Raw genomic sequence first — 230686 nt, 5'->3', positions numbered from 1 at the left:
CGCCATCCTCGTTTAAAGCGATCTCTGACACATATAATTAGCTGAGAAAACTAATCAATGACTTTTATTTTAGTATGCAAATAAAAGATTTGCTGCTTGATTGTTTTTAGCAATCATTAAGTTTGAATATTCAAACTCTTCTTTTTCTTGGTTTCCGTTTAGGTTGCCTAGCGCCTTATAGTCTGCAGACTACTGCCTTGTAAACCGCATAATACATGTCGAAGCCATTACACCCCCGATTGCATTTTGCTAATAAATTATACTACAAACATTATTCCGCTTAATATTAATAAAAAACCACGCGTAGTGCTGGTTTTTTTAATCAATCTATAATTCTTCTCCTGATTTGTATTCACCTTTTGTCAGAGTTAAAACAATAAGTCCGACTACTGAATTAACAAAAAATAGAATCAAAATACCCGCTGTATTGATTGTGCTATCTTCTAATTTTTGTTCTTTGTCATCTTTATACATTTTTTTAGTTTTTTCAATGTAACAATACCAAGAATTAAAGCAATAATTGTTTAAAATAAAAGTACGGTTTGAATAATTATTCAAATTCTACAAATACTATAATTACTGTCACTAAATTTTACTAATTGTTTTTTTTGACATAATTTTCCTTCTTTTTTGAATATTATATTTAATTAAAAAAAAACCGGCTTAATATTACCGGATTTTTATATCTTTTTTCCAAGTGTTGTGTTATCGATTCAATATAAAAATTTATTTAATTCTCAGCTTGGTCACTTTTTTGATATTCTCTACTTAACATTACAAATAATAAAATTGCTACAATAAAACTACCAAAAAATAAACTTAATAACGCTCACAATAAAATACTTGAATTATGTAGCTTTTGAGATTGATCTGCTAATCACATACTTTTCAATCCAAAAATAATCGCAACTATCATTGCAACTGAAAATATCGTTGCAATAATTAATATAACAACCGAAACCATCATAATTGGCGAATCTTTAAATTTTTTAAGTTCTTCTTGATCTAAATCTTTAAAAAATCATTCGAGGCGAAACAGTAACAAAACAACAAAACTCATTAATAAAATATCTGTGACAATCGTAATAATATTAATGATTTGGCATCAATTATAATAATTACGGCTTGAAAATTTACGTTCAACTTTTTCCATTTTAACCTCCTTCATTTGCCTTACAATAATTATATTCTTTTCCAACACTTTAACAAACATAATGTATTTTTGAAGAAAAAAAATCAGAAGCGAAATTAAAGATAATTCTTTATTTTTTGTTGAATTTTCTTGTCTGTTTCTTCTTTTCTGATTTTCTCTCTTTTATCATATTTTTTAAGTCCGCGGGCTAAACAAATTTGAAATTTAATTTTATTATTTTTTCAATATACGCCCTTAACAACAATTGTTAATTTAAACTTTTCTTGTTGAAGCTTAATCTTTTTAATTTCTGATTTATGCATCAAGAGCTTGCGACGACGAGTCGGGTCACTTTTTTCAAGCATATATTCCTTAATGTAACATTCATCGAGAAAAAGTTCATCCTTATAAATCGTACAATATGAATTGGTCAAATCAATATTACCAGCACGAATTGATTTTACTTCCGAGCCAGTCAAAACTATCCCACACTCAAATGAGTCTAGGAGTTCATAATTCCTGATTTGTCTTTTATTTGTTGCAATCACTTGTACCTTTCTTGTACTAATATTGTATAATAAATATGTAAAGGCTGACTTCACCAATCTAAATACGGGAGGCTGTCGGCGGAGACCCTTGTGGCCTCCGCATTTTATTTTTTATAATTCATTCAACTCATAATCAAACTAGCAACCTTAGTATCAAAGTAATCATTGTCAATATATTTTCTAAGTGTCTGAACAAAAATATTTTCAAGCGATGTCTTATCATTCCCGTCTTTATTGTTAAAAATATCAAGTATTTTCACAAGATCAAAAAGTTTAATATTTCGGAAGAATTTTCAGTTTTCAGTTTTTCTTATTTTCTTAGATTTGGTTTTAAAATTAAAAATCACATTATTATGGCAAATACGATTACGTACCATTTTTATAATTTTTAATAATGTTAAAAAAATGCTCATTGTTTTTTTACTTCAGCTTTTTAAACCAAAAATTTCTAATGTTTTTTGTTGAATTTCATCGTTAAGCAGTTCAAAGAAACGAATAGTTGTACCAAAAGGCAATAATATCATTATCGCCCAAATTGGCATTTCATTAATATCTTTCTTGTATTTTGAAGTCAGATTTGAACCAATTGTTGTCATAATTTTTTCACGTAACTTGTTTTTAAAATCGCAACTTGTATCTTTTTCAAAAATAACAAGTCAGTCATTTTTTTCTAATTTGAGAAAAACACCATGCCCATATTCATTTTTTAATTTTTTAAACTTAATTCACTCATCAATTGCTAGCAAAATACTTGTCCCAAACCTTCGTTCAACATTTTGAATATTTGATAAAAGATAATTAGAAATTGAACGATCAAAATTAAAAAGAGCAATCATATCTTCAGGTTTTGCTTCATTTTTATAAATTAATTTTTTACGGTCTTCATTTACGAAAAAGAAATCGTTATAACCATTCACAAAATTCTGGTAACCATACATTTTCAAATAAGTTTTAAAACGTTCTTTTTCTTCCTTTGTATGAAATTTTAAGTTCCTGCTTTCAAACAACATAATCTGTTCATCGATGCTTAAAAATACTTTGTTATTCATTAACAAATTATATATAATAGAAGTATTGAAAATTCGAGGCGGAAAAAATTATGATTAATGTAATAAATTTATCAAAAGTGTTTGCAGATAAAAAACTATTTGAGAACGTAAACCTTAATTTTGTCGAAGGCGAAACCTACGGAATTATTGGTGCTAATGGCGCAGGTAAATCAACTTTTTTAAAAATGATTGCTGGCGAAATCGAACCTTCTAGTGGACAAATCATTATCGAAAAAAACAAAAGAATTTCTGTTTTAAGTCAAGACCACAATGCTTTTGATACACAAGAAGTCACACAAGTAGTAATTGGCGGGAATAAAAAACTAAAAGAAATAGAAGCGGAAAAAAATGCTATTTACATGAATCCCGATGCGACCGAATCTGATTACACTAAAGCCGCTAATCTCGAAGCATTATTTGGTGAAATGGGTGGTTATGAGGCGGAAAACGACGCACAATCATTGCTCTCAAATCTTGGTATTGAACAAGAAAAATGAAACCTAAATATGTCTGAACTAAAGGCAAATGAGAAAGTTAAAGTTTTACTAGCGCGTGCACTTTTTGGTAATCCTGACATTTTAATTATGGACGAACCTACAAACCACCTTGATCTTAAATCGATTAAATGATTAGAAAACTTTTTATCTGAATATAAAAATATCGTGATCGTAGTTAGCCACGATAGCGACTTCCTCGATTCGATTTGCACTTCGGTTGTCGATATCGATTTTAATGAAGCGCGTCTATACCATGGTAATTACTCATTTTGAAAAGAATCTTCTCAATTGGCGCTCGAAATGCAAAAACAATCTAATGTAAAAAAAGAAGCGCAGATCGAAAAACTTAAACAATTTATCGCACGGTTTTCAGCAAATGCGTCAAAATCAGCACAAGCAACAAGCCGAAAAAAATTACTTGATAAAATTACCATTGATGAAATTAAGCCTTCAAACCGAAAATATCCATACATCCGTTGAGACTTGTTTCGCGAACCAGGGAAACAAATTTTAGAAGTCGAAAACTTAACATATATCAACGAAAAAGGTGAAACCTTGTTTGAAAATGTTTCATTCCTGCTTGGCCCTAAAGAAAAAATGGTACTTTTAGGTAATGATGATATTGCTAAAACCAGATTTTTACAAATCTTAGCAGGCGAGCTCAAACCAACAAGCGGCAGTGTTAAATGGGGTCAAACAATTAAAAAAACTTATTTCCCAAATGATAACGCTAAATACTTTAACGAAACTGATGAAACAATTTTAGAGTGAATCTCAAAATGACCACTTGAAAATGAAATCAAGGAAAATAAAGACAATTCAGACCACAGAATGCGTCAATTCCTTGGAAGAATGCTTTTTAGTAATGACAGTGTATTTAAAAAAGTTAAAATCACCTCCGGTGGCGAAAAAGCGAGACTAATGTTTTCACGAATGATGTTAATGGAGGCAAACTTTTTAATATTAGATCAACCACTTGATCACCTTGATACAGAAAGTATCGACTCGGTTATCGAAGGCTTAGAGAATTATCGTAGCGGTTGCATTTTTACAACTTACAACCGCGCGTTCGTTAAAAAAGTAGCAAATGTTATTCTCGAAATCAAACCAAATGAATCGTTTTTATTCAGAGGTAAACTGGATGAATACGAAAAACGAATGGGGTACTAATGAACATACTAGAAGAATTAAAATTAAGAGGCATCCTGAAAGATATTTCGGATATTGAAAAATTCAATAACTTACCTAAGGGTACAGGAATTTATATTGGTTTTGATCCAACAGCAACTAGTTTACATCTTGGAAATTACATCCAAATTTCTTTACTTAAAAGATTTGAAAAATACGGATTTAAACCATTTGCTTTATTAGGCGGAGCAACGGGAATGATAGGCGATCCTAGCTTCAAAAATGCCGAACGTGTTTTACTTGATGCTAAAACAATCAACAATAACAAAACAAAAATTAGAAAACAACTTGAATCATATGGTTTAGAAGTAATTGATAACTATGACTGATACAAAGATATGTCAATTATTGACTTCTTGCGTGATATTGGAAAAATGGTTAACATTAGCTATTTACTTGCCAAAGATTCAATTAAATCACGAATTGATAAGGGATTAAGTTTTACCGAGTTTTCATACTCATTACTTCAGGGCTATGATTTTATTAATTTATACAAAAATAAAAACGTATATTTACAACTTGGCGGAAGCGACCAATGAGGAAACATTACAACTGGTCTAGAAATGTTAAACAAGATTTTTAACAACAATCATAAAGCATGTGTTGTCACTACAAATCTACTAACTGATGAAAATGGTAATAAAATTGGCAAATCTGTTGGTGGTGGTGGATTATGAATAGATAAAAATTTAGCATCACCATTTTTCATCTACCAATACCTTCTTAATATAATGGATAATCAGGTGGAATCATACCTTAAGTGACTTACATTTTTATCGTTAGATGAAATTAAAAACGTGATGGAAAAATCTAAGAAAGAGCCCGCCTTGCGACATGCACAAAAGGTGTTAGCATACGAAGTTGTTAAAGATGTACATAATAAAAAAGAAGCACAAAAAGCAATTGAAATTACTGACGCGTTATTCACGAATAGCGAAAAGTTAGTTAATTTAAGTGCAAACGATATTGAACAATTAAGAAACAGCATTCCATTTATAAAGGTTGCTTCTTCTCTAACAATTCAAGATGCATTACTCGAAGCTAAAATTGTTTCATCTAAACGTGAATTAAACGAATTTTTCAAAGACAAAACTATCACAATTAACAACAAAAATGTTGAAAATCTGTTGGAAAAATTAGATTTTAGTGTTTTTGAAAATAAATTTATTATTATCAAACGTGGTAAGAAAAAATACTATGTTTTAGAGAATAAAACCAGCAAATAATGCTGGTTTTTATATTATTTTTTTAATAAACTGACCACCTAAATTAATCCCTATAATCGCAATAGTTCCTAATCAAATATACGCCACTGCAATCTCCGGGTGATAGCTTTTAGCATTATCTAACGTACTTCAAATTTGATTACCAAATTCTAGTTCTTTACCGACAAAAACACTAAAGGTCAATGTATTACGAAAGACAATTTCAAAATAGAAAATTAGCATTGCAGTTAATTCTTTTTTAATCATCGGGATAACAAAACAACAATATATCTGATTATTAGAATAACCTTGCAAACGTAAGTTATTAATTTTATTTTGACTTAAATTCTCAACTGCTTCAGTCATTTGTTTAACCAAGTTGCCTGTTTCAAAACTACTTATTAAAATAATTAGCAAGAAAAATGGTGATACAAATATTGGTTTAAAAACATAAAATAAAACAATTACGGGTACTGTTCGCATTAAAACACACATTATCCGAATTGAAAATGCGGAATATTTGTTACTAATTTTAAAACTTGAAAAACGAATAAAAAGAAGTGTGAGACAAATAATAATCACAAGTGATAAAATACTAAACTCAAAACATTTAATCAACATTAGTAACGGATTAACAGCAAAATCGCCCGAAGCAAAATTCAAAACCTTTCAATTTGGCTGAAATAATTTTCCAGCAAATGCGCGAATTGCATCCAAATTATGTAGTAAAAATTTTGTTCTTACAAGTACATAAATTACATATGCACTAATTAGTAAAAGAAATACTATTAGAATTATTTTGCGGATATTTTTTTGCTTCGAAAGTTTTGTATACAGTTTATTTTTTGGTAAATTAGTCTCAATTTTTAGTGCTTTTGTTCTTCCTTCGAATAAATATTTTTTTACAAGAACATTAATAATTTCTAAAATAATAATAAAACAAACCAACACAAAAAGCGGAATGCCCAATTGCTTAAATTCTCCAGTTGAAGAATATCCTTTTTTAATCAATGCACCGATTCCCGGAAGTGAAAGCGCCCCCAATATTGATGATCATTTAATATTTGACTCAAAAGAATATAAGAAAAGGGCTGTAATTTTGCTTTGAACGCGAGGTAAAATTTCTCTTTTAAAAGCAACATATTTTGAGTTACCTTGCATCACCGAAATTTGATATGACTTAAGATTTGTTTTTTCCAAAAGTTCAATATAGTATTTGTGTAGTCAAAGTCAACTGAATCAAATAAAAACAAAAATTAAACTTACTTCATCACGAAATGTCATTAAAAAAACACGGATAAATACTAGCTCAGGAATAGCCCTTAGAACCAAAATGAATCCTTTTAAAATATAAGCAAAATACTTATTATTTATTTCTTTATATGATAAAGTTACGGTTACTAAAGCAAGAATAAAACCAATAAATGTGCCAACCAGCGCATATTTAATTGTGTAATATAAATATTTAAAACTTAAGGATCACAAATTTACATATTCGCCACTAAGAGGCCCAGACAAAAAATCACTTCGTGTATCAAAAACGAAAATATTTTTTATCCGTTCCCAAAGTAAAGAAAAATTATCTACTCGCAAATTATAATTTTGAAAAACGAAAATAATAACAATTAATACAACTAACAAAAAAATCAAAATACGACGATAAATTGGCAAAATTTTGCTTGAGGTTTTTGTTTTTTGACTTTCAACAAAATAGGCAAAAGCATTAGAATTAAAAGTTATATTGTTTTCTTTATCATGTTTTCTATATCGCATAATTCTATTCCTTTTGTACTTCGATCCAAAATAACATTTTTATCATTTAAAATAATAATTCGATCGAAAAAATCTTTCACTAAACTTAAGTCATGAATGTTTACAATCGTAAGAAGATTCTTTTCTTTGGTTAGTTGTCTTAAAACTGCAAGTACATCTTTTGCTGTTAAATAATCAAGATTTGATGTTGGTTCATCAGCCAAGATAATTTTCGCGTTTTTTATTAATAATTTGGTAATTTCAACACGTTGCTTCTGACCACCGCTTAAGTCAATAATCTTATAAAAAGCCTTATCAAGCATCTCAAGATCATCTAACGTTTGAAAAATCTTAGTTCTTTGCGCTAAAGTTAAAAAATTAACTAATTTAAAAAATCAGTTTTTATACTCGAATATAGATCGTTTTATATTCGTATATACATCTTCTGTTTCAATTAAATTTGGTTCTTGAGTCAAAAACCCAATTTGTTGCATTTGATTTTTTCAATGTTTTTTGCTAAAGGTCGAGATGTCTTGGTCGTTAATTTTAATTACCCCGCTTGTAGGTTTTTTATTTCTAACAATTAACTTAAATAACGTACTCTTACCAATTCCACTTGGACCAATAATCGCTACCATTTCACTAGGTTTGAAACTCAAATTAATATTTTCTAAAATAGAACTCTCATCTTTTTTATATTGAAACGATATATTGTTAATTTCTAATATGTTTTTCATTATTTTCCGATCTCAGGAATATCATTAACTAAATTTTTTACTGTTTCCGCTTGAATTTGCAGTAAAACAAATTTCTTAAATAAACCAAAATCAATTTTTTGAAATTTATTATAACCCGTATAAATTCCGTAAATATTTTCTTCTAAAGACAGCGATGTTAGTGTCTGAGTTAAGATTTTGAGTTGTTCATCATTGAAGTTTTTTCGTGCTAAAACCACATCATAAGGAGCAGGATTTGTCATACATAAAACCCGAATTACCGCGTTGCTTGGATCATCATAATCCTTGTTTCTTAAAAAACCGTCTGGACAAAAAAGCTTTTGATCACCTTCATCACGAGTTCAATTTAACTCGCCTTCATGTGCAAAACCGATTCTTGCAATTTGTCCGTTCGCAGTTTTTCCAAGCGTTTTCGAAGCTGGCAGTCCACGAATTACATAATTATTATTTTTATCAGGATTATTTAAAATTTCATTAATTTCTTTAATTGATTTACCAAAATGACGAGCCAAAATTGCGGCTTGATATTTATACGTTCCGGCCTGATGATTATTTTCAAAAACTAAATTATGACTAATAAAACGATCAAAATCTTTATTGTTTCAATCAGTAATTATTTCATCTCTTTGTTTTTTATTTCCGGCTATATAAATTGCCCCGCTATAAACATATGTTAATTCTTTATCATTAGAATAAAACGAAGTGTATTTCGAACCATCGAAAGGCACAATATTAGAATGTTCTTGTCATTCAGGATACTCAAGACCAGTTTCCTTAAACCATTTAATATTATTATCTTCTGCTAATTTTCGTAATGGGTCGTTGTCTAAACCAGATTCATAATAAACATTATCGGTTCCGTTTCAAGAAAATTTTAATGTACTTGTTTGCGCTACAAGCTTAAATTTTAGATTTTTTTGTCACATCGAATTAGTGTTTATATCTTGAAAATCCGTAGCAAAATTACCATAGTTAAGAATTGCTACATCTTGTTTTTTATTATCAGCTTCAAGCTCTAAAAACATTGAGGTAGAATCAGCATTTGTTTCAAAAACAAAACTAACATTTGGTTTATTTCTAGTCTTAGGGTTAGCATTTTTAATCTCGTTAAATCGATCACCTAAAAATACTAAAAAATCCGATTCGAGTTTTGTACCTTGAAAACCATAGTTAATTCACTCATTTTTAATAGTAATTTCCGAGTCTCATTCACCGTTTTCATCATTGGCATTATCAAAACAACTTACTGTTGCTATCAAAGGCAATAATGAAATTGGTAAAGTAAATAATTTACCTGTAAATTTCATAAAAAAACTCCTTTGGTAGCAAAGGAATTTTAAAAAACTAGCCGAAGTTACGCATGCATTACCATGATCAACTTATAGGTATAATCTCAGCCATAATTGGCACCCTTTGCTTGGTAAAATTATAATACATCAGCAAGATAAAAATATTAACTAATCTTTATAAAATAAACACTTTAGGTGTTTTTTATTTCTATACAATTAAGTTGATTGTTAAAAATAACAAGCAAGGGGATATTATGATAAAAATAAATTTACACTACTTTCTTTAAGCGCTATTAGTGCACTTAGTGGTATTACACTTACTATTAGCTGTGATACAAAAGACAGTGTTTCAATGGAAAATATTTCAAGATTGAAAATGGGGTTTTAGATAGAAAATGAAAAAATGGTAAAGAATCTGAAATAAATATTGATTGTGTTTTAAGCGTTCCTGAAGAGATAACCGAACTCAAGCTTTTTTCATTTTATAATGCAAAAATTAAAAAAATAGTGCTGCCAAAAAGTTTAATCAAAGCTGGTGCAGACACATTTTACATGGCAATGATCCAAACACTAAAATTCAAAGAAGGAATGACTGAATTGGGTGACAGTGTATTTAATAAAGCAACGATTGAAAATATAATTCTTCCTAAGAGTTTGAAGATAATTAAAAAATTTGCATTTAAACGTTCAACAATAAATTCACTTGTCATTCCAGAAGGAGTAGTTGAATTGGGAGAGGACGCATTTTGAAGAGCCAACATTAATAATTTGGTACTTCCTGAAAGTTTGGAGACAATGGGAATGTCTCCGTTTCATGAAGTGAATATCAAAAATATCAAGGCACCACGATCACTTTACAAGAAATACGCTAAAGCTTTTGATAAATTAGAACAAAACCAAGATGTATACATTGAATACTATTAGAAATGCAATGAAGATAAAAAAATAATTTTTACTTTATAACAAAACCCTGCCTAATAAGCAGGGTTTTAATTTTAATTAATTCACTAATTACAAATCGTGAATTTTTTTAAGAGCCGAAACATCCTGTTTAAGGATAAAAACATCCTGCTCCAAAACATCTAGTCTTTGTTCAACTTTGTCTAGTCTTTGTTCAACTTTGTCTAGTCTTTGTTCAACTTTGTCTAGTCTTTGTTCAACTTTGTCTAGTCTAGCATTAACTTTCACAAATTCACTATTGATATATTCTGTCAATGAATCCATTCTTTTATTAAATCTAGACTCTACGCCTATTAGAAATTGTTCTAGTTGTTTGAACCGATCATTAAACGAATTCTCAAATTGTTCAAATTTGTTTTCCAAGAATTTAATGGAGTTTTCTAGTTTTTGAATCTTATTATCTTTAGTAACTTGAATCATATTTTCTTTAGCAATTTTTTTAACTATTCAAAAGCAATCAGTAACATCATCAAAAGTAACATAATGTATCTTGATATTTGAATATTTCTTTAAAATTGCTACTTCCTCCTTCTTGGTTATTTGTGGCGAACCTTCTATTACATTATAGAATGGTTCTTTATTTTTATTGTTATTATTCATGTTGCTTTCATGATTTTTTTTCATTTATTTTCCTCCTACTTATATATGTATTCTGAAAGGAAAAAATACGCCAAAAAATAAAAATTTAGGAAAGACTGCCATTTTTTCATAGTGACTTTAAGGTTTTAGTTACAATTTACAAAAATATATTATCAGATGATAACGCTAAAAAATTTTCTAATAAACTCGTGGTTTTGATGGGTGGAAAACCTACACCTGTTCCTACAACTAATAAGTATTACGCTCATATTAAATACTACTTTGATATATCAAAAAGCGCTAACACAACACATCAAAACAAAAAAAAAATCAATAATTTTCAACAAAAATTCAACACTTTCGCTTTAATTTACATTTTTTATATTTTTTCCCCGAAATTTTGGGGTTTTTTGCTTTTTTTTTTTTTTTTTGTAAGAGAAAAATAGTACAATGTAAGTTGGCATAATAATAAATTATTATGTAATAAAAACAAGGAGGTTAGGTTTTATAACCTAATAATCTACAATGAATAATAAACATAACCAAGATAACCAAAAGATTGATGTAACAAGTAATGTGCCACAAATACAACCTACTACATATTTACAACCATACCAAACCCAAGCAGCTCCTTACCAACAACTAATTCAAAAACAACCTAGCATGACAAAAAGAATCATCAGCTCAGTAATTGCTGTTGGTGTGCCAGTCGCAATTACTGCTGGAGTTGTTATTGCTTTTTTAAGCCTTAACAAACAAAGTAATGATGATCAATTACAAAAAATGAAGCTTATTGTTAAGAATTTATCACTAAATGTTGATAAAAAAGCGGAAAAAGAAGCCTTTACAGTTCAAAATAAGGACTTACAGTTAATTGGTGTTGTCCCTAATGAATATAGTGTTAGCTCGCATATTCAAATTTGTTTTCCAAGAATTTAATGGAGTTTTCTAGTTTTTGAATCTTATTATCTTTAGTAACTTGAATCATATTTTCTTTAGCAATTTTTTTAACTATTCAAAAGCAATCAGTAACATCATCAAAAGTAACATAATGTATCTTGATATTTGAATATTTCTTTAAAATTGCTACTTCCTCCTTCTTGGTTATTTGTGGCGAACCTTCTATTACATTATAGAATGGTTCTTTATTTTTATTGTTATTATTCATGTTGCTTTCATGATTTTTTTCATTTATTTTCCTCCTACTTATATATGTATTCTGAAAGGAAAAAATACGCCAAAAAATAAAAATTTAGGAAAGACTGCCATTTTTTCATAGTGACTTTAAGGTTTTAGTTACAATTTACAAAAATATATTATCAGATGATAACGCTAAAAAATTTTCTAATAAACTCGTGGTTTTGATGGGTGGAAAACCTACACCTGTTCCTACAACTAATAAGTATTACGCTCATATTAAATACTACTTTGATATATCAAAAAGCGCTAACACAACACATCAAAACAAAAAATAATCAATAATTTTCAACAAAAATTCAACACTTTCGCCTTAATTTACATTTTTTATATTTTTTCCCCGCAATTTTGGGGTTTTTTGCTTTTTTTTTTTTTTTGTAAGAGAAAAATAGTACAATGTAAGTTGGCATAATAATAAATTATTATGTAATAAAAACAAGGAGGTTAGGTTTTATAACCTAATAATCTACAATGAATAATAAACATAACCAAGATAACCAAAAGATTGATGTAACAAGTAATGTGCCACAAATACAACCTACTACATATTTACAACCATACCAAACCCAAGCAGCTCCTTACCAACAACTAATTCAAAAACAACCTAGCATGACAAAAAGAATCATCAGCTCAGTAATTGCTGTTGGTGTGCCAGTCGCAATTACTGCTGGAGTTGTTATTGCTTTTTAAGCCTTAACAAACAAAGTAATGATGATCAATTACAAAAAATGAAGCTTATTGTTAAGAATTTATCACTAAATGTTGATAAAAAAGCGGAAAAAGAAGCCTTTACAGTTCAAAATAAGGACTTACAGTTAATTGGTGTTGTCCCTAATGAATATAGTGTTAGCTCGCATATTCATAATCTTGATGCTAAAAATGGAAGCTTACAAGCCACCATTACTTTAATTGCTAAAAATGGAACCTCAGTCGACTCTAGCCCAATTACAATTGATGGTTTTAAAAAGCTTGATGCTAACGATCTTGATGCCTTAAGTGTTGCTAGCGCTGTGGCAACACTTCGTGGTAATTTGCAAGCGATTAAAGCGCTTAATAATGATAAATTAATAATCACTAAAAACAAAGGACATTTAGTGCCTAGTGAATATATGTATACTAGTGATTATGATTTATAAGCAGATACTGGCTTACCAATTAAAGAAATTGCTAACGGAATTAACTTTAGCATTACCCAAACTCCATACTTTAATTTTGCAACTAATGATACCGATCAACTTAAAATTACTGCAACTATTTCACGGGGTAATCACGCATCACATGTTGAGTTTTTAATTAGCGGTTTTATGTCGCAAACCAAAAAGATTTAGCAGAACTAAATAAGATCTTTGAAAACTTTGGTAATTCATACTCTACCCTTAACTACAGCACCAAAACTGCTGAAGCCGTAATGCAAAACGAATACTTAGAAGTTAATGAAATCTTTCGCGATATTGCTTATGACATTAAAAGTATTAAAGAAAACTACCCAAGCTTAGTCTTAAGTGAACCACGTCATGAAATAAGCGGCGATACCGGTTTAAGCATCGAAATCGATGCCAAACTTAATAAAGCAGTTAAAACCCTTAAATTTAAGGTTAATGGTTTTAGTTCGTTAAGTAACTATAACCAAAGCGAACTTGCTGAATTTATGAAAAACTTTAATTCACCTGTTGCAACTCGCGAACACACAAATAAACTTTCTAGCGAATACAACTATCGTGATTACTTAGATTTATTTAGTGATCTTGACTGACATTTTGACCAAGAAGCAAAAGCTAAAGGCATTACGATCACCCTTGGTAACTCAACCAACCAAGACGGCGTTAAACTAGTTACTATCATCTTAACTAAAAACTCAGCGCAGCTAACTAAACAAATTAAAATCACCAACTTTAAGACTAATGCTGAATATGCTGATTACATCTTTAAACAATTCTTTGACCAAGTTCCTGATATTCTTTACACCAATAATCATAGTGATAAAGTGCCAAGCACTGTAAACTATGACATTGTAAGCCTTGATGAAGATACCAAATCTAATTTACGCTCGCTTGCGACTCGTTTTAACATCACGCTTGGTGTTAAAGCACAAAATAATGAAGGTGTCTTTGCCCAAAACGGTAGCAAACAAGTAACCCTTGAAGCTAAAATTGCTGGACAAGTAAAAACCAAAGATGTAATCGTTGAAGGTTTTTTAACTGCCAACGAATCACACAAGCAAACCTTACCAAAAATTGTTGCCGAAATTGGTAACAAAAACCAAACAACTAAAAATCACACCGATAAGGGAACTAACGATCCTTTATCTGCTTACGACAATTTTGAAGCTTTTGCTAACGATGTGCAAATTAATTTTGCCAATATTAAAAATAAATATCCAGGTGTAAGCTTTGAAAGTTTTTATACAGTTTCGAATGATGATGGTTCTAGAACTGTTTCATTTAATGTTAAATTAGGTAATGAAAGCGCCAACATCATTATTACAGTTGAAGGCTTTAAAACCAACCAAGTTGTTACTAATGAAACAGTTAAAAAGATCAAACTTGCTATTAATGAAGAGTATACAACAACTAAATATGCCAATAAATTACCAAGCGAAGCAAGTGATTTATACACCGATATTGCCGAAATTGATGCCGATTTATCAACAAACCTTGAACAATTAGCAACAGCTAACGGTGCACTAATTACAATTAAAAACAAAAAAGCAAATGACGAAGCTGGAACAATGATTATCAGCCTTGATATTGTTCTTGATACACAACACTATGATGAATTCTTTGTTGCAAAAGGATTTACAACTCCTAGTGCTCGCGCTAACGCTCAACTTGATGCTGTTATTAATCAGTTACAAACAACTTATCCAACCCAAACACACCAAAACGAAATTCCAAGCACTGTAGATTATGCAACTGTTAATGAATTAGCAACTGATTTGGGAATTAACTTAAGCGCCCTAACACCAAAAGTTAATATTAATTTTGATAAAACTAGAAAAGCTCAAAATGATGATGCCAAAGCAACCAAAAAAGTGTTTTTAACTTTAAGTATTAATGGTTATGAACGTAGTCACGCCATTACTATTACTGGCTTTACTACTAGTCGTGAAACCGAAGTTAAAAGAATCAATGATTTTGTTAATAGCTTTAAGAAAGACTATACAACCTTACTTAATAACACAAAACACGCAAGCGAGGTTGCTTACCTTAGCAAAGAAGAACTTAAAACCGACACTAACTGTGACTTAAGTGCACAAGAAACAGCTAATAATGTTTTAATTAATCTAATTTCTCAAACAACTAACGGTGATGTTAAAGAAGTTAATTTAGAAGTTAAATCAAAACAAGATAGCACAATCAAAGCAACGCTAAAAGTTAATGTTCGCGGCTTTATTACAAGTGTACAGTTTGAAGAAAGAGTATTGTTTGAGTATGTTAATAACTTTACAAATAATCAGTTTACAACAATTAACAATAGCAAAGCATTCCCAATAGATGTATCCTACAGCGATGTTAATAAAATTATTAATGATGGTGCCAAAAAACTAGAAGTTAAAGCACAAGAAATTACAACTAAATACCAAATCAACGATAATAATCGCGCCTTAAGACTTGAACTTAATAATGCTGTTTATGTTATTGACGATGATGATAACGGTACCAAAACAATTAGTCTAAAAGCAATTTATGGTAATACTACAAAAGTCTTTAATGTCATTATGACTGGATTTTACAGCAAGAAAAGTAAACAATATCTTGAAGATAAAATCAACGAATTTATTAATAAGAAACTCGATGTTAAATTAATAAATAACGGCGAAATGATTGAAGGAGCCTACCGGGCAAAATTGCCTTCACAGGTACCTAATGGTGATATATTGTTTACTAATAAAGATGGCAGTGCAATTGATAATAAATTCCAGGTATCATTAATCCGAAAAAATGCAAATGACACTAATCATTTATTAGATGTTTACTATAATGTAACCTATACCGAAAACGGCAATTCACTTACTTCACAAGAAAGGCTTAAACAGATTCCAACTAGTGATATTAAGCCAATTGTTGATAAATTATTTGATACATCTGATTTTGGTTACTTTAAAACCACAAGAGCATGAAAAGGATTTTTTAATAGTGAAATCCACACATTTCAAGCTTTAAATGATAATTTTAATACCGCCACAAATTCCGCCGATCCTAGAGAAAGTGATGATTTTCAAGTTAACTACATAACTAAACCCTCTTTTCCTAAAGGGGCAGAAAATATAAAAGTTGAATATGAGATTGCTAAGTATGAAATAAATGAATTTGATTATAGAGAAAATCTAGATAAATACCCTTCAATACTTCTAGTTAGAGATATTAATAATAATAAAATAACATACGATACTTATGCACAAAAAAGGTTGCGTTCTATTGATTTAAAAAATGCCTTTCATCGTCTTGATGGCACTGCGTTGTTGTTTATTCGAAGTGCTGAGATTTTATACAATAAGAATAGAGGTTGAAAGTACGATAAAATTAAAGCATGAATTAATATTAAATATACATATATGAATCAAACAATTTACAAAAGTATATTATCAGATTATAATGCTATAAAAGTTGCTAATAATCCCATAGTTAAATACAATAGTGATTGATACAAAGTATATATGGAATACTACTTTGATTTATCAAAAAGCGCTACCACAACACGTAAAAACGGAAAAGCATAATAAATATATTTTCAACACAAATTCAACACTTTCAATTGAATTTGTGTTTTTTTATGCTTTTCAACTTCTTCTTTACTTTTTCAAACAGTTTAAATTTGTTTTATTTAATCAATTTAACGCTATTTATACAATTGATAAGATTATAAGCACTATTAACTGTCTAAAATCAATAACTATAAAGTACTAATAGCTGCTTAATGTGATCAACACAAATTCAAACTTATTAAACAAAAAACCGCACATTTGGCGGTTTTTTAATTTTAACTAGTTTACTAGCTATAAATTGTGAAGTTTTTTAAGACCCGAAACATCTTGTTTAAGGATTAAAACATCCTGTTCTAAAACATCTAGTCTTTGTTCTACCTTGTCTAGTCTTTGTTCAACTTTGTCTAGTCTTTGTTCTACCTTGTCTAGTCTTTGTTCTACCTTGTCTAGTCTTTATTCAACTTTGTCTAATCTTTGACTTAACTCATTAAAACCTTCGTTCATTTTTGTTGTGATAGTATTAATAGCGCCAAGAACAACGTTTTTAAAATCTTCGAATGTATTTTCTAATTTCTCGAATCTTTTATTAAAAGTATCTTCAAAAACTTCAAATTTGTTTTCCAAGAATTTAATGGAGTTTTCTAGTTGTTGAATCTTATTACCTTTATCTTTAGTAACTTGAATCATATTTTCTTTAGCAATTTCGTTGACTATTCAAAAACGATCAACAACATCATCAAAAGTAACATAATGTATCTTTATGTTTGAATATTTCTTTAAAATTGTCGTTTCCTCCTTCTTGGTTATTTATGGTGAACCTTCTATTACATTATTATAGAATGGTTCTTTATTTCCATTACTATTATTAATGTTCTTTTCATGAATTTTCTTCATTTATTTTCCTTCTACTTATATATGTATTCTGAAGGACAAAAATACGCAAAAAAACAAAAATATATGAAAAAGAGGCATTTTTTATAATTGTTTCTATACTTTTATCACTTTTTAACTTTAAAAGCCTATATTCTTATCTATGTTTGTCACTACTGAAAACATCTTGATTTTATACAATACAGCACATCCATACACAAAACTATTGAATTAAATAAGTTTGAAAATAAATTAACAAAAGTGTTGATTTTACACTAAAAATCCTTATTTTAAAATTAAAAAAATAGGCAAAGGCCTATTTTCTAATACCTAACTCAGCAATCAATTTTGCATATGAATCATAATTTGTTCTTTTTAAATATGCAAGCAATGATTTACGTTTATTAATTTTAGCCATAAAACCACGTTTAGAATGATTATCTTTTGGGTTGGCTTGAAAGTGTGGTTTTAATGTCTCGATATCTTGAGTTAATAGTGCAATTTGTACTTCAATTGCACCTGTGTTTTTTTTATCCTTACCAAACTTTTGTACAAGTTTAGCTTTGGTATCTTTTGTTAACATAATTTCTCCTTGTGTTACATTCTATCCCTAGCAATAATATGATATTAAAACAAAGGAAAGAAAACTTTGTAAATAAATTACTAATTTATTTTACTACATTTTACAAAAAATGACTAAATAAATAAGTTCCAAAGATACGTATATAATATGTGTATTATGAAAAATAAATCAACAAATCAAGTCCGGACCTTAGCTTTAACGGTCGCTATTTTATCGATAATTGTGGTTGTTTCACCAATCGCAATTATCTCAAGTCAACTAAAATTTTCATTAATCACAACAATTATTAACTTTACTTTAATGATTGCTCTTACTGCAATCACTATCGTCTTACTGGTAAAATCTAAAAAATATAGCGAATTCTTTAATAAGTACTGCACAATGGTACTAATTGGAATTATCATCGCCACAATTTCAAGTGTAATTAAATTTACCGTATATATGTTTTTTCAAGAAACTGCGTTTGATTTACTTTACTATGACTCAGAAAAACCTGGGGTGTGAGAAACAATTCTAATCTATATGGCATCACTTGCTGAAATTGCAATTCTTCCCTCATTAATTGTTACTAGTATTGGTGCTTTTCAAATTGCTGGAAAAACAAACAATATTGTTGAAATTCCCCTTGAAAACAATAATGACCACAACGATAAAGGAACTTCTACAAATTAATGCTTGAATTACAAGTTAAATATAAAGAGCGAATCGATAAATATATTTGCGATAATTCGGATATTACTAGAAACGACATTAAAGAATTAATTGAACAAGGCGCGGTTGAGTGTGATGGCGATATTGTTAGAAAACCAAACTATATTCCCAAACTCGATAGCATAATCACTGTTACAAAATTACTAGATAAAGAAATCACACTCCAACCAGAAAAAATTGATTTTGAAATTGTTTTTCAAAATGATAATTATATTGTCATCAACAAACCAAATAATCTTGTTGTTCACCCCTCACCAGGTCATCTTAACAACACGCTTGTAAATGGTTTACTTTACTATTTTAAAAACAATTTATCAAATAATAATGGACTTTTGCGACCAGGAATTGTTCATCGAATTGACAAAGATACAACCGGACTTTTACTGGTAGCAAAAAACAATAATGCCCATAACTTGATTGCTGATATGATCAAGGAACACAAGGTAAAACGCGAATATCTTGCCATCGTTGAAAATTGACCAAACCAAGATATTTATCATATTGATTTGCCGATTGGTCGCGATAAAAAATCTCGGCAAAAAATGATTGTTACTAACATTGAAGCAAAAGAAGCGATTACCCATATTAAGGTGTTAAAAAAATTTGAACATAATAATAAAAAACTAGCCTTAATTAAATGCTCCTTAGAAACTGGACGCACACACCAAATTCGTGTTCATTTAAGCTATATTAAACACCCTGTTTTTAACGATCCTACATATGGCAATGAGGGCAGTGAGTTCAATCAGTATCTACACGCATTTAAGTTAGAATTTAACGACCCATTCGATTCTAAAAATAAGGTATTTTATGCACAACCGCCACAAGAATTCAACATCAGTAATTTCGATTTTTCAAAATTAAATATGATCTAATTTTCTGAACTAAAAAACCTTAAAAAATCAATAAATTTTCAATATTTTATAAAGAAAAATCAAGCTTTTCGCTTGCGAATTTGCTTGATTTTTTATGTATTATTTTCTAAAGTCGATAACTGCACGGCCTAAGAATTCGCCTTTTTGCAATTTATCAAAAATTGATGCTACTTCATCAAGTTTAACAACTTTAGTAACTTCTGATTTAACCTTACCTTCTGCAGCATATTGAAGTGATTCAGCAAGGTCTTGTCTTGTACCAACGATTGAACCTGCTAATTCTCTTTCTAGTAATACTGTTCAAAAAATTGATACTTTAATATCGTCTTTACCAAGTTTGTCTTTTGCTGGTAAACCAACAAGCACTTGACGACCACCACGACGAAGAATGTTCATAGCTTGTTCAGCGGCAACTGGTGCTACCGATGTGTTAATAACAGCGTGTACACCACCGTTTGTAACTTCAAGAACTTTTTCAATATATTTACTATCTTTTGCTGAATTGAACGCAAATTCTGCTCCAGATTTTTTCGCTAATTCAACTTTATCGTCACTAATATCAATTCCGATTGGGCGTAATCCCATTGCTTTAGCATATTGAATACCTAATTGGCCTAAACCACCAACACCAATTACAGCAACATAGTTACCTGGAACTGCTTTAGTTTGTTTAAGTGCTTTGTAAGTTGTAACCCCAGCACAAACAACTGGCGCACCGGTAATTAAGTCTAATTTTTCTGGCACAATACCAACATAGTCTTCATGACCAATTGCATATTCAGCGTATGATCCATCTTTAGTATATGCTGACATATTTTGCTTTGGACAAAGTGTTTCACGTCCTGTTAAACAGAATTCACAGCTACCACAAGCATCGTGTAATCATGCTAAACAAACACGATCACCAACTTTTAAGCGGCTGCATCCTTCTCCAAGTGCAACAACTTTACCAATTCCTTCGTGACCAGGAATAAGTGGATATTTTGGTTCAACTAATCAGTCATAATTAGCAGCATGTAAATCAGTATGACAAATACCTGATGTTTCCATTTGGATTAAAACTTCTTTCATCTTAGGTTTTGGAACTGAAACTTCTTTTACGCTTCAGTTTTTTGGCGATTCAACAACGAATGCCTTCATTTTCTTTGGAATACTCATTTTTTAATTTTACCTTTCGTTTAGACCTATTCTTAGGTCTATATATATTTTAATTGTTTTATTATAATAAATATCAAAAGCGCTGTTTTTGCGATAACTATTTCCAACTTAAAACCACATTTATTTTTAAATTACTAGAGGCTTAATGGTAAAATGTATCAGTATATATCAAAACATAAACTTGTTTTTTACTTTGTAAATAATCATTATTAGCATATACTTTAATTAGACAAAAGAGGCAATATGAGTAAAGAAAAAATCATTATTAAAGGTGCTAAGGAAAATAATTTAAAAAATGTTTCACTTGAATTACCAAAAAATAAATTAATTGTTTTTACAGGACTTAGTGGCAGCGGAAAATCTTCGCTTGCTTTTAACACTATTTACGAGGAAGGTCGCCGCCGTTATATCGATTCACTTAGCACATACGCACGAAATTTTTTGGGTGGTACCAGCAAACCAAATGTTGATAGCATTGAAGGACTTTCTCCTTCAATCGCAATAGAACAAAAGACAACGCACAATAATCCACGTTCAACCGTGGCGACAACAACAGAGATTTATGATTTTTTACGTCTTTTATATGCTCGCATTGGTAAACCATATTGTCCAAACCATAAAATACCAATTGCCGGAAAAACAAATAAAGATATTTTCGATGCAATTTTTAGTTACCCCGAAAACAGTAAAATGATTGTTCTTGCTCCTGTAATTAGTGGCGAAAAAGGAACACATAGTGTACTTTTAGAGAAACTAAGAAAACAAGGGTTTGTCCGGGTAGATATTGATAAACAAACTTATCTTTTAGAAGAGGAAATTAAACTTGATAAAAATAAAAAACATGATATTGACATCGTTATCGACCGGGTAGTAATTAATGAAGAAAATCGTTCACGTATTTTTGAAAGTATTAAAGTTGCTCTCGAATACGGGAAAGATATTTTAAAAATTCGTGTCATCGGCGACAACGAAGACAAAATCTTTTCAAAGCTCCACTCGTGTATTCACAATGATTTTGAAATGATGGCAATTGAACCAAAACTTTTTTCTTTTAACGCACCTTATGGAATGTGTCAAAAATGTAAGGGCTTGGGGGTTGAGCTACGTGCCAACTGAAAAGCGATTGTTCCCAATGATTTTATGACAATTCGTGAAGGGGGAATCGATTACTATAAGGCTAGAAATGATACTAATATTGAATGACAAGAATTCCAAATTCTTTTACAAGCATACAACATCAACTTAGACTTGCCGATTAATCGCCTTACTAATGCCGAACTTGATATTATCAAATATGGTTCTGAAGAAGAACTTAGCTACACCATTAAATCGGCAACACATAACGTTTATAAACGACAAAAGAAAATTGAAGGTTTAATTCCAAAAATTGAACGCCTTTTTATGGATACAACTAGTTCAGGAATTCGTAAATGATTAAACAAATATATGATGGAAGTTAATTGTCGCGAATGTAATGGCAAACGGCTAAATAAACACGCCCTTGCCGTTTATATTGAAGACAAAAATATTAATGATTTAGTTAAGTTAAGTATTGATGATTTATATACTTTTGTTACTAACATCAATCTAAGTGAAACGGAAATTGAAATATCAAATTTAGTTTTAACTGAAATTACCAACCGTTTATTATTTTTAAAAAATGTAGGTTTAGGCTATTTAACTCTTAATCGTAAAGCCGAGTCGCTTAGTGGTGGCGAGTCACAGCGTATCCGCCTCGCTACACAAATTGGAACTAACTTAACCGGTGTGTTATACGTGTTAGATGAACCTTCAATTGGTTTGCACCAAAAGGATAATCAAAAACTGCTTAACTCACTAAAACAAATGGTCGAAATAGGCAATACATTAATTGTTGTCGAACATGATGAAGACACTATTACTCAAGCAGATCATATTGTTGATATCGGCCCTTTTGCCGGCGAGAACGGCGGTAAAATTATTGCCCAAGGAACTCTTGAAGATATTAAAAATACACCCGAATCAATTACTGGTCAATTTTTAAGCAAAAAGGAAGAAATCAAAATTCCTAGTTTTCGCCGCTCGGGAAATGGCAAAGTTTTAACCATTAAAGGCGCTAAGGAAAACAATTTAAAAAACATCGATGTTAAAATTCCGCTGGGAAAATTGATTGGCGTATGCGGAGTTAGTGGTAGTGGTAAATCAACTCTCATCAACAAAATCTTAGTCAATAGTATTAAAGAAAAATTACACCTTAATCACGAAATGCCTGGTGAACATAATTCAATAGAAAATGTTGAATTTATTGATAAATTGATAGATATTGACCAATCACCAATTGGCCGTACGCCACGTTCAAACCCTGCTACTTATACCAAAGTCTTCGATGACATTCGTGAAGTTTTTGCCAATACAAGCGACGCTAAAACAAAAGGGTTTACCAAGTCACATTTTAGTTTTAATGTTGAAGGTGGACGATGCGAAAAATGTACTGGTGATGGGGTAATTAAAATTGAAATGCACTTCCTACCCGATGTCTATGTTGAGTGCGATGATTGTCAAGGTAAACGTTATGATCTCGAGACACTTGAAGTACTTTATAAAGGTAATAGTATTTTTGATGTTTTAGATATGACGGTTGATAAAGCCTATTTACTTTTTGCTAATCAACCAGCAATTAAGTCAAAACTACAAACACTAAAAGATGTGGGATTAGGGTATATAAAACTAGGGCAATCATCAACCACTCTTTCTGGTGGTGAAGCACAAAGAATTAAATTAGCAACATATCTTTTAAAACCAGCAACAGGTCGTACTCTCTATGTTTTAGATGAACCAACCACTGGATTGCACAGTTACGATGTTCGTAATTTGGTAGCGGTTTTAAACCGCATCGTTGACAATGGTGATAGCGTCATTGTCATCGAACATAACCTTGATGTCTTGAAAGGTTGTGATTATTTAATTGAGCTAGGTCCAGAAGGTGGCGTAAGTGGCGGAAAAATTATTGCTTCAGGCACCCCTGAACAAATTTCTTGCATAAAAGAAAGTCCTACTGGTCTTTACTTGAAAACGATGCTTAATTAGTTGGCTATATGTCTTAATAATATATAATAGTAACTATGAAGAAATCAATTAACGTACAAAGCATTATTCATCGGTTCAAATTTAATATGTTGAATCTCGACAAAATTCGAGAATTACGAGAAGTTGAAGAACCAGCAATCAAACGAATTGGTCTAGAACTTTCAGGCGCCCTTGTTAATGATAAGCTTGCTAGAAACTTGATTGGTTGAGGAACTAGTGAATCAATTTATTTTACAAGATTAGGTAAAAAGAAAACTATCGCTGCTCTTGAACAAGTTCTTAAATACCGCCCGCCAATTATTGTTTTAAGTAAAGGGTTCGAGAAAACACCAGTTGATTGGGTTGTAGAAGTTGCTAATAAATTCGATATCCCCGTTGCTTGACAAAACCAAAGTCTTTCAACTATTACCTCAACGGTAGGTGCTTATCTATCAGAATTTTTTGCCAAAGAAGTGCAACTTCACGGCTGTTTAGTTTCAATTAGCAACATCGGGGTATTAATCACCGGTCCTAGTGGAGTTGGGAAATCTGAAGCTGTACTTGAATTAATTCAAAATGGTCACATCTTTGTCAGTGATGATGCGGTTATTATTAAACAATTAGGAATGAATTTCATTGGCCGTAGTCCAGAAATTACTAAATCATTACTAGAAGTAAGAGGGATTGGGCTAATTGATGTTAAATTTACATATGGCGCTAAAGTTATGAGCGATAGCGCGCAAATCAAACTTGTTGTTGAACTTGTCAACCAAGATCTTAACCTCGATCGACTTGGTGTTGACTACTTAAAAGAACACGTGCTTGAAGGTTATATTGATAAAATTCAAATTCCTATCAAAAAAGGTGGAAGTATCGCTTCCTTAATTGAAACCGCCGTTAATACATACATCGCGCGTCAAAATGGTGTTAAAGTAATTGATATTTTAAATAGAAGGGCTAGAAATGCATAACGATTTTAATCCAACTAATTTCGAACCAAAACACGTGGGTAGTGCGCACGTACTTTTTCAAATTGGCAATTACAACTTTCACACCTACTCATTAACAATGATGATGGGGATGATTGCGGCCATTTTAACCGTTGCTTACTTCTGAAAACGTGAGAAATACAGCTTTGAAATACTTTTAACTATGATTATCTTGACAATTCCGTTCTCGTTTATTGGGGCACGTCTATGATTTATCACTGAAAAGTTAATTTATTATCGCGATTCATTCGACTTTAGTCGTTGGTACGCTATCTGAGATGGAGGGCTTGCCATCCAAGGTGGAGTTATGATGGCCTTTGTTGTCAACGCGATTTACTTATCAACTAAAACATATGAGGTTGACTTAATCAAAGTCTTTACAATTATTTTCCCAAGTGTTTTCATCGGGCAAGTAATTGGTCGATTTGGAAACTATGCTAACCACGAAATTTACGGTAACATTGACTGAACTGGTAATAGTGCACTTTGAATGGGCGAAGGTGCTGCTTCAAATATGTTTCTAGCCGATGAATTATCAAACAACTTAAATGTAAGTGGCGCCTTTCGTCATCCACTATTTATTTACGAAGCAGGCCTTACACTCCTAGGTTATATCGTTTTAGCTTGATTATGTAATGGAATGAATTTACTTAAACCTGGTTCAACTGGTGCACTTTACTTTGTTTGATATGGCGCTGTCAGAATGATAATGGAACCATACCGGATTCATGGCTACGGTATTTACCAAATCACTTCGGCACTGTTCCTTGTATTTGGAATGATTGCTTTCGTAACCTTTGAATTTATCCTTGATCTTTACGATCGTATCTGAATCAAAGAAAAAAATCGATTTGAAATGGTTAGAAAAAATAAAAAGGTAAAACCAGAAAATTACCACAATTGAATGCAAAGACTGTTTCGAATTTATCCAAAACAAACCGCCGAAACTAACCAAAACAATTAAAGGGGAATAATGTATGATATTGTAATTATTGGCGCAGGACCTGCTGCACTTAATGCCGCGTTATACGCAGCACGAAGCAATTTAAATGTTGTTATTGTTGAGAAAGAAGCACCGGGCGGCAAAATGCTTGCTACCAACAAAATTGAAAACTGAATTGGTGACAAGTACGTAACTGGATTTGAATTAGCGACTAGATTTTTAGAACACACAAAGAAAGCGGGTGCTAAATACCAAGCAGGTGAAGTAGTTAATATTCGTTCAAATAATGAATTTAACAAGGAAGTTTTACTAGCTAATGGTCAAGTGCTACAAGCAAAATCGGTAATTATAGCTACAGGAATGATGAATCGTGAGCCATCATTTATTAAAAATCTTAACGAGTTTAAGCACAAAGGCTTTTCATATTGTGGTATCTGCGATGGCCCAATGTTTAAGGGGATGCCAATGGTTGTTCTAGGTGGTGGTAATTCCGCTGTAGAGGAAGGTACATTCTTGGCTTCTGTAGCTTCAAAACTTTATGTGATTACTAACATCGACCATTTGACTGCAGAAAAATCTTTAATTAATGATTTATTAAGTAAAAAAAATGTTGAAATTCTTTACAACACAAATGTAAAAGAACTAAAAGGCAAATCATTACTTGAAAGCGTTATTATCGAACAAAAAGGAAAAAATAAAGAATTAAAAGCAAACGCATTCTTTTCATACATTGGAATGATTCCTGCCACAGACTTTTTAAAAGATTTGATGATTACTAATGATAGAGGTTTTATTAAAACTAACGAAATAATGGAAACGCAAATTCCAAACATATTTGCCGTAGGAGATGTTCGCGACAAGGAGATTAGACAAATCATCACCGCTGCATCAGATGGTGCGATAGCAGCTAAAACAATCGTTAATCGTCTTGGATAATCAAAACAAAAAACAGTATTTTTCAATAATAAATACTGTTTTTTTATTGATTTTTTCAAAAATAAGTTTTATGAATTGTGTGGATTGAAAATTAAATTATAAAACAAACTGACAACAGTTAAAGGACCTATTCCTCCAGGTACTGGCGCAAGATAACTTGCTTTTTGTTCTAATTTTTCCGGGTTTACATCACCCATTAATTTATACTCGCTATGTTTATCGATGTTGGTACCAACATCGATTACAACACACCCTTCTTTGACCATGGTGTAATCAACTAAATGAGCAACTCCAGCAGCAACTATTAAAACATCGTTTTCAACAATATTATCAATACCTGTTGATATGTCATAAGTGTTAACGATAGCACCCTTTTTACGAAGTAAATAAGAAACAGGTTTACCAACTAAATCAGATTGTCCTATCACACCACATTTTTTACTATAAACATCAATTCCGTAATAATCTAAAATATTAAGAATTGCGTTAGCTGTAGCAGGTGTAAAAGCAACTTGATTTGAATAAAATTTACTATTGTTCTTAGAAGTTAAGCCATCAATATCTTTTTTGTACGGAATCAAGTCGCATACTTTTTGCTTATCTAAGTGACCTGGTAATGGTAACTGAACCATAATCCCACTAAACTTGTTAAGATGTTTTTTAAAAAATCTTTTCAACTCGTCAAACGAGACGTCTTCAGCAAAATTAAATAGCTCCGCTTTTATTCCAAGTTCAATCGCTTTTTTTAACTTGTAATTAACGTACTTAGTTGATGACTCAATTTCCCCAACTTGAACAATTGCTAATGTTGGTTTAATTCTTAAATTTTTAAGTTGCTCTTTAATTACGTTAGTAATACTTTGTGCAAGTTTTTTTCCATCCATTAATTGCATGCTAGCTCCTTCTTGTACTGAGCTAATTTTTGCTTATAGTCTTCGAACTTTGCTTTTTCTTCAGCGATTTTTTCAGCAGGCGCTTTAGACATAAAATTTTTATTGTTTAGAATATTTGTTGATCTTACAATTTCGGCTTCGTAAAATTTAATTTGAGCCTCAAGATCTTTTTTGATTTGCGCCTTGATGCTATCATCCATTTTAATGTATAGATTACCCATACTCAATGCAACTAAATAATCTTTATTTAACATTACTTCACAATTAGCCATTTTTTTAATACTTACAAGTGTTTTATTATCGATTTCACCTTCAAAGTTAAAGTAGATCATGTCTTTATTACTAATATTATTATTTTGACGATATTTACGAATTGAAGTAACAATTTCAATAGTAATATCAATGTGATTCGTAATTGCAAATTTCTTAATAACAGGTCAGCTAAAATCAAGTAAAGATTCATTAAAAACTTCGCTAAAAATTGCATCTGTAACAAACGGTAAAAAGGGATGTAAAACTAATAGTGATTTTTTAAGAATTTCTAGAGAGTGTTGCTTGTTATTTAGTGTTTTTGATAATTCTATATATCAAGATGAAAAATCATTAAATATGTACTTTTCAACCTCTTTTCCTATTAACGAAAATTCATATTTTTTCAATAATTTTTCAATGTTTTTCTTGAGATTTAATAATTTGTTGTTAATTCATTTGTCAACTTCATGAAGTTTATCATCAACACCATTTTCTTTCTTGTTTTTGATATAACGCGCAACGTTTCAAAGTTTATTAATTAGTGCTTGATGAATTGCAAAATCTTTGTTAGAAATTCTAAGATCATTGCCGGCTTTTGTATTTGAAACAATACTCCATCTCAATGTATCACTTCCATACTTGGCAATAACATCATTAGGATCAATTCCATTATTTAAACTTTTTGACATTTTAACATTATTCTCGTCACGAACCAAGCCATGAATCATGATATCCTTAAACGGTGCTTTACCAATAAATTCAAGACTGAAAAAGTACATTCTAGCAATTCAAAAGAAAATCAAATCACGCCCAGTAACAAGTAAATTAACTGGATAATAATGTTTAAGATGTTTATTAGTTTGCGGTCACCCTAAGAATGTAAATGAACTAATTCCGCTACTAAATCAAGTATCAAGTACATCTTCATCTTGGACCCATCCTGGTCCAGGCGAGTCTATTTGTACTTTTACTTCTTCATTTTTATATCAAGCAGGAATTCGGTGGCCTCATCAAAGTTGACGAGAAATTGTCCAATCATGAACCTTCAACATTCAACGTTTTAATTCGTTTGCAAAACGTGAAGGATAAAATTTTGAACCAAATTTTGTTTTTAAGTTCGCAAGCACATCTTGGCCAAACTTGTCCATCTTTACAAATCATTGTTTACGAACTAAAATTTCTACAGGGGTTTTTGTTCGTTCGCTATAACCTACATTTGATATAGTTTCCTCAACTTTTTCAACAAAATTATGTTCAAGAAGATATTTATTAATTGCTTTTCTAGCGGCTAAACGATCAAGACCAGAAAACTCGTTAGCGTTGTATAAAACACCATCGTCATTAATGGTTTCATTAACTGCAAGTTGATGTTTCTTAATAATTGCGATATCCTCTGTCGCATGCGCCGATAATTTCATTAGTCCCGTTCCAAAAGCGGGATCAATATATTCGTCGGCAATAATTGGAATTTCTGTTTTTAATAAAGGATGAAGAATTTTCTTACCAGCAAGATGTTTATATCTTTTATCCTTTGGATGATATACAACCGCCACATCCGAAAATAAAGTTTCAGTACGCACAGTAGCTATTGTTACATGTTCTTTGCTACCAACGACTGGATATTTAATATAAACCATATCTTGTTTAGTTTCTTCATTAATAACCTCAATATTACTTAACGCCGTCTTGAGCTGACAATCCCAATTAATTGGTGAGTAACCTTGGTAAATATATCCTTTATGATACAAATCAACAAAGACCTTAAGTACTGCCTCATTAGCATCGTCATCGAGTGTGAAGCGTTCATTTTCTAAATCAAGTGAAAGCCCTAAGCCCTCTCACTGTTTACGCATAATTTGTGAGTATTTTGCTTTTCAATTTCAACACTCTTTCAAAAATGCTTCGCGGCCTAATTTATGTTTATCTTTCCCTTCTTTAACTAAAAGTTGTTCAACTTTTGATTGCGTCGCAATTCCTGCATGATCCATCCCAGCAATAAACCATACATCATACCCATTCAATTTGTAAAAACGGTTAACGGTATCGGGAATGTATGTATCAAGTGCGTGACCCAGGTGTAAAACTCCCGTAACATTTGGGGGTGGTAAGAGAATAGTAAAAGGTTTTTTACTTGTATCGTGTTTGGAAAAATAACGTTTTTCTTGTCATTTTTTAAAAACTATTGGTTCGTATTTATTATGATCGAAAATCTTATCCATTGGTCTCCGTTTCTAACATTTAATATTATATTATTATTTCATTTATAATAACTACTATGAGTTTAAAAAAATATAGACATTTAATTTGAGGTAGTACGGGTCTTGTTTTATGCGCAAGTCTGTTTGCTACATCGTGTAACAAAGAAGCAGAAAGTAAAATATTAAGAATGAATGAATTCCGTGGCAAAAGGGTGATTAATAATTTAAAAATTGGAATTATTGGTAGCAAAATAAACTTTTATACAAACTATGAAGTAATTCCTGTATCAACCGAAAACAAGTCGCAAATTTTGCTTTCTGACATCGTACCAAAAAAAGTGCTTGAAAACAATTATTTATTAGAAATCGTCAACCCACAAAATTCGTTATTTTTATCAATTTTAAGTAGGAAAACACCTGCCAACGTTGATTATCTTGAATACATCAAATATGATGCTCAATATGAAGTTATTAATGTTGATAAAAAATATGATTTGAACAATAAATTAATTAGTATTAAATTCAAAATTAAGCTAACTACATTTGTCTTTACAAATGACCATAAAAAATACTTCATTGAAACCACTAAAGATCAACAATTCATCTCAAACAACCCGAACGAATTTGAAAAAACTAAAATTTATTATGATAAAAACGCTATGAACTTTGAGGATCTTGAATTAAATACATTATTAAAACCTGGACAAAACGTTGCAAACTTTGATGAAAATACACGTAAACAGTTATGTATTGTTTACTTCTTAGAAAAAAAAGCAAAACAAAACTTCTACATCCTTATTAATAAAAAAGCAATCGATATTAATGAAATTGATGTAAAAAACAATTTACCAATTTTAGAAGCAGAATATATATAAAAACAGTCGTTATTAGCGACTGTTTTTTATTTATGAACATATCTTGTCATTTCAAATTCGTTTGTATTTTTACCAATAACGTTTTGTTTTGTTCCTTTGTTAATATCAAACATTGCCTTTAAATTAAAATGGTTGTCGATTCTTTTATCAGATTCTTTGATTATATTAATGTAATCATAGGGGGCGATTTTCCATTTTTTGTCAATGAAATTCAAGATTTCTGGTTGAATTTCAGCATTTATTGCATTTAAAATATAGCTATTTTTAATAAAGTAAATTCAATTAATTTTTCAATCCTTAATTTTATTTTTAAAATCAGGATCTTGTTTCGACACGGTTAATAGACTACTAATTTTTGACTGTGACAAAATAGGATAAATATTAGTGTAAAATCAGTTACCAAATGGAGTGTTATATTCAATTTTAGTTAAATCAAATTGAACAATACGATCATTATTAATCATCTTCGAAAGCAACATTATCTTCTTAATATTAAATTCAGATGTTGAACGATATTTATTAACAAGAATTTCTGGCGCAATTTTAAAAACATCAATTAATTTTAGCAACTCATAAATATTCATTAATCTGGTAAATTTGCTAAGACGACAAATTGAATTTGATGAAAATAATTTAATAACGTTTGTTTCTACATCATCGATAATCAAATTGTTTTTTCACTTGCTTTCAATGCGTTCCAATTTACGATACAAATCATTTCAAGCCTGTCCTTTTCCTTTTATGAATAACGTTATTCTTCGAATAAATAATTGATTATATCTTGAAATTCTTTTTTGCGCTAACCGATGACGATTTACTAAAAATGAGTTAAGTTTAATTTTTTGATTGTTTGTATTTTTTTCATGCTTATCTAGTCATTTTTTCTCTGCTAAATCTTCTTGATACGAATAATATTTATTGATAAATAAATTATGAATATCAAGATTATTTCGATTTCATGAAACAAACTTACTAAGTGAGACAATTTCTTTTTTAATACGAGCAATATCACTATTGAAATTAACAAAATTTCTTTTGCTTTGAATTATAAATTCATCTAATACTTCGCTGATAAACTCTGTCAAAGTTTTTCTAAATTTCTTTTGACTGTTCTCAAATAAAGCAAAATTCGTTTTTGAAATAGTGAAAAAATAAAGTTCATCAAAAAATTTTCTTTCCAGTCTTTGGATTTGCTCTTTTGAAAGTAAGAGAATATTTTTTCTTTGTTTTGCCGCTTCTTGAGCTGAATGTTTATAAATAAATGCTCTATATTTTAATAAATTGTTTTTCGAGTTTTTATTAACACGATAACGATTTTTTACCCGTAAAATAATTTCATCAAAATCAAGTCCCGCGTACGCACGACGCTTATTAATTGAAATTTTTATACTATTTATTTCGTTTTTTAAATTTGTTATTTTCAATAGATTATCGTATGAAACATTAGGTCTATCGACAATATTTTTGATAACTTTAATTTGTGAATAATTATTTTTTAATTTGTTTTCTAAAATCGTTGCGGGGTCATCTTTTTGACTAAAAAGTGTTGACTTGAAAATATTAAAAATATCAAAAATTCATTTCATTTTAAAAACATTAATCTGATCAACAATCTCATCAAACTCGTCCAAAAAATCGCTTACTTGCTCAAAGTTAGGTTTTGTATTTTCTTTAAACAAACCCTTGTTATAAAAGAAAATAAACTCATTCATTTTTTGAGCTTTAATTCTTTCCTGAGTATTTTTAAGTTCAATTAAGTTAGCATAAAGAGTTCAAAATTTTTGTTTAAACAACTTATACATTTTTTTTATTTGTTGCTTACTAATAATTCGATTATTAAGATTTTGATTTAACAAATCACGAAATACATACTCGTTTGGAATATTACCTTTAATAATATCTCCATCAAAGTAAGGCACATTAATTTTAATGTTATCTTCAATAAATTTGCCATCGCTTTCATAAATGGTATCAAAACTGTCAAAATCTTCCATTTTTTTTATAACACATTCATTTTCACATAAAAACAAATGATGCGAAGCCTCGTTAATTAAAAGCGAAGATGTATATTTTTTTTGATTATCTAACAAACTAAAATTGTTGATACAAAATAAAATTTGTTTCCTCATCTCCCCTCCTAATAAACAACATTTTCGTTTCGATTAATCAAATTCGAAACAATTGAGTAAGAATAGTAGATAACTGTAAGATTAACTCAAATTTTAATAGGTGATGTAGCAATATGGGTAACAATAAATAATGGTCATCGGTCCATTTGACCTGATAAGGAGGCGGCATCAGCCATCGAAAGTAATGGCACATTAATAAACTCGAGTAATGCACTAAAAATAATAATTGGCACAAACACAGTATAACGTTCTGGTTTGATTTTAAAACGACCAACAATAACAAAAATAGCCATTGTACTAAATCCAAAAACTAATAAACCAAGTAGGACATAACGATTTTTAATTACTGAGTCTTTTAACATTTCATCACTAACAATTTGTGGCATTGATAATGAAACAGAAATGGTGCAGATAATTCCAGCCAAAATTGTTAATGCAACAATCATATTAATATTCATAAGGGTTGTTGAATATTTTTTTATATGTCATCTCTTAATTTTTGCTTCACGATACAAAATTTTAATCTCTAACTTTGAAATAATTTCTTTATTACGTTCGCTTAATGCCGCATTAGCATCGAGTGCTTGTTTTTTAAGTAAGGCAATTTTTCGTTTTGCTTTTGCAATCCGTTTTTTATGGAAAGTAATCCGAATATCGTAACCAAAATAGTATCCTAAAAACTTAATGAAAAATCATCCGATAATACCCGAAACAATCCCGTTCATAACAGTTGCCAAAGTATAAAGAGGATGGAAAAACACTGGCAAAATCATAAATGAAATTAAATCAGCCATTAATCCCGTCAAAATTCCCACTATTGGTCCAAAAATAAATCCCGTAATTTTAACCGGTAACCCAATAAAAGAAATTTTAAAAGTTGGAATTGAAGCGACAAGAATAATTTGAGTTCCAATAATTGCAAAAACAACAGCAATCGATATTAGAATTGCTGTAAAAGAAATTTTACGAATGCCTCAAAAGCGTCTTGGGCCTTGGTTGTTATTTTTATTACTCATATTAATACTATAAGTATATTTATTTTTTTAAGATTTAAGTTAATTATTTATGATAATTTGAATTTTCATTGATTTTAATTCCACGGTAAATTTGTTCCATTAACATAATACGAAATAATTCGTGAGGAAAAGTCATGTCTGAAAATGAGATTTTAGCAAATGATTTAATCAGCTCTTGATCAAAACCATTTGATCCTCCAATCACAAAAGTAATATTTGCAACCTGTAGTTTGTTTGCAAAATCAACCGAATCCATTTTATCTCCTCGTAAATCTAAAAAATATACCATCGAATTCTTTGGTATTTTTTCAAGCACCATTTTAGTTTCGGCATTAACTTTTAACTCAATGTTTTTATTATTTGATTCTTTTAATTCAATCAAGTTAAATTTACAATTATGCAATTTTTTATGGTACATATCAAAAAGAACTTGATCAGCAACGCGCAGTTTTCCAAAACAAATTAAATTAATTGTCACTGTTACCTTCCCTAAGTTTTAATCAATAAATCAACATTTGAATATCGCTTGGGTTGATGCCGCTAATTCTTGAGGCTTGACCAATAGTCATAGGCATAACTTCTTTTAATTTCATACGTGCCTCAATTGCAATATTATTAACATCATCATAATTGATGTCTTCTGGTATTTTAATACTTTCAAGCTTTTGCATTTTGTGTGCCTCTTTAATTTGCTTGTCAATATAACCTTTTAGACGAACATTAACCATTACTTCATACGGAAACTCAAAATCACTTAAAATATCAAGATAATCCACTTCAGGGCGAGCTAAAAGTTGCAAGTAACTTACAGCATTTTTAACATCATATTTCTTTGCAATTTCAGATTTAGTAGAAACAAAATTTTCTTGCAATTCCTTTATTTTCTCTTGAATTTTTAAATATTTTGCTTTTATATAATTTAATTTCTGCGCACTTTTTATTTTAATTTCTTTCGCGTATTTGTATAAACGCTCATCGGCATTATCGTTTCGCAATAACAAACGATATTCGGCACGCGATGTTAGCATGCGATAAGGTTCCTTTGTACCTTTTGTCGTTAGATCATCAATTAGCACACCAATATATCCATCATTTCTAGCGATGATAATTGGTTCTTTACAATCAAGCTTTCTTGCTGCATTAATACCAGCAATCAGTCCTTGTGCAGCCGCTTCCTCATAGCCACTGGTGCCATTAATTTGTCCAGCCATAAATAAATTACTTATCTTTTTAGTTTCAAGACTTTTCTTTAAGTTGAGTGGATTAATAGCATCATATTCAATGGCGTATGCTCATTTTTGTACACGGGCATTAGCAAGGCCAGGAATAGTCTTAATTATTTCTTTTTGTACCTCAACTGGCATAGAAGTTGATAACCCATTAATGTACATAACATCTTGTTTATCTGTCTCTGGCTCGAAGAAAATTTGATGCCTATCTTTATCAGCAAACTTAACAATTTTATCTTCAATTGAGGGGCAATAGCGCGGACCAATACCTCTGATTAAACCTGAATACATTGCAGATTTATCAAGATTCTGCATAATAATTTCATGAGTTTTTTTTGTTGTATACGTTAAATAGCATGATATTTGATTATCAAGTTTCATGTCAGGGTTATCGCTAAATGTAAACTCATAATTTCCTAGATTTTCTTTTTCAACTTGACTAAAATCTATACTATCGCTATAAATTCTTGGTGGCGTTCCTGTTTTTAATCTTTGAATATCTAGGCCAATTTTGCGAAGTGATGCACTTAATAAATTAGTTGTTTTTTGATTGTCTGGCCCACTAATTGTCACAACGTTACCTCGAAGAATACGAGCGTCCATGTATGTTCCAGTTGTCACCACAATTGCTTTCGTTTTAAGAATTTTGCCGCTTTGTAAAACTAGGGCGTCAACTGCGTTATTCTTTACTAAAATATCAACAACCATATCTTCAATAACAGTTAGATTCTTTTGTTTTTTCGCACTGTTTGCTACCGCTAAACTATACTTTTCTTTATCGATTTGAGCTCGTAAAGCGCGAACAGCAGGTCCTTTTGATTCGTTAAGAAGCTTAATTTGAATCTTTGTTTTATCAGCCCAATAAGCCTGCATTCCGCCTAGAGCATCAATTTCCCGGGTAATTATTCCTTTGGCGGGTCCACCTATACTTGGATTACATGGCATCATACCCATTCGTGTAATATCTAACGTTACAAGCGCAGTCTTTTTACCTAATTTTGCCAAAGCAAAAGCGGCCTCTAGACCCGCATGACCAGCACCAATTACAACAGCATCATAACTATATTGTGACTTTTCCATGCTAATATTGTAATCAAAATTGCTATTTATGTTTAAATTTAATTAAGTATAATAAAGTTAATAATAATATGAAAGTAAATAGCAAATCAACTACACGTCTTTTAGATACAAATCTACAACTTCATCCAATGACAATGGAATATGCAAAAAAATATATTGATTATCTTGTAAATTGAATGCAAGAAAAGGTTCAATCATCGAACTCAAAAGGTGTAGTAATTGGAATTTCGGGAGGAATTGATTCAGCACTAACTTTAGCCCTTGCAAAGTTAGCTTTTAAAAACAATATTAAAGCAATTTCAATGCCAATAAATAGTCTTAATAAAACGCACGGAAACGACATAAATCTTCTAAGCAAAAAGTTTAATATTTCAATAGAAAATATTGACTTATCATTGGAATACAATAATTTATTGTTAAATTTAAAATTAACAAATAATGCTGCAAAAATTAATATTATGCCTCGCCTTAGAATGATGATTTTATACGCAATAGCTCAAGAAAATAATTATCTTGTCTGCGGCACAGATAACTATGATGAATGATATACAGGTTACTTTACAAAACATGGTGATGGCGCCGCTGATATGTTTCCACTTGGCAACCTATTAAAATCGGAAGTAAGATTATTAGCAAAATACCTTGAAGTTCCTGATTCGATCATTAATAAAAAACCAAGCGCAGATTTATGAAATTCGCAAACCGATGAAGAAGAAATGCAAATTTCGTATAAGAAACTTGATTTATACTTAATGGATGAAAAAACTAATTTGTCAGAAAATGAAATTAATAGAATAAAATATTTACACAATATTAGTGAACATAAACGCCAAATGGCGCATAGACCTAAAACAATTTTTGAAGTAATAAATAAGAAAGGATAATATGGCAGGACACTCAAAATGAGCAAACATTCAACACCGCAAAGGCGCACAAGATGCTAAAAGAGGTGTTGCTTTCCAAAAACTATCTAAAGAAATTTACGTTGCCGCTGCACATGGCGGAACTGATCCAAATATGAATCCGGCATTAAGATTGGCGATCTCAAAAGCAAAATCACAATCTATGCCAAAAGCAAACATTGAAAAAGCAATTCAAAAAGCAGCAGGCGGAAATAATGATGGTGCCAACTTTGTTGAATATCTTTATTCGGGCGTAGTTTCAGGTGGAGTAACCATTTTAATCTCATGCTTATCAGATAACTTTAATCGTCTTAGCTCGAATATGAAGGCATATTTCAATAAGCAAAACGGAACAATCGGTAAGGTTGGTACAATGCCCTACGTTTTTGACCAAAAGGGATTAATTCAAATTAGCGATAAATTAGTAAACGAAGATGCCTTGACTGAATTCGCAATTGAAAACGGTGCTGAAGAAATTGAAAATGAAGAAGGAATTATTTCAATTACGTGTGCACCCAGCGATTTTCAAAAATTATCAGAAAGTATTGAAAAAGAATTTAAAATCGAAAAATTCGAACACTCAGCGGTCACTTATGTTCCAAATTCATATGTTGAATTAGATGAAGAACGAACTCAAAAAATTCTCGCTTCAATTGAAAAACTTGAAGATGACGAAGACGTTCAAGAAGTTTTCCATAATATCGACCTTTAAGGAAAAAACAAAATGAATATTCTTATTGATAACGAAACATTAGAACAAGAACAAAAACAAGAATTCGAAACAACACAAGAGACTGACGTACTTGTCTATAACCACGATGATTCGGACGCCACACAGGATGTACAAAAAATCATCAAAAAACCAAATACATACCACATTACATTTAATAAGGACGATCGTTGACAAGTTAAAAAAGTGGGCGCACTTAAAATTCTTAAAACTTTCAAAACACAAAAAGAAGCAATTTCATTTGCTGATAAACTAGCAAAAAACCAAAAGGCGGGCGTTGTAATACATCGAACATCAGGACAAATTAGAAGTGGGTTTTCACATAAAGAAAACAAAACACCAAACATTTACCATGTTACCTTAAAAGATGATAAATGACAAGTTAAAAAAGCAAAAGGCCAACGTGCAATTAAACTTTTTGACACACAAAATGAAGCTATCGAATATGCTAAAATCTTATCTAAAAATCAAGAAGCGGGAATGTTAATCCACAAAAAAACAGGCGGAATTCGTGATGGTGTATCTAATAAAAAGAACAAATTAATTAAAAGATATCACGTTCTTCCAAGTGACCGTGGTTGAATTGTGAAAAAAGCCAAAGCTAAAAAAGCACTTATTATTTTTAAAACACAAAAAGAAGCATATGATTATGCAAATAACTTAGCAAAAACACAAGGAATTGGCGTTGTCTTGCACAAAACAAATGGCGCTATTCGTGCTGGCGTAAGTCATAAACAGGAAAAATAAAACGAGCCTTTACGCTCGTTTTATTATATCTCTAAACTAGTTCGTCAAAAACATCATCACCTGTTTCAAGAACAATATCAACACCAAAGTTTCTAGCAATAATATTGCCTGCTGTTCCTAAACCAGTTACCTGATTTTTCTTATCATTTGTTCCAAAAACACGTGGTTTTTTAAATGATTTTGAATAAATTGTTAATGGTAAAAGTTCTCTTGTGTGGTTAAAACCAGGATATGAAGGATCGTTTCCGTGGTCTGAAGTAATAATTAATAAATCATCATCTTTCATAACACTAATTAATTTCTTAAGTTTTAAATCGAAAATCGAAATATTTTTAGCGTATCCATCAACATTACGACGATGTCCATAATGACTATCAAATTGCACTAAGTTGGTAAAAATAAGTTCGTTCTTGGTATCTTTCATTACCAAATCAATAGTTTGATCCATATTTTCAGGGTCTGATTTGGTAGGATATTTCTCATCAATTCCGTTTCCAACATAAATATCGTTGATTTTACCAACCGAAATCACTTTAACACCTTTGTCTTGTAATTTGTTTAGAATTGTGTGCTCAGGTTTATTGGCATAATCGTGACGATTAAAAGTTCTTGTATAGTTACCTGGTGTACCAACATATGGGCGGGCAATAATCCGACCTACATTTCACTCTGGCCGTGAACTACAAATTGCACGGGCAGCCTTTGCATAACGATAAAGATTATCTAAACCGATAATTTCTTCGTGAGCACAAATTTGAAGCACCGAATCAAATGATGTATAAACAATAATCCCGTTATTGTCACGTTCTTCGTGTGCTAGTTCATCAATAATTTCTGTTCCTGAAGCTGATTTATTTCCAACAATTTTACGTCCGTCAAAAGCTTTTTCCAATTCTTTAATTAATTCGTCAGGAAAACCATTTTCGGTAAAGGTTGGGAATGGGATTTCAGTTTTAATTCCCATCATTTCTCAGTGTCCTGCAAGTGTATCTTTCGCATTAGAAACTTCTTGCACTTTTGTAACATAAGCGATTGGTTTTTTAACTGGCATTACATTGTGTAATTGTGCAATGTTAGCAATCCCCATATCTCTTCAAGTTTTAATTTCAAATTCTTCACTTTTACTTGCCGCATAAATTGTATTTGCGCCAGTATCGTTTCATTTCTTTTGATCTTTATCAGGACCAATTCCTAAGGAATCGGTAACAATCATAATTACACGATTGAATTTTGACATTTTTCTCCTTTGTTATGTTTGCTAAATGTAAAAAGCGTCCTTAATCTTCTTTCAAGGATTTTTCTTGTTAATTCGATCAACAAAAAGTTTTCCATCAAGATGATCCATTTCGTGACCACACACAACAGCAGGATAACCAACCAAGTCATGTGTCACTTCTTTTTTACTTAAGTATGAATAACCAGTTACGACTACACGCGCAGGACGATAAATATACCCCTCTTGATTAGGGTATTTTTCATTAACTGATAAACAACCTTCACCTACCGAGATAGCAATCATTTGGTCGCTTTTAGCAATATACTTAGGATTAATTAGTAAATCTTCAACGATAATCTTATTATTTTCGTCGGGTACACGAAAATAGAACATTCGCTTTTCAATCCCATATTGTACTGCTGCGACCCCGACTGCTGGTCGAAATTTAGTGTTTGGTTGTTGCGAATCAGTTACATGGTAAATCATTTTTTGCGCTAACAAATCATCTTCTTCTGATAAAGGTAAGCTAACTTCTTTCGAAATTCTTCTTAACACCTTAGCTGGTAATTCTACTAATTTAACTTCAAACATAGTAAATATTATATATTATATTAATATAATGATTAGAATAATTTCTGGCAAGTATCGCCATCGTTTAATTAAGCAGCCAAAATTGGACTCTGCTCGTCCCACACAAGATCGAGTAAAAGAAGTAGTTTTTAACAGCTTAAGATTTAAAGAAAATAAAAAACTTTTTTTAGACCTTTTTGCCGGTTGTGGTTCAATTGGAATCGAAGCAATTAGCAATGGATTTGAAAAAACACATTTTATCGAAATTGATAAAAATAATGCAACAATTATCAAACAAAATTTAACAAATTTACAAATACAAAACTATGAACTTTTTCAAGAAAACGCAACGTTTTTTCTTGAAAAATGTAAATTTAAGTATGACGTTATCTACTTAGATCCGCCATATCTAGAAACCAAATTACTCAATGATGTTATACATCAAATTTATACAAAAAAACTATTAAAAAATGATGGCATCTTAATTGTCGAAACGCGTTTTGAAGAACAAATAAATACAGATGGTTTTAATAAGTTAAAAACTAAAAAGTTTGGACAAAATAAAGTCTTATTTCTAGCCTACTTAAACTAAATAATTTAATATAATTAGAATATGAACCAAAAAAAGACAACAATGCGTGTCGCCTTCCGCGATCGGCTATATTTATTTAAAAGTATGTATAAATTAACCAAACTTTGAAAAAAGTCTTTGGTAACAATTTTACTTAGTTTTTTTACCGCAATTGTAGCAGTATTTTTAATCCAAAACACCGGAATGTATATTCCTGGCCTTGAAGCAATTTCGCAAGGTTTTGGTCGTTTAGCATATTTTTTAATGCGTAAAAATGGTTACTCGAAAGATACATCATATTTAGTTTTCACCTTGCTTTTTTGAGGAATCAATTGTTTTTTCAACATTCCATTAATTATTTTTAGTTGAAAAAAAATCTCTAAAGAATTTAGTTTTCTTTCACTACTTTACATTGTTTTCAACTCAGTGTTCGCTGCGGCATTTTCGCTAATCCCTCACATCAAAGATGTTTACATTTTTAGCCATTTAGATGAAAATCTACCAGCAGCAATGCAACAATATGATTTTAATTTTGTGTCTTGAACATATCCAAACGACGCTTACAAACAACTTTCTGTATTTTTATACATGTTAATTTGAGGTGCGTATTTTGCAATTAACTGCACAATTCTTTTAATTGTTAACAGCTCAACCGGGGGTCCAGATTTTATTGGTGTTTATATCGCTAAAACAAAATATAAAGATTTTGGTACGGTTTTAACTATCTGTAATTTAATTTTTTTCATCGTTGGCTATATAATGGGTAGTTATATTCCGGTTTCAGAAAATATTAAATTACACAATATCACCGAATACAATGTTAGCGCATATGATATTAGTTTATTGTTTTCACCAAGTATGCTTGCCGCTATCTCGATGAGCCTGTTATTTAGCGCACTACTTAATAACCTATTTCCTAAATATAGTTTAGTACGCGCTGAAATCTACACAACAAAAGCAAACGAAATACGAAACCATATTATCGAACATCACAAACCTTATACACTAACTATTTACGAAGCAACGGGTGGCTACAACAACCAATCACAAACCGTCATCGTAACAACGTGTATGTATTTAGACACGGATGATTTGTTAGAAATAATTCGTTCGTACGACCCTAATTCCTTCTTTACTATTAGCAAAATTAAAAAAGTTGATGGTTATGTGTATGTCTACAAAGACAACTAGAATAGTATAATTTTAATAATGAAAACCGAAAGCCCATTTGATATTAATTTGCTAACAAATGTCCCTGCTGCTCCAGGGATTTATTTATGAAAAAATAAATTTGATGAAGTTATTTATGTTGGAAAAGCAATCAATTTAAAAAAACGTATGATGCAATACTTCAAAGGCAGTATTAATTCTTACAAAACTACATCAATGCTAAAACATATTTATGGTTTCGAGTTTATTATTTCCAAAAATGAAAAAGATGCCTTATTACTAGAACAAAGCTATATAAAAAAATTACGACCAAAATATAACATCTTACTAATGGATGATCGTTCTTATCCATACTTGAAAATTAAACAAAAAGATAATGGACTATCATTTACAAAAATTTATACACCAACCAAAGATGATGAAACAACCATTATTGTCGGACCTTTTGTTCCAAGTTTTGGTGCTAGCAAATTAGGTAAAATTCTAGAATCAATTGTTTGTACTGAAAACGGGTTGTTTATAAAACGCAAAGATAATGAATTTTGAAAAACAAAATTTGAACAGGCAAAAAATATCTTAAAAAATATTAAAACCTTTAAAAATGAACTCGTAGCCAAAGAAGAAACATATGCTACAAAATATATGTTTGAAGAATCAAACCGTATTAAAAAAGTATTAAATGCGATTAGTGATTTTGAAAGTAAGCAATTTTTTATACTTAACAAAGTAGATAATTTTGATGCTTTTTGCTTTAAACAAAATAACGATAAATTTTACGTGCAGGGAATTTTCTACCGTAATGGATTACAGGTGGGACAAATCTTCGAAAATGGCAATTCTAGCGCTGATCTTAAAACGGCGACAGAAAGTTTTTTAAAACATTTCTATACCCGTTATTTATTGCCTAAATACGTTGTGCTCAACGAGGATTTTCAGAATCCTAATTTAGACATAATGGATACAAAATTTTTGTTTCCTCAAAAAGGCGAATTAAAAGCTGTGATGAATTACTTAGAAGATTCAATAAAAATTAATATTGAAACATATCTGCAAAGCGAAAACGAAATCCGCAATTCATTAACAGATATTGCTAATGATTTAAATATTGAAAAACTTGCTAATTTTGTTATTTTGGATATTTCTCACACGGGCCAGGAAAATAAAATTGGTGCTGTAAATTTTTATTTGAACGGCAAAGAATATAAACCTCTTCATCGCTACTATAAATTAAGCAGCAATTCAACAGACGATTTTACTCTAATGCGAAAAACAATAAACAATATAATTGAGTATAAAATGTTGAAAAACATAGAAATAGATGTAATTTTTGTTGATGGAGGAAAACCGCAAATTACTGCTATAAAAGATATATTAAAGACTAACAACATTGATATAAATGTTGTTGGTTTAGTTAAAAATGATGCTCATATGACTAGTCATATTATTTTTAATAATAAAGAAATTTACTTAACTAATCAAAGCTCACTTGATTATTTAAGAAGAATTCAAGAGCAAGTTGATGCTCGCGCTAAAATTAAATTAAACAAAGCAAACCACAAACTAATTATGACTGATTCACTCAAAGAAATACCAAATATTAACGAACAAAAAATAAAACAATTATTAAATTATTTTAAAAGCTATGAAAATATTAAAAATGCATCACTAAAAGAGTTGGAGGAAACGCTTTCAAAAAAAGATGCTAAAAACGTTTATGAACACTTTTTGTTTAAGAAATAAACCACCTATGTTTTATTATGTTAAAATAAAATAACTGGGGGTTTAGTATAGTGGCAGTACTACAGATTCCAAACCTGTTTGTGTGGGTTCGATTCCTACAACCCCCGCCAGATAAAAGCAAGACGGTTCTCATCGTCTTTTTTATTTTTCATAAATCCAACATACCTATACAAAAGTTTTGAAATATTTTTTACACATTGATATACAACTTATATGTTTAAACATAACACTAAAATACATTCGATCAATAAAATCTCAAGACTTCATAAAACATATCTTTACATATAATAATTCTTATGCACTTAAAGCATTTCTGATTTATATATTGTATTACTCTTTTTATGGCGATTCTAAAAAACAACATTCTTTTTGAATGCTGTTTTTGTGTTGTTTTCAAAATATTAAATATTGTGAAATGATTTAAGAACTGAAACATCTGTTTTGAGTTGTGCGACATCTGTTTTGAGTTCGGCAACATCTTTTTCAAGTTTATCTAATCTGTTTGATAATCTAGTTTCAACTCCAGCAATTGCACCAAGGAGGGTTTTAGTAAGTGTCTCAAACTTTTCTTCAAATCTCGTTTCAAAGCTATCAAATCTCTTATCAATTTGATCAAATTTCTGATCTATTTGTTTGAATTTGTCATTTTCTGTTTTTTGTTTCATATTATTTTGATCTATTCTTGCAATTAATCAAAGGATATTAGGTTCATTTTCAAACATCATTTGAAACATATCAACATCCGAGTAACGTTTTAAAATAGACATTACCTCCTTCTTGGTTAGTTTAGTTGCATCTTTAATTAAATTATAAAGTGCATTTTTATTTTGGGACATAATTCACCTCCTTTCTTTTTTTATAACCACTTATATATGTATTCTGGAGGGGTGAAAATGCTGCAAAAAATAAGAAAATAAGAAAAACTGCTATTTTTTCATACCGGCTTAGTGATTAATTAGCAATAAAAATGCATTCATTTTACAAATTTAGTGCATTTTTTATCTATTTTCTCGCTTACTAAATATTATTTTTTGCATTAATGTCCACGTCTGTTTTAAAACATTTTTTGGTTGAATATAAAATTTAATTTTTATAAATGCTATGAGTTTTTTTAAATCAATTTGTTAAAAATATCCACTCAAATAGCGCACAAACTTATTGAAAATTTTTGTTGTTTGAAACTACTATTAAAAAATAATTTATTTCATTTTAGGGCGATATTTGGCCATTTTTTGTTTTTTGTTTTTTTGCAAACAGTTAAAATAAATTTGTTTATTGAAAACAAATGAAAGGAAATTATGAAAAAAGTAGACTAATCCTATTAGCTTTAAACGCTGTGTTGGCACTCACTATATCTACAATTAGCATTAGTTTTAAGCCAGCAAATAGTTCTAATCAATACAACATTAATAACCCTTATGTAATAAAATTCACAAATTCCAATAACAACAAACAGCCATTTTCAAAAACCGTAAAATTTGAAGAAAATGTTTTTAATACTTTTCAATCTAAACCTCATAAGAAAAAAGTATCGCACCAAAATATAACTTTAGTACTAATTGAAATGATTTTAATGTGGATACTATTGATGATTATATGAAACGAAACGAATTTATCAAAGATGAACCAAGAAGTTTTTCTAGCAAATTTAACAAACTTATGTTTTGAAAAGATAACCCCGATCTTTTTTCAATAGTTATGAAGCGTAACGATGAAAGTGCCACATTATTACAAAATGTTAGAGTTAACTTTCGTAATAGCAACAAGCAATTGTGTTTATTTATAAGTAATATTCTTTATACAAATATAAAACAGCATATATAATAAAAAATGATTGAATGTATTTTTCTTTTCACAGCAATTGAAAAAAGCGTATAACCTGCTTAATCTGGTATATATTATGTTATAATTTTGAAAGTATTGAATAAATACCACTTGTTTTAACAAATACCCAGGAGTAATAAATGGACATAGAACATAGAGAGAGAGAGAGAGAGAGAGATTTCTAAAAGAACAAATAATTACTTATTTAGGAAATAAGCGTTCTTTTCTCGTATCAATAGAAGAAATTTTAAAAACAATTTTAAAAGAATTAAATAAAGAAAAACTCGATGTGTTTGATGCTTTTTCGGGTTCGGGAATTGTTTCAAGATTTTTAAAACGATACTCTACTAATCTTTACACAAATGATTTAGAAAATTATTGCGAAACATTAAATAAATGTTATTTAAAAAACGAAAATGAAATTGATTTAAATCAACTTGATATGTACTACGATGAAATCAGTCAAAAGCTCGAAAATGAGCCGCTTTTTGATAATGGTTTTATTTATAAACTTTATGCTCCTCATGATGATAAAAATATAAAAGAAAATGATAGAGTCTTTTACACTTCTCGTAATGCAAAATATTTGGATACTGCTAGACAATACATCGAAAAAGTTCCCGAGCCTTATAAATCATTACTTTTAGGACCATTATTATATGAAGCATCAACAAAAAATAACACTGCCGGAATTTTTAAAGGTTTTTATAAAAATTCAGATACAAAAACTGGTCAATTTGGTGGTAATGGCAAATATGCGTTAAATAGAATTACGAGTGATATCAAAATTAAAAAGCCTGTTTTAAGTAAGTTTAATACTAATGTTCACGTTTTTAAAGGTGATGCTAATGAAATTTGTAAACAAATACCCAAAATCGATTTAGCTTACATCGACCCCCCATATAATCAGCATCCGTATGGTTCAAACTATTTTATGTTGAATTTAATAAATGATTATATCGAACCATCACCATCGAAAATTTCAAAAGTTTCTGGTATACCACAAAATTGGAACAAATCAAAGTATAATACGAAAAGTTCTGCACTAAAGCAAATGGAGAAATTGTGCAAGGATACTAAAGCATCATATCTTTTAATTTCATACAATTCAGAAGGATTTATACAAATAGACGAATTAGAAAAAATATTGAAAAAAATTGGCGATGTTAAAATAAAAAGTTTTAATTACATTACTTACAGAGGATCTAGAAATTTAAAAAATAGAAAGCCTTATGTTGAAGAATATTTAATTTTAGTGCATAAAAAGGAGATATTGTAATGATTGGAGACGTATTAAAAAGAGAGCTTTCTTTATTGCTAAACACATCAAAAAATAAGAATGCAAAAAATGCGTTTTGAAGATTAATTAGAGATATTGCAGTACAAGATATTAAAGAATTTGCTAAACCCATTGACAGCCAAACATTAATTGACTGCTATTATAAAATTCTGAATTCTAACTTGTCTTATATACCTTCATATTTTCAAGAAACTCTTAAATCAAATAAACAAAAAAGATATAGAGTAATATTAAGAAATATATTCACAAGTAATGCAAATCATAAAGATGGACTTATACATCAAAAAGGAATTGAATATAAAACTGAACATAATCTCGTCAGAGCTGGAAAAAAAATTATTTATAAATGAAATGAGAAATTTAATAATACAGGAAAAGGAGAATAAATAATGATTATTAAAAATGAAAGCCTTTCTAATGAATATATAAAAATTTATAGTTTAAAAGATGAAAAAATATCATTTCCAATTTTTCAACGTCCTTATTCTTGAAAAATCGAACAAATCGAAGCAATAAAAGAAGATTTACTCAAGGGTATAGAAAATAAAGATTGTGATTTTTACTTACTTGATTTTATTTGTTACAAAAACAACGATAAACTAATGATTGCTGATGGACAACAAAGACTTGTGACAATAAATAATTTAATTAAAGCAATCAAGGACCACATAAATGAAAAAGAACTAAAAAATATTAGCATAGAGATGTTTAATTTAAGTTACGATATATATGAGCAAAATAAAAAATACAAAGACCATTTTATTAATAATGTAATTAAAAATCCTTTTAAAAAAATTTATTTGAATTTTAAAAGTTTTTTATTAAATCACGAAGACAAAATAAGAGAAATCATTGACATTATTAAAAACAGAATGTACATATATAAAAAAATATGTAAGAACGCGGACGATGCGTTTAGTATATTTCAACAAATAAATAGTGGTGGAAAACCACTACAAAAAGATGATATCTTGGCAACTGCGCTAAATCATGGTGCTAAAAAATTTGATGTTAAAATAGAGAATAAAATACCAAAACTAACGCAAAAAACGTTAGCTTATTACAAACACAAAACACAAAATATCACGAAAACTATAGGTCCTATCGAAATGTTTGCTTTTTTAAATCAACACGTCATAAATAACGAAGATGATTTTAAAAATTTTAATACGATTATTTCTAATTTAAAAGAAATTGATAACGACCCCATTACAACGGTTATCAAAGATATGAATAGACCCGCAATCTTAGATGTATTATATGCGTTACACATAAAGAATAAATTACCATTAAAATATGACCATCCTTTTTTTCAAAAAATAATATTTCCATTAATGATGGTAAGTATTGTTTTTTCTTTCAAAAAAGTTAACCCATCCAAATTTTTACAAATAATTCAAGAAATAATAAAAGAAATAAATACAGGAACGGCGGCAGAAAAAATATCTAAATTATTAATAAACAAAATCAATAACGATGAAGTAACGTTAAAAATTGATTTTGATGAATTTAAAAATAAATTAGGAGATCCAAAAATAAAACCTCAATATAAAAAAGCATTACTTCTTCTTGGCATAATCATGAAAAACAACGCTTTAAAAGTGGACACTAAAAATATAAATCTTGAGCATATATTCCCGCAAAATCCAAATTCTGATTGAATAATGATAGGAGGTTGACCAACTGATTCGGAAGAAAAAAATAAACTAATTGAAAATATCGGAAATATGTTTCTTCTTCCTGAAGCATGCAACAAAAGAATTAAAAATGAATATGTTGATCAAAAAAAATCGGCATATGAAAAAGCCTGAAAAAATGATGAAGTTTTAAAAAACACTGAAATTAATAAAATCAATATAGATGAATTTGAAACTGAAAAAGAAAAATATATCTATAAAAGACAAGAAAAAATAGCACACATAATATATGATAATTTTCCCTTTGCACAAATAATGATTAAAAAAGATCAATAGTCGATAAATTAATTCAAACAAATAAAAGATTAAAATTATTTATTAAAAATAAGAAATGAAAAATATATTGGTTTTTCATATAAATCATGAATTACAAACAATTTAATAATTGGTAATAAAAAAACAAAATCATTGTTTTTTTATTTTTCCATTAATTTAGTAACAATAACCGCCATTGCTTTAGTACTTATCAATGCCGATTCATCAGTAATAACAAAATTACTGTTGTGATGCTATGAAAGATGATTCTTTATGCCGCCACCAACATAAAAGAAACAGCTTGGAACTTTATTTGCTACATAAGCAAAATCCTCGCTTGCTGACAAAATATCTCCCAATTCATTTACTGCTTTTATTTCTGGTAAATTTGCTTCTTTTAATGACTTGAGTGCTAAATCTGTAAGTTCATTATTATTAACTAAAACCGGATAATCAATTTGACGCTTAACTTTAATTTTAAGACTTAACGCTAAGGCAAACCCTTTTGCTATTTTATTAATTTCTTCAGCAATTAATTCACCTATTTCATCCTTTGCATATCTAACATCACACTCTAAATTTACTTTTTCTTGAATAATATTAAATGTACCCTCGCCCGCAAATGAACCCACACTCAAAACGGCACGATCATTTGATGAAATCCGGCGACTAATGATTGTTTGTAAAGCAGTTACTAAGTAAGATGCTGCAACAATAGCATCATTGGCTTTTTCAGGTTGCGAACCATGCCCACCTTTACCAATAATGCAAATCTCATATTTATCACGCGCTTGTTGTGCTTCATTGAAGCGGAAATATACCTCTCCAGTTTCATAATTGCCTAAAACATGAATTCCTAAGGCATAATCAATATTTTCTAATAAACCCGCTTCAATCATTTCTTTAGCACCACCTGGTGGTGTTTCTTCAGCGTGTTGATGCATAATAACAATCTTACCTTTTAACTCGTTTTTAAACTCGATTAAAACATCAGCCAAAATCATTAAATACGCCGTGTGCACATCATGGCCACAAGCATGCATAGCACCATTTTTTGATTTATAAGACAAAGTTGTAGTTTCCTTGATTGGTAAACCGTCAAAATCTGCCCTAATTAAAATAGTTTTTCCTGGTTTTTTAGAATCTATTGTTATAGTAAAACCCAAATTATTACTAGATAAAGGTCGTGAAAATATTACATCTTTATTTGCGTAAAAATCTTTTATAAATTTTGCGGTTTTAAATTCTTTAAAACTAACTTCCGGGTTAGCGTGTAAATGGTGGCGAATCTTAATTAATTCTTCCTTTTTCTCTTCAATTTTAGTTAATAATTTAGCTAATAAACTCATATTGATTCCTTTTTCTAATTTAATTTTAAATTAGAATAAAAAATATTCAAGCAAAAAGTTATTTGCAACAAATAGTTTTATATTAATTAACCGTTTTCCCTTCTATCAGAAAACAATAATAGCTAGTATTTTACCTCACTCTTTTCGTAGAGTGTCAATATGTATAACGTTTTATTCGGTCTGTTTGTTATTAAATATTAGATTTTAGCGTATTTTAATATATAACATTAATTATTTGTGTTGCATTAATCATTTTAACTAAAAAGATACTTCAATTTTCTTAAAATAATTATTGTGTTATCTCTCTTCATTTAATATCAGAAAAGTTTTTGGTTCTAATTTGTGGATATCCTTTATAAAATTCGATATGACCTAACACTGCTAAATCATAAACTTTATTTTCATCAACTTGATCTTCATTACGATACCTAAAAATACTTGCAACCCATTTTCACTCGTTGCCTTTTTTGACTTTGAGATTTAACTTATAACAAATACCATCTTTGGTATCGATGGATACAACATATAACTTTACGTGTCCATAAAATATAAATACTTTACCCTCTTCTATTTGATTTGACAACCTATTTAAAGATTTTTTGGGTATTGTTTTTGTAATCTGTTTCCCGTTTTTACCTTTAGATTGTATTACTAAAGGATTTTCTTTAGTGTGTGTTGTTGCACTAAAACTTGTTCCTTCCTCTTTAGGAAGTAGTAAATTCAATGCCGATTCTAACATATCATCTATTTTTTCACCAGATAATTTTTTAATATATTGTTTTACTTCTCTATTAGTTGCATAATTATGTATTAATGAACAACCATCAATATGTTTCGAAGATGGTTTCTTTGACAAAAAGGCACGCTTATTTGATGTCTTATGAGTAAAGCTTAATTCGGCTTTTTTACATTCTGGACAGAACATTTTACCTCGGTATTTCAAAATGTTACCATTGTTTTTTTCATACTCTTTTTGCACAACAAATAAGTCATAAATTTCTTTGTCAACACTATAATAAAATTCCATAAAACATTTATTCGCCATAAATTTACATCCTTATTTTGATTAAACTTTTTTTATATTATATATAAATATTTGTTTTCAAATAAGATATAAATAATGCAAAATAATCATTAAAACTAATATTTTTATCAAATATCATTAAACTCCTGTAAAAATATTTCGGTTCTTAATAAAACTTGTTTTAATTATTTTTTATTTACCTTTCTTGCAAAAATACAAAATGTATTTAAATAACATTTGTTAATTATCGAAATACTAAAAGTATAAACATAAAATAGAATCAATTACTTATCTATTTATATTGTTTCGATATAAAAAACAGCATTTTTGCTGTTTTTTTCTTAAACAAGTTCGATTACTGCCATTCTTGTGTTGTCACCAAGACGACGTGGTAATTTAATAATTCTTGTGTAACCACCATTACGTTTTGCATATTTAGGCCCTATTTTGCTAAATAAGTGTTGTAGAATGGTTTCTTTTTCACTAACATTCACATTTCTTAAGAATGCTGCTGCTTGTCTTCTTGAAGCCAAAGTGTTAGTTTTAGCTTTTGTAATCATTTTATCAACATGTTTACGAAGTTCTTTTGCTCTAGTAATGGTTGTGGTGATTTTACCGTATCTTAACACATCAGTAGTTAATGAACGCATCACTCCGTGTCTTCATGTTGTGTTACGGCGATAAAGTTGTTTTGGATTAGCCATTATTGTTCTCCTTTTTGTAGTTCAAGTCCATGTTCTTTAAGTTTGTCAACAATTTCTTTTGTTGATAATGCACCAAGGTTCTTAACTTGTTTTAGTTCTTCGAATGTCATTTGGGTAAGTTGGTTAATTGTAGTAATACCATGTCTACGGAGTGAGTTACTGCTTCGTGGCGAAAGATTAAGTTCGCTGAGTTCAAGCGAATTTGATGTTGATTCAGTAACTTTGGTACTTTCTGTAGCAAAAACATCGATTTCTTCAAGGTTTTCAACATTACCAATTACTTGGAAGTGAGCAATAAGAATTTGTGCTGCTTGTGATAACACATCTTTAGCTGTTACAGTATTGTTGGTAGTGATATCAACAGTTAGCTTTTCTTCAATTTTTACTGAAGCAGAGTTAAGTTCTTCGACACTGATGCTAACATTTTTAATTGGTGAAAAATCACTATCAACAGCAATAATTTTTGCAGTTTGAAATGCTGAATTGCTGGTTGCTAATTTAGCTGATTTTTCTTCAACAAGTTCTTTGTTCTCTTCAAATGATTTAAAACCACGACCAGAAGTTAAGAATAACTCGAATTCAAGTTTGCCTTTATCGGCGGTAGCAATTTCGGTTTCACGGTTTACAACTTGAACACCGCCTTCACCAGTAATAGTTAAATCATCACCAGTATATGTTTGACGACCGGCTTTGTCGGCTTTAAAAGTAACTTTAACAATGTCGCCATCTTTAAATAATTCTGGGTTGTACGAGAAATTAAGTTTACGTACGTTAAGAATTAATCTAGTAATATCTTCAACAACACCTGGTAAGGTTTCAAATTCGTGACGCACATTTGCGATACGAATTGCAAATGGTGCAATACCTGAAATTGAAGATAAAAGGGTACGACGAAGGGCGACACCAATTGTGTTCCCTAGTCCTCTTTCAAGGGGTTGGATGGTAAATTGTGATTGGTACTCAGAAATTGATTTTTCTTTAGTCTCACGGTATTTAAGTTTTGTGTATTTATCCATACTTCCCTCTCTATCTTGCTTTTAATCTTTTAAGTACTTTTTTAGGTGGTCTGGTTCCGTTGTGAGGAACTGGAGTAACATCTTTAATTTCTTTAACAGTAATGCCTGAAACTTCAATTTGTTTACGCGCAGCATCTTTACCCGAACCTAGACCTTTAAGTTCAACTTTTACTTCTTTAATGCCGTGTTCTTTAGCTGATTCACTGGCTGCAGCAGCAGCTAGACCAGCAGCATAAGGAGTTTTTTTCTTGGTTCCTTTATAACCAATTGCTCCTGAACTGCTTCAAGCAATAACATTACCTTTTAAATCAGTAAAGGTCACAATGGTGTTTTGGTGGGTTGAGTGGATGTGGGCAATACCAGAAGTAATGTTTTTGCTTTTAACTTTTTTAACAACTTTTGCTTTTGATTTAGGTGCTGCCATGATTATTTACCTTTCTTTCCAGCCACGGTTTTTCTTGGGCCTTTTCTTGTTCGCGCATTCTTTTGAGTTACTTGTCCACGAACTGGTAATCCTTTTCTGTGACGAATGCCCCGGTATGATTTAATTTCCATTAAACGTTTAATGTTTAATGAAGTTTCACGACGTAAATCACCTTCGGTTTGGTATTTTTTAGCTTCTTCACGAATTGCTGTTAGTTGATCTTCACTAAGATCTTTGACACGGATATTTTCATCAACTTTAACATTTTTAAGAATTTGTTGTGCTAAAGTTTTACCAATTCCGTAAATGTAAGTTAAAGAGATTACAACTCTTTTGTCATTAGGTATTTCAACGTTTAAAATTCTCGCCATATTTATCCTTGTCTTTGTTTGTGTTTAGGATTAGATTTACAAATAATTCTAATCACACTATTACGTTTGATAATTTTACAGTCCTTGCAAATTGTTTTTACACTTGCTCTTACTTTCATAATGTCTCCTTATTTGTGTCTGTAAGTAATTCGTCCTTTTTGTAAGTCGTAAGGACTAATTTCAATATCGACTGTATCGCCTGGAAGAATCCGGATATGAAATTGCCGGATTTTACCAGAAATATGGCAATTGATTACCATGCCATTTTCTAAAGTAACTTCATAGCTCTCATTTGAGTGCATTTTGGTTACTTTACCCTGCATTTTAATTGCATCTTTTGCCATCTAAATTCCTTTCGATAAGATTATGCCATGACCATCTTTAATTAAAACGGTATGTTCATAGTGGGCTGTATTTTTTTTGTCTTGGCTCGATACAGTTCAGCCATCTTGTGCGATTTTAATTTTAGGTGAATTTTGCAAAATCATTGGTTCAATGCAAATTACCATCCCATCTTGTAAAAGCATTCCGGTTCCTGGTTTGCCGTCATTGGGTACATAAGGATCTTCATGTAATTTTTTACCAATCCCATGTCCTGTGAATTCTTTCGGAGTAAAGTAACCTTGTTTTTTAATGTATGTACCAATAGCGTGCGAAATATCGCCAACGCGAGCGCCTTTTTTGATGGCGTTAAAGCCTGCATAAAAAGCGTTTTTTGCAACTTCAACTAATTTTTTATCAGCGTAAGTACCTTCACCAGCGATTTTGGTAAAAGCCGAATCGGAGTTGTATCCTTCATAAATACATCCGGCATCAATTTTTACAACATCATTTTCTTGAATGATGTAATTACTAGGAATACCGTGAATTAACTCGTCATTAACGCTAATACAAATTGTTTTGGGAAAACCATATAAACCTAAAAAAGCAGGTTTGGCTCCACGTTTAGTAATTTCTTTAAAAGCAATCGCATCTAGTGCTTCTAAAGAAATTCCTGGACTTACGAGGTCGTAAAGTATTTGTTTAACTTCGGCCAGGATTTGACAAGATTTGGTGATTTTCGCGATCTCGTCTTTAGTTTTGATCAAGGCCATTAATAAAGATCCTTCATAATGGCTGATGCGATTTTCTCTGATTTATTGTCGCCGCTGTATGTCACTAAAAGATTGTGTTCTTTATAGTAATTAATAAGCGGAAGGGTTTGTTTTTCGTAAACTACAAGACGTTTTTTAATTGCTTCAGGAGTGTCATCTTTACGTTGGAGAAGTAAAGTTTCATCAACTTCACATTTATTAACTAGTTTACTTGGAAAAAACTTGAGATGATAATTTTTTTGACACTTTGGACAAAAACGACGTCCACTAAGTCGCTCAATTAGCACATCGTGTGGTGCTTCGAGCAAAATAGCTTTAGTAATTTTAACGCCTTCGAGTTCAAGCGAAGTTAAAAATTCGGCTTGGTTGATGGTACGTGGGTAACCATCAAGAATAAAGGCTTTTGATTCTTTTTTCAGTTTAAGTGTAACTTTTTTAACTAGCGCGTTTGTTAGTTCGTCATCAACGTAATTTCCAGCTTCAACGATCGCTTTTAGTTTTAAACCTAGTTCTGATCCACTGGCAATTTCGTTTCGGAAAAGAACACCCGTTGAGATGTGTTCGATGTTTTTTTCTTTAGCGATGATTGAGGCGACGGTACCTTTACCAACGCCGGGCGCACCTAAAAATAAAATATTTATCATAATAGTCCTTTATGGTCTTTGAATGACTTCGCTTTTTTATTGCTCATTGACATTTTTTGCGATTTGAACCGCGCTTTAACTTGTGAAACGGTTTCTAATGAAACCGACACAAGAATCATCATCGATGTTCCACCAAAGGCAATACCTTGTGGCATACCAAGCATTACCATTATAAATTGAATAGCTGCTAAGGTGGTTAAGTAGAACGCAGAGAAGATTGACAAACGGAAAACAACACCAATTAAGTAGTTTTCTGTATCTTCACCTGGACGAATTCCAGGAATAAAGGTACTTGATTTAACAAAATCCTCAGCAATTTTATCAATCCGGGGTTGTTGTAAACCAATAATAATTGAAAATATAAACGTTACAATTACAAGCAAACTAAACCCGATTGGTTGGTGGAATTGTAAATTGTTTTGAATTCAAAATTTACCATAGTTAGTATCACTTAAAAGGCCAGCGATCATGTTCGGAAATGAAAGCGCCATAAAAGCGAAAATAATTGGCATAATTCCGGCTGGGTTAGCCTTAATTGGTAATTTACCCATTTCTTTTACTTGACTACTACGTCCTGCTCCAATTTGTTGGATAGGAATATGACGTTCTGCAAGATAAAAGAAAATAATCACCACAATTAAAATTAAATATCCAGCTAAATAAGTAATAAATTTAATAATTCCGTTAAGTAAACCTGGTGAATTAAGGTCGCCAACATAATGACGAAATGCCATTTGGAAAGTTGCTGGTAATCCCATTGCAATTCCAACAAAAATAATTAAACTGGTTCCGTTTCCAATTCCTTTAGCAGTGATTTCTTCCCCTAGAAATAGGGCAATTAATGAACCACCGACAAGAATAAAAGGAATAAAACCATAAATTACAAAATTGTTATCAGTGCTAAATTGAATAATTTGCCCTGCTTGCAATGATTTAGCTAACAAAATTGCTTGGGGAAAGGAAATAATTAAGGTTAAAACTCTGGTGATGACATTAATTTTTTTCCGTCCTTGTGGACCAGATTGACTTAACTTTAAAATTGGTGGGAATAATCTAGTTTGCAACAAGGACATAATTAAACTTGCTGAAATGAAAGGACTAATCCCAAGCGCCATTAATGAAAACTGTTTCAATCCTCCGCCTGAAACCATATTTAAGGTGCTAAAGAATGTACTATTTTCAACGCCGGCGCCAATTTTAACATAAGGAATCCGAATTTGCGTTCCGATGATGAATAAAAGCAGTAATAAAAAGGTAAAAATACTCTTTTTTAGAATTGGGTGGTTGCCTCAAAAATGATCCCATTTCTTTTTAAAGAAATAGAATGCTTTAGAAATGGCAAAGCCAAGGTTGCTAAAAAAGTTATTTTTATTCATTAAATTACCTCGATTTTTCCTCCGAGTTTCTCAACAGCAGCTTGTGCTGAGTTAGAAACCGCGTGCACTTGCACGGTTAGTTTTTTGGTTAATTTACCATTACCTAATAATTTTATATCTTGATAATTTTTTGTTGCCAATCTTAAAGATCTAAGCTTTTCGATTGTTACAACTTCGTTTGCTTTGAAGTGTTTTTCAAGATCACTAAGGTTGATAACTTGGTATTCAATGTGATTAACGTTGTTAAATCCACGTTTACCAATTCTTCTAAATCAAGGAGTTTGACCCCCTTCAAAACCTAGTCTGTGACCTTTACGTTTGTTTTGACCTGATTGACCTTTACCAGCTTGTTTCCCTTTACCTGCAGCGTGACCACGCCCTTTACGGTGTTTTTCTGGACGAGCATTATCTGTTGCTTTTAAATGATGTAATTCCATGATGCTCCTTAAATAATTTCCTCAAGTTTTTTGTCACGAAGTGCAGCGATTTGTTCAGGTGTTCTTAACATTTTAAGCGCTTTTAATGTTGCTTTAACAACATTTGCTTTTGAACGTGAGCCATAAGTTTTAGTAACAATGTCACTGTAACCTGCTAGCTCAACAACGGCACGAACTGATCCTGAAGCAATAATCCCTTTCCCTTTTGGTGCTGGTTTTAAAATCACTTTTGAAGATAAAAACTTACTGGTGATTTCGTGAGGGATAGTAGTTTTGTTTTTAATCAAAGGCACTTCAACAAGGTGGTTACGAGCGTCTTTAACTGCTTTTTTAATTGCATCTGGAACTTCTTTTGATTTTCCATGACCGTAACCAACGCTACCTTTTTTGTTTCCAACAACTACAAAGGCTGAGAATGAGAAGTTACGACCACCCTTAACAACTTTAGTTACCCGAGCAATGTCAATAACTTTTTCTGAAAATTCATTATCATTTTTTTTACGAAGTTGTGGTTTAGTATCACGTTGTTTATCACGTGGTGCCCGTGGGGTACGAGTGCTGGTTGCTGATTTTTCGTTTTTTTGGTCATGATTTTCAACAATCGCATCTTTTTTGTTTTTGTCAGCTTCTTTTTTACTTGCGCTAATTACTTTGGTAGCAGCAGCTGGTTGTTTAAATTCTTTCTTTTCTTCCATTAGAATTTCACTCCTTCTTTTCTTACTGCATCGGCAAAGGCTTTAACACGACCATGGTAAATGTAACCTGAACGATCAAAAACTACTTTTTTAATCTTTTTGGTAATTAGTAATTTACCAAATTCTGAACCAAGTGCTGAAGCTGCGGCAATATTTCCGCCGTATGTTTTATTTTTTGCAGTGTTTGATGATGCTAATGTTACCCCATGTTCATCATCAATGGCTTGAGCGTAGAAATTAGTAAGTGATTTGAAAACACTGATCCGAGGTACGGCTTTTGTACCAGAAAGATTTCTTCTGATTCTGGCATGCTTGATTTGACGTGCTTGATTTCTTGATAATTGCATATATCTTCCTTATCTTGCTTACTTCGAAGCAGTTTTCCCTTCTTTAGTTTTAATCACTTCATCTTTGTAGGCCATCCCTTTACCTGAGTATGGGTTAGGGGTTCTAACTTTTCTAATTTTTGCTGCAAATTCACCAACTGCTTGTTTATCGATTCCTGAAACAATTGCTTCAAGAGGTTTAGGTACTTCAAGTTTAATTCCTTCTGGAATATCTAAAAGTACTGGGTGTGAATAACCGGCTAATACTTCAAGTTGGTTGCCTTTAAGAGCCATTTTGTAACCAACCCCTTTAAGAACTAGTTCCTTTTTAAAACCAGTTGTAACTCCAGTTAGCATCGCTGCTAATAGTGAGTTGGTTGTACCATGAAGTTGTTTAGTGTGTTTTTCTTCGTTAAGACGTTTGGTTGTTAATTCAGTTCCATTTACATTAATGGTAATTAAATTACTAAATTGTCTTGACAATTCGCCTTTTGGGCCTTTAACAGTTACAAAATTGTTGTTGTTGATAATTTCTACTCCCGCTGGAATAGTTAAAATTCGATTTCCTACCCGCGACATATTATCATACGAAGGCGATGACTTCACCACCTACGTTTTCCTTTCTTGCTTGTTTATCTGTTAAAAGACCTTTTGAGGTTGAGATGATTGCAACACCGTATCCTGAAAGCACGCTTGGTACATTTGCGGCTTCGACATAAACACGTAAACCTGGTTTTGATATACGTTTGATGTCAGTAATAACTGGGGTGTTACCTTTATATTTAAGACTTACGGTTAATTCTTTTTTCTTATCTTTTGTTGTTACAACTTCAAAATCATTAATAAATCCTTGTTCTTTAACAATTTTTAGAATTGCTTCTTTTTTGGTTGAGTGAGGCATAGAAACTTGTTTGTGTTTACGTTGTGACGCATTTTTAATGCGAACAATCATATCTGAAATTGGATCTGTGATAAAAGCCATAATTATCAGCTCGCTTTCTTAACGCCAGGAATTTTGCCTTCGTGGGCAAGATTTCTGAAACAAATTCTACAAATTTTAAATTTACGCATAACAGCATGGTTACGACCACATAATTGACAACGAGTGTAAGCGCGTGTTGAAAATTTTGGGTGTTTTTCTGCTTTTGCCTTTAATGATGTTTTTGCCATTCTATTTCTCACTTCCTGCAAATGGCATTCCTAATTTTTCTAGTAATGCTTTTGCTTCTTTATCACTATTTGCTGTTGTAACAATAATTACATCTAGTCCCTTAATTTTACGAATTTTATCAAATTCGATTTCTGGGAAGATGATTTGTTCTTTAATTCCAAGCGCAAAGTTACCACGACCATCAAAGGCTTTAGGGTTAACACCACGAAAATCTCTGATCCGAGGCATTGCTACGTGAATTAATTTTTCTAAGAAGTCTCACATTTTTTGACGTCTTAGGGTTACTTTACCACCCATTGGCATTCCTTCACGAAGTTTTCATGAAGCAAGTGATTTTTTCGCAACGGTTTGGTAAGGTTTTTGACTAGTAATTTGTTTAAGTTCATTAAGAACCTCTTCAATCGCTTTTGAGTTTGTAACTTCCTTGCCCGCGGTCATATTAAGCATAATTTTTTCAATCCGAGGCACTTGCATTACAGAAGTATAGTTAAATTCTTTAAACAATTCATTACGAACTTTAGATTCATATAATTTTTGTAATCTCATTATCTACACCTCTTTTCCTGTCTTACGAGCGATTCTTATTTTTTTACCTTCTTTATCAACTTTAAAACCTAATTTTGAGTGCATAGCAGGTTTACCTTTAGCAGCTTTTTTAACAACAAGTGCTAGGTTTGAAAGATGAATTGGTCCTTCAAAGGTAACAATGCCACCTTCAGTGTTTTGTTGTGAAGGTTTTTTGTGTTTGGTTAACATATTTAATTCTTGCACGGTTGCGGTATTGTTTTTAGCTTGAATAGCTAAAATCCGACCACTTTTGCCTTTTTCTTTACCGGCTAGAACAACGACTTCATCATTCTTTTTAAGCTTTGTTTTCATCGTTACTCCTATCATACTTCGGGTGCTAATGAAACAATTTTAGCAAACCCTAAATCACGCAATTCACGTGCTACTGACCCAAACACACGAGTACCACGAGGCGTTTTATCTTCTTTAATAAGTACTACAGCATTATCATCGAAACGAATGTATGAACCATTGCTACGACGAATTCCGTATTTACTACGTACAACAACCGCTTTAACAACTTGTCCTTCTTTAACAAGACCGTCAGGTTGTGCTTTAATTACTGAACATGTAACAATATCACCAATGTATGAAGATTTTTTAACGCTACCACCAACATTACGAATCACTCTTACAAGTTTTGCGCCTGAGTTATCGGCAACATTTGCAACTGATAATTCTTGAATCATTATTCAGCTCCTTGAAGTGCTTTTTCTTTAATTGTTACAAGACGGAAATGTTTTGTTTTTGAAACAGGACGAGTTTCCATAATTGAAACAATATCATTTAAACTAGCTTCTTGTTTTTCGTCATGTACAGCAAAACGTTTTGTTGATTTGAAACGTTTTTGGTAAGTTGGGTGGTTTTTGTAAGTATCAACAGCAACAATAATAGTTTTAGCGTTTTTGGTTGAAACTACTTTCCCAACAAGCGTTTTTCTTGAGGTTTCGCGCATTATTTATCTCCTTTTTCAAGAGCATTAAGAGCAGTTAGGGCTCTTGCAATATCTCTTCTAATTGCTTGAATGTGGTGTGTTTGATCTGCTTGTCCAGTTTTATTTTTAAATCTTAAGGTAAATAATTTTGCTTTAAGATCTTCAACAAGAGTTTCAAGTTCTTGTTTACTTTTTTCGCTGAAAACTTTGTATTTCATTATTTACCTCCATCAATTTGTGTTTCTTTTTTCACAATTTTAAATTTAACAGGGAGTTTGTGTCCACCTAAACGTAACGCTTCACGAGCAACAGTTTCGTTAACACCTTTAACTTCAAACATCATGGTATCAACTTTAACAACTGCTGCTCATTTTTCTGGTGAACCCTTACCTGAACCCATCCGAACACCAATTGGTTTTGATGTTAATGAAAGGTGAGGGAAAATCCGAATGAACACTTGACCTTCTCTCCCCATGTGACGGGTAATCGCGATCCGAGCTGCTTCAATTTGACGTGCTGAGATTCAAGCGCTGGTTTGTGCTTGTAAACCATACTCACCAAATGAAACACGATTTCCTTTAAATGCTTTAGTTTTGTCGTGAGGAATTCTAAATACACGTCTGTGTTTAGTCTTTTTGGGTTGTAACATCTTTGTTACCTCCTTCAAGAATTTCGCCAAGTGAAATTCATACTTTAACCCCAATTGCTCCATAAGTTGTACGAGCAGTAGCGGTTGCATAATCCACTTTTTGTCTTAGGGTGTGAAGTTTCATTTCACCTTCACTATATCCTTCGGTACGAGCCATATCAACTCCGTTAAGACGGCCTGAAACTGAAGTTTTAATTCCTTTTGCGCCGGCTTTCATTGCATTTCTAATTACAAATTTTTGCGCAATTCTAAAGCTTTCACGATTTTCTAATTTAACGGCAATTTGTTCCGCTGCTAAACGAGCGTTTAATTCTGGTTTAGCAATGTTTTGCACATCAATTGTGATTTCTAATTTACGGTTTCTAATGGTTTTTTGTAGTTTAGCTGTTACTAATTTAATATTTTCACCATTTTGACCTAATAAAGCACCTGATTTAGCACTGTGTACTCTAACAAGTACTTTGTTTTCTTTATTACGTTTAATTTCCACTTTACCAATTTGGTATTGACGAACCAAGTTATTAAAGAATTTGTAGATTTTTTGATCTTCTAAAAGTAAGTTACTAAAGTTTGCTTTTTCGGCAAATCATTTTGAGTTGTGTTCTTTTGTGATTCCGAAACGGAAGCCATTTGGATTAACTTTTTGTCCCATTATTTAGTTCCTTTTGCTTTAGCTGTTTTTGTTGTTTTTTCTTTAACTTTTACTTCTTTTTTTGTCGTTGATTTTGCTGCTGTTGTTTTAGCTTTAGCAGGTTTTTTATCAGCAACTTTTTGTTTAGGTTCTTTTACTTCTTTGGTAACTGGTTTAGTGGTTTTTTCTTCTTGTTTTGGTGTGCTAACGCCAATCGTTAAGTGCGAAGTTCTTTTTAAAATTGGTTTAGCGGTTCCCCGTGAGTGAGGTTGGAATCTTTTAAGGGTTGGTCCTTCATTAACAAGGACTTCAGAAACAACTAATTTTGATGCATCTAATCCGTGGTTGTTAACGGCATTAGCGATCGCTGAGTTAAGTAATGTGATGAATAATAATGATGCTTTTTTACGAGTATTTCTAAGAATATCAACTGATTGTGCAACAGTTTTGCCACGGAATAAATCCGCTACTAAACGTGCTTTACGAGCTGAAATTCTTTGCATTTTTGTATGTGCGTAAACTGTATTGTTTTTCATTATTTCTTCTTACCTTTGTCAGCACCATGACCTGTAAAGGTTCTTGTTGGACTAAATTCACCAAGTTTGTGTCCAACCATATCATCTGTTACATACACTTCAATAAATTTATTTCCATTGTGAACTAGGAAAGTTAAACCAATAAAGTCAGGGAAGATTGTTGAACGACGTGATCATGTTTTGATTGGTTTTTTAGGCGCTTTTTTGTTAACGATCGCATCGACTTTTTTAAGTAAATGTTCGTCTGCAAATGGGCCTTTAGCTAAACTTCTTGCCATTATTTAGTTTCCTTTCTTCTTCTTAAAATCAATTTAGTTGAAGCTTTTTTGTTGTTTCTTGTTTTAACACCAAGAGCTTTTTTACCTCAAGGTGTAAGTGGCGACTTACGTCCAATTGGTTGTTTACCTTCACCACCACCGTGTGGGTGGTCGTTAGGGTTCATTACCGAACCACGAACAGTTGGACGAATCCCTTTGTGGCGATTAATTCCGGCTTTACCAACATTAACTAGTAAGTGTTCTTCGTTTCCAACTTCACCGATGGTTGCACGACATCTTGCTAAAATCCGACGCATTTCGCCTGATTTCAATCTCAAGACAACGTATTTACCATCATCATCTTTACCAAGGATTTGCGCACTATTACCCGCTGAACGAGCAATAACACCTCCTCCTCCTGGTTGCATTTCAACGTTATGTACAACTGTACCTTCAGGAATATTTGCAAGTGGTAAAGCGTTACCAACAAGAATATCAACGTTATCTCCTGAAACAACTTTAGTCCCTAATTTCATTCCCTTAGGTGCTAAAATATATCTTTTTTCACCATCAACATATGCCAATAAGCAAATATTTGCTGAACGGTTTGGATCGTATTCAATTGTCTTGACAATTGCTGGAATATTATCTTTATTACGTTTAAAGTCAATTACACGGTAAAAGCGTTTTACTCTTCCACCTTTGTGACGAACTGTAATTTTTCCTTGATTATTACGACCTGATTTCTTTTTTAGAATGGTAAGTAATGACTTTTCTGGCTCATGACCTGAAAGTGTTACTGAATAATCAAGTTGAGACATATTACGACGACCATTGGTTGTAGGCTTAAAATGTTTCAAAGCCATATTTGTCTCCTTTGCTTAAAAATAATTGCGGATTTCTCTTTTAAGCAGTTATGTTCCGCGTTATATTAATTATTCTTCTTTTGTTTTTTTAGTTCTTCTTGTTTTTTTGATAGGAATTTCACCTGTCTCGTTGATTGATTTTGTAATCGCTTCTTTAACAATTTTGTTTTCAACGGTTTTAATTTTCTTTCTTGCTGATTCAAGAATTTCAGCCAATTCAAGCATGTCTTCGCCTGCGCCAGCACTTTCTAATTGTGCTTGAAGCTTGGTTGGTTTTTTAGCTCTTTTTGGTTTTGGTTTTTCTTCAACGATTGCTTCGACATCTTTTTTAGTTGCTCTTTTAGCAGTTTTCTTAGGTTTGTCTTCAATAATTAAAGTAGCTTCAGCAGGTTTGGCTTTTTTGGTAGTTACTTTTTTAGCTTTTGGTTTTTCTTCAACGATTGCTTCGACATCTTTTTTAGTTGCTCTTTTAGCAGTTTTCTTAGGTTTGTCTTCAATAATTAAAGTAGCTTCAGCAGGTTTGGCTTTTTTGGTAGTTGCTCTTTTTGGTTTTTCTTCAGCAGTTTTTTCTGCTTTAGGAGCTGCTACTTTTTTTGCTTTTGCTGCTTTCTTTTGTTTTTCATCTGCTTCGGCAATAATTTCTTCAGCAATTTTCTTAGTTACTTTTCTTGCTCTTTTTGGTTTTTCAGCAGGTTGATCCTTAATAATTAAGGTTGCTTCTGGTGCTTTTGGAGCTTCGTCTTCAACTTTAATTTTTGGATTTTTAGTTTTTTGAGCTTTTTCTTTTTTAGCAGCGATTTTTGCTTCAACTGCTTTTAATTTTTCGCTTGTTTCTTGTTGTGTTTTTTTGTCAACTTTACTTTTAGCTTTTTCATCTTTTGCTTTTGTTGCCTTGGTTTTGTCATCTTCTGGCATGAAGTTGATGGTGTCACCTTCAATTAACTTAACAATTGCTTTTTTGTAACGATCAGTTCATCCTTTTGATCTTCCAAGTGAAGTAGGCTGTTTTTCAAGACGAATAATGTTAACTCTTGCAACTTTTACTTTATAAATAAATTCAATTGCTTTTTTAACTTCAATTTTGTTTGTGTTGATGTCAACTTTGAAAACATATTCATTGTTGTTAGCAGCAAGTAAGTTGGTTTTTTCAGTCATGATTGGTGACTTGATAACTTCTGTATAATGCATTATTTCACCAACCCTTCTAAGTATGCAATATCTTGTTTGCTAATAATTAATTTGTCAGCTCATAATAAATCTTCAACTGAAATCGAAGTTACTTTTGTTGTAATGGTTCTAGGCAAATTACGCGCACTTAGAAAAACATTAGTTTCGTTAGTAACGATTAAAGTTTTTAAATTATTTGCTTTGTGTTTTGTCAATTGTGCTACTAATTCTTTAGTTGAAATTTTGTCCATTTTAATTTCTGAAACAAGTACTTTATCACCTTGTGCAAGTAATGTTAATGCAGAAATAAGGGCATTTTTTCTAACTTTTTTGTTTACTTTTAATTTGTAATTACGATCTGGGGTAGGACCAAATGCTCTACCACCACCTACGAATACTGGAGTTTTTAACGAACCGGTTCTTGCTCTACCAGTACCTTTTTGTTGTCATGGTTTTTTACCTGTTCCTGATACTTCACCACGATTTTTTACTTTGTGTGTACCTTGTCTTTTTGAAGCGCGGTCACTAATAACAACATCAAAAATTGCTTGTTTGTAAATTTTTTCGCTGCCAAATAATGATGCTGGCAAGTCTTTGCTTAATGCTTTTACTGCTGGCTTGGTTTCTTTTTTAACTTTTGTAGTTTTAGGAGCTGCTGGTTTTTTAACAGCAGTGGTTTTTGTTACTTTTGTTTCAGCCATTATTTATCTCCTTCTTTTTCTGCAGCAGCTTCGGCAGCTTTTTCTTGTTCAGCATTTGCTTTAGCGGTTTCAATTGCTTGTTGAATATCTTCATTTGACATTTCAACAGTAACTTCAACTTTTAAGTGTTTTGCTTCCTCAAGTAAGTCGTTTCTTAATTGAGTTGTTTTAACATCAACGAGTTGAATTACATCTTTTGATTTGTTTGTTGGTTTGATTGCTTCTTTTAGTACTACAAGTGATTTTTTAGGTCCAGGAATTGATCCTCTCACAACGATTACATTATTTTTTAAATCAACTTTAACAATTTCTAAATTTTGTACTGTTGTTTTTTCATGACCAAGGTGTCCAGGCATTGTCATCCCTTTAACAACTTTGTTTCCTGAGATATCCCCAAGAGAACCAGTTTGTCTTACGGGTTGAGAACCACCACCACCACCGTGTGATTTAGGTCCGATGGCTTGGTTTCAACGTTTAATGGTTCCGGCAAAACCTTTACCTTTTGATGTTCCGGTGACATCAATCAAATCACCTTCTTTGAATATTGAGGCATTAATTTCTTGCCCTAATTCATAACCTTGCATGTTACGAATTTCTTTAATGTAGCGCTTAGGTGTTGTGTTAACTTTTTTAAGTTTTCCAAGCACGGGCTTACTTACTCTTGCTTCTTTTTGTTCAAAAGCTGCAAGTTGAGTAGCAACGTAACCGTTTTTTTCTTGACTTAAAACAGCTGTTACAACATTAGGTTGAACTTCGATAACTGTTACTGGTAGTGATTTACCATCAGCAGCAAAGATCTGAGTCATTCCTACTTTGCGTCCTAAGATTCCTTTCATAGTTTCTCCTTTTTATTAATGGATTTGTTATTTGATTGTAACTTCAACACCAAATGGAAGTTCTGTGTGTCTTAAACTTTCAACCAATTTTGCACTTGGTTCGATAAGTATAAGTAATCTTTGGTGTGTTTTTTGTTCAAATTGTTCACGAGATTTTTTGTTAATGTGAACTGAACGTAAGATTGTGAAGATTTCACGTTTAGTTGGCAATGGAACTGGTCCTGAAAACTTGCATTTTGCATCTTGTGCGATTGTTACAAGTTTTTTTGCTGTCATATCAACAAGTTCGTGTTCAAATCCCTTAATTTTGATTGTAATTTTTTTCATTTTGTTGTCTCCTTCGTTCTTTGCTGAACTAACTCCACATAAAAACCTGAATTACACTCTCAACAACTAATTCTAGTGTATCAGCAACCTTATGCTTCAAAGTTTAGTAGCCTATGAATTATATATTAAAAAGAAAAAAAATCCTATATATATTAATATGAGTTATAAAAAATAAAAAAAATAGCCCAAATTTTGACCTATTTTTAACTTTTTGTCAAATAAAAAGTAAAGAATAAATAATAATTTTTTGTTCAAAAACTTACAGAATTTTTATTTTTTTAATCTTGTTATTTGATTTATTTGTGCTTAAATTTAAGACCACACCATTAACTTGCGGCTTGTTTTTTGAGACTTGAAATTTAACATGACTGCCGTATCTCATATGTTGATATACTTCATCAAAATTTGCACCAATTGCTGCATTTTGAGGACCACACATTCCGGCATCAGAGATAAATAAAGTACCGTTTGGAAGTCGTCTTTCATCGTTAGTTTGCACATGAGTGTGCGTACCTAAAACAGCACTTACTTTTCCATCAACATAAAGCGCAAAAACATTTTTTTCACTGGTGGTCTCACCATGAAAATCAATAATATGAAAATCAGTTTTATCATTTTCAATTAATGCATCAGCCGCATCAAAAAACGAGTTCGCATACTCTTCTTCTCATGGTGTTGAAAGCTTATTAAAAGTAATTCCCATCAATGATGAAATGCGAATTTTTTTGTCATCAATCACAAAAACTCGCGAGCCTAAACCAGGATATTTAATATCAACATTTGCGGGGCGCACGATGTCCGCATTTTCAATAATTGCTAAAATCTCTTTTTTAGCTCAAACATGATTACCTAACGTAAAAACATTAATTCCGGCTTTTTTTAGGCGTAAATAATCAGATTTTACAAATCCTTTTCTACCCGAAACATTTTCGGCTTGTGCTATAACAAAATCAATTTTGTGCGTTTTGATTAATTCAGGCAATGCCCGTTCTACAGCTTCTATACCTGGTAGACCAAAAATATCACCCAAAAACAAAACATTTAATTTTTTGTTCATAGGTTTATTATATAAGTTATTTGATCAAACTTAGTATTTCATCATACATTTTTGTATTTTCTTTAAGAACAACAATTAAATTAGCCATTCCTTGGGCTATATTCTCTTCTTTATAAGCGTATCATGCACCTTTGCGCTGTAAAATATTTTGTTCTAAGGCAAGCTGAACAACCTCACCAATCTTATTAATTCCTAACGAATAAATAATTTCCGAATCAACAGTTTTGAATGGTGCGGCAAGTTTGTTTTTTACAACTTTCATCCGAATACCATTCCCAGTAGCTTCAGCATTACTAATGATTTGTCCTGCTTTTCTTACCTCTAAACGAATTGTAGCGTAAAATTTTAGCGCTCTTCCGCCCGGAGTTGTTTCAGGGTTACCAAACATAATGCCAATTTTTTCTCGAATTTGATTAATAAAAATAATTGTTGTTTTATTCTTTGATAAATTACCGGTAATTTTGCGAAGTGCTTTTGACATTAAACGCGCCTGACCACCGATTGTTTGATCCTTCATTTCGCCTTCAAGCTCAGCCTCAGTAGCAAGGGCAGCAACCGAATCAACAATAATTAAATCGACAGCACCTGAGCGCGCTAAAATATCAACAATTTCCATTGCTTGTTCACCGCTATCAGGTTGGGATAAAAGCAATTTGTCAATATCCACTCCTAAGTTTCGAGCATAATTGGGATCGATCGAGTGCTCAACATCGATAAACGCTGCCACCCCGCCCTGTTTTTGAATTTCTGCAATCGCATGTAAACTAAGGGTTGTCTTTCCTGATGATTCGGGCCCATAAATTTCAACAATTCTTCCTTTCGGTCATCCGCCACAACCTAAGGCACGATCTAAAAGCATTGAACCCGTCGAAAACGTTTCAACACTTAATTCTTGTTTTTCACCAAGTAACATTAAAGATTCCTTACCAAATTTCTTGGTAATTTCTTTAATTGCTAACTCAATTTCTTTACTAATTTTATTTTCCATTTTTTGTCACCTCAATTATATATGTATTCTGAACGACAAAAAACACTAAAAAAATAAAAATATATGAAAAATTAGCATTTTTTCATAGTAGCTTTATAGATTAATTTAAAAACCAGCCTTAATAATGACGAAATAAAACTAGCGTTTCTTATCAAAATATGACGCAAGCGCTGCTGTAAGTAACACAACAAGAATAACAAATGGTCCCCAGTATACAAAATAAGGTAACTCAAAATTGCCGCCCGGACCAAGGAAACGATACAAGACACTAAAAGCAGCAATTCCAGTAAAAATTAAAACAGTAAATTGCAAGATTCCTGAATTGATTGCCTTTTTCTTTTCACGTTTTCCATCTTCTAAAGCAAATTTAGTTTCAAGTGCCGAAATGCAATAATCAATTTTAAATTCGATTTCAGAATTTGTATAAATTTCGTCTTTTAATTCAAACTGTGTTTTATCGTTAGTGAAAAGATGAAATTCCTTAATTCGATTTTTGTAATATTTTAAAATTGGAATAATATTTTTCAAACCATAAAAATCATACTCAACATATGACAAGTTATAAACAATCGAATCCGACAAAGTACGAAACGATTGGATAGCGTTATAAAAGATAATAAAACTTCTTGTAAGAAGCACTTCTTTGTCTTTTTTATCATTAAAAATGTCATAAAGATTTTCTTTGTCGATAAGAAGATAACCTTCATTGTCTACACACTTGGTAGTTACACTAATAATCTCGCCCGAGCCTTTATATTCTTTTTCAAACTTGGCAAGATCATTTCATTTTTCGGGGTCATACACTTCCTTATAAATAGATAAATTAGATCAATAACTACTATCAAATGTTTTACTTATATCATTGTTAACAATTATTGTATTAACTGTAGTTAAACTATCAAACCCTGTTTTTGAATAATTATCCGAAAGTGAAAATGGGCGATCAATTCGACGAGGTGATTTAAAAATTATTTCATCAGTCGCGTTTTTCATTTTATTTAGGTAACCTTGTGAGTAAAGCGAACTTCTTATTCGGTTAAGTTTTTTTAAAAACTCATTTCTTTTTTTAATAAATATCAATGATTCGTATTCACTTAATTGCTCTTTTGTTGACAATGATTTGTAATTTAAGAATAATAAATTAATATGTTCTTTGACAAAATTAAGTTTTGCAAATAAGGATAATTTAGTAAAGTCTTTTGTTAATGAATCTGATAAGAAAACCTTATTGAAAGTCAAGGCGAAAAGACTACGTAAAAAAACATTTTTTTCGTCTTTGTCCGCTAACAAATCCTCAATTGAATACATATAATTTAAATTAATAATTCCTGTCTCAAACACTGAATAAAATGTGTTTGACTTACCGTTTTCAAGAGTTCAAATATTAAACATTAATTCCTTAGAATCAAAGTTTGCCTCCTGTAAATTTGCTGTATATTGTTTAGGTAAATAATCCACAAAGCTGTGTTTTGGATTGTATTCTATTTGAATGTTATTTTTGTTTTTTAATAACTCAATTTCTTTCTTTAAAAAATAGGAAATTCTGGCAAAATTTTTACCTGTTTTTGTACTCTTTAATTCAAATGGTAAATCTAAGAATTTTCCCAATTCAGCGGGAACAATATTCAACAATTTAATGTTTTTTATCTTACTCATTTGTTCACGAAATCATGCACAAAATAAATTGTAATTTTCTCAGTTTATTTCTTTATTTTCATCACGCAACAAGCGCTTATTTTCTTTTTTTTGGTTTCTTAATTTCTTTATTTTCGATCAGTAAAATGGGTCTCACATAATGCTAATATTATATATTCTTATAAATTAATGAGTATTAATTTTTAGTCAAAATATGTAAAAAAATAGAAACCATATCTATAAAATATTCAGTAAAAAACATTGATTTATGATTGAAAATATTATTTTTTTGTTTTTTTGTTCTTTGCGTTACGCTTTACTAAAAAGTAACACATTAAAAATATATATTTATTTATATATAAAAAATGTTAAAATATTTAGGATTAATTAATAATCAAACACTAATATGAATTGCTTTGGTGTGCTTCGAGAAGAAGTCCAACGTTTCGAAATATTAGGAAGAATAAAACAAAAAGGAACATAAATTATGGAAAACAAAACAAAGGAAACCAAGCAAGTTAAGGTAAAGACCGCTGAAAGCGCTCCTAAACTTGTTAAGGTTAAAAAAGAAGAAAATGCTGTTAAAACAGCAGCAGACAGACCTGCAAAACCAGCCTTTAAAAAGACTGAAGAAAAAACAACAAAACCTGCTAGAGAACCTAGAGAAAACCGTGAAGCCAAAATGGCAAGAGTGCTTAAAGAAACACATGAAAATTCACACTCAAAAGAAGAAGGTGAAACAACTAAAAAAATTGTTTCAAAAGAAAAACTTCTTGAATCTGGAGCATACTTTGGACACAAAACATCATTTAGAAATCCAAGCATGCAACAATTCATTCACATGGCTAAATTTGGTACTCATATCATCGATTTAACTAAAACAACCATTGCTCTAGAATTCGCATACAAAATCATCAACAAAGCCGCACAAAAAAATGCTTCATTCATCTTCGTTGGTACTAAAAAACAAGCCAAAAAAGTAACCGAAGAACAAGCAATCAGAACAAACTCATTCTACGTTACTGAAAGATGACTTGGTGGAACATTTACTAACCACAACGAAATTTTCAAAAGAGTTGGTTACCTTGAAAACCTAGAAGAACTTGAAAAGAATGGATTTGCTGGTTATACCAAAAAAGAAGCACTTGATAAAACTAAAGAGCTTGAAAAATTAAGAACTAACCTAACCGGGATTAGAAAAATGAAATACCTTCCACACTTCATGATTATTGCTGACCCACTTGAAAATAGAAACGCAATTCGTGAAGCAAGACAAAAAGGTATCAAGATTATCGGTATTGCCGACACCAACTTTAACCCTAACCTCTTAGATGTTGCTATCCCTGCTAACGACGACTCAGCAAAATCAATTCAATTAATTATTACTGTTCTAGCAGATGCTATCGCAACAGCACAAGGTCAAAAAGCAAAATTTGCTTACGAACCAGATGAAAAAATTGTATTTGATGCGGAAGAAGAAAAAGAAACAAAAGACAAGAAAACTTTTACAAAAAAACCTTTCAATTCAAACCAAAAACAATCAAGTAATTGAAAAGGTGCTCGTCAAGCAAAAACAGAAGAAAATGGGGGAAAATAATGGCTGACAACAAATTAGAATTAATTAAAAAAATTAGAGAAATCACTGATGCTCCAATGTTAGATTGCAAAAAATCACTTGAAGAATCAAACTGAGATCTTGACAAAGCAATTCAATGATTAAACGAAAACAAACTTAAAAAAGCTGCTAAAAAATCAAACAGAATTGCTGCTGAAGGAATTGTTAAATTCGTTAAAAACAGTAAATTTGCAGTTCTTTACGAACTAAATAGCGAAACTGACTTCGTTGTACAAAATCAAAAATTTATTGAATTAAGCAAGAAAATTGAAGAAGTTCTACTTGCTAACAAATTCAGCAATGAAGCAGAATTATTAAAATTAAAAACTAAAGACAAAAAAGATTTAAAACTTCTTTGTGATGAAGCAACCGGTGTTATTGGTGAAAAAATCGCTCTTCGTAGAGCGATCCAATTACCTGCTAACAAAGGCCTTGTAACAGGTTACACACACAATAATAACAAAATCGCCGTTATCGTTATTGGTGAAGGAAAAGACGAAACCGTTCTAAGAAACGTGGGAATGCAAATTGCTGCAATGAACCCACAATACGCTTTAGTAAGCGATGTTCCTAAAAAAGAAATTAAAAAACTTGAAGATGAATTCAAAAAAGATCCAACCTTAGCTAACAAACCAGCACAAATTCAACAAAAAATTGTTGATGGTAAGATTAACAAAGAACTTTCAGAATTCGTTCTTGAAAAACAAGACTTTGTAATGGAAAGCGGAATGAAAGTTGAACAATACCTTGCACAACACAACACAAAATTAATTAGTTTTGTTCGTTATGAATTAGCTGAAGGTGTTGAAAAACAAGTAACCAATTTTGCTGACGAAGTCGCAGCACAAATGAAGAAATAAAAAAAAATCAGCAGTCGCTGATTTTTTTATAACGCTTGTTCTTGCTTTTCAAGTTTTTTCTTCTCTTGGCGTTCACGATATCATTTCGAAACCAAGATTTTGTGAACAACATAAGTTTGAATAAGTGTTCAGGTACCACCAACCATTCAGTAAACTTGAACACCAGCGGTAAGCATTACAGTGAAGACAACAAACACAATCAAGATAATGTTTTGTGTTTTGTTTTGTTTTTTCATTGTTGCTTTTTCAATAGCGTTTGTTCGTTCTTTAAGCCGCTTGTTGGAAAGAATTCGCGGTAATAATTGCGAAGCAATTTGAATACCGATCGTTACAATTAAAATTGGTAAGTAAGCAAACTGGCCACCAAATAAACTTTGTCATGAAGTGTTAGCATAACTTATACCAAGTCAACTTGTCGACTTCATTGATGGCATCGCTTGGATGATTTTTCACATCCCGATGAAAATAGGTGTTGAAATAATAATGTTAATAAATGGATCAAGTAGGCTAATCCCATTTTTCCGGTAAAGTTGTTGGATTTCGACACGTTTACGATTTTCCATCATCTTGTTACCTTTATAGTTAATATATTTAGCTTCAATCTTTGCTTTTTGGGCATTTAGATTTTGTTGTTTTTGGGTTGTAAATAATGATTTATAAGTAAAGATTAATGATAAAGAACGAGTAATTACAATCGCGATAATAATAACAATTAAACTTTCTCAACCATGAATTTCTGGCATTGCATCACTAATTCCGATCATCATTGCGGCGAGTGGTCAAACAACTAAACCATAAAATGGTCCTAGTTTTCATGCTTCGCCCCAATTGGTAAGCGGTGCTTGATCGTTGCTTGAAGCATAAATTAAGTTTTCATAACTAGTACCTTTGGCGCTGATTGGGCTCTTAAGATTACTTTCACTACCAAACACAATTTCATTTGTGTAACGATTAATACCAAACTTACTCATTAATAAGTAATTTTTAATAGTGAAATCGTATGCTTCAAGTAATTCTTTTTCTTCGTTTGTTAAATCACGATTAATTGGTTTGTAACTTCCATCGCCTTGTTTTTGTGCTATTCTTAGTAAAAAACTATTAATATCTGCATCACCAGTTTTGGCCAATAACTCCTTAAAGTAGTCTTTCTCGCGACCTTCAGATGCTAATTGGTCTGCGCTTGCATTAAAAGTTTTTTCATAAAGTGCTTGTAAAACATCGCGAGCGTATTTTGCATTGTAGTTGACTGTGTCATCAACAACGTTGCTAATTTTTAAATAATGAATCTTAAGTAACTTATTATTAAATTTAATTACTTCCTTCCCGTCTTCAACCACTTTTTCGTGAGCGAATTCATATCCTAAAAATTGATTATCTTCGCCATTCGAGTAGTTTTTACGGTAATTTTCATCAAGATTAGTATCGAAAATAAGACTTCCATTTTCAGCGACAAGCGGCACACCACCAACTGTTTTTTTACTAAAAAGTGGTGCTGGCACTAAAATTTCTGACAAATCATTAACTAATGTATAAGTTTTTTGAGCCTCATTTTTATATAAATATTTACCATTTTTGTTGTAAATATCGTCTACACTTTTTTGCATTCCACTTTCAAAAAAAGTAAGAGAAGCACTGTTTTTATGACCATAAATTTCTTGGTCTGCCTCAGGCGTAAAACCTAGATTATTATTTGTTTGTTCACGCAACTTTTTAATAACTTCAGAATTTTTTAAATATTTATTATCACCAGTTGGTGCGTACATATTTTTACTTTCGTCGTATTTCATGACAGTAACAGTTGGAGTAACCTTATTTTTTGAAAGATAAAACTCTTGCCCACTACCAGAAACCGCATCTGTTTTGAAAATAAACGTTTGCACGCAACCAGTCATGGTTACACCAAAAAGAATAAAATAAATGATTGCTTTAAGAATTTTTCAAACTAAAGCCCATTTCTTTTTGGGGTTTTTGTTTTTTTCTGGTGTCGCACTACTATTATTTGAAAAATAATCTAAGTGACTAGAGCGATGTTGATTTCCCATACTTTTCCACCTTTCCAAACAATTTTTTGACAGATTCTAATTTGGTATTAAAATCTAATTCTAAAAATTGTTTTCTGACAATAATTACAAAATGGTAAGCGAACTCGAAAACATTAAGCTTTAATAAAATACTGCGAACTTGTCGTCTTAAATAATTTCTTTGAACAGCATTCGCAAATTTTTTAGGAATAGAAATCCCAATCTTAAATGAATCAGCTTTTTTGAAATACAAAATTAGTTCTCTATTAAGAACTTGGTTTTTCGCTTCGATAATCGCTTGGAATTCCCAATTCTTTCGTATTCGATATTCTTTTTTCATTATTTATCAGAAACTGTAAGTTGTGCTCTACCTTTAGCACGACGTGCTGCTAAAACTTTTCTTCCGCCGGCTGTTGCCATTCTTTCACGAAAACCGTGAGTTTTGATGTGTTTTAGTTTATTTGGTTGATATGTTCTTTTCATTTTTTCCTTTCTAAATTTCCTCAGCGTCAGTAATTACCGCTTGGAATTGTCATCTTGCTTTTAAAACTCATTTATTAACATTATCAATAATTGGTTGGCTTAGCATATCTCATTTGGTTGTTGTTGTAAAATCTAAAATTTTGTCAAAATCATCAACAAGCACTGAAGCAACAAATAACGAATCGTATCTTTTAGCCTCGATTTGTGCAATAATCGACAATGATTTTAACGTTTGCAAATCACAAGTTGCAACTTCACCTAACTGCACTATTAACTCGGCAACTTCATCGATGGAATTGTGACACTTATGAATCAAATCATCTAATTTATCATGCGCTTCAAAATGATCATAACCAACAACATGTCAGTGAAAATTCTTAAGTTTGTGCGCTAAAACTTCTAAACTAGCGTGCAATTTAATCAAATGATCCATGTTTTCCTCCCTGCATTATTTATGTTAAATTAAAATTATAATCATTATTATAATATAAAATTATATAAATATTGAATATTATTTGCAAGGAGATGTATGTTAGATATCAAATTTGTAATCGAACAGCAAAAATACGTAAAAGAAAAATTAAACCAAAGAGGTTTTGATGCTACGATCATTGATGAACTAGTAACAAAAGCAAAAGATCTTGGTCAAATTATGTTTAAAAATCAAGAAATGCAAGCACAAATCAAAAAATTGTCCGCTGAAATTGGTAAAAACAAAAACGATAAAAAAGCAATAGAAAAGCTAAAAAATGAAATTACAAAAATTAAAGATACTCTACAAAAATTAAAGAAAAATGAAGAAAAATTAAACGATTTTGTCAAGTTTAATTTAGACCGTATTCCTAACATTCCATTAGCAGAAGTTCCTATTGGCGCTGACGAAAATGCTAATGTTGTAATTGCTGAACACTCAAAACTTGGGAAGGGTCTTGTAAATCAACCTGTTTCACATGATACCCTTGGTGCTGAATTTGAACTTTTTGATTTGCCACGCGCTGTTAAACTATCAGGTTCAAGATTCGTGTTGTTTAAAAAAGATGGAGCAAAACTAATTCGCGCACTGCAAAACTTTATGCTTGATGAACATATTGCTCGTGGTTATGTTGAATACAACACACCAGTGCTTGTAAAAGAAAATATTATGTACGGTACTGGACAACTTCCTAAATTTGAAGAAGATCTTTTTAAATTAACAAACAACTTATATTTAATTTCTACTGCTGAAGTAAGTTTAACTAACATCTACAATAACGAAATCATTGACTTAACAAAGCCAATTAAACTTACTGCCTTCACCGAATGTTTCCGTTCTGAAGCTGGTAGTGGTGGCAAAGATACAAAAGGTATCATTCGTAACCATCAATTTAAAAAAGTAGAGCTTGTTAAAATCGCGAAAGAAGAAGATGCTCCTAATGAATTCAATTTATTATTAGCAGATGCAAAAAACATTTTAGAAAAACTTGAATTACCTTTTCGCGAAGTAATGCTTTGCACCGGAGATCTAGGTTTTAGTTCACAAAAAACAATTGACCTAGAGGTTTGAATGCCAAGCGAATTCAAATATCGTGAAATTTCTAGTGTTTCAACCTTCGGAGATTTCCAAGGGCGCCGAGCAATGATTCGTTACAAAGATTTAGATGGTAAGAATAAATATGCATTTACTATCAATGGTTCAGGATTAGCAATTGATCGTCTAATTGCCGCTATTATCGAAAACAATTATGACGCAAAAACAAATTCAATTACTATCCCAAAAGCACTTTGAACATATTTTGGTAAAAAATCTATTACAAAATAATTTACAATATTATACAAAGGAGATAAAATGACAAAGAAAGAAATGGCCAGATTAATTGACCACACATATTTAAAACCTGAAGCAACAAAAAAAGATATTGACAAATTAGTTGCTGAAGCACTTCAATATGAATTTAAAACTGTTTGTGTTAACTCGTCGTGAGTTAAATATGTCAAAACTAAAACTGATGGGACAAGTACCGGAATTACTTCAGTAATAGGTTTCCCACTTGGTGCTGGCATTACTCAATCAAAAGCACAAGAAGCAAAACTTGCTATTGCTCACGGTGCAGATGAAATCGATATGGTTATTAACATCGGTAAGCTTAAAGAAAAAGAATATGAATATGTTCTTAACGACATTAAAGCTGTTAAAAAAGAATGTGGAAAACATATCTTAAAAGTTATTGTTGAAACAGCCCTTTTAACAAATGAAGAAATTCTTAAAGTAACTGAAATTGTTCTTAACTCAGGCGCCGAGTTTATCAAAACATCAACCGGTTTCTCATACCGTGGTGCATCACTTGAAGATGTTAAATTGATGCATTCAGTAACCAAAGGTAAAATTGCTATCAAGGCAGCTGGCGGAATTGCAAATGCTGACGATTTAGAAGCGATGTATAAAGCTGGAGCAACCAGATTTGGTACATCAAGATCAGTAGCAATATTAGAAGGAACAGAAAGCAAGGACAGCTACTAATGCTCAAAATTATTAATCACCCACTCATTGATATCAAGTTAACTGTAATGCGTGACAAAAACAGTGATCATACTTTATTCCGTAAAAACCTGAACGAAATTGCCTCGCTAATGGTTTATGAAATTTTACGTGATTACAAACCAAAACCAAAACAAATTTCTACCCCAGTTGCCGATAAATTTATTGGCTCAGAATTTGATAAAGAAATTGTAATTGTACCAATTCTTCGTGCTGGTTTAGGAATGACACAAGGGATTTTAGACCTTGTACCTCAAGCAAAAACAGGACACATTGGTTTGTATCGTGATGAAAAAACCTTCAAACCACATACATACTTTTACAAAATGCCTAACGTACCAAAAGATAGTCTAATCATTATTGTTGATCCAATGTTAGCAACAGGAAATAGTAGCATTGATGCAATTGAAAAATTAAGAAAAGATGGTTACACAAATCTTGAACTTGTATGTCTTGTAGGTTCACCAGAAGGTGTTAAAAAAGTACGTGATAAATATGGTAATAAACTAAATATTTACCTTGCAGCACTTGATGAAAAATTAAATGAAAATAACTACATTCTACCTGGTTTGGGTGATGCTGGAGATCGTATCTTCGGAACAAAATAATAATTTAATAAAGCCCTTTTGGGGCTTTTTTATTAAAACTAAATACTAAAAAAATCAACAGAATTTGTTGATTTTTTCTTGATTTTTAACTAAAGCATGTTTATTTATTTAAGCCCTCAAACAATAAAATAAATGTTTGTAAAGATAACTCTTGCGCTCGGCAAGTTAAAGGTAAATCTAACTCTTTTAACAATTGAATTACTTGCTCTTTGCCGTAAGTGTTTTCTAAATTTTTAGTTAAAAATTTTCTTCTAAATTGAAAACACAATGCAATAAATTTAACAATTGCAAATGCGTTTTTATGCACTTCATTTTTAAATCTAAATTCCATTACAGAAGACGTAACCATTGGCGCAGGAGAAAATGAGCTAGGACTTACATCAAAAAGTTTTTTTACATCAGTAAATAACATTGTTGTTGCTGATAATTTTGAATAATTTGAACTCCCGAATTTTGCAAGTATACGATCTGCTACATCTTTTTGCATCATGATAATCGCTGTATCAATATTTTTATGATTTTTAAACAATTTAAAAAGAATATCACTCGTAATATTATAGGGAATATTAGCAACTACTTTGTATTTATAATTAGGTAGATTTTGTTTAAGAAAATCTCCTTCAACTAGTTCAAAATTTTCAGCCTTAATTTGAGTTTTCAATAACTCAACAAGTTGTGTATCAACTTCATATGAAATAACTTTTTTAGCCTTTGGCAACATCATTTTTGTAATAGCACCTGTTCCAGGTCCTATCTCAACCACCACATCGTCTGTTGATATATTAGCGCTTGCGACAATTTTGTTTTTTATATTTTCATCAATTAAGAAATTTTGTCCAAATTTCTTTTTCGCTACTATTTTAGTCATTTAAATTAAAGAACCTTTTTGTGTTTTTATAAATTTTTTCAGCTAACTTATCAGGCGCAAGCTCTTTTAAACCAGCTATAAAAAACAAAACATACTTAACATAATTTGGATAGTTTATCTCGCCGCGATGTGGAGGTGGCGCTAAATAAGGCGAGTCAGTTTCCGTAAAAATACGCTCAATAGGTAATCACTTCACAACTTCTTGTGCTTTTTTATTGTTAAAAAGCAGAGTGCCGCTGAATGAAAAATTGCCACCTAATTCATATATTTCTTTTGCAAAGTCTAAATCTTGACTATATGTATGAATTACAAAACGAAGATTCCTATTTTTATATTCTTTTAAAACAGCAAGTAATTCTTTTGCAGCATCCCGTAAATGAATTACAATTGGTAAATTATTTTGCAAAGCAATTTCAATTTGCGCTTTAAACATTTGAATTTGTTGTTCTTTGTTTGGATTTGTTTCATAACTAAAATCCAATCCAATTTCACCAATCGCTTTTACATTTTTATTCTTTGCTTGTTTTGCAAGAATATCTAAATCTTGTTCATTTCACACTTGCGAAGGATGAATGCCTACAACGGCAAAAGTATAACTTGGAAATTCATTTACCAATGAAATTACTTCATCGTTTTCTTTTATATCACAACCGCAAATACCAAAAATAGCAACATTATTACTAATTGCTTGCTTTACAACTTTTTTAGGATTGTCATAATATTCTTTTAACGGGTGACAATGTATATCAATTAATTTCATCATATTAATTCTATATTAAAAACATCAACCAAAGTCAAGAACACTAACCTTTTTATCAAGTATATTTTTTAAATATCTGTTATAGATTTTATTATTCTTGCATTGTAAAAACTTTTATTTTGGATAAACGTATTACTTCCCCAAACAAAAATTTCTAAAAATAGCATCAATTAACTCTTCGCGATTCACTTGTCCTGTTACTTCTTTTAATGCTTCTCAAGCCGCCACAACATCGATAATAATCACATCTGCTGTTTGCATATTTTGCATCGCTACAATCGCTTCATTAATATGATTTAAACTCTTTTTTATTAACGAAAGTTGACGGACATTATTTGTAGTATCATCATCATTGAAATTAATATCTTTAAGATCTTTAATTAAAGCATTTTCTAATTCTTCAACATCATTGTTGATCGCGCTAATTTTAATAACACTTTTCTTCGATTTAATAATGTCATTTTTGTTTAAAACTTCAATACATTTTTTATTGTTTTTCAACGCTAATTCAACAATTTTATTGTCAAATTCGTCTTTTTTGCGCTCGTCAATTAAGTGAATAATAACATCTGATTTGGGGATTAAATCCAATCCTTTATTAATTCCTATTTCTTCAATTTTATTTCTTGCCTTACGTATCCCAGCAGTATCTATAATCTTAAATAAAATGTTATTGATTTGGATTTCAGTTTCGATGATATCGCGAGTTGTTCCCGCGATATCGGTAACTATTGCTTTGTCTTCTTTTTTCAAAGCATTTAATAAGCTTGACTTGCCAACATTTGGTTTGCCTAAAATTAAAATTTTTATACCTTCAAACAACTTAATATTACGTTCAGATTTCGTTACTAAAACTTCTAATTTTTTGGCAATGTCTTTTAAAATTTCTAAAAACTTAATGTTGTTAATATCTTCAATATCTTCATATTCCGGATAATCAATGTTCGCTTCCAAATTACCAATATATAACTCTAGTTCACTAATAATCTTACTTAAAAAATGATATGTACCTTGGGTAAATTTATTAGCCGAAAGTAAAACTTGCGACTTAGTTTTAGCCATAATCAGATCATGAATTGCATCCGCCTTAGTCAAGTCGATTTTTTTATTGAAAAAAGCTCGCTCAGAAAACTCACCGTTTTTAGCAAGTCGAGCCCCATTTTCAATTAATAATTCTAAAATTCAATTCGTAACAACATGACCGCCATGACAATTAATTTCAACCATTGTTTCGCCAGTGTAAGTTTTATTGCCATAATAAAACATCACTAGCACTTCATCTACTAGCTGATTTTTATCATAAATATAGCCATAACTAATCCCTTTTTCTTGTTTTGGATCAACAATCTTACCCTTAAAAACTTTGGACAAAATCTTAATAGCATCAGCGCCAGACATTCTGACGATCCCTATTGGTTGATTTACATTGCGGCCAGAACTAATTGCAGTAATTGTATCTAATGTCATTTTCTCCAATCTAAAAAATGCCTTACGGCATTATTTATAAACAATTAATTTGTTTTCTTTGATTTTTTTACTTCCAGCGGCATCAAGTTCATTAAGAAATACATCAAAAAACTTATCAGTTGTAATAATTTCTTTAACATACGAAATTGGTTGTGCTTTTTTAATTTCATCAATTTTGTCTTCTAAATTGTATTTCTTAGCTAAATCCTTGTAGTATTTTTCGATTTCAGCGTCTGTAACTTTAATTTTAAGTTGTTCGATTAGTCAAGAATTAACAAGACGTTTTTGAACATTTTTACTTGCTTCTTCTTCAAGATCCTTGTTTAATTTATCGGCAGCATAACCACTTGATTCGATATATTCTTGACGAGTAAAACCTGATTTTTTTAGTTTTTCATCAAAGATATGATTTACAGAAGCAAGTTCTTGTTTAAGTAATGGTTCTGGAACAGGGATTGTATTTTTTTCAGCTAACTTCGCAATTGCGTCATTAACCACTTTATCTTTTGCGTGTACTAATTCTGCTTGTAAAGTTTGTTCTTTAAAACTTTCAAAAAGTTCGTCATATGTTTTGTATTGTGGGCTTTTTAGTGACTTAACAAAATTGTCATCGAATTTAGGAAATTCAAGATCTTGAATATCGTTAACTTTAACATCGAATTCTGCTTCTTTACCATTTAAATTTAAACGGTAATAATTTTCAGGCATCTTAACTTTAATTTTTTTCTTCTCGTCTTTTTTAAGACCAATTAATTTAGTTTCAAATTCAGGAAGGAAATTGTTTTGACCAAGTTCGATTTCTAACTCTTCAGCATCACCACCCTCAAACTTCTTACCATCAATAATTCCATTGAATGAAATATTTACCTTGCTAGTTTCACTAATTTTAGTTGCTGGTTTTCAAAGCCCCATTGATCTAAATGAAAGTTTGATTGCTTTTTCAACATCACTTTTTGAAACAACTTTATCTTTAAGCTTAAAGTTTAGTTTTGAATAATCTAAATCAAAACGCTTTGGTAAAACTGGGTAAATGAATTCAACAAGCAATTCTTCTGGTTCGGCTTTAAGGATGTTAAGTTTTGGTTGACCAATAAGGGTATGTTTTTTACGTCCTTCAGCAAGCGCTTCTTTTTCAACATCTGGAAAAATTTTGTTTAGAGCACGATTTACTACTTCGCCGCGGTTAACTGGTTTTAGTAAATGAGCGGGCGCTTTTCCTTTCCGGAAACCTGGAATATTTTGTTGTGATTGTAGATAAACAACTGCTTTTTCTTGTTTTTCAATTCAATCTTTTTTATTTGCTTCTACGGTAACAACAAGCGTAGAATTCTTTTCATTATATGTAGCTTTTGGCATAAATCTCCATTCTATTTACTTAAATAAATATTATTATATATATAAATCTTTTTATTTTTCAACATTAAGCATTGTTTTTGCACTCGCAATAATGTCTTCAAGACTAGCGTAGTCATCTATTTGATAATTCGGAAAATGTTCATCATAGGTATTTAGTGCTAACATCGCTGCAATTCTGCCTACCGAAATATCTTTAAGAGTCGCTGACTCTAATTTTTTTAGAAAACTTTCTAACTCCTTGGTTCTGTATCAATAACCTATTTTCTGAGGGTTGATATTAAATTTTTTTATTGTAAAATCACGATTAATTTTATTGAAAACTAATGAATTGTAAAGTGATATTTTTTTATCAAGTGGTGTGCTTTCATCTTTAAGTTTTTTGTAAATACTAGTGATATAAATTTCAACCATATCTTGGTCATTTTCTCAAGAAAAATCAACAATTTCTACAGAAAAATCATTCTTTATGTTTTTCATTATTAAGACATTTTTATCTACATTTTGCTTTGATTTTGTAACTTTCTTAATGATTGCTTCTTTATACTGCGCCAGTTCATTCACAATATCATTAAAAAGAAAATACTTTTCATTTAACTCATTTATTTCTTTAAAAAGCTCTTCTCATTTTTCTAGCTTTTCAAGATCATGTAAACGTTCTCAAAATGGATCTTTAGTCATGAATCTCATTTTCTAAAAACTTGGCAATTGCATCAGTATCATGGTCGCCAATAATAACATCAGCAACTGCTTTTAATTCATCAGTTGCATTACCCATCGCAACACCAACATGTGCATTTTCCACCATTTCCATATCATTATTACTATCTCCAAAAGTAGTTAAATGATTAACGGTTTCGCCAATCTTCTTAAGAATAAATTCAATTCCATTGTACTTCGAAGTGCCTGTTGGATTTACATCAATAAAGAAACGATTAGTAATGTATGCCTTTGCATCTTTAACGTGTTCACTAACTGCATTAAATCATTTTTGGTTTTCTGCTTCCTTGATTCTTAATGCATACTTAACAATCATATTTTTATTATTACCTTGACTCATATAATCTCAAACCTCTTGCTCTTTAGCAAAGGCGCGATTATCAAACCCTGTAGTTAAGGCTTCGGTAGCAAATCAATCAGGCAACTTGTCGCCATCATCTTTGACGAGTGTAAAGTTACGTGGAGGTGTATCAATTGTTAAAACCAAATCGTGATTATTTTTTAGATCCATAAAATATTGAATATGATCAGGATTAAGTGCATCATGAATAATGAATTTATCTTTTTTTACATCATATGCAACAACCCCATTTGAACATACTATATAATCGAAAAATGGTACTTGTTCTAAAACTTGTTTTGCAGTTGGCAGTCCTCTTCCTGTGGCAACAATTAAAATTCCACCTTGTTCTGAAATCTTTTTTAAAACTTGTTTTGTTTTAGGGTGAACTGTACTGTCTTTTCTTAACAGCGTTCCGTCAGCATCAAACGCATAAACTTTTCGCATTTCTACTCCTTATTTCTATTACGTTTCAAGGTTGGGAAAAGCAATACTTCACGAATACTATCTTGTTTTGTTAACAACATAATAAGTCGGTCAATCCCAATTCCGCAACCACCAGCAGGAGGCATCCCGTACTCAAGCGCTGTAACAAAGTCGTAATCAACTTCATTCGCTTCTTCGTTCCCCGCCTTTGCTTCTTTTACTTGTTCTTCAAAACGAGCAAGTTGGTCAATTGGATCATTAAGCTCGGTATACATATTTGCATACTCTTTTTTATTAATAAATAACTCTGCTCTCTCAGTAAAACGACCATCTTTCGCTTTAGCCGAAAGTGGAGAAATTTCGATTGGATGTCCCATTACAAATGTTGGTTCAATTAATGTGTGTTCAATTAATTCTTCAAATAAAGCATTAATAATGTGTCCTGTTGTAAAGTATTTTTCAACCTTAATTTTGTATTTTTTTGCCGCTTCTTTAGCTTTGTCAAAACTTGCCTTGCGAAAATCAACACCGGTTGATTTCGAAACTGCATCAACCATATCTATACGATTAAATGGTTTGGTTAGTGGGAATTCAACATCACCAAATTTAAATAATTTAATTCCTAAATATTTACAAATATGTTTAATCACTTTTTCAGTATGTTCCATCATCCCATACATATTTGAGTATGCTTCATAATACTCAATCGAAGTAAATTCAGGATTATGTGTCGTGTCAATCCCTTCATTACGAAAAACTTTACCCATTTCATATACACGATCAAAACCACCAACAAGTAGCTTTTTAAGTGGTAATTCGGTCGCTACCCGTAAATAGTAATCTTGATTCAAAGCGTTATGATGTGTTTTAAATGGTTTGGCGCTGGCGCCACCTAAATAATCATGAAGTAATGGTGTCTCAACCTCAAGATAATCATTTTTATCAAAATATTCACGAATTAGGCTAATTACCTTACTACGAATAATAAAACGGTTTCTTGTTTCCTCATTCATAATCGTATCAAGATATCTTTTTCGAAGTTTTTCTTCTGGGTCAACAAGTCCATGAAACTTTTCTGGAAGTGGTTTAAGTGATTTTGTCACTAGTTTAAGTGCATTTACACGCACTGTTACTTCACCCGTGTGTGTTTTCATAACAATACCTGAAACATAAATAATATCGCCGATATCAAGTTTATCAAAAATATGATTGTACGCTTCTAGTTCTTTCTTAGGATAGTAAGCCTGAATTTGTCCTTTGGTATCTTGTAAAACTAAAAATGACCCACGTTTTGTCATAATTCGACCTGAAATATTCACATTTACTGGTTTTTTAGCTTCGATTTCTTCTTTGGTTAAATTAGCAAATTTTGCCTTTAGCTCGGTTGAGTAAATTCGATTTTCAAAGCCATAACTTTTAGGAAAAGCCTCAACATTTTTTTCTTTATAATAGTTTAATTTTTCGCGTCTTGCGAGTTCTTGATCATTAAGTTTAATCATTCCTGATTCTCCTTTAACATTATTAATTATTTTATTATATTAAATATTGTATATTAATTATATATGGGCTTAGAAAGAAAAAAAGGAATTGTGGTCGATAAAATCGATTATGCTGAACACGATATGATCGTAACCTTATTAACAAATAAGCGTCGTCTAGCATTTTTAGCTAACGGAATTAGAAAACCCCAAAGCAAAAATGCAACAAATTTAAATTTGTATGCAGTAGTTGAATGCGAAGTTTTTTTAGCAACGCTAACCAATAAATTATCAAAGTTAAAAAAGGCCGTTGCAAGTACCAATTTTGATTACACTAATAAATATAATTTGATGATTAATGAAGACATTGCTTTTATTATGCGTAATAGCGAATATATAAGTAATGATTTTTTGGAGAAATACGAACTATTTCTCAGTAAGATTGGTGATAAACACACTAATTTCTGACTTGCTTGATTATATGCAAATTCAATTATGATGAAGCCAATTAAACCAGCGTTTAATCATTGTTATATTTGCAATTCAAATCAAAATTTACAATATTTCTCCTGACACGAAGGTGGAATGGTTTGTGAAAATCACACAACTAAACATACTAGCGAAAAAGATCTTTGGCTATATTATTACCTTTTTACAGATATCTATAAATATCTAGAAATGTGTTCAATTTCAGATAACAACCGAATTTTGAAAGAGATTAAAAATTTCTTGTTTGAAAATGGATATCGATAAATGTGCAACAAGTTCCACATTTATATTTTTTTATATATAATATTTACATGCTAAATTTAACTTACAAAGATATTGCGAAAAAAGCGGGCGTAAGCGTAAGCACCATCTCACGATACTATAACAATGGATATGTTAGTCGCGCTAATAAGGCTAAGATAAAGGCAGTAGTTGATCAATATGATTTTGTTCCCAATAGTGGAGCGCGTCTAATTCGGGGGCAAACAAACATTATTTATGTGATTCTTCCCGATTTTGCCGAAGATATCTTCAGTGATATCGTCGGCGGAATCGAGGCTGAAGCTTCGCTAAAAGGGAAGCATGTATTTGTTACCCACGCCAAAGCCAACACCGAGAGCTTTATCCAAAAAACAAAATATATCAACTCGTGAAAACCAGGATCAATCGTTTTATTCTTACCATATTACGACGAAAAAATTGACGCTTTCCTTAAAGAACACCAAGATATGAACATTGTCGTTTACGGCTTTGAAACAAACCACGCTAAATTCGCAAAATATGATGACAAAGACATGTTTTACAAACTTGTTAAAACCTATTACCACAGCCGTCCTGTGAAAAAATTACTGTTTTTAAAAAGTGAAAAACTTACCGAGAAGCAAAATGTTGACTGAAGCAAATCGTTTAAAAAAGCAATAATTGAATATGACATTGATGGATTAGAATACACATTAAACAATCATAGAGACGCTGATGTTAACGAATTTTTAGCATATGTAAAAAGTAATAATATCTATGACATTGTTTGTTCTACTCACGAGACATTTGTAAACTTATTAGCAAAAGCAGACACCACATTTAATCTAAACTTAACAGACATCGGCTACGAGTCAATCTATGACTACAACAAAAAATATCGCAACAAAATTTTTATCGATTATCACCTTCTAGGCGTAATGATTACTAAGCTAACGGAAGCATCAAAAGATATTCAACCAGTTGTAATTCCAGCATCAGTAATATAAAAAGTTAAGGTAAGTCCTTAACTTTTTTTCGCTAAAAATTTTAGTTTTTTAATCTCAAATGGCTTAAGTAGCCGAAACTTACCAAGTTGTAAATGATCAACATTTAGAAAACTATATGATAAACGATGTAAATTAATTACTTCTTTCCCTAAAGACTCAAAAACTTTTTTAACATGATGATTACTGCCTTGATGTAATTTTATCTGATAAAAATTTAGATTTAAATGTTTAACTTCATGAAAACTTGGTTTGTCATTAATAACCATTTCTTTGTTAATTAATATCATTTCTTTACTTGTTAGTGGTGTATTAATTTCTACATTATAAACACGTTCAATTTCGAATGAAGGGTGTGAAAGTTTGTGACACAATTCACCATCATTAGTAATAATAATCGCACCGGTTGTATCATAATCTAATCTGCCCACTGTGTAAAGTCGTTTCGTAGATGGTATAAGATCAATAACTTTTTTCCGATTTTGTTTGTCATCATTTGAACAAATTGTATGCTTTGGTTTGTTTAACAAAAAATACTCTTTTTCTTCAAGAAATATTCGTTTTTTATTGACTAATACAATATCTTGATAACTAGCTAAATCGCCTAATTTTGCAATTTTGCCATTAATTGTCACTGAACCTTGAGTAATTAATTCTTCTGCTTTTCGACGTGAGCAAAGACCTGATTCGGCGATAATTTTTTGAACCCTAACCTTTAATTCATTTTTCGTAATGTTCTTCATTTTCTATCTTTTTCCCAGCCGAAACAATGTGGTTATACGATGCTTCAACTGTCTTTCTAAAACCTTTTTCAAAATCACTAAACGCTAATTCGCGCACCTTTTCAATGCCCGCTCAACGGCGTCCCTTACACAATTTATCAGCCATATAAACAACTTTATCAAGTCAATTAAGTTCGAGTGCTAATTTTGTGTGAACAGAAACAGCATGAACGATTTCATCATTTTGAACCAAATATTTATGTTTTAATCAAAGCGAACCCGAAAGTTGATGATACTCAATTGGATTAAGGTTATCAATATTTAAATATCTCTTAATTATTTTTTTATGTTCCTCTGGCGTAAGTTCTTTAGTAATATCATGAAATGCAGCGGCGGCATAAGCAACTTCTTCATCGAACCCGTGTTTACGCGCTAAATTTCTGGCAAAATCACCAGCTGCTAACATATGCTGTGCTCGAGCGTGTGAAACAGAGTTAGTAACTAATTCAGGAATATAAAGCAAATTTTTCCCAATATATTCCTGCACAACCTTATCAACCATTGATAAATTTCCTTCACGATAACTCGTGCTTGATTGTTCAGTAAGATCATTATTTAAAACCAAACAATTAAAACGTTTAACGTTTGTTTTATTAAAAGTTTTTGTTCGTTTATAAATAACAATCTTTGTTTTGGTTGCGATATCTTCAATAAATTCTCATTTGTGAAGTTTTCCTAAATTATCACTTCCTAAAATAAAAAATAATTCGTCCTTAGGAAAATTGTTAGCAAAATAATTTACAGTTTCAAATGAATAGCTTTTACCTTTACGATTGATTTCAAACATTGAAATTTCTGATTTTTCCGGCATTACAAGTTTAATCATATTTACACGATGTTGGGGATCTGTAGGTTTTTTTGTTTTAAATGGGTTTTGGTAAGCGGGTACAAAAAACAACTTGTCGAGATTTAACTCGTCAATAACTGTTTTTGCAATTTTAACGTGACCTTTATGAATAGGGTCAAAACTACCACCAAAAATACCAATTTTCATAAGTTTAATTATATCAATTTATATATTTTTATAAACATAGAAACCAATAATTTTACTCTGTATACTTGTTCTTTTTGAAAACGATTTTATCTTCTTTCAAAAATTTTGTTTGCGTATTTTTTATGTTTTTAACTTTTTCATAATCTGAAGCCAACATTACTTTTCCTGTCTTTAATTGACTATTAATTAAATCCACAATTTTGTATTTTTCAACATTTTTTGTTGAATTTTCCTCAATTTTTGGTTGAAAGTAGATTTCTCCTTTTTTACCTAGATCTGTGATCTTTACGCCAACACCTTTAATTGGTTCCCTTGTTCAAAATTTATCAAACATATCCCTTGCTTGTTCGAAAATTTCTTGTTCATCATAAGTAAAATTTGTTAATGGTTGTTGGCGTGATAAAAACTTGGTATTTTTATATCGAATTTCAATTACCAAAAGACGACCTAATAGCCCCCTGCTTTTCATTCGGTATACCGTTCGTTCGACAAGTAATTTAAGTTCAATTAAAATTTCCTCATAATTTTTTGGCCCTATATATTCAAAAGTTTTCATATGTCCAATTGATTTATATTCGTTTTGTTCTAAGTTGAGTAAATCCGTACTGTTGCCTAATAAACATTCTATTATATTAAAATAACTTCGTTTAAACACGCTTTCAAGCAAGGGAATATTATGACGATTTAAATATAAATCATTAATTGTATTAATATTATTTTTTATTAACTTTGCAGTTGAAGATTTACCAATTCCGAAAAAATTTCCGATTGGTAAATGATAGAAATGTTTAGCAATGTCCTCTCTTCGTGTTAGTGTAATCCCATATGGTTTTCCAAGTGATGTCGACATTTTTGCTAAGAATTTATTGTATGAAATTCCAATTGAAATCGGAATCTTAAATATTGACTTAATTGATGACTGAATATATCTTGCAAGATCTAAAGCGCTTTTTTCTCAATTTTGCAGATCTATTTTTTTTGTCACATCAACATAACATTCATCAATTGAACCGACTTCCATTATTTTTGAAATATTGTTAATTATTCAATCAAAAATGTTAGTTGAAATTTCGATAAAAAGCGGAAAGTCTGCACTTTCAACAATTATATTTGGACAAACTTTACGTATCAAAAACATTGGGTCGCCTGTTTTTGCTCCTTTATTTTTTGCTTCATAACTAAGCGCTGACGCAATGCTGTTAGAATTTTTATTACCAATTGCTACTTCTTTACCAATTAACCATGGTTTTTTTGTACGAATTGCACTAACAAAATAACTATCGAAATCAATATGAAAAATAACTCTCATTACTGCTCCAAAAGTTGAATTAGTCCTTTAGCAATTAAATTTGCACAATTAAAACGATTAAGATGAACTTTGACATCACAAAAAATATTAAGCTCTTTTAAATCATCATCTTCTTTAATTTCTTGATTAATTAATTTTTGATACTTGTTAACTAACTCTAATATCGTTTTTTTATCATGATTATTAATAAGTCCTATTAACATATCAGTCGAAGCAACACAAACCGCACAACCTACAGTTTTATGACAGATAGAAATTTTATTATCTTGGCTTTGTAAACCAAAAGTAATCTTATCAACGCAGTGTTCGCTATAGATTGTAAAATCTTTCTCTTCATCAAGAGAATTGTTAAGAAACTTAGGATTTGAATAATGTTCCATTATTAATTGCTGTTTGTTGCACTTCATATAACCTACCATTTATTTTCATATATGCTATTATAAGTTTTTTCCTTAAGAATCAAAAGAACGCTTGAAATTGGAATCATCACTAAAGTAAAAAATGGAATTTCAATCATTGATTTTAAAATAATTCGTGTTTGATAAAAAGCGTAAAGACTATAATCTTTTTCTAGCCGTAATTTACCACTGCTGGTAGACGTGTTCGCCATAAATCGATTCCAGTACACAATAAATACATATGGTCCATACAATCATCTAAAAATAACAATAATTACCGAAACAATTGCAAACAAAAATAAATATTTAATAATTTTCTCGTTTATTTTTTTAGTCACGAAATACCCAACTACCATAAAACAGGTAAAAAAGGCAATTAACAAACTAAAGCCAACAGTTAATCAAAGAATTAGCGCGCGAGGAAAACTATCAGAATTATCTGATTTATAAATACGATTCTGATTAGTAACAAGAATTGCAATATTAATAGCTAACACAAGATACAAAATACTAGAAATAACAAGCGTTGTTGGCACCTTATGCTTGGTATAAAAATAAAACAAAACACTTGAAATAATAACGATTGCTGGCGGAACAATTGCATACTCAATCATCCAAAACGCCAAACCTGAAGGCGAAAGTAACATCATCGATAAAGTATCCGCAATCACCGCTAAGAAAGAACCCTTAATAGCCCCTAATAAAATTCCAAAAATAATTCAAAACGGAATTTCAATAGATAAGTTAATAATTCTACCAAGTGATAATTTAGCAATCGCAGTTGCAAGCAAAAACATTGTAAGAAGCATACCGCTAATTGCAATTTCAAAAACATTAAATTTAAAGGCTGACTTAGTTCTAACTCAAACAATATTCATATAGTTATTATATAAGTAGTACAAGTAGTTGGTTCACGAAATTATTTATTTTATATAATATATACTATTATGAATAAAAAATTAGAATTCGGGACAGCCGGAATTAGAGGTATTGTAGGACCTGCAGAACACGAATTAAATACTGCTCATGTCGCTCGTATCGCTGACGGATTGGTCTCATATTTAAAACATAATTTTAAAGAAAAGGATCGCATTGTTGTTATCGGAAGAGATAACAGAATTATGTCAAAGGAGTTTGCGATTTTAACAAGAAATATCTTATCAAGAAATGAAATTAAAGTTATTTTTAGCGAGGATATTTCTCCAACACCATTTGTAAGTTTTCTTATTAAAGAATATAAGGCTGCTGCAGGTGTTAATATTACCGCTAGTCACAATCCAAAAGAATACAATGGTGTTAAAGTTTATAACCAGTTTGGTTATCAAAGTTTACCTGATGAAATTGATGAGTTATTAAAGTATTTTAAAGATTATTCAGAGTATTTAAACTTTGACTTAGAAACAAAAAACGACAAATTTATTAAAAACGTAAATCAAGAGAATATCAATAAATATCTTGAAAAAGTTTTGAAATTAGCAAAAAAACGTGATTGCAATAACATTAGTGTTGCATACTCACCATTGCACGGAACTGGCGCAAAATATGTAAGATATTTATTACCAAAACTATCAAAAAACTCTTACTTTTTAGAAGCACAGATGATTAACGATTCAAACTTCAGTAATGTTAAAAGCCCTAACCCAGAAAACACTGAAACTTATGAAGAATTAATCAAACTAGGTTTAGAAAAAAATGCTGATATTTTATTAGTAACTGACCCTGACAGTGACAGGGTAGGACTATGTGTTAAAAATAATAACAAATATGAGCTTTTAACTGGTAATGAAACAGCAACTTTGATTATGAACTATCTTGTTGAAACAACAAAAAATTTAAAAAATAAATACTTAATCTATTCATACGTTTCTTCAAACGTTCCTCGCATCATTGCTGAAAAAAACAACATCAAAGTTTATGAAACACCTACAGGATACAAATGAATTGGAGCATTAATTCAAGACAATAAAAAAACTCACCCAGAGTTAGAACACCTATTCTCATTTGAAGAAAGTTATGGTTCGCTTATTGATGAAACGCTTGCATTTGACAAAGATGCAATTCAATCAATCGTTATCCTTACAACAATTGCATCATACTACAAGGAAAAAGGTCTAAACCTTTTAGATGTGTTAGAAAATATTTATAAAAAATATGGCTATGTTGCTTCGAAAGTTTTAAATATTGGCACCGAAAAATATGACCTTATTAACTTACAAAAAGGTTTTAAAAATATCAAGGAAAAAGACAGTGTGTTTACTGATTACAACCTCGATCCACAAATACCAACCAATATGCTAAAAATTCAATTTTCTGACCACTCTTGAATCGCGCTAAGACCTTCAGGAACAGAACCTAAAATTAAATTCTACATTTTTGGATTTGGAGATAACAAAGAAAAAGCAGATGCCCGCGCTACCTTCTTACTAGATCAAATTAAAAAAATGTTATAAAAAAACAAGGCCAAAAGACCTTGTTTTTTAATACGAAAGAAAACGTTCAACAACTTTTACACCATTGTCGTTGTCGGTGGTGTCAAATTTAACGCTTGTTGTTTTATCTTTAACTTCACCTTTTCTAGACTTAATTAGCTTCGTTAACGCAATAGCGCCACTAATTGCCTTGATAGCGAATGGAATTAATGTGACTAAAGTCGCAACAATTCCAGCACCATAAGTTTGTAATTGTTTTTCTTTCGAAATTGGTTTTAATTTATTCATTTTATTTGCCTCCAATATATAGATGTATTCTGGAAGCAAAAAAATGCTCAAAAAAAACTATTTTATGAAAAATAGCGTAAAAATCAAACTAATCAATCTTGTTTGTGTTAAAAAGTCCTTCAGTATTTCGTACTGGCGAAACACTAAATCAAAGTTTTGGCGAAACTGTTTTAAGGTCTCTTACCAGATGTTTTGCTTCTAATAATAAGACAACAGTAGTAACAATATATTTTGTTTTTTTAGTATATCCACCAATTCCTTCGGTAATTGTATATGCGTGTCAATAATTAATATAATCAAAATATCTAACAATATCTTGTGGATTGTCGGTATAAATTTGCAACTGAACTTTTTTGTATTTTGGATAAATCAAATCAACAACCGTTGTTAAAATAAATACATAAATAATAGTTGTAATAGCCGATGAAGAAAGGTAAGTTACGCCCCCTTCATATCATTGCACAACACCGTTAGCGTCGTAATATGGCACACCTTTTTTTGGTAAGAAATAATAATTTTGAATAAAGTAACTCGAATTCAAGAAGATAAATAACAATGTAAAACTTACGATTCGCATAATGATGCTGATATCTTTTTTAGCTTTGGTTGAAAAGTAGTACACAATAAAGTCGGTTCCGCCAGTTGAGCCGCCATATTTTCAACTAATTCCAATCCCAATCGCTACAAGAATTGAACCCAAAATCCCATAAATATAAATTGGTCATTCTGAATGATTAGCAACATTTCTTCAATCTCTTTCAATCACAATAACACTGTGGAGAAAATCATTAACAGGTTTTCATGCTAAAAATGGGTTGACAATTGACTGGAAAACCATAAACAACATGGTAAAGACAATAAAAGATTTTTTAATCTTTTTTCAGAAAATGATAAAAAACGGAACATTAATTACTCAATAAAGCAATCCCATATAAGGTAAAAGTATATGCGGCTTAACTTTTGAAAGTAACATATCAGCAATAATTGGGAATCCCATCATCCCGTTAGGAATGGTGTGTGATTCACTAAGCAAAATTACAACTCCAAAATTAAAGATAAATGCTGCTAAGAAAATCATTAAAATATTAAACTTGTGTTTAATGATAATTTGTCAAAAAGATTGTTTAGCGTCGGCCTTAGGGCTATAAAATAATTTAAGCGAACCTAAATCAACATCGGGTGTTTTTACATCCTGTTCTGATGCGTTATTTTCGGTTGTTTGCTCGGTGTTATTTTTCGTTTCTTTCATAGTAAATGATATTATAATGTAATAAACAAAAAACATATAAATATATAGGAGCAATTATGCAAAAACTTAAAGGAATGAAGGATTGATTTGGTTACGACGCCAAACTTTTACAAATAGTAAGAAATAAACTTACTAATCTTTTAACTAATTTTAATTACTCTTATGTTGAATTTCCTATTATGGAAGAGATCGAGCTTTTCAAACGTTCTTCAGGCGAAGAAAGTGACATTGTTAACAAAGAAATGTACGAATTTAATTCCAAATCAGGAAAAAAAATAGCACTTCGCCCCGAAGGAACCGCACCTTTTATTCGAATGTTTGAAGAAAATAAATTAATTAACATCGATCGCTTTAACAAATATTGATATTTTGGTAGTATGTTTCGTTATGAACAACCACAAAAAGGACGCTATCGCCAGTTCATTCAAGCGGGAATTGAAAATATATCAAACATTGATGCTTATACGGATGCAGAAACAATCACGCTTGCAAACAATTTTTTGAAAAGTTTAAAAATTAACGAATACGACCTTTTAATTAATAATATTGGAACGATTAAAGAACGCGAAACATACGCCAAAGAACTTAAAAAGTATCTTGAAAAATATAAAGATAAATTAGAGAAAGAATCTCTTTCACGACTTGAAAAGAATGTTTTAAGAATTCTTGATGATAAAAATGAACAGGTTAAGGATTTTATTAAAAACTGTCCCAAAATTGATAAATATTTATCAAAAGAATCAAGAGAATATTTTGAAAAAATAAAAACAATTTTAACAAAAAATAACATTAGTTTTCGTGTTGATTTTAATCTTGTACGGGGATTAGATTATTATGAAAATCTTGTCTTTGAATTTGTCTCAACTTCGAAATCACTTGGAGCCCAATCAACAATTTTGGCTGGTGGTAGATATAAAAATTTCCTCAATACAAAAACCTTTGAAAGCGCTATTGGTTGAGCCGCAGGAATTGAACGTTTAATTGAAATTCTTAAGTTTAATAACTACCCTATCGATGACCAACTTGATAACCTTGTATTTATTCTAAACGAAGATGAAATTGATGAAGCGTATATTATTGCAAACCAATTAAGAAAAACAGAAAAATGTGAGGTAATTAACAAAGTAATTAAAATTAACAAAATGTTTAAAATGGCCTCAGCAATTAAACCAAAAAATATTATTTTTAAAGAATTGCAAAATGGCATAAAAACCTGAATTCAGAAAGATCAAGAAAACGGAAAAATCAATAAAATTTGTTGAAAAAATAAAGAAAAATAGAATAAAAGTGTTTATAAATAAAATAAGCGAAATATCGCTTATTTTATTTTAAATTTTCACGAACAAGTGGCATTGACATACATCTAGCACTACCCATTCCTAATGATAACTGATTGCCTTCAAATGAGTAAACTTTTACACCCGCTTTTATTAGCGCCGCTTCGGTTTTGCGATTGCGAGAATAGCCGACTACAACGCCTGGTCTAATAGTTAAATAATTTGTTGCATCAAAATGAGTTTCCACATCAATGTCAATCTGATTTGCATCTGTTCCAGCAACAGGTATTAATACTGGTCTTTTACCAATAATTCCCGTTAAAACCTGTTCTAAATTTTGGCTTTTAATTGGCTTAATTTTAATCTTGTCTGTCAAATCAATATCTCAAAATTCAAGGGCTTTTGTAACATTTGGTGAATAAATAAATTTGTCATAATCAACCATCACAAGTCATGTATCCAAATGCATTAAGTTTTCCATAATAGGAACTTTTACAATAACAATTCGTTTAAAATTAGTATTACTATTTTTTATATTTTTTGCAATTTGTAAAATTGCTTTTTTCTTTGTTCGTTCACTAATTCCAACAACAAGTGTTTCACTAGTGTAAACAAATAAATCACCACCCTCAATATTGCCCGAATCCATCCTATCAAATCAACGTGGTGTATTTTTATAATCTGGATGATGACTAAAAATAAACTCAGAGAAAAGTGTTTCGCGTTTGCGAGTTTGATATTTCATATTATTAATAGTTATTCCATTTCCAACAGAAGTAAATGGGTCGCGAGTAAAGTATAAATTAGGCATAGGATCTACAACTAATTCGTGTTTATACTCTATTCCTAACTCGTATTTTAAAATTCCAGTCATCATTGTTTTAATCAATTCAAGTGGTGTTTTAGAATTTAAAAACTCTTTGATTTTAATCTTCAAATTACCATCTTTTATTCGCGGTTTTGCTTCATTAATTCACTTGTTAACAAACTCTTCTCTGGCAGCATTAGAAGCAAAATTTCAAGTTTCTAAAACCAAGTCTGTAAGCTGGGTGACTTTAATTCCTTGCTCTTTTAGTATTTGCAAAAACCCTTTGTGTTCTTTAATCGCAACATCAGATTCAAGTACTGCCGAAAATAATAATTCATTAAATCTAGTCGGTGAAATTCGTCTAATTTCATCACCAGGCGTATGAACTAACACTTCTTTTAAGATGCCTATCTCGCTAAAAACATTTATCTTACTCATCACTTTCCTTTCCGTTTGTTACTAAAAATTATATAAAAAAATGCTGGAATTATATTTGTAGATTATTTACAAAAAACGTGTCAATTTCTTAAAAATATGTACAAAATATCGTTTTTTTGTTTCATAAAAGTTTCATACTCTTTTTTTTTTTTTTTTTGCAGAGCCTTCTTACTTAAATATTATTTTAATGTGAAAGGAGAATATATTATGAATATAAAAGAATTTTTTAGAAAAGATTTAGTCATTGTTAACAAATCGTTCAAAAACAAAGATGCATGCTTAAAATATTTAGCTAAACATCTTGTTTCTAAAAACTATGCCAAGAACGAAGAAACTGTACTTGATCTTGCTTTAAAAAGAGAAAAAGAATTCAGCACAGGTATTGGTAACGCCATTGCTATTCCTCACATTCGTGATGATGTAATGAACGAAAGCGTTGTTACATTTGTTAAAACTGATGCCTTAGACTGAAAATCAAATGATAATGAAAAAGTAAAATTTGTCTTTTTTATTACTATGTCGAAAAAAGATGGGGAATCTTCACACCTTGAAGCTATTCAACAACTTTCAACATTATTTATGAACGAAAACTTCGTAAAGGAACTTGAACTTGTTGATAGTTATGATTCACTTATTAAACTTTTAGAAAAAAATCAAAAAAACACATTAGTCCACTCTACAGAAAAAACGAACACAAATGGTTATGACATCGTTGCAGTTACTGCTTGTCCTACCGGAATTGCCCACACTTATATGGCAGCTGAACGTTTAACTAAAGCCGCTAAGGAAATGGGATTATCAATTAAAGTGGAAACGCAAGGAACGGAAGGTTCAAAAAATGTTTTAACACAATATGAAATTAGCAATGCCAAGGGTGTAATTTTAGCCGTTGATAAAGTTGTTGATCTTTCAAGATTTGCCGGACTTGAAAATGTTCTTGAATTAGGAACAGGTACTGCTATTAAAAAACCTGAAGAACAAATTAAGAAAATCTTAAATAAAGAAGGTAAAAAGTTACCAGGTCAAAAAGCATCTGGCTCAAATGAAACAACGGAAGATTTAATTTCGTTTGATGGATTTGGTAAAAGAATTTACAAAGGAATTATGAATGGTGTTTCATTTATGTTGCCATTCGTTGTCTTTGGCGGAATTATGATCGCCCTTGCCTTCCTTATCGATATTAAGAACGCTGGAACAGCCAACTATGGTAGCGTTAACGAAGTTGCTAGATGATTTAAAAACCTAGGTGGACTTGCCTTTGGAATTATGGTTCCAATTCTTAGTGCTTACATTGCCTATGGTCTAGTTGGACGCTTTGGGTTGTTACCTGGATTTATCTGTGGATTTATTTCAATTGGTTCATTCCTAATGAAATTAGATCCTTCTACAGGTCAAATTTCCTGATTCGATCCTGCTGGAGGACTTGGTTCAGGGTTCTTTGGTGGAATCATTGGTGCTATTTTAAGTGCCGTTCTTATTATTGTTTTTGTTAAATATGTTTTTGGCTGAGTACCAGCCTCACTTAAAGGATTAAAAAACATTCTATTTATTCCTTTGTTTGCAACATTTGCAATCGCACTAGTCTTCTGAGTAATTAACATTCCTTTAATTTACTTAAATTATGGATTTAATAAATTGCTAGGAGCAATTGAATCGAAAAATTACTTAGTACCTTTACTTGGTCTTGTTTTAGGACTAATGATGACTAGTGACCTTGGTGGTCCAATTAACAAAGCTGCTTACCTATTCTCAATTGCAACTATTTCAAGCGGAAATGGTACAGTTGCTATGGCAGCAACGATGGCAGCAGGAATGGTACCACCACTTGGTATTGCGTTGGCAACATCAATCTTTAGAAAACACTTCTCTCAAGAAGAAATTCAATCTGGATATGTTAACTACGTAATGGGGCTTTCATTTATTAGTGAAGGAGCAATTCCATTTACAGTTGCAAAACCTAGAGTAATGGTTCCCGCTAACTTGGTTGGTGGCGCAATTACCGGATTACTTGTTGGTTTATTCCAAATCACATTAGCTGCTCCACACGGCGGGGTCTTTGTTTTCGCACTTGTAAAAACCTCATTATTTAGTTCTAGTGGTGGTCAAATCGGTGGTGGAATTGCGCTTTACATCGCTGCAATTATCGCCGGCGCAATCGCTCAAATGTTTACCATTTGAGGATTACTACTACTTTACAAAAAACTTGATGCCGCAAAAGCAAAAAAGACAACTAATTTAGTTTAGAATAATATTAATATGATTTATACAATAACATTTGCTCCATGCTTAGACTATGTCATTAATTCACCAAAGGAATTTAACCAAAACGGATTAAACCGCATTAGTGATTTTGATTTTTTTCCTGGTGGTAAGGGGATCAATGCTTCAGTCATTTTAAAACGACTAGGACTAAACAACACCGCAATTATTTTTGCTGGTGGCGAAATCGGAAACAAAATAATTAGTCAGTTAAAAGCAGAAAAAATCAAAACAATCAATATTAAAACAGACGCTGAAACACGTGTTAATGTTAAATTTTTAGGCAAAAATGCTGAGTTTGAAATTAATGGTCCACGTCCAGTTATTAATGAGCAAAATTTAAACGAATATTTTACAACAATCAAACAAATGAAGAAAGATGATTTTGTCTTCATTATGGGAATTAGTGATGAAAACGTTTTAACCGAAACACTTAATCTTTTAAAAGAAAAGGGTATTAGGTTTGCACTTGATATCGATGCCAAAAACATTGACAAATATTTAGAGTTTGCTCCTTACATATATAAACCAAACATTCATGAAACAAAAAATTTTCTAATCAAAATCCCAGAAACAAATGAAGAAATTAAAAATGCTTTACTTTATTTAAAAGCAAAAAAAGTTCATTTCCCAATCATTTCAGCTGGTGCTAAAGGCAGTTACTATCTTGATGAAAATAATAACTTGCTGCAGGCAACAATTGTTAAAAACGCACCACTTGTTAGCGCTGTAGGTGCTGGTGATACATTAATTGCTAGTGTCTTTTACTTTTTAAGTAAAAACTACAATATTAAAGATGTAATTAGTCATGCGAGCGCTATGTCAATAGGCACCGTCACTAGAAAATGGTTAGCTCAGAAAAATGATATTAATACTTATTTAGATCATATTAAAGTTGTAAAAATTAAAAAATAAAACACACTCCAACCAGTGTGTTTTATTACATATTATTTATAAACGTGGAAGCTAAATTTGTCTTCATCAACAACAACGAATTTATCACCTTTTTTAGGACCATATGGTAAGAGTGCTTCTTGCGCAATGTTGTGTTGACCTTTAATTTTATCCATTAATTTTACCGAATCTAATGAAACAAATACTGAAGAAGTAATCCCGAATGAGTGAATCAATTTTTCGTTTCTTACAATTCCAATAATTGTTGAGTTTGGTCTAAATCTTGCAACTTCTTTTAAGGTTTGACCTGAGTGTGATAGTACAACAACAAATTTGTATTCACCATCTTTGGTTGCTTCAGCGATTTTGTAAGCAATTTCTGAACGTCTGTCGTGAATAGTTTTCTTAATTTCACGAAGATTTTCTTGATAGAAAAGTTTGTTGTAGAATTCTTTTTCTGCACGTCTGTTAATTGCGGCCATTGTCGCAACAGCAACAACGGGGAAGTTACCTTGTGCACTTTCTCCTGAAAGCATTGTTGCGTCTGCCCCTTGTTCGGTAGCAACATAAACGTCAGTAACTTCAGCACGTGTTGCGTGAGTTGAGTTTTCCATCGAGTCTAACATTTGGGTAGCAACGATAACTGGTACACCTTTGTTACGACATTTACGTACGATTATTTTTTGGTAGTAAGGCACATCGTAGTAAGGAATTTCTAAACCTAAATCACCACGCGCAACCATTACGGCGTCACTTGCTTCAATAATTTCATCAATATTAGTAATACCTAATTGTGATTCAATTTTTGAAATAATTTGAACGTGTTCACCACCATTTTCATTAAGTAATTTTCTTAATTCATTAACGTTTGCTGCTGAGTTAACAAATGAAGCAGCAACGTGGGTGATACCGTGTTGTAAACCAAACTTAACATCATTAATATCTTTTTCTGCTAAGAATGGTAATGAGAAGTCTACCCCAGGAAGGTTAATTCTTTTCTTTGTTTTTAGTTTGTGGCTGTTTAAGGCCTCGACTACCACGTGATCTTTTTTAACATCTGTAACTACTGTGTCAAGTTTTCCATCATCTAGTAACACGTGATCACCTTTTTTAAGGTCTTGTGCCATATTGTAACTTACAGCGAATTCTTTACTTGTTCCTTTAAGTTTTGTGTATTTATCTTCAGAAGTTCAAATTTTAATTTTTGATTTTGCACTAATTGGTTGTGCGCCATCAAGCATTTCTCCAACTCTAATTTCTGGACCTTTAGTATCTAAAATAATTGAAATTGGAATGTGTAAATCTTTACTTATTTTTTGTGCAAGTTTAAACTTATTAACTTGTTCAGAGTGGTCACCGTGGCTAAAGTTAGCACGGATTGCTGTTGCTCCATTTTCAATCAATTCTCTAAGAACTTCATAATTATCACTACTTGGACCAATAGTAACAATTAATTTACTTCTTTTATCTATTAAATGCATTTTTCTCCTTATTTATTCTCTTCAATTTTACATTATTTTGCCCGATAAAAGTGCGCTATGTTGTAAAAAAAATAATAAAAAAATGTGTAAAGATTTCCACAATAATAAAAAACAGGACACATTTTGTCCTGTAAATTATTTGAATTACATCACTTCAATTGCTGGCGAAACATAAGTTCGCTTACTATTTGTTTTAAGCGTGCTTGAAATTTGCACTTTTAATTTTAAAGTTACTTTGTCAAAGACTGGAATATCACTTTTAGCATCAAAATTAATTAATTTTATATCACCATTTTTATTGCTATAAACAATATATTCGCCTGGTTTTTCTTTGTTTTCAATAACCATTTCTAACATTAATGAAATATCTCACATCATATCTTCAAGCGTTGCTTTTTCATCTTGTGATGTCTTAAAGATTTTCTTTCCATCACTTGCTTTGTTAGCAATAATTTGTTCTCATGTGTATTTAGCAAGAGTTGCTTTAAAATCTTCTTTAACACGAACTTTAACCTTGTTGATTAAATCTGTTTTAATTTCTTCTTCTAATTTAGATTTAAATCTAGTTTTATCTTCAAAACGGTATTCTCAAGTAAAATTACGTGTTTTGTCAATTAAAAGTACAGAGAATTTAAGAGTACCATTGTCATTATTTGCTTCATAAGTTTTTGATAAAAATGAAATATTAAATTTGTCGACATTTCCTGTTAAATAAATTTTTGATGTATTTGAAGTAATTGGATTTGGTTTACCATCTTTGTATTCAAGATCTTCTTTTTTGATTTCAGAAGGTAAAAGCAACTTATCAACATCTTCCGTGTCTTTGAAAACCGCTTTGATTGTTTGAAAATCGTTGTTCGAATCAAAAAATTCTTTATCGATAGGAATTCTCTGGTCTCTAAATTCTTTTTTATCAATTTTTTCATCAAGAATTTGTTTGCCATTAAGTGTTTTTAAGTCGTATGATTTAACAACTTTATCATAATCAACAACGGCATAAAGATTGTCGTTTTCAATAACTAGATTTTTGAAAAGAAAAATATTATTAGATTCTCAATTTTCGAATAAATCATCTACTTCATCTTTCTTTTCCTTTTCAGAAAAAGCATTGACTTTTGCTAAAAAATCTTCTTTGTTTTTTACTCACTCACCACTATCGTTTGGTCTTAAAAATCTATGATATCTGTTTGGTATTAAAAATCTAAATTCTATAGGCTCGGTTGTGCTTTGCTTTTTCTTAAACCCGTCAATTACATAAAATTTTTCGATTGTAACTTTTTGAGTTATTTTTTGACCGTTAACAAACACATCTTTTGTATCTTTTGTATTGGCCTTTAATCTTAAAATCAACAACCCTTTTGCATCATTCGCAAAAGAAGTAAACTCAATTGAATTTTTTTCTAATAATTCATACGCATAGTGAACAAAGGGTTTATTATTTTTATCAACTAAAATAAAATCTTGGCTCATCAAATCTTGAAGAGAAAACGATTCTCCTTTTTCACCTACCGGTTCAAAAACTTCGGTTCAATATTTGCTACTATAGTTTTTACCAGTAAAATCAGATGCAAAATGCGAATCTTTAAATTCTTTAATTTTTTGTTCATTTGGACCCGAACCATCAAGACTTTCATTCATATCACCAACACTAAAAACAAGCTTGTCAAACTCGTGTTCGGCAATAGCTTTCTCTCTACTTTTGTGTGTAAAATAAACCGAAACAGCAGTAATTGTTGTAAGAACAAGTGCTGCTGCAATTCCAAAATTAATTCATTTCTTTTTTGGTAAATTCTTAAAATAGTTACCAAAAGCAGCTATTCACTTTGGTTTTGTTTTTTGTTTTTGATTAGCATTGCTTTCCATGATGCTCCTTCGAGTGATTAAACATAAATATATAATATTATATATGTAAGTAATCATTTACTACATTTTGTAATTTTGCTATATTTTGCTTTTTGAGTGCGGAAACAAGTAAATACATATTAAGTTTATTGTCAGTGACACTTGTAGTTAATTGATGTTTTTGTGATTGATTTAACTTGTCGATTTTTGTAAAAACAATAAAAATTGGCAAATTAATTTGGTTTAAATAATCAATGACTTCCAAGTCATTTTTTTGAAAACCAATGCGAGCATCAATAAGCAAAAATACACACTTAATATTGTTACTTCAATTAAGATATTCATCAATCATTTTGTTGATTTTTTCTTGAGTTTGTTTATTAACCTTAGCATATCCATACCCAGGCAAATCGACAATGTAGTTTCCATCTTGATTAACAAAATAATTAATTAATTGTGTCCGACCTGGCGTTGATGATGTCTTAGCAATTTTATTGTTGGCAATTGCGTTAATTAATGATGATTTACCAACATTACTACGTCCTCAAAAAACAACCTCACTACCCTCATGTTTAATAAATGAATTTATATCTACAGCTGATTTAGAAAAGGATATCATTATTTAACCCCTAACTTTTTCTTGTGTCTTTCAAGAGTTGAAGAATATTCGATGTATTCAAAATCAGGCATAATCAAAATCGTTTCTAGTTTTTCATTAACATGATTATTACCTGCCGCTAACTCCAATTCATAATCAAAATCTGTTTTATTACGTGCAGAACGAATTATAAATTCAACACCTAAATCACGAGCAATATGTCCAATCAACTTGTTTTTATTAGGAATAACTTCAACATTCTTAAAACCTTTAAGTTGATCACAAACTTGTTTAAGACGTTCATCAACTGGGGTTTGGTTTTCTTTATCTGGGTTAACCGAAACAATAACAATTAACTTGTCAAATATTTTTAATACCTTTTTTATAATCTCTAAATGTCCTTTATGAAGGGGGTCAAACGAGCCCGGATAAATTGCTATTTTCATGCATTTAATTATACTAATTAATTTTATCTTGGATATATAAGTTCTATGTTCGCAGATCAAATATTAAGATTGTCGAGCATTGCTTGTTGTTGAAGTTTATAAAGTTCTTCAATAAATTCCTGATCTGAATAATAAAAATAATCTTTTTTATTACTCGAAATATAAGCAACTTTTGCTAGCCCTAATGAAACCATTTTTTGCGATATTTCAGTAGAATTTATTGAAATTTGTACAACTTTGCGTCCATACTTGTCTTTTTTTATAACCTTAATTTTAACCTTTTTGTATAGAATGAGGTCACTTAAAATTAACTTGGCTTGATTTGCAAAATAATATCTAACACCAGTTGTCTTTTCATATTTGCCATTTTTAAAAACACCAATTTCAGGCGCGTCGATTCCTAGTATCCGATATTTTTGTCCTTTTGTATCTATAAACGTATCACCATCAGTAACTTTCTTGACTACGACATATTCAAAACTATTGGTAACTTCACTGGCCCTAGTTACAGAGCAAGCACTAAGAAAAAATGGACTGAAAAATACCGTTCAAAACAATATCAATTTTCTTATCACACTTATATATGTATTTTGAAATGAATTTTTAGCCTAAAACGGAAAAAATTATGAAAAATTAAACATTTATATAACTTTTTGCTTTTGATAGCACATCAACAAGATGGTCAATATCAGCTTTTGTGTTATAAATTCCTAGCGAAACACGAACAAAGCCAGGTTCTGTTTTAACGTGTTGTAAATATTGCGCGCAGAAAAAACCGCTACGAACATACACATTGTGTTTACCTAAATAAAGAGCAACATCTTCACAAAAAACTTTTTTAATATTAAACATAATTATGCAATCTTTGGGTTGTGAGTAAATTTCAATATTCTTAACTTTACTTAGTTTTTCATAGGCATAAAGTGCAAGTTCTTCTAAAATTTCATTAGTTTGTTTATAACCAATTTTGTTAAAAAACTTTAATGAAGCATTAAACATAAAAATCCCTGCTACGTTTGGAGTCCCCGCTTCTCAACGAGCAACATCTGTTTTAAAAACAGGACCACCGTCTTTTTGAATACGACTAAAAATTCCTCCTCCCATTTTTACAGGCTCTAATTTAACAAGTAAATCTTCTTTAACAATCAAGCAACCTAATCCTGTTGGCCCATAAAGTTTATTCGCACTAAAAGCAATCATATCGCAATTTGTTAGTGAAACTTTTTCATTAACAATTGCTTGCGCTGCATCATTAACTAAAATAATGCCTTGTTTCTTACATTGCTTATACAACTTATTCATATCATAGTGTTTGATAAAAGTATTTGGTTTTTGCGCCATTGCAATAATCTTTGTTTTTGCTGTAATGCTTTGCGTCACATCATGACTAAAAACAATTTTGCAGTTTTTACGTTTTGCCAATTCAACTCAACTTACCATATTTGAAGAATGATTAAGAACATCAAGTAAAATCTCATCACCAGCCTTAACAAGAGGCTCAATCATATAAACAAACATATTAAGCGATTCAGTTGTTCCAGATGTAAAGATAACTTCATTAAATTTAGCATCTACTAAATCCGCTACCAACTGACGGGTCTCCGCAATCACATCAATCACATGCACCCCTAATTTTGTATCACGAGTTCTTGTGCTAACTGAAATATTTGTAAAATAATGATTCATAGCATCAATTGCTTCTTGAGGCTTAAGAGCAAGGGCTGATGAATCTAAATATGTCATATGTTTACGTGCTGGAAAACATTTAACAATTTCTTGATGATTCATTTTTTTCCTTCCGAATAAAGTGAGCTAAGTATTCTGTATTTTTTGATTTTTTACCAAGAATAGGACTTGTTTCAAGAGCAATAAAAGCAAAATTATCTTTGTCATAATTCTTGACTTTTTCAATAATTTCATTGTGAAATTTAACAGGTACCACACCTTTGTCTTCCACAAATTCTTTTAGCGCCTCAAACTGTGGCTTGATAAGCAAAATTAATTCTAGATGTTTCGATTTAAAAAGTTTTGCAACCTTGAAAACTTCTCTCAAACTAATAAAGGAAACATCACAAACAATAAAATCAATTGCATCTGGAATTAAATTTTGATCGAGAATTTTAAGGTTTGTGTTTTCTAACACAATTGTTCTTGCATCCTGTCTTAAATTATAGTCCAATTGATTCGTCCCGGAATCAACGCAATAAACAGTTTTAGCTCCTTGTTCAAGTGAAACTTGAGTAAATCCGCCAGTCGAAGAACCAATATCAATTACAACTTTATCTTTAAAATCTAATTTTCATGTTTCAATCGCATGTAAAAGCTTATAAGCACCGCGAGAAACATAATGTTCTTTTTGCAAAATTTCTACTTTATCTTTTTCTCTAACTAAAACGTTTAGTGATGTAGCCTTTTCATTATTAATAAAAACGCGGCCACTAAGAATTAATCCTTGTGACTTTTTAAAATCCTGAATTATTTGATCCACATAATTAATTAACTTGATTTTCATTTTTCGTTTTTAAATATTCAATATTTTTACTGATTTTATCTAGAATTGCATTGATAAATTTCACTTGCTTGTCATCAAAATCGTAATCTTTAGCGATTTCAATCATCTCATTAATGACAATCTTTGGATTTGCATAAATCAATTCAGCAACACCAACAATTAAAATTGCTCTTAGTAAACAACTAAGTTTTTCTCATTTTCATGTTTCTAAAAGATAGTGTTTAATAATACTTGTGATAAAAAGGTATTTGTCTTCGATTACTTCGATCTGTTTAATTTGAAAAGTAGTTAACATATCAAACTCCTCAAAAATCGCTTTTGAATTCATTTTTTTACCAAGTAATTCGTTTTGATAAACGATAGTAATCAAATCATAACGGTGTTCACGTGCAGTTTTTTTAGTTGTCATGCAAAGATTATACAATTATTACATGACAAATAATTTATAATTATGATTACGCACAATTAAAACAGAAAGGCTAAATGATGGCAAAAGTGAAAAAATTAATTATTCCTGCCGCTGGATGAGGAACTAGATTTCTCCCATTTACTAAGATTGTTCATAAAGAATTACTCCCTATTTTAAATAAGCCAGCAATTTCTTATTTAATCGAAGAAGCAAATGCAGCAGGCATCGAAGAAATTTTCTTAATTCTAGCAGAAAGAAAACACGAAATTTACGAATACTTTAAAAGAAATGTTGAACTTGAAAACGAACTAAAAGACAAACAAAAACTAGAACTACTTAAAGAAGTCAAAAAGACAAATCTTTACAAAAACATTCACGTAATTATTCAGGATGCGCAGCTTGGATTAGGTCATGCGATCGCTACAGCAATTAAATATGAAACAGCAACCGAACCTTATGCAGTTATTTTAGGAGATGATTTAATTTACTCTCCAGAAAAACCTGCTATTGGACAATTAATTGATCTTTACGAAAAAACCAACTCTACAATTATTGGTGTCCAAGATGTTCCACTAAAAGAAACATCAAAATATGGCGTTGTTAAACCAGTGAATGCTAATGAAAAAGATAATGAGTTCTTTAAAATAGTTGATGGTGTTGAAAAACCAAAACCTGAACACGCGCCTTCCACAAAAGCAATTATGGGTCGTTATGTATTCACCCCTGAATTTATGAACGAACTCAAAAAACAAGAATACAAAGGTGAAGAAATTCAAGTTGTAGATGCTTTTAAAGAAATTCTTAAAAAACAAGATATTTATGCTTTAACAATTAAAGGAACAAGATACGATTTAGGAAACCCAACAGGTTTCGTCAAAGCTAACATTGACTACGCACTTCGTAGTGATGATGAAGATTTAAATACTAAAATTTCAGAATTTATCAAAACAAAAAAATAGCAACTTAATGCTATTTTTTTATTACAAGTTTGTCGTTCTCGTATGTAATTTTATATTGTTTATTTGGTTTGAGTGTTTCGTCAATAATTTTGTATGCTATAAAACTTTCTAAATTATTTTGAATAAAGCGTTTAATTGGTCGTGCACCAAACTGTGAATCGTATGCATTTTTTGAGACAAAATCTAACACTTTTCAATCAAATTCAACAGAAATTGCTGAATTTTGTTGAATTCTGGCTGTTAGTTTTTCTAGTTCTAGTGCCGTAATATTGCGGATAGTTGTATTGTCTAAAGCATTGAAAGTAATAATCTCATCAATTCGGTTAATGAACTCGGGTTTAAACGATTTTAATAAAATATCTTTATGTTTTTTAAGGTCAAATTCATTATTTAAAATCAAATCACTACCAAGGTTTGATGTCATAATTACGATAAGGTTTCTGCAGTTAATTGTTCTTCCTTTTGCATCGGTAATTTGACCATTATCTAGCAATTGTAAAAGAATATTAAGAACATCTGGGTGAGCTTTCTCAATTTCATCAAATAATAAAACTGTGTATGGATTTTTTCGAATTTTTTCAGTTAGTTGACCCCCTTGATCAAAGCCAACATACCCTGGAGGCGCCCCCAGAATTTTTGAAACGCTATGTTTTTCCATATACTCTGACATATCAAGTCTAATCATCTGTTTTTCTGAGTCAAATAGCGCGTACGCTAAAGTTCTTGCTAATTCAGTTTTTCCAACACCTGTTGGCCCCATAAACAAGAAGCTTGCAAATGGACGATTTGGATCGTTAACATTTGCTTTTGCTCGCACAATTGCTTTAGCAACTGCCTCAACTGCTTCGTTTTGTCCTTTAACTCTTTTAGCTAAAATACTTTCTAAATTTAACACTTTGTCTTTTTCGGCTTCTAATAATTTAGTAATTGGAATTTTAGTTCATTTAGAAATAATCTGAGCAATTTCCTCTTCAGTTACAGTTTCTTTAACAAGCTCTTTTTTACTTTTACTTTTTAATTTCTCAATTTCTTTTTCCGTGTCTGGAATATCTTTATACATAATTTTTGAGGCATCAGCAAAATTCCCCTCAGTTCTATAAAGATTCATCATATGTTTTAAATCATCAAGTTTTTTATTTAATTTTGATAACTTTTCAAGTTGTAATTTTTCCTTTTGTCATTCATCTTTAAGATGGGCAACAACACCATCAACTTGTTTAATACGAGCAACAACTTCATCGTATCTTTTCTTCTTATCAGCATCTTTTTTAATCGCTTCTTTTTCCATTTCTAGATGCGCTTTTTCAAGTTCGGCTTTTTCAAGCTCTTCGGGCTGATAGTTCATTTCGGTTTTAATTGTTGATGCTGCTTCATCAATTAAGTCGATTGCTTTATCTGGTAAAAAACGATCGCTAATATATCTACAGCTTAATTTTGCTGCAGCAACAAGAGCGTCGTCAGTAATCTTAACGCTATGATATGTTTCGAATCTTTCTTTAATCCCTCTTAAAATTGTGATGGTGTCCTCAACACTTGGTTCTTCAACTTGAATTGGTTGCATACGACGCTCAAGTGCTGGGTCAGTTTCAATATACTTACGATATTCATCATAAGTTGTGGCACCAATTAAGTGCATTTTCCCGCGCGCCATTAATGGTTTAATAATGTTGGCGGCATCCATTCCACCTTGCGCGTTTTTCCCTGTACCAACAAGCATATGAATCTCGTCGATAAAGACAATAATATCGCCATTCGAGTCTTCAATTTCTTTTAAAATATCTTTAAGACGTTTTTCAAATTGACCTTGAAAACTTGCCCCCGCAATAATTTGCGGAAGATCAATTTCATAAATTTCACGACCTTTCAAATTTTCTGGAACATTATTTTCAGCAATTTTCTTCGCTAATCCTTCAACAATCGCGGTCTTACCAACACCAGGTTCACCTACAAGCACGGGGTTATTTTTTGTTTTACGTGAAAGAATCCGAATCATTCTCCGAATTTCATCATCACGATTAATAACTGGTTCAAGCTTGTTTTGTAAAGCCAAATCAGTTAAATTGCGTCCATACTTTGCAAGTACACTTGATTTTTTTTTGTTTCCGGAGTCGTTATTTTTAACAAATTTTTCTAAAATATCCTCAAAATCAAAGTCCATATTCTACCTCCATTTGCACTTATTATAGCACAAAATTAGCACTCTAATCATTTAACTGCTAATTTTATTACTTAACTAATTGGGTAAATTTTTTCTTATTTTTAACAAAAAATAAGCAAAATCCGAGCAAAATGTGGAAATTTCCATATGCCGACTACTTTTTTCTTGGTTCGGCACGTAAGTATAAATATAATTTTAATAGTATATGTGACTTAATATATACTAAAAAATGGAGGTAAAATGTCAAGTTCAAAAAACTTTTGAAGCATTGACAAATTAGTTCAAATTATTGTTTGAGCTACAACCGGGATTTGAATGCTTGGTTTAATTGTTGTCTTTGCTTTTAAAACAAAAATTTTAGCTGACGATGGCATGGGACAAGAAGCTGGCAACAACTTAGTAGCTGCTCTATCACTAATTTTTCTTTTCCTATTAATCGCTAGCGTTACCGTGACTGTTGTTTTCTCCTTCCTTAACAAACGCAAAGCTAAGGAGGTTAAATAATGGCTAAATCAGTCGGTAAAAAAATTCTTAACTATGTTGGTGACCTTGGTAAAGCACTTATGTTTCCAATTGCGGTATTACCTATCGCTGCAATCTTGCTCCGTGTCGGAGCAGAAATTCCAACCGCTACTACATTTTCTAAATTCGTTCAACAATTTGTAATAACGGGTGGTTCAATTGTCTTTGACAACTTACCAATTCTCTTCGCAGTCGGAATTGCCTTTGGTTTATCAAAAGATAACCGGGGCGAAGCCGCATTTGCTGGACTTATTGGTATGCTATTGTTAATGGCGCTTCTTAAACAAGGTGGCGCAAACTTGGTAGATGTTTTCTACGGAAACATTCAATTCAAAGGCGCAGCTGCTAAAGGATTCGGTGGTTTACTAGGCAACAAATATGATGCTATTATGTCAGCAAACGTCCTTAACGGGATTCTCGCCGGAATTTTAGTTTCAGTAATTTACAACAATTCAAGATCTGTTGAATTACCAAAAGTACTTGGTTTCTTCTCAGGTCGTAGATTAGTACCAGTGCTTGCAATCTTCTCGATCTTAATCTTGAGCTTTGTTTGAGCGCTTGTATTCCCATGAATCGCTTACGTGATTTATATAGTTTCAAAAGCGCTTGGAGACGCAACAGGTAACCGTTATGCAAACGCTGGAATTATGGGTGTATATGGTATTCTTAACCGTCTACTTATCCCATTTGGTCTACACCATATTCCTAACAACATCTTCTGATTCCAATTAGGACATCACCTTACAGCTGATGGTAAAGATGTATTTGGTGATATCTTTATTTTCTTAAATGGTGTTCCAGAAGGTAACACTGCCGGAACATTCCAATCAGGTTTCTTCCCAGTAATGATGTTTGGTCTTCCAGCAATGGTTGCAGCATTCTATGTAACAGCTGATGATAAAGAACAAAAACGTCGTGTTATAGAATTATTTGGTAGTGCTGCTGTTGTTTCATTCTTAACCGGTATTACTGAACCAATCGAATTCGCATTCTTATTCGTATCACCATTACTATATGGTATTCACGCATTATTAACCGGATTATTTGGATTTATTGTGGGACTATTCGGTATTCAAATTGGTTTTGGTTTCTCAGCAGGTCTATTCGACTACTTACTAAGTTTCCCTAAATCACTTGCAATTATCGATGCAAACTACACAGGATTTGAAGCTGTAATTAGACACCCATTATGATTATTACCAATTGGTGCTGTTACTGCTACTGTATACTACTTCTTAACATGATTTATGATCAAAAAACTAAACCTTGCTACCCCAGGGCGTGGTGCAGGTAGAATTGAAAGTGAAGAAGATACACAAGTAGAACAAGCAACTGCTGGTGGTTTCTCACAAAAAGCAAAATTCATCGTTAAAGGTTTTGGTGGTTGAGACAACATTGTTGATTACCAAAACTGTTCAACAAGATTAAGATACACCCTTAAAGATGGAAGCAAGATTGATGAAACCCTTCTTAAAAAAGGTGGTGTAATCGGTGTTAAAAGAGTTTCAGATACATACGTGCACGCTGTAGTTGGTGTTCATGTTGAAAACGTTAACAACGAAATCAAATCACACATCGGTGAACCTTTAGATTAATCTAAAAAAAATAAAAAATGAGAACTTTAATAGCCCTCATTTTTTATTTTTATTATTTAGTTTTTCTTACTTTAGAAATAAGTACAATAACTAAACCGATAATTGTGATAGTAAAGACTGTATATAAAAGGATTTGAAGAACATTGACTGCATTGGTGTTTTTTGTTACGCTTGGAGCTGGTGTGCTTGGTTGCTCTTTGTCAAGGATAGGCGCAACAGTTTTTGCAACTTGTTCTTTAATACTTAAATTAACTAGAGCTTCTTGAATTTCTCATTCGCTTTCAAAGTTCTTAAGAACATCTTCACTATCTTTGATTTGTAATTCAAGTTCTTTTCTGATATCTTTGTATTTTTCGTCTGTTAATTTATCTACATATGTTTTATTTTCTGAAATTTTTGCTTCTAATTTTTTATAAATTGGCTCTACTTCTAATCAGAATTCATTTTGTTTGTAGTATTTTTGGCATTCAGCAGTAAATTCATTAATTGAATCACGGCCATTTTTAATTGATTCTCAGTTAGCAATTTTATCGGTAACTTTATTCTTTAGCTCGGTAATTTTTGCTTGGTTGTTTACAACTTTGTTATTTGTTTCTAAAGCAGATACATCACTTAGAACACTATTTAGAGCTTCAATTTGTTTTGTTTTAATTTGATCTTTTACTGAAGTTAATAGGTTTTCTCCGTGTGTTTTAACCGAAGATAATCTTGATTTAATTGGGTTGACAATATAGGTTTCAAGATCAGCTAATTCTTTTTCGATTTGGGCATCAAGTGTACTCGATAAACCGCATTCAACAACTTCAGTATCTTTTAATAATGCTAATTCTTCTTGAATTGTTTTTAGTTCTGAAGTGTCAACATTTTTATCAACTACAAGATTCTTAAAGGCTGCTTCAAGTTGTTCACGTTGTTTTTTAAATGTTAATGGTGAAGTAACTTCGCCAGTATTAGGAATATCTAATGTTGTTTTAAGTGTTTCAAGAGCAGTCTTAAATTCTTGGTAACCACTTATGAAATCAGATTCAAGAATTGTATTTAAATTGTTAAGGTGAGTATCATATGCTTCTAATGCGAGTTGGTATTCTTTTAATTCATAAATTAATCCTGCTTCAGCAGTAGTAATTCTAGTTGTTAGAACTTCAACTTCGTGTGCTGTTAAGTTTTCTTTATCTTTTAGTGCGTCTTGAACAAGATTGAATGCCCTTAGATATACATCATACGATTTAGGTGTATATAGACTTGCATCTTTAAGAACTAATGCTTCAAGAGCTGATACATCAACTTTTAGATCTGGGTAGGTTAATAAATATTTAAGTTGTGCTGTTATCGAATCAACTGTTGCTTGTGTACCAAGATTTTTTGCCTTCATTTCTTTTGCACGATCAACGACACGTTTAACAACATCTTTTTGATTTTTTGTTCATTTTTCTTTATTTATTGTTGATTCTTTGGTTAATTCTGCATCTAGGTTTGTATAGTTTGGATCTGTAGAATCTTTAGTTTTTACAACACGTTTAATATGTAATTTTGATGTATAGTCTAGTTTATATGAGAGAAGATTATATGTCGTGTCATCAACTCTGAAAATATTAATTTCATCAGCAAGTGTACCAGCATTAATTTCTTCAATTTCTTGAGTGGCTTTATTAAATACTTTTAATGTCACATTAGCATTTGAGATGTAACCAGCTTCTTGTTGAATTCAAAGGGTGTTGTATGTTGTTTCTTCTAAGTTGTCGGCTTTAACTTCGAGACTACCGGTTTCTTTTTCTGAAACAAAGACACCATTAACATCAAATAATTTGCCATAATGTTTTGATTCAGCTTCTCAGTCTGCTGAAACATATTTATGATTTACAATTGGCAATTGAAGTTCATCATTAAATTCTAGTTCATTGAGTTGTGCTCAACGGTATGAATAACTAGCAGTGAATCTAATTTTTACATATCTAATACCTTTTAAATCAAGATCAGCAGCTTCTAAATAATTATATTCGCCACGTTTCTTGGTATAAATTTCTGCTAAGTCGCCATCACCTTGTGCGTTTGGTTGACCATCACCAATAGTAATAACTTTTGTGTAATCATTATTATCAGCTGATAAGAAAATTTCTGCATCACGTAAGTAGTCGATATTATTTTTGTGTTGTCAGATTTTGAAATTCTTTACATCAACTGGATTTATTAAATCAACGATAATTTCATTGCCAGCTGTTTGGTTTCTATTTAATTTAGCAGGGGTCGATATATCTCCATCTAATAGATGTGATAGAAGCATACCATCAGCCTCAGTACCTCATTCATTCTTAATTAAATTTCAACCAGTGAAATCACTTATAACATTATCTTTAATTACTAGTTTAAAGTTATTTAAATCAAATGTAATTGGATTTGCTGTTTTGTTGATAATTCTAATGTAACGGTATTTCTTCGATGCAGAAGCCGAAACGCTTGCAGCATCAAATTCTTCTCATACAAGCTCGTTTTCCGAACCTTCAAGTTTAAGATCTTGAGTACCTGTTCCTGCTATTTCATTAACAACACTTGTTATTTCTGAAATTTTCGAAAGCGCAATTCCATAGTATTCATTTTGATTCAACACAATTTGCTTTGCTGTATTTGGTTTAACAAATGTTGCTGATAAAGGCAAGTAATTGAATGCACCATAACTATTTGGATCTGCTAAATTTGAATATGGTTTAGTATTAACTTGTGATGGATAATTACTTGGGTCAGGAGCTGTAACATCAACAAATGTTACTTTTCATTCACGAAGTTGGATTCAATTGCTGTTGACTTCTAATGGCGTCATTCGCAATGCTTTTACATCTTTAAGAGGGGATGTTTCTGTTTTTTCAAATTCATGAGATGTAAATTGAGCTCATTCGTGTCAATTACCATCAGTAGTTTGGTACTCGAGTTTGGTTTTGGTAAATCAGTCGCCACCACTAATTGCGCTTTCACCACCAAAAATTTGGGTTGATTTTACATTTCCTGCTTTACTAAATGTTAAAAGGAAATACGAAGTGTTTGCTGTAGCGACCGAACCTGACCAGAACTTGGTAGACGTATTATTATCAGCTGCTTTATCTATTGTGTTACTTTCGTAGTGTCTTAAGTTTGTAGATGGTGTGAGGGTGATTTTATTAGTACTACTTGGACCTGTATAAATACCGCTACCTGGCATACTACTTGAAGCGGGAGTAACAATCGTTGTTCAGTCATTTAATAATTTTTGAACAAATGGGAATAAATAATCACGTCCTGGTTTAACCTTAACACTTTCTGTAGGGTAACCTTTACCTTTAGCTCAACCTTGTAAAATATCTGATCTTCAAATATTTTGTGATTGTTCAAAGTATTTTTTAGCAAGTGTTTTGTGGTAAACCGCTGCGTTTTCAACATCACCGGCTTTGTGATTTACGGTATCAAGTTCTCTTAATCTTACTTCTTTAAAAGCAAGTAAACCATGTTCCATTGCTTTAGCTAGAAGATCAAGTGAAATACCAAAATCTTTCACTTCACGTTTTAGTTTTTCGTTTTTGGTCTTTGCATTAAACTCAGCAACAGCTGCTTGAATTTCTCTTGCTTCATTTAATACTTTATTAAATGTTTCTTCAACAAATGTACTAGCAGAACGATCGGTTTCAATTTTATTTAAGTCATCACGAATGTGTTTTGACTCGTCATTGATACTTACACCTCAACGACCACTATTTTTAATTCCGTTGTTTGGGTTATTAGTTGAAGTAATGTGAGATGCAATTTTTCTTAAGGCTTCGGGTGCATCGGGTTCGATTTTTTCAAAGCTCTTTTCTCACGATTCCCAAGCACGGAAATCTGTAATATTTCATGCGTATGATGAAATTGCTGCAACCGAAATTTTCGATAACTCTGCTTCTTGCATTGGGTTTGTTACAACACCTGATAAGTGTTCTGGTTGTACTCCATTTTGTAGCATTGTACCAGGCCCTAAGTTGAGCGCTGTATAATCGGGGTCGTTTACAGGCCAGTTAAGTCAGAATAATGGACCTCTTTTCTTACCACTTGGAGTTTGATCATATCATCATTTTGTTGAGTAAGGAGCAACAGGCGCTAAAACGCTGCTTCCGGTATAGAAAATATGAAAATCTTCATAAGGTAATTTTGATTGTCATTCTTTAAGTCTTGCAACTGTACCAGACCAAGTACTTCCTGTTCCTTCATATTTATCAGGACAGAAAGTCCATCCGACAACTTGACGACCTTCAGACTTACCTCAATCATAAAGGTCGGTCATCATTTTTGCAACGATTGTAGGACTTACCCCACCAACGTCATCAGCTTGAATTCCAAACTGTCTAACTCCAGCATCATATAGTTGTTGGAATTTTGCTTTTAATCTTACTAATTCAGCATCATATTTATTGTTCAAGTCAATTCTTTGAGATGACATTCAAGGGTGTGCTGTTCAAGTAAAATATACTCCATTTTCATGACCAGTACGAACAGTTTTACGAATTTCTTCTAATTGTTCGTTTGGATATAATTCATATCATTTTTTTGAATGGTATGGATCGTCTTTTGGTGCGTAAATATATGAATTAGTTTTATATTTACCACCAAATTTCATTAATGATCTACGATCTTCTCAGCTTCATGGTATACCATAGTAACCTTCGATAAAACCACGAATTTGGGTGTGAGCATAATCGTTAACAACAAAGTTTCTGATCGCTAAACCGTTTGCTTCTTCAAAGACTCACTTTAAAGTTGTAAACGCTGGGAAAAGTGCGTGTTTGTCTTTTGCTAAAATAGCAACAACATTGTCTCTAACAATAAGTGTGTAGGCATCGTGTTTAGTAAAGTCATTTTGCGAAATTTCGCTAGCATATTTTGTTTCGATTTCTTTTGAAATAGCATCTGTACCGCCTTTAATACCAACTAAAAACTTAGTAATGCCTTCATCTTCTTTGGTTGTAAGTTGCAATTGTTTGATTGCAAGTGTGTTTTGAATATGAGGGTTAATAAATTCGTCGGTATTATTAGCATCAATACGAAGATTGATTTCTTGGCTAATAATAAACGCTTTATTTTCATAAGTAATTGATTGTGGAGCAGGATCTACCTTATATTCTAAGGTGGCTACCTTGGCTAGATAATCATCAAGAACACTAGAAGTTCCTCCTCGCGTTTGTCCTGCTGACACTGAAAATGCCACAGCACCAACCGCAACTACTGGAATCATTAAACTATGTAGCAATATTTTGCGTTTTGTCATTTTTTACCTCCTTTGCATAGTAAGGAATACAAAATAACCGTCTTATTACGGTTTTTTATTTTCTTTTTTGTGTGTATACACACAACTTAATTATAGTTGCCGTTAATTAAAAAATAATAAAAAAAGGTAATGTTTCCATATTATTCCATTTTTTAAAATTTCCAAAAAACAAAAAACCATCATTTTTTTGGTTAAAAATGCGTTTTTTACTTCTTTCTTGAAATTTGCAGTTTTTTCACAAAAAGAAAATGATGTTTTTTCATCATTTAATGAATATAAAAAAACACCCGCAAATGGATGTTTTTTTAATCAATTAACCCTAGCTCTTCGTCTGTTGGAATATTTAATGCCGAACCAACATATGAGAAAATTTCAGGGCTTTGTTTAATGTACTTACCTTCTAAAATTCTAACAACGCTTTCCACAGTATCTTCTAAAGTCACATACTGACCAGGGCTTTTGGTAAAGTGTTCTGTCATAAAGAAATACTGAGTGAAGAAGTTTTCAAGTTGAAGCGCTTTTTTAACAGTAATTTTGCTTTCAGCATCAAGTTCATCAAATCCTAAAATCAAAATTACATCTTCTAAATCTTTGTAAGCTTTTAACACTTTTCTTGTTTCGATAATAGCATTAAAATGTTTTTTACCTATTATCTTTTCATCAACTGAGTTTGATGAACTAGTAAGCGGATCAAATGCTGGGAAAATGTTTTTGGCACTTTGTTCCCTTGATAGAACTAAGTTTCCATCAAGATGATTAAACACCGCCACAGCACTTGGATCACTTAAATCGTCCATTGGTAAGAAAACGGTTTGGAACGATGTGATTGATCCATTTTCATTTTTAAATAATCGATTTTGTATATTAGCAACATCGCTTTCAAGCGTAGATTGATAACCACCAACAGATGGTTTTTTACCTAGTGAGGCACTAACTTCATTTTCAGCTTGAATGAATCGGTAAATATTATCGATAAAGAGTAACACATCTTCTTTTTCATAATCACGCAAATATTCAGCAGCAGTAACACCAATTGGAACGATTGACATTCTTGCTCCCGCCGATTCATTCATTTTCGAAATATACATTGTTGAGTTTTTCATTAAATCAGATTCTTTAAGTTCGTCGTATAACTCGATTGCTTCCCGAGAACGTTCGCCTGAACCAACAAAAATATTTGATGTTTTTTTGTATTTGTTATTAATGTTGAAAATCATTTCCTTCATTAAAACTGTTTTACCAACACCGGCACCACCAAAAATACCTAGCTTAAATCCTTTAATAATAGGGATAAAAAAGTCAATTGCTTTAATTCCGGTTTCAATGATTTCAAAATTACTGTTGATTTCCCTTTTATTATTAATAATTGAATTCATCTCAATTAATTTGGGTTGAGTTTTCGTTACCCCGTTAAGTGATGCTCCATCAAAACCAAAAATATTATTTTTTGATAATTGTCCAACCGGAACTAAGAAACTTTTGTTTGTATTAACGATTACATCCGAAAGTGCGATTTTCTTATCTAAATAAATTACAACTGCCCTAGCAACTTGTTCATCAACAATATTTTTAACTAAAAAATAGCTACGACCATTGTGTGTGGTTAGTAACTGATTAACTAACGGTAATTTACCTTTAGCAAATTCAACTTCAATCACATCTGATGAGATACTTATTATTTTTCCATTCATGGTTTATCTCCTAACTTAAATGCTGTATCTTCTAAAAACTTTTGTGGCAGTGGTAAAAATTCATAGTCGCATTCTATTTTTCAATTCAAATTCACAAAATCTGAATATTGTTTAAGCGCAAAAGCAAAATAATTTTTTACAAGGTCGTCATCATATTCTTTATTTTCTTTAATTAAAGAAAATTGTTTTGCGCCTTCTTCACAGTTATTGATAAATTCATTAATAAACATTAAACTTTTTTGTTCATCTTTAATATTTTTAATTAGTGATCAACTAATAATTTTGGTCATTAATAAAACAAAATTGTATGAATATAATGAGAAACCACGTTGTGCAAATAATTTATCAATCATTTTACCTTTGTACATTAAGTTGGCAATTTCTTTATTGAGTTCATAGTCAAGAACTGATAATTTTAAATGTCTTTTATATTGTTTATATGTTTTCCCGATTTCGGCAGCAATCTTTGTCATCGAACGATCTTGAACACTTGATCCAGTTCTAGAAACTGAGAAATCAATATCGATTGCTGGCAAAATTCCTTGTGCAAACAACTTAGAACTTGTCACAATTTGTCCATCGGTAATTGAAATCACATTTGATGCAATTAAACTTGTAATATCATTATCAATGGTTTGAATAATTGGTAAAGCGGTAATAGTTTTTTTATCAACAAATGAACCAGCTCTTTCTAATAATTGTGAATGCGCAAAAAACATATCGCCAGGCATCGCTTCCTTACCAACAGGTCGATTACTTAATAATGCTATTTCACGGAAAATGTTGGCGTGTTTGGTTAAATCATCGAACACAATTAAAACATCATTGTTTTTAGCTATATTTTCAGCATGTGCCATTCCCACATATGGAGCTAAATATTGTTCATAAGCACTAGTTGCTGGCGCATCGACAATTATTGTGTGCGGCAAGGCCCCATACTCATCTAATGTATTATAAATTTTTGAGATATTTTCACGTTTTTGCCCAATTGCAACATAAACACAGTTGACACCTTTTTTGGTTTGGTTAATAATCGTATTAAGTGCAATGTGCGTTTTACCAGTTTGACGATCACCAATAATTAATTCTCTTTGTCCTTTTCCTATTGGAATCAATAAGTCTATGCAAGTAATTCCTGTGTACAACTGCTCATTTAATTTCTTAACGTTCATTAAATTATGTGCTAACTTAAACATTTCCGTTGTCTCGACGCCCTTGGGTTGGACTATTGCTTGTTTAGTTGGTAAAACGACATTGCCATAAATATCAATTACTTTACCAAAATGTTCCTTAGCAGTGAAAACTTCATTATTATCATTAGAAATGCAAATCTCTTCGCCAATCGATAACTTTCTAGCTTCTTCATTACCTAATAAATAAGCGACACCTTCAGTAGCGCTAACTAAAAACAACTTAACTTTTGGATTTGTTTTCGAACTAAACACTTGCTGTTGTTTATAGTCAAAATTACCACTAACTTCAATGATGTAATCATGAATAGCGCTTACTTTTGGCATATCTTTTTTAGTAACGCTTTTTCGCGTACTAGTTTTTGTATTTTTTTGCGTCATTTTATCCTTTCAATCCTAGTATTAGTAAGATAACACCAATTAGACTTACAATTGTTGAGACAATTGTCAAAATTATGAAAATTAATTTTGTGTTTTTGCGACGTTTAAGTAAATAAACACTTAAACTTGCCAGCAATGAAATCAAACCAAATGTGATAAAAATTGCTGCTAAAGTAATTTTTAAATTGTTTTCACTAGTCTTATATTTACTAATTTTTTCATTTGCCATTTTATAACTATTAAGCAAATCAGTATGCTCTTGCGAATTTGCTTGTACCTTATTTGGAATTAATAGAACTTTAAGAATATCAAAATGTTCTTTAACATCTTTAATCTTTTGTGTGTATTCATTAAATCAATCTTCTAAATTAAAGTTTTTTGTTCAATCTCGAGAAACGGCTTTTAGTCTTAAAATACTTAGATCCAAAATATTAAATAATTTATCAATAACTGTTGTACTCAAATTATGTTGATTAAATTTCTCATTAACAGCCTGCTTGTTTGCTTCAAATGCGGCGATTGCTTTTAAGTCGTTTTTAATAATCTCAAATGCGTTTATTAATGAATTTCAAAATGGTTCTTCATTTATTTTAGAATGTGATAAACCATTAATTAGTGTGTCAAAAACTTCGTTGCTTGAATTAATTAGTGAACTATCGTTGTCTTCATATGATAAGTTGTCTTTTGCATACTTTGCAACAATTGCATTTCACTTTTCAGTAAACTTTTGGTCATTAACCATAGCTGTTGCTAAATTTACCATATCGAACAACGCGCTTTGTAAACTATCATTAGCAAGTAATGGATAGTTAATGTTTTCATCAAGACCAAGCGACTTATACAATAAACCAAATTTCTTAGCTAGATTATCATTTTGTTTTTTCAGTAAGAAATGAACAGCTTTATTGTTAACATATGAAAAATTAGTTTTCTCAATCAAGTACTTTCGTGATAATTCAGGTTTGCTTTTATCAGTAATTTTAATCGATAAAATTAGTTTTTCGCCCTTAACATTAATACTTTCAACAACATAATCAAATCTTGTATTGATTGGATTGATAAAAAAGAAAAAATCTGTCTTTTTATCTACTGATAAACTATCAAACAACGATTTTAAATCTTTGGGTGCAATGTTTGAGTATTTATAAGACACATATGGTTCCAGTGACAAAATCGATTCTGGTATTTGTTTAGGGTCGTTTGTTTTGGGGTCAACTGGTGGCTTATTAGGTACAATTGGTGGTACATTTGGTGGAGTCGATGGTTGTGGCTGCGGCTCTTCTTCTTGCTCGTATGAGTCTTGATTTTGCCTTAAATCAAAATGAACATAACGATTTGTAATTTTTTTAATAAAGTATTCATTTCAGCTCGCGTAGCCTTGTGGTGTTGTTATTGAAAAACTATTTATTTTAACACCTGGTGTGCTTGGGTTATTAAATTCTTTTTCAACAAAGAAAATATCTTTACCTATTTTCAGAATATCGTTTTGCGAAAAGATAATTTCTATAATTTCTTTTTCTAAATCGGCAGCATATTTTTGAATTAATTTGACAAACTTTTCATTTGATAGAAAATTGTCTTCCTGTTTTTCTCTGAGTAATAAATCTTTATCTTTATCAAGTACTTCTGAATAGTCTAGACTAGTCGAGTTTCCTATTTTGATATCTGTATAAGTTTCACCATCATATTTAATTTTTCCGTTTGAGTATTTTTTTTCTTTTGAAATAATGTAAGGGAAAATCACCTTAAAACCGTATTTTTGATAATTTGATATGATGTCTGATTTATTATCGGTGAAAAAACTTTTTAGGGTTGTTAAATGAATCTTTCTTTCTAGCTTTTTAATATATTCTTCATCTGCTTGTGCATTAAGATCTTTTAATTTAGCAAGCTCTGCATCTAAGAAAATTAGAATTTTATCAACTGAATTTTTAATTGCTTTTTCAATTTCGGTTTTTGCTTTCGCTTCAAAGGTATCAAATTGAGGACTAATTTGATTGGTGCGTGCGCTATTTTGAGCTACTGCGGCATTAGGACTAAAAGACAATGTAAAACTTGAAGTTCCAACCAATAAGGGGACGATAATTTTTAAATATTTTTTCATTTTCATCTTAACGCTCCTCTCTTAATTTGAACAAATTCTTCATTTTTAAAATGTACTGTTCCTGCTTTAGTTTTTTAAGTTCTAAATACGTATCTAAATCAATACCTAAATGTTGCAACGCTTCAAGCTGACTGATCTTTTTATTAATTTCTTTCATCTCATTTGAATATAAATTCTTTATTTTTACTGCTTTAAAACTTATATGGTCCGAAAAAGTATTAATTTTAATTTCATTATTTTCAACAATCACATTAACATTTTTACCAAAGAAAAATTTCTGTGTTTTTTCATTTAAATCGTAAATTTTTAACAATACAATTTCATAACTTAAAATAGAATCGTTCGTAAGACGAATTCAGTCATCTTCGTCGCCGATATTTACATAAACTTCTGAATTTGGAAATTCAACTTTTTTACTTAAAAGAAAGTTAATTACTGTTTTAAAAGAGTTGGTGTTTTGCATTATTTATAACCACCTTTCTTTAAAAAACGTTCATTGTTTTTAGTTAATAAAACAATTTCTTCAATTTCTAATTCACGCTTTGTTCTAATAACTTTTTTATTTATCTTGGCAATCTCCTCACTTAACTCGTTAATAATTTTGTTAGTCGAAATTAAACCAACCTTACTTTTATAAAATGAAGATTCAACCAACAATGAAGAAATTGAATTTTCGATAAAGGCAGAAATATGATTGTCTAAAAATTCTTCGATGTTTGGATAAATTTTAAATTTTTCGATCGAAAAGTCTTGCGATACTTTTTGATTTTCTGCTAACTGATTAATATTAAATTCATTAATTGGCAAAATCACAAAATATCCATTAGTATTTTTGTTTGAATTAATTACAAACCGAACAGTATCATAGTTTTTTTCAGTAAATAAAATCTTAATAATTTGCATTATTTTTCAGGCAAGTTCAGGGGTTTTTTCTTTATTGCTAGTACTTTTGATAATGTTAAAATGATGAGCCTGACAAAATTTAACTGCTCGCTCACCAATTGCAATAAAATCAGCATTTTTTCTTGATGCATTTTTAAGAATATTATCTTCATATCGAGAATATGAATCGGTTGCGTATTTTTGATCTTCTGTTAAATAAATTCACAATTCTCGCTTTTTAAAAAGTAAATTGTTTATTTTTTTAAAAAAATGGATTTTATTTCAAAAACTATCCTTAACAATTAACGGACTCTTGATTTGATATTTGCTTTGCAAAGATAAAATCATATTACGACTAATAAGGGCATTATTAACAAAATTAGTTAGCAACTTATTTTGTTTCATAATATCAATCAGCAAAATGTTTTTATCGTTATTAACCTTTGTCTCAATTTTTCTAAGATTTTCTAGCCGTGATTCAAGTTTTCTAAAGTCCATTATTGCCCCCTATATAAAACTGAACTTTTATCAAATAGAATCTTGATTGCTCTTGTATTTTCCGAAACATAAATTACAATCTTAGGTAAAATTTCAACATAATTGCCGGCACGAATTAAGTCATATAATAAAGAGTTATAATTTTGTAAAAATAAGTTTATTTTTTGATCCGCGTTACTTCTTAAATTAATTGCTTCGACACTTGCCGATTCATTGCTAACGATGGTTGGCACAAGTGCATCGCTGCTAAATCTTAAATTAACATCAAAATGAAGAACAAAATGTTCAAATAATAAATCAAATTTTTTGTTTATCGCTTCATTGAATGTTTTTTCAAACGTTAAGTATTCGTTACTACTAAAACCTAGCTTGCTTTCTAGTAAAACAGAGGCGATAAATTTTTCATAACTAATAAATTTTTGAGAGTCTATTGCTTCCTCATATAAATTAAAAAAGTTAAATTCTTGTTTTGTAATTTTATTTGCTTTCTTCATTTTGTACCTTTCTTTTGTTAACAAACGATGCCTTGATGTATATTGTAAAAATACGAGATAAGGCATAGACAATAAACAGTGTTTGATAAATAACAATGATTGATACCAGAATACTCATCAAACTTAATTTCGAATCAAACACATAAAATGATTTATTTCCTTCCGATAGTAAAATCTGATTAAACCCAAAGAAAACAGCCATAACCAAGATTAATAAAATATTAAAAGTGATAAAAATCAAAGATGTGAATTCAAATCTTTTAATGCTTTTCAAGTGAAAATAAAAGATTAAAAGTGATGCAACAATCGTAAGTAATAAGTTAACAACTGTAATTGTTGTATTTTGTGTTAAAAGTACACCAACCAAAAACAACGTTCAGATTAACCATTCAAAAAATGCTAAATACAAATTCTTAATTAAGCTACTATCAATTCTTAATTTATTGAGTTTAGTAACAACAAAATACAATGCTAAAACAATAATATTTAATAATCCAAATAATAAATACAAATAATTTGAGGGCGAATTAGGATTAAAAATATTGTCATTTGGGATCTTTAGTGCAAACAGAGAAATTAATCAAATAAAACAGCTAACTAAACCAACCAAATATAAAAGCATTCGATCTTTGAAATTTTCGCTGTCTCATTGACGGTAGGCAATACTTCAAATGTCATAAATTTTAAGTCCTACCAACAATAGACCAAAAACAATAAATCCAAAAATAATAATCATAAAGTTGACGAAAGTTTTTGTTCCAAACAATTTTAGTAGCCAGCTATAAAACTCGTTGTAACTAAGAACAATATGATACTCACCACCTGAATAAATTCACTTAAAAAAGAAAGCAAAAACTATGGCTGTCAAAGTAACTCTGGCACAAATATCAATAATTAAAGGCCACTTACTTCCGTAAATAATTGGTTGCAATTTTCTTCTTGTAAAAAACATAAATAATGTTAGTGAAATATCAATAAGAACTAAAGGTACAAGCAAGAATAAAAGTTTAATAATTTCATTTGCTTGGTCGCTTTGATATGTTAAAAAAATCACAAAAGTAGCTAGTGATAAACTTAGATATAACCCCAGTCAAATGGCATATAGTTTAATGTGTTCTTTGTTTTTATTAATGTATAAATAAACTTTGAAAATACTGTAAAAATATACAAAGCCTAAACACGATGCACGAAAGAGCAAAATTCAGTTAATTTGTTCAGTTGCTAGTTTCGTAAAATCCAAGAAAAAATAAAGAGATTTGTTCAAATTTTTGCCAAAAATGCTATTTTTACTTGTGAATAATAAAACCGAAAATGATATTAAAAAGAACGCGATAATTACAGCCTTATAAATAAAAACAATCAGATTATTTCTTTTGGCGGCAAGCAATTTTTGATTGTCATCAAAGATCGTTTGATTCGATAATTTAGTAGCACTTAAATTCATCTTTTTTCCTTATAAAACAAAAAGGCAAAAATAACTTTTGCCTATTAATGTTATTAAAATTCAAACCCTTCTGGAATTTCATCAAACCCGTTAGGGAAAAGTGCTGTTTTGATTCCGCCATAGCGCTTTTTCATCTCTTGTCTGTAAGAATTTTTTTGTTCTTTTCCACCACCATAAATTAAATCATATTGTGGTAGATTGTAATCACCAAACAACCCGTTGTAATCATATCCTTCTGATCTTAAGGCGGCAACTAAACCGGTTTTAGCTGAATTGTTTGAAACATGAACAACACCTACAACTTCATTATTTTGAGTTCGAACGCTCGAACCTGAAGCACCACCATATGGGGCGTAAAATCTAGGTAAGTATTCAAGTGCAAAATTTAAGTAGAACTTGCCATCTTGTTCATATAAATCATTGCCAAAACGATGCGCTGCTAAAAAGCCGTCGGTCACACCTGGTTTATTAATAAATGAACGATAACCTATTTCATAAGATAAAAAGTTTCCTCTTGCTAATTCTTCCTTGCTAAACGATGCAGGCGCTCCCTCTTGGGTTGTTAGTTTTTTATAGTAACGATAATCCGAATTAATTCATAATGAAAAGTTTTGTTTTGCCGCTTTAATTTGGTCATCATCAATATATTTTTCAAGAAAATAATCGCCCTCACTTGAAGGGTAACCAAGAATAAATAAGTTATCAACTTGTTGTATTTTTTGTTTGTCAGCATCTGTTGCAATAGCTAGTGGACGATCGATTTGATCATAATTTTTTAAATATGATTCTTTTTTAAATTTAATATGTTTATCTGTTTTTGTTTCGTAATTATTGGTAATAAATTTAACCAAATCAACCATTGAACTTGCTTGGTATTGTGATTTAAGACTTTTGCCAGCTGAATGAATATCTACTTGACTAGTTGTGGTTTTTGAAAAATCAATTTCAATAACAGCAAAATCAACAAATTCTTCGACATCTTTGAATTTAGTTTTTTGATCACCTGCCAAATATTGACTAGGAGTTGTGTTCATAAAATCAGTACCATCAAATACTTTAGTAATTAAACCTTTGTTATTATTAAAAGTAAATCTTGTAAAGTTTTCATCAAGCTCTGAAAGTTTAAGAGTAGTTCCAATCCCCACATTTTCATTTATTCTTAGTAGCGAAAAACTTGTTGTCTGATCAGTAAGGAATTTGGCAACGTGAGCGTTGGTACCAAAATATCATTTAACCGCACCATTGGAATCTATTTGATAATCCATAATTCACATTGTCCCCGAAGTCGAAAGGAAATTATTATTTTCTTTAATCTTTTCTTGGTAATGCTTAATGTTGTCATTTTCGATTTGAATAAAATCATCTTTGGTCATTTTTAAAATGCTTGCTTTTTTCGCTTCAAATACTTTTTCTTCATCAGTTTTTTGTTTAATTAGCGCATCTTTTACTTGTGAGTTTGCTTGTTCAATAGCAAGATTTAAATCTTCGATTTTGAAATTATGTTGTGTGGTTAAATCTTTAACTAACGACTCTTTGTACTCTTGTAATTGCGCTTCGTTTCAACTAGTAATAATTGCAATGTTTTCATTCGCGATCCCAATTTCTTTTTTGAAATCGTTTTTATTTGTAATTCGAATTTGGAAAGTTTGTTCAGCTAAATCACGGTACTTTTCATTTGGCAGTGTTCTTGCTAAACCATTTGTTTTATAAGGATCTCTTTTATAAGAATCAATTCATGAAGGGCCTTTACCTATTTCTGGGGCATCTTGTAATCTTAGTCCTTGAACCTTACCATTTTCATAAACTGGTAATGTAAAACCTTTTAATGCGGCTTCATAATAATTATCAAAACCAACCGCTTTTGCAACATTATTGAACATATTTTGTTCAGATTCTGTTGCTTTTAAGTCAGGTCTAATTTTACTTAATGATGTCTCGCCAGCAAATTGCTTTTTGAGAATTTCCATATATTTTTTATTATCCAACTCAAAACGTTTTGCTTGATCTGCTAGTAAATACTCTTTAATATTAACTTCTAATCCAGAAGTTGGTGTTGTTGGAATTTTACCATCGTGGCGTTGGCCATTATTTTTAGCAAAACCATCTACTTTATATGCCTTAATAATATTTTTATTTGTGGCCTTGTTTTTAAATAAGACACTAAGAGTAAGCTGACCCGAGATATTCGAAGGTTCAACTCCGCCTTGTGGTGTTTCCAAAATAACACTAACAATTTGTGCTTCAATCTTACCTTCATACTCTTGATTTAATTTAACAATTAACTCATCTTTTTTCTCTTGAATTTCAGTTGGCAAAATTTGATTTTTACCTTTTTGTGCTAACGAACCTGAAAAGTTAAGATTTAATAAAACATCAAAACTAGCGCTTGTATTAACTAGACTTTCAAAATCACTATCTGTCATTACCTCTGGTTTTACATCAGGCTTTTGATTTTCATTATCTTTACAACTTACTACTATTGCACAAGTAGAAATTGGTAAAATCGAAATTAAAAAGCTCTTAAATAATTTTTTCTTCATATTAATCCTCTTATATAAATTCAATATCATTTGCAATTTCAACATTGTAACCAATGCTTCTTAATTGATTTGCTAATTCATTAGCATTTTCATCCACTTCAATTGTTTTAGATGATTTTAACATTTCATTAAATTCAAAGAAACGACCTAAGTTCACAATTGCCGCCGAATCAAGGGTGTTCGTTCCTTTAATTCTGATTCTAGTTGTTTGAGCTCCGTTACTAAAGAAAATCTTTGGTTTCTCCATTTCACCTAGAGCTAGATTTTCAAATCCTGCTTTACTTAATTCATTAGCAGTAATTTCGTAGTAATCTTGATTATTAAATAATGTTAATCTTTTAATTTTTCTAGGTTTATTGTTTGGTTTTTCAATATCATGGAACACAAGTCCTCTTAATGATTTAATATTAGGCACCCGACTAAAATCAAGCCCGGTAGGATAACTGTTATTTCCTTCATCCGAATCTGGTTTTAGACCTCCACCCATTCCACCTTGGAAGAATGGCTCATTATTTCTTGTGTAATATACCATTCTTAGACCATTATTAATTCTTTCAAAGTCGTTTTCATTTGGATGATCGCTTGCATCAAATGCAAGTGTATTAAAGGTAATTCTTGTAGCAATTGGAACATTTTTAGGATATTCAAAACTCACATTGTAATCAATCGTATTAATTCATTCAACATTTTTTAACGCTCATGGGTTATAAGATCATGTATCTAATAGCGAATTTCCCAAAGTGTATAGCGCCAACTCTTTAATATGTTTGTTTTCTAGCGCTATCAGGCTTGATGTATTCGTTGCCGAAGCAGAGAAAAATAACTCAAGTTGTGGCAATTCGTTTGGTAAGGCACTTAAAATATCTTTAAATTTTTGACCACTATCTTTTGCACCCATATTTTTAATGCGGTAAGAAGTAACGGCTACACCATCTTTTTTAGGAGCCTCAATAAATGATTTCATTTTTGCATAACCCGATGAATTTGCAGCATCGATCTCAATAACAATTCCTTTATTGAGCTCGTTATCTTTTGGCTCATTTCTTGTTAACTCACTGATGGTTATGCCGTCATTTTTACCAACATTATATTTTTGATATTCAGGATTATTAGTTACATCTTTTTTTGTTCAACCTGGGTATGTCCCTTTTAAAACTACATCAGATGATCTTATTTCATGTGATTTGTATCCAAAAACTCTTCGTTCAGAATTATCTCTTTCCAAACGACTGGTTACTTTATTGTATTCATTAGGTGGAGTAAATGCTCAAGCATCAATTTCACCATTTTCATTAATATAAGCATTATTTGGATCGATTGTTAATCCTTTTTCTAAATATGCTGCGGCACCCTCTGACATTTGGGTAAATTTGCTTTGGTCTAAATTATGTATTAATCAAATATATCTTTGTGTTTCTGATTTAAATTTTTTGTTAGGATATTCGCTTTGTGCTTTAGGTTTTAAGAACTTCACAACATTAGGTGAATCTAAAAGTTTTTTAAAACGGTCTAAAATCTTTTGTCAATTTAATTTTGAGTTATCAGTATAATTTGTCATTTCTTCAGCAGCATCTAAATTATTATCGTCAACAATTTGATCAGTAATTGTCGCTAATCTAAAATCATTAAATAACCCTTTTTTATTTCCGTCATTTAAAGCGTTATCAATTGTTTTCTTTTTGAGCTCTTCAGTAACTTTAATTTTATGAAGTTCACCAACAGTCTGATTCATATATGGATTTACATTAGCAATACCTCGCGCCTTGTCAGCCTCTGAAACAATTCGATCAGGTTGTGGCGTTACCTCCGCTTCAACCTCTACACCATTAATCATTACTTTGGTTCAAATACGGCCAGGAGTGGGTGTAGGAGCAGGCGTAGGTTGAGGAACTGGTTTAGGGGAATCGGGAGTTGGTTTAGGAGTAGGCTGAGCTGGTGTTACAACTGGAGGAGCAGGTTTAACTTCAGGAGTAATAGGTTTAGGTTCAGGTATAACCTTAATATTGTTGTCACGAATTGAGTTAGTTGTGTTTGGTAAATCTAAATTATCGTTTGGAATTAAATTAGCATCAGTGACATTGTTTGAAATAAAACTTCGTCCTAAACCTGAATGAGAATTAGAAAAGAAAACGACACTTCCTAAAACTGTCGATACAGAAACGCTTGACAAAATTGATATAAGTAAGATTTTATTTTTTCTTCTCTTAAAAAACATCAGCAGTTTTCCCCTTTCCTAAATTTTAATAACACCGCATATTAACAAGTTCGCAAACAAGTATACTATAATTTCGTAATTATTATAATATATATTTAATATATTATGGTTTTAGAGAGGCAAAACACCCAATAAAAGCGGTATCTTAAGATTTATTTTAAAAAAAACTCACCAAATTGGCGAGTTTTTTATATACACTTTTAAGTATTATTTCAACATTTTTTCTTTATTTTTTGTTGAAGTATTTAAAAAATTGTTTTTTATTTTATTTTTGGTACACAAGTTTTCCGTTTTTATAAAAGGTTTCGATGTTTACGTGTTCATCAAACACAATAAAATTTGCTTTAACATTCACTCGTAATGAACCATATTTATTTAAGAGATTATATTTTTTAGCAACATTATAAGATGTGTAGTGAACGATTTGACTTCAAGTAGCTTTTGTTGCTTGTTTAAAATTATCAACAATTCGATTATATGGCTTACCGCTACCAGAAATGGTATTGGTTCCTTTTAAGTAAAAAAGATCTCCGCGTTTTTCGTTTTCTAGGCTACCCAAAATATAATATCCATTTGGCAACCCTTTTTGTGGTAATGAATCAGAAACAATGGTAAGGTTGTTTAAATCAATATTTTTTCAAGTATGTTCTAAAACTTTATTGCTTGTGTGCATTCCATCAGCAATGATTTCAACACTAAAATCATTTGGTAATGGTTTATGTGTTAAAATCGTGTTTACTATCGAGTCATCACGATGATTGAATCCTGAACAAGCATTGTATAAGTGTGTAACACGAGAAAATAGATTAATAGTACCGTCACTTGATAAGTTATATGCATTAGAGTGACCAACACTAAACTCAAAAACATTTTGGTATTTCTTTAATAACTCTGAATCATTTTCTTCGGGCGCAATAACAATTGATAAATGATGTGAATAATGTTCTTTAATTCAATTTAAAATTTCATCAGTTGCGGGCTTGATTAATAATGGATCGTGTGCCCCCTTTTTTGCAATTGAAATAAAAGGTCCCTCCATATATCAACCAAGCAATGTATCAGGATACTTATTGATTATTTGTTCATAAACATTTGTTAGTATTTTAAGTTTATCAAACGAAACTGTAACACTGGCTCCAAAAACACCTGCCACACCTTCCTTCACAAGCTCTTTCTCATAAACTGATCATTTTTTTTCAAAATCTTCGTCATCTACACAAGTAAAATCTAACCCATATCCACCATGAGTGTGTGTATCAATAAAAGCCGGCATAAGAATTTTGTTACTACAATCAATACCTTCTTTTGCTGTTTTGCCTTTTTTAATAGATAAGATTTTCCCGCTTTTATCATCTACTTCTACATAACCTAAATATTCTTCTTTGTGCGTAGCAATTAACACATTTTTGTAAATCATAATTACTCCAATCCCATAATCTTAATTACTTCTCTTAATTTATTTTCATCAATAGCCTCGTCTCAAGAATTATTAATTCTAACTGCTCGGCCTAAGTGAATATGATCAAAACCTTGCTTTAATAAGTAGGGAATATCGTCTACTTTAACTCCGCCACCAAGTAAAAATGAGATGCCATATTTTTTACTTCATTTCTTATATTTTTCTAATTCTTCTTTGTTATAAAAATCAAAAGAAGTGAGTACAGTATCAAAGTTGGATTTACTTAATATTTCAAGTGCTTTTTCTTTGTCCATAATTTGTTCAAAAGCGCGATGAAAAGTAAATTTTAACTTTTTAAATTTACTTAAATCTTGAATTAATTTTTTATCAATTTGATTGTTTTTTAAATACCCACAAACATATCTAGAAATGCTATTATTATTTTGCACTTTTTGAATGATTTTCAATGTTTTTTCAACGATTTCTGTTGAATATTCGTTTTCAAAGGGTTCACTAAAACGCACCATTAAGGCAACATCAATACTATATTTTTTTAGTTCTTCAATATCACTTAAACTTGGTGTATAACCACCGTGTTCCATACTGCTACAAAACTCGGTTCTAATTGAATTAAATTGACTTAAGATTTTAATGTCTTTTAAGTCTTTAGAAATGATTTCTAAAACAGCCATTATTTAACCTTAAACATTAAGTCGCCAGTTTTTGCTTGACCTAATTTTAAATCAATAATTGTTTTCTTATTTGATTCAGGTAAAACAAGAACAATAACATCGGTACTTGGAACTAAAGTAGAAATTGCTTTGATATCTACGCTTGCTAAAAGATCTCCTTGTTTAACACTATCTCCTTGTTTAACAAAACTCTTTAATCCTTTACCTTTTAAATTAACTGTGTCAATTCCAATATGAATTAAAATTTTAGTGTTTTTAGTCGCAATCCCATATGCATGAGCTGTTTCAAAAACAGTTTCTAAATTACCATCACAAGGTGCGTAAATATTAACCACATCACCTTTTGGTTTTACTGCAACACCATCACCTAAAAGTTTTTCGCTAAAAACTCCGTCGTCTAACACCTTTAATTCTTGTACTTCACCTTCACAAGGTGACATAACTGATAAATTTTGCTTAATAAATCACATATTTTCTCCTTTTTCTTAAATATTATATTCTTATAAATATAAATTAAAAAACCTTTAATCTATTTTATAAGGTTTTAAGGGCTCCGTTCTCAAAATCTTATATCGTATAAATTTGTTCTTGAAATATTGAAGGGGTTCAACCAACACCATCAGTAAACCAAACAAATTTATAACACACGTATATTGTTTCCTACTTTTAATATCAAAATGTGATTTTTTAAGAGCAGGCACCCATTCTTCAAAACACTATTATTCACTATTATGCATTTCCATTTTTGTAATCGTAATTAGTAACTATAACTTCTTCAATAGCACCGCGGCCATCCCTTTTACTATTAATCATTCATTTACCATAAACAATATCTATGTTAAATTCTTTATAAAGTTCACGAATTAACGGCGTGTTATGATTACTTAACATTACATAAACACTTTTTTATCCATTTCTTTAAATACTTTAGCTAATTGTATTTGTCCTTCTTTACCAAAAGAATTTTTATTTTTTAATATATCGTATGGTGGATCGAAGTAAACAAAATCTCCTTGTTTTACGGTTTCTAGACTTTCTTCATAGTTTTTGCAACAAATAATACCTTTCGAAGTGTTAAAATACGTTGCTAAATTTGCGAAATTTTGATGCTCAAAGGCATTAACCTTTTTCTTCTTACCGCTCGGAACATTGAAAAAACCTTTTGAGTTTACACGATACATTCCATTAAAACACGATTTATTTAAATAAATAAAACGAGCCGCTATTATATGTTTAGGTAAATTAAGAAAATCAGATTCTTGATCCATTTTTCTTATTTGCAGAAAATAATCTTCGCTATGATTTTTCTCATGTTCTTTCAATGTATTAATTAAATTATTCAATGTTTTTTTATTCTTAAAACACTCGAATGTCACCATTAATTCTTTATTAATATCATTAATTACAAACTTTTCTGGCTGTAATTTAAAAAGTAATGCACCACCTCCTACAAATGGTTCAAAGTATGTATCATATTTCTTAGGTAATCGCTTAACAATCTCGTTTAGCAGCTGTGTCTTACCACCATCTCATTTAACAAAGGGGTGTAGAACAAGCAGCTTATCGAGTACACCTTTTAGTTTAAGTCCTAAACTGTTATATATTTTTTGAATCGTTAAAAACTGCACACCCATAATCTGTCCGTTTTCAATACTCGTTAATTGTGTGCGTTCAATACCCGCCTTTTTAGCTAAGCCTTCTTGGGAAATTCCTGCTTCTTTCCGTAAATTTCTTATATCGTTACCAAGATCAATTAAAATTTTTTGTTCATTCATAAACTAATTATGAACTTTTGTCTAGTTTTATAGACAACATTAATAAATAAAAAAGCGCGGTTTGCGCTTTTTATTTTCTTCTAATTTCTTTAAGACGAGCTTTTTTACCAGCACGGTCACGCATAAATCATAATCTTTTACGACGTACTTTATTCTTTCTGGTAATTTCAATCTTTGAAATTAATGGTGAGTGAAGCGGAAAAGTTCTTTCTACACCAACGCCGCCTTCAGAAATTTTACGAACAGTAAAATGTTCACGTGTTCCTGATTCTTTTTTATTAATTACTAAACCTTCAAAAATTTGGATTCTTTCTTTTTCCCCTTCTTTAATCCGCATGTGAACTTTAACATTGTCACCCGTAGTAAAATCTGGGAGATCATTTCTTAACTGACTTACTTCAACTGCTTCTAATAATTTATTTCTCATTTTTGATCCTTTCAAAGATATCTGGACGAATCTTTTTGGTTTTTTCAATCTGTTGTTGTCTTCTTCAATTTTCAATTTCTTTATGATTACCATTCAACAATACTTCAGGAACTTTCATTCCCTTATATTCGCGTGGTTTTGTATACTGTGGATAATCTAAATACCCTTCGTTTTCAAATGAATCATTTTTATGCGAATCATCTCGAATGACATTAGGAACTAAGCGAATGATGCTATCTGCCAAAACAACTGCTGCGATATCACCATTAGTTAAAATATAATCACCAATCGATATCACTTCGTCAACAAGTTCGTTTACACGTTCATCAAACCCCTCATATCTACCAGCAATAAAAGTAATTTCTTTTAAATTAGCAAGACGATGAGCATCTTTTTGCGTGTAAGGTTTGCCTTGTGGTGAAATTAAAATTTTATGTCCTTTAACAGTGGCTAACGCCTTGTCAATGGGTTCGACCATTAACAACATTCCGGCACCGCCGCCATAAACAGTATCATCCACACTATTTTGTTTGTTATTAGAAAATTGTCTTCAATCAACAACATTAAATTCAATTAACCTTTTTTCAACCGCTTTACTAATAATTGACTCATTAATAAAAGCATCATAGTATTTGGGAAAAAGTGTTAAAAAATTGATTTTCATTATTTTTTAGCAGGTTTTTCAGCTTTTTTAACTGCTGGTTTTTTAGCTGTTGTTGAAGTTGTCTTTTTTGCTGCTGGCTTAGCAGCTTTTTCAGTTTTAGGTTTTGCGCTTGCTTTAGTAGCTGGTTTAGCTGCTTTTTCAGCTTTAGGTTTTGCTTTTGCTACTTTAGCAGGTTGTTCAGCTTTCTCAGCTTTAGGTTTAGTATTTTTGGTTGCTTGTAATTTTTCTCAAAGTTTTTTACTTTTAAGTAAATTTTTAAATGTTTGTGTTGGTTGAGCACCTTTTGCTAATCAGTCAACAATTCGATCTTCTTTAACAAATAAATCTTTTTTATGGGGATCATATGTTCCAAGATTCTCGATAAATTGACCATCACGGGCTTGACGAGCGTCTACGGCTACAAGTCTGTAGAACGCGCTAAAACGCTTACCACCACGAGTTAATCTTAATTTAACCATTTGTCTCCTTTATTTTTATACTTTTTAATAATACCATAAATAAAAAGTGTAAAGCAAAAAAACTTTACACTTAATATTTATTAAATAAATACGTCATTATTTATTGTCGACAAAGCAAACAATATAATGGTAATTACGAGAATTAAAACTGTTGTTGTAATAAATGTGATAACTCATGCTTTACTTGGATATAAATTGCTGCGTTTGAGTGATAATAAAAACTTGACAAGAAAAACTAAAGATCATACTAAATAAATCATCGGCAATGCAAAAAGAGGTAACCCTAATGCTAAATTGTTTTTATCAAGCATAAGTTTGAAACCGTAAACCATTGCAAATGAAATTCAAATACCTAAAATTATTAAAACTGCTGCTAAAACTGATGTTCATGATGTTTTTTGATTTATTTGTATTTGTGTGCCACATTGACTACAATGTTTGGCTTTTAAATCATTTGTTGCTTTGCATTTTACGCATATAATGACTGCTTCTTTAAAATTCAAGCCGCAATTTTTACAAAATTTAGCGTCTTTTTCGTTTTCAACTTTACATTTTTTACAAATATTCTTCTTATTTAAACTAAACATGATTCTCCTATTATCATTTTTCTTCTTATTTGTTAGATTTCTTTAAATTGCAATACTTATGCAAAATTTGAGCATTTTCCAAATTTGTTTTTCCACCTTTCGTATATGGTGTAATATGATCGATTTGCGCTTCTTCAATTGAAATTATTTCTTCGCCGCACACGCTGCAAATATTATTATTTTTTCTTGCTAATTCGTTTTTTTCCTGTAATGAATAATTAAACTCTCTCTTGCTAGCACTTACCAAACAATTCATCAATTCATGATGAAAAATTTCAATTCGATTATAAACTTTACTTGCATTACCCGAACTTCCTTCGGTATGTTGGATAAAATTTGCATCATTTATTATTTTATAAATTGCCGTTTTTATCAACGACATGACATTTTGAATTTTTTGCCTACCATTTGATTCGTTGTAAATATATTGAAAAATTGGCAAAAATAAAGCATCAAAAAGCGTCTCTGAAAACCGTTTATTTTTACAAAAAACATGATAACCAATATATTCTTTAAAAATATCCATAGTTGATTTGAATGTTTTTAATAATTTTTTAATTTCAATGTCATCTTCCAATTTATAAACTTTTTCCATGTATCCATTTATATGTTTTTGGACACTACCTTTGTAGTCTCAGTGATTTGTTTTATTTAATGAGAAAATCCATAACAATGTTTGTTCATACTTCATCCTCAAATTATCACGATTACTAAACAATTCCTTTAAACCATTGTTATTGTCTTTGACTCACTTTTTAAGTGCGTCATTGAATTTACCGTGGTAAATGCAATTTCTAATTTCTTGACCATTTAAAGGAATTGCACCTTTATTAATTCGTTCAAAAATATCGTATTTTTTCTCATTACTTTTATGGTCAAATTCGCATATCGTTAGTTTGTAACTTTCTAAAAGTCGTTGTGTAGTTTCGTCTAAGTCTTTATAATATTTTTTATTTAATGTTATTAATTCTTCCAGTCCTGTAAGCATAAATTCATTATTTAAAAATCTTTCTAAAGACCTTAATCTTTGTTGTCCATCGATTACTTCTTTTTTGTAATTTTCATCAAAAATTAAATAAATGGCAGGCAATGGAATTCCTAGTAAAACCGACTCAATTAAACAAGAGGATTTTTTATTATTATAAATGTAACTTCTTTGATAAGTTGGAATATAAATGTCACCTCTTCGCATCTCGTTGATAATTGTTAATATATCTTTTACAGAAATCGAACTATTAATTTGTTTATTTTTAATTTCTTTTATAGTTTCTGACATCATATTACCCTTTCTATGTAAAATAAAAAGTAAATATATACAAAATATACTTACTTTAAATTTACATATTAAATTCCATTACCATTATTAGTAATGTCTGAACTATTATATATATATATATATATATATGTGTTGAGCGCTGAATAAGTTTTTACTTAAATTCATCTTATTTTATATTATACATTATATTAATAAGCTTTTACCAGATAATAAAAACTTGATAAAATTAAAAAAACACCAATATGGTGTTCTTTAAAGATTTAACTATACAACTTAATTGCGTCTTTTGCGATTAATAACTCTTCATTCGTTGGAATAACATAAACTTTAACTTCAGAATCTGGTGTAGAGATAAGGGTATACCCCCCTTTAACACCACTCGTATTAACTTCATGATCTAGTTTAATATTTTTAAAATGTAATCTATCTATTACATTTTGACGTACACTAGCAACATTTTCGCCGATTCCGGCAGTAAAGACAATAGCATCAGGATTACCACCAATTTTATTAGCATAAATTGCGGTATAATCTGCAATTTTTTGCGCATATAAATCTAGTGCAAATAAAGCATTTTTATCTCCTTTTTTTGCTGCTGATTGAACATCACGCATATCACTTGAAATACCACTAACTCCTAAAAGTCCTGATTTTTTATTTAGAGCATTAGTAAATTCTTGAATATTCATACCGCTTTGATTCATAATAAATTCATGAATTGAAGGATCAATATCCCCACTTCTTGTGCCCATCATAATACCTGCAAGCGGTGTCAATCCCATTGAAGTATCAAATGATTTTGAATCCTTAATCGCGCAAAGACTGGCGCCGTTTCCTATATGTAAATTTACAAAATTTACTTTATCTTTATTTAAAATCTTTTGCAAAGTAAGTGTGACATAACGATGACTTATACCATGTGCTCCATATTTTTTAACACCGTATTTTTCACTTAATTCTTTAGGAATTGGGTATGTGTTATTTACCTTGTTTATTGTTGTGTGAAAGGCCGTATCAAAGTTAACAGACATTTTGGCTTTTGGCATCACTTCTTTAAAAGCCCACATCGCTTGCACTGCCCCAGGATTATGCAATGGCGCATAAATTGAAGCTTTTTCTACAAGTTTAATTTCTTTTTCACCAAGTTTTGATGCTTTATCAAAATATGGGCCGCCCTGCACTACTCTAAAACCAATATATTCAATTTCTTTTGCATCTTTAATTATTTTATGTTCCGAAAGCATTTGTAATATATGTTCAACAGCAACCTTGTGATTTGGCATCACAACATCTTTTTCGATTTTTTCACCATTAAACTTAATAGAAATATTTCCCATCGGAAGAGTGATTCTTTCCGCCAATCCACTAGAAATCAATTTGTAGTCTTGCTTTTCAAATAAAGCAAGTTTAATTGAGCTGCTTCCAGCATTTATAACTAAAATTTTTGACATTACTTTGCCTCCGTTTGGAGAGCGCTAATTAAAACTGTATTAACAACATCATCAACACTTGAGCCACGTGATAAGTCATTAACAACTTTTTTGGTTCCAGTAACAATTGGTCCAATTGCACCAAATCCACCTAAACGTTGAGCTATTTTATAACCAATATTTCCGGCATCTAAAGTTGGAAAAATGAAAATATTTGCTCTTCCTTCAAAACTAGGTAATTTATACTTTGCTGCTCTTACTTTTGTATCAAACGCAGCATCAAATTGAACATCACCAATAGCAATGTTTTCTTGATTTAATGAATTGTATTTCTCAGTTGCGTTATGCACTAAAATCGACTCGTCACTTTTGGCTGAGAAATTAGTAGAAAATGATAAAAATGCCACTTTTGGTTCGATATTTAAACTTTTTGCAAAATTAGCGGTGTTTTGCGCAATCTCTACAAGTTGATCTTCAGTAGGTTTAATATTGATAGAGATGTCACCAAAAATGTAATTTTCACTACCTTTATGCATAATCATTAAACTTGAAATTGTTTTAACACCGGCTTTAGGACCAATCGCTTTAAAAGCGGCGCGCAAAATATCAGCAGTTGAGTAATTTAAACCACCAACAACAGCATCAACTTCATCATTATGCAACATCATCATTGCATAGTAAGGCAATTGTTGAAGATTAACTTGAGCTTGTTCTTTGGTTTCCTTACCTTTGCGAATTACTACATAATCTTCCACATATTTAGCAATTTTTGCAGGATCATCATTAATGTTTAAGTAGGTTAATTCGCTACTTTTAATTGGTTTATCAGTAAGTAAAATTGTTTTAATGTTTTTATATTTCTTAAGAATTTCGGCCGCTTCTTTGGTTCTTTGATCTTGGCCATCAATTAAAACAATGGTTTTGGTATTAAGTTTTTTTACCTGGGTTTCCAAGTATTTAACAAAATTCATTTTTTCTCCTTTTTCAATATATGAAATTATATACATAAACCGTAAATAAAAACGGCCGATTTGGCCGTTTTTTAATTTTTAAAAACTTTAGCAAGTTTAATTAAGATAAATGTATAACGAATTAATTCAAGAATTGAAACTAAAAGCGATGTTCCAATAATCAAGGTTGTTTTCATATAATCACCAAATGATAACGAGGCAGCACCGATATAATCTTCATCCATGCGTTTAATTTTTCAAACTTGGAAACCAATCATTAATGAATATGCTAAAAATCCAATTGACGCATACATTGCAAAGTAAAGATGATTTGATACAAAATACGAAATAATTCCAAACACTAAAATTGCAATAAATAGTCCAAGAATTAGAGGTCAAATCTTTCCAAAATTAATTACATTGAAGTATCCTAATAACCCCATAATTAAAACAGCTCCACCAGGGATCGCTAAAAGTAATGTAAACTCAGCTGTGGTAAAATCTTGAAAAGCATAAAGAAGTATATAACCAATATAAATTCCTTCAACCATAGTGAACGTTATATAGTAAATTAAAACTAATCACCAAGGCATAAAGTAAACTGTAAAGTTACCAATCAAAATGAAAATAATTGCAATGATACCAACAATTACAACTGTTTGCGTATTATTTTCTACCATATTAGCAAAGAACATTGTTTTTGCTTCAAGATAAGTAAATAAGGCAAGAAAAATTAAACCGAGCGCAACCCAAAGTAAAGCACCACTAAGAATGCTTCTTGATTTGGTTTTTGTTTGCGTTTCTGTTAAAAACTCGTCATACTCAGCTTTGTTTTGAGTGTTAATATTTTTAAACATTTTTCTCCTTTCGAAAACTGTCATTATTATACATTTTTAATTGATTATACAAAGATTTTAGTTTTTTATTCCAATGATTAAGTCCGCTTTTAGTAATGGTAATATTACTCTTATTTAAGTGCTCGACAAAAGCACTAAGTGGTCATTCACTATTTTTAAAACGCAACTTAAAATACGCTAATTGATCATCACTAAAATATTTTGTTAGTTTATTTTTTTTAATAAAATTAAACATTTCGATAAACTCTTCATTTGCTTTGAGAGTTTTGTTAATGTTAACAATATCAATATTCCCTTGGCGATTTAAGTTATTTTGAAAGTCTCTTTGAATTTTAATATTTTCAAGTTCTAAATAAGCAATTGGCGTGGCAATTGCTCGCAAAAAATCACAGATTGCATCAATTTTTTTGATATACAAAATATATTTATTACCTTGTTTGGTTACTTTAAAATCAAAATTTTCGTAAGCATTAAGAATCTTAGCAACTTCTTGTGCTACCCATTCTTTGTACGTGCTTAGTTGTAAATGGTAATATGTTGAGTCAATTTTATTAATTGAACCCGCACCCAAAAACATTCCAGCAAAAAAAGCTGTCTTGTCGCTAAAATCAATTTTGAACTCATAATCTTCATTCGGGATAATAACTTGTTTTTTATTAAGAATTACAGCATAGTCAATTTCCAAAAACTTGAGACTTTCAATAAAAAAGGTACGAACCTTTTTATTATTGAAAAGCACATAAAAAAAATTTTCGTCCTGTTTTGAGGAAGAAATAATCATTCCATTAATTAATGATTTAAGTTGTGGTAAAGCAAGATCTTTACTCATTATTTCATTTTTAATTTTGTGCGCAAAAGTCATAATTGAATTATATGCAATAAAGCAAAAAAAGGCATAAAAAAAAGCGGCTCCCTATTTTCCCGTTTCCGGTATCTTCGGCGTAAAAGAGCTTAACTACTGAGTTCGGAATGGTATCAGGTGGACCTCTTTGCTATAGCCACTGATTAATAGTATACACACTTTTTTCAAAAATTATTATTTTTTTTATAAAAAATTTGGGCATCGCCCAAATCAGATCATTATTTTGTTGTTTTTTTAGTAGTTGCTGCTTTTTTAACAGTAGGTTTAGTTTCTTTTTTAGCTTTTACAGGAGCAACTGTTTTTGTTTCTTTTTGTGCTTTTACAGGAGATGCAGCAGGATTTTTAGCTGCTCTTCTTTGATCGCGAAGCGCTTCTTTTCTTAATTTTATTTTTCTTTTTAAAGCACGAATTTTATTTTTTAATCTGACTTCTTTTCTCATAATTTTTCTATTATATATTATTTATATAAATATGTTAAATAAAAAGTAGCCAGCTCGGCTACTAAAAACCTGCAAATCCGTACAATCATCAGGTTGGATAAGGAATAACATTTACTTTTGCGTATGAGCAAATTACTAGCACCATTAAACCAATTAAGATAAATGATACTAAATAATCTTGTCACAAGTAAGTCATTTTTCTGTATCTTGTCCGTTTTTGATAAGGATTATAACCCCTTGTTTCCATTGCATTCGCCAAGTCTTCCGCTTTAGTAAAACTTGTCACAAATAAAGGAATAACAAGTGTAATCATTGATTTTGCTTTTTCTTTAAATTTACCGTGTTTAAAATCAACTCCCCGTGATGCTTGTGCTTTCATAATTCTTAAAGTTTCATCAAGTAAGGTTGGAATAAAACGTAAGGCAATTGAAATAATCATCGAAATAATTTGGGTTGGAATAAAAAATATCTTAAGTGGGAACATTAATTTTTCAAGCGCAACAGTTAACATAATTGGTTTTGTTGTATTAGTTAAAATTGTCGTTGCTAAAATCATGATGTAAATTCTAATAATGATTGAAATAGTTTTAAGCACTGCGAATGTTGAAAACGTAAAAGTTCCTTCGTGTCAAACATGCTTATGAACAGTAGCGTTTGCATAAAGACCACCACTAAAACGTTCATAATACTCTAGAGTTTTTGTTGTTTGATCTGATGGTTTGTAATGCATTAAGTAAAAATTAATAAATAAAACAATTAAACCAATAAAAATTGGAGTAATTCACATTTTCAAAAGTGGCAAAACTTTTTTGGTTGAAATGATGTTCATTGCCACAAGCGGAATTAATAAAATTCCGAAAACAAAAAAGTTTTGTGTTAAAAATGCTAAAACAATATAAACAATGTTAAGTACAATTTTTAACATTGGGTTCATGCCATGAACTAACGAATTACCTGGAATGTAACGTCCGAAACTACTTTTCATGTCCGCCCCTTTTCGCCATATGTGTATTTAAAAAATCGATTAATTCTTTTTCGTCGACTACGCGTGGCACTTTTAGGCCGCGCGCTTCTAGCTTGCTAACAAACTCAAGAATACGTGGTGGCTGCATATTGTTCTCATACAAGAATTTGGTATCTTTAAGTAATTCATAAGTATCACCATCATAAACGATTTTACCCTTATTAAACATTACGGTACGTTTTGTGTGTTCAAGAATATTATCTAGGTCGTGGGTAATCATAATAATTGTTTTACCTTTTTGGTTCAATTTGTCAAAAATATTTAAAATATCAATAACTCCGGCCGGATCCAATCCTGCGGTTGGTTCGTCGAAAATCAATACCTCAGGTTCGATTGCTAAAATTCCCGCTAGTGCAACACGACGTTTTTGACCACCACTAAGCCCAAACGGACTACGATTTCAAAACTCTTCCGGCATCCCGACCATTTCTAGATAGGTCTTAGCCTTAGCATTTGCCTCTTCTTTGCTAGCACCAAAAGCACGAGCTCCAAAGGCCACGTCTTTTAAAACTGTTTCTTCGAAAAGTTGATATTCCGCAAATTGAAACACAACTCCGACTCTCTTTCTAATTTGTTTAATTTTCTTGAATCTTCTATTTTTAGCAGCATCAAAAACAATGTTTTCAACATATCAATACTCTTCGTGACGATTTCTTCAATCTTTAATATCGTATTTTTTAGCCTTGCGTTTTGAAAACTTGCCTTGAGCATTAAATCTTCACTCAATAATTCCTTTATCAGGCGTTGAAAGTGCATTGAGATGTTCAACAAAAGTAGTCTTCCCGCTTCCGGTAGGACCAATAATTCCAATATATTCACCTTGTTTTACACTAAAAGATGCATCTTGAACTGCCGTGTGTTCGAGAAGTGATTTTTTATTAAAAATCTTAGTTAGCTTATTAACTTTTATTTGCATAGTGCCTCAATCAATTCTTCCTCTTTATAAGTAGGATCAATGCCTTCAATTTGTGAAGATAAACGATAAATAAAAGGTGAATCAATTTTCGCTTCTTCAACAACAGCTTTGTTTTTAAGAATATCAACTGGATGACCACTAGCAATTAATTTTCCATGCGAGAAAACCAAGCAATAATCTGCTTTAATGGCTTCTTCCATATCGTGTGTAATCGAAATTAATGTCTTATTTTCTTTAGTTTGAATATCTTTAATTAAGGCTAAAACTTCTTTTTTTCCTTTTGGATCTAACATCGATGTTACTTCATCAAAAATTACTATTTTAGGATCTAAAGCTAGAACACTAGCAATAGCAACACGTTGTTTTTGTCCCCCAGAAAGGTTTTGGGGCTCGTATTGCAAATATGATTCCATATCAACCTTTTTAACTAAACGTAAAATTGTTTCACGCATTTCTTCGCGTGAAATTTGTTTATTTTCCAAACCAAAAGCAATGTCGTCTTCAACGCTGGCACCAATAAATTGGTTATCAGGGTTTTGAAAAACGATTCCAATTTTTTGTCTTATTTCGGATAAAGTTTCTTTTGAAATCGTTATACCATCAAGGGTAATAGTTCCGGATTCAGGTTTGAAAAGCCCAACCAAACATCTTGAAAGTGTACTTTTACCACTACCATTATGTCCCATAATGGCAACATATTTTCCTTCTGGAATGTGAAAGCTAACATCGTTTAAAGCATATTCTGAATTTTGTGAATATTTAAATTTTAGGTTTTTTACAGTAATCATTATGTAAAATATTATATATAAGATTTAACAATTTAGAGAAGGAATAAAATGAAATTTATCTACGCCAAAGCCGTCGTTAAAAGCGACCGCGTCAGAGACTTTTTAAGGATTGCTGATGGCCTTGTTATCAGCTCTCGAAAAGAAGACGGAAACAAAAGTTACAACCTTATCAAAATCGATGAAAATACCTTTGCGTTTATTGAAATTTGAAAATCACAAGAAGCAATTAATAGCCATGTTAAAGAAACAGCATTTCTTGAAGGAATCGAAGCACTTAAAGATGTGTTAGTAGATGGCGAACTAGAAATTACAGTTAATGAAATTATTAAATAAAAATCTTGCCAGCGCAAGATTTTTTATTAAAGTTTATCCAAACCTTTAATTAAAATAAAAGGGTCAACACTCACTCAGCTTATAGCCTCAAATAATCATGCGTCCCCGCCTGTAATGAAAATTTGATGTGTTTTTTTGTATTTTTCAAGCATTCCTAATACTCCAGATTTAAATAGCTGGACAGTACCAAAAACAACCGCGTTAAGTGTATTTAGTGAATACACTTTTTTAACAATATTCTTTATAATTTCAACGTTTGTTACTGAATTTTGTAATAAATTGTTCGCTAACATTAGAGTACGAAATAGGCCTGGAATAATTAGTATTTTACTTACACCAAACATATTATTTTCGTATTTGTCAACATAAGTAATTGTTACAAATGTACCCATACTTACAATTATGCTTGGTTTAAAGTTTTTAGTGTCTAGCGCTTTGATTGAGGCAATAATATCTGCTCCTGCCTTATCATTTGTACCTTGAACATAAAGAGTATCTTCTTGAACGGGTACTTTAACAACAAATTTACTTGCTAGCAATTTGGTTAATTCTTGGTGCTTAAAGTTAACATTAATCAAATAAATTACATAGTTTAATTTCAAACTTGTATGTTTTAAAATTCTTTCAAAAAGATCTTTGCTTGTATCTTCTTCTTTAACAAGGTAACGCTCTAATAATGAAATTTCACTTGTTTTATTAAAAATTTTTAAGTAGGTATTCCCTAAATCAACATATAACTTTTTCATATTTAATCCTCATTTTTATTAGATTAATTTTACATCTTATCCAAGTAACTTTTATTGTATTTTTTTATATTAAACAATAAAAAATTATTTCTATATAATTATCTAGTTATGAGCGAAACGAACTTAGGAAAATACATTAGAGATATCAAAGACTTTCCAAAAAAAGGAATCCTTTTTAAAGATATCTCGCCACTATTAGCTAATGGCGAAGCCTTAAAAACAACAATTGACAAAATGGCAGTTTGAGCACAAGATGCTGATGTAATTGTTGGACCAGATGCTAGAGGTTTTTTATTTGGCACACCAGTTGCTTACAAACTTGGAAAACCATTTGTTATGGTTCGTAAACCAAATAAATTACCTGGTGAAGTTGTTGGTGTAGACTATGAACTTGAATATGGAACAAATAAATTAGAGCTACAAAAAGACTTTATTAAAAAAGGTCAAACCGTTGTTATTGTCGATGATGTACTTGCTACAGGCGGAACCACCAAAGCAATTATTAAACTTTTAAGAAATCAAGGAGCAATTGTTAAAAAAGTTATTTTACTAATGGAACTTGTTGCTTTAAAAGGTCGTGAACTTCTTGAAAACGAGGGGGTTGAAGTTCAAACGATTCTTAAATATTAAAAAACCACGCTTGTGGTTTTTTATTTAACTTTTCTAAAAATTCTAGTTCAATCAAACTTGCTTTGTGTCCTAATAGTAAAGTAAGTTCTTAAATATGAAGCGTTAGCAATCATTCCTAGATACATAAAGTATGTGAGTACATAAATAAAAACGCTAAGATATAACAATGTTCCAATTATTCCATACTTTCCATAATCAAATAATGATGAAATAAATCCGAAAATAATAGTAAATAAAATCATTGGCACAGACGCAATAATAACTCCAGGGATGATTTGTTTTCACTTGAGTTTAAATGTTGGCGACATTTTAAAAAGTAAAAGAATTCCCAAGAACAATGTACCTATAACCCAAAAACTTAGGAAAATATACGACCACACAAGCTTAAAGGATGATAAGTTTTTGCCTAGATGAAACAACTTAATTGTTATTAGATAAGTAAGTGCGGATAAATAGATGAAAATCGTGATACTTCCAACAATCAAAATTCCTTTAAAACGATTGGTAATAATATTACCCATATTCTTGTGTTTATAAATATAATTCTGAGTAAAAATAAGATTTGAGAAACCGCTGGACCCTAAAAATAATGAAGAGGCAAAAATAATGGCAAAGGCACTAATATTCGAAATCTTGTTACCAATAAAGCTTGTGCCTTCAATAGTTTTTTCAATTCCAGGAATAATTCTTCCTAAAACATTTTCCTTAAAACTTTCAGCTAGATCAGTATTTGTCAAATAAAGCAATCCGAACACCATTGAAATAATTGGTACAAACGCCACTAAAAAATGAAACGAAGTTGAGCTTGGGATAAATTTAAATTCTTTTGAAGATATTTGGGAATAAGTTGTATTAATTAATTCTTTGTTTTTATTTTTGTTAAGTTTACGCTTCTTAGGAATCGAAACTAACAAAATAACTTTAATAAAAAATTTAATAACTGTTTCGAGTAAGGTTTTGTGTTTAGGTTTGGGAAAAGAAATTTTATCACTAAAACTTGAACGAAGAATTTCTCTTTGTTCCTCCTTAAGTCTTAATTTTTCATTTCTTTTTAACAAACTTAAACTAATCATCACTAAGTCTCCCTATTATTATTTTATTAGAAACAACAGGGTTTGCTTTGGCTTTGGTAATTTTCATTAACTGCCCGCTAATTTGACGAATTACCCGTTCAGGATTTTCTTTGTATTGTATTTTTAATTCTGGAGTAATAATAGAATCAATAATTTTTGTTAATTCTTTTTCATCAGACAACTGCATTAAATCGTTTTCTTTAATTAAATCAAAAACGGTTTTGCTAGCATTAACAAGTAAGGGAACAAGGGTTTTAAGTTGTTTCCCTGAAATTACACCTTTATCGATAAATTCAAGACATTCCTTTATTTTTTCTTGATTTATCCCAATTTCTGTTACGTGTTTATTGACCGAATTTGCGTACGCTACAAATTCATTAAATAAAATTTTCGACTTTTTATCAAGGTCGTTATATTCAATTCCATCAAAAAAATCTGCTAACTTATAGTCATTTAATAAACGTGTTAAGTAAATATCATTAATGTTATGTTTACGATATCTATCTTCTTTTTCTCAAGGTAATTCCGCTAATTTAATACCATCAACAAATTTGTTTTCTAGCTTAATGCTTGGAATATTTGGTTCACGGAAATATTTATAATCAATTGCTCCTGTTTTTTTACGCATAGAAATATTAGTTTGAGTTGCTTCATCAAATCTTTTTGTTTCTTGTTCAATCTTTATATTTCCAAGCAACTTTTTAGTTTGAATTGCTATTTCATTTTCAATTGCTTTTTTAATGTTAGAAATCGTATTAATATTTTTAATTTCTACTTTTGTTCCAAAAAGTTGACTACCTAAAGGACGAAGTGATAAATTAACATCTGCACGAAGCGAACCTTGTTCCATTCTGGCATCAGAAATATTTTGCGAAAGCGCAATTTGCCGAATTGTTTCAACATACTTAGCTGCCACATCCGCACTATGAATTACTGGTCTTGTAACAATTTCGATTAACGGAATTCCGGCACGGTTATAATCGATAAATGTATCTTCTTCATAATGGTGTTGGCGCGCCGTATCTTCTTCAAGATGAATTCTTTCAATTTCAACAAGATGTTCTTTACCATTAACATTAATTTTTAATGCCCCATTTTTACCGATGGGGTGAAATTGTTGTGTAATTTGAAAACCTTTGGGCAAATCTGGGTAAAAGTAATTTTTACGATCAAAACGAAGTAAATGGTCTATTTCCATTTTTAATGCCTTGGCTAGTTTAATACCAGATACAACTGCTTCTTTATTTAATAATGGTAAGGTACCTGGGTAAGCGATATCAATAGGAGTTACCTTAGTGTTTGGATCGGCATTGAAATCAATGAGTGCACCAGAAAACATTTTAGTTTTTGTATTTAACTCGAGGTGAATTTCAATTCCAATAATAGTTTCGAATTGCATTATTTACCTCCTTCAAAATTAATAACTTTTTCTATAAAAAGTGCATAACTAAGTAGTTTCTCATCATTATATAATTTACTATCAATTGCCAAACTAAAAGGTAAGTTATTATGTTTGCCAAAGGGTATTGTAAGCGAAGGATTACCAATTAAATTTGCGCCTGTTAAAATCCAGTCAACAAATGTCACTAATTTCTCACTGTCAAATTTTGGTGCGATTCCATTTGAAGCGGGATAAATAACTAAATCATAATTTTCTAAATATTTATTCATATAATCTTTATAAATTCGTCTAACTTTAGCTGCACGTAAAAATAAATCTTTTTGGTTTTCTTCTTTTAAAAATAATGAGCCAAGCGTAAGACGTCTTTGCACCATTTTACCAAACCCGGATTTACGTGTTTGTTTATATGTATCTTGTCACTCATTTTGTTCTTTTCGATTACCAAAAGCTATTCCATTTAAATTAGCTAAATTACTACTTGCCTCTGAATAAGAAATAATGTCATAAACTGCTTTAATTGAGTTTGCAATATTTGTATCAAATTCAACAAAATCCAGTGAAATTTGTTGATATTTTAGTTTTCTTGTTAAATCATTTAATGCGTCTTTTACGTATGGAACAAGATGACTGCGAAAATCTAAAACTGCAATCTTTTTGGGCTTTAATAATTTAACTTTATCTACCTTAACAACACGATTTGTCATATCGTTTCCCGTTACCTTGAAAAGCACTTTTGAAATGGTTGCTATATCACTTACATCGTGAGCAAAATATGACACAGTGTCAAGGCTTGAAGCATAAGGAAACATCCCGTATCTTGACACGGCTCCATATGATGGTTTATAACCAACTTTACCAACAAATGAAGCAGGTAATCTAACACTATCGCCTGTATCACTACCTAATGCAAAACCAATATTCTTTGTTAGTGTTGCAGCACTTCCACACGAAGAGCCCCCTACATAACGAGTAGAATCTAATGGGTTTTTAACAATACCAAAAGCACTAAAGGTACCAGTTCCACCAAGTGCTAGTTCATCATTGTGCACTTTAGCGACTGGAGTTGCGCCTGCTTCAATCAATAAACGAACACAATCGGCTGTATACCCTGGTTCAAAATTTTCCAAAATTTTGCTCGATGCTTGAGTTTTTTCAAAATCTGTTGCAAACACGTCTTTGATTGTAAAAATGGTATTTTCCAAAATTCCCTTGTGTGAATTTTTATAATTTAAAACTGCCATAACTGCGTTGTTGTTGTCATTTTTTAGCTCTTTCAAAGCCTTTTTAATATCACCTTTTACTAACATTATTTAACCACCTTTTTAACAACTACATAGTCTTTATTTTTGCGGTTTGCATTTTTTAAGATTGTTTCTTTACTCAAATAATTATCAGTTTCTACATCTTCTCTCATCAATAAAATGGGCGACTCATCAACCAAAAACATTGGCTCGACATTTTCGACATTCATCGACTTGATAAGATCGAAATGAGCTTTAATTCCTGCGAACTCTTTGATAATACTTTCCACAACATCATCATCAACATCAATTAAAAGATCGCTGGCGATCGCTTTTAATGTTTTAGCATCTATTTTAGTCATTTTTACCTCACCATTCAGGATTAGAAATTATCCTCTTGTCATTTAAATATTTTAAACTTAAATTTTCTAAATTAAACTTTAGTATATGGCAGTGCAAGTATAAACGCGAACGCATTTTACCACCATATTTTCGATCACCTAAAATCGGATCTTTTAGATGTGACATAAGCACTCGAATTTGATGTTTTTTACCAGTAATAATTTGAGCAAAATTTTTGTCTTTTTCGCTTCAAAGAACTGTTTTTGCTTCTTGTGCTTCTGGGTGATTAGAAACAATCATTTTTTGCTGCTTTTCATCTTTGATCATTCCTAAAACATATGTCTTTTTATAATAAGTTTTCTCTGACTTAAAGGTGTAAATTTTATCAATATGATGCACTTCTTCATTAAGTACTACAAGTGTTTTATAGTTTTTCGCATACATAATCAAACCAGTTGTTTCCTTATCGAGACGACCAACATGACTTGGTGCAAACGAGTCTTCCTGATTATAATGCAAATATGTTTTAACCGCATCATCAAGACTATTACCTTGTCCGTGCACTGCTAAATTCTTTGGTTTATTAATAATTAAAATGTTGTTGTCTTCATACACAACATCGATTCTAATTTTAAAATTGTTGTAGTTATCAAAACTTACGTTTTCATTAAGATAAATCTCAACAACATCGTCAGTATTAATTTTCACTCTAGGGTCACTAACTCTTTTACCATTAACCTTAATATCTTTATTTCTTAAGGTTTTATAAATTAAACTGGGGGGCAAATTTGTAAAATATTTGCTAATAAATTTGAAAATTGTCCTTCCATTATCATTGTTTGATGCTATAATTTTTGTCATGTGCTAATTATAATAAATAATATTAGATAGTATTCTATAAGATATAATTATTCACAGATTAAATTATCAATATGCACCCTTAGCTCAGCCGGTAGAGCAGTGGACTCTTAATCCATGGGTCACAGGTTCGAACCCTGTAGGGTGTACCATATCATTAATTTGACCAGAAAGGAAGCAATGTTCGCAATATTTAAAATGACAAGTAAAAAATATCGATTCTATATGTTTGTGTCGATAATATTTACTGCCATTAATGTGTTGCTTGCGTTGCTTTTTTCACGACTAAACGCCTCGTTTATTCCTCTTTTATTAAGTGATAAGCAAGTAACACAAATCAAAATTGACTTTTTAACTTTTGCAGTAAGTGGTCGATCGCATGCCATCTGACTACTATCGGGATTGATCTTAGCAAATACAATTTTAGGTTTTATGTGCACAATTTTTTCAATTGTTTATTCAGCAAAATCATTCTCTAACATTACAAGAGAATTACGTAGTATTATCTTTGCTAAAATTCAAAAAATGCCAATTCAAGACATTGACAATATTACAGTTGGTGCATTAATGACACGTGTCACAAGTGATGCAATGATGGTAGGAATGATTGTTCAAACTGTTTCTAGAACACTTGTAACCGCACCTATAATGTTAATTGGTGCCTGCGCTCTTGCACTAGTTGTTAACATAGAAATGTCATTCTTTTTAGCAATATTAATTCCAATAATTTTTGGAGTAGTATTAATTATCACTTTTACTACTCGTCCACTTATTAGAAAACGTCGTCAATCTGTGGATATCATCAATAATGAAAGCCGTGAAAACATTCTTGGAGTAAGAGTTGTAAAATCATATAATCTAGAAAACAAAAAACGTGAAAATTACAACAAAAGTGTTGAAAAATGAACGAAATTATCAATTCGCATTAATAGTGTTTTTTGAGTAATTTTCCCTGTTGTTTGATTCACTATTAATATGTTAGTCTCTGGAATTTTAATATATGGCGGAAACAAAGTTTTAGACCCAAACAAAGAAATGGATGCTAAGTATCTAGAATCGATGGTTGTTTTTATTGACTTTATGATTCTTATTGCTTTTTCAATTCTTCAACTTTCACAAATCATTTTCATTACAATTCGAGGTCAAGTTGCTTCTAAACGGATTAACGATGTCTTAAACTCAAAAAATGCTTTTGATGATGTTGTTAGTGACAAAATCATCAAAAACCCAAGTATCGAATTCAAAAATGTTACATTCAAATACCATGATGTTCACAATGAAATTCCATCATCAGAAAATGTGCTTGAAAATGTAAGTTTTAAAATTAAACCATACCAAACCCTTGGGATTGTTGGAAACTCGGGAAGCGGTAAGAGTACAATTGCTAACCTACTAGTCAGAAACTTCTTGCCCGACCAAGGTCAAATTTTAATTGATAATATGGACATTAATGAAATTGATACAAAAAATCTTAACGCCAATATCTCAATGACTTTTCAAGACGCTGTTTTAAATAGTGGAACCATTAAAGAAAACTTACTTTTTGCCAACGAACACGCAACACAACAAGAAATAGAAATAGCAACTAAAGCAGCTATGGCTCACTCATTTATTGATAAATTTGAAGATAAATATAATCACGAAATTGTTCAGAGAGGAAAAAACCTTTCTGGAGGACAAAAGCAAAGAATTTCAATTGCTCGTTCACTTCTTAAAAAATCAAAAATTCTTATTCTCGACGACTCTACTTCCGCACTTGATGCACTTACTGAAAAAGCAGTAAAAAGCAACATTAGAGACAATTACAAATTAACAACAATTATTATTTCGCAAAAAATTTCTGCCGTTCGAGATTGCGACAATATCATCGTGCTTGATAACGCTAAAGTTGTAGCCAGTGGAACTCACACACAGTTACTACAATCTTCACCAGAGTATCAAACCATTGTTAAAGAACAGCAAGGAGGTGTATAATGCCGCCTAAAAAAACAATTATGGATAAACCAAAAAACCTCAAACAAACAACTTTTAAAATTGTTAAAGAGATCGCAAAAGACAAAGTTAAATTTCCGCTTGTGGTATTTCTTGCTTTATTAAGAGCTATTTGCTTTACATGCGGGGCTTGATTCACTGGTGTAATTATCGACCAATTCTTAACACCAGATCTAGCGGCAGGACCTACCGATGGCGATCGATTTAAAAAATTAATTGAAGGACCAAATTCGTTTTTTATTTCTGTAGGAATTTTAATTTTAATTACTATTGTCTACATTACCGTTAGCGCAGTTCAGCTAATGATTACAATTAAACTAACTAATGTTTCAATTATGAATATTCGGAAAAGGGCCTTCCATAACATTCAAAAAATGCATATTGATTATTTTGACACTAATAAAAGTGGAGAATTAATTTCAAGACTAAATAATGATGTTGAAATGTTTGAAGTTGGACTTACAAACATTCTTATTGAGTTCTTCACATCAGTATTTAACTTATTTTTCTCACTTGTATTTATGATGTTAATCTCACCAACCTTAACACTTATTACAGTTGTAATTTTCTACATTTTCTTATCAACATCACTCATATTACTTAAAAAAATGCGTAAAATTTACGCGCAAAGACAAAAGAAATTTGGTGAGCTTAACGCATACATTGAAGAAATGATTTCTAATAAAAAGATTATTGCAAGTTTCAACCAGTACGATAAAGTTGTCAAAGATTTTAATAAAATTAATGGCGCTTTGGCAAAACAAAATTATTGAGGTTACACTTACAACTCGTTACTCCAACCAAACTATGACTTTGCAGTAAAAATAGCAATTGCAATTTCCCTTTGTTTAGTTATGATATTTCATCGCTTCAACACGCCATCATTTGGAATGAGGGCATGAAGCGCGGGCTCAACCATTGCGTTTGTTAACTTGATGTGAAATTTTGGTGGAACATCATTTGATATGTTAATGCAAGTTGGGAACTACATTATGGGGGTTTCTGCCGCTGAACGGGTTTATGAATTGTATGATTTAAAAACACCACAATATACCAAAGATTATGTAAAATTACCAGACGATTTAAAAGCATCAATTGAATTCAAAAACGTCTACTTTAGATACGATAAAACTTCTAATAATTTCCAAGTAAAAGACATTAGTTTTAAAATCGATGCCGGAAAAACAGTTGCCCTTGTAGGACCTACGGGCGCAGGCAAAACAACAATTATCAATTTATTAACAAAATTCTACGAAATCGAACGTGAAACATTAAATATTAATGGTGAAAAAATTGTTCCTGGTGATATTTATATTAATGGTATTCCATACAACAAAATTAATTCTAAAGATTTAAGAAATCACATGTCGATTGTTTTACAAGATACCTTTATTTTTAAAGATACAATTAAAAACAATATTAGCGTTTCAGATCACGAAGCAACCGATCAAGATATTATCGAAGCCGCTAAAATTGCTAACATCCACGATAAAATCGACCGTTTAGTTAATAAATACGACACCATCATTAGTGAGGACAGCAGTATATTTTCTAAGGGTGAAAAACAATTATTAGATATTAGCCGGGTTGTTTTATCGAACAATAATATCGTTGTCTTTGACGAAGCAACATCAAACCTCGATACAATTACTGAAAAGAAAGTGTATGCAGCAATGGATGGTTTTAGAAAAGGAAAAACATCTTTTGTTATTGCTCATCGTCTTTCAACAATCGCTGATGCTGATTTAATTCTTGTAGTAAATGATGGCCAAATCATCGAATCTGGAAATCATAAACAATTACTTAAATTGGATGGTTTTTACGCCAATATGTATAATACTCAAATGAATAAAAATAAAGAACAGTAATTCTGCTCTTTTCTTTATAATTCAAGGTTTTTTATTGATAAATAACTTTTTTTGTATTTAAAAAATAGGTTGTTTTTTCGAAAATGTAATTTTGATATATTTGTATAAAAAAAACGCCGTTTGGCGTTTTTTGCGTCTATAAGCCGTGTTCTGTACCCTTGCGGGCGCTAATAATTTATCTGAAGTTTCCTTCCTGGTCCTTACTTCATTTTGCTCGGACCAGTTCCCCTACCAAAATTTGGGTTTCTAGCTTGCGGAGTTTACCGCGTTTCACTTTTCTCGTCTCTGTGGCACTAGTCGTCTAGGCTTAACTTTATTAGAGTTAACACAATCACTACCATCATCGCAGATGGTGCTAGCACGGACTTTCCTCTACTTTCATAGCTATTAGCCGACGCCTTTACTATTATAAATCAATTAAAAATAATAAAATAGTTTTTTTTAAGTCGAAATTTCGTTTCAGAATACATATATAAGTATGAAGAAAGTTATTTATATTATTTTAACCCTACTCGCATTCTGCGCGATCGGTGCTGTAGGTTATTTTACGGTCGGCAAAAACGAAAACATTAAAAAGACTAAAGAAGAAAAACAGAACATTGAAATTATTATAAAAGGTGCGGTTGAACGACCTAATATGTATTTAGTCAAAAAAGGCACATCGCTTCGAGAGGTATTATTTATGGCCAAGTTAAGAATTGATGCTGATCTTAGTCAAATTAATATGAACACGGTTTTAGCTAGCGACCAAACCATTGTGGTCCCATTTAAAAATGAGTCCATTGAAAAAATACATATTAAGGACTATATACAAATTGAACAATTAACAAAACATAAAATACCTAAAAGGATTGCACAAAGTATTCTAGATCTAAAAAATAACAAAACAAAAATTACATGAGAAGATATTGACAATTTACATGGTGTTGGCAGCGCTTATTTAGAAAAATTGAAGTCTATCTTGATCTTAGATTTCTAATTATTGCCGCACTTATTGCACCAATTGGGTTGATTTGCTTTGTTAAAATTAATGATGATATTAGGTGATTCTGACTAATTATTTTAATATTGTCGTTTTGTATTTCTGCACTCAACCGCTATGCTTTTAGTTTTTGTATTCTGTTGCTTTTGATTTTTGGTCTTGTTCTGTATATCGATTCGAAATATGTGATTGAAGTTATTAAAAACACCACTGGTAAGATTACTAAAATTAATCAGAAAAGTTACGAAATCACAAACAATCACGGAACATATTTCGTTATTGGAGAAACGTCTTTCTCGCTTGGTTCTATTGTTCATGTAGAAGGAAAAGCAACCGATCTTAACGATAGCTCTTTTATAAATTACTTAAAATCTCGACATGTTATTGGCGTTATTAAACAAACAAACCATAAATTTATAAGCAGCACGTTTTCGTTAAAAAATCATATTTACAATTACGTTAATTCGAAAAGTAATTTATACTCAGATTACACAAATATTTTTATTCTTGGAAAAATAACAAATCTTGATTTACGTGAAAAATTTTTACAATTAAATATAGTACATTTGTTTGTAATTTCAGGCTTTCATATTTACTACATAAATAAAATATTATGTAAACTTTTAAAGTTCAAAAATAAAGACTATATATCGCTTCTAATTATTTTCGCGTACCTTTGATTGATAGATTTTCAAATACCTGCAAGCAAAACTTTTTTAATACTTTTGCTAACGAAAATAAACGAAAATTTTTGAAAGCAAAAATTGTCTAAAACGGTGATTTTTTTAGTTGTAGTTAATTTATTTTTACTTTATGAAGTTAATAGTGTATACTCATTAAGTTTTATCTTAACATTCTTATTTTCATTTTTCATAAATTTAATAAATTCAGTAAAAATTAAAGAAAAACGTTGAAAAATAGTCTTTTTCTGGTTGTGAATAAATGTTGTTTCTATCACACTTAATTTGTATCTTAACAATTCAATTTCCTTGTTTATGATTATCTATAATCTTATTTATACAATTATTATTTCGCTTGTATATCCGGTTCTATTTTTAACGTGATGAATCGTTCCGTTTGCTGAAGGAATTTATATATTCTTTAACAACTCCATTAATGTATTCAATAACTTTAACTTAATATTAAAAATCAACCAAATTAACATATGGTTGATTTACATACTTTTTAGTTTTTATTCAGTTAATTTATTAGTTCTTATATACTGAACTAATAAACCAAAATACTTCGCGTATTTATATATCTAGAAAATACCACCAGCACCTGAAAGTTGCGATGGATCAAAAGTTCCACCTTTGATTGACTTAGAAATTGATTTTACTTTACTTGCCATTTGTTCATATTCACTTAAAAGTAAATTAAATTCTTGTCTCGAACGACCACTTCCTTTAATTACTCGGTTTTTCCGACTTGCATCTTTCAACAGTTTAGGGTTTTTGCGTTCGGCCGCAGTCATACTGCTAATTAAAATTTCATACACATAAGATTTCTTTTCAGCGGCATTAATCTTGTCTTGTGAAATTTTATTTGCACCAGGAATCATTTGTAAGATCTTAGAAAGTTTTCCCATCTTTTTCATTTGTTGCAAATTTTCTAAAAGATCATTTAATGTAAACTGACCGGTAACAAAGCGATTCATCATTTTGTTAGCTTTTTTCTCATCAATTACATCTTGCGCTTGTTCAATTAATGAAAGAACATCCCCCATACCAAGAATTCTTTCCGCCATTCTTTCCGGATAAAATAAATCAATATTTGAAATGTTTTCGCCAGTACCAATAAATTTAATTGGTAATTTTAAAAGTTCACGAATACTTAGAGCCGCACCACCACGAGCATCGCCATCAAGTTTAGTAATAATTGATGAAGTCAATTTTAAACGATCGTGAAATGTTTGCGCTACATTAACAATATCTTGTCCCGACATTGCATCAGCAACAAAAATAATTTCGTCTGGCTTAATTGCTTTTTTAATTTCAACAAGTTCATTCATTAACTTTTCATCGATCGATAAACGACCCGCTGTATCAACAATAATCATATCGTGGTTGTTTGCTTTAGCCTTCTTAAGACCATTTTTAACAATTCCAACAATATCTTCTTTCACACCTTCTTCATAATAATCAATCGATACATTTTTAGCAAGTGTAACAAGTTGCTCTATCGCTGCTGGCCGATAAACATCGGCTGCGATTAAAATTGGTTTTTCTACAAGTTTTTTCTTACGGTGAAAAAACGCTAGCTTTGCAGCGGTTGTAGTCTTACCACTACCTTGTAGACCAACCATCATAATAATATGTGGTTTATGTTCAATATTAATTTTTTGTGGTGTTTTACCTAAAACATCAACAAGTTCATCTTTAACAATTTTAATAAATTGTTGTGATGCATTTAGTGAGGAATGAATATTAGCATTAATTGCTTTTTCACGAACGTTTTTTACAAACTTCTTTACTATCGATAAATTAACATCGGCTTCTAGTAATGAAAGTTTAATTTCTCGTGAAACTTCAACAATATCTTCTTCACTAATGAGTGTTTTTTTAGCAATCTTGTTAATTGATTTGGTAATACGGTTAGCTAAAAAATTAAACATCACTCTCCTTCTAATTATTCAATTTCCATATTAAATGATAATTTGCAAAGATTATATCTTTCTTTTTTATTTTCTTCTTTAACAAAAAATTCTTTAGCAAACTCTTTTACTTGGTTTGACGCACCAAATGGGAAAACAGTATTATATTTTTCATTCATCACTGCCATTTCTTCTAAAAAGGCATCGCGAGCAATAATCGATGCTACCGCAACCGATAATTCTTTGTCTTCAGCTTTGTGTGCTAAAAGAAGTGGTGATTTGAAAGGTTTTAGATTAGCAAAATTATTTGTTATCAAGTGTTTATTAAAATACTCTTTTGTTTTATCTAAATTTGTAAATTGATCCATAAAATAAAAGTCCGCTTTTCCTAAATGATATCTTGCCATTATTTGTGTCACTGTATTTGCAGTTTTAATATGTGCAAACGCTTTTAGTTCGTTAGCGTTATTGTATTTTGTCATTGTGTTGTAGCCTTTTGGGCTTAATTTGTAAACAAATGAACGAACCAATTTCTTAAGTTCTGGTGCAATCGCACGTATTTTTGCGTCACTTAACTTTTTCGAATCCTTAACTCCGAGTTCGATAACTTTATCGTAGTTTTCAAGTGGAATAAAAACCGAACAGCTAACAAGCGGCCCAAAATAGTCTCCTACTCCAACTTCATCGATTCCAATAATCTTTTTGTCTTTTAAATCAATATCTGTTTCATCAAATAAAATAAATTCCATTTCCATAATTACTCCCCTAGTTCTTTTTCAGCTCATTTTCTTTTAATCTCAGCTGATTTTTCTTTTTCTGATTCTGGATTGTCTAAAAACTTGTTAATGTAATAGCCAACTCCACCTTCTTTGTTCGTTTTTGATAACTTAACAGTTGCCTTTGAACGAACGATTCGTGACGCATTTTTCATCGCTACTGAAACACCGCTCACTTCGAACATTGAAACATCGTTAAACCCGTCACCAATAGTAATTGAATTTTCAATTTTAATATCATAAAATCTAAGTAATAGTGAGATAACGCGGCCTTTATTAACTGCAACATTAGTGATATCAAACACTGGTGTTAGTCCGTCGCCTTTTGATCAATATGAGAACTCTGCTAAATCACCATATTTTGCTTTTAAATACTTTCTTAAATTTTCAACATCTGTTGTTGGTTTGACATCAAACACAATCCCTGTTGGTTTAAGTGGTAATTTTTCAAAGTTAAGCCCTTCAACAAACTTTACAGCATCTTTGAACCCAAAAACTCGTTCTAAATCATGATCGCGTTTTTGTAATTGTACCCAGCCTGGTCCTTCGATAGCAATATTTGAAACTTGTTCTTTTACAATCGGATCTCCTAAAATGTAAAGCATTTCATTCAAATCAAGATACTCGATATATGGGATAAACATATCATCGCTTGGATTATGAATGTGAGCACCATTATAGTTGGCAACAACAGTATCTAGTCCAAGTTTATTGTAAATTGGTTTTGTACTTCTTCATGGACGACCCGTAATTAAACAAACAACGTGGCCTTCATTTGTGGCACGAACAATTGCTTCCTTCGCAAGTGGATGAATAATATTTTCGGCACTATTTTCTAAAAGCGTTCCGTCAATATCTATACAAAATAAATATCTTTCTTTAGTTTTTTTCATGTAACTCCTTAAATGTTAAATTGTTCAATTCTAATAATCTTTTTGTTATCAAGCGTTAAGATCGCATAACCTGCCTTCGTTCCCATTCGTGGGTAACTGCATGAACCAGGATTTAGAATTCCTTTGTTATTTCTAATCGAATGTAAAGGCACGTGAGTATGACCGGTTAATAGAATGTCAACATTTATTTTTTCAAGATGATTAAACATAAAATCAACGTCCATTAATTGTGTATATGAACCGATGCGGTGCCCGTGTTCTATTCTAATTTTTAATCCTTCGATTTCAATTTCATAGTCAGCAGCATGATAGTCAAAATCGTTGTTACCAACTACAAAAAAATCAAAGTGTTCTTTCATAAAATCATAGCCTACTTCGTAGTCTCCAGTACAAATCGCTACATCATATTTTGCTCTTGATACAATGTCTTCAACAACACCGTAATTTCCATGAATATCGCTTACGACTAATATTTTAATCATGCAAAAATTATATATAATAATGACCTTTTTACATATATATATTTATATATATAAGAAAAGTACTTTTTTCTACTAGATTTACAAACACTAAAAAAAACATGTTTTTACACACAAAATTAAGCGTTTTTCAATATTTTTTACTGGTTTTTATTGAAAACATAAAAAATATTGTTTTCCAAAAATGGTAAACAAACATTATGTTGTAAAAATAGTAAAATTTATAAGTATGTTAAATATTGTTTTATACCAACCCGAAATATCACCTAATACTGGTAATATCATTCGCACATGTTTTGCGCTACATGCTAAATTACACATTATCAAACCCATAGCGTTTGAGCTTTTGCCTAAATATTTAAAGCGTCCGGCGGCGGGGCATTTGCTCTCAGATATCGAACATGAAATTCACAACAGTTACAGTGATTTTGAGCAAAAATATGGACAAAAAAATATATTCTATATTACTCGTTATGGACTAAAAACTTATTCAGATACTAATTTTAAAAAAGAGTGAAAAAGGGGAAATGATTTATTTGTAATGTTCGGCAGAGAATCGACTGGAATTGATAAATGAATACTCAAAAAAAATATTAAAAAATGCTTACGGATTCCAATGTATGCAAAAAACAGAAGCATTAATTTAGCAAACTCTGTTTGTGTAATTGGGTATGAAATTATGCGTCAACTAGACTTCCCTGATTTATCAAAATTTGAAGTACAAAAATCAAAGGATTATTTATTAAAAAATGACTAAAAATGAAATTAAATATTTAAAAAAATTAAACCTCAAAAAATATCGTTACGAAGAAAATAAATTTATCATCGAGGGAATTGACGCAATAAATGAAGCGAAATCACAAAACATAAAACTAAAAATATACTCTAGTAATCCACAAAACAAACCTGATGTTTTAATAACTAACGAGGAAATAAATCAAATTTTAAATTCTAAAACTCCTCAAGATATCTTCGCTCTTTGCGAAATGTTAAAGCCAAAAGAAATAAGCGGTTTAACAATCGTGCTAGATAATATTCAAGATCCCGGTAATTTAGGAACCATTATTCGCAACTGTGTTGCATTTGGTGTTACCAACATCATTATTAACGGAGTTGATCTTTATAACGATAAAACGCTTCGCGCAAGTAAAGGGAGTATTTTTAAAATCAATATTACCCAAACTAAAGACCTAGAAAGCTTCTTATTAAAATTAAAGCGAACTCATAAAATTGTCGGTACTTTATTAGACAAATCCGCTAAAGACATTAAAGAACTAAAAAATGAAAATTACTGCATCGTGTTTGGAAATGAAGCTAATGGAATATCGCCAAGTATAATTAAATTATTGGATGAAAAGTATTACATCCCAATTAAATTTGAAAGTTTAAACGTCGCAATTGCCAATGCAATTGTCTTGTATGAATTAAAAAGAGGAAAAGATGCAAAAAAAGTTTAAAAGAGATATTGCTGGGTATTACATTCCCGAAGTTGATGAATATATTCAAAAACTTGCTTCTGAATTAGAAGCATTAAAAGAAAAAAATGAAAAATTAAAAGAAATAAATATTGTTTTGGAAGGCGAGGTTAAAGCAAAAAATAACCGTATTTCCAAACTAGAAAACGAGTTATTAAAAGCGGAGATTAAGATAAATGGAACACAGCAAGACAACGATTAATTGATTCCCGGGCCATATGGCCAAATCAAAAAGAGAGATCGAAGAAATAGCCTCGATCTCTGATTTGATAATCGTTGTACTAGATGCAAGAATTCCAAATAAAACTTATAACAAGGATTTTGACAGTTTATTAAAAAACAAAAATGTACTTTATATTTTGTCTAAAAATGATTTAAAAGATCTTAATAAAGATGAGGACTATAAAAATTTACTTTTAGACAAAAGCAATATGTTTTTAAATTTAAAATCTAATAGTGACCGCACTAAATTATTAAGTAAAATAAAATTTTTAACTAAGCAAAAAGCCGAAGCGATGAAGGTAAAAGGATTAATTAAATATAATGCAAAAGTCTTTGTTATTGGAATGCCAAACGTTGGTAAATCAACTTTAATTAATTTACTTTTAGGAAAAAACAAACTTAAATCCGAAAATTATCCCGGTGTAACAAGAAAATTAAATTGAGCAAATATTGATAATATTCACTTACTCGATACGCCAGGAATTATGCCAATGAAAATTGAAAACGATTTAGATGGGTTTTTATTAATTTTCTTTCAAATTATTAAAGAATCTATTGTTCCACAAAAACTGTTTTTTGTTAATCTAATTACTGAACTATACAAACTTTACCCACATTATTTTGTCGAGTTCGAATTTGAAAAATGTCTAACACACACAGATGTTGATTATGAATTAAATAAATATTGTAAAAAAAACAAACTTACCGAACAACAAGCGATGACAAGAATCATTAATTCATTACGAAAAAAACGTTATTCAATTTTTTAAAACAGTTAAAAATGCTGGCTTTACCAGCATTTTTTATTTAACAAAATTTAAATTATTTTCAGTAAATTTCTTTTTTTAACATTGAAAAATATCTTTTCTTGTTTTTGGAAAATTACAGCTCATCTGTAAGTTCGACAAGTTTTTTAGCAATTCCTTTTTCACGTCATGTGTGTCCGGCACCATCAATTATAAACAATCTTGAATTTGGTAATTTTTTGTGTAACAAATATGCCTGAATTGGTAAACAATCCATATCAAGCTGTCCGTGAACTATATCAACAGGAATATGGCTAATTTTATCAATATTATTCAAAATAAAATTGTCGTCATTTAGAAATAATTTATTAATAAAATAGTGATTTTCTATTCTTGCTATTGGCAACAATTCTTTTGGATCAACATCTTTTTTTGCTTTAATTCGTTTGACAGAAATTAGCGCCATTTCTCATTGTGCTCAATGTTGTGCCGCTTTTAATGCGATTGCTTCGTCTTCATGATTTAAAAGCTTGTTGTACGCTGTTACTAGATCGTTTCTTTCACTAGGGTTAATAATAGAAATATATTTTTCAAAATCAATTGGATAAAATTTTGAAGCACCTTCTTGGCTTAATCAGTGGGTATCTTCTTGACGCCCTAAATATACCCCGCGCAAAATTATTTTATGAACATTTTGAGGATAATGAATTGCATATAGCAATGAAAGAGTTGTGCCTCAAGAACCGCCAAAAAGACTAATTTTATCCAACTTTAAATGAATTCTTAATTTCTCTATATCACGAATTAAATCATGCGTTGTGTTTTCTTTAATCTCGGCAAAGGGAGTAGACATCCCGCATCCTCTTTGGTCATAAACAATTATTTTGAATTTTTGAGGGTTAAACATTCTGCGATTATCGGGTCCAGAGCCTCCGCCTGGACCTCCGTGAATATGAAAAATAGGAATACCATCTGGGTTACCACTAATTTCATAATAAATTGTATGTAAATTTGAAACTTTTAAATATCCTGTTTCATAAGGTTCTATTTTTTTGTAAATATATTTTTGATGCATAGCATTATTATATCCTTCAAAAACAACCATTATCTTAATTTAGAATAAAAAAAATACGCGAATAAATGCGTATTTATTAATTTTATTTGTTATTTAGCGTCGCTGTTATTATTATTTTTATTATCAGAATTGTTGTTATCGTTATCGTATTTGTGACCACTTAAAATCATAATCAATGCAATAAACTGAAGAAGAGGGATAAAGAACCCAACAATCATTAAAATTTGTTCTGTTTCTCTAACTTTAACGGTTATCATAATACTTAAAACAAATGAAGCAAAACCTAATCCAAGAAATAATAATAATGCTAACACTCCTGTTGCTGGCAACCCTGTACTATTTCCCGATGCTGCTGCAACAACAACTAAAACAATTAACAATATAAATGCGACTGGAATTAACAAAATATTTGTTAATGCTAATTTTTTAATTTTTGACATAATAATTTACTTTCCTTTCTAATGCCTTCAATATAAATCATTCTTATTTTATCTTATTTTTCTCATATAAACATAAATTATTGCTACAAATAAGAAGATATTAATCTGTACTTTACTTAGTTACTTGCTTTATTATTTTATTGCAAGCGCAATCTATTCTATGTATTTTTAAAAATTGTGCTTATTTTATAAATAATGCCTTTTTTGTATAATTTCATAGTAAATTATATGTTTTTAAACAACAAAGGAGGATTTTATAGAAACAACAACAGACGACTTTATCCTAGTAAAAAGTCTGTCTAAAAAAATGAAGGGAAAATTATTTTTTGATAATGTATCTTTTAGGGTTAAAACGAATAAAATAAATCTCTTACTAGGACAAAACGGAGCGGGTAAAACAACATTAATAAATATTATTTCAAATTCTGACACAAATTACAAAGGCGAAATTTTATTCCCAAACGAAATAAACCAAAATAATAAATCTATTTTATACTTTCGAACTCATTTAAAATTTCCTTTTCATTTAAAATTATTTAAATTGATTAAGTTGTTTGTCGAATCATTTGGTAGCAAAAATATCAGCGATAACGAAATAACACAAAAGGCAAAAGATTTTGATTTAGAAGATAAATTAAATTCGTTCCCAAGTTTATTTTCTTCTGGTGAAAAAAGAAAAGTTATTCTCTTGCTATCTGAATTATGTTCACCAAAATTATTAATCTTAGATGAACCAGAAGCAAACCTCGACTACACATCAAGAATAAAGATGTATGAAAAACTTAAAGACTTCGTAGAACAAGGTATGACAATTTTATTGTCAACACATATGGTTTCAGAAATTGAACCGTATGCTGATTATGCGATTTTCATTAAAAGAGGTAAGGGAGTTATAGCTGAAGGATATTCGAATAATAAGTTTAAATTTAAGGATTTTTATAATGAACACATCGCAGAAATTAAAGATAGAACAAAAAATAAAAAATAACTTTTCGATTTTTAAACTCTACTTTAAAACGATCCTAAACTTTTTTATAAAGAATTCACTGTTTTGAATAATATACATAACTTTACTTTTGCTTTCATTAACCAGCTTTTTATTTATTAGAAGTGATATTTATATAAAGCAGTCGTGGTGAAACTATTATCTAAGTTTTGCTTTGAGTGTTATGGTTTTATTTTTTCTTAACTATCAAATCTTTATTTATCCAAGAAGTTCGGATATCGAATCACAAATTAGAATAAGAGCTAAAAAATTCTCAGGTTACTACTTAACCCAAATATCGGTTATATTAATATTTTTTAATATTTTTACATTCTTCAACTCTCTTATTCAATTTATCTTGTTTTCTTTGATGTTCGATTCAATTGTTGGTATAAAAATCTTCTTTTCAAATTATTTTGTTTTGCTATTCATATTTTTAACAGTTCAATCAGTGTTTTCATTATTGTTAATCTTGATCAAAAATGATAAATTAAAAACAATATTATTACTCTTTCTCGCTATGGCTTTTAGTGTTAGTGTATCTATAAAAAAGATAATAAACACAGAACAAAACAATATTACTAGCATCAAAGAAAATATGTTGATCGCAAAACAGTATGATTCAAACGAAAATAACTATGATATGTTTTTGGTAACAAAAAACGAAAATGAACAGCCTACAAATATATTAAATGAAAGTTTATTGGATTCAATTTTTCAAAATTCGACACTTATTGTTATTAATTCAATAAAAAACAACAGTTTTGATTGAATTGATGTTGCGAAATATCCCAACTCAGTAATTAATTTAAGCTTTAATGAAAAGATAATCGATAAAAATAACTTAAATGAATTATATTTATTTAACTACGAAGATAAAAACTTATCATTTGAAAATGAAACAATACTAGGTCGTTTATTATCTCTTTATAACAAATACAAAAAACTTAACTTTAATCAGCTTTCGCAAGAATTAGAGAAAAAAAATGAATTCTTGGAACCAATTCAACAAACTTAATTCTAGAATTGTGCGGCAAAGAAGATATTTATTTTCAATATTTGTATCGTGATTGAAACACGATTGTGTTAAAAAATGATCAGTTGAAAAATATGATTATTACAAATTGTTCAAAGGACTTTTATCATTTTGTAAATAATACTTATTCTTCGTACCCCACTGTGTATTCTAGAAGAGTTGATATTGTCAATTTTAAGCCTGTAATTCCAAACAATAGATACATCGATATTGATGGAAGAATAAATACTTGAGAGATATTGTATCTTAATGATGAATATATCCTTATCGAAGACACAAGCGTTATGATAAAAAATAACAAAAAATCATACTCAAGAATAAATAAAAAATATTTCAAGGAAATTATTGGTATTAGTAAATTACAAAATCAATCCGATTGAATTTCTTATCTACAAGAAATGGGATATAGACATCGGGAAGTCAACATACTTTTACAGAAAATATACGACATAAATTCTGGAAAAAATGACTTTTTGAAATGATATTTAACAGCAAACAGGTCTAGTATCAATAAATATAATAAATCTTACAAACTTACTTTTCATCCTAAAGAATATAAGACAATAAATCCAATGTTGATATTAATGTTCATTGATTTTCTTATAATCGCCTTTATTGTGATGAAAATAGTAAAAAATAAAATTTAAGGAGGAGGAATGAAAAAAATATGGTTTTCTTTGCCGGCGTTATTAGCAGCGGCGAGCGTGTCTTTTGGTGCTCAAATTACACAGCAAAAAACACAAAACTCAATTAACACTAGTGCTAGTGTTGTTGGTAATAACAAATACAAAGTGACAATAAATAACAAGGATTACGCTTTTTCTAATGAAGATGATGTACTTGATGAAATATTAGAAGACTTGCGAATTAAAAATGAACGTTTAATTGGTCAAAAAAACTATGCGAATGCAGATCATGAAATTGTCATTAATGATCATGTAAGAAAATATGATATTAACAAAATTCAAAGCGTTTATAAAGATAATAATGGTCGCCACACCGCTTCGAAACACGCCGCATACCTAACATTCACCGAAGATAAAAACATTACTAAAAAATATTATGGGTTTCATGAAAATAATATTTTTGATACCAAAGAAGAAGCTAGTAAGGATATTCAAAGAAATTTAAGCGTAGCTAATAATAAGATTTTTATTAAAATTGGTGATAAGTATATTAACCCTTTTGTTATTAATGATAATATTAGAAATGATTTAGTGGGTCATTTATTAAAAAATGAAAAGAAATCGCTTGAAGCATTGCAGCTTAAAAACGGCAATTATCTTCTATTAGATGAAACTAAAAAAGAAGATTTTATCCGTCTATTATCTTTAAAAATTACAGATCGTCTAGAAAAAGACGAAATTCCATTATTCAATATTAGTCTATCTTGATTATCAGATGATGAAGTAAACCCTAGCAAAATAGCATATAGAAAAGACGAACCAAGCTCACGTTCTGAAATCAAATGATTGAATTATCATTCTGTGCTTGATTGACAGAATAAAGATGATGTATTATCAAAAAATATAAGCTTGCCCTGAATTGATAGTTATCTAAAAAACGAAAATAATGAAAATTTTGGTTCGCTTGTAAATTTCGATGTTGTAGAAGGAAGAAAATTTTTATATGTTTGATATCAAAATGCAACATTCGAGCTAAAACCAGACATTAGTTTTTTAGACTTCAAACAACTTAAAGTAACAACAAACAATAATTTCGAAACTAATTTTTACCCAACCTTTGATTGATATATACCTACAGATATTATGGAAATCGTCGGACATGACTGAAGCAACTGTAGACGATCAGCGTTAAACTTTAACCTTCACTTAAAAACCGAGTTTGCTAACCAAGTATTTTTAGATGCTATAAACAATTACCTTGAAAATAATGACGTTCTAACTGGTGCGGGGAAAATTAATGATTATTCAGGAATCAAAAATTTGAACTTAGAAGATTTTAAAAAAATAACAAAATTTGAAAATGAATTAATAATTAAAAGAAATAGCGTATTTTCAAGAACAAAAAATAGAAACACAAGATATACAGAGGCTTTCCATGATTACAAAAGTATAGTTCGCAACTGTATTAATAAACTTCTTAAAAACAGACTAGTTTTTAATAAAGTAATACACGATAATGAAACACCTTATTTCATTGAAAACAACAATGAAGGCAAAAAGAGTTATATAAATATTTCTAATTATGGAAAAGATAAAGTTTTTCACGAACATTATGATATTTTAGAAACTAATAAAAAGATTGTTGATTTAAATGAATTGAATATGTTAAACGTAACAGATATTATAAAAAATTATAAGGAAAATACTTCAACACTATTACAGTACCTAAGTTTTACTAAAAACCAAAATCCATTAGCATATGGCGAAATGATTAAAAACTTTGATAACATTTTAATTTCTCCTAACGTTTATCATGTGTCAAGTGGTTTTGGCGCACTTGATAAAACATATCACCTACCATTTGATGAATCAGTTGATTTTGTAATTTACAAAGATTTCAAAGTTAAAAAAGCAAATATGACCAATGATATAAAACCTAAACCATTTTACAAATTGGATGGGTTATCAACAATTTTAGATGAAACCTATTTTGATACCCTTAAAAAGAAATTTGATTTTAGCCACAAAGAAATCGTTGTGTTAAATTATAACTTTATATTAAACAAATATTTAAGCCCAGATGAAGACTACGTACTTTACACTGAAAATGGTAAAAAGGATGTAATTTCATCAAAAATATTTAATGTTGTCTCAGTGGTTTGAGACGGCAAAGAGAAATATTTTGACAACTATAATTTAATAGCAGAGTTTGTTAAAAAATATATATCATCACATAAAATTGAATTAAACTAAAGGACATATATGAAAAAAAATAAAATATTAAAACTATCGTTTTTATCAATATTAAGCGCGTGCTCTTTTGTTCCTGTTGTATCTTGTGGATCAAATTCCGATAATAAGAAGCCTGAAGAATTTTTGTACCAGATTAATAATCAAAAATTCACAACAAAAGAAGATGCAGTAAATTACATGATGAATAATGTTGCTGTTTATAAAAACGTTCCTTTGTATCGTAACACCTTTACAAAAGATGGCATCGAAATTTCTGATAATTACAGATTTATTGCCAATGAATTAAAAGAGTACTGAAAAAAAGTTAGCGCGCATACCAATGTGCCTTTTGATGAATTAAAATCAATGCTTGATTCAGAAAAGAAACTAAGTGGCAGCGCCTTCAATTTTGTTGATTTAACTAAAAACGACCAAAACATTGAGGTCTTTTTAGGTAAAAATGGAATCGCTTTTGAAGATGAAGAAAAAGCAAAATTGTCTTATTTTAACATCAATAAAATTTTTGAACTTCATAATGAAAAAGGTAATTATGTTTATGAAAGTAAAGAACAAATTATCAATCAAATAATTAAGGAATACAACCACATAAAATCGGATGGCAAAAGCCAAGATTATTGAAGAGATAATTCTGAAATTATTTCTAATGGTCTTTCTAAAGTAGTTACGGTTAACGGAAAACCTTTTCCTTATGACCAAAAAGATAAAAATAAACTTATTCCGTTTTTAAAAACTGCATTGAATAGATATTACTTAGTTAACGGTAAGTATTACACAAAAGATGAATTAAAAGCTAATAGCGACTTAATTCTTTCAGATCTAACTGATTTTAATATTTTAAATTAGCATCAACACAAGGAAAAATGAGTTACATAGTCGACATTGATAAAAATGATAGTTATCAATTATATGGTGATTATGTACACAAATCAGTCAATAATACTATTGAAGGGTTTTTAGACAGGGAAAAATGAATTAAAACACCCACAACTCCTGATACCCTGACATCAATGACGTCGAACGCTTGAGAAGTCAATGACTTTATTGAATTTATTTTTTCAAACTTGAACCAAGGTTTCTTAAAAAATAACCCTGATGAAGCAAAAATAATGTTTGAAGATATGTCGAATGAACATTACACCGAAGAAAAATATATAAATTATTTTGTAACAGACATTAATATTTTTCGTATTTGCGAATTACATAATGAGACCGAAGAATATTTAAACGAACTGAAAAAAATTCAAATTGATAGTTATGGAAATACTCTTTATGAAAAAATTAATGAAATTTTAAATTTAATGAAAAGAGGAAGAAACGGTTCGCTAATCGCGCAAATTCCAGTTACATATTTCGCTTCTCTTTCGTATTTGTTTAATGCAAAAGCGGATAATAGGGCTATTTCTACCTTTAAAAAATTTTATAAATCGTTGCTCCTATACCTTGAAAAAAGCTTGAAAGATATGCTGGGAAAAGATTTATATAAGAAAGATAATGGGGATGAATTAAATTTATGAAACGCATTCCCAGCAGACGGTTTTAATGTTGATATCAATACCGATATTAATGCTTTCGTTAATATTTTTGCAAATAGCAAGTACATAACTAGCGGAATTTCAGCAGTTAAAGCCGCCTTTTTAAATATGACATCAAATTTAGGAGATTTAGAATTTGATGATGTAAAAGATATGATTTTACAAAAGAATAATTTCAGCAGTAGTGAGATTAAGCTTTTACAAAATCTCTTTAAAGGTCTTGCCCTCAAATACGAAAATGATGATAGTCCTGTAGTATTTGATGAAACTCCCGGTCTTTTTGTTAAAAAAATCGGTAAATTTGGCGAAATTACTAAAGATTCTACTATAAGAAAAAAATTCATAGGCGCTACTGCAGATATCACCAACGAAAACATTATAAATTCTCATAAAATTTTTAAATCAAGATTGGAAAGCTTAAAATCAACTATTTGAAATTCAAATAGTGGCTGAGATCTAATAAGCCAAGCGAGAGGTAAACATTTAAAAAACAAGTATCTTGCTTTTGCTAAATCTAAAAATAGCAATAAAGAAATAAATTGAATTAATTCCCTAGATTCAAAAAATCCAGAAGATGTTGAAAAAATCATTAATAAAATTGAAAGATTAGATGATGAAGACTTTATTAGTTTTCGTAATATTAAAAAAGTATCAAAAGACAGTTTAGCAAAAAGAAGAGCTTTTATCAATAAATGTAAGCAAGGCGAAGCCTTTAAATCTAAAATGCAATCAATTGTAGCAACGACTTTGGCAATTAACTCAATAGTTGAGGGTGTTTACGATTTTGCTAGTGCTATTAGCGATCTTGATGACGAAAACGTTAAAGCCGAAAAAATTGTTGAAAGTATTGTAAAAATTGGAGAGGCTGCATTAACATTTGTTCCTCCTACACCATTGGGTATTGTTGCACAAGTGGGTTTGAGAGTAATTTTCACTTTATCACAAGAAATTGTTGGCCATACAGAATTTAGTGATTATGTATTTACAGACGTAGAAAATAAAAACAATAAGTATCGCTGAAATGGTGGAAAAGAAGTAATTAGATTCTGGGGGCTATGAAAAGAATCGCATAGAACCATTGAAGACGCTCAACTTCTTGAACCAATTAAAATTATTAATGAAACTAAAACCGATTTATACCTATATGATGGAAACGTTTATTTCGAAAGTCAATTACAAGCACTTAAAAATAAAGTTATTACAGATATAGAAAAAAACAACTTCTTGTCATACGAAAATGTTTTTTATAGTTTTTATGGTAAAGATAAACTGAATGAACCGGGGACTAAATTTAATAGCGCGGATACGGCTATAAATCTTTTTTTAGAAAACGATCTTAATAAACATATAAATACCAAACTAAGTATTAAAGGATTTCTATTATTGTATGCAAACACCATAGAAGATTTACGTGATAATATGATCCAATTTATAAACGACAATTTACAACCTACCTATATTACACAAATGCCTTGATCTGATGCTTCTGGCTGCCCAATGGACCAAATAAACCCTAAAATTAATGATTTTGATTTAATAAAAGATTTCGATGATCTAGCAATTCATATTAAAAACGGCAATAGACACGACTTAATTTGATATAACGAAAATATTAAGGGTCGTCCAACATTAAATGAAAAAGCTATTGTTGCCAAATTAAAAGAAGAGTTTTTAAATCGAATTAATGTTAAAAGAAAACTTGTTTCTAAATCATCATATTTATCAAATCATAAATTCTTCGAAATTCATCCATATAATGAAATTTCATTATATGAAATAACAGCTAAAGGCAAACGATTCTACTACTTGTCGTTATATGATGCTCTAGAAAAATTAATGTCGCCAGATATGTTAAATATCAAATTTGAACAACTTCCTGCAGGTGAGAAAACTTTCAGAATGATTAATGGGAAAAAATTTGAAAGTGACAGAGAATTAAAAGAATATATCATTGCCGAACTTATTGATCACTTCTTAATTAAAAAAGAAAAGAAAGACGATAAAGAGAATAAAAATAAAGAAGATTAATAATAAAAAAAATAGACTTTGTTAAGTCTATTTTTTTGTCTTTTTAGTTCATTTGGCAAATTGTTCCTTGGTTCCATAAATGAAGTGTGCTGGTTCCGCCTCAAAAGTTTCAGGAACATTTGGAAATTGTTGTTCGAGTAAATAATCAAGTTCGAAAGAAATGTTTTGGAATTTCTCGTTAGCGTTTGAAATTTTTGGTATCGCCTTAAATAAGTTTTTGGTATATGGGTGAACTGGATTTTTGTAAATTTTGGCTGTATCACCATATTCAACAACTTTACCAAGGTGCATAATAAGAATTCTATCAGCAATGTACTCAACCATTGAAAGGTCATGTGCAATAAAGATAAGTCCAATATTCTTTTGTTCACAAAGATCTTTAAGTAAGTTAACAATTTGTGCTTGAATCGAAATATCAAGTGATGCAATTGGTTCGTCGGCAACAATAACTTTTGGATCTGAAATTAAAGCCCGCGCAATAACAATTCTTTGACGTTGACCACCTGAGAATTCGTGTGGATAACGATAAGCAAACTGTTTAAGTAGTCCAACATCTTCTAGTGATTTGTAAATCTTGTTTTTAATAATTAAATTCTTAATTTTAAATCTAGCAAATGGATAAACAAGATAGTGTTCAAGTTTTCTGTATTTTCTAATGAATCCTTCACTAAATATTTTGTTAATGATGCTTTTATTAATACCTAAAAGAAGGTGTAATGATTTAATATCTTTGTTAAGATATTTAACCTCGATATCAAATGATTTAAGAGTTTGTTTTTTCTCGCGAACAAGTGTTTCAAACTTGTCTACTTCAAACTTAATATCTTTTTTGTCTTTATTTTTATCTTTTAGATTTTCAGTTAAGACATTAACAAATTTTTTGAAATTATCATCAAACAACTTATTAACATAAGTTTGTTTTTGTTTTAGGCTGTTATATAAATTATATTCAGCATCTATTTGTTCTTTTAACACCTTGTTTTTTTCAATGTTTTCTTCAATATAACGTTTTATTTCTGATCTGTTAAACTCTTTTGCTTTTAATCATTGTGCTTTTGCTTCTTGAACATCTTCTTTTGTTTTATGTAAGGTGACATTTGCATTTTCTTTGGCAATTAACGATTTTAATTTACTTATTTCACTTGTAAATTGATCTTCTTGGGCATGAATTTCTTTTCTTTTAACCTGTGAAATTGCTCTGTAATTTAAAAAATCAAATTTATATGATTTAGCAAGAATTTCTTTAACTTTTTTGTTGTGGCCAAGCACAAACTTAAATTTGAGTTTTTCTTCATAAAATTTAGCGTTATATTGTTTTAGACTTTCAATCAACTTAGTAATGTCTTCAATATTTATATATCTAACCTTAGTCATTACGTGTTTAATGGCTTTGATTGCTCATTTGTTAAGATAGATATTTTTAGCATAGTGCGCATATGCTTCTAAGTCTTCGGATACGTTTTTACTAATTTTAAGAAGTTTGTTTTCTGATTTAAATTCTTGGATAAAGTTTTTGTAGGCGTTTTGATTGTTTAATTTAAATTCTTTAACAATCTGCGCAAACATTTTTTCTTCTTTTTTAACTTCTTTTAGTTGTCCTTCATATACAAGCGCTTGAGGTGTAAGTTTGGTTAGACGTTTTGTTTTTTTATAATTTTGATATGCTTCTTTAAGTTGTTTTTCGTCATCATCAATCACGTTATTACGGAAATCTTGTTGTTTTTCGTTGTAAAAACGAATTAATTCCGCTGTATTTGAATACATATTATTAACAATGATTGATTCCATTTCTTGTTTTGCTTCAAGATATCTGAAAAGTTCATCGAACTTATCTTCTAAATTATCAGTTTTAACAACTTGGAATTCTTCTAGACGATTTTTTCAATCGCTAAAGAAATCTTTCGCTAACTGATTAATTGATTGAAGGTTTTTAAGTTTTAATTTATTTGCTTTTGACTCGAAGGTATATCTAAAATTCTTTTTGATATATTTTCAGTCACTAAACAAGTCTTTAATCCAAGAATTAGCGAGCCCATTAACTGTTAAAGGTTCTTTAAGAATTGAATAAATATTTTTTTGGCCATTAAGTGAGGCGTGAGGATCTTGGAAGATCATTTGCATGTTTCTTCTTAGGTGTTTTACCCGCTCACGATTAAGTTTTTGACCTGAAATAATTTTCCCATCGAGGGTAACAAATCCATTAAATTGATCGTAAAGACGAATTAAGGTACGTCCAACAGTGGTTTTACCACTTCCCGATTCACCAATTAATCCTAAAATTTCGCCTTCGTGTAAATCAAAAGTTAAATCATCGGCTGCTTTGTTGATTAAACCACGATTAACAAAGTATTTTTTTAGATTTTTTACACTTAAAATTGTTTTTGCTTCTTTATTTTGCATAAAAAACCTTTCTAAAACTTTCTAATCTTGATTTAAGTTGTTTGTTGATCTCAACTTTTGGAGCGTCTGGATGTAATAATCAGGTTGCAGCAGCGTGGGTCTTTGTAATTGGAATTAAAGGTGGTTCTTTAACGAAATCAATCTCAAGTGCATAATCATTACGTGGTGCAAAAGGATCGCCAGAAGGCAAGTTAGCCATATCTGGTGGTGTTCCTTTAATTGTATAAAGTTTTTCATCGTTGTTTTCTGGAATAGCTGAAATTAATGCTCAGGTATATGGATGACGTGGGTCTGTAAAAATTTCTTCTTTTAAGCCGCGTTCAACAATTCTGCCCGCATACATTACATAAATGTAATCACAAAACTTAGCAATAACAGAAATATTATGACTAATCATAATGATTGAAATTTTGAATTCAGTTCTAATTTGCTCAAATAACGCTAGCACTGATGCTTGCACTGTAGGATCAAGAGCTGTGGTAGGTTCGTCGGCAATAATTAAACTTGGTCTGAGTGCAACAACCATTGTAATAACAATTCTTTGTTTCATCCCACCACTTAAGGTGTGTGGATATGAATTAAAAATTTGTTCCGCACGAAGTAATCCAAAACGTTTTAAAAGGTCAATTAAATATGCTTTCTTTTCCGAATACGATTTGCCTTTTCATTCTTTATTATTATTTAAAGCATCGAGTAATTGTTTACCGATTTTACGTGTTGGGTTAAGTGATGTTAGTGGGTCTTGTGGAATGTAACCAATTTTACTACCACGAATCCCTTGTCAGTGACGATCAAATTTTAATTTATTAAGTTCCAAATCTTCGATTTGACACTTGTCACTTTGAATAATAGCGTTTTCATTAATATTCAAAAGCGCTTTTGAGGTTACTGACTTACCACTTCCCGATTCGCCTACGAGCCCAACAATTTCACCAGGTTTAATTTTCAAATCAACACCACGAACAATGTTAATGGTATCTTTTCGATTAATTCGGAATGAAACACGCAAATTTTTAACATCAAGTAACACGCCTTCTTCTTGCGTGGTGCGAATTGAATTTATGACTGTGGGAACAGTCATATATTTTTGCGTTAAATATCTTTTAATTCTTTGACCTAATGATTCTTTTTTCATATTTTTATTTTACACGAATTACTTTTGGATCAAGTGCATCGTGAACTCCTAGTGCGATAAAGTGTAGTGAAAGTGATAATAATAATAGAATAAGCGATGGTAATAATAAAATTCAAATATTTTCACCGGCTTGGTTAATACTATCGATTAATAATTTACCTAAGTTAGATGATGTGTTGTCTGGGAAGAATCCAAGGAACGCAAGAGATGAAACTGAGAAAATTACGGCTGGAATTCTTCTAACAAATGAATAAGCTATTTTTCCCAAAACAGCAGGTAGAGCATGGAAGAAAATTTGTCTTGGGGTTTTGGCACCAACTGATTTAGCAGCTAAAATATACTCTTCATCTTTAACTGTTAAAACATACATACGAGTACCAGCAACTGGGCCTGTTCAACCAATTACAATTAAACAGATTGCTAAAGATACGTTCGAAGTACCTAAAATCGATACTAACATTAAGAAAATAATAAGTGTTGGTGGCGCTGTAATAATTTCGATTAAACGCATTGCGATAGTATCGATTCTTTTACCAACATTAAAACCTAAGATCGCTCCAACAGAAACTCCGATAATTGTTTCGATTGTTGCAACAATAAGAGCAAGTTGAATTGATTCTCAAGTACCTGCTCAGGTTCTGGTTCAGATATCACGACCAAGATTATCTGTTCCTAAAAGTGAAAAAATATTTTTTTGTTGATCGTAGATTTTATTAACGAAATCTTTGTCTAAAACAACTTTGGTTTTAACTAACTTGTTTGATTGATCAAAGTATTCGTATAAATCTTTTGGATCAGTAATAATGCCTTCCGAATATGCCGCTTTTACAATTGCTTTGACTTTATTAAATTCGTATGCGTTGTAACTGATAGTAAAGTTTTCAGCATTATTACCTATAAACTGTAAGTGACTGTCTGCTGGTGTATACAAATTACCATTTGAATCACTGAGAATTTCATAATGAAAATTCATTTTTTCATTTAAAGCAGGTTGAAATCTTGATATCCCCATGAGTAATGCGGCATCAGGATCATCAAACTTATTAAAAGTTCTTACCCGAATTGCTTGTCAAGAAGGCGGCAAACTAAAGGTATCAGTGTTGTTTTTATCTACCTTAAAGGGACTAAACCCTTCTTTTAGGTTTTCGGGGTGGTTATGCGGTGAAATACGATTAACTAAAATCGCTGTTGCAATAATTGCGATAAAAATAATGGTTGCCACAACAACATATGGATTCTTGAAATATCTTTTGAAAATTTCAACAATCATATTTTTTGGTTTGCCCGCGATCTCATTAACTGCTATTTCGCTTGATGCTTGTTTAAATTTCAACAAGTTAAGCGTCTCAGGAGTTAATTTGTAGTCAAAATTATCCGGCTGCATTTGTAACTCCTTTCTCTTTAGCAATTAATTCTTTGATTAGTTTACGACGCACAAAGTATGCTTTAATTTGTGCACTAAGTGATTTAGGCGATTTTTGTCCATACTTAATTCTTGGGTCAAGAAGTACATACGACACATCAACTAAAATAGTATTGAAAATTCCTAATGAAGTAAAGAATAAAATGTTAAACATAACAATATTAACTTCACCATTTGGGAACGAGTTCACGATTAATTGTGAAGACCCGGGAATATTTCAGTAACGCTCAATAACAAGCGAACCACTTAAAAGAATCATATATGAAGTAATAATTGAAGCTGAAAGTGGAATTGAAATATTTCTTAAAATGTATTTAAAGAAAATTTGTGTTTGACTTAATCCTTTTGATTTAGCAATTAACACGTAGTTACTATTGATTACTGTAATTAACATATTTCTTGTATATATAACATAACCAACCATCGAGGTTAAGGTAACAACAAGAATTACAGGTAGATAAGATAAGAAGATTTCCGTCCCTGTAGCTGAGGTTTGTTTTTCTGGGTTAAGGACCTCTGGTGCGATCCCTAATTTCATCGCAATTTGAATTGCGAATGGCGCAATAACAAACGAAGGTAATGCCACAAATAGTAAACTTGATGTGTTAATTACACTATCAACTCATGTTCCTCTTTTATATCCCGATCAAATTCCGAGTAAAACCCCAAGAATAACCGACATAATAAATGAAGGAACTGTAACAATAATTGTTCATTTGAGTGGTTTAAAGAAAACTGTTGGAATGTAGTCTGAAATACTTCTGTTAGTATCTAAGTAGATTTTTCCAAAGTCACCTTTAAAAATACCACCAACGTAAATAAAAAACCTTTCTATAATTGGAATACGATGGAACTGCCCTTCGGCATCAAATCTTCCTCATCCGTTTTCAACCATTTTTTGTTGAACGTATTGAAGTGAGGTCATTTTAAATTTTTGTGCTCCACCTTTGTTAACAAACTCTTGTGACCAAGGTTCGTGAGAAAACCACGCAACCAATGTGTAGGTTACGATGGTTATGATTAATATAGTAAGTATTGCTAAAGCAATACGCTGTATTAAATACTTAAACATAATTGTAAATTATAGATTATTTACTCTTCTTTTTTTGTATTTTTATTCGTTTAAAACAAATAGATCTTGAAGGTAAGGAATCGAACTATCTGAATTAGGGATTAAGTATTTGCTATTTTTAATATATGGATTTGGTTCTAGTGTAGTTTGTAATTGAACACCAAAGTCTCATCCGTAAACTGAGTTAATTTCTTTTAACAATTCAATGTGTTCTTCAACAGTTAATGCACTTTGAATTTCAAGGAAAATTCTTGCTTGAACTGTGTTAAAGTCTGGGGCATCAACACGTTGATCAAGAATTGCTTTTTCAGCAGGAACTTCTTTATCCAAGAATTTAAAACTTCCGTCTGCTTGTCTTTCAAGTAATTTTGGTTCAATACCATTTAAGAAGTATTTGTTTGGAATATCTGCAAAGTATTTAAATTCAAATGGTAAGAAGTAATCTGATTTAGGGTCTTGAGAAATTTTTGCATTAAATAATTTAGCTAGTTTTGTTAATGAAGGCAATTGTGTTTCTAAAGTTCCACCATTTTTAACAATTGTTGAAAGCGCATATAGTAAGCTTGTTGATGCAGCTGAACCTAAACCGGTATAGAATGATCCTTGTGCTGCATAGTCATATCCTCAACCGTTAAATTCTTTAACACTTTTTGCAGTAGTTAAGTCAGGAAGAAGATCGTTACCGTCTTTTGCAATTTTAATTTTAAATTCTAGTCTTGAATCTAATCCGTTAACTAAATTTACGAATGTATTAATTGCATCTCTAGTTTTATCATCAGCATTAACAAATCTAAATGTTTGAGTTCATTGAACTTTTTCACCTGCAGGAACAGAGTTATCAGCGTAGAATTTGTCTAATAAATCTTTCATTGCTGCTTTAATTTTGTCATAGAATGGTGATTTAAATTTGTCTTCTAGACTTTGGTGAACAGTAAATCCTTTTAAATCTTCGTAGGTAATAGAGAATTTACCTGGTGCTAATTCGATTTTATTTCCCTCTTTATCAAATAAGAAAGTTTCATTAATTTTATGCAAACTCTCTCTAGGTGTAGATGATGTAGTAGTAAATCAAGGACTATCTAGAGCAATACCTGATAGAACTGGTACGCCAACACCGTTGGTAATATAATCGACGTGCGCATACATATTAACTGTATTAGTTACTAATGATCTAAACGATCTTGCAAAACCATTAACCAATGATTGCGCTGTTGCAATTTCTTTTTCAGTACCACCTGCTGTAAATTTACCCGCTTTAATTTCTTCAAGGGTGTGTCCAAACATTAATTTAGCATAGTTAGTGTTGTATGTGTGTGGAATTCCAACAACATTACCACTTGCATCTTTTAAATCGTGTGAAGGAATTACAACTTCTAATAATTGATACATTGAACGATCTTTGTTAAGTGATTGACTGTATCCGATTGGAGTTTTTGGATCACCAGCATCAACGGCATCTTTTTGAGATTTGTTAAGAATTGAATATGATAATGAGTCAATCAATCCTGATCTAAAGGCGTTATATTGTGATGTACTAAATTCAGCTTCATTAATTGGTGAACTTTTGTACTCATCTTGAATTTTTTTAATCGAGTTTTTTGATTTTACTCATTCTTGATCTCAGTAGAATTTGTTTTGAGTAAAGGTTTCTACGTTTGTTTCGCTGTTAAAACCGTCTGGAACATATGGTCCAACAAAAAGTGTTTCTTCACGTTTGTTACCATATCAGTAGTAACCATATTTTTTAACATCACCTTTAACTTTTGGTAATAAATCTTTAATACCTTGAACATCAACTTTTTCTGCTTCTTTGTTAGCCTCAGCAACTTGTTTAATGTATGCACTAGGTGCTGGCGAGAATGTGAGGTCGTTGCATATAGTTTGAAGATATTGAACGAACGAAGCTTTTACAACTTGGTCGGCTGGTTTACCTTTGTTATTAGCAACAAGTTTAGGTGATGCGTTAAATGTAAAGGCTTTAACTTTTTGGCCTGCAGCATTTTCAACTTCAACAACAGTTTTTTCATGGTCATCTAAACCTTCTAAATCGATACCAAATAGTTCTAATAAATAACCGTTAGGAAAGTGGGTTTTTGGCTCAAATTGTTTAATTTCACCAGTGAAGAGAGGACCAATTTTATCTTGATACTCAACTGTTTTTTGGCCTCCTGTTTGTTTAGTTATGGTTTCAACAACCTCTTCTGCACCGTTATTTTTTCTAGCTTCAATTGACAATAATTGCGTTCTCATTCATGAGTAATAAAAGTCATCAGCAGATAATTTAAACTCTGTTTGTTCATTGTTTGAATTTGTTCAGTTAACATCACGAGGAACGAATTGAACTTTTTGTGAATTATCTAAGTCTTTTAAAAACTGTGGGTGGTTAACTGAAGCAGTATCATCTGATTCTAAAGTTAATACAAGCGCTTTTTTATCTCATGTAGGAACTTTTTCGTGTTTTGAGTTGGTATAACGTTTTACTGTTCCATCTCATAAAGTTAATAGAACTTCACCCGCTAATTCAAGTTGAAGTCATTCGTGAGTAGGGCTTGCTACTTCAAATTCGTGAACAATACTTGTTCCCACTTGTTTTGCTTTTTTATTAATTTTTGTTTCTCCACTACGTGCAAATCTTACAAATGAGTTTTGAAGATAAGTTGTAGAGGAACCTGCGGTGATACTTCCATATGATACCGATGTATCGTAGTAGAAAGATGGAACAGTATGTACGCTGTTATAACGTGTAATACGTGTTTGACGTCTTGAAATTGTGTCGGTTTCACCGTTTTCTTGACCTGATCCACAACTAACTGTAAGTGCTGTGGCTGCGATTGCACTTACACTTATTACAGATAAGAACAATCATTTTTTTCTTTTTAACATATTTGTCTCCTTGTTAATAATTATTTAAAAATTTTTTTTCCAATTTTAATTCATTGGTCAATGATCGATTCGATGTTTTTAAATCCTAAGTCATAAACTTTCGAATCATATAAGTCTATTCCATTATCCTTAAGGATATCAAGTGGTCATTTCTTGCCACCCGCACTTAAAAAGTTTTTTATATAATCTTGTAAAACGCCGGCGCCGTGTTGCTTATATCTTTCAAAGAAAATATTTGCAACTAATTGACCAATAGCATATTTATAAACATAGAAATTCATATAGTAATGAGGAACATAAATACAACCAATTTGTTCATTTTCGTTGAATTTTTTGTCTTTTTTGTTAGATTTATAATCATACTCTTGAGCGTTAGCGAAGTAGATTTTTGATAATGAGTCATAACTTGGAGCAGCAGCACCGTTTTCTATTGCTTTGTACAGATTATATTCATAATTTGATCACTCGATTTGTCGCATAACGGTCCCGATAAAACCATTAATAATAGAATTTAAAATTGAAAATGAAAGAAAATGCGAAGGAGAAAGAGTTAATAAATGATCATATAACATGAGTTCATTAAATATTGAGGCTATTTCTGCCAAGAATATCGGATATTGCGCTTCTTCTAGTGATAAATTACCATCGCTATAGTAACTGTGCATTGAATGTCCAAGTTCATGAGCAAGCGTTTCGACTGAGCGTAGTTGATGATCGAAATTCATCAAAATATACTTCTTATCAAGACCATAACTAGCATCGATTGAGTATGCGCCAGAGCGCTTGTTATCAACAACCATATAATCAACTCAATTTTCATTAAATGCTTTTTGGATTTGTTTAATATATTCATCTCCAAACGGCGTTAAAGCATCTAAAACTAGTTGTTGTGCTTCCTCGACGCTATAGTTTGTCTTAATGTCTACTAACTCAACTTGAGTATCAAATCTTGTGTAAGACTTGTTAAATTTCTTTTTGAAAAACTTTTTCTTGTATTTATGATATTTCTTAAAAATGTGCAAATTGCTTTTTACAGCATCATATAAAGTAGTGATAAATCGGTCGTCAATACGATCTTCATAAATTAACATTTCAACGGTCGAATTAAACTTTCTCACCTTAGCATCTGCTACATGAGATTTAAATTCATCAAATAGCAAGGCGCTGTATGAATTCTTCCGTTTAAGATAGGCGTCTTCAAAACTCAATCGAGCGCTCTTTCGGACTGCAAAGTCTTTATGTTTACTTAATGAGGCAAGATTAGCTTTGGTAATTTTAATTTTCTTACCCGAACTTGTTTTAGCATAACCATAATCAATTTCAGAATTATCAATAATGCTAAATACTTGTTCTGGGCTAGGGGCGCCAAACGCTACCTTGGTTAAATAATCTTCGACTTCATCACTTAGTTTGTGTGGTTTTGAATCAAGCACACTTAATAAATTCTTTTTATAAGGCTTGAATTCGTCTTGTTCGCATCACATCCGAATTTTGCTTTCGTTCTGCAAAATTCTAACTTCTTCACTTCCTAATTCGGAAGTAAATTGGCTATATTGATGCTCAAATTTTGAATGCAACAAGGCAATATCCTTATCAACTACATTCTCGCTTAGCTTGTTAGAAACATAGTTATAAAACTTATTAAATAATAATGTAAATTCTTCTTCTATTTTTTTAGCAGCAAGAAATTTACTGGCGTTTTCATATTTTGAATCTTTAACTGCCAACAAGTCTTTTGACTTGGCTATTAAATTTTCAAGCGCTTGTTCTGGTGTTATGTTGTCTAATAATACTTCAAGATTTCACTTGTACTTAGGATCAATCTCGTCGCGATTCTTATATTGCTTAATGCCCAATTTACCTCCTTCCTTAGTCATATTAAATAAATAAAAACGATAATCTAGCGGTTTGTCTAAATTATCGTTTTCAAATTATTCAACTAATAAAAAATTTTACCGTCCACGATTATTTAGAACAAAAACAGATTACATACATAATCTTATTTGTCGCCATAAAAATACGTGAACTAATTTTTAACATAACGGTTATATTATACAAAAAAAATAATTTTGTAAATTTTTTTTATTTTTTTCGTTGATAAAAAAAATACCTCCAAATAAGGTATTTCTTTTTTATTTATATATAGTTACTTTTTAAGTTCAAGTTTTCAAATCTTTTCAATAACTTCGGTTTGCATTGGATAGTTTGCGGCACTTGTCACCGATTTTTCAAAATAATCAAAATTAAAACCGTTACTTTTAACATGTTCGTTAATTACGGGCGCATATGCTTCAACTTCTTTTTCAAGTTTTGTTTGATCATATTTATTATTAAATACGCGATTTAATTTTGGTGTTAATTTTGGATTTTCATCAGGCGCACCAATACTCATCATAATTACTGGAAAGGCTTGGCCTTTAATATTTAATAATTTATTAATAGGTTCAACTAGAACTCTTGACAATCCTAAAAAACATGTTCCTAAGCCTAAACTAATTGCCATATCTTGAGCCATAGTTGCTTGAATAAAGGCATCGCCTATTGCTGTTGTATATGACTCTGAACTGTGGTTGTTGTATGCTACTTTTGGATGTTTAGCTTTAGCATAATTCATTCTGTTATTATCAGCTAGAAAAACTACTAACATCGGTGCAGTTTTTAAGTGTGTCGAAAAAGGTGCTAGATCACTTAATTGTTTTAAGATTTTTTTATCTGTAACAACAACTGCGCTTGATACGTTTCAGTTTGACGAACTTGGTGCCAAATTAATTGCTTCAATAATCTTGTTTTCTTGATCTTTAGTTAATGGTTCGTTTTTATATACCCTCACTCTGCGACGCTCTAAAACTGCGTCATAAAAATTTTTCATTTTTTTCTCCTTCATATATTTGTTTGTATCCTTATTATAGCGACTAATTTTTAGAAACAAAGCACTTCGGATAATTATTTTTTTTCTTGTTTCATACTTCTTTTTTATAACAAAATTAACAAAAACAAGAAAATAGAAAAATTCAACGAAAAACGTTGAATTTCCTTGGTTTTGCTTTTATTTTAGTTCAATAATTTCAGCTGCAATTCGGTTCTTTTCTAAATCTTTACTCAAAATTTTGATTTTAACTAATGTCTCAGGTTTATATTTAACAGAATTTAAAATTTCTTGCGGAATTTTACTGATATGCACTAGCGCATTTACTTTAATTCCAAAATAAACAAAAGCCCCAAAGTCAGTAATATTTTTAATGATTCCTTCATAAACATTACCATCTACAACATCACTAATTTCCTTGATACTTTGATCATATTCAGGTGTTTTACGCTCGTCACGAATATCGCGGTAAGGTTCAATCAACGCATCAACTATCATATCGATTTCACCTTTAGTTGAATTAAGGTCTTTTACTAGTTCATCTCGATCTAGTTTTTCAACGAAATTTTTGTCGATGTTTTCTAAATCAAGATTAATGTGTTGAACTAATTTATTTGCTACTGGGTATGAATCTGGGTGAACAAATGTTCTATCAAAATAGTATGGCGAATCTGAAATTCTTAAAAAACCAATCGCTTGTTCGTATGCTTTTTTCGATAAACCTTTAACCTTAGCAATTTCTGTTCTATTTTTAAAACCTTTATTTAATTTAACGTGCTCAGTAATCTTTTCTGCTGTTGCTGGTGTTATCCCCGAAATATATGAAAGAATTGACTTGCTTGCTGAGTTGACTTCGACACCAACTTTATTTACTACTTTTGAAACTTTGAAGTCGAGCGCTTCTTTTAATTCTTTTTGATTAACATCGTGTTGGTATTGACCAATACCTAATGATTTAGGATCAATTTTAACAAGTTCATTTAACGGATCTTGGTGGCGACGACCAATATTAATCGCACTTCTTTCCTCCACATTAAGATCAGGGAACTCTTCAATTGCGATCTTCGATGCTGAGTAAACACTAGCCCCAACCTCAGAAACAATATCAGCGGTTACACCCAAGTTTGGATATTCTTTAATAAATTCATCAACGAATTTCTTAACTTCGTTTGAGGCGGTTCCGTTACCAAGAACAATCATATTAACTTTATATGTTTTAATCAAATCTTCAAAAATTTTCTTATATTGTGGGTATTGATTTGGTCTATTAATATAAAAAATATTTTTAGCTAAAAACTTTCCGTTTTCATCAATAATTGCAATTTTACATCCACTAACAAAACCAGGGTCAATTGCTAAAATTCTCTTGTTTCTTAAAACGGGCGCCGAAAGCAATGCTTCAAGATTTTCTGAAAATAATTTAATTGAATTCTTTTCTGCTCTCGCAAATAAATCGGCTTTGATTTCTCTTTCAATTGAAGGATAAATTAATCTAGTGAGCGCATCTTTTAAAGCCGCATTGATAATCTTACCCGTTCGTGGAATTTTAAAATATTTGTCGTTTAGTTCATATTCAATTGGTTTTTCACGAAATTGTAAAGTGTATGAAACAATCTTATTTTCGTTGGCACGATTAATGGCAAATACTTGGTGATCTTTTACATATTTAATTGGTGTATTAAAATCGTAATAAATTTCAAAGTTCTTTTCCTCGTCCTTTTCTTTACCTTTGGCCGACGCTTTCGAAACAACAATTCCATATGTTTCAATATTGTTTTTTACATATTTTCTTGTTTCAATATCTTGTGAAATTCATTGCGAAATAATAAATTGCGCTTGCTCGATAGCAAACTCAACGCTTGGAACTTTATCGTTAACATATTTTTTAGCTTCATTAAATGGATTGAAATCTTTATCGGTCGCTTCAAAAATTGCTTTTGCAAGTGGTTCTAACCCAAGTGCAATTGCCTCAGTTGCCTTGGTTTTTTTACCAACTTTATAAGGTTCATAAATATTTTCAACATCTGCTTTAGTTTCTGCTTTTTCAATAGCAGCTTTTATTTCATCAGTTAAAAGACCTTTTTCTTTCAAGATATCAATAATTGCTTCTTTACGTTTTTCAAGCTCTACGCCATAACGATATTTAATATTAATAAATTCGATTTGTTCTTCATCGAGATTGCCGGTAACATCTTTCCGATATCGAGCAATAAAAGGCACTGTACTGTCTTCAGCAAGTAACTTAAGGGTTGCTTCAACCTGTGTTTCTTTAACACTTAATTTTTCTGCTAGTTGTTTAATAATTTTTGTGTTCATTTTTCTCCTATACAAACGGGTGGAATATCAAGATTGCAATTAAGATATTCAATAAAATTAAAGCATAAATCGGGAATTTCTTTTTATATAAATAGAAAGAATAACCACACGAGACAATGCATCAAGGTATTAAAATTCACAATCTATAACCACTAAAAAATTCTGATTTTGGGGTTTCTTTTAAATATCCATATTCCTTATTAATAAGAATATTATCCGAATTAAAATGAAGTAGTGGGATTGCGGTGGCAATCATAATTTGAATAACTAAAGCGATCATAATTCCAGCCACAACAGGCTTAAAATATTTCGACATTAAAAGTCCAAATTTATTTTCTTTGTATTTTACTGATAATCGCATTGCTAAATACATAACTAACATTGCGGGAATAATAAAACTAAAATAAGTAAGAAAACTAAGTGCAACTCCTCATCATTCGTGTTGTTCAATAAAATAACCAGAAATAAAAGCAAATTTTGTTGAAAGAACACCGGGCGTTCCGTTACCAACCGAAAATGCTGCATCAATTAAGTTTTGATCAACTTCAATCTTAAACACATCCCTTAATAAGTTTCAATAAAATTGAAATAACGGCATAAAAACTTGGCCGCCACCAAAAACAATTAAAGATACAAAAACAAGTAATCCAATTGATACAAGTAAAACACTAAGCATTTTCTTCACCTTCTTGTTCTTGAACGTTAGTTTTTACTTTTGTTTTCTTACTAGTAACAATAAATAAAATTGTGACATAAACAATAATTACCAACATTGGAAAAATTGGTGCGTTGAATGGCGCTGGTACAAATAGTGAATATGCTAAAGTAAAAATAAAAATAATTCAAAAAGTTGCAGCATGAACCGAACCTTTATTTTTCTTAATGAAGTCAATAGTAAACGCTAAAACAATACCCGCTACAGTTGGTAAAACTGCTGCCGAAACCACTAGTAAATAACGTTGTGGTAAATAGCTAATTCCTAGAAAAATCCCAAAGAAAAATAACACGTGGGGTAGTGTTCCAATTAAAGTGACAATCATGCCCCTTCAGAAACCCAACATCCTAATAGAAATATACGTAAAAGACTGAACTATACTTGGTCCTGGCAACAAGTTAGTTTTAATAATTAATTCATTAAATTCATGCTCGTCTATCCAGTTGCGTTTCTCAACAACATCACGTTTTAAGACAGGAAAAACTGCATTTCCCCCACCAAATGAAATGAATGAAATTTTAATAATAACTCAAAGTACAATTCAGAAACTTGTTTTTTTTGGCATAAAAATCCTATTTGTAAATATAATTAATAATACTTGAATATTCAAAATCGGAGATTTTATGCAAATATCTAATAAAAGAAATGACGCTATTTTTATGTCATGCCAATTGGTTAATAAGACAGATTTAACATCACTTGTTAATATTGATCTGGCATCCAATGCAGGAACATTAGCATTTGATAAGAATAAATATAATTACGAATGACTTTATCGCAATCTCTTAGTTATGTTCAAGGATTCAAAGCAAGAATGACAAATTAATCTCGATTCTTTCTTAAATGACGCAATCTCTGATATTGATGAACTTGTTATGTGTTTTACTTATTCATATCACTTTGTTTTCGACAAGCAATACAACTTGAAGAAAGACTATAAGGACAAAAAGCATAAGATCACATTATTCACAACACGGACATATAATCGGAAGAAGATGGAAAAGGCACAAGTTATTGCCAAGAACATCTCAGAAGTTAAAGAACTTCAAGTTATGCCACCAAACATTTGCACAAGCGAATATTTGGCCAAGCGAATTGTCGATGACTTTAACAAGATGAATCTTCCACATACAACAGGAAAATTTTTAAATAAAAAAGAAATGGAAAAGCTTGGTATGAATCTGCTACTTGGAGTAAACAAAGGTAGTTCATACGAGCCACGATTAGTAGTTTTAGAATATACACCAAAACCTGTCAATAAACAAAAAACTGTCTACGTTGGAAAAGGAATAACATTCGATTCTGGCGGTTACAATATCAAAACTGGAAAATATATGTTAGGTATGAAGTTTGATATGTCAGGTGCAGCAATTATGGCTGGAACTTTAAAAAGTATTGCGATGTTAAATGGTAAACAAAACGTCGCTTGCGTATTAGCGATTACCGATAATCGCCTTGATGGTGATGCAATTACTCCAGATATGGTAATTAAAGCCATGAATGGTATGCATGTAGAAATTGAAAACACTGATGCCGAAGGAAGACTTGTACTTTCGGATGCATTAACATATGCTGCTAAAGAACTTAAAGCAACAACAATTATTGATGCCGCAACACTAACGGGTTCTGTACTTTGAGCGCTAGGAACAACATTCAGTGGTGTGTGATCAACAGATGATAAAAAATTTGAAAAGCTTTGAGACGCAGCGCAGGTTCAACATGAATTAATTTGAAGAATGCCAATGCATGAAGATTTTGATAAGAAAAATTTAGAAACTGACATTGCTGATATCAAGAACTGCTCAGAAACAACATTATCTGATAGCAATGATGCTGCAATGTATCTAAAACATTTCGTTGAAAAAGTTGATTATATTCACTGCGATATCGCAGGTACTGCAGAAATAGATGGAAAACCTACTGCAGCATTACTAAAAACATTTACCGAATTTGGATTATAGTTTAACAAACTTGTCATCTTAAATTTTTATTTAAATAAAACAATGGTTCATCTTTACTAGCATCGATCGCACGAGATGCCATTTTTATTTTTATCTCTAAAAATATTTCGCCATTTGTACGAAAATCTGCTTTATAAAATTTATTGTTATTTATCATAGATGCTTGCATTTGAAAACTACCTAGTTCGGCTTGGTGTTCAAACACGTCTTCAGTACGAACTCAATGCACGTGGTAACCTGGCTGATCTACTCCAATATGAGGACGAAAAGTTGTTAAACGAATTCTAAAATATTTCTTGAAAATTTCAACAAATTCTATTGAATTTTTAGCATTTTTGAATTCTGGAATAATGACATTTTTAACAAATTTGTCGCTATAGGTTTGTGAATTATAAACCTCTACTGTGCTTGAATCAATGTTTTTATCTGCTTGCGCAATTTTAATTTCATTTCAGTCTCAGTTTTTATATCCTCACTGCGCTGATGAGTTGTTGGCGCACGAAATACTCAAAACTGGTATTAAAAAGGACGAAAAAATAAATAATTTTCTATTAAAAAAGCTCATATTTTCCTCCTTTTTGGTCTTAATAATTCTAAAACATTTTTATGTTAAAAATGCCGTTTTACAAATATTTTATAGTAAATACTATAAAATTAGAAAAGGCATTTTATATACACAACTCAATAATGAAAGGTATTTATGAAAAAATGAAGTTTAAAAAAGAAAACGTTTCTTTCTGTCGGAATTACACTTGCTGCAATTGGTGCAATCTTTTTAGGTTCATTCCTATACTCGAAAGTTGATAAACGTTCAAAAAATATCAATGCCGGAATTAAGTCAAACGCATTTAATGATTTTGATTACGATAATGGCGTTTACACATCATACACACAAGGAATCTTCTACGATGCAAACAAAAACCCGCTAGCATATGTTAAAGAAAAAGAAGTAAATGGTAAAAAAACTAAAAATACAATTTGCTTCTATAACGAAGATAAAGAATATGATGAAAAAGAATTCTTTAACGAATTTGTTAGACGTTACAATAACCAAACACCAATTTTAAAGGTAAAACTTGGACCTACAGAATTTGTTAACGAATATCTTGAAGCCGTTGGTGTTCAAGACTTTATGGACTATGTTGATTGATTTATCCAAAATGTGGCTTGAGGGCCTGATGTTTTAACGTTAGAAAAATTCAGAATTGCTAAAGGTGTTAATAAGAGCGGTTCTACCATTACGCTTGGTGGACACGTTTCACACCACAAAGAAACAAAAGAAATTACTTTCTGACCAGATTCATTCTTTGGATCACTACCACTATTTTCACAAGAAGCGGGTGAAGGTAATGCTTCAGACTCGTTATTAAGCAAGATTAATGCAAAAAGCATCAACGCAACAAACGTTCAAAACTTACTTGACGAATTCGTGATGACAAATGCTGTGTACAACTATCCTGGCGAAATCAATAAAAAACCTGACTACGAAAACTCGGTGGGCCAATTTAAGAATATTAAATTAGTAAACTTAATGACAAACCCAAATCTTAACTATCACTTTTTTGAAGTTGAATTAACAAAGAAAAATGATAAATCATTTAAACAAAAAGTTTTAATGAGTCTTGGAACAAACGATATTAATGAAGCGAGAAAACAAATTCCTGCTGAGTCAGAATTTGAAATTTTAGACCAAACCTTTAAACAAGTTAGAGTTGTTAGAACAAACTTCATTAAAAATGATGCGTTGCCTTATGCTGAAAAAAATGATAAAAAGAACTTCAATTTAAGCCTTGGCTATATTCACTCAGATGCAAGCGAGGCAAACCAAGTTGGCAAATACTCACCACTTAAAGCTGACGACCCAAGATATATTCAACTTGTATCGGAGCATGAAGCGGATCCTGTTAACCACAAACACCCCGGTAAACCTACAAACAGAATCTTGCTTAATGCAGCGTGAGACGACCCTGCTTTTGCTTCGATTTACGAAAATATCAATTCATACCTCGAATCAAAAATTCAAACTTTTAAAGATTTCGTAAACTTTAAAATTTATCTAACCGATTTTAATAAGTTATATAGCGTTCTTAAAAAGGCTGATACTCCACTTCTTTACAATGTGGTTACCTACTACAATTCAGATGATAAAGAAATTGATAAAAAAGTTCGAAGAGAACTATATCTTTACACCAAACCTAACGCAAGTCGTTTTGAATTAACTCGCTCATTATTCAAATCAAAAGAGGAAGCTAAAAAAGCATTCGGCTCAAAATTTGATGAAACAAAAATTAAAAAAGTAACACTTTTAGACTTAAAAGTTGAAAACAAAACTTTAATTATTTCGCTAGAAAATCAAGATAAATCAATAGAAAATATTGAGATTCGTGCTGAAGATTCTTCAATGCAAGCAACAAATCAATTAACAAACTTGAAAAACGCTGTTGATTATAAAGTTGCTTATGCCCCAAACTTCCTTTCAATCACTAACGAATATAAAGATTCAAAAGGTGAAAAGGTATATGAGTTTGATTTATATAATGAACTTTATGCTGATCTAATTGACATTATTGAAAACGAATACCCTTATCTTGTACAAAAGAAAAATGGCGTTCATATTAAAAGAAGCATCGATGAAAATGGAGCATACAAATTTAGTCTTGAATATGGCGAATATTCAAAACTAACCGTTAATGACCGGGTAAGTTTTATTATGTTACTTAAAGCTATCGATCCTAATTTTGAAGGAGTCGGAATCAACTTCTTAAAATATGTTGGAGCCCACGAATATGGTCACCACTCAACTCTTGAAAATATTCAAAACATTTCAAATAAAGATTACTCTGTTTTAATTGGTGGAATTGATACAAGGGGTGGCCCACAAGACCAATCATTTTATGATAAAGACACCGTTCGTGAATACCTTTTAGCACGTAGTTCAAAACTTGATATCCTTAACAAAAACCTTGCTTTTAGCGACATCAATAATGAGGCAGTGGGTAACTACCCTGTTTTCTCAACCATAAGCGTTGTAAATGGCAAACTTAAAATTACCCCAGAAACTGAAGAAGATATCTGAGGTAGCACAAACGCTAACAGTGCTGAGGATTACTACAAAGCCTTTAATAATAAACAAAGAAGAGCGCTGCAAACAATTGATGGTTTAAGAGAAGCAGCTAAATTAAGAGGCTTAAAAATTTATGATTTATTCTTACTAAATTCGTTTGACCACGACTCTGGTACCATCTCACCATCGATTAGTGGTGAAGCAAAATACTACGCTACCGAAGAAGATAGTAATGGCAATGTTCTTTATACTTATAAATTTGTAACTGCCGGAAGTTCGCAAATTGAAAAAATCCTTAAAGATGGAACTGGCAAACCAATTAAATTTGTTTCAAACCCTGTAACTGGTACATTTGAACCTGTAATTTTTGAAACAAAACAAATTGTTATTAAAGATGGCGGATTACCTCGTGAAGCTACCCTTGTAACCAAAGTTTTAATTAATGATATTAATGGTGAACCAATTTATAAATTAGACCAAACTAAATTTGAAGACATCACCGATCCCGGTCACCCTGTTACTGTTTACGGTGAATTAATGAACGTTCAACTTCGCGACATCAAACTCGAAGTTGAAGAAGCAATCAGTAAAATGATGGATAAAAGTTACTACATCAATGGCTGACAAAATTCTGACCATCGTGGTGATGATAATCTTAAAATGCCAACATTTGCCCTTAACACTACTTGAGCGCCTTTTACTGAACTTAAAACATACTTTGATAGCGTATTGAATTATGTAAAACAATATCCAGGAACACTCTCTGGCGCTTATGCCGCAATGTTTTCACCAGAACTTATAGGTCGATTTGATGTTGATAATCCAAATTTCTTTGGTAAGCCAAACTACTTCCATTTCATTGCTTCTAGAGACGGCCAAACACCTATTTTTGATGCTGATGTACAAAGTAAAAAACTAGCGGATTTATCAAATACCTACAACAAAAAACTTGACTACTACAAGGATATTCCAACACTTACTGGTAGCGCCGTTCTTGCCTCACAATTAAGTAAATTGTTTGCTGACTATGTCAAAACAAACTCACACGATAACACATGACATGGTCAAAAAGAAAAATTTGGTGTTTTAAGATTTATCAATGAAGATAACTCAATTAAGAAAAAATACTTTGGAAACACTAGCCAAGATTATGGTTTCTTCTATAAGGGAAAATACACAACAAGAATTAACGAATTTGGTGTCGAAGCAATCTTTAATGTTTTATTCAAAAATAATCAAAACTTGTTTGATATGTATGCTGATGATATTAAAGTTGATGATTTAAAACAATTTCTTCCTTACATCAATTCAGAAACAGTTTTTTCATTTGATGGAATGCAACAATTTAATACTCCACAAAAGAGAAAACAATTTATGGACCTAATTGTTAACAAATTAAAAACCGTTAATAATCTTCGTCTTAAAGAAGGATATAATGGCGCCGTGGCAACGCTTTTTGGCGATGCTATTAATAGTAAATACTGAAATAACAACACCTTAAAATTCACTGATGTTGCTGATCTAGTTGAATTTATGTCGTTCAATTCTACTATGTTTAAAATTGAAGATGGCGTTAAAAATTACAACATCAACTATGTAAAAACTAAATTTGATCTAGCTAAATTCAGAGAATTTATTCTTGCTTCGGGCGAAAAAGAAGAAAAAGAATTATTAACTAAAAATAATTCTGAACAAAACGTTGCTAACATCGCGATGAGTCGTTTCCTTGCATCAAGTTTTTACGCCTTCAACACTGACATTGATTTAATTGATTTTAGTAAAGATGATGAAGCCGAAATTAAAAAACAAAAAATCGCTTTTGCTAAATCACTAAACGAGTTATACAAAAATGAAGGTGCTTACGATATCTTTGAAAGCGAAAACATTGTTTCGGACGAATATTTCAACACAACTCCAGTTAACAAAAAAATCGCTTTAAGCACATCGATCCTATTTGATAAACTCTTTGATCAAGCAAAAACATTCTTTATTACTAATAACATTTTAGGAACCGAAAGAGGAAAACTAAGTTTAAGTGACTTGCCTTTTATTGATGGTAAATTTGAACGCTTACACACTGAGTTTCTTTCAATCTATGGCATAAACATTTATATGCTACAAGGTGGAAAAATTTCGGCAATTCCAATTGATAAAAGTGCCTACACATACTCGTTTAGTCTTGATAATAGCATTAACACAATCGCTAAGACATTTTTTACATCAAGATTAAACACTGATTTAGGTCAAATCTTTACCGACTATACTTATAACTTGCCTGAGGTTCTAACCCGGGACTATGTACAAACAACATACACCCCAAGCACAAGTGATTTTAGAACTTTAAATAAATACTTTAAAGGAATTAACGAATACACAACCGGATTAGAATTCTTTGTTAATGGTCAAATCACAAAACACTTTGTTGATAACTCGGCAAATATGAACAAAGTTAACCAAATTCTAGCTGAACGTTCATATATGGTTAAAAAAGAATTTATTGAAGAAAAAATTAAAGAAAACTTTGATAACGACCCACGTGTAGCAAGTCTTAGAGATCAGTTAAATAAAGCACAAGCCGAATACGACAAAATGGCAAAAGATGCTAAAAATAATGAGTACTTTGAAGCGAAAAAAGATTACGACAAACTTACAACCCAAATCAAAAGTACAATTGATCATCTTCACAACGTTAATGAAGCATTCCACATGACAAACCTTAACAAAACGTTTGCAACCCAATTTAGCGCTTCGCTAATTTCTGGACCATTTGCTGCTGAAGTTCAAAGCTTTATTGATGCCGGAACATTCCAACTTTACTTTGGAAAAAACAATGATGCTAATGGATTGAATTCTGCAAATGCAAATGTTGATATTAAAATCTTAAGCATTGTTCCTAATAGTGGTGACGACGTTGAGGGAACATTACTTCTTACTGTTCGTCTTAGTCTTAAAGGGACAAGTGAGGATGATATTAATAATTTAAACTCGCTTGTTACAACAGTTAAAATGTATGGTTTTAAGAACGCGTATGGCGTAGCATCAGTATCACCAATTATTGCGAATACTGCCGAAACCCAAAAAGCAAGAAAATCTTTCTTAGATATTGTTGACAACTTAACAAACCTTAATTCACAACTAAAAACAAAAGCATTTAACAGCGTAAAAGTTAAACCTGAATTCAAAGCAATTGAAGAACTTGATGCTGAAATCAAACTTAAAACTAAGATAATTGATGATTTAGTAAAACCAATTAATGAAAAAATTAGAAAAGAAAACTCGTTTGGTTTATTTGGTGCTAGCGAATTTACTTTATCATCAGCCAACCCAAGTTACTTAGGAAAAGTTAGAAAACAAAACAATGGTTTCTTTAAAGATCGTTGACTAAGAAAAGAACTTGGTTGAGAGCTTTATGACGAAGAAGGAAATTCGGTTGTAGATGACACTTTAAGAATCAAAGACCTTGATGGCAACTTTGTCAATGATCGAGCACGTGCCTTTTGAATTTATTTACTTAAATCAAAAGGTGTGGGCGACAGAAACATTACTGGTATTTGAAGAAATAAAGCTAATGACTTTGTTGCGATGTGAGGTTTTGACAAAAAAGAAGTAATTGACAAAATTAAATATCTTGAATTCGAAGATACGGTTACTGGTGAAAAATTCTACATCAATGTAAATACCAAAAATACCAACAACCTTTTCTACTACAAAAAACAAGCTCGTATCGAAAGTAAACACACTTTAGAAGATGAAGGTTATGGTTCATGAGTTAGTGATTACTCGGTTATCGCCAACTACAAAAACACAGTTCTTACACCTGGTCACAACTACCTAGTAAGATTTGTAGACAAGGACAAAAACTTCGTTAAAAACTTAACAACAGGAAGCAAACGTTCGCTTGCCGAAAACGGTAAAACTTACAATCAATCACCAATTACTATGAAAACAATAATTATTAAACATAACGGAATTGAAGAAGAAATTGCCTTACTTGAAGTAAGAGACCAATTTAACTTATAGGAGGAAATATGACAAAGAAGAAAAAAATAGTTGTTCTATCATTAATCAGCGTCGTCGTCACAGTGCCAGTTATTGGTTTAACAGTTGCTGCTACCACATCTGATAATATTGCTTGAACAGCAAAAGATGCATCAAAAAAATACGATGTATCTCTTTCAACCTTACCAATTTCTTCTCTTAACTATATCCGTTATGCTGATGTTAATAAAGTTTTACCTTCGTTAGTTGAAGGAATTACTAAATCTGGTGTTAGCGAGGCAATTAAACAACGTTTTCACTTACCTGAATTTAGTTACCGTTGATACGAATCAAACGTTTCAAGTTTAGATGATTATTTAACTAAACCTGAAGATCTTAACAAACTTACGAAAGTTGAAACTTCAAATAGCTATTACCCTATTTCAAATTTCTTTACCGCCGGTAGTCTTTATACAGGTGATAATGGAAGTCGAGCAATGACATCAATTGTTAATAAAGAAAATTTAGTTCTTTCAACTCGTTTCGCCCTTAATAAAGGTGGTAGTAAATGAAGTAATTCGGATGAAGTTGTTGCACAGGACTTTCGTGATTCTGCAGAATATATTCTTGATTTATCAACCGGTTCACAACACCTTACAACCTTCTTAACCCTTAATATTAGAGGCGCTAAAGAGTTTATTGACGCACAACAAGCCTACCAAAAGATTTTTAAAACACCATTTATTAATCCCTTTGGTCGACGTGAATATTATTTCGATAAAGATCTTCAAATTTGAAGACAAAATTTAGATGGCAAATTTAAAGACTTTAGCGGCAAGGAATACACCATTTACACACCACAACTTAAAACAGATGGTGACGGTAATTTAATTGACTACAATGGCGATTTAATTACTGATGAAAGCGGTAATAAACTAACCGCTGCAGATGAACAAAAATACATCGATAAAATTAAAGAGGCGGCTTTAAATCTTGGCATTTACACTGGACAACGTTATTTAGATTTTTCCAACGAATTTGTTGAAAAACAGTTGAATTTAGCAGAAAATGGTAATGTAAAAATTACTGATTCTGAAGGTAATTTACAGCCAATTACTATTACTGTTCAAAAGGAAATTAATGGCAAATCAGCTGTTATTAAAGATGTAAAACTTATTCCAAATCCTTGTTTCGATCCACGACAAATAAAAGACTGAAGAAATTCGTCAGATGGTCAGTACAAACCATATGCATTCGATCGTTATGATTTAAGATATGAATTTGACGAATCTGCCCCCCCTTCACTTATCAATATGATAAATACAATGGATAAAGGTGTTTTCGTTCCAGTTAATCGTCGTTTTATTGAAACAAAAGCTGGCGGAATTCTTAACTTTGGTAATAAACTAGAAAACTTTATTACTTCCGGACCATTTGTTATTGAATCGCTCGAACTAGGGGCGCAAGGTAACATTGTTATTAAGAAGAACGAACAATACTATGATGTTGATCGAGTAATTCCACGTAAAATTATTATTTACTTTAACGATAACCCAGTTGTTCTTATTAATATGTTTAAGGCTGGTCAAATCTCGGCTGCTGATATGCCAAGTTCAATGCATTTACAAATGTGATCGGATCCAAACTTCAAAAAATACCTTGTTAAATCTGCTGGGTTTGGAACCATTGGTATGCAATTTAACCTTGACCCCAACACAGAAGCAAATCCATTACTTAAAGATTCAAATTTAAGAAATGCAATTGCTTATAGTATTGATAGAAATGATATGTTAAACCTTGTAGGTTGACAAGCATCATTCCCTGTTATTAACTGAACCGCATTTAATACATCACGTACTAAAGCCGGTGTTCCTCTTGAAGCATATTTTGAAGATGTAAAAGTTAAGGCTAAAAACTACCATACATATCCAATTCAAAATTATGGTTTTGTAGATCACCTTTCAAAAAACTATACTTTCGAAAACCTAAAACGTGATGATAAAATGTTTAGCTTCGAGACTGCTCGATTCTATATTGAGGAATTTAAAAGAGCTCATCCTGAAGTTGATGTTGTAAACCTTAAATATATTTATGATGGTTCAAAAGAAAAAGAAAGAGCAGGAATCTCATTACAAAACCAAGTTAATAAAGCTTTTGGTGGTTTTGTAAAAATCAACCTAAAATCATACCCACCTAACACTTATGCTCAATTTAGAAGTGAAGGTAAATTCGATATTACATACTATAACTTTGATTACTTTGGAACCGATTATGATGGTTATGTCCGTGCATTTTTAGAAAAAGATGAAATCAATCCTAAAGCCTCAAAAACCCTTGGTTTCCAAACCAATCCTTCAGGGGCATGAACATATCTAGATTACTTTATACCTTACGACCAAGCAAAAAAAGAAAATAAAAACTGATTAATTAAGAATTACATTATTAAGGAAGATAGAGCAAACGAGGCTTTAGAAATATTAAAAAATATTTACTTGCACTACACCAAAGAGTTAGCGGTTGGCGCTTACGTTAATGAAAGAGAATTTAGTAAAATTCTTACTCAGTTTAGTAATAGAGATCAAATTACCGAAGAATTTATTAAGTTACTTTATGATCAAGAAACTTGAGCACAAATCGAAGGTACTTACAACGTCGTTGAAATTCAAGACCGAATTAAATTAGCTTTTGATAAAATTCAAGCCCAAAAAACCTTGTTACAAAACATAATCAAAAGTAGTGCGAATCAAGAAGAATTCAACAAAATTATTGAATATTTAATAAAAAATGAAAATGGAGACTTTGCTCGTTTAAGACTTCAAATCAAAGAAATTCACTGAAATAAAATTAGAGAATTATCAAGTACGAAAAAAGGTGAAACAATCGAACAACGCACCAAACGTCTTAACCAATTCTTTTCACTACAATTTACACGAGAAGAACTTAGTGAAGGTTGAAGTGAAGAAGAAATATTCAGATTGATTGTTTCATTTGAAAAAATCTTGCGTGACTCAAACCCAGTTATTCCATTAATGGAAGTTGATACAAAATGACAAGTGTCGCACGTTGGAGGAGTTAATAGCTTATTTACATTCGCTCTTCAATACGCATATGATGTAACTAAACCACCACTACCAAACTTGCCAACGACAATTTCAAATTAGAAAGGAGAATAAAATGGAAAAAAATAATAATATAAATAATGAAAGGCTTTATTCTTCTTTCAATAAGAAGACTAAAGTAACAAACCTTGTGCTTTATCGTGAAGAAAAGAAAAAAGCTGGCTTTGTATCTAGTTTACGTCATAGTGTAGGTGCTTCGCTTTTCAAGAAAACACTAAAAATGGTTGCTGAATTCTTGATTATTTCTTGAATCGTAATCACAATTACCTTTTTCTTGATTAACTCTGTTCCTGGTTCAAGTGGTTTAACAAGTGGATTGAATGAAGCATCAAAAAAGGCTATTGAACACAGATATGGTTTAGACTTACCGCTGTTCCAAAGATACTTAAGATATCTTGTAGGAATTGTTAGATTTGATTTTGGAATAAGTCTTGTTATGTTTCCATCAGTGGAAATTAATGATTTCATCTGAGTCAAATTTGGAAAATCTTTCTTAGTCGGAATTTTCTCGGTGTTCTTAACTCTGCTTGTGGGAATTCCGCTTGGAATTTGAATCGGTAAAAACCCTGGTGGATTCTTAGACAACTTTTCAACAGTTATCATCTCAATCATTAGTTCAATTCCTAGTCTTGTGCTTGCATTGTTATTGTTATTCCTAGGTTCAAAACTTAATATGCCAACAATGTTTGATCCAGCCAACATTATCACTTATATCTTGCCTGGACTTGCACTTTCGATGGCTTCAACTATTACCTATATTAAATATCTAAGAACAGAACTTAACCGTGAATTAAATTCGATGCACGCAAAATTTGCTTACCTAAAAGGAGTAAGTAAATCAAGATTTGTATGAGTACACGCACTAAAACCAGCACTCTTCCCAATAGCAACCTTCTTCCCTGGAGTTGTACTTGGCTCATTCCTTGGTTCGCTATTCATTGAAAAGGTTTACTTCATTTCAGGCTCTGGTTCAACAATGATTGATGCAATTCAATCGAAAGACTATAATGTTGTGCTATTCATGATAATTATGTACTCAGTGTTAATTATCCTTTCGTATACTCTGCGTGATGCACTTTACGAAGTACTTGACCCTCGGGTAAGAAGAGGAGGTAAATAATGGACAAAAATAGACAAGATATCCAAAACGAATTAAAACAAGCGTATTTAGATACCAAAAACGAAATCGATTATTTATCACAAAAAAAACTCTCAGGTGATATTCATGATGCACAAAACCAGCTTCTCGAATTCAAGAAATACAAGCTTTCATTCAAAGATAGAGTTACTCGTTGATTACAACAACGTCGTGAAAAACAACTTTTTAACGACCGTCTTGTAGCGCAATACAAAAAGGAAACTGGAGGCGCTCCTCACCGTTTCTTAAAGCCGCTTGAATACAAAAAATGAGAAATTGTTGGTGATTTAATCAACTTTAAGGATACACAAACTATTCGTGACCCTCGTCGTCCTGTGCGTGAATTCATTAATAGATTTGGCCAAAACTTTGGAGGAATTGTTGGTATAATTTTACTACTTGTATTAATCATTGCCGCAATTGTTATTCCGCCTTTTACCCAAGATCCACGTCATATTAGTGGGGAAGATTCTTATCTTGATTTCTTCGAAAAAGGTCATATTTTCGGAACAGATGATATCGGTCGTGATATCTTTGCGGTTCTTTTCCATGGTTTAGCATTTTCATTAGCACTCGCGGCCTGCGTAACAATTATTGAAGTTGCGGTTGGTCTTATTGTTGGAATATTAATGGGCCAATTTAATTGATTTGATAAAATTATGACATTTATCATTAAAGTAATTTCAATTGTTCCAACCATTTTAATTCTTATTTTAGCAACGATTGCATTTAACCCTAGTTTCTTAGTAATGGTTATAGCGCTTTCATTATTCTCATGAACCGGACTTGCTAACCAAGTTCGTGCTCAAGTTAAAAGAGCAAAAAACTTTGAATGAGTGCACGCCTCAAGAATTCTTGGAACACCTGCTTGAAAAATATCGTGAAACTTCATCCCAATCATCTTACCAATTTTAATTACTAACTTGATCTTTACAATTCCTGGGGTAATTTTCTCAGAAGTTTCGCTCGCTTTTATTGGTCAATCAATCCCTAACGAACCTACATTAGGTAACTTGCTTGACAACGCTGCAAATATCTTCACTATTAACTTTAGATACTTAGTTATTCCTGCTTCAATTCTAATTATTTTAACTGTTTCAATCCAATTAATTGGCGCAGCAATTCAAGACTCATTAAGAAGACAAAGATAGGAAAATATGATTCAAAAATTTCATAATAGATTAGATATTAAACGCCGTTTAGATTTCACTCAAGCAGAAAAATTTGTAGCAAATAAAATTAAGCAATTTAATAAAACAAAATTAAAATTCACCAAGCATATTTTAAAAGCGAAAAAGACTGAATTCTTATTATTTAAATCAACAGAAATTAACAAAAATTCAACAGAATTAAACAAAAATATTGAAGTTGATGTAAAAGTTGCTTTGTTAAATTACAAGCAAGTTTCAACCAAATACAAAAATTTATTAAAGAATATTAGTAATAAACTTAACAAAGCAAAAGCAATTATTGATACTCACTATTTAAATTTTTACAAACAAAAACAACAAGATATTATCAATCACAAAGAACTTAAATTAGCAAAGATTAAAGAATTAATCGAATGAAATGATAATCCTGATAACCCAGTCAAAACAACTAAAGATTTAAATTTAGAAAAATTAGAAGAGCGTAAATTTGACTTGTATATTGATGACCATCACTATGTTCAAATTTTAAGTAATTTATATCAGGCCGAACTTGATTTAAACGAACTTGAATTAACAAGGGAATCAATTAAACAATTCGTTAAAGATAATTACAAAAACGTAAAATATGTTGATAAGCTTGTTCGAGATAAACGCTTTGACTTTGAATTTTTCGAACAAGATGTTCAATACAAAACTATCAATGGTAAGCGAATGAAAATTGCTGCTGATATTAAAAATTTAGATTTACATTTTGTTAATCCTGCCGTTCCTGGACAAAAAAATATTGTACTAAGAAACACTTCAATTGATTTTTACGAAGGAAAAGTTCATGCCATTATCGGTGAATCGGGAAGTGGTAAATCAGTGCTTACTAGTTTACTTTATGGATTAACGGGCGACAACGCTCGTATCAGTAATGGAACTGTTAAATTATACAACCACGAAGTCCAAGATTTTACTTTTAAACAGTGAGAAAAATCAAAATATAGAGGAACAATTGTCAGCGCAGTTTTCCAAAACCCAATGTCAACTCTTAACCCGACTATGAAAATTGGTCACCAAATCATGGAGGGAATGCTAATTAACAAACTTGTTAAAAGCGAAAAAGAAGCAAAAGCAAAAGCAATTGAATATCTAAAAATGACAAAAATTAATAATGCTGAAAAAATTATTGATTTATACCCACACGAACTTTCTGGTGGAATGATTCAGCGGGTAGTTATTGCTGCGATTATTGCGCTCCAACCAAAAATTGTTGTTTTAGATGAACCAACAACAGCACTTGATCCGACCGTCCAAGCATTAGTGCTTGATGTTATTCGTGAATTGCAAGAAAAACTAAAAATGACAATTATCTTTATCACCCACGACCTTGGGGTTGTTGCCTCAATTAGTGATTACATTTCAATTATGTATGCCGGGCAAATTATTGAAGAAGGAACAAGTAAGGAAATTCTTTACAATCCACAACACCCTTATACTTGAGGATTAATTATGTCAATGCCCGACCTTAATAATGGCGAAAGACTTGCCACAATTAAAGGTAGTGTTCCCTCAAGTTTAAATGATATTAAGGGGGAAGCGTTCGCCATTAGAAATGATTATGCACTTGGTATTGATTTTGAAAAAGAAGCAGAATTTGTTTATTTAACAGAAACTCACAGAGTTAAATCTGCCCTTCTTGATCCTAAAGCTCCAATTTACACCCCACCACAAATTATTTTAGAAAGATGAAAAAAATATAAGGAGGAATAATGTTTAAAAAGAAAAACGTATACCGCTATGTTCCTAAAAACATAGAAAAAGCAATTGATTTTTATCCTGAAAAAACTCCATATATTTCAATTCGTAATTTAGATGTATACTACGGACGTGGTAACAAGGCTTTTCAAGCACTTAAAGATATTAACTTAAATATCTATGAAGGTGAGGTTGTTGGACTTGTTGGAGAGTCGGGGAGTGGTAAATCAACCCTTGGTCGTACATTGATAGGCCTTGTAGGTCATCAACATGGTGAAATTAAAATTAATGATTTAATCTTGCCAAAACGAATTGGTTTTAGCTTTAATAATTTATTTAAATTTAAAAAATTTAAAGAGTACCGTAACTTACGTGACTTTATGGTTAACAAGGTACAAATGATTTTCCAAGATCCTGCCAACTCACTCAACCCAAACAAAAACATTTACAGCGTTATTTCAGAAGGTCTTAATAATATTTCAAATCTTGATATTATCTATATTTATAACTTCGATGAAAAAACAGTTGATATGTTATACGAAGCAGTGAATGAACACTATGATCCTAAATCAGACTTTGTTCTAAAAATGGCTCAATTCAAACCTGCGCTACGTAGCGAATTAATTCAAGACAAAGATGTTTATAGCTTTATTCTTGATTTTGCCGAAACCATAACAAACCAAAAGGATAAAGAGTTTTTAACTTCTTTTGTTGAAGAAAGAAGTAAGCGTCGTGCTTACGATATTAAAAAATCAAAAGCATTTAAAAAAGAAGAATTAATTATTGATGTTATTAACTCGGTCGGACTTGATGAATCAATCCTTAAAAGATATCCGCTCGAATTTTCGGGTGGTCAACAACAACGGATTGGGATTTCGCGTTCACTAGTTGTTCGTCCTAAGATCCTAATTGCTGACGAACCAATTTCAGCACTTGATGTATCGATCCAAGCCCAAGTTATTAACATCTTTAATGATTTAAAAGAAAAACTTGATTTAACAATTATTTTCATCGCTCACGATTTGAGAATGGTTGAGTATATTTCAGACAGAATTGTTGTTATGAATCAAGGGCGCGTACTTGAAATGGGACCAACAGAAGAAATTATTAAAAATTACTTACATCCGTACACAAAAAGTTTGATGGACGCTGTTCCTTCGATTGACTCTGAAAAGGGTTCGCTTCTTGGTTATCGTTATTCGCCATTAATCCATAATTACACTAAGGAAATTCAACCCGAATGAATTGATTTAGGTAATAAGCATTTTGTGTTAGCGACACCTGAAGAAGTTGAAAAATGAAAAGAAGGTAAATATGAAGAAATTTAAAGCGAAATATCTCACATTACCAATTGCACTAGCTAGTGTTGCTAGCGTTGTTTCTTGCCAATCAGTCCAACCCCAAAGTAAGTACGAAATCATTGATAGGCCAATTGTTAAAGATGACAATACATTAAGTAAAGATCTAGTTGAAAGATTAGGAGCCAAAGTTAATATAATTACTGAGACAATTAATGGTAACTCAGGAATTCTAAAATACGAAGATAACACCGGTAAAAGAATATTTTTATCAAAAGTGTTAGGGGGAACTGAAGGCCTTCTTGCAAAAAACCCAAATTTAACTGATGTAAAAGTTTATAACATAGCCGAAAATGAAGAGGCATTATTTAATGTTGTAATCAACAATGGAAAGATTGAAAAAATTGAAAGTTTGATGGATAATCAACTTACAGTTTTTTCAAATTTTCAATACAAAAACAACAAAATTTATTCATTTTCTCGTTTTTTATACAACTCAAAAAACAACCCTACTGAAGATAATGTTGCCCTTTATGCAAATTATGAAGTAGATGATGAAAATAAAGAATTAAACCTACTTACAACCAAATGAAAAGGCGAAGCTCTAAAACGAACCTTTAACGAACATGGTTGAGAAACTTCAAGCGCGTATTATCTAGCAAAAGATAATATTAATAAAGATATTGAGGCTGCTATGATTTGAACTGGTGTTGCTGAGGTTCGTTACTTTGGGGGAGGGGGTTATATTAATTTTGACGCAAGCAAAACCAAAATAATGAAAGAAAGCTTCTTACTTGGAAAATTCAAAGCAATTTCAAACCCTGAAAACCCTGCCGAAAGTAATATTGGCAAGTCTCCTTTACAAGCAACTTATTGAGATGACAAAGATACTCAAACAGGTGTTGTTAGAATTTACCGTGAAAGAATGAAAGTAGTTTCATATGATGATAAATTTAATAAATCTGAAGAAGAAAAATTAAATCTTACAAGAACAACATTCTTCTTGCATAGTGATAATGCAAACAAAACACTTGACCAAGTTACAAAATGAGATCGTACCACAAGAATTGTTCGTGATAAAAACGGAAACATCAACTCTAAACCAACTTATTGAGCGCGTTTCCCAGGAACCACAACAACTAGTGGAAATGTTGGTAAATCCGACCTTGAAGCAAAAGCATGAGGAATGGGAATTAAGGCACAACTAAATAATGGTGTGGTTGAATATGTTAGTTATCCAGAACTAACAATGTGAACCACCTTTAATGAATTTAACCAACCAACTTCAATTGCTTTATATAGTTACGCTAGCGAAGCAAACCATGGTTATGATATTGAAGACGCTATCGTGTGACAAAACAAAGCACTTAAATTAGAATATGACCCCACTACGCATAAACTCAGATTTGAACACGAACTTCCATTTTTATACGCACGTTTTTTCATGCAAAATGGTGAGCGTCTTGACGATCTTGTTGTTGAAGTAGATGGTAGAAAATTCGGTACTAAAATTAGATATATTTACGACACAAGTAAAGAATATATCTACAACAAAACCACTGGTTTAATCGACTTGAAAAAACAATTTAATGTTTCAATTCGAGGAATTGGTGGCGAACAAGTTAGAAACTGATTAAAAGTAAAATACGATTACAACGTCGATAATCAAATTATTGCAACATCGTCATATGTTAGCGATCTCAACCTAAAACCCGATGGTTCTGAACGCGAAATTGACGACCCTGAAGTTAAATACTGAGGCGTAAGACACAAATATGAATATGGTCCAGATAAGAAATTATTAAAAGAATTTAATATTTGATCAACTGAAAATATTAGAATTGAGAGCGATCCTCGTTTTGCTGCTAATGGAATTACACCAGAAATGGCAAACGAAATTACCGATCCAACTTCATTTACTGTAATCAACTCAGGACTAAACGGAACTCACAATGGAATTTTAGGCTTCTACAACTTTGGTATAGAGATTTTAGAAAATATTGATATTCAAACATACAGCACAATTTACGCTGATAAAATGCGAATCGTACAAGAAGATAACAGTGTAAAAGAAGAAAATATTTACTTGAAGGATTGAGAATTCGCAAACAACCCAGCTCAACCTTATGAATGACGCGAAGTAAAGGATAAAACACCCGAAACTCTTCTAACTAGAGAAAACTTTAAAAAACGTTATGATAAGGCTAAAGCATTTATCGATAAAGTCATCAAAGAAATTAAGACACAAAACACTACTGAAGAACTTTACTTCAAAGATAAACATTACACATACCAACGTGCTTTTGAGTTCTTTACAAAAATAGTTGGTGAAAAAGAATTTATTCAACTAAAATCAAAAGCAGATGTTGATAAATATTGAAACATCAACTGACAAAACTGTTTTGTAATTTGAAGCGAAGTAGCTGATTTAGATACTAAAATTCCTGGATTACAAAAGCTTGAGTTACAAAGTTTTGACGCAAGTGGCACATCAAAAGAAGCAAAAGCTAAATTTGTCTACTTTATCAAACGTAATGATATGCAACATGATTATGATAGCTTCAACTTATGACACTTGTATTTTGATTACTTCCACTTCCAATTGCCTGGATATAAATTCGATAATATGAATCAGGAAGTCTGAGATAAATACGATATTCAATACAAAGTTCAATACAACCATGAAGATTTTATCGTCAATGGCAAACTACAAGACGCTTCAGTAATTGATAAGAAAAAATGAACAAGCATTACCTTTACATATACCGATGCAAAAACCAAACAAACTGTTGAAAAAGTATACCCAAGAAACAATCCTGCTTATACTAACAGTTCAATTCAAGACATTGTTGAAATATACAAGTCATACGTTTCAAGTCAATACCCATTTAAAAAGAAATAAAATAAGTAGAAAGGATATAATTCGCATATGACAAGAAAAAATAAATTAAAACTTTTATCGTTGTTTGGCGGTTTATCACTAACTACAGCAGTTGGCTTTACAATTGCTTGCAGCAATGAGCAACCAGACAACATCCCAAATGACAAGAAAAATGAATTTGAAAGTAAACTCGCCGAATTTGAAAGTAAGGCGGATGAACTTGATTTAAATTACAACTACAAAACAACATTTGAAGAGCTTCAAAAAGTTCAAAGTTCTGATTTGAATGATGAATTTAAAGCAACTTTCAAAACTAAACTTGCCGCAGTAGCACAAAAGCTAAAAACAAAAATTGAAACCGCAATTGAAAAATTAGACGAGAAATTATTAGACCCTATCACGTATGACAAAGACGAAGATAAAGCGCAAATCATTAATTTTAGTAGCAAATTAGAAACAGGTTTTCCTGCAGAAGTAATAGGTGAAATTGTTGGAAAAATCGCTAACTTTAATGACACTGTAGGTCAATATACAGCAACCTTTGACTTACTAAAGGAATTAAAAAATACTACTGAAAAAAGCCAGATTAAAAATGTCTTTATTCCAAACTTAAAAAGCAAATCTATATCTTTAAAAGATCGTTTCAAACAACTTGTTAAAAAACAAGCAATTAAAAAAATTTTTAATGAAATTGAAGAAGATAACAGAGAACTTGTTGTCTCAGTTATAAACAATATTAATAACTTAAGTGATGATGACATTTTGGTCAAAACACCAACACAAGTGTTAAAAGAATCATTAAAAAATTTTTACTTTACTACATTTAATATAATCACCGAAATTGAACAAGCGATATTTGAAAAATATAAAAATAGCGGACAGTTAGCAACCGACCCAAACCTTGCACAAGCATTTCAAAAATACAATGAAATTCTTGCTGATCCAGATAACATAGATGAAATAAAAGTCAGTGAAATTCAAGAAATTTTATTGAAAATCGATAAAAACAGTATTGAAGAAAAAGACAAATTTGAATTCTATTTATACGCTCACTTCATATTAAAATACAATCTCTCAACATTTGAAGCTGACTTTATGACAAATTTATTGGCAACACAAAATACTGATGAATTTACAACTTGATATAACATTAAACCAGAAAACGTCTTGCCTCTTAATGAAAAAACTGTTTTATTAGTTAAAAACACAATCACTAATTACGAACAAATTGAAGAAAAACCAGCCAAACCTTGAAAAGAAGCTGCTTGAAGAAAAAGACGTGATAAATTTAAAAAATCATACGCTGAAATTGTAATTAACGATGTTGTAGAATTTACTACTAAAGTAGAATTATTTGGAGATGTCGAATCATCTAAAACAGGTAGTGAATTAGCAGTAAACAAAGATTTATTTGGAGAAATGTTTATTTCTAAAATTGCTTATGTGGGTGAGTTCCTTTCTAAAAATGAATTAACTAATAAAGTGCAACAGGAAGTCGATAAAGTATTTAGCCCCGACTCAGAACTTGCCTTTAATAAAATCGTAACAATTGAAGGGTTAGGCAACGATCTAACTGCTGAACAAGTAATTAGTAATCACGAAAGCATAAACAATAAACCTCCTGTATTTGAAATCAAACCAGAATTAATTAAATTTACAGATAGCAAAGAACAAAATAAAGCTTGAACCTACGATAAAAATAAATTTAAATTAGTAATTAAATATGTTGAAGAAAGTGAATCTGTTGACCATGCTGTAGATATTTCTTTTGTTGTTGAAATGTATGGAGTTGAGTCAAAACCTTACGTTGTAACTATCGAGCAACTTAAAAATGTAATGTCGCAAAAAGAATTTGAAACAGTAATTGATAATGAAGTTAAAAAATTAAACGAAGGTAAATTAAGAGTTAAGGTTAAAGACCTTCAAGGTGCACAAATCCCTAAATTTTTAAATGCCTTTAATTACAGTAAATTCGTTGAAGTTGAAGAAGAAATTGAACCTGGCGTATGAGAAACTTACAGCTTTCCTGTTGATGGTAATAATAACTTAATGTTTAATGCTTACATCAATAAAGATGGTATTATCGTTGAAAACGGAATTGAAGACGACGCAAATGTTAATATAACTTTTGTTTGAGCTTATACAAGAAAATTCATTACCCTTGCTGATAGTGAATGAATCAGAATTACCCATGTCAAAAAAACTCCATTTGATCTTGCAGCTGTTAAAGCAAAAATTAAAGGTGCTATTTTAGAAAATGTGGAAAAAGCAGTTGCCGAAGCTGAAGCGGCACTAAAAAGTGCACATCCAACGATTTCACTTCTTAAACCATTACACACCAAAGCGTTAGGTCAAGTTAATAGTTTAGCAGAGAAAGATTTTAAATCAGAAAAGGCCGCATTTAAAGCTAGACTATCTGTAATCGAACAAAAAATGAATGAACCAGAACTTATAAAAATCGATAAGGCTGAGAAACAAGTAAAAGAAACAGTTAAATACGCAAAAAATCAATATGCAGATGTAAATACTCTTAAAACTAAATACGCTGATGCTCTAAAACTTGTTAACGAATTAACAGATGTTTACTTCAAAACATTATTTACAAAAGAATTAGATGAGAAAGTAAAGCCTATTATTGAAGCTAAAGAGGGCGTTGCTAAGGTAGTTGAATACATTAATAAGAACTTTACTAACCTTGTTACTCAACACAAAGATTCTACTCCAAAACAAATTGTTTATGGTGGTATAGACGCCTTTATTGCTGATGTCCAAAAACCTGAATTAGTAAAAGCACACGAACAAGTTGGTGTTACTGACGTTACTTATGAATTAGTTGAATATAAATCAGATTACTACAACAAAAACGGAGTAAAAAAAGTTACAATAATTGTTAAAAAAGGCAATGAATCTCAAGAAATTTTATTGGAAATTACTGGATTTGCAATTTAATAAAAAAACACCTATGCGGGTGTTTTTTTATTCTTTGTTTGGTAAAGATATATATGGTTTATCTTTTGAATCTCGATACTTTTTAAATGAATAATATGAATCATCAATTTTTCTAGCAGTACCTTTTTCAGAAAATGTATCTCAATCTTTTAATAAATATTTACGGCTATACGCAGTAATTGATTTGTGATGAATAGAGTCTACATCAATTGTCGGATTGAGTGATGGATCATCTCATGTAACATCAACAAATAAATATTCTCCATCAATCTTTACCATATTTCATGCGTGGTTTGATCAACGATCTCAACGTTCAGAATATGTTTTTCCAGTTATATATCACGTATCAATATTAAGAAAAAGCATAAATTTTGAAAACATTCGAGCATAGCCTTCACACACAACTTTTTCTTTGGTGACAAACCGGTATGTGCTTCTTATCTCATCTTCCAAATCATTGTTGTTTATTTCATCTTTTTCTGCATATTCAGTTGCTGTAGTAATTCAATTATGAACTGCTTCTATCTTTTGTCTGTCAGTCATTTTCTTACTAATAATATTAGGAATAACAGCAATAATTAACTCATTAACTGCTATTTGTTCTTCTGGGGTATTTGTTCGATAATCAAGTGGCCCGTTAATTGATAATAAATACTTGCCTCCTTGATTTTTATGTATTACACTCACCGAGGTAATATCATTAAAATAATTAGAGCCCCCAGTAAAATCATAGATAATATCTTGTATAACATTAGGGAAATCTTTAGCGTCTGTTTTAGAAACTATTACATCATTAATATGACCGACACCTGTGTAAAGAAGTTTTTGTCTAAATTCTTTTATCTTGTTTCTTACTGCGTAATTCGTTGAATAAATATGAGTTAAAAAATTTAGATTTGATAAATACTCTTCATCAATAATAAGGGCATCTTCCTTATCAAAAGTAAGAGCTAGATCTCTTTCAACACCATCAAGATACGTTAGAATTTCATCTAAATGATTATTAATATATTCTTCATTCATATCACACATAGTTATAAAATGTGTTTTGTCATTATTGAATTGTTGAATGAAATATTTGATTACATAATTAGTTTTTTTAGGTTTTATAAAATAAGATGTTAGGTAGTTGTTGACAAAATTTTCATAGCGAATAAGATTTGCTCTAAAACGACCTTCTCGTAGTCCCATATTATCATAAACAAGCGGGGTAATTTCTAATAATTTATCACGCACAGTTTTCAGTTTTTTTGCAACTTTAAATTGGTTAGATTTATTGTTTCATTTCTTTTCAACCGAACTCAAGTCTACATCTAAATCGCCAACTATTTTTGAAATAAGATCTGTTGTTATTTTTTTATCTTGCTCATTTTCTTCTGGAGTTACTTGATAATACTCGATAACTTTGTTTTTAAAACTGTAGTTCGGTTCCTCACTAGGTATTTTTTCAACCTCTTTTTCAGGTTCCTTTATATACCTGATGTTTGAAAGTAAATTACATCCACTAGCGCTAAGTGTAATTGGCGCTAATGCTGCACATAATCCAAATAATGCTAATCTCTTTAGTTTCATATTTCCTCTATTCATATAAATTATATGTGTTAAAATGCAATAAACAAAAAGATAATAAAAAAGCAAAAATATTGCTTTTTCAATAAAAATCATTGGCTTTTTGTTGGTAATTATGCTTTTTCGCTCTTAAAATATGCCAAAATATCTTTAATTTTGTCGGTTTTTTCCCATGTAAAATTGTGATTATTCCGACCAAAGTGTCCAAAACATGCTGTTTTTGCATATTTGATATTTTTCAAATTTAAAGTTTCAATAATGCCTTTAGGTGTTAAATCAAAAACATTATTTATCATTTTAATTAACTCGTCTTCTGAATATTTTGCATTTTTACTTTTAACAATTGAAACAGAAATTGGTTTTGAAATTCCGATTCCATAAGATATTTGAATTTCGATCTCGTCTGCTAAATTTGCTGCAACAATATTTTTTGCAATGTATCGACACATATATGCGGCCGAACGATCAACTTTTGTATAATCTTTCCCGCTAAATGCGCCACCGCCGTGATGAGCATATCCACCATAAGTATCAACAATAATCTTACGTCCAGTTAATCCGGTATCACCAAATGGACCACCAATTTCAAAAACACCTGTTGGATTAAAAAAGAATTTATAATCTAAATTTAACCCGTATTTCTCAACTGTGGGATTAACAATCCTATCGATTACAAACTGACGCATCTTTTCGTAATCCTGATTTTTCGCATGTTGAATAGACATTAAAATTGTGTCAATTTTTGGTTCTGTACCACTATAATCAATTGTCACTTGCGACTTCATATCAGACTTGATTCAAGTATCTTCACTAGTTCTAATTTTCTCTGCTGCCTTAACCAATGAAATTGCAATCGCATGCGCTAATGGCATAAACTTTCTTGTTTCGTTTGTAGCATATCCAAACATAATTCCTTGATCTCCGGCACCTAGTTCACCGTTTTCTTTGTCAACTCCAAGCGCAATGTCTGGACTCTGTGAATTAACATTAGAAATAATTGTAAAATCATTTTCTGTATAACCTAAGGTAAAAAGCATTTCTCATGCTTTTTTAACAACATCAACATATCCTGTTGTTGTTAATTCTCCCGCAATAATAATAAGATGGTTTGATGCCATTGTTTCAATCGCAACTCTAGCATTTTTATCTTTGCTTAAAACAGCATCTAAAATATGGTCGCTAATCTGATCACAAATTTTATCTGGGTGACCCGCGCCAACCGCTTCACTTGTAAATAATTTTTTATTCATTTTCGCCTCCTTCAAGTTAAATAAAAACAATCTTCGCAAAGATTGTTCAAAAAGTATTTGCATACATGTTGGAACAATTCCCTTGCTATCCACCTTGAATTAACAGGTTGGCATGTGTCAAAGCCGCTAAGCTACACAACTCTTGATGTATTTATTGATGTTATTATATCGTAAATCTTTTAACTTATTAATAATATCTATATGGAAGCGTTGCCATTTTTGGCGTCTATATATAAAATTAACATATTATTCATTCATATATAATATATTAGAAAAAAATTATAAGGAGAAAAATGTCACAAATAGTTGAAATTAGAGCTAGAGAAATTCTAGACTCAAGAGGTAACCCTACAATCGCTGTTAAAGTTATTACCGAATATGGCGCAGAAGGTGTTGCGATGGTTCCTTCTGGTGCAAGTACCGGAACAAGAGAAGCATGTGAATTAAGAGATAAAGGAAATAAAAAATTCGAAGGCAACTGATTCGGCGGTAGAGGAGTAATGCAAGCGGTAACAAACGTTAATGAAGTTATTGCTCCTGAATTGCTTGGTTTTGAAGTAACAGACCAAAGATTAATTGATAAAACAATGATCGAACTTGATGGTACAAAAAACAAAACTAAATTAGGTGCAAACGCTATTCTTGGTGTTTCACTTGCTGTTGCAAGAGCTGCCGCAGTTGAATGCGGTCTTCCACTTTACAGATATATTGGTGGATCAAACGCAAGAACTTTACCAGTTCCAATGTTAAATGTTATGAATGGTGGAGCACACTCATCTAACACAGTTGATATGCAAGAATTTATGATTATGCCAGTTGGTGCAAGTTCAATGCGTGAAGCATTACAAATGGCAAACAAAGTATTCCACGAATTAGGATCAATTCTTAAAAAACACGGACACGGTACAACCGTTGGTGATGAAGGTGGATACGCTCCAAACTTAAAATCACACGAAGAAGTTCTTGACTTTATGGTTGATGCAATTAAAGCAGCAGGTTACAAACCAGCTACCAAAGGTGCAAAAGCAGTTGCAATTGCTATGGACCCTGCATCAAGCGAATTCTACGATGAAAAAGCTAAAAAATATGTATTCAAAAAACTTAAAAAAGCTATCGAAGAAAAACGTCCTGGCTTTGACCATTTAGGTAATGTTAAATTAGAATACACAACTAAAGAAATGGTAGATTACTACGAAAAATTAGTTGATAAATACCCAATTATTTCAATCGAAGATGGTCTTGCAGAAAGCGATTGAGATGGTTTCAAATTAATGAAAGAACGTCTAGGAAACAGACTTCAAATTGTTGGTGATGACTTAACTGTTACAAACCAAGAAATCTTACGTGAAGCTATCAAAAAAGATGTTATGAACTCAATTTTAATTAAAGTTAACCAAATTGGTTCATTGTCAGAAACTCTTGATACTATGGAATTAGCACACAAAGCAGGCTTTACTTGCGTCGTTTCACACCGTTCAGGTGAAACAGAAGATACAACAATTGCTGACCTTGCAGTTGCTCTTAACACTGGTCAAATTAAAACTGGTTCACTTTCAAGAACTGACCGTATTGCAAAATACAACAGACTTTTAGAAATCGAAGAAGAACTAGGCGAAGCATCAAAATTTGATGGTGAAAAAACTTACTTCAACCTAAAACGTCACGTTTAATTAATAAATAAAAACCCAGCTCGGCTGGGTTTTTATTATATTTTTTTAAAAATATAAGATTTTAATTTTTTGATGTAATTCAATATTTAACGCCAAAAAAAACTAAAAAGTGCAAAAAATTATTTTTCCCATATAATAACATTGATAGTTTTATCAAATTATTCAAAATTAAGAAAGGACCAAAAAATGAAAAAAGTAATTTTTAATAACAAGAAATACACACTTTTTGCAAATCCTATCAAAAAAAATGGTCACTTATTCTTTACAGGTACAAATCTTAATCTTAAAGATGAAGAATTAAAATCAGAACACTATACTCTTGTATCTTCGTTCCCTTCAATCTCAACTAACATTTGTGACTCTCAAGTTAAATGATTAAGCGAAATAGCAGAAGAATTTCCAAAACTTAGCATCGTTGCTATTTCAAACGATTTACCATTTACATTAGGAAATTGATGTGCTTTACACAGTGTAAAAAACATTAAAGTGTTTTCAGACCATCTACACCACGGTTTTGGATACAGAACTGGATTATTAATTAAAGAATTAAATCTTTTAGCAAGATCAATCATTTTGATTAACTCGCGTAATCGTGTTGTTTACCTCCATATTAATGTTGAACAAAACAAACCATTACCACTAGCTGAAATAAAAGAAAAGCTTAGAAAGTTTGCTAAATAAAAATTGCGCCAGGCGCAATTTTTTTATGCTCTACTTAATTTATTAAAATGCTTTGCGATTTCTGTTCTTTCTTCAATTGTTGAGCCTTCTAATTTTAATGCTTCTAATATTGGGGTTTCAACAATTTCGCGTGCTGAATAACCTAATACGATTCCACTTTTTCCTTGAACTAAAAGATTAACTGATTGAATACCTAGAAGAGCGGCGTTGATTCGATCACGTGCTGTTGGTGAACCCCCACGTTGTATATATCCAAGCACCATACTACGAGCGTTGCAGCCTGACTTCTGACCAACTTCTTTAGCAAGTTTATTTAAATCTGGATAGATCTTTTCTGAAACAACAATTACAACCGAGTGTTTATTTGGTTTTTTAAATTCGCCTCTAACAATTTCTGCAATCTCATCAGCGTTAAGCGTATACTCATTAGTAATGATGATTTCTGCTGCGGTTGCTAATCCCGAATACAATGCAAGCGCGCCATTGTGGTTACCCATTACCTCGACAAAAATACAACGGTCGTGCGACTCTGATGTGTCACGAATTTTGTTGATTGCATCAACAATATTGTTTAGTGCTGTGTCATAACCAATCGATTCTGCTGTTGATGCAATATCGTTGTCAATTGTACCTGGTAAACCAATAGTTTTAATCCCTAATTCATGAAGTTTTTGTGCCCCTTGGAAACTACCGTCACCACCAATAACGATAACGGCCTCGATTCCTTTCTTTTTAAGTAGTTTTACTGCTTTTTCTCGAGTCTTTGCTTCTTTGAATTCTGGGTATCTTGCGGTGTAAAGACATGTCCCACCACGCGAAACATAATTGTGAATATTTTCAAGTAATGTTGTTGACATATCGTCTTCAACAAGCCCTTTAAAACCATTTTTTACAAAGTAAACTTCGATTTTGTGTTTCTTTGCTTCTTGCACGATGCCATAGATGGCGTTGTTCATACCTGGCGCGTCGCCGCCAGAAGTTAGTACTGCTATTTTTTTCATAGTATTCCTTTGATAATTTTCTTTATTAATTATAATATAAGAGAAACAGAAAACAAGGAGAAAATAATGAAAAAAGTTTTATTTATTAAGTCATCAATCGTTACAGACGAAAACTCGGTCACAACCAATCTTTTAAAGGCTTTTGAAAAGAAATATTTAGAAAAAAATCCAAAGGATAAAATTGTTTGATTAGATTTAAATGAAGAAAATCTAATTGCCTTAACAAGTAAAAACATGTCATCGTATTTTAACGAAAAAGCTGACGCATATATTAATCAATTAAAAGATGTTGATAAATTGGTTGTTGCTGCTCCAATGTACAACTTTAATGTTCCTGCTACACTAAAAATTTATATCGATATGATCGCACAAGCAAACAAAACATTTACATATAAATATGCTGGAAAAAATCGATCAAAAGGTCTGCTAGAAAATTTAAGTGTTGAAATCATTACTTCACAAGGCGCCCCAATTGATTGATACCCATGAGCAAACATTCCACAATTCCTAAGTAGCTTCTTTGAATTTCTTGGTATGAAAGTACACGGTTCAATTCAATTTGCCGGAGCAAAGGTCGCTGGATTCGAGTTAACAAAACTCAACTTCGATGAGTTAGTAAAAAAAGATGCTTCAAGTTTCTAAGCATCTTTTTTTAATATTTAATTACTAAAACAAGTAATAAATTAACCGTAAAACAGCCAAACGAAACACTATCAAACCGATCTAGTAAACCGCCGTGACCTTTAATAACGTTTGAGAAATCTTTAATCTGTGCTAATCTTTTAATTAATGAAAAATATAAATCTCCGATAATCACAGCAAGTGGTAATAACACCATTATTAATGTAATTGCAACGTATTCTAACACGACTAAATCAGCAATCTTGTTAGCATTTGAAATTGTATTAAATAATGGGAATAATAAAACAAACAAACTTGTAATTAAGATTCCGGCAGCAAATTGAAAAATTGCCCCTTCTCATGATTTGTTGGGTGAAATATACGTTGAATATGTTCTTTCAATTCATTTGTGACCAAATAGTCTTCCACCAAAATAACCAAATATATCGCTTCCCATAGCTACTGCAATTGGTAAAATCAAATAACGATAATCCAAAAATATAGCGTAATAGACAAAACGAAGGCTTGCAGCAATAATAAAGGTGCTTAAGACAAATAAAAGACCATCGTAAATAAATAATTTTACTGCATCAAAATACTTATTTTCTTTCTTAGTATTTATATAAAAGGTTAATGCACCAATCAAATAAATAACAAAAGCAATAACATATGGATATCAATTCGAAAAGATGTCAGTTACAAAATAAACGAAACTGAGCGAGTTAGCGCGTACTTGCCCGGTTTCGTGAACTAAAAACTTCTCACTAAAATCTTTTTGAAATGGAAAAAATTCAAAATCTTTAGTTGGGGTAATTACTAAAAAGAAAGCAAGGATTGTGAATAAAAAAGAATATCAAATATTTACTTTAAATGCGTGACATAACTCGTACATTGCTCATCCCAAAATTCCTAATAATATAACAAGATAAACAATCCGAGTTACGAATCCCCCTATGTTTCCTACTGACCCAAATCAAATACCAAAACCAAATAGAAAAATGGTTAACATAAAAAATATTACGCCGTAGACAATTCGTGCTTTAACTTCATTCATATTAGAATTTTAACACAACAAAAATAAAAAACACTTGGCAAACCAAGTGTTAATACGGCAAAATGTGAATGTGTGAATGCATCACTTCTTGCCCGGCTTTTTCACCATTATTGATTATCAATTTATAATCATCAAAATTTTGTTCTTTTATAAAGTTAAGCGCTACTTCATTTGCTTTCGCAAAGAAAGTTGCAACTTTTTGTTTTGACATCGTTTTGAGGTTAATGTAAGGTTCTTTCCAAATAACTAATAGATGTCCGCGAACTGATTGATCGATATCTCAAATCACAATTACATCTTTGTCTTCAAAATAAATTTTACTAGGGATTTCACGTTCAATAATTTTTGTAAAAATACTTTTATTGGCCTGGTTGTTCATTTTGTTTATTCTTTAGGGCTTCAATCATATCGTTGTGTGTTGCTTCAAGTTTGAAACCTAATTTTTCAAAGTATTTTTGCGCATCGCCGTAAATTGTAAAATCACTAGCAGCAAATAAGAAGGTTAATTTTCTCAATTTTTCTTGTGTGTATTTTGGTTCTAAAAATGAAATATAACCTTTAACATCGTTTTCTCTTTTTTCTTCCTCAACAAAACTAGGAATTACAATATGAAAATAAGTAACACTCATCTTGCTACCATCTTCTTTTCAAGCTAAGATTGGATGAGTTTTCAGCTCTTCTGCATTAATTAGTGTTTCTGAATCTGGTTTGTAAAAACCATATTCCTTCACGATTCGATCTTTATAAAAACTACGACGATCAAATATTCCACTTAATCCGCCATAACTATCAAGCGCACCTTTAACTAGCCCATCATAACCATATAATTTAGTTTCTGAAAATTTATCTTTTTCATCAGATACAATTCCAAACGCCAATTCTTTTGATTGTTTTTTCGAGTAGTATTTTTGATCGACACTGATTTGAAGATAATCTTGTCACGAAGTTAAAGTTGATGAACCTTGTGAAAAGAAATCAATGTTTTCTTGCGACTCAATATGTCATTTAAATGCTGGTTTTGCTTTAAGAACATAGTTGATTAAATTGTATTGTTTTTCATCAATTAAATTATCAAGCATTACAATAGCATTACCTTTTTTAAGGTTTTCAACATTCTGGTCTGATAAATATTTAAATGAAAGAAGTAATTTATTGATTTCTGAAGCAATTTTTGTATCTTTGTTTTTGTAATATTTTTGAAAACTTGCTTCGCTTGGAACTTCATTAATTAGAAGTGAGGGGTTGTCGTAAATTTTTCATTCTTGCTCTTTAGTTCTAAAGTAAAAACTATCATCTTGTAATTTTAGTGCTGCATAAATTTTAAATGCATCATAAGCATTTTTGTAATACTCAGAATCAGAAGTTGTTTTATCAAACTCTGCACCTAAGTTATCAACACCATATAATTTTGCAAGTGTTTTGTCAAGTAAGAGCTCGTTAGAAATTTCTTGCGCATGTTTTGAAAATTGCTCTAATTGAATTATTTTCCCGGTAGTGTTAATGTCTTTTCCACACGAAATTGCAGCAACTGGCAGGATAGCGATAGGCACTAATGTCAGTCATTTTTTCTTTAACATTATGCACCTCCTTTAAGAATTTCTTCGATTAGTAAATTAATCACTTTGTTTAATGCATCATCAATTATTGTTCCATCGAAGCCGACAAGCTGAATTTTTGAAGGATCGCTACCAATTGTGAAGTCAACTTTTTGACGCCCTTTTGCTTGTTTTTCAATGAAATCCTTCATTTTCTTAAGAATATTTGCATTTGTTGTTGATGTGCTTTCTTGAATTTTTGCGGTAAATGCAGCAGTTAATTTAACACGTGAAATGTATTCTTCTACACTTTCTTTTTTAAGATTTTCATCAGCTAACAACTTGGCTTTAATGGTTTCGTAATCCGAATCTTGAAGATGGTCAAGCAAGAACAGTTTTTGTATATTTTCATTTGACCTTAATCAAGATAAAAGTGTTTGTTCGTAATTAAACACAACTGGTTCATCATGAATTCTCTTTTTAAGATCTCCTATAATACCTTTGAAAATATCTTCTGCTTTACTTGTAATTTTAGTATAACTAATTAACAAAATTCCTTCAGCGGTTGGAACTATGTAGACAGTTTTACCATCTTTTTTAGCAGCATAAAATGTTCTTGTATTTTCGCCATTTACACCGTAAAAATCATTTTTTAAAATTGAACCAAATTCTTGTTTAACTTCGTCTTCACTTAACGAGTTGATTAAATCCGCTAGAGCAGCGTTATATGCTTTAACAACTTGTGATAGTTTAATCTTGCGTTGTTCAGCAGGTTTAGTTTGTTCATTATCATATTCTTGTTTTAGCTTTTTGTAGCTTTTAATTAAAACACGATCTTTTGTTGCGAAAAAGTCAGCGATTTTTGTTTTAAATTCATTAAGTGATTTTCATAGTGGTGAATTAGTAAAATCACCATCTTCTTTTGCAATTTTAAGATTTGAATTTAGTAATGTTAATAACTCTTCATCACCTAACGAAGCGGCGGCTTTATTTAATTTTTCAATATCTTTTGTTCCTAAATTTCCTGCAAGACTACCAACAATTTTAGGTAAATATGCTTTTAAAATTGTATTAATTTTCTTTTCTTCTTCATTTGGTGTTGCTGTGTTGATATTATTAAAGAAATGGAAGAATAAATCAAGGTTTTCGTGTTCAAAGGTATCGTGTCCTTGTAGATCTGGAGTATATACGCCCTCTTTGTTTTTTTCTAATAGTTTATAACTATTTTGCAACCCTTTAATTGCTGAGTGAGCAAATAAATTGATTAATTGTTTTTTATCAACACTTCAGTTTTCAGCAGCATTTGTTGTATTTGCTACACCGAAAATGCTTGCTTTAGTAATTTGAATATTTTCTTCTTTTTCTGCAAATTTTTCAATAATTTTTCATGCGCTTCGTTTAGTGGGATCGAGTGAAAAACTATCATTTAAAAATACATAAAGTTTTTCAACACGACCGTTTGGATCGTTATTTTCGTATTTCAATACAGTGTTTTGGTCATTTTTTATGTCATTAAAGTCAACAACTGCTTTTAAAAGTTTGTCGCGAAAAATGTAGTCTTTGTATTTGTAAATTACGGCGCCGCCTTTTTTCTCTTGAACAATACCATCAACAATTTCTAGTTCTTTAATATCACGAGGAGCTGTTCTATCTCAATCTTCGGCATTAAAATTTTGTCTTGAAAGTGTAAAGCGACGAAGAGCATCAGCTGTAATTTCTTTTAAAACTGCATTATCTACCGCCTCTTCAATACTTCTTGCACCTTGATATTGTTGTGCAATAACTTTAATAAATTCTTTTTCTCATTTGTCTAGACCGTAATTTTTTTGATAAAGATTTTTAAGATCTAAAATCTTATCGCGATTTAATTTCTTAATTTCTTTTAACGATCTTAAGTGAATGTCGGTACGATCTGAAACACCGCTTCGTTTGGTTTTATTAACAAGATATTCAAATTTTAATGAATCGATGTACTCTTCTTCATAAAGTTTATAAATCGCTTCTTTAATAAAAGCATTTTGTGTTTTTTCAGTTTCTTTTTCAGATGGATTGTCTAAAAATGATTTAATTTCTGAAAACGGAACTTTGATTACTCCATCAGGTGTTCTGAATTCAAAAATTTGCTCATTATCACTAATGGGCGGAATGTAATTTTTCTTGGTACTTGAAACAATAATTGGAACACTAATTCCAATTGTAATCGCAGCTGCTAAACCACCTAAAATCGAATAAGTTGCAATTCTTGCTTTTTTCGATTTTAGATTTACTGTTTCTTTTTCTGTATTTTTTCTAGCTAAACGTTCAAAAAATGACTCTTTTTTGTTTGCCATAATTCTCCTTTTATCTTGTTAATAAATTAGTAATATTATAGAATATTAATTATAATTTACTATTATGGAATTAAATAAAAATAATATTGAAGCCTTAAACATTTTAATTCAAATCGTTGAAAAAAATAAAATGTTCTATTCTTTGAGTCGTGATTTAGTTGAGTATATTCACTTCGGTGCTGTTAATAATTTAATCGAGCCAGATTATGGAATTATCTTAAATCCAAATGATTATTTCAAACTAAAATTAATGTATCCAGAAAACTTTTACGATAATAGCGACCTCTTAAATGGAGAGCTTTGTCCTGTTTTCATTAACAATGAAAATGCAATAAATATTTATTTATTCGTTCCAACAAATAATAAAAAATACAACCAATTTTTACGTAAAATTGATAGAAATAATTATATTTTTGTACTTAAAAATAAAGACAAATTTAACAAGTGAACCATCTTTAAATCAATGATAATTAAAGGTTTAAAATTCCTTTACAAAGAAAGTAATTTGAAGGTTTTAATTAACAGTTTGCTTGAGTACGAATACACGAATTTCGCTTATGTACACGCTTATATGCAAGCTACAAAAAACAATCTATATACCAATATTTCCTTCAAAACCGATATGTGTAACTTCAATAATTTTGATTACAAATACTGTGTTGAATTTAAAAAGAAAGCAGATTAAATTTCTGCTTTCTTTTCTTCTACTTTTTCTTCTGGTTGTTGTTTTTTGTCCTTGTAAATTAAACAAATGATTAACATTGTTGCTGCTAATGTAAGTGAAATAATTTGATAAATTAAGAATGGCAAGATTGATTGAGTATAAGGTGTTAATCAAAAGACAATTCATAAACTATTTAAAGCAACAAACACTACCATCATCATTACCGAAACGTTTTTAACGTTTTTAGTAATCATACTTTGAATTGTTTGTGGTGTAAATGCGAAAGTAGTAAGGAAACCAGTTACAATTGAACATACTAATTTCGCTGTTGCATCATCAAATCCAACATCGCGGCGAATCATACCAAAAGCAAATGAAGCCGTATTTAGTGCAACTAAAGTTGCAATTATAATTCCTACAGTTATAACATTTTGTTTCTTCATTCCTTCGCGGTATTTATAAATATAGAACAACATCACACCATAAACACCAGTGCTAAGTACGTTTGAAGCGGCACTTTGGTAAATCTTTCCGCCATACTCAAACGCGTATGATCCATAAGTTTTTCAAAGGATTAAACCAGCAAAGAATAATCAATTTGAAATTAAGTTAATACCTGCTGAATTTTTTGTTTTTAATAATTTTATAAGTTGCGGTAATCCAATAAACACTGTAATAACGGCTGCAATTCAACCGATAACATCGTGGGTAATTTTCATCTTTCTCCTTTAAATTGGCGTTGTTATAATGATAAATGTTTTTTTATTTTTTGAACTAAATTAATCAAAATTTGAAACGGTTATTTTATAATTTAATTTATATTATATTCAAAGGAGTAGTATGTATAAATCCAAATTAGATGTTAGACAAACACAAGAAGCAATTCATTTGATTAAAAAACATTTTCAAAAAACATTTTCAAAAAAATTGTGTTTGATTCGTGCCAGTGCACCACTATTCGTAGATTCACAACTAAAAATTAACGATTATCTTAATGGTGAAAAACCCGTTCGTTTTACTGCGAAAGGTTTTGAAAACAAATTTGAAATACTACACTCGCTTGCTAAATGAAAAAGAGTAGCTCTTAAAAAATATAATATTCCTACCTATGAAGGTATTTATACTGATATGAACGCAATTCGTCGTGAAGAAGATTTAGATTACCTTCACTCGTTTTATGTCGACCAATGAGACTGAGAAATTCATATTAATAAAAAAGACCGCAACACTTCTTACCTTCATAAAATTGTTAAAAAAATATATTCAGTAATTAAAGAATTAGAGGAATATATTATTGCTAAGTTTCCTGTTCTAGAACAAAAACTACCACAAGATTTAACAATTATCACTAGCCAAGAACTTGCTGATATTTACCCAAAACTTACACCTGAAGAACGTGAAAGAGAATATGTAAAAACACATAAAGCTATCTTTATTTCACAAATCGGTCACCCACTAAGTGATGGTGTTCCTCACGGTAAACGTGCATTTGACTATGATGATTGAAAATTTAATGGTGATTTAATTTTCTATGACGCTGTTAATGATAATGCGATAGAAATTTCTTCAATGGGAATTCGTGTTGATGCAAAATCACTTAAAATTCAACAAACGACACTTGAAGTTGAAGAAGATAAATTAGCACCTTATCATTACGCAATTTTCAATAAACATCTACCATTTTCTATTGGTGGTGGTATTGGTCAAAGTCGTCTTTGTATGTTTTTATTAGAAAAAAAACATATTGGCGAAGTCCAAAGCTCATTTTGACCTGAAGATAAAATTATTGAATGAAAAAATGAAGGAATTGAATTATTATAAAAACCACTCGGAAGTGGTTTTTATTATATTCTTCGAAGTGGTGTCACCATTTGTTGTGTATGTGGTGAATACTTAGAAATAAATAATACTCTTTTAAGATCACTTCCAATACAAATTACAATCTCTTTTTCGAAAACTTGAATTGCTTCTTTGAAGTAATTAAAATTAAAATCAATTTCTAATGTTTGGCCATTAAGTTCAAATTCAGTTGTTAGCGACTCCATTTTAGCAATTTCATCAACGCTGCTTTTTGCGGTTATTTTGTCGTTTTCAACCATCAAGGTAAAACGATAATTTTTGTCATCAGAATTAAAGAAAATTTTATTAATAAGTTCATCAATAACTTTTTTATCAATCGTAATTGTTGTAATAAAATCATTAGGAATTAAATGATCATAATCCTTATACATCACTTCAGCTAATTTTGAAATAATAATTGTATCTCTTGTCACAAAAGCAAGTTCAGTATCGCTAGCATAAAGATCAATCTTTTTATTACCGTCATCAATCAACATTTTCTTAATATTTCTACCTTTAATAACTTTTTCAAACTCTACTTTTTGTTCGATTTTGGCAGTATGTTTTGCTAATCTAAAACTATCAGATGCAAAGAATTTTAAGAACCCGTTTTTAGCATGAAGTAAAACACTTGAAAGTCTAACATTTGCTTCATTAACATTATTACTAATTGCAAAAATAACATTGTTAATCGCTTCTTTAAAATCACTATAATTCATTGTAACCTTGTCACCATTTAATGAAAAAATTGGTGTTGGGTATTCTTGATTTTTAAGAAGTGATAAATCATATGTTGTGTGACTAGAACTTAAAGTAATAACATTGTTACGCATTAATACAGTAATTTCACCACTAACTTTGCTAACTGATTTTTTGAAAAAATCAAAGTAAATAAGCGCTTCTCCTGTTTCGAAAATTTCTAAATCATTTGAAACTGGAATGGTAGTTTTAATTGAAAAATCACCATCGCTTCCAATTAATTCAATTTCTTTTTCGTAGACATTAATTAAAACACCACGAAGTTGCATCATAACATTATTAGGATCAATTGCCTTCCCAACGATATTTAAGTGTTTTTCTAAAAGATTTTTTTTGATTTTAAAATTCATTATTTCTCCTTATTTTAATTATTATTGATTAATAAATTAATTGTTTTTATTACTGTTTTTAGTGTTTGATTTTTTTCTCGCTCATTTTCAATTTTCTTCACCGCGTAGGTCACAGCAGAGTGATCACATTTAAAAATTTCAGCAATTTTAACCTGCGTTAATTTTAACATGTAAGTTAAAAAGTACATTACGATGTGGCGCGCTCTTGAAACTTCAGCCTTGCGTTTTTTTGATAATATTGCTTTATCTGGAATATTAAAATAGTTACTTACAACTTTAATAATTGTTTTCTCATCGACCACTTTGTGATTTTTGAGTTTTTCAAAATAGTTTGATAGAACTTTGTATGAATAAACTTTATGTTTTTTGATATTCGAACTAAATGTATCAATGATAATTACCATCCCTCTTATCTTATTAATATTATCAACATCAATATCTACAAGATCACGAAGCGCTTTTTCATCAAAAAGTTTTATATCTCAACCATTTTTTTCAAGCATAAAAAGTAAAATTTTATAATACTCTTCCGAACTTGGTGATTGAATTTCAAGTACCATTCCTTCTTCAAGACGAGCGATAAGACGTTCATCAAATGATTGTCGTAAAACTTCAGGTTTTTCATTTGAGCAAATAATTGTTAGTTTGTCACGAGTTTTTCGTTCTTCAATCACATCATTAATAAATTCAAATGTTTTTGGTTTGGTTTTGTAATTTTGAAAATCATCAAAAACTAAAATATCGTAATCAATTAATTTTTGAACAAATTCTACTTTTTCTTCAGGTATATTTCGTTTTAAAAGCATTGCAAATTGTGTATCGTAATTTGATGGTTTGATAATTTGAGAAGTTAAACCGATTTTTTCATACTCGATACAAATAGCATTAGCCAAGTGAGTTTTTCCCATACCTGTACGCGAATTTATAAAAAAGATATTAAAGCCAATATTTTCATTAATTATTTTTTGTGCTACTTGGTAGGCTAATTTATTAAATGAACCTTTATATAAATTTTCGAATGTAAATGAATAGTTCAACGTACTATTTTTCTTATCAGAAAGTTGCTCTTCTTGCTTTTGTGAAAACATTTGTTTCTCATGTGTAATTTGAACTATATCGATGCCAAAACTTTCTTTCACAATTTCTTTAATTGCTTCCTCTGCCGCTAATTTACTAATTTGATATGAATTTATATTCGGAATAAATAAAAGAAGAGCGTCATTTTCAAAATTTATGATTTCAAATTTGTTTAGGACGTTCTTTTTTATTATTTCATCATATTCGCTGGTCGCCACCGCCGCTTTGAGTTTTATATTCAAATTCTCTAGACTTACAAAATTATCAAATTGCATATAAATATTTTAGAATATTATTTTAATTTTT

Annotated in this window: 211 protein-coding genes, 2 tRNA genes, 1 rRNA gene, 2 other RNA genes and 1 pseudogene (1 of these 217 cut by a window edge); 70 read left to right on the top strand and 147 right to left on the bottom strand. The window is 30.9% G+C overall.

Annotation, left to right across the window (positions count from 1 at the left end; genetic code table 4):
* The 5 genes from ssrA to NPA09_RS01060 form a co-directional block, all read right to left on the bottom strand.
* Positions 1–237: a transfer-messenger RNA gene (ssrA, locus tag NPA09_RS01080) on the bottom strand; it reaches 143 nt to the left of the window's first position.
* A gap of 90 nt (positions 238–327) precedes the next feature.
* A complete protein-coding gene (locus NPA09_RS01075; protein WP_165036229.1) occupies positions 328–474 on the bottom strand; it encodes a hypothetical protein in 147 nt (48 codons plus the stop codon).
* Positions 475–730: 256 nt separating this feature from the next.
* Positions 731–1153, bottom strand: a complete 423-nt coding sequence (locus tag NPA09_RS01070) for a hypothetical protein (RefSeq protein ID WP_129722151.1) — start codon at positions 1151–1153, stop codon at positions 731–733.
* A 95-nt stretch (positions 1154–1248) separates the two neighbouring features.
* Positions 1249–1701: an SsrA-binding protein SmpB gene (gene smpB / locus NPA09_RS01065; RefSeq protein WP_129723278.1), complete on the bottom strand. Its 453-nt coding sequence runs from the start codon at positions 1699–1701 to the stop codon at positions 1249–1251.
* Between the two features lie 83 nt (positions 1702–1784).
* On the bottom strand, positions 1785–2729 hold the full coding sequence (locus NPA09_RS01060; RefSeq protein WP_129722154.1) for an Abi family protein: 945 nt from the start codon (positions 2727–2729) through the stop codon (positions 1785–1787).
* Positions 2730–2779: 50 nt separating this feature from the next.
* On the opposite strand from NPA09_RS01060, the gene NPA09_RS01055 reads away from it, so the two are divergent.
* Both NPA09_RS01055 and tyrS read left to right on the top strand, forming a co-directional pair.
* Positions 2780–4396 (top strand): ABC-F family ATP-binding cassette domain-containing protein, encoded by a 1617-nt coding sequence (locus NPA09_RS01055; protein ID WP_129722157.1) that lies wholly within the window; start codon positions 2780–2782, stop codon positions 4394–4396.
* Complete coding sequence (gene tyrS, locus NPA09_RS01050) at positions 4396–5640, top strand: tyrosine--tRNA ligase (protein WP_129722160.1); 1245 nt, start codon at positions 4396–4398, stop codon at positions 5638–5640. The genes NPA09_RS01055 and tyrS overlap by 1 nt, the downstream gene beginning before the upstream one ends.
* A gap of 9 nt (positions 5641–5649) precedes the next feature.
* Here tyrS and NPA09_RS01045 read toward each other — a convergent pair whose 3' ends face one another.
* From NPA09_RS01045 to cypl, 3 genes are read right to left on the bottom strand one after another with little or no spacing between them, the layout of a single operon-like run.
* Entirely contained in the window at positions 5650–7392 is a 1743-nt protein-coding gene (locus tag NPA09_RS01045; RefSeq protein ID WP_129722163.1) for an ABC transporter permease subunit, read from the bottom strand.
* On the bottom strand, positions 7356–8108 hold the full coding sequence (locus NPA09_RS01040) for a phosphonate ABC transporter ATP-binding protein (RefSeq protein WP_129722166.1): 753 nt from the start codon (positions 8106–8108) through the stop codon (positions 7356–7358). The genes NPA09_RS01045 and NPA09_RS01040 overlap by 37 nt, the downstream gene beginning before the upstream one ends.
* Positions 8108–9415, bottom strand: a complete 1308-nt coding sequence (cypl, locus tag NPA09_RS01035) for an ABC transporter thiamine pyrophosphate-binding lipoprotein p37/Cypl (protein ID WP_129722169.1) — start codon at positions 9413–9415, stop codon at positions 8108–8110. The genes NPA09_RS01040 and cypl overlap by 1 nt, the downstream gene beginning before the upstream one ends.
* A 309-nt stretch (positions 9416–9724) precedes the next feature.
* On the opposite strand from cypl, the gene NPA09_RS01030 reads away from it, so the two are divergent.
* Entirely contained in the window at positions 9725–10321 is a 597-nt protein-coding gene (locus NPA09_RS01030) for a leucine-rich repeat domain-containing protein (protein WP_129722172.1), read from the top strand.
* An 87-nt stretch (positions 10322–10408) separates the two neighbouring features.
* Here the strand turns inward: NPA09_RS01030 and NPA09_RS01025 are convergent, their stop codons facing one another.
* Positions 10409–10981, bottom strand: coding sequence for a hypothetical protein (locus NPA09_RS01025; protein ID WP_129722175.1), 573 nt, complete (start codon positions 10979–10981; stop codon positions 10409–10411).
* A gap of 480 nt (positions 10982–11461) precedes the next feature.
* Here NPA09_RS01025 and NPA09_RS01020 point away from each other — a divergent pair, with 480 nt between their 5' ends.
* Positions 11462–11875 carry a hypothetical protein gene (locus NPA09_RS01020; protein WP_256541844.1) on the top strand — a complete coding sequence of 138 codons (414 nt, stop codon included), beginning with the start codon at positions 11462–11464 and terminating at the stop codon, positions 11873–11875.
* Here the strand turns inward: NPA09_RS01020 and NPA09_RS01015 are convergent.
* On the bottom strand, positions 11838–12104 hold the full coding sequence (locus NPA09_RS01015; RefSeq protein WP_256541843.1) for a hypothetical protein: 267 nt from the start codon (positions 12102–12104) through the stop codon (positions 11838–11840). The two genes, NPA09_RS01020 and NPA09_RS01015, sit on opposite strands and share 38 nt — an antisense overlap.
* A 500-nt stretch (positions 12105–12604) precedes the next feature.
* Between NPA09_RS01015 and NPA09_RS01010 the strand changes: the two genes are divergently transcribed.
* The 4 genes from NPA09_RS01010 to NPA09_RS01000 all read left to right on the top strand — a co-directional run bounded on the left by NPA09_RS01010 (position 12605) and on the right by NPA09_RS01000 (position 16853).
* Positions 12605–12823, top strand: coding sequence for a hypothetical protein (locus tag NPA09_RS01010; RefSeq protein ID WP_256541842.1), 219 nt, complete (start codon positions 12605–12607; stop codon positions 12821–12823).
* A 38-nt stretch (positions 12824–12861) separates the two neighbouring features.
* On the top strand, positions 12862–13269 hold the full coding sequence (locus NPA09_RS01005) for a lipoprotein 17-related variable surface protein (protein WP_256541841.1): 408 nt from the start codon (positions 12862–12864) through the stop codon (positions 13267–13269).
* Positions 13270–13281: 12 nt separating this feature from the next.
* On the top strand, positions 13282–13461 hold the full coding sequence (locus tag NPA09_RS03590) for a lipoprotein 17-related variable surface protein (RefSeq protein ID WP_416906707.1): 180 nt from the start codon (positions 13282–13284) through the stop codon (positions 13459–13461).
* Between the two features lie 80 nt (positions 13462–13541).
* Positions 13542–16853 (top strand): lipoprotein 17-related variable surface protein, encoded by a 3312-nt coding sequence (locus NPA09_RS01000; protein ID WP_256541840.1) that lies wholly within the window; start codon positions 13542–13544, stop codon positions 16851–16853.
* A 438-nt stretch (positions 16854–17291) separates the two neighbouring features.
* On the opposite strand, the gene NPA09_RS00995 is transcribed toward NPA09_RS01000, so the two are convergent.
* Together NPA09_RS00995 and rpsO are read right to left on the bottom strand one after the other, a co-directional pair.
* A complete protein-coding gene (locus NPA09_RS00995) occupies positions 17292–17525 on the bottom strand; it encodes a hypothetical protein (RefSeq protein ID WP_197722251.1) in 234 nt (77 codons plus the stop codon).
* 499 nt (positions 17526–18024) lie between these two features.
* Positions 18025–18291: a 30S ribosomal protein S15 gene (gene rpsO / locus NPA09_RS00990; RefSeq protein WP_129722184.1), complete on the bottom strand. Its 267-nt coding sequence runs from the start codon at positions 18289–18291 to the stop codon at positions 18025–18027.
* A gap of 156 nt (positions 18292–18447) precedes the next feature.
* Between rpsO and NPA09_RS00985 the strand changes: the two genes are divergently transcribed.
* Both NPA09_RS00985 and NPA09_RS00980 read left to right on the top strand, forming a co-directional pair.
* On the top strand, positions 18448–18963 hold the full coding sequence (locus NPA09_RS00985) for a hypothetical protein (RefSeq protein WP_129722186.1): 516 nt from the start codon (positions 18448–18450) through the stop codon (positions 18961–18963).
* Positions 18963–19877, top strand: coding sequence for an RluA family pseudouridine synthase (locus NPA09_RS00980; protein ID WP_129722189.1), 915 nt, complete (start codon positions 18963–18965; stop codon positions 19875–19877). The genes NPA09_RS00985 and NPA09_RS00980 overlap by 1 nt, the downstream gene beginning before the upstream one ends.
* A gap of 99 nt (positions 19878–19976) precedes the next feature.
* On the opposite strand, the gene NPA09_RS00975 is transcribed toward NPA09_RS00980, so the two are convergent.
* Positions 19977–21017 (bottom strand): zinc-dependent alcohol dehydrogenase, encoded by a 1041-nt coding sequence (locus NPA09_RS00975; RefSeq protein ID WP_129723280.1) that lies wholly within the window; start codon positions 21015–21017, stop codon positions 19977–19979.
* 261 nt (positions 21018–21278) lie between these two features.
* Here NPA09_RS00975 and uvrA point away from each other — a divergent pair, with 261 nt between their 5' ends.
* From uvrA to NPA09_RS00955, 4 genes are read left to right on the top strand one after another with little or no spacing between them, the layout of a single operon-like run.
* Positions 21279–24101, top strand: a complete 2823-nt coding sequence (gene uvrA, locus NPA09_RS00970; protein ID WP_129722192.1) for an excinuclease ABC subunit UvrA — start codon at positions 21279–21281, stop codon at positions 24099–24101.
* A 35-nt stretch (positions 24102–24136) separates the two neighbouring features.
* Positions 24137–25051 carry an HPr(Ser) kinase/phosphatase gene (gene hprK / locus NPA09_RS00965; RefSeq protein WP_129722195.1) on the top strand — a complete coding sequence of 305 codons (915 nt, stop codon included), beginning with the start codon at positions 24137–24139 and terminating at the stop codon, positions 25049–25051.
* Positions 25044–26033: a prolipoprotein diacylglyceryl transferase gene (lgt, locus tag NPA09_RS00960; protein ID WP_129722198.1), complete on the top strand. Its 990-nt coding sequence runs from the start codon at positions 25044–25046 to the stop codon at positions 26031–26033. The genes hprK and lgt overlap by 8 nt, the downstream gene beginning before the upstream one ends.
* Positions 26034–26042: 9 nt before the next feature.
* Entirely contained in the window at positions 26043–26948 is a 906-nt protein-coding gene (locus NPA09_RS00955) for an NAD(P)/FAD-dependent oxidoreductase (protein ID WP_129722201.1), read from the top strand.
* 68 nt (positions 26949–27016) lie between these two features.
* On the opposite strand, the gene NPA09_RS00950 is transcribed toward NPA09_RS00955, so the two are convergent.
* Both NPA09_RS00950 and NPA09_RS00945 read right to left on the bottom strand, forming a co-directional pair.
* Positions 27017–27841, bottom strand: coding sequence for a bifunctional 5,10-methylenetetrahydrofolate dehydrogenase/5,10-methenyltetrahydrofolate cyclohydrolase (locus tag NPA09_RS00950; protein ID WP_129722204.1), 825 nt, complete (start codon positions 27839–27841; stop codon positions 27017–27019).
* Complete coding sequence (locus NPA09_RS00945; RefSeq protein WP_129722206.1) at positions 27832–30312, bottom strand: valine--tRNA ligase; 2481 nt, start codon at positions 30310–30312, stop codon at positions 27832–27834. Before NPA09_RS00945 ends, NPA09_RS00950 begins: the two co-directional genes overlap by 10 nt.
* Before the next feature lie 56 nt (positions 30313–30368).
* On the opposite strand from NPA09_RS00945, the gene NPA09_RS00940 reads away from it, so the two are divergent.
* On the top strand, positions 30369–31166 hold the full coding sequence (locus NPA09_RS00940; RefSeq protein ID WP_129722209.1) for a hypothetical protein: 798 nt from the start codon (positions 30369–30371) through the stop codon (positions 31164–31166).
* Positions 31167–31192: 26 nt separating this feature from the next.
* Here the strand turns inward: NPA09_RS00940 and NPA09_RS00935 are convergent, their stop codons facing one another.
* Genes NPA09_RS00935 through mnmG form a run of 4 tightly spaced genes read right to left on the bottom strand, consistent with a single transcriptional unit; the run spans position 31193 to position 36620 of the window.
* Positions 31193–33295: a hypothetical protein gene (locus tag NPA09_RS00935; RefSeq protein ID WP_129722212.1), complete on the bottom strand. Its 2103-nt coding sequence runs from the start codon at positions 33293–33295 to the stop codon at positions 31193–31195.
* Positions 33296–33303: 8 nt separating this feature from the next.
* Positions 33304–34311 (bottom strand): ECF transporter S component, encoded by a 1008-nt coding sequence (locus tag NPA09_RS00930; protein ID WP_129722215.1) that lies wholly within the window; start codon positions 34309–34311, stop codon positions 33304–33306.
* Positions 34312–34354: 43 nt separating this feature from the next.
* Positions 34355–34789: a 23S rRNA (pseudouridine(1915)-N(3))-methyltransferase RlmH gene (locus NPA09_RS00925; RefSeq protein WP_129722218.1), complete on the bottom strand. Its 435-nt coding sequence runs from the start codon at positions 34787–34789 to the stop codon at positions 34355–34357.
* Complete coding sequence (mnmG, locus tag NPA09_RS00920) at positions 34779–36620, bottom strand: tRNA uridine-5-carboxymethylaminomethyl(34) synthesis enzyme MnmG (RefSeq protein ID WP_129722221.1); 1842 nt, start codon at positions 36618–36620, stop codon at positions 34779–34781. The genes NPA09_RS00925 and mnmG overlap by 11 nt, the downstream gene beginning before the upstream one ends.
* Before the next feature lie 68 nt (positions 36621–36688).
* On the opposite strand from mnmG, the gene nadE reads away from it, so the two are divergent.
* From nadE to NPA09_RS00905, 3 genes are read left to right on the top strand one after another with little or no spacing between them, the layout of a single operon-like run.
* On the top strand, positions 36689–37504 hold the full coding sequence (nadE, locus tag NPA09_RS00915; protein WP_256541839.1) for an NAD(+) synthase: 816 nt from the start codon (positions 36689–36691) through the stop codon (positions 37502–37504).
* Between the two features lies 1 nt (position 37505).
* A complete protein-coding gene (locus tag NPA09_RS00910) occupies positions 37506–38234 on the top strand; it encodes a YebC/PmpR family DNA-binding transcriptional regulator (protein WP_129722224.1) in 729 nt (242 codons plus the stop codon).
* A 12-nt stretch (positions 38235–38246) separates the two neighbouring features.
* A complete protein-coding gene (locus tag NPA09_RS00905) occupies positions 38247–38999 on the top strand; it encodes a DUF2188 domain-containing protein (protein WP_165036231.1) in 753 nt (250 codons plus the stop codon).
* A gap of 31 nt (positions 39000–39030) precedes the next feature.
* Here the strand turns inward: NPA09_RS00905 and NPA09_RS00900 are convergent, their stop codons facing one another.
* Both NPA09_RS00900 and def read right to left on the bottom strand, forming a co-directional pair.
* Positions 39031–40236 carry a phosphopentomutase gene (locus NPA09_RS00900; protein ID WP_129722227.1) on the bottom strand — a complete coding sequence of 402 codons (1206 nt, stop codon included), beginning with the start codon at positions 40234–40236 and terminating at the stop codon, positions 39031–39033.
* Between the two features lie 21 nt (positions 40237–40257).
* Complete coding sequence (gene def, locus NPA09_RS00895) at positions 40258–40806, bottom strand: peptide deformylase (RefSeq protein WP_187468881.1); 549 nt, start codon at positions 40804–40806, stop codon at positions 40258–40260.
* A gap of 28 nt (positions 40807–40834) precedes the next feature.
* Between def and rsmD the strand changes: the two genes are divergently transcribed.
* The 4 genes from rsmD (at position 40835) to NPA09_RS00875 (ending at position 44376) form a co-directional block, all read left to right on the top strand.
* Complete coding sequence (gene rsmD / locus NPA09_RS00890; RefSeq protein ID WP_129722233.1) at positions 40835–41377, top strand: 16S rRNA (guanine(966)-N(2))-methyltransferase RsmD; 543 nt, start codon at positions 40835–40837, stop codon at positions 41375–41377.
* 21 nt (positions 41378–41398) lie between these two features.
* Positions 41399–42547, top strand: coding sequence for a YitT family protein (locus NPA09_RS00885; protein WP_129722236.1), 1149 nt, complete (start codon positions 41399–41401; stop codon positions 42545–42547).
* A gap of 18 nt (positions 42548–42565) precedes the next feature.
* Positions 42566–44266 carry an excinuclease ABC subunit UvrC gene (uvrC, locus tag NPA09_RS00880; RefSeq protein WP_129722239.1) on the top strand — a complete coding sequence of 567 codons (1701 nt, stop codon included), beginning with the start codon at positions 42566–42568 and terminating at the stop codon, positions 44264–44266.
* A gap of 36 nt (positions 44267–44302) precedes the next feature.
* Positions 44303–44376: transfer RNA gene (locus NPA09_RS00875), tRNA-Trp, on the top strand.
* Positions 44377–44667: 291 nt separating this feature from the next.
* On the opposite strand, the gene NPA09_RS00870 is transcribed toward NPA09_RS00875, so the two are convergent.
* On the bottom strand, positions 44668–45102 hold the full coding sequence (locus NPA09_RS00870; RefSeq protein ID WP_256541838.1) for a hypothetical protein: 435 nt from the start codon (positions 45100–45102) through the stop codon (positions 44668–44670).
* Between the two features lie 1181 nt (positions 45103–46283).
* On the opposite strand from NPA09_RS00870, the gene NPA09_RS00865 reads away from it, so the two are divergent.
* The 3 genes from NPA09_RS00865 to NPA09_RS00855 are packed head-to-tail and all read left to right on the top strand — an operon-like array spanning position 46284 to position 49363.
* Positions 46284–47369, top strand: coding sequence for a DNA adenine methylase (locus tag NPA09_RS00865; RefSeq protein ID WP_129722245.1), 1086 nt, complete (start codon positions 46284–46286; stop codon positions 47367–47369).
* The gene (locus NPA09_RS00860; RefSeq protein ID WP_129722249.1) at positions 47369–47776 is read left to right on the top strand and encodes a hypothetical protein; all 408 of its coding nucleotides are present in this window, start codon (positions 47369–47371) and stop codon (positions 47774–47776) included. Before NPA09_RS00865 ends, NPA09_RS00860 begins: the two co-directional genes overlap by 1 nt.
* 3 nt (positions 47777–47779) lie before the next feature.
* Positions 47780–49363 (top strand): DUF262 domain-containing protein, encoded by a 1584-nt coding sequence (locus tag NPA09_RS00855; protein ID WP_129722252.1) that lies wholly within the window; start codon positions 47780–47782, stop codon positions 49361–49363.
* A 233-nt stretch (positions 49364–49596) separates the two neighbouring features.
* Here the strand turns inward: NPA09_RS00855 and NPA09_RS00850 are convergent, their stop codons facing one another.
* The 34 genes and pseudogenes from NPA09_RS00850 to NPA09_RS00685 all read right to left on the bottom strand — a co-directional run bounded on the left by NPA09_RS00850 (position 49597) and on the right by NPA09_RS00685 (position 71145).
* Positions 49597–50691, bottom strand: coding sequence for an amidohydrolase (locus NPA09_RS00850; protein ID WP_197722252.1), 1095 nt, complete (start codon positions 50689–50691; stop codon positions 49597–49599).
* Positions 50692–50980: 289 nt separating this feature from the next.
* Positions 50981–51736 carry a hypothetical protein gene (locus NPA09_RS00845; RefSeq protein WP_129722255.1) on the bottom strand — a complete coding sequence of 252 codons (756 nt, stop codon included), beginning with the start codon at positions 51734–51736 and terminating at the stop codon, positions 50981–50983.
* 320 nt (positions 51737–52056) lie between these two features.
* Positions 52057–52419 carry a 50S ribosomal protein L17 gene (gene rplQ / locus NPA09_RS00840; protein ID WP_129722257.1) on the bottom strand — a complete coding sequence of 121 codons (363 nt, stop codon included), beginning with the start codon at positions 52417–52419 and terminating at the stop codon, positions 52057–52059.
* A complete protein-coding gene (locus NPA09_RS00835; protein WP_129722260.1) occupies positions 52419–53435 on the bottom strand; it encodes a DNA-directed RNA polymerase subunit alpha in 1017 nt (338 codons plus the stop codon). Before NPA09_RS00835 ends, rplQ begins: the two co-directional genes overlap by 1 nt.
* 10 nt (positions 53436–53445) lie before the next feature.
* Positions 53446–53859, bottom strand: a complete 414-nt coding sequence (gene rpsK, locus NPA09_RS00830; protein ID WP_129722263.1) for a 30S ribosomal protein S11 — start codon at positions 53857–53859, stop codon at positions 53446–53448.
* Positions 53860–53861: 2 nt separating this feature from the next.
* Positions 53862–54230, bottom strand: coding sequence for a 30S ribosomal protein S13 (rpsM, locus tag NPA09_RS00825; RefSeq protein WP_129722265.1), 369 nt, complete (start codon positions 54228–54230; stop codon positions 53862–53864).
* A gap of 2 nt (positions 54231–54232) precedes the next feature.
* Entirely contained in the window at positions 54233–54349 is a 117-nt protein-coding gene (gene rpmJ, locus NPA09_RS00820; protein WP_129722268.1) for a 50S ribosomal protein L36, read from the bottom strand.
* A gap of 9 nt (positions 54350–54358) precedes the next feature.
* On the bottom strand, positions 54359–54574 hold the full coding sequence (infA, locus tag NPA09_RS00815; RefSeq protein WP_027334365.1) for a translation initiation factor IF-1: 216 nt from the start codon (positions 54572–54574) through the stop codon (positions 54359–54361).
* Complete coding sequence (map, locus tag NPA09_RS00810) at positions 54575–55324, bottom strand: type I methionyl aminopeptidase (protein ID WP_129722271.1); 750 nt, start codon at positions 55322–55324, stop codon at positions 54575–54577.
* Entirely contained in the window at positions 55324–55968 is a 645-nt protein-coding gene (locus NPA09_RS00805; protein ID WP_129722273.1) for an adenylate kinase family protein, read from the bottom strand. The genes map and NPA09_RS00805 overlap by 1 nt, the downstream gene beginning before the upstream one ends.
* A complete protein-coding gene (secY, locus tag NPA09_RS00800; RefSeq protein ID WP_129722276.1) occupies positions 55962–57344 on the bottom strand; it encodes a preprotein translocase subunit SecY in 1383 nt (460 codons plus the stop codon). Before secY ends, NPA09_RS00805 begins: the two co-directional genes overlap by 7 nt.
* A complete protein-coding gene (gene rplO / locus NPA09_RS00795) occupies positions 57344–57781 on the bottom strand; it encodes a 50S ribosomal protein L15 (protein ID WP_129722280.1) in 438 nt (145 codons plus the stop codon). Before rplO ends, secY begins: the two co-directional genes overlap by 1 nt.
* A gap of 8 nt (positions 57782–57789) precedes the next feature.
* Complete coding sequence (gene rpsE, locus NPA09_RS00790; protein WP_129722283.1) at positions 57790–58476, bottom strand: 30S ribosomal protein S5; 687 nt, start codon at positions 58474–58476, stop codon at positions 57790–57792.
* Positions 58476–58823, bottom strand: a complete 348-nt coding sequence (rplR, locus tag NPA09_RS00785; RefSeq protein WP_129722286.1) for a 50S ribosomal protein L18 — start codon at positions 58821–58823, stop codon at positions 58476–58478. The genes rpsE and rplR overlap by 1 nt, the downstream gene beginning before the upstream one ends.
* A gap of 18 nt (positions 58824–58841) precedes the next feature.
* The gene (rplF, locus tag NPA09_RS00780; protein WP_129722288.1) at positions 58842–59381 is read right to left on the bottom strand and encodes a 50S ribosomal protein L6; all 540 of its coding nucleotides are present in this window, start codon (positions 59379–59381) and stop codon (positions 58842–58844) included.
* 1 nt (position 59382) lies between these two features.
* Complete coding sequence (gene rpsH, locus NPA09_RS00775; RefSeq protein ID WP_129722290.1) at positions 59383–59784, bottom strand: 30S ribosomal protein S8; 402 nt, start codon at positions 59782–59784, stop codon at positions 59383–59385.
* Between the two features lie 2 nt (positions 59785–59786).
* Positions 59787–59972, bottom strand: a complete 186-nt coding sequence (locus NPA09_RS00770; protein ID WP_129722293.1) for a type Z 30S ribosomal protein S14 — start codon at positions 59970–59972, stop codon at positions 59787–59789.
* Between the two features lies 1 nt (position 59973).
* Positions 59974–60519: a 50S ribosomal protein L5 gene (gene rplE / locus NPA09_RS00765; RefSeq protein ID WP_187468882.1), complete on the bottom strand. Its 546-nt coding sequence runs from the start codon at positions 60517–60519 to the stop codon at positions 59974–59976.
* 3 nt (positions 60520–60522) lie between these two features.
* Positions 60523–60852, bottom strand: coding sequence for a 50S ribosomal protein L24 (gene rplX / locus NPA09_RS00760; RefSeq protein ID WP_187468883.1), 330 nt, complete (start codon positions 60850–60852; stop codon positions 60523–60525).
* A gap of 8 nt (positions 60853–60860) precedes the next feature.
* The gene (gene rplN, locus NPA09_RS00755) at positions 60861–61229 is read right to left on the bottom strand and encodes a 50S ribosomal protein L14 (protein ID WP_129722295.1); all 369 of its coding nucleotides are present in this window, start codon (positions 61227–61229) and stop codon (positions 60861–60863) included.
* The gene (gene rpsQ / locus NPA09_RS00750) at positions 61229–61495 is read right to left on the bottom strand and encodes a 30S ribosomal protein S17 (protein WP_129722298.1); all 267 of its coding nucleotides are present in this window, start codon (positions 61493–61495) and stop codon (positions 61229–61231) included. The genes rplN and rpsQ overlap by 1 nt, the downstream gene beginning before the upstream one ends.
* Positions 61495–61692, bottom strand: a complete 198-nt coding sequence (gene rpmC / locus NPA09_RS00745; protein WP_129722301.1) for a 50S ribosomal protein L29 — start codon at positions 61690–61692, stop codon at positions 61495–61497. The genes rpsQ and rpmC overlap by 1 nt, the downstream gene beginning before the upstream one ends.
* Positions 61692–62123: a 50S ribosomal protein L16 gene (rplP, locus tag NPA09_RS00740; RefSeq protein ID WP_129722304.1), complete on the bottom strand. Its 432-nt coding sequence runs from the start codon at positions 62121–62123 to the stop codon at positions 61692–61694. Before rplP ends, rpmC begins: the two co-directional genes overlap by 1 nt.
* Positions 62101–62775, bottom strand: coding sequence for a 30S ribosomal protein S3 (gene rpsC / locus NPA09_RS00735; protein ID WP_129722307.1), 675 nt, complete (start codon positions 62773–62775; stop codon positions 62101–62103). Before rpsC ends, rplP begins: the two co-directional genes overlap by 23 nt.
* Positions 62776–62966: 191 nt before the next feature.
* A pseudogene (gene rplV / locus NPA09_RS00730) lies at positions 62967–63290 on the bottom strand (50S ribosomal protein L22); the annotation flags it as partial.
* Positions 63290–63568, bottom strand: coding sequence for a 30S ribosomal protein S19 (gene rpsS / locus NPA09_RS00725; protein WP_129722313.1), 279 nt, complete (start codon positions 63566–63568; stop codon positions 63290–63292). The gene rpsS and the pseudogene rplV, both read right to left, overlap by 1 nt.
* Complete coding sequence (gene rplB, locus NPA09_RS00720; protein WP_129722316.1) at positions 63568–64413, bottom strand: 50S ribosomal protein L2; 846 nt, start codon at positions 64411–64413, stop codon at positions 63568–63570. The genes rpsS and rplB overlap by 1 nt, the downstream gene beginning before the upstream one ends.
* Before the next feature lie 69 nt (positions 64414–64482).
* Positions 64483–65601: a 50S ribosomal protein L23 gene (gene rplW, locus NPA09_RS00715; RefSeq protein ID WP_129722319.1), complete on the bottom strand. Its 1119-nt coding sequence runs from the start codon at positions 65599–65601 to the stop codon at positions 64483–64485.
* Positions 65601–66281 carry a 50S ribosomal protein L4 gene (rplD, locus tag NPA09_RS00710; protein ID WP_129722323.1) on the bottom strand — a complete coding sequence of 227 codons (681 nt, stop codon included), beginning with the start codon at positions 66279–66281 and terminating at the stop codon, positions 65601–65603. The genes rplW and rplD overlap by 1 nt, the downstream gene beginning before the upstream one ends.
* On the bottom strand, positions 66281–67117 hold the full coding sequence (rplC, locus tag NPA09_RS00705; RefSeq protein ID WP_129722325.1) for a 50S ribosomal protein L3: 837 nt from the start codon (positions 67115–67117) through the stop codon (positions 66281–66283). The genes rplD and rplC overlap by 1 nt, the downstream gene beginning before the upstream one ends.
* 27 nt (positions 67118–67144) lie before the next feature.
* Positions 67145–67444: a 30S ribosomal protein S10 gene (gene rpsJ / locus NPA09_RS00700; RefSeq protein ID WP_129722328.1), complete on the bottom strand. Its 300-nt coding sequence runs from the start codon at positions 67442–67444 to the stop codon at positions 67145–67147.
* 259 nt (positions 67445–67703) lie between these two features.
* Positions 67704–68501 carry a TIGR00282 family metallophosphoesterase gene (locus NPA09_RS00695; RefSeq protein WP_129722331.1) on the bottom strand — a complete coding sequence of 266 codons (798 nt, stop codon included), beginning with the start codon at positions 68499–68501 and terminating at the stop codon, positions 67704–67706.
* 16 nt (positions 68502–68517) lie between these two features.
* Positions 68518–69489 carry a recombinase RecA gene (recA, locus tag NPA09_RS00690; RefSeq protein WP_129722334.1) on the bottom strand — a complete coding sequence of 324 codons (972 nt, stop codon included), beginning with the start codon at positions 69487–69489 and terminating at the stop codon, positions 68518–68520.
* 138 nt (positions 69490–69627) lie between these two features.
* Positions 69628–71145 carry a hypothetical protein gene (locus NPA09_RS00685; protein WP_256541837.1) on the bottom strand — a complete coding sequence of 506 codons (1518 nt, stop codon included), beginning with the start codon at positions 71143–71145 and terminating at the stop codon, positions 69628–69630.
* Between the two features lie 661 nt (positions 71146–71806).
* Here NPA09_RS00685 and rpsB point away from each other — a divergent pair.
* Positions 71807–72721 (top strand): 30S ribosomal protein S2, encoded by a 915-nt coding sequence (rpsB, locus tag NPA09_RS00680; protein ID WP_129723285.1) that lies wholly within the window; start codon positions 71807–71809, stop codon positions 72719–72721.
* Positions 72721–73599: a translation elongation factor Ts gene (gene tsf, locus NPA09_RS00675; protein ID WP_129722340.1), complete on the top strand. Its 879-nt coding sequence runs from the start codon at positions 72721–72723 to the stop codon at positions 73597–73599. Before rpsB ends, tsf begins: the two co-directional genes overlap by 1 nt.
* A gap of 26 nt (positions 73600–73625) precedes the next feature.
* Here the strand turns inward: tsf and yidC are convergent, their stop codons facing one another.
* From yidC to NPA09_RS00655, 4 genes are read right to left on the bottom strand one after another with little or no spacing between them, the layout of a single operon-like run.
* Positions 73626–75641 carry a membrane protein insertase YidC gene (gene yidC, locus NPA09_RS00670; RefSeq protein WP_129722343.1) on the bottom strand — a complete coding sequence of 672 codons (2016 nt, stop codon included), beginning with the start codon at positions 75639–75641 and terminating at the stop codon, positions 73626–73628.
* The gene (rnpA, locus tag NPA09_RS00665) at positions 75619–75960 is read right to left on the bottom strand and encodes a ribonuclease P protein component (RefSeq protein ID WP_129722346.1); all 342 of its coding nucleotides are present in this window, start codon (positions 75958–75960) and stop codon (positions 75619–75621) included. Before rnpA ends, yidC begins: the two co-directional genes overlap by 23 nt.
* Entirely contained in the window at positions 75960–76103 is a 144-nt protein-coding gene (gene rpmH, locus NPA09_RS00660) for a 50S ribosomal protein L34 (RefSeq protein WP_129722348.1), read from the bottom strand. The genes rnpA and rpmH overlap by 1 nt, the downstream gene beginning before the upstream one ends.
* Before the next feature lie 10 nt (positions 76104–76113).
* Positions 76114–76536 (bottom strand): ferritin-like domain-containing protein, encoded by a 423-nt coding sequence (locus NPA09_RS00655; protein WP_129722351.1) that lies wholly within the window; start codon positions 76534–76536, stop codon positions 76114–76116.
* A gap of 96 nt (positions 76537–76632) precedes the next feature.
* On the opposite strand from NPA09_RS00655, the gene serS reads away from it, so the two are divergent.
* From serS to upp, 3 genes are read left to right on the top strand one after another with little or no spacing between them, the layout of a single operon-like run.
* On the top strand, positions 76633–77901 hold the full coding sequence (serS, locus tag NPA09_RS00650; protein ID WP_129722354.1) for a serine--tRNA ligase: 1269 nt from the start codon (positions 76633–76635) through the stop codon (positions 77899–77901).
* Between the two features lie 27 nt (positions 77902–77928).
* Entirely contained in the window at positions 77929–78600 is a 672-nt protein-coding gene (deoC, locus tag NPA09_RS00645; protein ID WP_256541835.1) for a deoxyribose-phosphate aldolase, read from the top strand.
* Positions 78600–79226: a uracil phosphoribosyltransferase gene (gene upp / locus NPA09_RS00640; RefSeq protein WP_129722357.1), complete on the top strand. Its 627-nt coding sequence runs from the start codon at positions 78600–78602 to the stop codon at positions 79224–79226. Before deoC ends, upp begins: the two co-directional genes overlap by 1 nt.
* A gap of 100 nt (positions 79227–79326) precedes the next feature.
* On the opposite strand, the gene rsmA is transcribed toward upp, so the two are convergent.
* The 7 genes from rsmA to lysS all read right to left on the bottom strand — a co-directional run bounded on the left by rsmA (position 79327) and on the right by lysS (position 86659).
* The gene (gene rsmA, locus NPA09_RS00635) at positions 79327–80094 is read right to left on the bottom strand and encodes a 16S rRNA (adenine(1518)-N(6)/adenine(1519)-N(6))-dimethyltransferase RsmA (RefSeq protein ID WP_129722360.1); all 768 of its coding nucleotides are present in this window, start codon (positions 80092–80094) and stop codon (positions 79327–79329) included.
* Positions 80087–80857: a TatD family hydrolase gene (locus tag NPA09_RS00630; protein WP_129722363.1), complete on the bottom strand. Its 771-nt coding sequence runs from the start codon at positions 80855–80857 to the stop codon at positions 80087–80089. Before NPA09_RS00630 ends, rsmA begins: the two co-directional genes overlap by 8 nt.
* Positions 80858–80986: 129 nt before the next feature.
* Positions 80987–82321, bottom strand: coding sequence for a tRNA uridine-5-carboxymethylaminomethyl(34) synthesis GTPase MnmE (gene mnmE, locus NPA09_RS00625; protein WP_129722365.1), 1335 nt, complete (start codon positions 82319–82321; stop codon positions 80987–80989).
* A gap of 30 nt (positions 82322–82351) precedes the next feature.
* A complete protein-coding gene (gene tig / locus NPA09_RS00620; protein WP_129722367.1) occupies positions 82352–83677 on the bottom strand; it encodes a trigger factor in 1326 nt (441 codons plus the stop codon).
* A 51-nt stretch (positions 83678–83728) separates the two neighbouring features.
* The gene (locus tag NPA09_RS00615) at positions 83729–84355 is read right to left on the bottom strand and encodes a hypothetical protein (RefSeq protein ID WP_129722370.1); all 627 of its coding nucleotides are present in this window, start codon (positions 84353–84355) and stop codon (positions 83729–83731) included.
* A complete protein-coding gene (locus NPA09_RS00610; RefSeq protein WP_129722373.1) occupies positions 84348–85181 on the bottom strand; it encodes an HAD family hydrolase in 834 nt (277 codons plus the stop codon). The genes NPA09_RS00615 and NPA09_RS00610 overlap by 8 nt, the downstream gene beginning before the upstream one ends.
* Before the next feature lie 2 nt (positions 85182–85183).
* A complete protein-coding gene (gene lysS, locus NPA09_RS00605) occupies positions 85184–86659 on the bottom strand; it encodes a lysine--tRNA ligase (protein WP_256541834.1) in 1476 nt (491 codons plus the stop codon).
* Between the two features lie 63 nt (positions 86660–86722).
* Between lysS and recO the strand changes: the two genes are divergently transcribed.
* Positions 86723–87391 carry a DNA repair protein RecO gene (recO, locus tag NPA09_RS00600; protein WP_129722376.1) on the top strand — a complete coding sequence of 223 codons (669 nt, stop codon included), beginning with the start codon at positions 86723–86725 and terminating at the stop codon, positions 87389–87391.
* A 47-nt stretch (positions 87392–87438) separates the two neighbouring features.
* Positions 87439–88374, top strand: a complete 936-nt coding sequence (locus tag NPA09_RS00595; protein ID WP_129722379.1) for a LacI family DNA-binding transcriptional regulator — start codon at positions 87439–87441, stop codon at positions 88372–88374.
* Between the two features lie 17 nt (positions 88375–88391).
* On the opposite strand, the gene NPA09_RS00590 is transcribed toward NPA09_RS00595, so the two are convergent.
* The 5 genes from NPA09_RS00590 to NPA09_RS00570 are packed head-to-tail and all read right to left on the bottom strand — an operon-like array spanning position 88392 to position 92732.
* A complete protein-coding gene (locus tag NPA09_RS00590) occupies positions 88392–89114 on the bottom strand; it encodes a pseudouridine synthase (RefSeq protein WP_129722382.1) in 723 nt (240 codons plus the stop codon).
* Complete coding sequence (locus NPA09_RS00585; RefSeq protein ID WP_129722386.1) at positions 89080–90147, bottom strand: nicotinate-nucleotide adenylyltransferase; 1068 nt, start codon at positions 90145–90147, stop codon at positions 89080–89082. The genes NPA09_RS00590 and NPA09_RS00585 overlap by 35 nt, the downstream gene beginning before the upstream one ends.
* A 52-nt stretch (positions 90148–90199) precedes the next feature.
* Complete coding sequence (locus NPA09_RS00580) at positions 90200–91456, bottom strand: Y-family DNA polymerase (RefSeq protein WP_129722388.1); 1257 nt, start codon at positions 91454–91456, stop codon at positions 90200–90202.
* On the bottom strand, positions 91456–91863 hold the full coding sequence (locus tag NPA09_RS00575; RefSeq protein ID WP_165036233.1) for an iron-sulfur cluster assembly scaffold protein: 408 nt from the start codon (positions 91861–91863) through the stop codon (positions 91456–91458). The genes NPA09_RS00580 and NPA09_RS00575 overlap by 1 nt, the downstream gene beginning before the upstream one ends.
* A gap of 5 nt (positions 91864–91868) precedes the next feature.
* Complete coding sequence (locus NPA09_RS00570) at positions 91869–92732, bottom strand: hypothetical protein (RefSeq protein WP_129722393.1); 864 nt, start codon at positions 92730–92732, stop codon at positions 91869–91871.
* A 69-nt stretch (positions 92733–92801) separates the two neighbouring features.
* Here NPA09_RS00570 and NPA09_RS00565 point away from each other — a divergent pair, with 69 nt between their 5' ends.
* Positions 92802–94304 (top strand): phospho-sugar mutase, encoded by a 1503-nt coding sequence (locus tag NPA09_RS00565; RefSeq protein WP_129722396.1) that lies wholly within the window; start codon positions 92802–92804, stop codon positions 94302–94304.
* 27 nt (positions 94305–94331) lie between these two features.
* Here NPA09_RS00565 and NPA09_RS00560 read toward each other — a convergent pair whose 3' ends face one another.
* Together NPA09_RS00560 and NPA09_RS00555 are read right to left on the bottom strand one after the other, a co-directional pair.
* A complete protein-coding gene (locus tag NPA09_RS00560; RefSeq protein WP_129722399.1) occupies positions 94332–94571 on the bottom strand; it encodes a hypothetical protein in 240 nt (79 codons plus the stop codon).
* An 88-nt stretch (positions 94572–94659) separates the two neighbouring features.
* Positions 94660–95820, bottom strand: a complete 1161-nt coding sequence (locus tag NPA09_RS00555) for a YitT family protein (protein ID WP_165036235.1) — start codon at positions 95818–95820, stop codon at positions 94660–94662.
* A gap of 56 nt (positions 95821–95876) precedes the next feature.
* Between NPA09_RS00555 and hisS the strand changes: the two genes are divergently transcribed.
* Positions 95877–97100 carry a histidine--tRNA ligase gene (gene hisS, locus NPA09_RS00550; RefSeq protein ID WP_129722404.1) on the top strand — a complete coding sequence of 408 codons (1224 nt, stop codon included), beginning with the start codon at positions 95877–95879 and terminating at the stop codon, positions 97098–97100.
* Between the two features lie 43 nt (positions 97101–97143).
* Here hisS and NPA09_RS00545 read toward each other — a convergent pair whose 3' ends face one another.
* Positions 97144–98343: an arginine deiminase family protein gene (locus NPA09_RS00545; RefSeq protein ID WP_129722407.1), complete on the bottom strand. Its 1200-nt coding sequence runs from the start codon at positions 98341–98343 to the stop codon at positions 97144–97146.
* Positions 98344–98550: 207 nt separating this feature from the next.
* Here NPA09_RS00545 and NPA09_RS00540 point away from each other — a divergent pair, with 207 nt between their 5' ends.
* Together NPA09_RS00540 and NPA09_RS00535 are read left to right on the top strand one after the other, a co-directional pair.
* Positions 98551–100587, top strand: a complete 2037-nt coding sequence (locus NPA09_RS00540) for a PTS fructose transporter subunit IIABC (protein ID WP_129722410.1) — start codon at positions 98551–98553, stop codon at positions 100585–100587.
* 12 nt (positions 100588–100599) lie between these two features.
* The gene (locus NPA09_RS00535) at positions 100600–101517 is read left to right on the top strand and encodes a PfkB family carbohydrate kinase (protein WP_129722413.1); all 918 of its coding nucleotides are present in this window, start codon (positions 100600–100602) and stop codon (positions 101515–101517) included.
* Positions 101518–101549: 32 nt separating this feature from the next.
* On the opposite strand, the gene pyk is transcribed toward NPA09_RS00535, so the two are convergent.
* The 8 genes from pyk to NPA09_RS00495 form a co-directional block, all read right to left on the bottom strand.
* Positions 101550–102977, bottom strand: coding sequence for a pyruvate kinase (gene pyk / locus NPA09_RS00530; protein ID WP_129722416.1), 1428 nt, complete (start codon positions 102975–102977; stop codon positions 101550–101552).
* Positions 102978–103121: 144 nt separating this feature from the next.
* The gene (locus tag NPA09_RS00525) at positions 103122–104840 is read right to left on the bottom strand and encodes a lipoprotein 17-related variable surface protein (RefSeq protein WP_165036237.1); all 1719 of its coding nucleotides are present in this window, start codon (positions 104838–104840) and stop codon (positions 103122–103124) included.
* Between the two features lie 37 nt (positions 104841–104877).
* Positions 104878–105438 carry a ribosome biogenesis GTP-binding protein YihA/YsxC gene (yihA, locus tag NPA09_RS00520; protein WP_129722422.1) on the bottom strand — a complete coding sequence of 187 codons (561 nt, stop codon included), beginning with the start codon at positions 105436–105438 and terminating at the stop codon, positions 104878–104880.
* Complete coding sequence (coaD, locus tag NPA09_RS00515; protein WP_129722426.1) at positions 105438–105863, bottom strand: pantetheine-phosphate adenylyltransferase; 426 nt, start codon at positions 105861–105863, stop codon at positions 105438–105440. Before coaD ends, yihA begins: the two co-directional genes overlap by 1 nt.
* 23 nt (positions 105864–105886) lie before the next feature.
* A complete protein-coding gene (locus NPA09_RS00510; protein ID WP_165036239.1) occupies positions 105887–106438 on the bottom strand; it encodes a thermonuclease family protein in 552 nt (183 codons plus the stop codon).
* Positions 106439–106496: 58 nt separating this feature from the next.
* Complete coding sequence (locus tag NPA09_RS00505; protein WP_129722433.1) at positions 106497–107651, bottom strand: aminotransferase class V-fold PLP-dependent enzyme; 1155 nt, start codon at positions 107649–107651, stop codon at positions 106497–106499.
* Positions 107629–108375: a TlyA family RNA methyltransferase gene (locus NPA09_RS00500; RefSeq protein ID WP_129722436.1), complete on the bottom strand. Its 747-nt coding sequence runs from the start codon at positions 108373–108375 to the stop codon at positions 107629–107631. Before NPA09_RS00500 ends, NPA09_RS00505 begins: the two co-directional genes overlap by 23 nt.
* Entirely contained in the window at positions 108356–108784 is a 429-nt protein-coding gene (locus NPA09_RS00495) for a transcription antitermination factor NusB (protein WP_129722439.1), read from the bottom strand. The genes NPA09_RS00500 and NPA09_RS00495 overlap by 20 nt, the downstream gene beginning before the upstream one ends.
* 74 nt (positions 108785–108858) lie before the next feature.
* On the opposite strand from NPA09_RS00495, the gene NPA09_RS00490 reads away from it, so the two are divergent.
* Positions 108859–109743, top strand: a complete 885-nt coding sequence (locus NPA09_RS00490; protein WP_129722442.1) for a UTP--glucose-1-phosphate uridylyltransferase — start codon at positions 108859–108861, stop codon at positions 109741–109743.
* A gap of 10 nt (positions 109744–109753) precedes the next feature.
* On the opposite strand, the gene NPA09_RS00485 is transcribed toward NPA09_RS00490, so the two are convergent.
* Positions 109754–111901: an ATP-dependent Clp protease ATP-binding subunit gene (locus tag NPA09_RS00485; protein WP_129722445.1), complete on the bottom strand. Its 2148-nt coding sequence runs from the start codon at positions 111899–111901 to the stop codon at positions 109754–109756.
* Between the two features lie 240 nt (positions 111902–112141).
* Between NPA09_RS00485 and NPA09_RS00480 the strand changes: the two genes are divergently transcribed.
* Both NPA09_RS00480 and NPA09_RS00475 read left to right on the top strand, forming a co-directional pair.
* Entirely contained in the window at positions 112142–112405 is a 264-nt protein-coding gene (locus NPA09_RS00480) for a hypothetical protein (RefSeq protein ID WP_129722448.1), read from the top strand.
* Complete coding sequence (locus tag NPA09_RS00475; RefSeq protein ID WP_256541833.1) at positions 112405–114018, top strand: PTS transporter subunit EIIC; 1614 nt, start codon at positions 112405–112407, stop codon at positions 114016–114018. Before NPA09_RS00480 ends, NPA09_RS00475 begins: the two co-directional genes overlap by 1 nt.
* A 52-nt stretch (positions 114019–114070) precedes the next feature.
* On the opposite strand, the gene NPA09_RS00470 is transcribed toward NPA09_RS00475, so the two are convergent.
* From NPA09_RS00470 to NPA09_RS00330, 29 genes are all read right to left on the bottom strand, one after another.
* Entirely contained in the window at positions 114071–119281 is a 5211-nt protein-coding gene (locus NPA09_RS00470) for a beta-N-acetylglucosaminidase domain-containing protein (protein WP_129722454.1), read from the bottom strand.
* Between the two features lie 305 nt (positions 119282–119586).
* A complete protein-coding gene (locus tag NPA09_RS00465) occupies positions 119587–120972 on the bottom strand; it encodes an MSC_0618 family F1-like ATPase beta subunit (RefSeq protein WP_129722457.1) in 1386 nt (461 codons plus the stop codon).
* Positions 120957–122543 (bottom strand): MSC_0619 family F1-like ATPase alpha subunit, encoded by a 1587-nt coding sequence (locus tag NPA09_RS00460; RefSeq protein ID WP_256541832.1) that lies wholly within the window; start codon positions 122541–122543, stop codon positions 120957–120959. The genes NPA09_RS00465 and NPA09_RS00460 overlap by 16 nt, the downstream gene beginning before the upstream one ends.
* Position 122544: 1 nt before the next feature.
* A complete protein-coding gene (locus NPA09_RS00455; RefSeq protein WP_129722460.1) occupies positions 122545–124653 on the bottom strand; it encodes an MSC_0620 family F1-like ATPase-associated subunit in 2109 nt (702 codons plus the stop codon).
* A 1-nt stretch (position 124654) separates the two neighbouring features.
* Positions 124655–125110 (bottom strand): MSC_0621 family F1-like ATPase epsilon subunit, encoded by a 456-nt coding sequence (locus tag NPA09_RS00450; RefSeq protein WP_129722463.1) that lies wholly within the window; start codon positions 125108–125110, stop codon positions 124655–124657.
* Complete coding sequence (locus NPA09_RS00445; RefSeq protein ID WP_129722465.1) at positions 125110–126027, bottom strand: MSC_0622 family F1-like ATPase gamma subunit; 918 nt, start codon at positions 126025–126027, stop codon at positions 125110–125112. Before NPA09_RS00445 ends, NPA09_RS00450 begins: the two co-directional genes overlap by 1 nt.
* The gene (locus NPA09_RS00440; protein ID WP_165036241.1) at positions 126027–126521 is read right to left on the bottom strand and encodes a DUF2714 domain-containing protein; all 495 of its coding nucleotides are present in this window, start codon (positions 126519–126521) and stop codon (positions 126027–126029) included. Before NPA09_RS00440 ends, NPA09_RS00445 begins: the two co-directional genes overlap by 1 nt.
* Positions 126505–127965 (bottom strand): MSC_0624 family F1-like ATPase-associated membrane protein, encoded by a 1461-nt coding sequence (locus NPA09_RS00435; RefSeq protein ID WP_129722471.1) that lies wholly within the window; start codon positions 127963–127965, stop codon positions 126505–126507. The genes NPA09_RS00440 and NPA09_RS00435 overlap by 17 nt, the downstream gene beginning before the upstream one ends.
* 53 nt (positions 127966–128018) lie before the next feature.
* Positions 128019–130505 carry an Ig-specific serine endopeptidase MIP gene (gene mip / locus NPA09_RS00430; RefSeq protein ID WP_165036243.1) on the bottom strand — a complete coding sequence of 829 codons (2487 nt, stop codon included), beginning with the start codon at positions 130503–130505 and terminating at the stop codon, positions 128019–128021.
* A gap of 10 nt (positions 130506–130515) precedes the next feature.
* On the bottom strand, positions 130516–132720 hold the full coding sequence (locus NPA09_RS00425) for a putative immunoglobulin-blocking virulence protein (protein WP_187468884.1): 2205 nt from the start codon (positions 132718–132720) through the stop codon (positions 130516–130518).
* 265 nt (positions 132721–132985) lie between these two features.
* A complete protein-coding gene (locus tag NPA09_RS00420; protein ID WP_187468885.1) occupies positions 132986–134137 on the bottom strand; it encodes an amidohydrolase family protein in 1152 nt (383 codons plus the stop codon).
* A 2-nt stretch (positions 134138–134139) separates the two neighbouring features.
* Complete coding sequence (locus NPA09_RS00415) at positions 134140–134811, bottom strand: copper homeostasis protein CutC (RefSeq protein WP_129722480.1); 672 nt, start codon at positions 134809–134811, stop codon at positions 134140–134142.
* A complete protein-coding gene (locus NPA09_RS00410; protein ID WP_129722483.1) occupies positions 134811–135281 on the bottom strand; it encodes a PTS sugar transporter subunit IIA in 471 nt (156 codons plus the stop codon). The genes NPA09_RS00415 and NPA09_RS00410 overlap by 1 nt, the downstream gene beginning before the upstream one ends.
* Positions 135282–135540: 259 nt before the next feature.
* On the bottom strand, positions 135541–135702 hold the full coding sequence (locus NPA09_RS00405; RefSeq protein WP_256541831.1) for a hypothetical protein: 162 nt from the start codon (positions 135700–135702) through the stop codon (positions 135541–135543).
* The gene (locus tag NPA09_RS00400) at positions 135702–136586 is read right to left on the bottom strand and encodes a Dam family site-specific DNA-(adenine-N6)-methyltransferase (protein WP_129722486.1); all 885 of its coding nucleotides are present in this window, start codon (positions 136584–136586) and stop codon (positions 135702–135704) included. The genes NPA09_RS00405 and NPA09_RS00400 overlap by 1 nt, the downstream gene beginning before the upstream one ends.
* A gap of 70 nt (positions 136587–136656) precedes the next feature.
* Entirely contained in the window at positions 136657–137013 is a 357-nt protein-coding gene (rplS, locus tag NPA09_RS00395; protein ID WP_129722489.1) for a 50S ribosomal protein L19, read from the bottom strand.
* Entirely contained in the window at positions 137003–137677 is a 675-nt protein-coding gene (gene trmD, locus NPA09_RS00390) for a tRNA (guanosine(37)-N1)-methyltransferase TrmD (protein WP_129722492.1), read from the bottom strand. Before trmD ends, rplS begins: the two co-directional genes overlap by 11 nt.
* The gene (gene rpsP / locus NPA09_RS00385; RefSeq protein WP_129722495.1) at positions 137677–138135 is read right to left on the bottom strand and encodes a 30S ribosomal protein S16; all 459 of its coding nucleotides are present in this window, start codon (positions 138133–138135) and stop codon (positions 137677–137679) included. Before rpsP ends, trmD begins: the two co-directional genes overlap by 1 nt.
* A gap of 80 nt (positions 138136–138215) precedes the next feature.
* Positions 138216–138722 carry a zinc ribbon domain-containing protein gene (locus NPA09_RS00380; RefSeq protein WP_129722498.1) on the bottom strand — a complete coding sequence of 169 codons (507 nt, stop codon included), beginning with the start codon at positions 138720–138722 and terminating at the stop codon, positions 138216–138218.
* 25 nt (positions 138723–138747) lie between these two features.
* A complete protein-coding gene (locus tag NPA09_RS00375) occupies positions 138748–139998 on the bottom strand; it encodes a GmrSD restriction endonuclease domain-containing protein (RefSeq protein ID WP_165036245.1) in 1251 nt (416 codons plus the stop codon).
* Positions 139999–140258: 260 nt separating this feature from the next.
* Entirely contained in the window at positions 140259–141449 is a 1191-nt protein-coding gene (locus NPA09_RS00370; RefSeq protein WP_129722504.1) for an acetate/propionate family kinase, read from the bottom strand.
* On the bottom strand, positions 141449–142399 hold the full coding sequence (locus NPA09_RS00365; RefSeq protein ID WP_129722508.1) for a phosphate acetyltransferase: 951 nt from the start codon (positions 142397–142399) through the stop codon (positions 141449–141451). The genes NPA09_RS00370 and NPA09_RS00365 overlap by 1 nt, the downstream gene beginning before the upstream one ends.
* Positions 142400–142470: 71 nt before the next feature.
* A complete protein-coding gene (locus NPA09_RS00360; protein WP_129722511.1) occupies positions 142471–143235 on the bottom strand; it encodes an MAG0110 family membrane protein in 765 nt (254 codons plus the stop codon).
* Entirely contained in the window at positions 143228–144097 is an 870-nt protein-coding gene (gene whiA / locus NPA09_RS00355) for a DNA-binding protein WhiA (protein ID WP_129722514.1), read from the bottom strand. Before whiA ends, NPA09_RS00360 begins: the two co-directional genes overlap by 8 nt.
* Positions 144098–144135: 38 nt before the next feature.
* A 5S ribosomal RNA gene (gene rrf / locus NPA09_RS00350) occupies positions 144136–144241 on the bottom strand.
* A 74-nt stretch (positions 144242–144315) separates the two neighbouring features.
* Positions 144316–144537, bottom strand: a complete 222-nt coding sequence (locus tag NPA09_RS00345; RefSeq protein ID WP_129722517.1) for a hypothetical protein — start codon at positions 144535–144537, stop codon at positions 144316–144318.
* Positions 144538–144598: 61 nt separating this feature from the next.
* The gene (locus tag NPA09_RS00340; protein WP_129722520.1) at positions 144599–145522 is read right to left on the bottom strand and encodes an energy-coupling factor transporter transmembrane component T family protein; all 924 of its coding nucleotides are present in this window, start codon (positions 145520–145522) and stop codon (positions 144599–144601) included.
* Positions 145512–146477, bottom strand: coding sequence for an ATP-binding cassette domain-containing protein (locus tag NPA09_RS00335; RefSeq protein WP_129722523.1), 966 nt, complete (start codon positions 146475–146477; stop codon positions 145512–145514). Before NPA09_RS00335 ends, NPA09_RS00340 begins: the two co-directional genes overlap by 11 nt.
* On the bottom strand, positions 146468–147265 hold the full coding sequence (locus tag NPA09_RS00330) for an energy-coupling factor transporter ATPase (protein WP_129722526.1): 798 nt from the start codon (positions 147263–147265) through the stop codon (positions 146468–146470). The genes NPA09_RS00335 and NPA09_RS00330 overlap by 10 nt, the downstream gene beginning before the upstream one ends.
* A gap of 48 nt (positions 147266–147313) precedes the next feature.
* On the opposite strand from NPA09_RS00330, the gene NPA09_RS00325 reads away from it, so the two are divergent.
* Positions 147314–147598: a putative quinol monooxygenase gene (locus tag NPA09_RS00325; RefSeq protein ID WP_129722529.1), complete on the top strand. Its 285-nt coding sequence runs from the start codon at positions 147314–147316 to the stop codon at positions 147596–147598.
* A gap of 26 nt (positions 147599–147624) precedes the next feature.
* Here NPA09_RS00325 and NPA09_RS00320 read toward each other — a convergent pair whose 3' ends face one another.
* Positions 147625–148344 (bottom strand): type III pantothenate kinase, encoded by a 720-nt coding sequence (locus NPA09_RS00320; RefSeq protein ID WP_129722532.1) that lies wholly within the window; start codon positions 148342–148344, stop codon positions 147625–147627.
* Between the two features lie 108 nt (positions 148345–148452).
* Here NPA09_RS00320 and NPA09_RS00315 point away from each other — a divergent pair, with 108 nt between their 5' ends.
* Positions 148453–148974, top strand: a complete 522-nt coding sequence (locus NPA09_RS00315) for an adenine phosphoribosyltransferase (RefSeq protein ID WP_129722534.1) — start codon at positions 148453–148455, stop codon at positions 148972–148974.
* A gap of 20 nt (positions 148975–148994) precedes the next feature.
* Here NPA09_RS00315 and NPA09_RS00310 read toward each other — a convergent pair whose 3' ends face one another.
* Genes NPA09_RS00310 through NPA09_RS00290 form a run of 5 tightly spaced genes read right to left on the bottom strand, consistent with a single transcriptional unit; the run spans position 148995 to position 153893 of the window.
* Positions 148995–150047 carry a YihY/virulence factor BrkB family protein gene (locus tag NPA09_RS00310; RefSeq protein ID WP_129722537.1) on the bottom strand — a complete coding sequence of 351 codons (1053 nt, stop codon included), beginning with the start codon at positions 150045–150047 and terminating at the stop codon, positions 148995–148997.
* Complete coding sequence (gatB, locus tag NPA09_RS00305; protein ID WP_129722540.1) at positions 150040–151449, bottom strand: Asp-tRNA(Asn)/Glu-tRNA(Gln) amidotransferase subunit GatB; 1410 nt, start codon at positions 151447–151449, stop codon at positions 150040–150042. The genes NPA09_RS00310 and gatB overlap by 8 nt, the downstream gene beginning before the upstream one ends.
* A complete protein-coding gene (locus tag NPA09_RS00300) occupies positions 151446–152756 on the bottom strand; it encodes an amidase family protein (protein ID WP_129722543.1) in 1311 nt (436 codons plus the stop codon). The genes gatB and NPA09_RS00300 overlap by 4 nt, the downstream gene beginning before the upstream one ends.
* Positions 152756–153052: an Asp-tRNA(Asn)/Glu-tRNA(Gln) amidotransferase subunit GatC gene (locus NPA09_RS00295; protein WP_129722546.1), complete on the bottom strand. Its 297-nt coding sequence runs from the start codon at positions 153050–153052 to the stop codon at positions 152756–152758. The genes NPA09_RS00300 and NPA09_RS00295 overlap by 1 nt, the downstream gene beginning before the upstream one ends.
* Positions 153045–153893, bottom strand: a complete 849-nt coding sequence (locus NPA09_RS00290; protein WP_129722549.1) for a pseudouridine synthase — start codon at positions 153891–153893, stop codon at positions 153045–153047. Before NPA09_RS00290 ends, NPA09_RS00295 begins: the two co-directional genes overlap by 8 nt.
* A 73-nt stretch (positions 153894–153966) precedes the next feature.
* Here NPA09_RS00290 and NPA09_RS00285 point away from each other — a divergent pair.
* The 3 genes from NPA09_RS00285 to NPA09_RS00275 all read left to right on the top strand — a co-directional run bounded on the left by NPA09_RS00285 (position 153967) and on the right by NPA09_RS00275 (position 157750).
* Positions 153967–154042, top strand: a tRNA-Lys gene (locus tag NPA09_RS00285).
* A 28-nt stretch (positions 154043–154070) separates the two neighbouring features.
* Positions 154071–155864 carry an ABC transporter ATP-binding protein gene (locus NPA09_RS00280; protein ID WP_165036248.1) on the top strand — a complete coding sequence of 598 codons (1794 nt, stop codon included), beginning with the start codon at positions 154071–154073 and terminating at the stop codon, positions 155862–155864.
* Positions 155864–157750, top strand: coding sequence for an ABC transporter ATP-binding protein (locus NPA09_RS00275; RefSeq protein ID WP_129722555.1), 1887 nt, complete (start codon positions 155864–155866; stop codon positions 157748–157750). Before NPA09_RS00280 ends, NPA09_RS00275 begins: the two co-directional genes overlap by 1 nt.
* 134 nt (positions 157751–157884) lie before the next feature.
* Here NPA09_RS00275 and rnpB read toward each other — a convergent pair.
* An RNA gene (gene rnpB / locus NPA09_RS00270) (RNase P RNA component class B) lies at positions 157885–158149 on the bottom strand.
* Between the two features lie 79 nt (positions 158150–158228).
* Between rnpB and NPA09_RS00265 the strand changes: the two genes are divergently transcribed.
* Both NPA09_RS00265 and NPA09_RS03585 read left to right on the top strand, forming a co-directional pair.
* Complete coding sequence (locus NPA09_RS00265; RefSeq protein WP_129722558.1) at positions 158229–158729, top strand: MAG0490 family ComEA-like DNA-binding protein; 501 nt, start codon at positions 158229–158231, stop codon at positions 158727–158729.
* Complete coding sequence (locus NPA09_RS03585; protein ID WP_416906706.1) at positions 158648–159997, top strand: MAG0480 family ComEC-like protein; 1350 nt, start codon at positions 158648–158650, stop codon at positions 159995–159997. The genes NPA09_RS00265 and NPA09_RS03585 overlap by 82 nt, the downstream gene beginning before the upstream one ends.
* On the opposite strand, the gene ffh is transcribed toward NPA09_RS03585, so the two are convergent.
* From ffh to NPA09_RS00245, 4 genes are read right to left on the bottom strand one after another with little or no spacing between them, the layout of a single operon-like run.
* Positions 159994–161346: a signal recognition particle protein gene (ffh, locus tag NPA09_RS00260; protein ID WP_129722561.1), complete on the bottom strand. Its 1353-nt coding sequence runs from the start codon at positions 161344–161346 to the stop codon at positions 159994–159996. The two genes, NPA09_RS03585 and ffh, sit on opposite strands and share 4 nt — an antisense overlap.
* Before the next feature lie 14 nt (positions 161347–161360).
* Entirely contained in the window at positions 161361–162074 is a 714-nt protein-coding gene (locus NPA09_RS00255) for a ribonuclease HIII (protein WP_165036250.1), read from the bottom strand.
* Positions 162075–162082: 8 nt separating this feature from the next.
* A complete protein-coding gene (locus tag NPA09_RS00250; RefSeq protein WP_129722568.1) occupies positions 162083–162994 on the bottom strand; it encodes a Cof-type HAD-IIB family hydrolase in 912 nt (303 codons plus the stop codon).
* Between the two features lie 8 nt (positions 162995–163002).
* The gene (locus NPA09_RS00245; protein WP_129722570.1) at positions 163003–163476 is read right to left on the bottom strand and encodes a metallophosphoesterase family protein; all 474 of its coding nucleotides are present in this window, start codon (positions 163474–163476) and stop codon (positions 163003–163005) included.
* A gap of 226 nt (positions 163477–163702) precedes the next feature.
* Here NPA09_RS00245 and NPA09_RS00240 point away from each other — a divergent pair, with 226 nt between their 5' ends.
* Genes NPA09_RS00240 through NPA09_RS00225 form a run of 4 tightly spaced genes read left to right on the top strand, consistent with a single transcriptional unit; the run spans position 163703 to position 165940 of the window.
* Entirely contained in the window at positions 163703–164230 is a 528-nt protein-coding gene (locus NPA09_RS00240) for a tRNA (cytidine(34)-2'-O)-methyltransferase (protein ID WP_129722573.1), read from the top strand.
* Positions 164223–164930 carry a TrmH family RNA methyltransferase gene (locus NPA09_RS00235; protein ID WP_129722576.1) on the top strand — a complete coding sequence of 236 codons (708 nt, stop codon included), beginning with the start codon at positions 164223–164225 and terminating at the stop codon, positions 164928–164930. The genes NPA09_RS00240 and NPA09_RS00235 overlap by 8 nt, the downstream gene beginning before the upstream one ends.
* A complete protein-coding gene (locus tag NPA09_RS00230; RefSeq protein ID WP_129722579.1) occupies positions 164914–165150 on the top strand; it encodes a DivIVA domain-containing protein in 237 nt (78 codons plus the stop codon). The genes NPA09_RS00235 and NPA09_RS00230 overlap by 17 nt, the downstream gene beginning before the upstream one ends.
* 16 nt (positions 165151–165166) lie before the next feature.
* Positions 165167–165940 (top strand): GTPase, encoded by a 774-nt coding sequence (locus tag NPA09_RS00225; RefSeq protein WP_165036252.1) that lies wholly within the window; start codon positions 165167–165169, stop codon positions 165938–165940.
* 112 nt (positions 165941–166052) lie between these two features.
* Here the strand turns inward: NPA09_RS00225 and pip are convergent, their stop codons facing one another.
* Together pip and NPA09_RS00215 are read right to left on the bottom strand one after the other, a co-directional pair.
* Positions 166053–166991: a prolyl aminopeptidase gene (gene pip / locus NPA09_RS00220; protein ID WP_129722584.1), complete on the bottom strand. Its 939-nt coding sequence runs from the start codon at positions 166989–166991 to the stop codon at positions 166053–166055.
* A gap of 89 nt (positions 166992–167080) precedes the next feature.
* Complete coding sequence (locus NPA09_RS00215) at positions 167081–167431, bottom strand: hypothetical protein (protein ID WP_129722587.1); 351 nt, start codon at positions 167429–167431, stop codon at positions 167081–167083.
* A 307-nt stretch (positions 167432–167738) separates the two neighbouring features.
* On the opposite strand from NPA09_RS00215, the gene NPA09_RS00210 reads away from it, so the two are divergent.
* The 6 genes from NPA09_RS00210 (at position 167739) to NPA09_RS00185 (ending at position 175891) form a co-directional block, all read left to right on the top strand.
* The gene (locus NPA09_RS00210) at positions 167739–168419 is read left to right on the top strand and encodes an ATP-binding cassette domain-containing protein (RefSeq protein WP_129722590.1); all 681 of its coding nucleotides are present in this window, start codon (positions 167739–167741) and stop codon (positions 168417–168419) included.
* A gap of 517 nt (positions 168420–168936) precedes the next feature.
* Positions 168937–169434 (top strand): hypothetical protein, encoded by a 498-nt coding sequence (locus NPA09_RS00205; protein ID WP_129722593.1) that lies wholly within the window; start codon positions 168937–168939, stop codon positions 169432–169434.
* Between the two features lie 161 nt (positions 169435–169595).
* On the top strand, positions 169596–170099 hold the full coding sequence (locus NPA09_RS00200) for a hypothetical protein (RefSeq protein WP_129722596.1): 504 nt from the start codon (positions 169596–169598) through the stop codon (positions 170097–170099).
* A 9-nt stretch (positions 170100–170108) separates the two neighbouring features.
* Positions 170109–172331, top strand: a complete 2223-nt coding sequence (locus tag NPA09_RS00195; RefSeq protein ID WP_129722599.1) for a hypothetical protein — start codon at positions 170109–170111, stop codon at positions 172329–172331.
* Positions 172332–172340: 9 nt separating this feature from the next.
* Complete coding sequence (locus NPA09_RS00190; RefSeq protein ID WP_129722603.1) at positions 172341–173174, top strand: hypothetical protein; 834 nt, start codon at positions 172341–172343, stop codon at positions 173172–173174.
* Positions 173175–173191: 17 nt separating this feature from the next.
* Complete coding sequence (locus tag NPA09_RS00185; protein ID WP_129722606.1) at positions 173192–175891, top strand: hypothetical protein; 2700 nt, start codon at positions 173192–173194, stop codon at positions 175889–175891.
* Positions 175892–175918: 27 nt separating this feature from the next.
* On the opposite strand, the gene NPA09_RS03580 is transcribed toward NPA09_RS00185, so the two are convergent.
* The 10 genes from NPA09_RS03580 to NPA09_RS00130 form a co-directional block, all read right to left on the bottom strand.
* The gene (locus tag NPA09_RS03580; RefSeq protein WP_129722609.1) at positions 175919–178291 is read right to left on the bottom strand and encodes an oligopeptide/dipeptide ABC transporter ATP-binding protein; all 2373 of its coding nucleotides are present in this window, start codon (positions 178289–178291) and stop codon (positions 175919–175921) included.
* Entirely contained in the window at positions 178281–179372 is a 1092-nt protein-coding gene (locus NPA09_RS00170) for an ABC transporter ATP-binding protein (RefSeq protein ID WP_129723291.1), read from the bottom strand. Before NPA09_RS00170 ends, NPA09_RS03580 begins: the two co-directional genes overlap by 11 nt.
* A 58-nt stretch (positions 179373–179430) precedes the next feature.
* Entirely contained in the window at positions 179431–180810 is a 1380-nt protein-coding gene (locus NPA09_RS00165) for an ABC transporter permease (protein ID WP_129722611.1), read from the bottom strand.
* Positions 180797–181921 carry an ABC transporter permease gene (locus NPA09_RS00160; protein ID WP_129722614.1) on the bottom strand — a complete coding sequence of 375 codons (1125 nt, stop codon included), beginning with the start codon at positions 181919–181921 and terminating at the stop codon, positions 180797–180799. Before NPA09_RS00160 ends, NPA09_RS00165 begins: the two co-directional genes overlap by 14 nt.
* A gap of 42 nt (positions 181922–181963) precedes the next feature.
* Positions 181964–184804: an OppA family ABC transporter substrate-binding lipoprotein gene (locus tag NPA09_RS00155; protein WP_129722618.1), complete on the bottom strand. Its 2841-nt coding sequence runs from the start codon at positions 184802–184804 to the stop codon at positions 181964–181966.
* 20 nt (positions 184805–184824) lie between these two features.
* Entirely contained in the window at positions 184825–186681 is a 1857-nt protein-coding gene (gene pepF, locus NPA09_RS00150; protein ID WP_256541830.1) for an oligoendopeptidase F, read from the bottom strand.
* A gap of 269 nt (positions 186682–186950) precedes the next feature.
* On the bottom strand, positions 186951–187673 hold the full coding sequence (locus tag NPA09_RS00145; protein ID WP_165036254.1) for a nitroreductase family protein: 723 nt from the start codon (positions 187671–187673) through the stop codon (positions 186951–186953).
* Between the two features lie 177 nt (positions 187674–187850).
* The gene (locus NPA09_RS00140) at positions 187851–189986 is read right to left on the bottom strand and encodes a Tex-like N-terminal domain-containing protein (RefSeq protein WP_129722623.1); all 2136 of its coding nucleotides are present in this window, start codon (positions 189984–189986) and stop codon (positions 187851–187853) included.
* Positions 189987–189993: 7 nt separating this feature from the next.
* Positions 189994–190662 carry a chromate transporter gene (locus tag NPA09_RS00135; protein ID WP_129722626.1) on the bottom strand — a complete coding sequence of 223 codons (669 nt, stop codon included), beginning with the start codon at positions 190660–190662 and terminating at the stop codon, positions 189994–189996.
* Positions 190655–191266 (bottom strand): chromate transporter, encoded by a 612-nt coding sequence (locus tag NPA09_RS00130; protein ID WP_129722629.1) that lies wholly within the window; start codon positions 191264–191266, stop codon positions 190655–190657. The genes NPA09_RS00135 and NPA09_RS00130 overlap by 8 nt, the downstream gene beginning before the upstream one ends.
* 58 nt (positions 191267–191324) lie before the next feature.
* Here NPA09_RS00130 and NPA09_RS00125 point away from each other — a divergent pair, with 58 nt between their 5' ends.
* Positions 191325–192662: a M17 family metallopeptidase gene (locus NPA09_RS00125; RefSeq protein WP_165036256.1), complete on the top strand. Its 1338-nt coding sequence runs from the start codon at positions 191325–191327 to the stop codon at positions 192660–192662.
* 1 nt (position 192663) lies between these two features.
* Here NPA09_RS00125 and NPA09_RS00120 read toward each other — a convergent pair whose 3' ends face one another.
* Positions 192664–193227: a hypothetical protein gene (locus NPA09_RS00120; RefSeq protein ID WP_129722635.1), complete on the bottom strand. Its 564-nt coding sequence runs from the start codon at positions 193225–193227 to the stop codon at positions 192664–192666.
* Between the two features lie 135 nt (positions 193228–193362).
* Between NPA09_RS00120 and NPA09_RS00115 the strand changes: the two genes are divergently transcribed.
* From NPA09_RS00115 to NPA09_RS00080, 8 genes are all read left to right on the top strand, one after another.
* On the top strand, positions 193363–199746 hold the full coding sequence (locus NPA09_RS00115) for a PDxFFG protein (RefSeq protein WP_129722637.1): 6384 nt from the start codon (positions 193363–193365) through the stop codon (positions 199744–199746).
* Between the two features lie 8 nt (positions 199747–199754).
* On the top strand, positions 199755–202865 hold the full coding sequence (locus NPA09_RS00110; protein ID WP_129722640.1) for an ABC transporter substrate-binding protein: 3111 nt from the start codon (positions 199755–199757) through the stop codon (positions 202863–202865).
* Positions 202866–202878: 13 nt separating this feature from the next.
* A complete protein-coding gene (locus tag NPA09_RS00105) occupies positions 202879–203943 on the top strand; it encodes an ABC transporter permease (RefSeq protein ID WP_129722642.1) in 1065 nt (354 codons plus the stop codon).
* Entirely contained in the window at positions 203943–205112 is a 1170-nt protein-coding gene (locus tag NPA09_RS00100) for an ABC transporter permease (RefSeq protein WP_256541829.1), read from the top strand. Before NPA09_RS00105 ends, NPA09_RS00100 begins: the two co-directional genes overlap by 1 nt.
* Positions 205113–205667: 555 nt before the next feature.
* Complete coding sequence (locus NPA09_RS00095) at positions 205668–206867, top strand: ABC transporter ATP-binding protein (RefSeq protein ID WP_256541871.1); 1200 nt, start codon at positions 205668–205670, stop codon at positions 206865–206867.
* Entirely contained in the window at positions 206867–208180 is a 1314-nt protein-coding gene (locus NPA09_RS00090) for an ABC transporter ATP-binding protein (RefSeq protein ID WP_129722648.1), read from the top strand. Before NPA09_RS00095 ends, NPA09_RS00090 begins: the two co-directional genes overlap by 1 nt.
* Positions 208167–211052: a hypothetical protein gene (locus NPA09_RS00085; RefSeq protein ID WP_129722651.1), complete on the top strand. Its 2886-nt coding sequence runs from the start codon at positions 208167–208169 to the stop codon at positions 211050–211052. The genes NPA09_RS00090 and NPA09_RS00085 overlap by 14 nt, the downstream gene beginning before the upstream one ends.
* A 27-nt stretch (positions 211053–211079) precedes the next feature.
* A complete protein-coding gene (locus NPA09_RS00080) occupies positions 211080–213980 on the top strand; it encodes a hypothetical protein (protein WP_129722654.1) in 2901 nt (966 codons plus the stop codon).
* Positions 213981–214007: 27 nt separating this feature from the next.
* On the opposite strand, the gene NPA09_RS00075 is transcribed toward NPA09_RS00080, so the two are convergent.
* Both NPA09_RS00075 and metK read right to left on the bottom strand, forming a co-directional pair.
* Positions 214008–215552, bottom strand: coding sequence for a transglutaminase domain-containing protein (locus NPA09_RS00075; RefSeq protein WP_129722657.1), 1545 nt, complete (start codon positions 215550–215552; stop codon positions 214008–214010).
* A gap of 110 nt (positions 215553–215662) precedes the next feature.
* Positions 215663–216799, bottom strand: a complete 1137-nt coding sequence (gene metK, locus NPA09_RS00070) for a methionine adenosyltransferase (RefSeq protein ID WP_129722660.1) — start codon at positions 216797–216799, stop codon at positions 215663–215665.
* 293 nt (positions 216800–217092) lie between these two features.
* Here metK and eno point away from each other — a divergent pair, with 293 nt between their 5' ends.
* On the top strand, positions 217093–218469 hold the full coding sequence (gene eno, locus NPA09_RS00065) for a phosphopyruvate hydratase (protein WP_129722664.1): 1377 nt from the start codon (positions 217093–217095) through the stop codon (positions 218467–218469).
* 186 nt (positions 218470–218655) lie between these two features.
* On the top strand, positions 218656–219150 hold the full coding sequence (locus NPA09_RS00060; RefSeq protein ID WP_129722667.1) for a redoxin family protein: 495 nt from the start codon (positions 218656–218658) through the stop codon (positions 219148–219150).
* A 23-nt stretch (positions 219151–219173) separates the two neighbouring features.
* Here NPA09_RS00060 and pfkA read toward each other — a convergent pair whose 3' ends face one another.
* A complete protein-coding gene (gene pfkA / locus NPA09_RS00055) occupies positions 219174–220151 on the bottom strand; it encodes a 6-phosphofructokinase (RefSeq protein ID WP_129722669.1) in 978 nt (325 codons plus the stop codon).
* 66 nt (positions 220152–220217) lie between these two features.
* Here pfkA and NPA09_RS00050 point away from each other — a divergent pair, with 66 nt between their 5' ends.
* Positions 220218–220793, top strand: a complete 576-nt coding sequence (locus NPA09_RS00050; protein ID WP_129722672.1) for an FMN-dependent NADH-azoreductase — start codon at positions 220218–220220, stop codon at positions 220791–220793.
* 10 nt (positions 220794–220803) lie between these two features.
* On the opposite strand, the gene NPA09_RS00045 is transcribed toward NPA09_RS00050, so the two are convergent.
* Genes NPA09_RS00045 through NPA09_RS00030 form a run of 4 tightly spaced genes read right to left on the bottom strand, consistent with a single transcriptional unit; the run spans position 220804 to position 225691 of the window.
* Positions 220804–221826, bottom strand: coding sequence for a phosphatidate cytidylyltransferase (locus NPA09_RS00045; protein ID WP_129722675.1), 1023 nt, complete (start codon positions 221824–221826; stop codon positions 220804–220806).
* Between the two features lie 49 nt (positions 221827–221875).
* On the bottom strand, positions 221876–222205 hold the full coding sequence (locus tag NPA09_RS00040; RefSeq protein WP_129722678.1) for an HIT family protein: 330 nt from the start codon (positions 222203–222205) through the stop codon (positions 221876–221878).
* Positions 222186–223403 (bottom strand): HinT-interacting membrane complex lipoprotein P60, encoded by a 1218-nt coding sequence (locus NPA09_RS00035; protein ID WP_129722681.1) that lies wholly within the window; start codon positions 223401–223403, stop codon positions 222186–222188. Before NPA09_RS00035 ends, NPA09_RS00040 begins: the two co-directional genes overlap by 20 nt.
* The gene (locus tag NPA09_RS00030; protein WP_129722684.1) at positions 223403–225691 is read right to left on the bottom strand and encodes a HinT-interacting membrane complex protein P80; all 2289 of its coding nucleotides are present in this window, start codon (positions 225689–225691) and stop codon (positions 223403–223405) included. The genes NPA09_RS00035 and NPA09_RS00030 overlap by 1 nt, the downstream gene beginning before the upstream one ends.
* A 64-nt stretch (positions 225692–225755) precedes the next feature.
* On the opposite strand from NPA09_RS00030, the gene NPA09_RS00025 reads away from it, so the two are divergent.
* Positions 225756–226376: a hypothetical protein gene (locus NPA09_RS00025; protein WP_129722687.1), complete on the top strand. Its 621-nt coding sequence runs from the start codon at positions 225756–225758 to the stop codon at positions 226374–226376.
* Here NPA09_RS00025 and NPA09_RS00020 read toward each other — a convergent pair.
* Positions 226373–227074 (bottom strand): PQ-loop domain-containing transporter, encoded by a 702-nt coding sequence (locus NPA09_RS00020; RefSeq protein WP_256541828.1) that lies wholly within the window; start codon positions 227072–227074, stop codon positions 226373–226375. The genes NPA09_RS00025 and NPA09_RS00020 overlap by 4 nt on opposite strands.
* 121 nt (positions 227075–227195) lie before the next feature.
* On the opposite strand from NPA09_RS00020, the gene NPA09_RS00015 reads away from it, so the two are divergent.
* On the top strand, positions 227196–228176 hold the full coding sequence (locus NPA09_RS00015; RefSeq protein WP_129722693.1) for an aspartate--ammonia ligase: 981 nt from the start codon (positions 227196–227198) through the stop codon (positions 228174–228176).
* A 23-nt stretch (positions 228177–228199) separates the two neighbouring features.
* Here the strand turns inward: NPA09_RS00015 and NPA09_RS00010 are convergent, their stop codons facing one another.
* Together NPA09_RS00010 and NPA09_RS00005 are read right to left on the bottom strand one after the other, a co-directional pair.
* Positions 228200–229303: a DNA polymerase III subunit beta gene (locus NPA09_RS00010; protein ID WP_129722696.1), complete on the bottom strand. Its 1104-nt coding sequence runs from the start codon at positions 229301–229303 to the stop codon at positions 228200–228202.
* A 14-nt stretch (positions 229304–229317) separates the two neighbouring features.
* Positions 229318–230655, bottom strand: a complete 1338-nt coding sequence (locus NPA09_RS00005; protein ID WP_129722699.1) for a DnaA ATPase domain-containing protein — start codon at positions 230653–230655, stop codon at positions 229318–229320.
* Positions 230656–230686: the final 31 nt, after the last annotated feature.

The organism is Mycoplasmopsis equigenitalium, assembly GCF_024498255.1.
Lineage (GTDB): Bacteria > Bacillota_I > Bacilli_A > Mycoplasmatales > Metamycoplasmataceae > Mycoplasma_H > Mycoplasma_H equigenitalium.
The sequence above is the reverse complement of the archived record's forward strand: the minus strand, read 5'-3'. Positions and strand labels throughout refer to the sequence as shown.